Below are 223323 nucleotides of genomic sequence, written 5' to 3'. Positions count from 1 at the left end.
TCGTTCCGGTGGTCATCACCATCTGCCCCACGCCGTCGAGCCGGACCGCGGCCTCCGCCACCTCGGCGAGCTGCGCAGGGCTCTTCACCGCCGTGGTGGAGCCCGCCTCGAGCGACGCCTCGATCGCGCAGAACCGGCACCGCTGGTCCTCGGCGTACCGGATGCAGGTCTGCACGACCGTGGTGGCGAGGACGTCGCGCCCGTGCAGGCGGGCGAGCCTCTCGTAGGGCACCCCGTCGGCGGTGGCGAGGTCGTAGAACCGCGGCCGCCGCACCGGCTCGGCGTCGAGGCCGAGGTCCGCCCCGTCGAGCAGCAGCCGGCCCCCGCTGATCGTGTACGGGCTCGCCGGGTTGATCGGCAGCGCCGTGGCCCGGCCGGCGAGCACCACGTGGCCGTCGTCGCTCGGGCCCGCGCCGGCGCGCCGCGAGACGGGGGCGTCGACCCGGACGCCCAGGATCGCGACGTCCACCCGCGTGGACGGCCGCGTGGGGATGCCCGTCACGGCCGGCTCAGAGGTTGTAGGTGGAGTTGATGATGGCGCCCTTGCGCGCGTAGTGGATCAGCGCGTCCTGGACGTCGAGCGGGTGGCACGGGATGCACCCGGCGATCAGGTCCTCCTCGCGCAGGCCGTGCAGCGACAGCCCGAACCGGCAGACGTAGACAGTGCCGCCCTCGGCGATGAACCGCTCGATCTGGGTGTTGATGTTGTGCTCACCGGGGAAGGCCGACTCGCCGGTGGTCGGGAAGCCGCGGGTGGCCATCGCGTTCATCGCGGCGGGGCCGTAGAAGTACAGCACCGACTCGAAGCCCTTCCGCAGGGCGCGCAGCGCCTGCAGGATCGCCACGAAGCTCACCGACGACTCGTGTGCGATGCCGTGCACCAGCGTGAAGTAGCACTCGCCCTCGCCCGCCTGGTAGTCCGGGAAGATCTTGGTGGAGCCGTAGAGGCTGCTGCCTGCGGGCAGCGAGGGGTGGGGGATCTCGTTCAGGCTGGCCAGCTGGTTGGCCTTGAGCTCCTCGTCGGAGATCAGCGGCGTTCCGGTGGTGGCGGGGGCGGTCTGGGTCATGACGGTTCCTCTCGGTGGATGGGGTCAGCCGAGGCCGTGGAGGGCCTCGAAGTTGCGGGAGAAGGCGAGCTCGGCGAGCTCGCCGTCACCGGTGGCGGCGGCGAGCCGCGCGTGCTCCCCGGCGAAGTCGCCCCACGGCTGGTCGGAGGCGAAGAGCACGCGGTCGGCGCCGATGCCGCGGCGCTCGATCTCGGCCGCGAGCCAGCGCGGGGCGAACCCGATCGCCCAGCTCGTGTCGGTGTAGACGCGCTTGCCCGCGGCGATCCAGTCGAAGAACCGGTGACCGATGAGCTTGATGTGCCCGCTCATCCCGCCGCCGAGGTGCACCAGGTGCAGCGGCACGTCGTCGGCGTACCGGTCGACCAGCAGCCCGATCTCGTCGACGTCGCTCGCGGCGCCGGGGCTGGTGTGCACGTGCACGACGAGCCCGTGCGCGCGGGCGGCCGCGAAGATCGCGTCCAGCTGCGGGCGGCAGGTCTCGTCGCCCGCCCGGCCGCCGAGCAGGAACGACAGCTTCAGCACGGCCACGCCCGGCTCAGCGGCGAGGGCGAGCGCCTTCGCGGTGGCGGCGGCGTCCTGCGGGCGGGGCGACGTCCACAGCCCCGCGAGGATGCGGTCGTCCCGCTGCGCGGCCTCGATGACGAGGTCGTTCAGCGCGAACGACGTGCCCGGGTCCGGCACGCCGTAGTTGGGCAGCACCAGTGCGCGCTCGACGCCCTCGCGGTCCAGGTCGGCGAGGAGCTCGTCGATCGTCGCCCGCGCCGTGGTGTCCGGGTTGACCGGCGGCCCGCCGTAGAACGGGTGCGCCGGCAGCACGCCGATGTGGCGGTGCGCGTCGTGTACCCGGCCGGGGCTGCGCGAGGTCATGAGGAAGAGAGTCGGGCGCGTGCGTGTCGCCGTGGTGACGTTCGGAACGAGTTCGTGTTTCCCTGATCAGCTCGGCGTTGCGGCGCGGTTGCGCACCGTTTCCGCGCGGTGGCACGCGTTCCGCCCGGTCCTCGACATCCCCGTGACGACCGTCTGTGTGCTGTTGCGAATATGCTCACCTGCGTGAAGGCGCGTTCGCTCGTGTTCGACCTGTTCGGCGACTACCTGCGCTTCCGGGGCGGCGAGGTCCGGCTGCGGGCGCTCGCGGCGCTGATGGCCTGCTTCGACGTGCCGGAGCCCACGGTGCGGGTGGTGGCCGCCCGGCTCCGCAAGGAGGGCTGGCTCGACAGCCGCCGCGACGGGCGCGAGACCGTCTACGTCCTCACCGACACGGCGTGGCGGCTGCTCGACGAGGGCCGCTCGCGGATCTTCGATCGCACCACCGGGCCGTGGGACGGGCAGTGGCACACGGTGATCTACCAGGTGCCCGAGACCGAGCGCGCGCTGCGTGAAGGCCTGCGCAAGCAGCTGGCGTGGCTGGGGTTCGGGCCGCTCGCGCCGTCGGTGTGGATCAGCTCGCACGACCGAACGGCCGGCGTCCGCACCCACCTGGCCGGGCACGCCTCTGTGCGGCTGGACATCCTCCGGTCCCGCTCGGAAGGGCCGGCCGCCGACCGCGACATGGCGAGCCGCGCGTGGGACCTCGCCGGGCTCGACCGCGACTACGCCGTGCTGCTGGACGCGTACCGGCCCCGGCTCGGTGCCTACCGCCGCGGCCTCCCGGGCCGGGAGGCGCTGGTCGCGCGGATGCAGCTGGTGCACGATTACCGGCGCTTCCCGTTCCGCGACCCGGACCTCCCGCCGGAGCTGCTTCCCGAGGGCTGGTCGGGCCGGGCGGCCCACGAGGTGTTCCTCGAGGCCCACGGGCTGCTGCGCGCACCGGCCGAGGTGTTCGTCGACGGGGTGCTGGGGGAGCTCGCGCAGGCCTCGTGATCCGCGAAGGGTGACGATACATGGACGTCCGTCGGCGAACGGTTGTAGTGTTCGGCGCGCGCCACCGACGAGGGTGGCCACTCGTCCCGGAGGTGCGTGTCCTGATGCGCGTCGCCGTCGCGGGTGGGGGACCGGGCGGGCTGTTCCTGGCCGCGCTGATCCGGAAGCGGGACCCGTCCATCGAGGTCACCGTGTTCGAGCGCAACCGCGCCGACGACACCTTCGGGTTCGGCGTGGTGTTCTCCGACCGCACCCTCGCCGGGATCGTCGAGGCAGACCCCGTGCTGCGGGAGGCGCTCGACTCCCGCGGCAGGCACTGGGACGCCATCGAGGTGCGGCTCAAGGGGGAGCGGATCCGCTGCGGTGGCAACGGCATGGCCGCGATCGTGCGGCGCACGCTGCTCGGGCTGCTCCAGGACCGCGCCCGCGGGCTCGGCGCCGACCTGAGGTTCTCCACCGAGGTGGCCCTCGCCGACCTCGACGGGTACGACCTCGTCGTGGCCGCCGACGGCACCGGCTCGCAGCTGCGCACCGCGCTCGAGCCCGCGTTCGGCTCGACGGTCGACACCGCCACGGCGAAGTTCATCTGGTTCGGCACCGACTACCAGTTCGACGGGCTCACGTTCGTCCACGAGCGCGGACCGCACGGCGTCTTCGCCGTGCACGGCTACCCGATCACATCAACAGCGGCCGGCGCGGACGTCTCGACCTTCATCGTGGAGACCGACGAGGCGTCCTGGCGGGCGGCGGGTCTCGACGAGTTCGACGTGTCGCAGCCGCCGGGGCCGAGCGACGAGAAGACCCGCGCGTACCTGGAAGAGGTGTTCGCCGAGCAGATCGAGGGCCACAAGCTGCTGGTCAACAACTCGCGGTGGGGCAACTTCCGCACCCGCCGCACCGCCCGCTGGACCACCCTCGAACCCCGCCCGGTGGCGCTGCTCGGCGACGCCGCGCACACCGCGCACTTCTCCGTCGGCTCGGGCACCAAGATGGCGATGGAGGACGCGGTCGCGCTCGCGCAGGCCCTCACCACCCACACCGGCGACCTGCCGGCCGCGCTCGCCGCGTACGAGGCCGCGGCACGGCCGTCGGTCGATGCGGTCCAGGGCTCGGCGCGCCCGTCGCTGTCCTGGTGGGAGCACTTCGGGCGCTACCACGACGCGTTCGAGCCCTGGCAGTTCGCCTACCACTTCCTCTCCCGCAGCATCACCGACGCCCGGCTCGCGCGCCGCGACCCCGGGTTCGTCGCCTCCACCCACTGGGCGTGGGTGCAGCGGTACGGCGCCGAACCCTTGGACACGCCACTGGCCGCCGGTGGCACGACGTTCCCCGGTCGGCTGCTGACCGAGGTCCCGGCCGGGGCCGCGCACGTGGAGGCGCCGGCCGACGAGTCCGGGCTGCCGGCGGCAAGGGCCCGGGTGCGCGAGGTGATCGACGGTGGGGCGGCGCTGGTCGCGGTCCACGGCGGTGCGGCGTTCACCCGCACCCTGGTCTGCGAGGAGATCCGCCTGGTGCACGGCCGCACAGCGGTCCTGGTGGACGGGGAGGCGGACGCACTGACGGTCGTCCTCTCCGGCCGGGCCGATGCCGTGGTCACCGCAGACACGGAGGTCCGCGATGGTCCGTGACGGTGTCGTCCCGTGGCCGGAGGAGTTCGCGCGGCGGTACGTCGCGGCGGGCTTCTGGCAGGGCAGGGCGCTCGGCGAGCTGCTGCGCGAGGCGGCCGAGAGCCGCCCCGACTCCGTCGCGCTCGTCGACGGCGGGCTGCGCCTCACCCACGCCGGGCTGGCCGATCGCGCCGACGCGATGGCCGCCCGCCTGGTCGGGCTGGGTCTCGGGCCGGGCGACCGGATCGTCGTGCAGCTGCCCAACACCTGGGAGTTCGTCGTCCTCACGCTGGCCTGCCTGCGCGCGGGGATCGTGCCGGTGATGGCGCTGCCTGCGCACCGGCGCGCGGAGCTGGCCCACCTCGCCGGCCACGCCGAGGCGGCCGCGATCGCGGTGCCGGACCGGCTGCGGGACTTCGACCACCAGTCGCTCGCCGCGCAGCTCGTCGCCGAGGTGCCGGCGCTGCGGCACGTGCTCGTGGCGGGCGACGAGATCGCCGCGGGCCACCACGATCTGCGCGCCCTCGGTGCGCCGGGGCCCGGCTGGTCGGGCCCGCACCCGGACAGCCGGGACGTGGCGGTGTTCCTGCTCTCCGGCGGCACCACCGGGCTGCCGAAGCTGATCGCGCGCACCCACGACGACTACGCCTACAACGCGCTGGCCAGCGCGCAGGTGTGCGGTTTCGACGCCGGGACGGTGTACCTGGTGAGCCTGCCTGCGGGCCACAACTTCCCGCTGGCCTGCCCCGGGATCCTCGGCACACTGCTGTCCGGCGGCCGGGTCGTCATGCTGCCGTCGCCCGAGCCGGTGCGGGCGTTCGCGACGATCGCGGCCGAGGGCGTCACGCACACCGCGGTCGTGCCGGCGGTGGCCGGCCGCTGGCTGGAGCACGCCGCCGAGCACGGGCCCCTCGCATCGCTGCGGGTGCTGCAGGTCGGCGGCGCGCGGCTCGCCGACGAGCTGGCCCGCCGGGTGCGCCCGGTGCTCGGCGCGACCCTGCAGCAGGTGTTCGGCATGGCAGAGGGCCTGCTCAACTACACCCGCCTCGACGACCCCGAGGAGATCATCTGCACCACCCAGGGCCGGCCGCTGTCCCCGGACGACGAGGTGCGGCTGGTCGACGAGCTCGACGAGGACGTGCCCGACGGCGAGCCGGGATCACTGCTCACCCGCGGCCCGTACACCCCGCGCGGCTACTACCGCGCCCCGGAGCAGAACGCCCGCGCGTTCACCGCCGACGGCTGGTACCGCTCCGGCGACATCTGCCGCCGTACTCCCGATGGCTACCTGATCGTCGAGGGCCGGGACAAGGACATGATCAACCGCGGCGGCGAGAAGATCTCGGCCGAGGAGGTGGAGAACCTCGTCTACCAGCTCCCCGCCGTCAGCCAGGTCGCGGCGGTCGCGATGCCCGATGCGGTCCTGGGGGAGCGGGTCTGCGTCTTCGTCGTGCCGCGCCCCGGTGCCGCCGTCACCCTCGACGAGGTGCGGGACGCCATGGACGCCGCGGGCGTCGCGAGGTTCAAGCTGCCCGAGCGCCTGGAGCTGGTCGACGAGCTGCCCACCACCAAGGTCGGCAAGATCGACAAGAAGGCGCTGCGGGCGGCCGTGGCAGCCCGGGTGGAATACGGCCGTCGCCCGCCTTGAACCGGTCGACGGCGTCGGCGAGCTGCTCCGCCTTCGCCAGCAGGTCGCGCCCGTGCTCGAGGACGACGGCGCCCAGCGGCGTGGTCCGGACCGGCATGGGTCCGCCGGGGCGGTCGAAGAGCGCGCCGCCCACAGTCCGCTCCAGCGTTGCGACCTGCTGGCTCACCGTCGACTGGGTGTAGCCGAGCCGGGCGGCCGCCCGGCCGAACGTGCCCTCCTTAGGAACATAGAGGATTCCGATCGAATCGATCGGGAACTATCGCTTTACATGATGCTCAATGTCTCTAGCGTGGATGCCATGACAACGTTCGTGTTGATCCACGGCGCGGGAGACTCGGGCTGGTACTGGCACCTCGTGGAGGCCGAGCTCCGTGCGCGCGGGCACGACGTGGTGGCCCCCGACCTTCCCGGCGATGACGAATCAGCGACCTTGACCGACTACGCCGACTCGGTGGTCGACGCCGTCGACGGGAAGCGGGACCTCGTCGTCGTCGGTCAGTCGTTCGGTGCGTTCACCGCACCTCTGGTTGCCGATCGGCTCCCGGTCGACGTGCTGGTCCTGGTCGCAGGCATGATCCCGGCCCCCGGTGAGCCACCGGACGACTGGTGGCGCAACTCCGGCTACCGGAGCGCGGTCGAGGAACAGGCCGCGCGCGACGGCGGGCTGACCGGCAGCCCCGATCCGTACGTGAGCTTCTACCACGACGTACCGCGAGAGCTGGCCGACGAGGCGCTCGCGCGGGAGCGCGCGCACCCGTCACCGGCCTCGACGGCTGCCCCGTGGCCGCTGGAGGCGTGGCCGGACGTGCCGACGAGGTTCGTGCTCGGCACAGCGGACCGCTTCTTCCCGCCCGACCTGTTCCGCCGGTTGGCGCACGAGCGCCTGGGCATCGTCCCCGACGAGATCGCCAGCGGTCACTGCCCCGCCCTGAGCCGGCCGAAGGAACTGGCGGACCTCTTCGAGCGGTACGCGGAGTCGACGAGGAGGAACCACCCGTGACCGTCATGTCGGACGACGAATGGCGCGAGTTCGTGACCGAGGGATCCCGTCTCGGCAACGCGGCGATCTGCCGATCGAACGGGCTCCCGCACGTCACCCCGATCTGCTTCATCATCGAGGGTGACCAGTTGATCTTCACGACGCATCCCGGAAGCGTGAAGGGCAGGTCCATCGCCCGCGACGGCCGCGTGGCCGTGTCCGTCAGTGACGATGCCCATCCGTACCGGTTCGCCATGCTGGAAGGGGAGGCGGCGCTGTCCGACGACCCGGACGACTTCTTGCGGGTGGGCATGGCCATCGGAAGGCGATACATGCCCTCGCAAGACCCGGAGGAGTTCTCCCGCTCCCTCGCGTCGGCCGGCTTCGCGGTCGCGCGGGTCCACATCACGAACGTCATCGCTCACCGCGATCTGGGGTGATCTCGCAAGGCGCGCCATCACCGGGATCGGCTCGCCTCTTCATCGGGTCGCGTGGCGTTGCCTGAGACGTGCCGGTGCTGGGGCTGCGCGAGGGCGCCTGGCTGCGAGCGAGCGGGGGGGGGACGGTGCTGCACGGCCGGGACGCGGTGCTGTTCCGCCGGGGGTGGGAGGCGGAGGAGATCGCTCCGGGCACCGGCCTCGCCCCGATCATGGCCGAGCCGCCCGATCAGAGCATTTTCGACGGATAGAGGCTGTTGCCTGATCGACGCGAGGAACCTTCAGCGATCAAGGGGAGATGGTTGTCAAACGATCTTCGAGAGCGACCATTTGCCCTTGATCACCGCCGTAGGACCCGATTGACATGCGCCCAACTGGTGATCATGCCGGTGGGCGCGCCGTTCCCGACTCGGGCACGCAGGCAATCGCTCCCCGCTTCAGGCCCGGTGCGCTGACGATTCCGTCCGCCGCTCCGTCACCTCGACCTGTTGGTCCGGTTGGCATCACTACCGAATGACGTGGTCGCGTTGACGGCCGTCCCCGACTGGAGGGCACGGCGGTTCACGACGAGACCGTCACCGCCGGGTGCCCACGCAACTATCCTGTGGTCCCGACCCCTCCCTCGCCGCGCAACCACACGCTAGTTGCCGCGCACCCCAACCGGACGGGCTCGCACGCAGGCCCGGGAGGCAAGGCGAGCACCGCGCAACGCAACCACGGAATCGGCAGTTCCCACCCCGCCACCTACCCGGCCGCACGCGATCTCCCACTCAAGCCGCGTTCACAATAGTGAACACCCCGATCACCCAAAAAGACCTACGCGTCGAACATCTGTTCGCGTAAACTGGAGGCATGTCGAAAACCGCGCCAACCCCACCAAGCTCCGCCCTCACGCGAAGACCCGAAAAGTGTCCGCGACACCAGCGAATACCCGGTAGCAAAGAATGCGCACCATGCTGACCGGCGCGCTACTCGAGACACCAGCCGACCCACCAGTTCCGGCGCCGGGCGCACTGCCAATCACCCCAGCCGAGGCGGCGGCCGACTCCACCTCGGATGCCTTGCCGGACGCGCTGTCGGATCCGTCGCCGAACGCCGTGCCGAACGTGACGCCGGACGCCGTGCCGGGCGCGCTGTCCGACGCGCTACCGGACGACCTGCTGAACTCCGCAACGATCAACGCCTGGGTCGATCGGCTGGCCCGGTTCGATCGGGACGTCCCCGACACCGAACGGATCGAGCAGCTGCGGGCCCTGGAACGGTTGAAGTCGGCCGCCGCGGCCGCCCAGGCCCGGATCGCCGTCGACCTGGACACCTCGATGCGGGCCGGGCACGCGGCCACCGGGCTGCCGGCGCAGCGGCAGGGCCGCGGGGTGGCCGCGCAGGTGGCGCTGGCCCGCCAGGAATCCCCCTACCGCGGTGGCCGGCACCTGGGGTTGGCCAAGGTCCTGGTCGCCGAGATGCCCCACACCCTGACCGCGCTCGAACAGGGCGCGATCTCCGAATGGCGGGCCGGCCTGCTCGCCCAGGAAACAATCTTCCTGTCCAAGGAATACCGCCAGCTCGTCGACGCCCACCTGTGCGCCGACCCGTCCGGGCTGACCGGGTGGGGGGACCGCCGGTTGACCGCCGAGATCCGCAAGATCGCCTACCGGCTCGACCCGGCCGGATACACCCGACGCCGCGCGAAGGCCGAGTCGGAGCGGCGGGTCACCTCCCGGCCGGCCCCGGACGTCATGGCCCGGGTCACCGCGCTGCTCCCGGTCGCCCACGGGGTCGCCGTCCACGCCGCCCTGCGCGAAGCCGCCGACACCGCGATCGCGGCCGGGGACGGGCGCACCCGGGGCCAGTTGATGGCCGACACCCTTGTCGAACGCGTGACCGGGCAGGCCACCGCGACCGGGGTGCCGGTGGAGATCCACCTGATCATGACCGACCGGACCCTCCTCGGCGAAGGCGAAGGCGACGGCCGTGAGCAGCCGGCGCTGCTGGCCGGGTACGGGCCGATCCCGGCCGGCCTGGCCCGCCGACTCGCGGTGACGGGCGCCGAAACCGAGACCGCCTGGCTGCGGCGGCTGTATGTCATCCCCGAGAGCGGGCGGCTGGTCGGGATGGACTCCACCCGGCGGGTGTTCCCGGCCGGGCTGGCCCGGTTCATCGAGATCCGCGACCAGTACTGCACCACCCCGTGGTGCGACGCCCCGATCCGCCACATCGACCACGCCCTACCCCACCACCAGGGCGGGGCGACCTCGGCGGAGAACGGCAACGGGACCTGCGCCCAGTGCAACTACGCCCGCCAGGCACCCGGCTGGGAAATTCGGCCGGAGCCCGGGCCGCGGCACACGCTGCGGATCACCACACCGACCGGGCACGGCTACCGCAGCACCGCACCCCCACCGCCCGGACACCCGAGATCCGAGCGACGCCGCCCGGCGCAGCGCGCCACGGTCGCTCGCCAATGGCGAGCCGGCTAAAGCCTGTTTGATAAGTGGCGGAGCCAGGTGTCGATCGTGCCGACATGGACGGTGGCCTCGTAGCGGACGGCGAGTTCGTCGTAGCCCTCCGGTGTCCGTTCGATCGCCGCTGCTCGGGAAGACACCCGCTGCACGTCGACCGTGTCGGGCGGCGCAGACGCGGTGAGGCCGCCGGCACCGCGGCAATGCTGTGCCCCGCCGCGGCCCGCAAGTGCTGGTCGGTGACCAGGCCGAGCACCGTGCCTACGTCGCGGCTCTGCTCGGGGACGGCCCGCTGGGGTTGGGCACAGGACCACGCACCCAGAAGCCGCTCGACGGAGGAGCGGGCGTGTCACATTCGGCGTTGTGCCGATCGTCTAGTACACGAGGGCAGGAAGCCCACCCGCAGAGGAGCGGAGAGCGCCGTGCTGGATGAGGACGAGAAGCGAGCAGGGCACCGAGCCCTGGTGGATCGGGTGCTGAACGGGGAGGGCAGTGCATCTGCGGAGGAGCGGGCGCGTGCCTTCGCGGGCGACGGCCTCTCCCCGCCCTTGGACGTGCTGATCGGCAAGGTCGTCGACCGGCCGGCGCAGGTCACCGAGGCGGACCTGGCTGCGGCGAAGGCGTCGGGCTGCACCGAGGGCCAGCTCTTCGAGCTGGTGGTATGCGCCGCGGTCGGCCGGTCCGCCCGGCTGTACGAAGCAGGGCTGGCGGCCCTGGCCGAGGCGATCGAGGGAAGGCAGGACCATGCGACTTGAGATCCTCGACCGCGGCTACGGCCCGGGGGTCAAGCTGCTGTTCGCGCTCATCCGGCTGTTCTCCGGGCACCCGGTACCGGATGCCGCAAAGCTGACCTTCTACCGGCCCGATTTCTACGGTGCCCGGGCCAAGGTGTTCACCCACGGGGCCATGCGCGGGCCGTCCGCCTGGTCGGTGGGCGACCGGGAGCTGATGGCGGCCTTCGTGTCCACGGTGAACGGGTGCGCGTTCTGCATGGGCGCGCACACCGCGACCGCGAGGCAGGCGTACCAGGACGGGCCACGGGTCGCGGCGGTGCTGACCGATCTGGAATCGGCACCCATCGAAGAGCCGCTGCGGGCAACGCTGCGGATGCTCGGGAAGCTGACCCGGGAGGGAACGGTCGACGCCGACGACATGCGGGGAGTGCTGGCCGCGGGAGTATCACCCCAGCAGGTTCAGGACGCGCTCGCGGTCTGCGCCGCCTTCGACACCACCAACCGGCTCGCCGACGTCTTCGGGTTCGAACAGCTCAGCCCCGAGGGTTATGAGGCGGGAGCCGGATACCTGCTCAAGCGGGGCTACCGCTAGCCGTCCCCGACCGATCTGCAGTCGTGGGCCTCGTCGTAGCCGTAGTCGCCCCCCGGGTCGGGCTTCGGGGGCGGGCTGCTGTCGTGGTGCTGTTCGTGCGGTGCCTCGAACTCGAGGCCGGGTTCGTGGACGAGGTCGTACTCGTAGTCGCCGGACGGCTCCGGTGGTGTTCGTTCCATCGGCCGCTCCCTCGTGCGTCCCGGGCCGAGGATGAGCCGAGAGACCCGATTGCACAAGGGCAGGCGCTCCCCAAGACGGCCGCGAAGGTGGAGCCTTCTCGGTGAGGCGATCCGGGAGGAGCGAGGCATGCGTGCCATTCCGCACGACGACCGGTCGGAGGTCATCCAACGCGTGCGGCAGTACGCGGCGAAACGGATGGGCGCGGCCGACGCGCGTTTGTACCTCCCGCTCGTCGACCGGTACTACGAGCGCGTCGCCGGTGAGGACCTCGCCGCCCGCGCCGTCCCCGACCTGTTCGGCACGGCGCTCGCCCACCTGCGCCTGGCGCGCCGCCGTCAGCCGGGGGAGCTCACCGTGGCGGTGTGCTCGCCGACCTTCGACGCGGACGGCTTCGCATGCCCCCACACCGTCGTGCAGGTCGTGGCCGACGACATGCCGTTCATCCCGGAGTCGCTCGAGACCGAGCTCGGCAGGCACGGGTTCGGGCTGCACATCGCGCTCCACCCGGTCTTCGAGGTGGTGCGCGGCGCGAGCGGCGAGCTGCTCGCCGTGCTCGGCGAGGACGAGCAGAGGAGCGCGGAGGTGGTCCGGGAGTCCTTCCACCACATCGAGATCGACCGCCAGGCCGACCCGGCCGTGCTCGACGAGCTCCGGCGGGACCTGGTCCGCGTGCTGGGCGACGTACGAGCGGCCAGCGAGGACCAGGCCGCGATGCGGGAGCGGGCGGTCTCGATCGCGCAGGGCCTCCATGCCGAGGCGCCGACCGTCGATCCGCAGGACCGGGCGGAGGCCGCGGAGTTCCTGCGGTGGCTCGCCGAGGACCATTTCACGTTCCTCGGCTACCGGGAGTACGAGCTCGTGCCCGGCCCGCGCGAGGAGGTGTTGCGGGCGGTCGACGGGTCCGGCCTCGGCATCTTGCGCACCGTTCCGGGGACACCCCATCCGCTCTCGACGCTGCCGGCCGACGTGCGCAGAAGGCTGCCGGAACCGGTTCTGCTCAACATCACGAAGGCCAACTCGCGCGCCACCGTCCAGCGCGGGACCCATCTCGACTACGTCGGGGTCAAGCGGATCGACGAGAACGGACGGGCGGTCGGCGAGCGGCGCTTCCTCGGGCTCTACCCGAGAAGCGTGGCGAAGGCTGCGCTCGCCGAGATCCCGATCGCGCGGCAGAAGATGCGGGCGGTGCTCGATCGCGCCGCGGATCCCCGGCACACCTACGAGGCGCAGGTCCTGGTCGACATCCTCGACGGCTACCCGAGGGACGAGGTCCTGCAGTCCACCGCGGACGAGCTGTACGGCGACGCCATGGCGATCCTCGAGCTGCAGCACCAGCAGCGGCTGCGGTTGCGCGTGCGCCGGGACGGTTTCGGGAGGTTCTTCTCCTGCTTCGTCGACCTGCCGCTCGGACGGCTCGACGAGGCGGCACGGGTCTGCATCCGCGACACCCTGATGAGCGCGTTCCAGGGCGTGCACGCCGAGGAGTCGACGCTGGTGACGGACTCCTCCGTGGCCCGCCTGCACTTCGTGATCTACGTCGAGCCCGGCGCGGTGGCCGATCTGGACGCCTCCCTGGTCGAGGCCCGGCTCACCTCGGCGTTGCGCACGTGGACCGACGACCTCGCCGACGCGCTCGTCGAGGAGTTCGGCGAGGAACAGGGGGTGCTGCTGCTCAGCCGCTACGCGAACGCGATGCCCCCCGGCTACCAGGACGACCACACGGCGCGGACCGCGGTGAGCGACATCCGCAGGCTCGAGGCCCTGCTGGCCGGGGACCCGCCCGACGGCCTCGCGATCCACCTGTACTCCCTGCTCGACAGCATCGACCCGCTGCCCCGCCTGAAGCTCTACCGCTACGGCGAGCCGCTGATGCTCTCCGACGTCGTGCCGCTGCTGGAGAACATGGGGACGCGGGTCGTCGACGAAAGGCCGTACGAGATCCGGCCTGCGGGCGCGCAGCCGGTGTGGATCTACGACCTCGGGTTGCGGCACGAGGACCTGGACGAGTTCGACGTCGCCGACGTCCGGGCCCGCTTCGAGGACACCCTCGCGGCGGTGTGGCGCGGCGAGATCGAGAACGACCGGTTCAACCGGCTCGTGCTCCGCGCCGGCCTGCGCGGACGGGATGCGACCGTCCTCCGCGCGTACGTCAGGTACCTGCGGCAGGCCGGGACGACGTTCAGCCGGGACGTCATGGCCACGACGCTGGTGGACAACCCGGAGATCGCGGCGCTGCTCGTCGAGCTGTTCGCCATCAGGTTCGATCCCGACCGCGACGTGCGCGAGGACCGCGGTCTCGCCGCCAAGGAGGCCGTCGCCGAGATCGAGCGGCGCATCGACCTGGTGGCGCGGCTGAACGAGGACCGCGTGCTGCGCAGCCTCCTGAACCTGGTGACCGCGACGCTGCGGACGAACTTCTTCACCGATGGGGCGACGTCGCTCGTCTTCAAGCTCGACCCGCACGCAGTCCCCGACCTGCCGCTGCCGAGGCCTGCGTTCGAGACCTTCGTGTACTCGCCGCTGGTCGAGGGTGTGTACCTGCGCGGCGGTCCCATCGCCCGGGGTGGGCTGCGCTGGTCGGACCGGCCCGAGGACTTCCGCACCGAGATCCTCGGTCTGGTCGGGGCGCAGAGCGTCACGAACGCGGTCGCCGTGCCCGTCGGCGCGAAGGGCGGGTTCGTCGTGAAGTCACAGGCCGACGTCGCGACCTGCTATCGCACGTTCGTACGGGGGCTGCTCGACGTCACCGACAACATGGTCGACGGCCGAGCCGTGCCGCCGCGCCGCGTGGTGCGGCACGATGGCGACGACCCGTATCTCGTCGTCGCCGCCGACAAGGGCACCGCGGAGTTCGCGGACATCGCCAACGCGATCTCCGCCGAGTACGGCTTCTGGCTCGGAGACGCGTTCGCCTCCGGCGGATCCACCGGCTACGACCGGAAGGCGATGGGCATCACCGCCCGTGGTGCGTGGGTGTCGGTGCGGCGGCACTTCCGGTCGCTCGGTATCGACGTGCAGGACGAGGACTTCACCGTCGCGGGGATCGGGAACATGTCCGGCGACGTGTTCGGCAACGGCATGTTGCTGTCGCGGCACATCAGGCTGGTGGCCGCCTTCGACCACCGCCACGTCTTCGTCGATCCCGACCCCGACCCCGGGCGCAGCTTCGACGAACGGGCGCGGCTGTTCCGGCTGGCCCGCTCGTCCTGGGCGGATTACGACCGGTCGCTCATCTCCGCAGGCGGTGGGGTGTTCCCCAGGACGGCGAGGGACGTGCCGCTGTCGGACGAGATGCGCCGGGCCCTCGGCGTCGACGCCGACTCGCTCTCCGCGGACGAGCTCGTCCGCGCCGTCCTCGAATCCCCGGTGGACCTGCTGTGGAACGGGGGCGTGGGCACGTACGTCAAGGCGTCGGCCGAACCGCACGGCGAGGTCGGTGACAAGCGGAACGACGCCGTCCGGGTCGACGCCACCGGGCTGCGGTGCCGGGTGGCCGGCGAGGGTGGGAGCTCGGGGTTCACGCAGCGCGGCCGGACCGAGTACGCGCTGCTCGGCGGCCAGATCAACGCCGACGTCGTCGACGGAGCGGCCGCTGTGAACTGCTCCGACCGCGAGGTCAACATCAAGATCCTGCTCGACCGCGTGGTGCGCGACGGCGACCTCACCGGCAAGCAGCGCGACGAGCTGCTCGCGGCGATGACCGACGAGGTCGCCGCCGACGTGCTCGCCGACAGCGACGGCCTGACGCGGGCGATCCACCTCGATTCGGCGCAAGCCCCTGCGATGCGGGACGTCCACGCCCGGTACCTCGACGCCCTGGAGCGTTCGGGCCGGGTCGACCGAGCGGCCGAGCAGCTGCCCGGCACCCACGAGCTCATGGAACGGGCCGAGATCAACGGGGGCCTCCAGCTCCCGGAGTTCGCGCTGCTGCTGGCCCACAGCAAGATCGAGCTGTTCGACGACCTGATCGGTTCCGACGTGCCGGAGGACCCGTTCCTCGGCCGGGCGCTCGAGCGGTACTTCCCCCGTGTGCTGCGCGACCGCTGTCCGCGGCAGATCCAGGAGCACCCGCTGCGACGGGAGATCATCGCGACCCGCGTCGCGAACGGCGTCGTCGACCGGGCGGGCATGACGTTCGTGTCGCGCCTGACGGACGAGACGGGCCTCTCGGCACCCGACGTTGCACGGGCACACACGGCGGCCTGGGACGTCTTCGGGATGGGCGCGCTGTGGGAGAGGCTCGAGGCGCTCGACGGCGTCGTGCCGACCCGCACCCAGATCTCGCTCTTCCTCGAGCTGCGCCGGCTGGCCGAGCGGGCGACACGGTGGCTGCTGCGCAACCGGGAACAGCCGCTCGACATCGCCCAGACCATCGAGTTCTTCGAGCCGGGGGTGCGGGAGCTGACCTCGCTGATCCCGGCTCTGATCAGCGAGAACCGGCGCAGCGCCCTGGACCGGACGGTCCGCGGCCACGTGGACGCCGGCGTCCCCGAGGAGCTGGCGAGGGCGGTGCGGACGTCGCCGGACCTCATCTCCGCGCTCGACATCACCGCGGTGGCGCGTTCGACCGGGCGTCCGGTCGGGGAGGTGGCGGTGGTCCACTTCGCGCTCGAGGAGCACCTGCGGCTGGACTGGTTGCGGGCCCGGATCCTCGACCTGCCGCGCGACGAACGCTGGCCTGCGCTGGCGAGGGCGGCACTCCGCGAGGATCTGCACGTCGTCCATTCGGCGATCACGGCCGAGGTCGTGCGGACGAGCTGGTCGGGCTGCACCGGGCAGGAGCTGGTACGGGACTGGATCGCGCGGACCGACGTCGCGGCGAACCGCTGCCTGCGGCTCCTCGACGAGATCGGCGCGGCCGGCCGGTCCGACCTGGCGACCGTCTCGGTCGCGCTCCGCGAGATACGGACGTTGGTGCGGGCGAGCGGCGGCTAACGCAGGATCTCGACGGTGCCCGCGGTCGCGTCGAGACGGAGCCGATCGCCCGTCCTGATCGCCTCCGTCGGGTCCCGATCCAGGTCCGTCAGCGCGGGTACGCGGGTCACCACCGCGCCCAGCGCCGCCTTCGTCGTCACGACGGTGAAGATCATCCCGATGGGTGCGGTGCCCAGCAGCCTGGTGGTCTGGAAGAACCCCGACCAGCCCGACGAGCCCTTCGCTCCCGGGAAGACCAGGATCTTGCCCGTGAAGCACACGCCGCACAGCTCGTGGCGGCGCTCGATGATCGTGCCGGTGGCCGGGTCGATCCCGCCCCAGCCGGAGATCGTCTCGTGCGAGACGAGCGCCTCACCCTCGACGACGCCGGGCACGACGGTGCGCCCGTGCAGAACGGTCACAGCCCACCCCTCCAGCGCCCGGTGACGGCGGCGTCGACGCACTCGTCAAGCGTGCCGAACCAGGCTTCGATGCCGAGGATCGCGGGCAGGTAGTGCGCCTGCTTGGCCGAGTCGGTGGCGAAGACCTTGGTGCCCGGCGGGGCCGAGCGCGACATCGCCGGGCAGGAGTCGGCGAGCACCTTCCCACCGGCGGCCTCGATCACGGCGGTGTAGCCGCTGCGGTCGGCGGTGTCCTTCAGCGCGCGCGGCGCCATGATCCACAGCTGGGTGCCGGAGTGCAGACGGCGGCCCTCCAGCGCGCGTGCTGCCGCGCGGATCTGGTCGAGCGAGGCGTGCGGGCACCCGAGCAGCACGAAGTCGACGTCGGTGCAGCTGCCCTGGTCGTTGAGGGTCTCGTAGACGTGCCTGCGCTCGGCGGCGCCGTAACCCACCGCCTCCGGGACGGTCCCGCCGAACGCCGTCTCGACGTCCGGCGCCTCCGGGGTGACACCGGGGACGTGGTAGAGCTCCACCCCGCCCGACGACGCCGCGGCGGCGCCGAAGTGCTTGAGCTCGGTGAGGTCCGGCCGGGCCAGGTCGCCGACGACGACCGGTCGTGCCTCCTGCACGAGCTCGCCGACGAAGTAGCCGAACATGCCCCAGTCGCGGAACCCGGACACCGGAACGTCAGCGCGCACGAGGTGCGTGCCGAGCCGGTGGGCGTCGTGGTGGTTGCCCCAGCACGGGATCCGGCCGGTGAGGCTCGCCGCGCCGGTCGACGCCGTGCCCTCGCAGTTGGTGCGCGCCCCGAGCACGGAGTTGGCGTACACGACCGCGGAGGACTCCATCCACGCGCAGTGCTCGCCGCGCGTCGGCAGGTTCCCCACCTGGTACGGCGTGCAGGTGGCGAGGATGTGCACCCCGCGCCTGCCGTAGAACGCCTCGGCGTCGGACTGCAGCTCCACGAACTTCTCCGGGTACGGCGCGATGCCGACCGAGTCCGGCCCGAAGCCCTGTTGCAGCTGGCAGGTGGGCACCTTCATGTCCGGGATCGGCAACGCCTCGTACGAATCGAAGTCCGCATCGAGGTTGATCACCGAGAAGGCCTTCTCCCAGCCGCCCTCGGCCACCAGCCGCGCCTTGACCGGGGAGGGCTGGGTGGTGGTGCCCGCGACGTTGCGCACGTCGCAGAGGTGCTCGGCGTCCAGCGCCTCGCCGTAGCGGATCAGCAGGTCCATCGCGGCGGCGACGGCCGGACCCTCGGCGCCGTCGCGCATGGCCTTGTCGTCGTCGGTGAGCTTCATCGGACCGGGTGGGTCTCGGGGCCGCGCCGCACGGCCGTGAACATCAGCAGGCCGCCGAAGACGATCAGCACGACCGGGGTGAACTCGTAGGGCATCAGCGTGGAGAGCGCGAGCAGCCAGACGGTGTAGAGCCCTGGCAGGATCAGCCCGAACATGTAGCCGATGCCGTAGCCGGACGCGCGCACCGACGACGGGAAGCGTTCGTTCAGGTACACCAGGATCACGCCGAGCGGCGCCGACGGCACCACCTTCGCCACCACGTAGAGCACGCCGAGCACCCACTCCGGCGCACCGCCCCTGGCGGCCACGACCAGCAGCACGAACGCCGCCGCGACGACCACCGTCATCACCAGCGCCCAGCGCATCAGCAGCGCTCGCCGCCCGATCCGCTGGGAGACCTCGGCCAGCACCACGATCATCCCGATCGTGACGATCGACGACACGATCTCCAGCACGCTGCCGAGCGTCGGGCTCCGGCCCAGCACCTGCACCAGCAGCGTCGTCAGGAACGACACCGACATCTGGGTCGCGAACCAGTAGCCACAGGTGAACAGGAACACCGACGTGATCAGCGCGCGGTGGGTGGTGAACAGCTCGACCACGGGCTGGCGGGTCGAGGACGCGCGCCGCTCGACGATCGACTCCTCGTCCTCGACGACCTTGCGGTAGTGCCAGAGGTAGACCAGCCCGAGCAGGAAGCCCACGACGAACGGCACCCGCCAGCCCCACGACAGGAACCCGTCCTTCGGCACCGTCTCCAGCACCCCGAACAGAAGGACGTTCATCAGCAGGAACGAGCCGGGCGCGCCGATGCCGATCAGCGCGCCGACCCGGCCGCGGCGGTGCGGGCGGGCCTGCTCGAGCGCGAGCGGGATCGGCGCGGCGTACCCGCCGGCCAGGAAGATCCCGCCGACCAGCCGCAGCACCGCGAACACGGCGATGCCGCCGTAGCCCCACGCCGCGTACCCGGGCAACAGGCCCATGAGCAGCGTGACGACCGTGAAGCCCCAGCCCGACAGCATCGTGACCCGCTTGCGGCCGATCCGGTCGGACAGGTTCCCGAAGATCACGCTGCCGATCGGGCGGCCGAGCAGCCCGACGGTGAACAGGACCGTCGTGAACGTGGCGCGGATCGGCGCGGGCAGGTCCTGCGGCATGAAGTAGGCCATTGCCGCCGGCAGCACGAGGGCGGGCAGGTACACGTCGAAGCTGTCGACGAACATCGAGAAGGCGCCGCCGCGGGCGGAACGGCGTTCGTCAGCGGCGGTGATCCGGGTGGTCTCGGAGAGCGTCATTGCCGTCCTTCCTGGGATCTCAGCCTTCGACGTTCGCGGCGACGCGCTCGGCGAGTGACCCGAGATCGACGTCGTGCACGCTGTCCTTGCCGACGAGGTCGAGCACGTGCGCGGCGGCGAAGCCCTCGGCGCCGCACGGCCCCATGACCCGCACGCTGGACAGCGCCGCCGCGTCCCCGTCGATGCAGCGGCCGGCGACGAGCAGGTTGTGCACGTCGGGCGGGGTCATCGCGCGCAGCGGCACGTAGTGCACGTGGTCGGGTCCGAACGTCTCCCACACGTATCCCTGCGGGGTGTCGTGCAGCTCGATCGGCCACGCCGTGCGCGCCACCGCGTCGGGGAAGCGGGTGCCGGTGCGGACCTCGTCGACGGTGAGCTGGTGGACCCCGGCCACCCAGCGGGTCTGGCGGCGTCCCGGGAAGCCGTAGCTGCGCACCCGGGCGTTGCCGAAGACGTCGGGGAACTCCGCGCGCAACAGCGCGATGGCCCGGTCGGCCTGCTCCTTGCCGCGGATCTGGGCGTCCGCGGCGGCGATCGGGTCGAGCGGGGCCTCGATGTGGGTCATGTTGAGCACCGCGGTGCCGCGGCCGGGGAAGAAGAACGCGAGCCCGTCGTGGCGGTGCAGGCCGAACTCCTCGGCCTTCGCCCCGATCCGGGCGGCGAGCTCCGCGGGGTCGGGGCGGCGGCTCTCGTCGAGGTGCTCGACGACGAGCTGCTGGCTGCCGTAGATCTCCCGCTCCGGCAGCCGGCACGGCAACCCGGCCTCCCAGGCCAGGGCGGCGTCGCCGCTGGCGTCGACGAAGCCGGTGGCGGTGACCTCGACGGTGCCGTAGCGGGTGGCGAAGCGGACGGCGTCGATCCGGTCGGCCGACCGCGTCACGCCGACGATCACAGCGCCCGTGATCGCCTGGATGCCGTGGGCGGCAACCGTCTGCTCGACCCACCGGCCGAGGCGCACCTCGTCGTAGCCGACGGTGGTGGTGTGGCCCCGGTTGTAGAACAGGTCGCCGGTGGCGCCGAGGTCGGAGAAAACGTCGTCGAACAGGCCGTGGGTGAGCTGGCGGTGCTCGGGGGCGTTGCCGAAGACACCGCAGAACAGCCCGATCAGCGAGTTGACCATCTGCCCGCCCAGCACGGGCAACGCGTCGACCAGCACGACGGAGCGGCCCAGCCGTGCCGCCTCGACGGCTGCCGAGAGGCCCGCGATGCCGGCGCCGACGACGCAGACGTCGGCGGTGACCTCGTGCGTCGCGTTCCCTTCCGGACGCGTGACGGTGTGGACCGGGAGGTCGGTGAGCGGGTGCGGCATGCGTCACACGCTAGGAACCCGCGCGGACCGCGAGGAAATAGTCAATCCGTCTACGCGCTATCAGCTGAACAGATATTCCCAGCTCAGAGGCGTGCTGCTGCGGCGATCACGGTCTCACGCAGCCACCGGTGCGCGGGGTCGCCGTCGCGGTCGGCGTGCCACCAGAGACGTTCCACGATCGGCTCCGGATCGCCGGGGCAGGGGAGGACCCGCAGCCCGAGCAGGCCGGCCACCTGCGTGGCGAGCCGCTCCTGGAGGAGGGCGACGCGGTCGGTGCCTGCGACGAGGTAGGGCACCGCCTGGTAGCTCTCGACGCGGACGCGGATCTCGGGGCGGATGCCGAAGAGCGCGAGCTGCCGGCTCATCGGGGCGGCCGTCGGGTTGCCGCGGTCGGGCTGGAACGGCGCCACCCACGGCAGCTCGGCCAGCCGCTCGATCGTGATCCCGCCGTCGACGTCGGGGTTGGCGGCGTCGGCGATGCAGACCCAGCGGTCGGTGAACAGCTCGACCGAGCGCACGGACGGCAGCTCGAACTTCTCGACGGGCGGCGACACCATGCCGTCGATCAGGGTGATCGTCTCGGCGAAGTCCAGGGCGAACGCCTCCCGCACCAGCCGCAGGTGCAGGTCGACGCCGGGGGCCTGCGCGCCGATCGTCGTCGACAGGTGCCTGCCGAGCACGGCGATCGTGTAGTCGGCCATAAGGAGCGTGAACTCCCGGCGGGACGTGCTCGGGTCGAAAGCGCGCCCCGTGGCGAAGAGCCGCTCGGCGGCGGCGCACACCGTCTCGACCTGGTCGGCGAGCTGCATCGCGAGCGGCGAGAGCGTGTAGCCGGAACGCGCGCGGATGAGCAGCTCGTCGTCGAAGTGCCGGCGCAGCCGCGACAGCGCCGCACTCGCCGCCGGCTGGGAGACCCCGATCCGCGCCGCCGCGCGCGTCACGTTCCGCTCCCGCAGCAGCTCGCGCAGCGCGACCAGGAGGTTCAGGTCGAGGTTCGCCAGATGCGCGACCGGGTGCCTCGCCCGAGGGGTCAAACGCGCTCCAGCCGCTCGAAGACGGCACCCGCGATCAGCCGCTTGCCGTGAGCGGGGTGGAGGTTCTGCAGGCTGTCGAGGACCCGATCGCGGAACTCGGCGCGGTCGGGCTCGGACAGCGCGTCGTGGATCCACTGGTTGCCGTGCATCTGCAGCCACCGCCAGTACGCCTCCGGGCCGTCGATGGGGAGCTCGACCTCGGCGTGGGTGTGCGCGACCGGGCGCAGCCCGATCCGTTCCAACTCGGTCGCCACGTCGTCATGGGTGTGCGCAGGTGCGTCTGCGGCGACGTCGGCCGACACCGGGACCGCTTCCGCCTCGGGCGCCAGGCCGCTGTCCACCCTGGCGGTGAACTCGTCGACGATCTCCCCGTAGCGCACCCACCATTCGTCCGCTGAGCACGGCCCGGGCGCCGACAGCAGCATCTGCCCGCCGGGGCGCAGTACCCTCGCCAGCTCTGCGATGGCCCGGGCGGGATCGGGGATGGCCGAGAGGACGAACCCGGCGAACACCATGTCGAACGAGGCATCGGGCAGATCGAGCCGTCGGGCGTCCAGCAGCCGGGTCTCCACGCCGGGCAGCTGCAGCGCGGCGAGCTGCTCCAGCATCCGCGGGGAGATGTCGCCCGCCACGATCGACCCCGCCGCCCCGCGCGACTCGGCCAGCGCCCGCGTGATCGCGCCGCGGCCCGCCCCGATGTCCAGTACCCGCGCGTCCGCCGCCGGTTCCGCCCACTGCACGAGCAGGCGGCCGATCGTCGCGTAGAACGGGACGTCCTCGTCGTAGCCGTCGGCGATCAGGTCGAACAGCCGCGCGATGGGGTCGCACATGTGATGAGGCTCCCACCCTGCGTGACCGCGACCGGGGCGGGGTCCCGATTCCTGATCAGGCGCAGCCTCCGTTCGGGGGCTCGCGTCCCGCCCGGCTGACCTGGATCGTGGTGAGCCCCGACCGAGGAGATGGCGATGGCACCGCTGCTGCACCAGGCCTTCCGCCGCAAGCCGGTGGAGGTGATGGCGGCGGAGACCGGGGTCGACGGCCACGGCGGTGGGCAGCTCGCCCGCACCATCGGGCTGTTCCCGCTCACGATGATCGGGGTCGGGGCGACGATCGGCACGGGCATCTTCTTCATCCTGAGCGAGGCCGTGCCGGTCGCCGGGCCGGCCGTGATCTGGTCCTTCGTGATCGCCGGAGCCGTCGCGGGCCTCACCGCGCTGTGCTACGCGGAGCTGGCGGGTGCGGTCCCGGTGTCGGGGTCGTCGTACTCCTACGCGTACGCGACGCTCGGGGAGGTCGTCGCCATGGGGGTGGCGGCGTGCCTGCTGCTCGAGTACGGCGTGTCCGGTGCGGCGGTGGCCGTCGGCTGGTCGCAGTACCTCAACCAGCTGCTCGGCAACCTGTTCGGCTTCCAGATCCCGGATGTGCTGTCCCAGTCGCCGGAGGGCGGTGGGCTGATCAACCTGCCCGCCGTCGTGCTCATCGCGCTGTGCGCCCTGCTGCTCATCCGGGGGGCGAGCGAGTCGGCCACGGTCAACGCGGTCATGGTGGTCATCAAGATCGCCGTACTGGTGATGTTCGTCGTCATCGGTATCACGGGCTGGAACACCGACAACCTCGCCGACTTCGCGCCGTTCGGGATCGCGGGCGTCACCGGTGCCGCCGGCATCATCTTCTTCGCCTACGTCGGCCTCGACGCTGTGTCGACCGCGGGGGAGGAGGTGAAGAACCCACGCCGGACGATGCCCATCGCCATCATCCTCGCGCTGCTCATCGTCACGTCGGTCTACGTGGCGGTCGCCGTGGTCGCCGTCGCCGCGCAGCCCCAGGCGGAGTTCGAGGGGCAGGAGGCCGGGCTCGCCGCCATCCTGGAGGACGTGGTGGGCGCCAGCTGGCCCGGCACCGTCCTCGCGGCCGGGGCGATCGTCTCGATCTTCAGCGTCACCCTCGTGGTGATCTACGGCCAGACCCGCATCCTGTTCGCGATCGGTCGCGACGGGATGCTGCCGGGCTTCTTCAAGCAGGTGAACGCCCGCACCAGGACGCCGGTGAACAACACGATCGTCGTCGCGGTCGCCATCGCGCTGCTCGCCGGCTTCCTGCCGATCAACTTCCTCGCCGAGATGACGAGCATCGGCACCCTCGTGGCGTTCCTCGTCGTCTCCATCGGCGTGATCATCCTGCGGCGCACGGCACCCGATCTGCCGCGCGGATTCCGGGTCCCCGGCTATCCGGTCACGCCGATCCTGTCGGTGCTGGGGTGCCTCTGGGTCATCAGCAACCTGAGGCCGATCACGGTCGCGGTCTTCGGGATCTGGGTGGCGATCGTGCTCGTCTGGTACTTCACCTACGGGATCCGGCATTCGCGGCTGGCTGCCGGGACGCCGCGCGAGGACATGTCATGACCGTCCTCGTCGGGCTGCCCCGCGACGAGCGCGCGACGGCCGCCGTGCACCTCGGCGTGATGCTCGCCCGCTCGCTCGACGCGGACCTCCTCTTGTGCACGGTGGTGCCGCCGCCCTGGCCGCCCGGTATGGCGCGGGTCGACGCCGAGTACCAGGAGTACCTCGACCGCAGCGCCCAGGAGGCGATCGAGCAGGCCCGGCGCCTGGTGCCCGGCGACCGCCCGGCCTCGTTCGTCGTCGCCAGGGCGCGCTCGACGTCGGTGGGCCTCCTGGACGTCGCGCGTGAGCACGGCGCCCGGTTGCTCGTGCTCGGCTCGTCCACGGCGGGGGTGCTCGGGCGCGTCGCGTTCGGCAGCGTTGCGGACCGGTTGCTGCACAGCTCACCGCTCCCGGTGGTGCTCGGCCCCCGCGGCTTCCGCTGCCGGGCCGATGCCACGGTCCGCCGGGTGACGGCCGCGTTCGACGCCACCGAGGGCGCGGACGAGCTGGTCGTCGCCGTCGCGGGCGTGGCCGCACGGGCGAAGGCCGCGCTGCGCGTCGCGTCGTTCGCCGTGCGCCCGCGCACGCCGCTGACCGCCGGGATCGGCTCCCGGGCCGAGGACGCCGTGGCGCGCGAGTGGGCGGCGGAGGTCGAGCGGGCCCAGCGCGCCGTCCTGGAGCAGGTCGAGCGGCTGCCCCGGCAACCGTCCGCGCTCGCGTCGGCGGTGGGGTACGGCAGCGACTGGGCGGGAGCGATCGAGGACATCGGCTGGGAGGACGGGGACCTCCTCGCCGTCGGGTCCAGCACCGCGGGCCCGCTCGAGCACGTGTTCATCGGCTCCCGCTCGTCGCGGATCGTGCGGCACTCGCCGGTGCCGGTGGTCGTGGTGCCGCGTGGTGCCGCTCACGCGCTCGCGGAACGGGCGGAGCGTCCGGCGTAGGTTGAACCGCATGACGATCTCCGTTGGCGACCGGCTCCCCGACGCCGAGCTGCGCACGATGACCGCGGACGGCCCCACCGTCGTGAAGAGCGGCGAGGTGCTCGGCACCGGGAAGGTCGTGCTGTTCGCCGTGCCGGGCGCGTTCACGCCGGGCTGCTCCAACATCCACCTGCCCGGGTTCGTGGAGCGGGCGGACGAGCTGAAGGCCAAGGGTGTCACCACGATCGCGTGCGTCGCGGTCAACGACCCGTTCGTGATGGACGCCTGGGGCAAGGCCCACGGCGTCGGCGACGACATCGTGCTGCTCGCCGACGGCAACGGCGAGTTCACCGCGGCCATGGGCCTCGAGCTGGACGGCAGCGGCTTCGGGCTCGGGAGGCGTTCGAAGCGCTACGCGGCGATCGTCGAGGACGGCGTGCTGACCAGCCTCGACGTCGACGAGAAGGGCATCGACCTCTCCAGCTGCTCCAACGTGCTCCTGAAGCTCTGAGCGGCCGCTCCGCTCAGAGCCCGAACGTCTGACGCAGCTGCGACGCGTGCCGGCGCGAGACCGGCACCGTCTCGCGCGAGCGGGCGTCGGTGGCGAGGAAGAGCGCGCCCTTGAAGCCCTGCTCGACCTCCCGCACCCGGCTGAGGTTCACGAGGAACCGGCGGTGCACGCGGAGGAAGCCCTTGTCCTCGAGCTGCTGCTCGAGGCGGTCGAGGCCTCGCGTCGCGGCCACGAGTCGGCCCTGGTCGGTGGCCAGCCAGACGGTGTTGTGGTCGGCCTCGGCGAAGCGGATCTCGCGGGGGTCCAGCAGTACCCAGCGGTCGTCCCGCAGTGCGACGACCCGGCTCGGGAGCGGGCCCGTCGTCGCGGCGGGAACGAGGTAGCCGGCCGGCTGCTCGCAGCCGGAGGAACCGGCGGACCCGAACGCGAGCAGCATGCCGATCAGCTGGGTGCCGGTGAAGACGGGCCGGACCACGACCGGGACGGTGATGTCCAGGAACGGCACGTGGACCTGCGTCGACCCCGTCCAGTCCGGGTCCTTGCGGGCGCGCTCCACCGCGCGGCGCACCAGGATCGGCAGCGCCGAGAGCTGGGGCGTGAAGCGGTGCGCGGGCGCGTAGGCGGGCTGGTCGGCCGGGGTGCCCATCAGCACGGCGGCCTCGCTGTTCGCGAGCACGACGCTCCCGGCCAGGTCCACGGCGGCGAGCGGGGTCTCGGGTGCGACGCGGAGGTCGCCGAGGGCGGCCGCGAGGAGCGTGCCGCTGTGGTGGGCCCGCTGCCGCAGCTTGGCCTCGGTGGCCGCGGCGACCTTGCCCAGCCAGGGCAGCACGTCCGCCGACAGCGGGCTGTTCCAGCAGGAGACGTCGAGCACTGCCAGCGGCTCGTGGGTGACGACGTCCCGGACCGCGACACCGGCGCACACCCATTCGTGGAACCCCTGGCACCAGTGCTCGGGGCCGCGCACCAGCACCGGGCGGTGGCTCTCCAGGGCCGTGCCCATGCCGTTGGTGCCGCTCGCCCATTCCGACCACGTGGACCACGGGGCGAGGTTGCTGTCGGCGGCCTGGTGGAGGATGCGCCTGCTGCCCCACGTCCCGAGGATCCGGCCGTCGCCGTCCGCCACGGTGACGATGCCGTCCAGCCCGTCCACCTCACGGGCCGCGGAAGCCGCCATGCCCCCGAGCTCGGCGTACACCACGTCGTGGTCGATCGAGTGCGCGCCCACCTCCGCCGCGGGCGGTGCGCGATCCAGGTGCGGGTCGACCTCGTACTCCTCGCGGCACCGGTACCAGGACATGAGGATCTCGGGCCGCACCCCGTCCACCGACTCCGCCCCGGCCGCGAATCGTTCCCAGGCGGCACTCGTGGCGCGGACGTCGGCGTCGGCGAGCGCCACACCGCTCGTTGCGGGTGTCGCCCCGCTCGTTGGGCCCTTGGCGCCGTTCATCCCAACTCCCTATGGGTGACGGACCGAGCGCTCCAGGATCGGAGATCACCAGGCGCGCACCGAATGACTCCACCCGGATGAACACCGCCCGAATGCCCTGCCGCCACATCGAGGCGCAACCCAGGTTAACGATCGGGTGATGGTGCTCCTAGGGGCTGAACGCGCGACACGACGGCCACGACTGGAGGCAGGAGGTTCATGCGGGCGGTGGTGTACCGGAAACCCTTCGACCTCGCCGTCGAGGAGGTACCCGATCCGCGCATCGAGCACCCGAACGACGTAGTCGTGCGGATCACGTCCACCGGCATCTCGGGCTCGGACCTGCATCTGTACGAGGGCCGGACCGCGGCGGAGCCCGGGATCGTGTTCGGCCACGAGAACCTCGGGATCGTCGAGGACGTCGGCAGCGGCGTCACCGGTCTGGAGCGGGGCGATCGCGTGGTGATGCCGTTCAACATCGCCTGCGGCTTCTGCAAGAACTGCGTGGCCGGCCTCAGCGGCTTCTGCCTGACCGTGAACCCGCAGGGCGTCGCTCTCGGCGTGTGCGGAAACTCCGCGATCGCACCCTATCCGGGAGGTCAGGCCGAGTACCTGCGGGTGCCTTTCGCGGACTTCAACTGCATGCTCCTGCCCCCGGGAATCGATCACGAGTCGGACTACACGCTCCTCGCGGACGTCTTCGCCGCCGGCTACCACGGGTGTGAGCTCGCGGGCGTCTCCCCGGGGGAGACCGTTGCGGTGTTCGGCGCCGGGGCCCTCGGGCTGATGGCCGCGTACTGCGCGCTGCTGCGCGGTGCCGCCCAGGTCTTCGTGGTCGACCGCGTGCCCGCGCGGCTCGCCACGGCCCGGGAGATCGGCGCGGTCGCGATCGACCTCGCCGAAGGGGACCCGGTCCAGCAGATCAGGGACCTGACCGGAGGGGAGGGCACCGACCGGGGGATCGACGCCACGGGCCACCAGGTCGTCGCGGCGTCCGGGAACCGGTCGGAACCGGCGGCCGCGCCGAACCAGGCGCTGAACCTGCTCGTGCAGGTCGTACGCCCCGCGGGCTCGCTCGGTGTGCCCGGCCACTGCGTGCCGTCGGATCCGGGCCGGTTGCCCTTCGCGCTCGACGCGCTGTTCGAGAAGGGACTGCGCGTGGGAACCGGGCAGGCGAACGTCAAGCGGTACAACCGGCAGCTGCGCGACCTGATCACGCAGGGCCGGGCCAGCCCCGGTTTCGTCGTGTCCCACGAGTTGCCGCTCGCCGAGGCGCCCAGCGCCTACGAGAGCGTCGAGCGGCAGGCCGAGGGTTTCACGAAGGTCATTCTCAAACCGGAAGTCGCATGACGAGCGATTCCGACAAAAGTTCCGTATGAGGAGGTGGAGCCGGTGACGAGTACCGCGCAGGAGCGCAGTGCCCTGATGGGCAAGCTCGGCCTGGACGGCCAGAACAAGGCGGCGCTGGGTCGCGTACTGGCGACCGGGAACATTGCGCAGGCCACGGAGAAAAGCGACGGCCGCATGGAGGCGACGGTCCGGATCAACCCGGACGAGTTGTGCTGGGACCCGTCGGTCCTGGTCCTTCCGCACGGCGGCGATCTCGAACTCACACTCATCAACGACGACCTGAACACGCATTGCGCGCTCCTGCCGAGCAATGGCGACCGGAAGTTCATCTGGCTGGTCAACCATTCCCGGGGACGGGCGACGCTCAACCTCGACGGACCGGGCTACTACTGGTTCAGCTCGCCCACCGGCAACGACGAGGGCCGGGGGCTCACCGGCGCGATCGTCGTGCTCGGCGAGGTACCACCGGAGGCCCGACTCGACCGGCCCGAACAGCCGCGGCCGTAGGAAGGAGGAGATGACATGACGACTGCTGATTACGTCGACGCGGGCGAGGCCATCGACCAGGCATTGCTGAATTACAAGACCCCGGGTGCGGATGTCGCCCCACCGGTGGTGGCCGAGGTCACCTACGAGCGCATCCTCAACGCCCGCGAGGAGCCGCAGAACTGGCTCACCTACTACGGGGCGTACAACGGGCAGCGCTACAGCCCGCTGGACCAGATCAACACGGAGAACGTCAGACGGCTCCTTCCGGCGTGGGTCTTCCAGGCCGGCACGACGGGCCTGATCGCGGGTGCGTCGACCTACTCGTTCGAGGCCACGCCGATCGTCGTCGACGGGATCATGTTCGTCTCCGGCTGGGACGGCTGGATGTGGGCCCTCGACGCGAAGACGGGCGTGGAGATCTGGCGCTACAAGCACGCGGTCCCATTCGACGTGTCCCTGTGCTGCGGGAACGTGAACCGCGGGGTCGCCGTGGCGAAGGGGAAGGTCTTCTTCGTCACCGCGAACGCCCACGTACTCGCGCTCGACGCCACCAACGGCAAGCGCGTATGGGACAAGACCTACGGGGACGTGCGGGCCGGGGAGAGCGCCACGGTCGCGCCGCTGGTCGTGAAGAACCTGGTCATCGTCGGCAGTTCGGGCGGTGAGTTCGGTGTCCGCGGCCACCTCGACGCGTTCGACGTCGACTCCGGCGAGCACCAGTGGCGCTGCTACATGGTCCCGAAGCCCGGCGAGCCCGGCTCCGAGACGTGGCCATCCGACGGCGAGGCATGGGCGCGGGGCGGCGCGAACTGCTGGCTCACCAGCACCTTCGACGCCGAGACCAACCTGCTGTACGTGGGCACCGGCAACCCGGCGCCCGACTTCGACGGCGAGGTCAGGGAGGGCGACAACCTCTTCACCGACAGCATCGTCGCGGTCGACGCGGACAGCGGCCAGATCCGCTGGCACTACCAGTGCACGCCGCATGACCTGTGGGACTACGACAGCATCGCGGAATGCATCCTGTTCGAGTCGGGCGGGCGCAAACTGCTCGGGCACTTCGACAAGAACGGATACTTCTTCGTCCTCGACCGCACGAACGGCGAGCGGGTCGGCATCACCCCCTTCGTGGACCGCATCACGTGGGGCGCGATCACGAGGGAAGGTCAGGTGACGGCCAAGGTCTACCCGGACAAGGAAGGAGAACCGGTCCACTTCTACCCGGGCCCGGCGGGTGCCAAGGAATGGACGCACGCCTCCTACAGCCCGAAGACCGAGCTCTTCTACGTCCCGGTGCAGGACACCGGGGCGACCGCCACCCGGCGCCGCCGGGAGTTCAAGGAGAGCATCCCCTACTGGGGCGCGGGCGTTCAGGTGGACATCGAGGACATGGCGGGGTCCATCAGTGCGTTCGACGCCAATGGCGACGAGAAGTGGCGCTACCGCAACGACCTGCCCATGTGCGCGTCGACGCTGGCCACGGGCGGCGACCTCGTGTTCGCGGGTAAGCCGACCGGGGAGTTCGTCGCGCTCGACGCCCGCACCGGCGAGCAGCTGTGGCAGTTCCAGTGCGGCAGCGGCCACCACAGCAGCCCGTCGACCTACAGCGTGGACGGCCGGCAGTACATCGCCGTGCCGGTCGGCTGGGGTGGATGGGCCGAGGGATTCCTGCCCGGAATGCTCGGCGCGGGCCACGGCAGCGCGCTGATCGCCTTCGCGCTTCCGGAGGAGTGAATCCCCGGAATCGCGTGACCCAGCGACGGAGAGGAGGTGACACCGGTGGAGCTCGCTGAATGGGAGACCCCCGAGTTCGAGGAATTCGCGTGCGCGCCCGAGGTGACGATGTACGTCGCTCGGATGGACGACTGACACCGGTTCCGGGGGACGTCGCCCGCGGCGTCCCCCAGGGAGGGGGACGGCGACGTGTGGATTCGCGTGCTGGGGTCGGCGGCGGGCGGCGGGTTCCCGCAGTGGAACTGCGACTGCCCGGGCTGCCGGGCGGTAAGGGACGGCAGCAGGCCGTGCCGGCCCCGCACGCAGTCGTCGGTGGCGGTGAGCACCGACCGGCACCGCTGGTTCGTGCTGAACGCCTCACCCGACATCCGGACCCAGATCGAGTCGTCCCCCGCCCTGCGCCCGCGGGACGGGCGCAGGACGCCACTGCAGGCGGTGCTGCTCACCGACGCCGAGCTGGACCACACGCTCGGCCTGCTTCTCCTGCGCGAGGGTCGCGGCGTCGACGTGTACTCCACCGAGGCGGTGCGTGCCACGCTCGCCGACGGCACGTCGATCCTGCGCACGCTCGAGGCGTACTGCCCGGTGCGCTGGCACCCGGTGGTTCCCGACGCCGACGCCTCGCTGGCCGACGGGCTCTCGTTCCGGGCCTTCGACGTGCCGACGAGCAAGCGGGCCCGCTTCGGTTCCGGCGCGGAGAAGGGCCGGGTGGTCGGGTACCGCCTGACCGACGAGCGCACCGGCCGGTCGGCCGTCTACCTGCCGGGCATGCAGGCCTTCCTCCCGGTGCGCGACCAGCTGGAGGACTGTTCCTGCCTGCTCGTCGACGGCACCTGCTGGCGCGACGACGAGCTGATCGAGCTGGGGCTCGCCCGCAAGACGGCCCGCGACATGGGGCACCTGCCCATCGACGGTCCCGGTGGGAGCCTCGCGCAACTCGCCCCGCTGCCGATCCCACGAAAGATCTACATCCACATCAACAACACGAACCCGATCCTCCTCGACGACTCACGAGAGCGGCGCACCGTCGAGGAGCACGGCATGGAGGTGGCCGTGGACGGCATGGAGGTGCAGGTATGACGGCGACCCTGGCCGACGCAGATCATGTGGCTGCCGACGAGTTCGTGGCCTCGTTGCGCGCCCAGTCCCAGCGTTACCACTCGTTGCACTCCTTCCACCGCCGGATGAACGAGGGCTCGCTGAGCCGCGGGCAGGTGCAGGGCTGGGTGGCGAACCGCTTCTACTACCAGGCGAACATCCCCCGCAAGGACGCCGCCATCCTGTCCAACTGCCCGTATCCGCAGGTGCGTCGCCGCTGGATCCGCCGCATCGTCGACCACGACGGCGCGAGCGCAGGCGAGGGCGGGATCGAGGCGTGGCTCTCGCTTGGTGAGGCGGTGGGGCTCTCGCGGGCGGAGGTGACCGACGAGCGGCACGTCGTGCCCGGGGTGCGCTTCGCCGTGGACGCGTACGTGACCTTCGCCCGCACCCGCCCGTGGGTCGAGGCGGTCGCCTCGTCGCTGACGGAGCTGTTCGCGCCGGACCTGATGGCCGAGCGCCTCGCCGCGTTCGAGCGGCACTACCCGTGGATCGACCCCGCCGGGCTCGCCTACTTCCGGGCCCGGCTCACGCAGGCGCCCCGCGACTCCGAGCACGCCCTCGAGGTCGTCACCGAGTACTGCCGCACCCCGGCCGAGCAGGCCGCCGCGGTCGCCGCGCTCTCGTTCAAGAACGACGTCCTCTGGAGCATGCTCGATGCCATCGACACCGCCTATCCGGACCGGGCCGACGCAGATCGATAGCCGCGACCGCCCCCGGCTGGCACGGCACGTCCGGCTCACGTTCGACCGGGCGCGGGAGCGGCACGTCCTCCTGTCGCCGGAGACCGTCGTCGTGCTGAACGCGACCGGCACGGCCGTCCTCGAACTGTGCGACGGACAGCGCACCGTGACCGAGATCGTGGCCGAGCTGGGCGCGCGGTACTCCCGCGTCGTCGACGAGGAGGTGCGGGGGTTCCTCGACCGGCTCCTCGCGCGGCGGTGCGTGGAGGTCGATCGCGATGAGGAGTGACGGTCCGTTCGCGCTGCTTGCCGAGCTCACCTACGACTGCCCGCTGCACTGCGCGTACTGCTCCAACCCGCTCGAGCTCGCCCACTACCGCGACGAGCTGACCACGGCGGAGTGGCAACGGGTGCTCGCCGAGGCCAGGGAGCTGGGCGCGCTGCAGCTGCACCTGTCCGGAGGTGAGCCGCTGCGGCGCCGCGACGTCGTCGAGCTCGTGCGGACCGGCCGCGAGCTGGGGATGTACTCGAACCTCGTGACGAGCGGGCTCGGCCTGTCTCCGGCCCGCGCCGGGCAGCTGCGCGAGGCCGGCCTCGACCACGTGCAGATCAGCGTGCAGGCCGACGAGCCGGTCCTGTCCGACCGGCTGGCCGGCACGCCGTCGTACCAGCGCAAGCTCGACGCGGCGCGCACGGTCAAGGAGCTGGGCTGGCCGTTGACCGTGAACGTGGTGCTGCACCGGCAGAACCTCGACCGGATCGACGGGATCCTCGAGCTGGTCGAGGCGATGGGTGCCGACCGCGTCGAGCTGGCCAACACCCAGTACTACGGCTGGGCGTGGCGCAACCGGGGCGGCCTGCTGCCGAGCCGGGCGCAGCTCGAACGGGCCGAGACGGCGGTGCGGGCCGCGCGCGAGCGACTTCGGGACCGGATGCAGATCCTCTACATCCTCCCCGACTACTACGAGCGCTACCCCAAGCCGTGCATGGGCGGCTGGGCGAGCCGCCAGCTCGTCGTCGCGCCCAACGGCGATGCCCTGCCCTGCCTCGCCGCGCACGAGCTCCCGCTCCCTCGCGCGAACGTGCGCGAGCGGTCCCTCGACTGGATCTGGGAGGAGTCACCGCTCTTCCGGCGGTTCCGCGGCACCGACTGGATGCCCGAGCCGTGCCGCGGCTGCGAGCGCCGCGAGCTCGACTTCGGGGGCTGCCGCTGCCAGGCGTTCCAGCTCACCGGCGACGCCGCGCGCACCGACCCGGTCTGCCACCTCTCCCCGGACCACGAGCTCGTCACTGCCGCGGTGCGGGCCGCGAACGACCCGGCGGGTCCACAGGAGGTCGTGCTGACACCCCGCCCGCATCCCCGAGAGGTGGTCCCGTGACATCGATCCTCGTCTTCGTCTGCGGTGCCGCGCTGTTGATCTTCAGCGCCGAGAAGCTGATCGGCTACCTGGTCGGGGTGGCGAGCGGCCTGCGGGTGTCGGTGTTCCTGCTCGCGATCATCTTCACCGGCATCGAGTTCGACGACGTCTTCCTCGGGGTCGCGCTCAACCTCGAGGACCTCGAGGGCGTCGCGCTCGGCGTCGTGTTCGGCACCGCGCTGTCGATGACCGGGGTCGTGCTCGCGCTCGCCGCGCTCCTGACCCCCACCCGCGTGAACATCCCGCGCGAGTACGTCGTCGTCCTCGGTGCCTCACCGCTGGTGATGATCGCGTTCACGCTGATGGCACCGCTCACCGCCGTGCACGGCGTGGTCCTGCTGGCGTTGTTCGTCGTGTTCATCGCGTGGGTCGCCGCGCGCGAGTCCCGCAGCGACGTCCCGGTCTTCCGGGACGTCGAGATCTACGAGGCGTACGCAGCGGCCCGCGGCACCGGGGGCGGCACGGCCGTCGCGTCCGCGGACACCCCGGACGAGGAGCCCACGCACGCCTTCTCCGACGCGATGCCATTCGTCACCACCGGGGCCCGCTCCGGCTGGATCCGGCTCGGACTGGCCGTGCTCGCCCTCGCCGGGCTGATCCTCGGCGCCACGGTGACGGGTATCGGCACCGAGGGCATCCTCGAGACCTACGGGCTCGAGGGCACCCTCTTCGGCGCGACGATCGCCACCGCCGTCCTCACCATCGAGGACATCTTCCTGACCGTCGAACCGATCCGCCGCGGCGTGCCGGAGATCGGCGTGGGCAACGTCATCGGCAGCGTCGTCTTCTCGGTGACCGGCAAGCTGGGCATCATCGTCCTGGCCGGGGGGATCGTGGTCGACCCGGAGGTACTCACCTGGCACCTGCCCGCCCTGATCATCGTGACCGGCCTGGGTGCCTACTTCATCTTCACGGGCAGGCTGCGGCGCTGGCACGGCGTCACGCTGCTGGCCCTCTACCTCGCCTACTGGGCGATCAGCTTCGGCGTCTTCGGAGGGCCGCCGATCGAGGTGGACTAGCGCAACCGGAGCCTCTCGAGGGGGAGCCCCTGGCCGAGCCCCCACATCTCCGCGAGCCGGCCGTCGTCGACGCGGAAGATCTCGATCAGCATCGGCTGCGTGCCGTCGTCCGGGGCCGGGATGCCCTCGACCGAGGAGCGGATAGCGACCCTGTCGTCGTCGACGATGACGTCCCGGGCGACGACGCGGTAGTCGGGGAAGTGGGCGACGAGGCCACGCCAGGCCTGTTTGCCCGCCTCGAACCCGGTGGTGCCGAGCGCATGGCTGAAGAAGCCGGGGGTGAACAGGTCGTCGGCCTGGTCGAACTGCCGTGTGTTGAAGCACTCCTGCATCCGCCGCACCAGGGCTGCGGGATCGCGTCCGGTCATCAGGGCCTCCTCGTGAACCGTCCGGGTGCCGTAACCGGGTCGCCGCCCCGGTTGCGCTCCCGCACCATACGGGGCAGCGCCCCGGTTACACTAGGGCCGACATGTCCAGTGACCGGGGCCTGCGAGCCGACGCCCGCCGCAATCGCGAGCGAGTCCTGCGGACCGCGCAGCGCCTGTTCGCCGAGGACGGTCTCGGCGTCTCGCTCGATGAGATCGCGCGCCGCGCGGGCGTCGGCCCCGGCACCGTCCACCGGCACTTCCCCACGAAGGAGGCGCTGTACCTCGCTGTCGCGATCGACGAGCTCGAGCGGCTGGTGGCGGAGGCGAGGGCGCTCGCCGCCGGCGACGATCCCGCGGCCCTCTTCACCCAGCTCTCCCGCATGATCGCGATGGGGGCCGAGAACGCGGCCGTGAAGAGCGCGCTCATCGCCGCCGAGTTCGACCTGCGCACCGCCGCGCCGGACGTCGCGGCAGACCTCGCCGGCCAGGTCGCGGACCTGCTCGATCGCGCGCACGCGGCAGGCGCCGTGCGCCCCGACGTCACCGTCGACGAGGTGATGGCGCTCGTCGCGGGCGCGTTCGCCGCGATCCGCCACGCGGACGCGGAGACGAGCAGCGAGCGTTCGGCGCATCTCGCCGAGATCATCCTCGACGGGCTGCGGGCCCGGCCCTGACGGCGGTCACCGGCCGAGGTGCATCCCGCCGCTCACGTGGAGCACCTGGCCGGTGAGGTGCGATGCCTGTGGCGAGGCCACGAACGCGATGAGCGCGGCGACCTCGTCGGCCCGCCCGAGCCTGCCGTCGGCGCTGCGGCTCTCCGCGAAGGCGCGGCGCTGCGGCGGGAAGTCCGCCCCGCCGAAGAACCCCGTGCCTTCCGTCGGTCCGGGTGACACCACGTTCGCCGTGATCCCGCGCTCGCCGAGCTGGAAGGCCAGCTCGCTGGTCCACGGTTCGAGCGCGGCCTTGACCGCGCCGTAGCTGCCGCCGCCCGAGCGGGCGGTGACCGAACCGAGGTTGACGATCCGGCCGCCGTCGGCGATCCGGGGGAGCAGGGCGGTGGTGACGAGCACCGCCGTGAGCACGTTCGCCTCGAAGTTGGCCAGCCACGAGGCGCGGGTGGCGGCGAGCTCGTCGGCCGACCGCTCTGCCGCCAGATCGGTGTTGGCGCCGGCGGCGTTCACCAGCACGTCGATCGAACCGGGCAGCTGCGGCAGGGCGGCGGTGACGGCGGCCGGGTCGGCGGCGTCGAAGGCCACCGCCTTCGCGCCGATCTCGGCCGCGGCCACCGCGAGGACGTCTCGCCTTCGTCCGATGATCGCGACCTCGGTGCCTTCCCGGACGAGGTGCTCGGCCACCGCCCGTCCGATGCCCGTCGCGCCTCCGGTGACCACTGCGGTCCTGGTCATGATCCTCCTCTTTAGGTCTAAAGACCGTGTTGTGGCGACGGTAGCAAATCTTTAGAGCTAAAGTCTGAGGGGTGGGCCACGACGACCGCGACGCGGTGGACGACATCGCCGACCAGTGGGCGCGCGAACGCCCGGACGTGCCCGTCACGGCGATCGGCGTCGTGGCGCGCGTCCTGCGCATCGCGAAGGCGTTCGCCGACCACCGCAGGCGCACCCTCGCAGCGCTGGGCATCGACAGCGCCACGTTCGACCTGCTCGCCACGCTGCGGCGGTCGGGGGCGCCGTTCCGCATGACCCCCGCCGCGCTCGCGCAGGCGTGCCTCGTGACGGGCGGCGCGATCAGCCAGCGGGTGGCGCGCGCCGAGGCCGCCGGCTTCGTGGAGACGCGGCGCACGGCGGGAGGGCACACCGCGTCGGTCGAGCTGACGCCCGCGGGCCGCGAACGGATCGATCGGGACATCGCGGAGTTCCTCACGGCCGAGGAACGGCTCGTCGCGCACCTCGCCCCCGACGAGCGCGACGAGCTCGCCCGGCTGCTGCGGGCCCTGAACGCCGGTCTGTGACGACGTGCCGGTCAGGTGGTGACGCTGCCGGCGAACCCGACGATCGCGGCGCTGACCTCCTCCGGCCGTTCCTGCTGGGTCCAGTGCCCGCAGTCGGGCAGGAGGGTGACACCGCGCAGGTCGGGGAGCGTGTGTCGCAGCGAGTCGACGAGGGCGTCGGGTGGCACACCGGCGATCACGAGGTCCTGCTCACCGGCCAGGAACAGGGCGGGCCTGGTGACCGGCGTCTCGTGCCAGGCCGCGGTGAGCTCCCAGTTGCGATCGATGTTGCGGTACCAGTTGAGCCCGCCGGTGAAGCCGCGGCCGCGGTACTCGGCGACGTAGGTGTCGAGGTCCTGCTCGGTGAGCCACGCCGGGAGGTCGTCCGGCTCGGGCAGGAAGCCCAGGAACCCTCCGCCCGGCTCGACGACCGGCCGCGGCGGCGGCGTTCCGCCCGACGTGACCGAGAGCAGCCTGCGGAACGTCGCGCGCGGATCGGCCGCCAGCTCGGCGTCCGCCACGCCGGGGGTCTGGAAGTGGAGCATGTAGTACCCGGGCCCGAAGCGGCGGGCGAAGGCCTCGGTGGGGCGGGCCGAGCCGCGCGGACGGAACGGCACCGACAACCCGACGACGCCGTGCACGCGGTCGGGGCGCAGCAACGCGGTGTGCCAGGCGACCGGGCCGCCCCAGTCGTGCCCGACGACGACGGCCCGCTCCGCGCCGAGGACGTCCAGCACGCCGACCGCGTCGCCCACCAGGTGGAGGATCGTGTAGTCCTCGATCGCCGCGGGCGCGTCGGTGCGCGCGTAGCCGCGCTGGTCGGGGGCGACGGCGCGGAACCCGGCCGCCGCGAGTGCCGTCAGCTGGTGGCGCCAGGAGTACCAGCACTCCGGGAACCCGTGCAGCAGCAGGACGACGGGCCCGTCCTCCGGCCCGGCCTCGGCCAGGTGCATCCGCAGCCCGTTCACGTCGACGAACCGGTGTCCGATCGCGGTGGCGTCCATGTACGTGAACGTACGGGTGCCGCTAGCGTCGGGCAGGTGGACAGCGTCGTTCCCGAACCGCGGGTCCTGGTGATCGGGCTCGACCCGTACCGGGTGCCCGGGCCGTGGGACCCCACACCCGTTGCCGAGGGGATCGCCGCCGGGATGGCCCGTTTCGCCGAGGCCGGGGTCGGCGTCGAGAGCTGCCTGTTCGGGCTCGACGGCAGCGACGACATCGAGGCGGTCGTCACCGAGGCGCTCGACCGACGGCCGTGGGAGGTGGTGGTCGTCGGCGGTGGCGTGCGCAGGGCCGATGACCGGCTCGACCTGTTCGAACGCATCATCAACCTCGTGCGCCGGCACGCACCCGATGCCGCGATCGCCTTCAACAGCACGCCGGAGGGCACCTTCGACGCCGCGGCACGGTGGCTGCGCCCACCGGGATGAGCCCGGCGAAACCCGGTCGGGGGACCGATCAGGAATCGAGAAGCGCCGACGCCGGCGGCCGCCCTAGCGTGCCGGGATGCGAGGTTCTCGCACATCCGACCGCATCCACACGGGAGATGACCGTGTCAGTGCAGGTGAGCGCCATCATGCTCGGCGTCGAGGACGTGGACCGCGCCAAGAGGTTCTACGCAGACGGCCTGGGTTGCGAGATCGACCAGGACTTCCCGGGGTTCGTCAGGTGCAGCCTCGGCGACGGGTCGTCGAAGCTGGCGCTCTACGAATGGGACGCAGCGGCGCAGGATGCGGGCGTCTCGCCGGAGGGGTCCGGGTTCCGCGGCGTCTCGTTCCACTTCTTCACCGACACGAGGGACGAGGTGGACGAGGTCATGCGCAAGGCGGTGGCGGCCGGGGGCACCGCGGTGAAGGAGGCGGCCGCCGTGCAGTGGGGGTACTACGGCTACTTCAGCGACCCGGACGGCTACCTGTGGAAGGTCACCACCGCAGCCTGACGACCCTCCGGCACGACGAAGACCGGCCTCCCCGTGCGAGGACGGGGCCGGGGCCTCCGTCGGGCGGTCACGAAGCGCTGGCCGGTTCCGGCTCCGGCTGACCGCCTTCGCGCGCCGCTCCCTCCTGAGTCCGGATCATCTGCGCCATCGCCTCGAGCCTGTCCGCCGCCGCCGCACCGCCGCACGTCAACGAGGCGAGCAGGCCGCCGAGCAGACCGGCCCGGTCGGCCACGATCCGGACCCGACCCACTTCGACGACGAGACCCAACAGGTCGAGACGCAGCCCGTCCGGGATGTCGAGGATCACGCACTCCACCGGTGCCGTCATTCTCCGCCCCCTTCGGCTCGCTGGGCGTTTCCTGAACTCGGGAGGGAGAGAAGCGTAGTGACCGGGCCTCCCCAGCGAAAGCAGCAGTCCCGAGCGATCCGCACGACGAAGGCCCGGCCGCCCCCGTCCGAGGACGGGAACACCGGGCCTTCGTCGTCTGACGGCCTGCTGACGGCCTGATCACGCTGCCTGGACCCGTCGCTGCAGGTCAGGCAGGACTACCGATCAGACGTCGTAGTACAGGGCGAACTCGTACGGGTGCGGGCGCAGCCGCAGCGGGTCGATCTCGTTCTCCCGCTTGTACGAGATCCAGGTCTCGATCAGGTCGGGGGTGAACACGCCTCCCTCGAGCAGGTAGTCGTGGTCCTCCTCGAGCCGGTCGATGACGGCGCCGAGGCTGCCGGGCACCTGCGGGATGTCCTTGGCCTCCTCCGGCGGGAGCTCGTAGAGGTCCTTGTCGATCGGGGCCGGCGGCTCGATCTTGTTCTTGATGCCGTCGAGGCCGGCCATGACCATCGCGGAGAACGCGAGGTACGGGTTGCCGGACGAGTCGGGGCAGCGGAACTCGATGCGCTTGGCCTTGGGGCTGCTGCCCGAGAGCGGGATGCGGATGCAGGCCGAGCGGTTGCGGGCCGAGTAGACCAGGTTCACCGGGGCCTCGAAGCCCGGCACCAGGCGGTGGTAGGAGTTCACCGTCGGGTTGGTGAAGGCCAGCAGGCTCGGCGCGTGGTGCAGCAGGCCCCCGACGTAGTAGCGCGCGATGTCGGACAGGCCGCCGTAGCCGGACTCGTCGTGGAAGAGCGGCTGGCCGTCCTTCCAGAGCGACTGGTGGACGTGCATGCCCGAGCCGTTGTCGCCGAACAGCGGCTTCGGCATGAAGGTGGCCGTCTTGCCGTTCGCCCACGCCGTGTTCTTGACGAGGTACTTGAACAGCATGATGTCGTCGGCGGCGTGGAGCAGGGTGTTGAACTTGTAGTTGATCTCGGCCTGCCCGGCGGTGCCCACCTCGTGGTGCTCGCGCTCCACGGTGAAGCCGCTGGCGATCATGTTGCTGACGATGTCGGCGCGCAGGTCGGCGTAGTGGTCGACCGGCGGCACCGGGAAGTAGCCGGCCTTGTAGTTGATCTTGTAGCCGAGGTTGCCGCCCTGCTCCTCGCGCCCGGTGTTCCACCAGCCCTCGACGGAGTCGATGTGGTGGAAGGACTCCTGCGGGTTGGAGCCGAAGCGGATCGAGTCGAAGATGTAGAACTCGGCCTCGGGCGCCATGAACGCGGTGTCCGCCACGCCGGAGGCGCGCAGGTACTCCTCGGCCTTGCGGGCCACGTTGCGCGGGTCGCGGCTGTAGGGCTCGCCCGTGATCGGGTCGTGCACGAAGAAGTTGATGTTCAGCGTCTTGTGCTTGCGGAACGGGTCGAGCCGGGCCGTGGCGGCGTCGGCGAAGAGCGCCATGTCGGACTCGTTGATCGCCTGGAAGCCGCGGACGGACGAGCCGTCGAAGGCCGCGCCGTTCTCGAGCAGGTCACCGGCCGTGGACGCGGGGACGGTGAGGTGCTGCATCACTCCGGGGAGGTCGCAGAACCTGATGTCGACGTACTCGACACCCTCGTCCGAGATGTACTTCAGGACCTCTTCGGAGTTGCTGAACACCCACTGACTCCTTCATGCGACACGCTGGTCGGGTAGAACTGCCTTCGTCGGCGGCGACGCTATGGGTGCCGTGTTGCCCGGTGGTCACTCGTTCGTTTCGCAGACGTTAACGGACTCGACCGGCGGGCCGGTCCTCGTCACAGAATCCTCACCCGTCCGGCAGCGGCGGTGCCGGCTCCGCGGGCCGCCGCCTCCCCGGCTGCGCATAGGCTGGACCGCATGGCGCGCTGGATCGAGTCCTGGCTGCCCGGCGCTCCTGCGGAGGCGGGCGGCCCGTACCCGGGGGAGCGGCTGGGCCTGCCCGCCGAGGGCGCGAGCTCGGTGGCGGGGCTGGGACGCCGGTTCGCCGCGCTCGCGATCGACTGGCTCCTGGCGTACGGGATCGCGGCCCTGCTCGCCGGGCCCGGCGCGTTCGGCGACCCGAACCTCGGGTGGTCGGTGCTCGGGATCTGGTACGTGCTCACCGCGGTGCCGGTGGCCGTGTTCGGCGCGAGCGCGGGGATGACCGCGCTCGGCATCCGGGTGGCCTCGCTGGACTCGGCCGCGGTCGTCGGCGTGCCGCGAGCACTCCTGCGCACGGCCATGATCGCGCTCGTGCTGCCGGCGCTGGCCCGCGACGAGGACGGCCGCGGCTGGCACGACCGCGCAACGCGCACGGTGGTCGTCCGCAGCCGGTGACCTCTCAGCGGCGGCGGACGGTGCGCTGCACGCTGCGCATCTTCGCGCCGGCGGGCAGGGGGCCCTTCGGCATGGCCGCCGCGCGCGAGCCGAGGGCGGCCAGGCGCGCCTCCATCGACTCCATCTCCTGGCGGCTGATGTTGCGCGGCAGCTTCATGAGGTGGCGCTGCAGCTTGGCGAGCGGCACCTGGCCCTCGTCGTTGCCGACGATCACGTCGTAGATCGGCATGGTGCCCGCGATGCGGGCAGTGCGCTTCTTCTCCTGCGCGAGCAGGCTCTTCACCCGGTGCGGGGCGCCCTCGGCGACGAGGATGATCCCGGGCCGGCCGATGACCCGGTGGACGGCGTCGAGGTGGGTGGTGCCGGCGACGCCGGGGGTGACCCGCCACTGTCCGCGCAGGTTGTCCAGGGCCCAGCCCGCGGCGCCCGGCTGCCCGTCGGCCTTGCTGTAGACGTTGCGCTGGACCCGCCGCCCGAAGAGGCTGACGGCCGCCAGCACGCCGACCGCGATGCCGAGCGGCAGCAGGATCCAGTGCAGGTCGAAGAACAGCCCGATCACGAAGAAGACCGCCACCGAGAGCAGCAGCGCGCCCACCATGAGGGGCAGCAACGCCTTGTCCTCGCGGCGCTGCATCTGGAACGCCTGCCAGATCTGCTTGTAGCGCGCCCTGGACGCCGCACGCCGCGCGCGCTTGGCAGCCTGCTTCGCTTCCTTGTCGGGCTTCCCACCGGCCATGTGACGAGGATACGGGGTGGCGCCGGGCGTCAGCGCGCCAGCAGTGAGCTCGCCTCCTGGGCCGCGGGGCCCTCGGCCGCCAGGTGGGCCAGTTCGGGGGAGAGCTCCTCGCCGCGGTGCGCCACGGTCTGGGCGTAGAGCCGCCCGGCCCGGTAGGACGAGCGCACCAGCGGCCCGGCCATCACGCCGGCGAAGCCGATCTCCTCGGCCACCTTCGAGTGCTCGACGAACTCCTCGGGCTTGACCCACCGCTCCACCGGGTGGTGGCGCACCGACGGGCGCAGGTACTGCGTGATCGTGATGATCTCGCAGCCGGCCTCGTGCAGGTCGTGCAGCGCGGCGGTGACCTCGTCCGGCGTCTCGCCCATGCCCAGGATCAGGTTCGACTTGGTGACCAGCCCCGCCGACCGGGCCTTCGTGATGACCTCGAGGGAGCGCTCGTAGCGGAACGCGGGCCGGATCCGCTTGAAGATCCGCGGCACCGTCTCCAGGTTGTGCGCGAGCACCTCGGGGCGGGAGCCGAACACCTCGGCGAGCTGGTCGTCGCGCGAGTTGAAGTCGGGGATCAACAGCTCGACGCCGGTGCCCGGGTTGAGCTTGTGGATCTGGCGCACGGTCTCGGCGTAGAGCCACGCACCGCCGTCCTCCAAGTCGTCACGGGCGACGCCGGTGACCGTGGAGTAGCGCAGTCCCATGGTGCGCACGGACTCGGCGACGCGCCGCGGCTCGTCGCGGTCGAGGTCGGCGGGCTTGCCGGTGTCGATCTGGCAGAAGTCGCAACGGCGGGTGCACTGCTCGCCGCCGATGAGGAACGTGGCCTCCCGGTCCTCCCAGCACTCGTAGATGTTGGGACAGCCGGCCTCCTCGCACACCGTGTGCAGCCCGCCGGAGCGCACGAGCGACTTGAGCTCGGTGTAGTGCGGGCCGGTGCGGGCCTTCGTCCGGATCCACGGCGGCTTGCGCTCGATCGGGGTCTCGCTGTTGCGGACCTCCAGGCGCAGGAGCTTGCGACCCTCGGGTGCGATCGTCACGGCCCCAGGCTACGCCCCGGCCTCGCGCCGACCGGAGGTTGCACGCAGGCAGCAAACCGGGCGGGTCTAGGTTCGCAGGGTGGACCTGCGGATCTTCACCGAGCCCCAGCAGGGGGCCAGCTACGACGACCTGCTGCGCGTCGCCACCACCGCCGAGGCTGCGGGCTACGACGCGTTCTTCCGCTCCGACCACTTCCTGAAGATGGGCGACGTCTCCGGGGAACCGGGCCCGACGGACGCCTGGCTCACGATCGCCGGGCTGGCGCGCGAGACGTCGCGGATCCGGCTCGGCACGCTCGTGAACTCGGCCACCTTCCGGCTGCCCGGGCCGCTCGCCGTGGCCGTGGCGCAGGCCGACCAGATGTCGGGCGGCCGCGTGGAGCTGGGGTTGGGTGCCGGCTGGTTCGAGGCCGAGCACGCCGCGTACGGCATCCCGTTCCCGGGCCTGCGCGAGCGGTTCGACCGGCTCGCCGAACAGCTCGAGATCATCACGGGGCTGTGGGGCACCTTGCCCGGCGACCTGTACTCGTTCTCCGGCGGGCACTACACCCTCACCGACTCGCCCGCGCTGCCCAAGCCCGTGCAGCAGCCGCACCCGCCGGTGATCGTCGGCGGGCACGGCCCGAAGCGCACGCCCGCGCTCGCGGCCCGGTTCGCCAGCGAGTTCAACGTCGGGTTCTCGCCGATGGACGTCGTGACGGCGCAGTTCGGGCGGGTCGACGCGGCCTGCCAGGCGATCGGGCGCGACCCGTCCGAGATCGTGCGCTCGGTCGCACAGGTGATCGCCGTGGGCCGCGACGACGCCGAGGTGGCGCGCCGGGCGCTGACGATCGGGCGCGAGGTGGACGACCTGCGCGCCAACGGGCTCGCAGGCACCACGTCCGAGGTGGTCGACCGGCTGGGGGAGTGGCGGGAGAAGACGGGCATCACCCGCATCTACCTGCAGCTGCTCGACCTCGCCGACCTCGACCAGGTGGAGCTCATCGCCTCGCAGGTCGCGCCGCAGCTCGACTGAGCCGGCTCGACCGCGGCAGCTCTAGCGCAGCTGGCCCGCCACGTCCGCGGCCGCGGTGAGCAGCACGAGCACGGGCACCACCGCGCGGGCGTTCACGCGGTACGAACCGCGGCCGTCCTGCTCGACCAGGCCGCTGTGGGTGAGCGTGCGCAGGTGGTGGTAGAGCTGGCCGGTCGAGGCCAGCTCGGCCGCCTCCTGCAGCGCGGAGGTGCTGCGCGGGCCGTCGGCCAGCAGGCTGCGGACGATCCGGGCCCGTGCCGGGTGTCCGAGCGCGGCCAGCACGGCCACGCGCGGTTCGTCGGCCAGGTCGAGCGCCGTGGCGGCGTCGAGAGCGATCTCCCACGTGACGTCGCCGTGCAGGTGCACCTCACCCGCGTAGCGGACGGTGCCGGTCCCCGGCTCGCTGCGGGTCGGTGCGCCCGCCCCCTCCAGCGCGGCGACGCGGCGCTCGAGCTCGGCGAGCCGCTCCGGCACGTCGCGGTCGTCGGTCATCCGATCAGCATGCCATCCGCCACCGCTTCTCCGTAATTACGGATTTCCGGTACGGTCGGGCGGCATGGGACGCAACGGGTGGATCGATGCGAGCTCCTTGGCGCTGGGCCTGCCGCTCGGGGTCGCGATCGGGCTCATGATGGACAACCTGGCATTCGGGATCCCGATCGGGATCGCCTTCGGGATCGCGTTCGCGGCGGGCAAGGGCCGCGAGCGCGGGGGTGAGGACGGCCGCGCCCCGGACGACCGGGGCGCCTGATCACCGCAAGTTCCCGACTACTGCAGCGCCGGGTGCAGGCGCAGGTCGAGCCCGGCCGGAGCGGCGGCGCGCGGCACGGCGTGCTCGGCCACCGGCAGCGTGCCGTCGAGGACCGCCTCGACGGCCGCGCCCGCAACGTCGACGATCTCGGACACCGGCACCGGCCTGCCCAGCTCGGCTGCCAGTGACGTGACGCCCGCGTCGGTGATGCCGCACGGCACGATCCGGTCGTACGCGGTGAGGTCGGGTTCGCAGTTGAGGGCGAAACCGTGCAGGGTGACCCCGCCCTGCACGCGCACGCCGATGGCGGCGATCTTGCGTTCGGGCCTGCGGTCGCCGGCGGGCAGCCAGACTCCGCTGCGCCCGTCCACGCGACCCGCGGTCGGGATCCCGGCGTCGTGCACCACCCGGATGAGGGCCTCCTCGAGGCGCCGCACGAAGTCGACGACGTCGAGCGGCTCGGCCAGCCCGATGATCGGGTAGCCGACGAGCTGCCCTGGTCCGTGCCAGGTGATCCGCCCGCCGCGGTCGACGTCCACGACGGGGGTGCCGTCGGTGGGGCGGTCCTCGGGCCGGGTGCGCTTGCCCGCCGTGTAGACCGAGGGGTGCTCCAGCAGCATCAGCACGTCAGGGCCGGTGCCGGCGCGGCGGGCGTCGGCGTTGGCGCGCTGGACGTCCCACGCGGTGCGGTACTCGACGGTGCCGAGGCGGTCGATCCGCAGGGGTTCGGTGCTGCGGCGGCAGGAGCGGGTCACCATGCCGGTCACGCTACCCCCGCCGTGGAGAAGGCCGGCGCGCCGAACCACGCGCGCAGGGCCCGTCGCAGCCCCTCCGCATCGCGTTCACCTGCCCACGCGACGTACCCGTCGGGGCGCAGGAGCAGGGCGTCGGCGGGCGGGTCGGGGGTCGTGGCGGCCACGATGTCGACGCGGTCGGTCCACCCGTGCGCCGCGGCTGTCAGATCCGCCCGTCCCGCCAGGTCGAGCAGGACCGGGCGGGCGGCTCTCTGCAGCTCGGCCACCCGTGTGTCCCGGCCGTCGACGCTCAGCGGCAGGTCCGGTGCCCAGCGGCCGGTGAGCGGGTGGGTCGGGCCGTCGAGCCGGGTCGGGTACACCAGGTCGGCGCCCGCCATGAGGTCTGCGACGCGGCGCAGGGTGGTGGTGTCATCCAGCAGCTCCGTGAGCAGCGACCGCAGTGCCGTGGTGTTCGCGCCCGGGGCCAGCAGCGCGCTCTGGGCGCGGGTGTGCATGATCACCCGCTCCCCGGCGGGGCGGCGCTCGCTCTCGTAGGTGTCGAGCAGGTCGCCCGGCGCCCAGCCCTGCACGGTGGCGGCGAGCTTCCAGCCCAGGTTCAGCACGTCCTGCATGCCCAGGTTGAGGCCAGGCCCTCCGACGGCGCTGTGCACGTGGGCCGCGTCGCCGACCAGGAACACGCGGCCGGACCGGTAGCGGTCGGCCTGCCGGGAGTTGACCCCCACTCGCCGCCGCAGGTGGTGGGGCCGCCCGCCCGGAGGCGGCGTCAGGGGGAGCTCCGTGCCGAGTACCCGGTGCAGGGCGGCGGCCAGCTCCTCGAGGGGGATGTCGTCGCTGTCCTCGACGCCGGTCTCGCCCCACTCGAACGCGCTCACGCGGTAGTGGCCGGGCTCGAACATCCCGTATGCGATAGAGCCCGGACTCGGTGCGCAGGAACGACGCCGGGGCCAGGCGGCCGATGCCGGGCACGTCCAGCTCGCCGGTCGCCGACGCGGCCACGGGGGCGGTGATGCCGACGTGGCCCGCTCGGGAGACGAACCCGTCGTCGGTGATCCCGGGGAACCCGATGCCGAGCTGCTTGCGGATGCCGCTCGTACCGCCGTCGGCTGCGACCAGGTAGCGGGCGTCGAGCCGGTAGGGACCGTCCGGGCCGAGCACGTCGACCGTGACGGTGGCGGCGGTCTGGCGGACCGCGGTGACCTCGTGCCCCCGCCGGATGCCGACGCCGAAGGCGGCGGCCCGCTCCGCGAGCAGCTCCTCCATCCGCCGCTGCGGGATGGGCAGGGCGTGGACGGAGTGGCCGGGGAGGCGGGTGAGGTCCAGCGGGAGTGCCCCGAACATGAAGGTGGGCGCGGGCAGCGGCGGCCCGTCCTGGCCGCTGAACTGCTGGTAGAGGCCCCGCCGGTCGAGAGCCTCCACGACCCGGCCCACCAGGCCGTTCGCCTTGGGTTGGGCGGACGGTTCCGGCAGGCGTTCCAGCACCACCGCGTCGGCCCCGGCGAGCGCGAGCTCGCCCGCCATCAGCAAGCCGTTGGGACCGGCGCCGACCATCACGACGTCGTACGACATGAGCCCTCCTCGGGGCAGGACGGTTCGGCGTCCCGCCGACGCGGGACGCTCGGTCGGGATGTGGATCTAGGTGCGCGGGTCCGGCAGGCCGGCCGCTAACTGGCGCAGTGCGTCGTCGAGCAGGGAGGCGAGCGCGACCGGCGGATCGGCGCGCAGCCACTGCTCGCTGGCGACGTGGACGGCCGTCCCGACCGCGGCGGCGACCAGCCGCGGGTACATGTCCCGGTCGGGATCGGTGCCGGTCCGCTCCGCCACGGCCGCCGCGAGCTCGCGTTCGGCCGCTGCGGCCGCCTTCACGAACTCGCCGCGCAGTTCGGGCTGCTCGATCAGCAGCCGCACGCCGGCGGTCCATGCGGACGGAGGGCCGGGTTCGGCAGGGCCGGGAGTCCCGAACACCGCTCGGACGGCATCGGTGAGCGCCGTCCAGATCGGATCGGTGGTGGGGCGGGTGCGCAGCTGCTCGGCGATCCTGGTGAAGCGGTCGAGGTGCCGCCACACGATGGCTTCGTACTTGCTGGCGAAGTAGTTGTTGAACGTGCGCGGGGAGACGCCGGCCTCGGCGGCGATCTCGTCCACGGTGACGCCGGCCAGGCCGCGCTCGACGGCCATGCGGAGCGCGGCCCAGCTGAGTGCGGCACGGGTCTCCTGCTTCTTGCGTTCGCGCAGCCCGGCCATGGAACGAGGCTAGCGAAAAACCTGCGCGCCACGCAAGTTTGCGCGCTGCGCAGGTTTCAGGGACGCTCGACCGCAGCCTGGAGTGCCTCGCGGACCGTCAGGTGCCGGAAGGGGTAGCCGCGCTTCTGCAGCACCGCCGGCACGGCGAACGGGCCGGTGAGCACGAGCTCCTCGGCGAGCTGCCCCAGCACCCCGCGCAGCACGGCCCCCGGCACGACGAACGCCGCGGGGCGGTGCAGCACCTCGGCGAACGCCGAGGTGAACTGGGCGTTCGTGGCGGGCTCCGGGCCGGCGAGGTTCACCGGCCCCGCCACCTCGTCGTGCTCCAGCAGGAACCGCATCGCCCCGACCTCGTCGTCGAGTGAGATCCAGGGGAACGCCTGGCGACCGGTGCCGATCCGGGCGCCGAGCATCAGCGAGAACAGCGGTCGCAGCCGTCCCAGTAGTCCGCCGTGCGGGGCCAGCACGCCGGCCGAGCGCATCAGCACCACGCGGGAACCGGCCGCGGCCGCCGGTGCGGTCGCGGCTTCCCAGTCGCGGCACACCTCGGCGAGGAACCCGCTGCCGGACGGGGCCGTCTCGTCCACGACGCGGGAGCCGGTGTCGCCGTAGAAGTGCACCCCCGACGCGCTGAGCAGCGTCGGAACCCGGTGCCGCGCGACCGCCGTCGCGAGCACCTCGGTGGGGACGTTGCGGCTGTCGCGCAGCAGCTGCTTGCGCGCCCCGCTCCACGGCCGGTCACCGATGCCGGCGCCGCCCAGGTTGACCACGGCGTCCACGCCGTCGAACGTGCCGTCGTCGATGCGGCCGGCGGGCGGGTCCCACCCGCGTTCGTCCGGTGCGGCGGGCGCCCGCCGGACGAGCCGCAGGACCTCGTGCCCCGCGTGCCGGAGGTCGGCGACGAGGGCGGTACCGATGAGGCCGGACGAACCGGCGACGACGACACGCACGGCGGAGATCCTCTCCGAAGCCGGCCGGGATTGCGACCGGTGGCCGTGGGTCAGCGGGGGCCGAGGCCCGTCTTCCCGTCGATCAGCTCGCGTCCGATGTCGAGGTGACCGGCATGGCGGGCCGTCTCCTCGATCATGTGCAGCACGATCCGGCGCGCATCGACGAACTCGTCGGCGTCCGGGCCGTCGTGGCGGCCGACCGCGGGCGTGGTGAGGGGCGTCGTGGCGAGGATGGCGTCGGATCGCCGGCACTGGTCGCGGTAGAACGCGAAGACCACCGATGGCGGGCGCGGCGTGTTCAGCGGGGTGTGGTCGTCGTCCGGCCAGGACAGCGGTTCGGCCGACCCGGTGAGGACCTCCTGGAACCAGTGCCGCTCGGCGTATTCGAGGTGCTCGACCATGCCGAGCGGGGTCCAGCCCAGCGGCGGGACCTTGCCGGTGAGGGCGGCGTCGTCGAGTCCGTCGATGATCGCCAGCACGCTGGCTCGCTGCGCGGCCAGGAACCCGAGCAGCGCGCCCTTCTTGCCTTCCACCCGACCACTCCGCCGTCGTGGGTGGATACGCGTGCAGGGCACGCGTATCCACCCACGACCTCCTTACAGGCCCAGGTCGGTCTCGAAGGCGCCTTCCTCGAGGCGGGCCTTGATCGCGCTCACGAACCGCCCTGCGTCGGCACCGTCGACGATCCGGTGGTCGTAGGTGAGCGGCAGGTAGCAGACCGAGCGGATGGCGATGACGTCGTCACCATCGGGGCCGGTCACGACCGTGGGCTGCTTGGTGATCTTGCCCGTGCCGAGGATGGCGACCTGCGGCTGGTTGATGATCGGCGTGTCGAACAGCGCGCCCGCGCTGCCGATGTTGGTGATCGTGAACGTGCCGCCGGACAGCTCGTCGGGGCCGATCTTGGCGTCGCGGGTGCGCTGCGCGACGTCGGCGATCTTGCGGGCCAGCCCGGAGATGTTGAGGTCCTCGGCGTTCTTGATCACGGGCACGAGCAGGCCGCGGGGGGTGTCCACCGCGATGGCCAGGTGCACGGCCCCGTGGTAGGTGACCTCCTTGGTCTCCTCGTTGATCGACGAGTTGACCTGCGGGAACGCCTTGAGCGCCTCGACGGTGGCCTTCGCGAAGAACGGCAGGAACGTCAACTTGACGCCCTCGCGCCGCTCGAACTCGGCCTTGGCGCGGGCCCGCAACGCGGCGATGCGCGTGACGTCGACCTCCTGCACCGTGGTGAGCTGTGCGGAGACCCGCAGCGACTCGGTCATGCGCTGGGCGATGAGCTGGCGCAGGCGCGGCATCTTCACCGTGGTGCCCGGCTCCGGGGCGCCCGCCGCCGGTCGTGGCACCTGGCGCGCGGGCGCGCCGGACGGGGCCGGTGCCGACGGTGCCGCGGCCGGCGCGGCCGCGGGGGCGGCAGCGGGCTCCGGGGCGGGCTTCTTCGCCTCGGCCGCGGCCAGCACGTCCTGCTTGCGGATGCGGCCGCCGACGCCGGTGCCGCTGATCGTGGACAGGTCCACGTCGTGTTCGGCGGCGAGCTTGCGCACCAACGGCGTGACGTACGGTGCTCCGCCGCGCGCGCCGTCGTCCTGGGGCTCCTCCGGCTGTGGGCGTTCGGCGGCGGCCTCGGGCGCGGCCGCGGCGCCGTCGTCGGACGGGCGCTCCTCGGCCTGCGGTGCCTGCGGCTCCGGCTTGCGGTCCGGCTCGGGCTCGGGGGCCGGTTCGGGCTCGGGCGCCGGTTCCGGCTCGGCGGCCGAGGCCTGCTGGCCGCCTGCCGCGGGCTCGCCGATGACGGCGAGCTGCGCGCCCACGTCGACCGTCTCGTCCTCGTTCGCCGTGACCTCCAGCAGCGTGCCGGCAACGGGGGAGGGGATCTCGGTGTCGACCTTGTCGGTGGACACCTCGAGCAGCGGCTCGTCGACCTCGACGCGGTCGCCGACCTGCTTGAGCCACCGCGTGACGGTGCCCTCGGTGACGCTCTCGCCGAGCTCGGGCATCCGCACCGCGGTGCCCTCGCCGGCAGGCGCGGTGGCAGCCTGCGGCGCAGGGGCGGGCTCGTCCCGGTCGGAGGGGGCCTCTGCGGGTGCCTGCGGCTCCTCGGCCTCTGCCACCTCCTCGGAGGGCGCGTCGACGGTGGGCTCCACCGTCTCGACGTCGCCGCCGGAGTCGCCGGCAGGCGCCTCGTCGGCGTCGCCGATCACGGCGAGCTCGCCGCCGACCTCGACGGTCTCGTCCTCGCCCGCGACGATGCGCTGCAGGACGCCTGCGGCGGGCGAGGGGATCTCGGTGTCGACCTTGTCGGTGGACACCTCGAGCAGCGGCTCGTCGACTTCGACCCGGTCGCCCTCCTGCTTGAGCCACCGGGTGACGGTGCCCTCGGTGACACTCTCACCGAGGGCGGGCATCTGGACGGAGAAGGCCATTTCGGGTCGGAGCTCCTCTTTCTGCGGTTCGGGGGATCGGGGCCGGGCCGTGCGGCTCAGCAGATCAACTGTGGCTGTGCAGCGGCTTTCCGGCGAGCGCGAGGTGCGCTTCCCCGAACGCCTCGTTCTGGGTGGGATGGGCGTGCACGAGCGCGGCGACGTCCTCGGCCTGGGCGTCCCAGTTGTAGACGAGCTGGGCCTCGCCGATGAGCTCGCCGACACGGGCGCCGACCATGTGGATCCCGACGACCGGGCCCGGCGTGCCCTCACCGCCTGCCTTGACCAGCTTGATCGCGCCCTGGGTCTGCAGGATCTGGCTCTTGCCGTTGCCGGCGAGGTCGTAGACGAGCGTCTGGATGTCGCCGTGCTTCTCCCGTGCCTGCGCCTCGGTGAGCCCGACCGACGCGACCTCGGGCTCGCAGTAGGTGACGCGCGGGATCCCGGCCTCGTCGATCGGCGCCGGGGCGAGCCCCGCGATCTCCTCGGCGACGAAGATGCCCTGCTGGAAGCCGCGGTGGGCGAGCTGGAGGCCGGGGACGATGTCACCGAGGGCGTACACGTTCTGCAGGTTCGTGCGCAGCCGGTCGTCGGCGAGCACGAACCCGCGCTCAATGGCGATGCCGGCCTCCTCGTAGCCGTGGCCCGCGGTGTTCGGGCCCCGGCCGACGGCGACGAGCAGCACGTCGGCCTCGATCTCCTCGCCGGACTCCAGCGAGACGGTGACGGACTCCTCGGTCTGCTTGGCGCCGGTGAACTTCACGCCCGTCTTGAACGCGATCTTGCGGCGGCGGAACGCGCGCTCGAGCTGCTTGGAGGAGAACTCGTCCTCGGCGGGTACCAGGCGCGGCAGCGCCTCGACGATGGTGACCTCGGCGCCGAAGCTGCGGAACACCGACGCGAACTCGACGCCGATCACGCCGCCGCCGAGCACCACCACCCGGTTGGGCACGGAGTCGAGGTGGATGGCCTCGTTGCTGGTGATGATCCGGCCGCCGATGTCGAGCCCGGGGAGCGACTTGGCGTAGCTGCCGGTGGCGAGCACCACGTTCCGGCCGACGTAACGATCATCACCGACGACCACGGCGTTGGGGCCCTCGAACCGCCCCGTGCCCTCCACGAGGTTGATCTTGCGGGACTTCACGAGACCCTGCAGTCCCTTGTAGAGCCGGGCGACGACGCCGTCCTTGTAGCCGTTGACGCCGGCCATGTCGATGCCGGCGAGGGAGCTCTTCACACCGATCTTGTCGCCCTCGCGGGCGGCGTCGGCCACCTCCGCGGCGTGCAGCAGCGCCTTGGTGGGGATGCAGCCGTAGTGCAGGCAGGTGCCGCCCAGCTTGTCGCGCTCCACCAGCACCACGGACATGCCCAGCTCGGCGGCGCGCAGCGCGGCGGCGTAGCCGCCCGAACCCCCGCCGAGAACGACCAGGTCCGCGTTGTGCTCGGGCACGTGAGTACTCCCTACCGATCGGCTGCCACGGATGTGGACGCGGCATGTCACGCCGCCGCAGCCATCTTGTCATCCGCCGGTGCCGGGCGCGGCGCCTGGTGGCCCGGGAGCGAATCACCGGCATCATGCGTTGAGCCGAACGGGAGGTGGGTCGGATGGGCCTGCTGGCAAGGCTGACGAAGGGTCGGATCGGCTCGCGCGGACCGTCCGCGACGGACGGGCTAGCGCACCTGCGCGCCTGGGCCGCGGCGCACGAGGGCGTCGAGGGGTTCGTCGAACCACGGACCACGGTCACCGAGACCACGCTGCTGCTGGTCGACAAGCACGGCGCCTGGACGAGGCGGCGCGTCGCCGACCCCGCCGCGGCCCGCAAGTTCGCCCGCTCGCTCGCGATGCCCGTCTACGACGTGCAGCTGGTGGGCTACCCGCAGCGGATGCGCGACCACGACGCCCGCGAACGCATCCGCCGCAAACGGGCCGGCCAGGCCGACCTCGAGCCCTGAGCCGCGAGTCCGACAAACCGACGCGGCGAGTCCGGCGAATCGACGCGGCGAGTCCGACAAACCGGCGCGGCGAGTCTGGCGAATCGACGCGGCGAGTCTGGCGAATCGACGCGGCGAGTCTGGCGAATCGACGCGGCGAGTCCGACAAACCGGCACGGCGAGTCCGGCGATCGGGTGGCCTTCGGTGGCGCCGCGCATTGTGCGGGGCCGCCCCTCAGAGCTCAAGGGCGCTTCGCGTCGCTTCGCGATCGCTGCGCGACCCTTGACCTCTGAGCCTCTGCGGCCCCTCCGGGCAAGCTACGCGGGCAGGCCGGGGGCCTGCCCGGTCGGCGCGCGGCGCCACCGAAGGCGGTGTGCGCGGACATGATCGAGGCTTCGGCGCCTCAACGGCCGAATCCAGCCGCGAAGGCGCCGGAACAGCGATCAAGGCTCCGTGACACCTCGATGATCGGCGATTCGGTGCACCCACGGCTGTCCGAGCCGCAGCGAGCGCACCGAACCGGCGATCTTGCGCTGGGCGAGGACGACCACCGGCTACGACGGCCATGATCGTCACGAGATGCACATCAGGGTCCCCGCCGGGGCGGTGGTGTGCTGCTCGGACTGATCTCCGCAGCTCACGCACCCATTCTCGGCTCACACAACCCGTCGACAGGTCGCGCGGGCCGACAGGGGGTGCGCGAGCGCACACCACGTGCGCGACGGGCACGGAGATCCACCCTCACGTGCCCGTGACACCGGCCTGCTGGCGGCGCCGCGCGTCACGACGGGCAGGCCCCGGCCTACCCGCCCCGCACGATGCGCGGCGCCGTCAGCAGGCCCTCACCTACAGGCAGTCGCCTCAGGTGAGCGGGGACGCCCGACTCGCCGTGTCGGGACGCCCGACTCGCCGTGTCGGGACGTCGGACTCGCCGGGGTGGGGTCAGCCGTTCTTCGCGATGTCGGTCAGCAGGGCGTGGAGGGTGCGGACGGGCACGCCGGTGCCACCCTTCGTCACGTAGCCGTACGGGCCTCCGGTGTGGAAGCTCGGGCCCGCGATGTCGATGTGGGCCCACTGCAGGCCGTCGGGCACGAACTCGCGCAGGAACGTGCCGGCCACGAGCATGCCGCCCCACCGGCTGCCGGTGACGTTCGCGATGTCGGCGATCCGGGAGTCCAGGTCACCCCGCATGTGCTCCGGCAGCGGCATCGCCCAGCCGTCCTCGCCGGTGGCGCGGGCGTGGGCGGCCACGCGGTCGCGGAGGTCGTCGCTGCCCATCACGCCGGCCGTGCGCATCCCGAGCGCCACCTGCTGGGCGCCGGTGAGCGTGGAGGTCTCCACCAGGTAGTCCGGCTCGTCCTCGGCGGCGCGCACGATCGCGTCGGCGAGGATGAGCCGGCCCTCGGCGTCGGTGTTGAGCACCTCGACGGTCTTGCCGCCGTACATCCGCAGCACGTCGCCGGGCCGGTAGGCGGTGGCGCTCGGCATGTTCTCGGCCATCGGCACGGTGGCGGTGACGGCCACCGGGAGCTGCAGCTGCGCCGCGAGCACCGTGGTGGCGATCACGGCGGCGGCGCCGCTCATGTCCGAGGTCATGTGGTCCATGTTCGCGGCGGGCTTGATCGAGATGCCGCCCGTGTCGAACGTGATGCCCTTGCCGATGAGCGCGACCTTCGCACGCGGCTCGGATCCGCCCGCGTACCGCAGCCGGACGAGGCGGGGCTTGCGGGACGACCCGCCGCCCACGCCCAACACGCCGCCGAAGCCGCCTTCTGCGAGGGCCTCGTCGTCGAGCACCTCGACCTCGACGCCCGCGGCCTCGGCGAGCTCCTTCGCGCGGGCGGCGAACGTCTCGGGGTAGAGGTCGTTGGGTGGGGTGTTGACCAGGTTGCGGGCGGTGCGCACGGCGCAGGCCACCGCGGTGGCGGTGCGCAGGACCTCCTCCTGCCCGTCCTCGGCGAGGAGCCCGACGCTGCCGACGGGTGTGCGGCCGCCGCCGTTCGAGCGGTACGCGGTGAAGGTGTAAGCGCCCAGCAGCGTGCCCTCCGCCGCAGCGCCGAGGTCGAGCCGCCCGAGCGTGCTGACGGCGCGCTCGGTGCCGGCCAGCGCGCGGGCCGCGGACCCGGAGGCGCGCCGCACCTGTTCGGCGTGCGGCTCCCCGCCCTCGTCCGGCGCGCCGAGCCCGACGCCGACCAGCAGCGGCGCCGTGATCGCCCCGCGGGTGGGCAGCTTCACCACCTCGTCGGCCTTGCCGGTGGCCCCGAGCACGGCGAGCAGGTCGACGAGCTCGGCCTCGCCGCCGAAGGCCTCGGCGACCTCGGTCGCGCCCGGCGCGAGGCGCGGGCGTTCCTCCCCCTCCGCCGCGGGCAGCAGGCCGATGACCACGGCGTCGACGTCGGCGGTGACGGGCGAGCCGTCCGCGATGTGCAGGTCGGTGGACACGCGTGGGGGTCCTCTCGGGAGAAGGGGGGCGAGACCGGTTCGAAATGCTAATGACACCCGCGTGCCGTAGGACCGGGCAGGCCCGGGTGCAAGGGTGGACGCCGTGTCTTCGAGCCTGCAGCGCCGACTGGGTACGGCCGACGCCACGGTGCTCGGTCTGGCCGCGATGCTCGGCACCGGTGTGTTCGCGGTCTGGGCGCCCGCCGCGGCCGCTGCGGGGCCGTGGCTGCTGCTCGCCGTCCTGCTCGCGGCGATCGTCGCGACCTGCAACGCCGCCTCCACCGCCGACCTCGCCGTCGCCCACCCGGAGAGCGGTGGCGGGTACGTCTACGGCCGGGAGCGGCTCGCCCCGGGCGCGGGGCGGCTCGCCGGCGTGGCGTTCCTGGTCGGGAAGACGTCGTCGGCGGCCGCGGCGGCCGGGGTCTTCGGCAGCTACGTCCTCCCGTCGCAGCCGCTGCCGGCGGCCGTGCTGGTGATCGTCGCCGCCACCGTGCTGAACATCTCGGGGGTGCGCTGGACGGCGCGAGGGGCGTACGCCCTGGTCGGGGGCACCCTCGCCGTGCTCATGGTCGTCGTGGTGATCGGGCTGCTCGGTCCCGACCCCGCTGCCGTCAGCGCACTGGCCAACCCGGACGCCGAAGCGGTGCGCGGTCCCGGGGGCGGCGTCGGTGTGCTCACCGCGGCCGCGCTCGTCTTCTTCGCGTTCGCGGGGTACGCGCGCATCGCGACGCTCGGCGAGGAGGTGCGCGATCCCCGCCGCACGATCCGCCGCGCCGTCGCGCTGGCGCTGGGCATCACGCTGCTGACCTACCTGCTCGTGGCGGCGGCCCTGCTGGTCGGGCTCGGCCCTGACCGGCTCGCCACCGAGGCCACGCCGCTCGTCACCGTGGTCGACGCGGGCGAGACGGGCGCGCTCGGCGTGCTCGTCCGCGCCGGGGCGGCCGTGGCGGCAGGTTCGGCGCTGCTGTCCGTGCTGGTCGGGCTGAGCCGCACCGCGCTGGCCATGGCGCGGCGCCGGGAGCTGCCGGGCGGACTCGCCGCGATCTCCTCACGCGGCACGCCGTGGCGCGCCGACCTCACCGGCGGCCTCGTCACGATCGGTGTCGCGGCGCTCGCAGGCCCGGTCGCGGCGATCGCGCTCTCGGCCTGCTCGGTTCTCATCTACTACGCCGTGATCAACCTCGCCGCGCTGCGGCTGTCCCCCGACGAGCGCAGCTGGCCGCGCTGGACGTCCGGGCTCGGCCTGCTGCTGTGCGTCGGCCTGGCCGTGCTGCTGCCCACCCGGCAGGTGGTGATCACGGCCGTCGCGCTCGCCGTCGCGTGGACGCTCTGCACGCTGCTCGGTCGCGGCAGGGCACCCGCGTCCGGGTAGGTTCGCCGCGTGGCCGACCTCCTCACCAGCCCGCTGCACGACCGGCACATCGCGCTCGGCGCCACCCTCGGCGCGTTCGGGGGCTGGTCGATGCCACTGGCCTACCCGGCAGGCACGGTGGCCGAGCACACCAGCGTGCGCGAGGCCGTGGGCGTGTTCGACGTGAGCCACCTCGGCAAGCTCGCGATCACCGGGCCGGGCGCCGCGGAGTTCGTGAACCGCTGCTTCACGGCCGACCTCGGGAAGATCGGGCCGGGGAAGGCGCAGTACACGTTGTGCTGCACCGAGACCGGCGGCGTGGTCGACGACATCATCGTCTACCTCGTCGGACCCGACGAGGTACTGGCAGTGCCGAACGCCGCCAACGCGGCCCGCGTCGCCGAGCTCCTGCGAGCGGCGGCCCCAGAGGGCGTGAGCATCAGCGACCGGCACCGGGACCTCGCCGTGCTCGCCGTGCAGGGGCCGAGGGCCGCCGAGGCGCTCGTCACCGTCCTGCCGGGCGCGGCCGATCTCGCCGGCATGGACTACATGGCGTTCGCCGACGTCGCCGGTCTTCGCGTGTGCCGCACCGGCTACACGGGGGAGCGCGGTTACGAGCTGCTGGTGCCTGCCGACGACGCGCTCCGCGTCTGGGACGACCTGCTCGCCGCGGCCGAGCCGCTGGGCGGTGGCCCCGCGGGCCTGGGCGCCCGCGACACCCTGCGCACCGAGATGGGCTACCCCCTGCACGGGCAGGACCTCTCCGAGGACATCACGCCGGTGCAGGCCGGTAGCGGGTGGGCCGTCGGCTGGTCCAAGCCGGAGTTCTGGGGACGGAAGGCGCTGCTCGCGGAGAAGGAGGCCGGGCCGTCGCGGCGGTTGCGCGGGCTGCGGGCCACCGGGCGCGGCGTCCCACGTGCCGGCATGGCGGTCCTCGCGGAGGGCGAGCAGGTCGGCACCACCACCTCCGGCACGTTCTCCCCGACCCTGAAGACGGGCATCGCGCTCGCCCTGATCGACACCGCGTCGGGCGTCGGCCCGGACGACCAGCTGAGCGTCGACGTCCGCGGCCGAGCACTCGACTGCACGGTGGTCAAGCCCCCGTTCGTCCCCTCCCACGTGCGCTGACCCGGCGACCCGCGGAGGCCGGATGCCCCCCGCCCGCGAGTCGCGCCCTGGGGTCCCCGCGAGTCGGGGTCCGATGGCGATGGTCGGACGTCCGACCGTTGTGCCGCCTAGTACCGTCTGCGGTATGAGCGAGCAGTTCTCCCGCACCCCGAACCCTTCACCGGTGCCGGCAGCCCGGCGTGCGGAGCTGGTCGCTGATCCCGGGTTCGGCCGGTACTTCACCGACCACATGGTCACCATCCGCTGGACCACCGGTGTGGGCTGGCACGATCCCGCCGTGGTGCCGTACGGCCCGCTCAGCCTCGACCCGGCCACGATGGTGCTGCACTACGGCCAGGAGATCTTCGAGGGGCTCAAGGCCTACCGGCAGCCGGACGGGTCGATCGCGACCTTCCGCCCGGAGGCCAACGCGGCCCGTTTCCGGGCGTCGGCTGCGCGGATGGCGATGGCCGAGCTGCCCGACGACCTGTTCCTCGCCTCGCTCGAGGAGCTCGTGGGCATCGACCGCGAGTGGGTGCCGCCGGCAGGCGGCGAGGACTCGCTGTACCTGCGGCCGTTCATGATCGCCACCGAGGTCGGGCTCGGGGTGCGCCCGGCCGCGGAGTACCTCTACGCGCTGATCGCCTCGCCGGCAGGCCCGTACTTCCCGGGGGCGATCAAGCCCGTCGACGTGTGGCTGTCCACCGACTACACGCGCGCGGCCCTCGGCGGCACCGGCACCGCGAAGTGCGGCGGGAACTACGCGGCCTCGCTGCTGCCGCAGGCTCAGGGTGCCCAGCACGGGTGCGCCCAGGTCGCCTACCTCGACGCGGAGGAGCGGCGGTGGATCGACGAGATGGGGTCGAACAACCTGTTCTTCGTGTTCGGCTCCGGCGACGACGTCGAGGTGGTCACGCCCTCCCTGACCGGCAGCATCCTCGCCGGCGTCACCCGCGACTCGCTGCTGGTGCTGGCCAAGGAGCTGGGGTGCCAGGTCACCGAGCGGCGCGTCTCGGGCGAGGAGTGGCTCGAGGGTGCCGCCGACGGGCGGATCAGCGAGGTCTTCGGCTGCGGCACGGCCGCGGTGATCACCCCGATCGGCCGCGTGAAGCACAACGAGGGTGAAGTCGTGATCGGTGGCGGCCAGCCCGGCCCGATCACCATGAAGCTGCGCAAGCTGCTGACGGAGATCCAGCGCGGCGTGGCACCCGACACGCACAGCTGGATGCGCAGCCTGGTCCCGGCCGGCTGATCCGTCACGGCGCTCGGCGCCCGGATGATCGATCCCACCGGCGCACCACCGCTCTGGCCCGCAGGCCGCCGTACTTCTCACGGTCATACCCGCGCCGGGAAGAATCTCGCGTTGAAGCAACGGCCAGCGCCGAGGGCCAGCGCACGCTGGAAGATTCGTCAGCCGCTCGTCACGGCCACGAGAACCGCCGTCGTCGCGAGCTCGCCTGCGGCGCCGAGCACGTCGCCGGTCATGCCGCCGAATCGGCGGGCCGTGTGCCAGGACAGCGCGACGACGAGCGCGGCGCCCAGCGCCACCCCGATCGTGGCGCGCGGGCCCAGGGCGAGGCCGGCGGCGGCGAGCGCCGCCCACCACGCCGCGGGAACCCACCACGGTTGCGACCCGGCCACGAGCGCGCCGAGGCCGCCGGGCCGGGCCGCGGGCACCCCGCGCCGGGCCACCCAGCAGAAACCCGCCCGGCCGGCGGCCGCGGCCAGTGCGACGGCCGCCACGGCGGACGGGCCGGTGGACGCCAGCTCGGCGAGCGCCGCGGCCTGCGCGCCGAGCACCACCACGAGCGTCACCACGGCGAAGGCGCCCACCCCACCCTCGCGCATCACGGCGAGCGCGCGCTCCGGCGGGCCGTAGCAGCCCAGGCCGTCCGCGGTGTCGGCCAGGCCGTCGACGTGCATGCCGCGGGTGGCGAGTGCGAGGAAACCGACGGTGAGCAGGCCCGCCACCAGCGGCGGTACCCCGAGCGCTGCCAGCCCGATGAGCAGTCCTCCCGCCACCGCGCCCAGCGCAGCGCCGACGACCGGAGCCCAGCGCAGCGCGCCGGCCCCGAGCCGGGCGGTCGGCTCGACCGGCCGCACCGGCAGCACGGTCAGCAGGCCGAGCGCGAACCGGAGCGACCTCAACTGGCGTCGGTCTCCGCCAGCAGCCGCGCGGCCATCTGCAGCAGCGGGACGGCGGCAACCGCTCCGGTGCCGTCGCCGAGCCGGACGCCGAGGTCGAGCACGGGGGAGAGGCCCAAGTGCTCTTCGACGAGGGCCATCGCGGGATCCGGGGAGCGCTGGGCGTAGAGCCACCAGTCCCGTGCGCCCTTCGCCAACTCGTCGGCCAGCAGCGCGGCCGCGCCCACGACAAGCCCGTCGAGCAGCACCGGGGTGCGCCGCAGCGCGGCCTGTACGCAGAATCCGGTGAGCGCTGCGAGGTCGGCGCCACCTGCGACCCGGAGCAGGGCGAGCGGGTCGCGCACGTGCGGGCGGGCGCGGCGCAGCGCGTCGCGGACGGCGGCGGCCTTGCGCATCCAGCCTGCGTCGTCGATCCCGCTGCCGCGCCCGATCACGGCGACCGGCTCCGTGCTGGTCAGGGCGGCCACGAGCGTGGCCGCCGGGGTCGTGGCCCCGACGCCGAGCGAGGCAGGCACCAGCAGATCGGCGCCGGAGTCCACCTCCTCGTCGGCCAGCGCCCGACCGGCGGCGATCGCCTTCTCGGTCTCGTCGGCCGTGAGTGCGTCCTCCCGGTCGATCCGGCCGCTGCCGCGCCGCACGCGGTGACGCCCCGTGTCGTCGCCATCGCTGTCGAGCGCGACGTCGACGACCCGCACCGACACCCCGGCGACCGCGGCGAGAACCCCGACCGGCGCCGTGTGCTCGCGGACCGCGGTCACCTGCCGCGCGGTGGCGCCGGGCGCGTGGGCGGACACGCCGGCCGCCGCGATCCCGTGGTCGCCCGCGATCACCACCACACGCGGCCGGGCCAGCGGGCGCGGCGGGCAGGCGCCCTGGGCCGCGGCGAGCCAGACGCCCAGCTCGGCGAGCTTGCCGAGCGCCCCGTCAGGCACGTCCAGGTCGGCGTGGCGGGCGACGGCGGCGCGCCGGGCGTCGACGTCGGGGGCGGTGACGGGAGGCAGGTCCACGGGGAGTTCATACCGTCCCGGGATCACTTCAGGCGCAGCGGGAGGCCCGCCACCAGCAGCACGACCTCGTCGCACACGGCGGCGAGGGCCGCGTTGAGCGCGCCCAGCTCGTCGCGGAAGAGCCGCCCCGCCCGGGTGGCCGGCACGACGCCGAGGCCCACCTCCGCGGACACGAGCACGACGCGGCCGGGCGCCGACTCGACCGCGGCAACCAGTTCCTCGACGGCGGTGCCGACGGCGGGCGGGACGGCGGGCGCGTCCCATGCCGCGGCGTCGTCGAGCACGGCCGTGAGCCAGGTGGCGAGGTCGTCGACGAGGAGCGGCCCGCCGCCCCCGCGCACGATCGCGGCGACGTCGGCGTCCTCGACGGTGGTCCAGGCCGGGGACCTGCGGGAACGGTGGACGTCGATGCGGGCCGACCACTCCGGGTCGTCGGCCCGCCGCCGAGCGGTGGCGACGTAGCGGACGGGGGAGTCGGCCGGCAGGAGGTCCTCGGCGTGCCGCGACTTGCCCGATCGCGTCCCGCCGAGCACGAGCGTGCGGGTCAGGGGTTCGCGCCCCGCTGGACCCGCGGCTTCGGGATGCGCAGCTTCCGGAGCTGGCTGGCGCGGGTGAACGCGTACCAGCCGGTGGACAGGGCCCCGATCTGCTCGTCCGGGAACCTCTCCCGCGTCTTCCGGGTGATCGAGACGCCGAGGAAGATCCCTTCGATGATCATCGTCGAGAGCGCGACGAGGCTGAAGAGACTCAGGTACTGCTGGACGGACGGCACCGGGACCAGCAGGGAGAGCACCACGACGATCGCGAGCGGCATGAAAAGGCCCATGATGTGCGGCCGCGAGTCGACCAGGTCGCGGATGTAGGCCTTGACGGGCCCGCGGTCGCGCGGCATGAGGTAGCGCTCGTCGCCCGCGGCCATCCGCGCGCGCCGCTCCTCCGCCTGCCTGCGCCGCTCCTCCCTGCTCGGCCGGTTCGCCTTGGCCAGCCGGGCGGCCTCGCGCTGGGTGCGCGGCGGCGGCGCGGCCGGTCCGCGGCGGCGGCGCTCGGCTTCGCGGCGCTTCGGGGTGGGACGGCCCTTCCCCGCGGAGCGCTTGGCCTCGGACTGCTCGGAGTCGGTGGGCGCAGGCGCCGCGGACTCGGACGAGTCGGCGCCGACCTTCGACGGCGTGGAACGGCGCAGGAACCTCACACACGCCACCTTACGGGCAGTAGTGCCCCGCACCGGAAGCCCGGTGCGGGGCACTAGCGTGCCGGGCATGCGAGTGGTCGTGGCACCTGATTCCTTCGGCGGCACCCTGAGTGCCACGGCGGCGGCCGAGGCGATCGCAACGGGCTGGCGCCGCACCGCCCCGGACGACGAGCTGCGGCTCCTCCCGCTCGCCGACGGCGGCACCGGCTTCGTCGACGTCCTGTACGCCGCACGCGGCGGCGAGTGGCACGAGCTGGAGGTCACGGGCCCGTTCGGCGACCCGGTACAGGCGCGCTGGCTGCGGATCGAGGACACCGCCTACCTGGAGTCGGCCGACGCGTGCGGGCTGCACCTGGTGCCGCGCGAGCGGCGCGTCCCCGAGGTGGCGCTCGCGGTCACCTCGCGCGGGGTCGGTGAGCTGGTGGCCGACGCACGCGACGCGGGCGTCGGCGTGGTCGTCATCGGGCTGGGCGGGTCGGCCACCACCGACGGGGGCGCGGGGATGCTCGCCGCGCTGGGCGCCGTGCCCGTCGACGACGACGGTGCCCCGCTCTCCGGCGGCGGCGCGGCGCTCGCCCGCTGCGCGCGGCTGGAGGGCGCTGCCGATCTGGGCGGCGTGCGTCTGGTCGCCGCCGCCGACGTCGACAACCCGCTGCTCGGGCAGCACGGCGCGGCCGCGGTCTTCGGGCCGCAGAAGGGCGCCGACGACGCCGCCGTCACGGAGCTGGACGCGGCGCTCGCCCGGTTTGCCGACGCGCTCGCCGCCGCGTTCGGCGTGGACGTGCGCGACGAGCCGGGAGCCGGCGCGGCAGGCGGGCTCGGGGCCGCGCTGCTCGCGTGCGGGGCGCGCCGGGTGTCGGGGGCGGCGCTGGTGCGCGAGCTCGTCGGCCTGGACGCCGAGCTCGACAAGGCCCAGCTCGCCATCACCGGCGAGGGCAGCTTCGACTGGCAGTCGCTGCGCGGGAAGCTCATCACGGCGGTCGCCCGTGGCGCCGCCGACCGCGGGCTGCCGTGCATCGTGCTCGCCGGTCAGGTGTCGGTGGGGCGCCGGGAGGCCGCCGCGGTGGGCGTCGACGCCGCCTTCGGCGTGGCCGAGCACGCCGGGAGCATCGAGGCGTCGATGGCCGACCCGGCCGGCACCCTCGCTGCGCTCGCCGAGCACGTCGCCCGGCAGTGGAGCAAGCGCTGAGCGGAGCCTGCCGAGCGGACACCGGATCCGGGCGTGGCGCGCATCACGCTCCTGCCGCTGCGCGGGCGACCCGGGGTACCGGAGGTACGCTGGGAACAGGATCGCGCCGCACGCTGTTGGGGAGAGTCATGACTGTCGACAACACCACCGCCGTCGAGACCGAGACGCACGGTGTCGAGCTCACCGACGCCGCCGCGTTCAAGGCCAAGGCGCTGCTCGACCAGGAGGGCCGCGACGACATGCACCTGCGCATCGCCGTCCAGCCGGGTGGCTGCGCCGGCCTGCGCTACCAGCTGTTCTTCGATGACCGCGAGCTCGACGGCGACCTGTTCCGCGACTTCAACGGGCTGAAGGTCGGTGTCGACCGGATGAGCGCCCCGTACCTGCAGGGTGCCGTCATCGACTTCGTCGACAGCATCGAGAAGCAGGGCTTCACGATCGACAACCCGAACGCGGGCGGTTCGTGCGCCTGCGGCGACTCGTTCAACTGATCGCCCGCCGAGCCAGCTCGGCTCTGTAGATCGCGGCACCCCACCGACCCCGGCCGGACCCCTCGGCCGGGGTCGGTCGCGTCTGTAGGGTGACTCCCCGTGCCTATCGCCGTGACCGGGTCCATCGCCACCGACCAGCTGATGCACTTCCCGGGTCGGTTCGCCGACCAGATCGTCCTCGAGCAGCTCGACCGGCTCTCGCTCAGCTTCCTCGTCGACGACATGGTGATCCGGCCCGGCGGTGTGGCCGGCAACATCGCGTTCGCGCTCGGTGTGCTCGGCCGCTCGCCGCTGCTGGTCGGCGCGGTCGGGGCGGACTTCGGCGAGTACCGGGCCCGCCTGGAGGCCAACGGCGTGGACTGCTCCGCCGTGCTCGTCTGCCCGGACGTCAACACGGGCCGCTTCGTGTGCACCACCGACGACGACATGCGCCAGATCGCGTCCTTCTACACCGGTGCGATGGCCCGCTCCCGGGAGATCTCCCTCGCCCCGCTGGTCGACCGGATCGAGCTCGTGCTGGTCGGTGCCAACGACCCCGACGCGATGCTGCGCCACACCGACGAGGCCCGCGAGCTGGGCATCCCGTTCGCGGCCGACCCGTCCCAGCAGCTCGCCCGCATGGAGGGCCCGGAGATCCGCCGGCTCGTGTCGGGTGCCCGCTACCTGCTCACCAACGACTACGAGTGGGAGCTGCTGCTCAAGAAGACCGGCTGGACCGAGGCGCAGGTCGCCGACGAGGTGGAGATCCGGATCACCACCCACGGCGAGAACGGCGTGGAGATCCACGGCGAGCAGACCCTGAAGGTCGGCGTGGTGCCGGAGACCGGCAAGGTCGACCCCACCGGCGTCGGTGACGCATTCCGGGCCGGGTTCCTCGCCGCCGTCTCGGGCGGCCTGTCGCTGGAGCGCGCCGCGCAGCTGGGCTCCCTCATCGCCGTGCAAGTGCTGGAGACCGACGGCCCGCAGGAATGGTCGTGGGACCGCGCGACCGCCATCACCCGCCTGAGCGATGCCTACGGCCCGGACGCGGCATCGGAGATCGAGCGCGTGCTGCCCGGCTGACGCCGACTGTCGTCATTGCCAGCAGTGCTAGCGTTGCAGTCAACGGTGTCATCTGGGGGTGTTCGGTGACGACGCTGACGGTGCGAGGGCTGGACGACGACACACGAGCGCGACTGCGCGTTCGAGCCGCCCGCAACGGCCGCTCGATGGAGGCCGAGGTGCGGGCGATCCTGCGCGAGGCGCTGTCCGAGCCTGACGCGGAGACCGGACTGGGCAGCCGGATCGCTGCTCGGTTCGCCGCCGTGGGCGGGATCGACCTCGAGCCGCCTCCTCGCGGTGACATGCCGCGTGCGGCGCACTTCGACGCGTGATCGTCCTCGACACCAACGTCCTCTCCGAGCTCGTCCGGGCGACACCCGACACGAGGGTGCTCACCTGGCTCGACGCCCTGCCCGTCGCCGAGACGGCAACGACGGCGGTCACGGTGGCGGAGTTGCACCACGGCGTTGCCCGGTTGCCGGACGGGCGCCGGAGGGTCGCGCTGCACCACGCCGTGCGGGCGATGCTCGACGACGACTTCCGGGGGCGGGTCGAGCCGTTCGATCGGCACGCCGCCAGGGCGTATGCGCACGTCGTCGCCGACCGGGAACGCCTCGGGCGCCCCATCAGCGTCGCCGACGCCCAGATCGCGGCGATCTGCCGGGCCCGCGGAGCCACGCTCGCAACCCGTAATACGAAGGACTTCAAGGACACCGGGATCGAGCTCATCGACCCGTGGCAGGTGCGCCGAGCCGGATCCCCGGTCGCGGGCCCGGGCTCGTCGAGCGGCTCCCGCGCCTCGGTGATCAGCCGCGCCCGGCCCGCGGCGCGGGCGATGCCGGCGAGCCGGGTGCAGCAGTCGACGGCCGACCCCGCGCCTGTGCCGCCGTGAGCACCGCGAACCAGTCGCGCAAGGCGCGCTCGTCGCCGGGCGCGACGGTGTCGAGGGTGACGGGGGCGGCGCGTTCGACCACGGTGTCCATTCCGGCGCGGGACGGCCGCGGGCACCACCGGATTCCGCCCCCACCCGGGCCGGTCGCCGATGACCTGCTCGGCTAGTCTCTACGCGAGGTCGAATTCAGGCCGGGAACACAGCGAATACGCACAGGGCTACGGTTCAGGAGGGCGGCGAGCAGTGGGCCGAGCACAGCGCGGGGGAGACCGATTCTCGGCGAGGCAATCGTCGAGAAGGCAGAGCCCGACGAGGCGCGCGGTCCAGCTGGCCGGGCTGGCGCTGCTGGTCATCCCGCTCACCACCGGCTGCTCGGTGGAGGAGGTCCTGCGCTTCGGATGGCCGGTGGGGATCACCCCGCAGGCCGAGGCGATGCGCGAGCTGTGGACGTGGTCGGCGGTCGCGGCGCTCGTCGTCGGCGCGGTCACGTGGGCGGCGATGTTCTGGGCGGTGATCTTCCACCGCAAGCGCAAGGGCGACGACAGCGTGCCGCGCCAGACGCAGTACAACCTGCCGCTCGAGATCACCTTCACCGTGATCCCCACGATCATCGTGGCGGTGCTGTTCGCGTTCACCGTCAACGTGCAGAACTACGTCGACATCGACGCGGAGGATCCCGACCTGCGGGTGGACGTCACGGCGTTCCAGTGGAACTGGGAGTTCGAGTACCCCGACGCCCCGACCCCGGACGGGCGCCCGGTGAGCACGCTGGGCACCAGCGAGACCATCCCGTTGCTCGTGCTGCCCACCGAGCGGCGGATCGAGTTCTCGCAGCGATCCAACGACGTGATCCACAGCTTCTTCGTGCCGGAGTTCCTGTTCAAGCGCGACGTCTTCCCGATGCCCGAGGTCAACGACCAGGACAACGTGTGGCAGATCGACTCGATCGACCGTGAGGGTGCGTTCGTCGGCCGGTGCGCCGAACTCTGCGGCACCTACCACGCGATGATGAACTTCGAGGTCAGGGCGATCTCGCCGGCGCTGTTCGACCAGTGGCTCAGCCTGCGGCAGCAGGTCAACCCGGACACCGGCGCCCCGTACACGGCCGGCGAGGCGCTGCAGCGGCTCGGCTGCGGCCAGCTGTGCACGCCCGAGGCGTACACCACCTACCCCTTCAACACGGACCGGACGCACCGCACCGCGTCGCAGCCGGTCACCTCGGGGAGCTGAGGAACGTCATGAAGGTCGAATCCCGCATCTTCGAGATCATCACCGCGTTCTTCTTCCTCGCGGCGATCGTCTACACCGTGCTGGCGCAGGAGCCCGTCGGCATCGCGGCGCTGTTCCTCACCGGTGGCCTCTCGCTGATCATCGGCACGTACTTCCGGTTCGTCTCCCGGCGGCTCGAGGCACGCCCGGAGGACAACCCGGAGGCCGAGGTGTCCGACGGCGCCGGCGACGTGGGCTTCTTCTCCCCGGGCAGCTACTGGCCGATCGGAGTTGCGGCCTGCGCCGCGCTCTGCGGGATCGCGCTCGCCTTCTGGCACGTGTGGCTGCTGGTGATCGGCGGCGTTCTGCTCCTGTTCGCCATCGGCGGGCTGGTATTCGAGTACCACATCCGTCCCGCAGAGCACTGACGGTGCATTAGCCTCCTCTCGTGGCGGAGGGGCAGCAGTCGGCGCTGCGCGTCGAGGAGAACGGCATCAACGTCATCTCCGACGCCGAGCGTCACGGCCGCCCGAGCCAGCTGTTCTGGCCCTGGTTCGCCGCGAACGTCTCGGTGCTCGGGCTGAGCTACGGCGCGTTCGCGCTCGGGTTCGGGATCTCGTTCCCGCAGGCGCTGGTGGCCGGGATCGTCGGCATCGTGTTCTCGTTCCTGCTCGTCGGGTTCGTCGCGATCGCGGGCAAGCGGGGATCGGCTCCGACAATGGTGATGAGCAGGGCCGCGTTCGGCGTGCGGGGCAACCGGCTGCCGTCGGCCATCTCCTGGCTGCTGACGGTGGGCTGGGAGACCGTCCTCACCACCCTCGCGACGCTCGCCACGGCCACGGTGTTCTCCCGGCTCGGCTGGGGTGGGGGCACCGGAACGCTGCTGGTGGCGCTGGTCGTGGTGGCCGCCCTGACGGTCGCGGCAGGCGTGCTGGGCTTCCAGCTGATCATGCGCCTGCAGACGGTGATCACGATCGTCACCGCGGTGCTCACCGTCGTCTACATCCTGCTCGTCGTCGACGACGTCGACTTCGGTGCCGTGGCGGCGCTCCCGAGCGGGTCGGCCCAGGACGTCGTCGGCGCCCTGGTGATGTTGATGACCGGGTTCGGACTGGGCTGGGTGAACGCCGCCGCCGACTACTCCCGCTACCTGCCGCGCAGCGCATCGGGGCGCGGCGTCGTGGCGTGGACGACCGTCGGGTCGGCCCTCGCGCCGCTGGTGCTGTTCGCGTTCGGCTTGCTGCTCGCCGGTTCGTCCACCGAGCTGTCGGAGGCGATCGCCGCCGACCCGATCGGCGCCCTCACGGCCGCGGTGCCCACCTGGTTCCTCGTGCCGTTCGCGCTGGTGGCGGTGCTCGGGCTGGTGGGCGGCGCCGTGCTCGACATCTACTCGTCCGGCCTCGCGATGCTCGCCATGGGCGTGCGGGTGCCGCGGTACGTCGCCGCGCTGATCGACGGCGTGATCATGATCCTGGGCACGATCTACGCGGTGTTCTTCGGCGGGGAGTTCCTGGGGCAGTTCCAGGGCTTCCTGATCACGCTCGGCGTGCCCGTTGCGGCGTGGTGCGGCGTGATGCTGGCCGACATCGCGCTGCGGCGGCGCGACTACGACGAGGCTGCGCTCTTCGACCCGGCCGGCCGCTACGGTGACGTGCGGCCGTTCCCGATCGCCGTGGTGGTCGTCTGCACGCTGCTCGGCTGGGGCCTGGTCGTCAACAGCTCCGCCTCCTGGCTGGCTTGGCAGGGCTACCTGCTCGGCCCGCTCGGCGGCCGGGAGGGGGCGTGGGCGTACGCGAACCTCGGTGTGCTGGTGGCCCTGGTGCTCGCCTTCCTGGCCACGGTGATCGGCACCCGGTCGGCCGTGCGCGCGCAGGAGGCGCAGACCTGGCCGATAGGAGCGTGACGGAGCCCGGAGGCAGTACCTAGGGTGGCGGGTGCCTGCCTGACGCTGAACCAGAGGCGGTTCACCCCCATGACGGATGTACACCGGAGCCCGGACGCCGCCGTCGACGAGCGGAGCGGGGGCGGGCTCGGCCTTCCCGCCCCGGTCGCTCCCCGCAGCCCCCTGGCGCGGCCCACGAGCAACCGCGACTGGTGGCCGAACCAGCTCGACCTCGGGATCCTGCGCAAGCACCCGCCCGCGGCCGATCCCATGGGCGAGGACTTCGACTACGCCGCGGAGTTCCTGACCCTCGACCTCGACGCCCTCGCGCGGGACGTCGACGAGGTGCTGACCACGTCGCAGGACTGGTGGCCCGCCGACTTCGGCCACTACGGACCGCTCGTCGTCCGGATGGTGTGGCACTGCGCCGGGACCTACCGGGTCGACGACGGCCGGGGCGGCGCGGGTGCGGGCATGCAGCGGTTCGCGCCGCTCAACAGCTGGCCGGACAACCGCAACCTGGACAAGGCGCGCCGCCTGCTGTGGCCGGTGAAGGAGAAGTACGGCCGCAAGATCTCGTGGGCCGATCTGATGATCTTCGCGGGCAACCGGGCGCTCGAATCGATGGGCTTCAGGACCTTCGGTTTCGCCGGTGGCCGGCAGGACGTCTGGGAGCCCGACGAGGACGTCTACTGGGGACCCGAGCGCGCCTGGCTCGGCGACGAGCGCCACACCGGGGTCCGGGACCTGCACAGGCCGCTCGCGGCCGATCAGATGGGCCTCATCTACGTCAACCCGGAGGGCCCGAACACCGTCCCGGACCCGATCACGTCGGCCCGGGACATCCGCGAGACGTTCCGGCGCATGGGGTTCACCGACGAGGAGACAGTCGCGCTGATCGCAGGCGGCCACACGTTCGGCAAGACCCACGGTGCGGCCGACCCGGACAAGCACCTCGGGCCCGAACCGGAGGGCGCCCCGCTCGAGGAGCAGGGGCTGGGCTGGCGGAGCCGCTACGGCACCGGGAACGGGTCCGACACCGTCACCAGCGGGCTCGAGGGAACGTGGACACCCACCCCGACGCGGTGGGACGACAGCTTCTTCCGGACCCTGTTCGACTACGAGTGGGACGTGGAGCTGAGCCCGGGCGGTCTGTGGCAGTGGATCCCGCGCGGCGGAGCAGGGGCGGGCACCGTGCCGGACGCCCACGACCCGTCGAAGACCCACGCGCCCACGATCCTGACCACCGACCTCGCGCTGCGCTTCGACCCGATCTACGAGCCGATCGCCCGCCGGTTCCACGAGAACCCCGACCAGTTGGCGGACGCGTTCGCCCGGGTCTGGTTCAAGCTGACGCACCTCGACATGGGTCCGATCCAGCGCTACCTCGGGCCGCTGGTGCCGCAGGACAGGTTGACCTGGCAGGACCCGGTGCCCGCGCCTCCCCACGAGCTTCTCGACGCCGAGGACGTCGCCGCGCTCAAGCGCCGGATCCTCGACTCCGGGCTGTCGATCTCCCGGCTGGTCTCCACGGCATGGGCGTCGGCGTCGACGTTCCGCAACAGCGACAAGCGCGGCGGTGCGAACGGTGCGCGGATCCGCCTGGAGCCGCAGCGGGGCTGGGAGGTCAACGAACCGGACGAGCTCGCACCGGTCCTGCGCACGCTGGAGGGGATCAAGGGCTCGTTCGGCAAGGAGGTCTCGCTCGCGGACCTCATCGTGCTCGGCGGGTGCGCCGCCGTGGAGCAAGCGGCGAGGAGCGCAGGCCACGACGTCGAGGTCCCCTTCACACCGGGGCGCACGGACGCCTCGCAGGACCAGACGGACGTGGCGTGGTTCGCCCCGCTCGAACCGCGCGCGGACGGGTTCCGCAACTACCGGGGCAGGGGCAACCGGCTGCCGCCGGAGTTCCTGCTGGTCGACCGCGCCAACCTGCTGGACCTGAGCCCGCCCGAGATGACCGTCCTGATCGGCGGCCTGCGTGTGCTGGGCGCGAACCACCGGCAGTCCCCGCTGGGCGTTCTCACCTCCCGGCCGGAAGCGCTGACCAACGACTTCTTCGTGAACCTGCTCGACATGCGGACCACGTGGAAGCCGACGTCCAAGGGTGCGGAGACCTACGAAGGCCGCGACCGCGTCACGGGTGAGGTCAGGTGGACCGCCAGTCGCGTCGACCTCGTCTTCGGCTCGAACTCGGAGCTGCGGGCCATCGCCGAGGTCTACGCCGCCCGCGACGCGCGGGAGAGGTTCGTGCGCGACTTCGTGGCCGCATGGGACAAGGTCATGAACCTCGACCGGTACGACGTCAGGCGTTGGCCGGCAGGTCGGTGCCCGCCCCCCGGCGCCGCAGCACCACCAGGTCGTGGCGGGCGTCCGGCAGGCTCTGCTCCTCTGCCCCCTCGATCGTGAACCCGGCGTCGGCGATCATCTGCCGATCGTCGGCGCCCGGCTGCCCCTCGCTGGTGAGGTAGTCGCCCAGGAAGATCGAGTTGGCCAGGTGCAGGGCCAGCGGTTGCAGGCTCCGCAGGTGGATCTCGCGCCCGCCGGCGAGCCGGACCTCGACGTCGGGGAACACGAACCGGAAGAGCGCGAGGATCCGCAGGCAGCGCTCTGGCGTGAGCTCCCAGCGGCCCTGTAGGGGCGTGCCGGCGAACGGGATCAGGAAGTTGACCGGCACCGAGTCCGGGTCGAGGTCGCGCAGCGCGAACGCGAGGTCGAGCACGTCGTCGTCCGACTCGCCCATCCCGAAGATCGCCCCGGAGCAGGGGGAGAGGCCGGCGGCCGTGGCACGCTGCAGCGTGTCGACCCGGTCGGCGAACGTGTGGGTGGAGCAGATCTCGCCGTAGCGGGCCTCGCTGGTGTTGAGGTTGTGGCTGTAGGCGTGCGCGCCCGCGGCCCGCAGCCGGTCGGCCTGGCCGTCGGAGAGCAGGCCGAGGCAGACGCACACCTCGACGTCGGGCCGGTCGGCCTTGATCGCGTCGATCGTGCGTTCCACGCGGGCGATGTCGCGATCACCGGGGCCGCGGCCGCTCGCGACCAGGCACACCCGCTTCGCGCCGGCCCGTACCGCGCGGTCGGCGATGCTCGCCGCCTCGTCGGGGGCGACCCAGGTGTACTTGAGGATCTCCGCCTCCGACCCCAGTCGCTGCGAGCAGTAGCCGCAGTCCTCGGGGCACATCCCGCTCTTGAGGTTGATGATCGTGTTGAGCTTCACCCGGCGGCCGAAGAACGCCCGCCGCACGCGCGAGCCCGCCGCGACGACGTCGAGCAGTTCGTCGTCGCCCGCGAGCAGCCGCAGGGCGGCGTCGCGGGGGATGGGCTCGCGGGCGAGCGCCCTGCGCGTCAGATCGCCGAGGAAGTCGTCCATGTCCAGCACCTTGGTCAACTTCCGGGTGCGCGGCAAGCCCCGATCAGCCGCGAGCGGCGTCCCCCAGCGTCTGCCGGGCGATGATCACCTGCTGGATCTGGCTGGTGCCCTCGTAGATGCGGAACAGCCGCGCGTCCCGGTAGAACCGCTCGACCGCGACGCCGCGGATGTAGCCCGCGCCGCCGTGCACCTGCACCGCCCGGTCGGCGACGCGGCCCACCATCTCGCTCGCGAAGTACTTGGCGACCGACGGGCCCCGCACCTTGTCGGCGCCCGCGTCGTACGCCCGCGCGACGTCGAGCACGAGGGAGCGGCCGGCCATGTGGTCGGTCACCGAGTCGGCGATCAGGCCCTGCACCAGCTGGAACGAGGCGATCGGCCGTCCGCCCTGCTCGCGGGTCCTCGCGAACTCGACCGACTCGTGCACCAGCCGTCCGGCCATCCCGACACACAGCGCTGCGATGTGCGCGCGGCCGTGGGAGAGGCACCTGGCCGCGGTCTGGAAGCCCCGGTCCACGCCGTCGGCGCCGCCCACCAGCGCTTCGGCCGGCACCCGCACGTCGTCGAGGTGGACGTCGGCGGTCCAGGCGCCGAACTGGCCCATCTTGTGGTCCTTCGGCCCGATCGAGAGCCCCTTCGCGCCCGCCGGGACGAGGAAGGTGGAGATGCCCCGGTTGCCGGCCGCGTCGGGGTTGGTGCGGGCGAACACCATGATCACGTCCGCGACGGGGGCGTTCGTGATGTAGCGCTTCGAACCGTTCAGCACCCAGTCCGAACCGTCGCGGCGGGCGGTGGTGGCCAGCCCCGCCGGGTCGGAGCCGGCGTCGGCCTCGGTGAGCCCGAACGACGCCGTCACCTCGCCGGAGGCCAGCCGCGGCAGCCACTCCTTCTTCTGGTCCTCCGTGCCCCCGACCAGCAGCACCTGCCCGGCGATGCCGTTGTTGGTGCCGAAGAGCGACCGCAGCGCGGGCGTGGTCCACCCCAGCTCGAACGCGAGCTGCGCCTCCTCCGTGAGCGTCATGCCGAGCCCGCCGTACTCCTGCGGGATCGCGAACCCGTAGAGGCCCATCTCCTTGCACGTGGCGATCACGCGATCCGGGATCGCGTCCTCGGCGTCGATCCGTTCCTCGATCGGCACGACCTCCTTGCGGACGAAGTCGCGCACCGCGGACAGGATGTCGGCGAGGTCGGAGGGCTCCATGGGGGTGGACGCTACCGCTGGTACGGCGAAGGGCGCTCGCCCCGCAACGGCTCAGGCGGCGACGGTGATGAGGGCGAGGCGCGGCGAGGCCACGTCGTGCCCGCGCATCGCGCTGACCAGCTCGGTGCGCCCCTCCGGCGGGGGGTCGATCAGCCGGTACCGGGCCGCGGCGGCGTCCAGCTGATCGATCAGTCTCCGGTAGGCGTCGTCGTCACCATTCACCGGCCAGCTGCTCCTTCGCCTCGGCGATCCGCTCCTCGTCGCGCCGGTAGAAGACCCACTGCTTGATCCTCGTGCCGTGGATCAGCCCGGCCCGGGCGAGGACCTTGAGGTGCTCGCCGCACGTGGGCTGGCTGACCCCGAGCTTCTCGGCGATGTACAGCGAGCACACGCCATCGCTGACCAGATCGCCGTCGCGCTGGGGCGGGAAGTGCGCCTCGGGGTCGCGCAGCCAGTCCAGGATCAGCTGGCGCTTCTCGTTGGCGAGCGCCTTCACGAGGTCCACGTCGAGCACGAAGGAACTATGGCAAATAGCGAAGTGCCTGTCTACTTCACGATCGCCAGGAGGAAGCCGTCGTAGCCCTTGCTCCCCACGGTCTGGACGACGGTGGCGTCGACGCGCGGCTCCTGCGCGATCAGCTCGGCGACCGCACGCGTGCCGCGGACGTCCGGGTCGGCGTTGTAGGAATCTGCGACCCGGCCGCCCCGCACCACGTTGTCCACCACGATCATCATGCCCGGGCGGGACAGGCGCAGGGCGTGCCGGAAGTACTCGGCGTTGGACTGCTTGTCCGCGTCGATGAAGGCCAGGTCGAACGGGCCGTCCAGGGTGGGGAGGGTGTCGAGTGCCGGCCCGACCCGCACGTCGACCACCCCGTCGAGCCCGGCGCGCGCGACATTCGCGCGGGCCACCTCCGCGTGAGCGGGATCGATCTCGCAGGTCACGAGCTCGCCGTCGGCCGGCAGCGCGCGGGCGAGCCAGATCGTCGAGTAGCCCCCGAGGGTGCCGATCTCGAGGATCCGGCGCGCTCCGACGGTGCGGGCGAGCAGGTGCAGCAACTTGCCCTGCGCCGCGCTGACGTCGATCGCGGGCAGCCCGGCGAGGGCGTTCGCCTCCTGCGCCGCGTCGAGCACCGGATCGGGGCCGAGCAGCTGCCCGGTGAAATACGCGTCGACCCGCTCCCAGGTCCGTCTGTCCATGGGTGATCAGCCTATGCGTGCTCGGGTTCGGGTTGGCCCTACCCTCGGCAGGGAGGCACACCGGCTGGGTGGCGCCGTGCGGGGTGACGAGAGTGGGGGCATGAGCGAATACGCGCCCGTCCCGGCGGTCGGCGGGCCACTCACCGCTTCCCAGCGGTTCTGGCGGGGCTACGGCTATCTGCTCGGCGGCCTCCCGCTTGCCATCGTCGCGTTCGTGATCGCGGTCGTGGGTTTCGCCGCCGGTGTCGGCACGATCGTGGTGTGGCTCGGGCTGCCGATCCTCGCCGGCACGCTGCGGGCCTCGCGCGGGCTCGCGAGCGTCGAGCGGCGCGGCGCCGAGTGGGCCACCGGCCGGGCGCTGCCGCCGCACCACTACCGCGAGGCGCGCGGCCGGGGGATCGGCCGGCTGTTCAGCATGCTCGCCGACCCGCAGTCGTGGCGCGACCTGCTGCACGCGGTGATCGCGTTCCCGGTGCGGCTCGCGATGTTCATCATCGCCGTGGTCTGGACGGTCGGCGGGCTCGGCTCGGCGCTCTCGGTCACCTGGCAGTGGTCGATCCCGCGGGATCCCGAGGACGACGGCGGCGGCCTGTACTGGCTGCTCTTCGGCCAGCACTCGCTGCTCGGTGAGATCGCGGTCAGCACCGTGCTCGGGCTGATCATGCTGGCCACGGCGCCACTGGTGATCCGCGGACTGGTCGCCACGCGGGCCGGGCTGGCGCGCGGGCTGCTCACCAACCAGACCGCCGCGCTGCGGGCGCGTGCCACCCAGCTGGAATCCAGCAGGCGGGCGGCCGTGCAGGCCGAGGCGCAGACGCTGCGCCGGCTCGAGCGCGACATCCACGACGGCCCGCAGCAGCGGCTCGTCCGGCTGAACATGGACCTCGAGGCGGTCGCCCGGCGGCTCGACGACAACCCGGAGAAGGCGCGCCCGCTTGTGGCGGAGGCCCTCACGCAGAGCCGCGAGGCCCTCGACGAGCTGCGCGCCCTCTCCCGCGGCATCGCCCCGCCGATCCTCGCCGACCGCGGACTCGGGCCCGCCCTCGCGGCCGCCGCCGCGCGCTGCCCGGTGGAGGTCTCCCTCGACGTCGCGCTGCCACAGGGGCAACGCCTCGCCGCCGCCGTCGAGAACACCGCGTACTTCGTGGTCACCGAGGCGCTCACGAACGTCGCGAAGCACGCCCACGCCAGCCTCTGCACCGTGGTCGTCACCGCCGACGCCGACCGCGTGCTCGTGCAGGTGCGCGACGACGGCCGAGGCGGCGCCCACCTCGGCAAGGGCCACGGGCTCGCCGGGCTCGCCGACCGGCTGGCCACCGTCGAGGGCGCACTCGACGTGGTGAGCCCGCCCGGCGGCCCCACCGTGCTGACCGCCGAGATCCCGCTGCGTGGCGTGGGGGATGATCGGTAGGTGAGGGTCGTGCTTGCGGAGGATTCGCTTCTGCTCAGGGAGGGGCTCGTCCGCCTCCTCGACGAGGCAGGGGCCGCGGTCGTCGCCGCCGTCGGGGACGGTGAAGGGCTGGTGGCGGCCGTGCGGGAGCACGAGCCGGACGTCGCCGTGGTCGACGTGCGGATGCCTCCGACGTTCACCGACGAGGGCCTGCGCGCCGCGCTGGAGGTGCGTCGCACGGTGCCGGGCACGGCGATCCTCGTGCTGTCGCAGTACGTCGAGGAGTCCTACGCCTCCGACCTGCTCACGGCGGGCGGGGGAGTCGGCTACCTGCTGAAGGACCGGGTCTCCAAGCTCGCCGACCTCTCCGACGCGCTGCAGCGGGTGGTCGACGGCGGCACCGTGCTCGACCCGGAGGTCGTCTCGGCCCTGTTCGCCCACCGCCGCCGCCGCGACCCGCTCGCCGCGCTCTCCCCGCGCGAACGCGAGGTCATGGCGCTCATGGCGGAGGGGCGCACCAACACCGCCATCGGCCGCACCCTCGTGATCAGCCAGGGGGCCGTGGAGAAGCACATCTCGTCGATCTTCACCAAGCTCGGCCTCCCGCCGTCGGGTGACGACCACCGCAGGGTGATGGCCGTGCTGACCTGGCTGGGCGTCTAGCTCGAGCCGGCCATGAGAGTCCTCGTCGTCGGTGGCAGCGGATTCCTCGGCAGGGAGGTCGCCCGGCAGTCACTGGCCGCGGGGCATCAGGTGGCCGCGACGTACCTGACGCGACCGGCCGACCTGGCCGGCACGACCTGGCACGCCGTGGACATCCGGGACCGCCGGCGGGTGGCCGATCTGGTGACCGAGATCGAGCCGGACCTGGTGGTCAACGCCGCTTTCCAGAAGGCCGACTGGACGAGCAGCGCCGACGGCGCCGCGCACGTCGCCATCGCTGCAGCCTCGATGGCCGCGCGTCTGGTTCACGTATCCAGCGACGCGGTGTTCTCCGGTGCAGCGATCCGCTACGACGAGACGTCGTTACCTGATCCGACCACTCCCTACGGCGCCGCCAAGGCCGCAGCCGAGACCGCGATCAAGGCCATCAGTCCGACCGCGGTGATCGCCCGCACCTCGTTGATCATCGGCGACGGTGGCTCGGTCCACGAGCGCCGAGTACACGCCCTGGCCACGGGCCGGATCACCGACGTGCTGTTCACCGACGACGTGCGCTGCCCCGTCCACGTCGCCGACCTGGCCGCCGCACTTCTCGAACTCGCAGCATCCGACCACGCCGGCATCCACCACATCGCCGGAACCGATGCGGTGAGCCGCCACGAACTGGGAACCCTGATCGCCCGCCGGGACGGTCTCGACACCGCCGCATTGCCCGCAGGCCGGCGAGCCGACACCAACCTGCCCGGGCCGCTCGACGTACGCCTCGATTGCGCCATGACCCGGCAACGCCTACGCACCGAACTGCGCGGCGCCCGCGAGTTCCTCGGCCGCCGCACCGTTGGCGCGATCGAGTAGGACGCACGTGGTGTCCCGGGGGCTGTCGGTCGGTGGGGCCTCCTGGCGGCGCCGCGCAGTGTGCGGGGCCGCTCCTCCCAGGTCAAGGGCGCTCAGTGTCGCTCCGGCGATCGCGCCGAGGGGTGGACAGCCGTGGGTGCACCGAATCGGCGATCATCAGGGGGGCGTGGGGCCTTGATCGGCGTTCCGGTGCATTCGCGGCGGCATACGGCCGGGGAGGCACCGATGCGTTGATCATGTCGTGGGGCCGGCCTTCGGTGGCTCCGCGCGCCCGGAGGGCAGGCCCCCGGCCTGCCCACGTAGTGCTGCCCGGAGGGGCCGCATAGGCTCGGAGGTCAAGGGTCGCGGAGCAATGCCGCGGAGTTAGCGGTCTGGTGATCAAGTCCAGGAGGCCGGCGGGGTCGGCGTGTCATTTCCCGGGAGCCGGTGGGCGTGGACGGTGTCCGTCGTGGGCCGGGGTTGTTCGTCCGCGCTGTGCTGGCGGGGCTCCACCGTGCCCCGCTCCTCCCGCCGTCCGGATCGGCGGTCGCTCGGGGGCGGGACGGGTGGCGGTGGTGGGTCGAGGGCGTAGCTGCCGGCATTGGTGCGGGCGATGAGTCCGAGGCGGGTCCACTCGGCGAGTTGGGTGAGCATGTTGCGCTTCGGGACCTGCAGTGTCTGGGCGAGTTCGGTGCCGCTCCAGGCGCGGCGGGGATCGCTGCCTAGCAGCGCGGTGACACGCGCGCGGCGGGTCGGCGGCCGGGGAGCGCGGGGTCGGCTCGGGACACGTCGCGGTCGAGGCGTCGGGTCCGGGGCCGGGGTGTGCATGAGGATGTCGATCGTGGTGATGGCCGTCGGTGCGGTGGGGCGGCCGTCGTCGCGGTTGAGGTAGCGGGAGGTCGCGCACTTGACCTTGCGGGCGCTGTAGCGGGCCCGCCGGGCGGGCAGCAGCGTGGCCAGCACGGCCTGGCCGATGACACCGAGGAGGTCGGTGGGCTCGGGATAGATCCCGGCGGCGGCGGTGAGCTGGTCGCGGGCCGTCTCCAGGGCGGTGGTGAAGCTGGCCCGGTCGGGGTTGGTGCCGGGACGGGTCTCGACCGCGGTGGTCATGGCCATGCGCAGCAGTTGGTAGAGCGTCAGCAGCGCCCACACCTCTTGTTCCAGACCGGCCCGATCCCCGGAACGTAGGACGTGCCCGTCGAGCATCGTGTGGCGCAGCGCGAGGTAGGCCGACTCGATCTCCCAGCGTTCGTGGTAAAGCTGGATTAGCGCGTCGGCCGGGTAGCGGCGGTGGTCGAGCAGCGTGGTGATCAGCCGGTAGCGGTCACCGATCCGGGTGCCGTCGGCGCCGCGCATCGTCAGGTCGGCCTCGATGATCCGCACCGCCAGCCCGTCGAGGTCCGACAGGTAGGAGCCATCGGGCAGGTGTGTCAGGACCGGTGGGACGCGCTGGGACCGGGCACGAGCGAGCAGCATCGCCCCGGTGCGCGCGACGGCGGTCAGGAAGGTGGCGGCGTCGAAGCCCCGGTCCAGTAGCAGCAGCATGCCCGGGCGCAGCAGCGGCAGCAGCCGCAGTGCCAGGGTGGCCTCGTCCCGGTCGCCGGCGGCGCCGATCGTGGCGCCGAGCAGGCCGCGGGTGCCGGTCTCGGCCAGACACATCAGCCGCAGGGTGGGGTAGCCGGCGAAGCCCATCCGGTAGCGGATGCGACCCATCCAGGAGCGGTTGCGGTCGGTGTCGGGCACTTTGAGCGAGTTGAGGCCGTCGAAGGCGACCGTGCGCAGCCCGGCGAAGCAGGTCCCCGGGGTGCGGGGCTGGGCCAGCGGCCCGGCGACCACCTCGAACAGAGCCTTCAGCGGGGCCGGGCCGAGCCGGCGGCGCAAGTCGCGCAGCGCCTTCTCCGACACCGCAGGCACGGCCAGGCCAGCACCGCTCAGCCCAGCGCACAGTTTGGCCCAGACCCGGGCATAGCCGATCCGGGGGAACAACCCGAGAGCGAGCACGAAGTACACCCCCGCCCGCGAGGGCAGCTCCCGCAGCCGCCGCTGCACGGTGCGGGTCTCGGCGAGCACGTCGTCGACCAGCTCGAACGGCAGATAGCTGGTCAACTCGCCGAGATGACCAGGGGCGAACACACCGGCGGCAACGGTGACCGCTCGGGTGATCGTCCTCGTGCCGACCGTGGCGGTGCTGCGGGCAGGGCGGGACGTCATGTCAGACTGCGCGGGCAACGGGACCTCTGGGTGTGCGGGAAGATCGTGAAGGGTCCGACCGACCTACCAGAGGTCCCGTCGCCTACCTGATCACCACGCCGTGATCACACCGGCGATCACCTGGTGACATACACGAGCAGCCCGAACGCGACCGGCTGACCTTCCCCAGCCCCGAAGTAGCTGATCAGAACGGCGACGAGCGGTGTCCACACTCACGGCGACCGGGGAACGCCCACACCCCGTACGAGCCGCGCAAACTCCGCAGCGCTGCCCACTTGACGAGACCGTAGATCACTTAACTCCGCGGCATTGGGTCGCGGAGCGACGCGGAGCGCCCTTGAGCTCTGAGGGGCGGCCCCGCACGATGCGCGGCGCCACCGAAGGCCATGGTGAAGGCATGCCACCGAAGCCCCTCGTCTACCTGTAGACCCCCGCGGCGGCGGCCCGGGCGGCGTCGGTGGCGCAGCGGACCGCGAGCGCGTCGTCGACGGTGCCGCCCAGCAGCAGGATCTCGTGGTACAGCGGGGCGGTGGCGGCGACCAGCAGGCGGCGGGCGTCGGTGCCGGCTGGCGCCTCGCCGCGGGCGACGGCCCGGTCGACCACCACCTCGCACCGCCGGTACCGGTCGTCGAGGAAGTCGCGCAGGGCCGCGGCCGCCGCGGCGGAGCGGTACGAGGCGACGATCAGCGCCCGCCCGATCGACCGCTCGCCGGCCAGGTGCTCGACGACGTCCCGGTTCAGCGCGACGAGGTCGGCGGTGAGCGAGCCGTGGTCGGCCGGCTGCCAGCCGTCCTCGCGTCCCGCGGCGAGCGCGTCGGCGAGCAGGCCGCCGACGTCGTGCCACCGCCGGTACACCGTCGCCCGGTGCACGCCCGACCGCTCCGCCACCGCGTCGATCGTGAGGCCGTCGATCCCGTGGTCGAGCAGCTCCGCCTCCACCGCGGCCAGCACTGCGGCGCGGGTGCGGGCCGTGCGACCCCCCGGCCGCCGCGCGATCGTCACAGGCCTATCCTCCTATTGCGACATTGGTCGCGTCAAGGAGGTCTGGTGCTCACTCGAATCGCGGTCGGCGAACCCGGCGCGGGCCCGTACGCCGTCGCCGTCGACGCCGCAGGCGTCGCGTGGATCACGCTCGTCCACTCCGGCGAGGTCGCCCGCCTCCCACCCGGGGGTGAGCCGTCGGTGTACGACCTGGGCAACCCGGCGTCCCGGCCGTCCCTGCTCGCGCTCGGGCCGGACGGGGCGGTGTGGATCACGCGCGGGGGCGACGACCGGATCGACCGCGTCGACGGCGTCGACGGCACGCGGCGCAGCTTCGCCGTGGGCGGCGGGCCATACGGGATCGCCATCGGGCCCGACGGTGCGGTCTGGTTCACCGCCATCGGCGCCGACGCCGTCGGCCGCCTCGGCTCGGACGGGGAGGTCGCGCTCACGCCGGTGCCCGGTGACAGCGGCATGCCCGCGATGATCACGGCGGGCCCGGACGGCGCGACGTGGTTCACCCTCAACCGGGTCGCCGCGCTCGGACGGATCGACGCCGCCGGCGAGATCACCCTCCGCCCGCTGCCGGATCCCGCGTGCGGTCCGGTCGGGATCACCGCGGACGGCGATGCGCTGTGGTTCGCCGAGATCGGCGCGGGCCGCGTCGGCCGGCTCGTCCCCGGGGAGCCGCTCCAGGAGTTCGACCTGCCCGACCGTGCGGCCCGTCCGCACGCCGTGGCAGCGGACGGGACGGGCGGGTGCTGGGTCACGCTGTGGGCCGCGAGCGCCCTCGCCCATCTCGACGAACGGGGCACCGTCACGGCGCTGCACGACCTCGGCGAGGGGGCGGAGCCGCACGGCGTGGCCGTGGCCCCGGACGGCGCGGTGCTCGTCGCGCTGGAGAGCGGGCACGTCGTCACCCTGCCTCCGCGGGGCTGAGCGCGGCCGCCGCCCCGGCGAGCGCGGCGACGAGTGCGATTCATCGATCCTATTGATGGGTTGCCGCGGATATCGGCATTGGATTCATCGGTCGTGTGGCGCCATGCTCCCCCACATGACGACGTTCGCCATCGCCGCGCTGGTGCTGATCATGTTGCCGGGGCCGGACCAGGCCCTGATCACGGGCAACTCCCTGCGCGGCGGTCGCTGGGGCGGGCTGCTGACCGTGGTCGGCGGCGTGCTCGGGGTGTCCGTGCACGCCGGTGCCGCCGCGCTCGGCCTGTCGGCGCTGCTGGTCGCCTCGGCGACGGCGTTCACCGCGCTGAAGATCGCCGGGGCGGTGTACCTGCTGTGGCTCGCGGTGCAGATGCTGCGTTCGGCGACGCGGTCCCGGCGCTGCCCCGAGGCCGACGAGGTGATCGCCGAACCGCGGCGGTGGCCGGTCTACCTGCGGCAGGGCTTCCTGTCGAACGCGCTCAACCCGAAGGTGGCGCTGTTCTTCGTGACCTTCCTGCCCCAGTTCCTCACCGCCGACAGCGGCTCACCGCGGGCCGAGGCCCTGCTTCTGTCCGGGGTATTCGTCGTGCTCTACGTCGCCTGGTTCGGCCTGTACGTCGCGGCCGTGGACCGGCTCGGCCGCTGGCTGCGACGCCCGCGTGTTAAGGCGCGCATCGAACAGGTCACGGGGCTGGTGCTGGCCACCGTCGCCGTCCGGCTGGCCACCGCCAGCCACTGAGCCCGGCGCCAGCCACTGAGCCCGGTGCTCACAGGCGGCCGGACCGCAGGTCGGTGACCGCGAGGCGGGCGGTCTGGCCGATCACCGCGTCGGCGCGGGGGAGCAGCTCCTCGGCGCGGGCGGCGCGGGTGAAGACGGCGACCGCGACGGGACGCTCGCCGTCGAACTGCACCACGCCGACCTCGTTGCGCACGGCGGCCAGGGTGCCGGTCTTGCCGGCGACCCGCACCCCGACCGGAGGGAAGCCCGAGCGCAGCCGGTGCTGCCATGCCTGCGCGCCGAGCAGTTCGCGCGCGAACCGGCACTGCTGCGGCGAGGCGGCGCGGTCGGCCCATACGGCGGCGAGCAGGCGCGTCATCTCCCGCGGAGTGGTGGCGCTGGCGAGCACCGCGTCGTAGGCGCGGACGGCGGGCGCCGCATCGTTGCTGGTCAGCGTGCGGAAGGCGGCCGCGGTGTCGGCGGCGGCGGTGTCGGCCACGAGGGTGCGGTACACGTCCGCGGTGCCGCCGAGCACCCGCGTGCGCTCCAGCCCCAGGTCGCTCAGCGTCTCGTTCACGTGGTCGAGGCCGACGCGCCGGAGCAGGACGTCGGCCGCGGCGTTGTCGGAGACGCCGATCATGGAGCAGGCGAGGTCGCGCCATGACATCGTCACGGGGTCGCGCATCACGGACAGGCCGGTGGGTCCCGCGGTGCGCCCGGCGGGGTCGACGGTGACCTGCTCCCGCGGGTCGAGCTCGCCTGCGTCGACGCGACGGCAGAAGGCGACGAGCAGCGGCAGCTTGTAGACCGATGCCATCACCACCGGCTCGTCCGGGTCCACGCCGACCTCGCGGTCCGGGCCGCCGAGCGGCATGGCGTGCAACCGGCCGTGGACGCCGGCGTCGGCGAAGGTGCGGCGGATCTCCCGCTCGAGCTCGGTCATCGCCCCTGTTCCTGGCCGAGTGCGTCCAGCACCGCATCGCGGACGGCCCGGTCGGGCCCCGGACCACGCCACGCCACCCGCAGGCGCAGCGGAAGGGGCTCCCCGGCGACCTCGCGCCGGACGACCCCGGGTGCGTCGACGTCCGGGTCGGCGGTGATCGCGAACGCCCGGCCCGCCGCGACGAGCACGAGCGCGGCGCGCTCGTCCGGGGCGCTCACCGGGGTGGTGACCAGGCCCCGCTGTTCGAGGGTGTCGAGCAGGAGGTCGTACGCCGCGGGCCCGTGGGGGCGCGGGGGCGTGGCGAACGCGAGCCCGCGCAGCGACCGCAGGACCACGGGACCGGGCGTCGCCGCCGGATGACCGGCGGGCAGGAGCAGCGCGGTGTCCAGCCGGTGGACCGGTCCGCTCTGCAGCGGGCCCAGCAGCGCGGGGTGCACGACGACGGCGAGGTCGAGCCGGCCCGCGGAGAGCGCGTCGAGGAGCTCGGTGGAGGGTGCGGTGACGATCTCCGGCGGCTCGCTGCACGCGGTGACGAGCGCGGCGACCGTCCGGATCGGGAGCTGCGGCACGGCGCCTATCCGGACCGGGGCGGCTGCGTGCGCGCTCGCCGCGCGGCGCAGTTCCTCCGCGCTCTCCAGCAGCCCCCGGGCCCGGGGGAGGAGGTCACGACCCGCGGCGTTGAGCCGGGCCCCTCGCGAGCTGCGGTCGACCAGCACGACGCCGAGCGACCGCTCCAGCCGCTGCAGCCCCTGCGACAGCGGAGGCTGGGCGATCCCGAGCCGGGCCGCGGCGTGGCCGAAGTGCTCCTCCTCGGCGATCGCGACGAAGAACTCCAGGTGCCGCAGGAGATCCACATCCGCGACGGTAGCAGTGTCCATAGCGATCTCGTATCAACGGGGGCGTGTCATCCTATTTGCGCTATCACGGGCGTCTTGCTTGCCTGGCGCCCGTGATCCCGAAGATCGAGACTGTGCGGCGTCGATCGGTGATGCGTCGATCGGTGCTGCGTGCGGCGCTGCTGCTGCCGCTCGCGGGCTGTGCGGCGCCCGTCGCTGCCCCGCCCCCCGCACCTCCCGGACCCGCACCCGCCACCCCCGCCGCACCGGCGGTCGCCGATCGGCTCGCCGAGCTCGAGCGGCGCTTCGACTCCCGGCTCGGCCTGTACGCACTCGACACCGGCAGCGGCCGGGAGTTGGCCCACCGCGCCGACGAGCGGTTCGCGATGTGCTCGGTGTTCAAGGCGCTCGCCGCGGCCGCGGTGCTGCACCGCACCCCGCCCGAGTACCTCGACAGGCGCGTGCACTTCAGCGAGGCCGACCTCATCGACCCCTCGCCGATCGCGGAGCGGCACGTCGCCGGCGGCATGACGGTCCGCGAGCTCTGCGACGCTGCCGTCCGCTACAGCGACAACGCCGCGGGCAACCTGCTGCTCGCGGACGTCGGCGGACCGGCAGGCATCACGGAGTTCGCCCGTTCGCTCGGGGACCAGGTCACCCGGCTCGACCGGACCGAGCCGGAGCTGAACACCGCGGTCCCCGGTGACGAGCGGGACACGACGACCCCGCGCGCGATCGCGGGGACCTTCCGGACGCTGGTGCTCGGCGACCACCTCGACCCGGCAGATCGCACCCAGTTCACCGAGTGGCTGGTGGGCAACCGGACCGGCGACGAGCGCATCCGCGCCGGCCTGCCCGCGGGCTGGCGGGTCGGCGACAAGACCGGGACCGGGAGCTACGGCACCGCCAACGACGTCGCGGTGGTGTGGCCACCGGACGCGGCGCCGATCGCGCTCGCGGTGCTGACGTCCCGGGCCGCCGAGAACGCGACGCGGGACAACGCCCTGCTCGCCGAGGCGGCGGCGGTGGTGGCCCAGGAGCTCGGGTGACCGCTCGCGCGATCACGATCACGATCACGGGAAGCGCACGCCTGCGATGGGTAGGTTCGAACCGGTGCCCACCGCGCATGCAACCAGGACCCGTGACGCGGTGATCGGCATGCTGATGGCGTCGGTGTGCGGGGCGGTCGCCGCGCTGGGGGTTCTCGGCGCGACCGGCAGGGTGGTGCTGGTCTGGGACCGGGTCGTCGGGCGGCCGCTGGCGATCGTCGAGGAGATGCCCGGACCGGAGACCGGCCCGGACTGCCCCCTCGACGCGCGCTACGTCGACGAGCCACCCGATCGCATGCCGCCGGACACGCTCGCGGCCTGGCAGCGGCTACGGACCGCGGCGGGCGGGGACGGCGTTCAGCTGTGCCTGAACGACGGCAAGCGGAGCCGGGAGCAGCAGGCGCGGCAGTTCGCCGACGCCGTGCAGCAGTTCGGCAGCGCGGAGCTCGCCAGCAAGTACGTGCTGCAGCCCGACGAGTCGATGCACGTCGTCGGTATCGCGGTGGACATCCAGCCGCTCGCCTCTGCGGGCTGGGTGGAACGCAACGGCGCCGCGCTGGGGTGGTGCCGCCGCTACGAGAACGAACCGTGGCACTTCGAGTACGACCTCGCCTACGCCACGTCCGGGTGCCCGGCGTTGCTGCCGAGCGCCACCGGCTCCTGAGCTCAGCGCACGGCGCGCAGGTCCAGCACCAGCTCGGCAGGGGCGCCGTCGACCAGCCGCACCGGGATGCCCCAGTCCTGCTGGTAGCGGTGGCACGCGGCGAACACGCCGTCGCCGTCGTCGCAGGCCGCGGCGGCCACGCTCACCTGCAGCACGCCCTCCGCGGGTGCGTCCGGGGCGAACCGCAGGGCGCGGGTGAGGCCAGGGGTCGTGCCGGCGCCCTCGGCGAGCAGCTCCGGCGGGGACGCGGCCACGGTGAGCGAGGTCGGGTCGCCGAACCGGGTGTCCAGGTGCTGGCCGGTGGGCGGGGTGAAGTCGATCCGCAGCTCCAGCTCGCCGGGGGCGAGATCGGTGCGGGCCCGCCGCACGCGGTGCGCCGCTCCGCCGATGCGCGCTCCGCCTTCGCCCCGCGCGGCGTCCACCCGGATGGACGCCGGGACGGCCAGCCGGACGAGCCGGTGCGCCGCGGACTCGACCACGACCAGCGTGTCCCCGTCGACGAGCAGGTCGCTCGGTTCGCGCAGGTCCCGCGCGAGGGTGCTCACGGTGCGGGTGGCCGGGTCGTAGCGGCGGACGGCGCCGTTGTAGGTGTCGGCGAGCGCCACCGACCCGTCGGGCAGCACGGCGACGCCGAGCGGGTGCTGCAGCAGAGCCTCGTCGGCGGGGCCGTCGCGGAAGCCGAAGTCGAACAGGCCCATCCCGACCGCCGTCGCCACCTGCGCTCCCGCCGCGGGCGCCGCCTGCACCGACCGCAGTGCGGAGATCTCGGAGTCGGCCACCCAGAGCGTGCCGTCCGGGCCGGTCGCGAGCCCGGACGGCTGCGCGAAGAAGGCGTCCTCCGGTGCGCCGTCGCGCAGGCCCTCGTTGGTGGTGCCCGCAAGCACCGCAACCGTGCCGGACGCCGGGTCGAACGACCAGAGCTGGTGGCTGCCGGCCATCGCCACGACCACCCGGCCCTGCCACCATGCGAGGTCCCACGGCGAGGAGAGCTCGGCGGCGGTGGCGCCGACCTCCACCCGGGTGCGCAGCTGCTTCCCGGTGCCGGCGAGCGTGCTGACCGTGCCGTCGGCGAGGCGCAGGCCGCGCAGCGCGTGGTTCACGGTGTCGGCCACGACGACGTCGTATCCGGCCACGGTTTCCGGCAGCAGCAGGAGACCCTGCGGCTCGGAGAAGCGAGCCGGGGAGTCGGAGAAGCCGCGCTCCCCGGTGCCGATCCGCCGCCGCTCGGTGACCAGGTCGGGCTCGAGCTCGACGAGCTGGTGGTGCGCGGTGTCGGACACGAGGAACGTGCCGCCGGGCAGCGCGATCACCTTGCCCGGGAAGCGCAGCGCGGTGGCGGGCTCGGGCGGCGCGACGTACGGGCCGTCACCTTGGGGGACGGTAGCCGGCGGAGCCGGCGGGGCGGGTGAGAACAAGCGCAGGGTGCCTGCGGCCTCGTGCTCGGCCACGAGCTCCTCGATCAGCACGCCCAGGCCGTGCGCGTGGCCCTCGCCGGACAGCTGCGCCACGACGTAGCCGGTCGGGTCGATGACCACCAGCGTCGGCCACGCCCGGCCCGCGTAGGCGTCCCAGGTGACGAGCTCGGGGTCGTCGAGGACCGGGTGGCGCACGGCGTAGCGCTCGACGGCGGCCACCACAGCATCCGGGTCGGCCTCGTGCACGAACTTCGGCGAGTGCACGCCGATCGTCACGAGCACGTCGGCGTAGCGCTCCTCCAGCTCCCGGAGCTCGTCGAGGACGTGCAGGCAGTTGATGCAGCAGAACGTCCAGAAGTCGAGCAGCACGATCTTGCCGCGCAGGCCGGCGAGCGTGAGCTCCGCGCCTCCGGTGTTGAGCCAGCGGCGCCCCCGCAGCTGCGGTGCCCGAACCCGTGATCGACCCACAAGACCGGCCAACGCGTCCCGTGCCACCCGTGTTCCGCTACCGGTAGCTGTAGCCGCTCCCGGCCGTCAGTGCCGTTCGCGTTCGCAGAACTCGACCAGTAGGTACACGACCGTGCAGGCGATGAGGATGCCCACCACGTCGAGCCACAGCTTGGCCATCAGGATCACATCCAGTGAGCCGCTGATCGGGGTTCGGAGCGCTGCGGCTCTCGAGGCGACCCCGATGTCCACTCGCTCCCTGGCCGACGATGGTTACGGGTCGAAGGCGATTGCGTGTTGCCAAGACTTGCTTGTGATGCAAGCATGCTGCCGTGACAGAAAGATCAACCGGCTCCGTCGACACCGCTCGGGAGGCGCTCTCGAGCAGCCGGCAGCTCGCCCGGCGCGTGCGCCACGCACAGCGCGGTACCTGGTTCCCGCTCGTGCTGCTCGGCCTGGTGATCGCCGCGGCGGCGCCCTTCTACCGCTTGGGACGGCACGTCGTCACGTGCGATCCGGCCCTGGGTGCCCGCGGCGGCGTGCAGATCATCGACGGGGGTGCCTGCGTCCAGGTCGTCGGATGGCCCGTCGGCATCTACTGGATCGTCGCCTTCGTCCTGGCGTACGCGGCGATCGCGGCCTTCTACGTGTACCGGGCCCGCAACCGCGGGGTCGGCGCCCGCGTCCTGCCGTACGTGGGCACGGGGATCGCCACCGGACTGGTCCTCGGCATCGCCTCGGCGTGGAGCCAGCAACTCGACATCGTGGGCTACTTCCCGACCGGTCCGGTCGCCGTCGGCATGGTCCCGCTGATCTCCATCGGCCTGGCGTTGTTCGTGCTGGCCCGGGTGGAACGCAACTGGCCCCTGGTCGTGTTCACCACCGGCTACCTGGTGGTCGCGCTCCTCGCGTCCGGGATCGGAACGCGGCGACCGGGAGTGAGCGTCGGCGCCGGCCTCGGCCCGATGTGGGGCTTCCTGCCGGGCCTCGTCGTCGCCTGCGGGGTGCTGCTCCTCGGCGGCGTTGGCTTCGCACTGGCCGAACGGCGGCGCGGGGTATGACCCATCCGGCGATAGGGCTCGACGACGTCGTTCACCAGCGCGTCCGGCTGGGCATCCTCACCGTCGCCCACGAGGCCCGGCGAGTGGAGTTCGGCTTCCTGCGGGCCACGCTGGACCTGACCACCGGCAACCTCTCCCAGCACCTGACCGTGCTGGAGAAGGCGGGCCTGGTGGAGATCGAGAAGGGCTACGAGGGCAGACGCGGCCGTACCTGGATCCACCTGACGGCAGCCGGCAGGAAGGCCCTGGACGACGAGATCTCCCAGCTCAAACGCCTCATCCGCCAGGTGGAGGAGGCCCCTGCTGCGGACCCGGCAGCCGAGCCGTCGTGAGGTCGACGCCCGCCCTGGCACGCCACCGGCTCCAGACGACCACGCAGATCGCGAGCCAGGCACCGCCGACCAGCCAGCCGGCGATCACGTCGCTGAACCAGTGCACGCCCAGGTAGATGCGGGTGAGGCCGACGGCGCCCACCCACACGGTGGCGGCGGCCACCAGCCCGGCGCGGACGGGCGGGGTGCGCCCGGGCCAGGCCAGCACGAGGAGCGTGCCGATCACGACGACGGCCGTGGTGGCGTGCCCGGACGGCAGTGACTCGCTCACCGCGTGCACCAGGCGGCCGTCCTCCGGGGGCCGGGGCCGGTCCAGCAGCTCCTTGAGGCCCCGGAAGACGAGCTGGGCGCCTGCCATCGCGCCGATCACGAGCACGGCGTCGGCGCGCCGGTCGGTGCGCCAGAGCCGGATGCCGGACGCGATGGCGAGTACCGCCATCGCGGCCGTGCTGCCCAGGTGGGTGACGGTGACGGCGGCCGCGGTGAGCAGGTCGGTGCGGGACTCGACCGACTCGTCGAGCACCGCGGCGTCGAGCTGGGCCGGACCGACGCCGGTGAACGCCGCCCAGAGCCCGGCGAGCGCCGCGAGCCCGAGGAGGACGGCGACCGCCACCCCGAGGCCCGGGCGTGGGCCACGGAGCGGCACGGGCTCGTTCAGTCCGGCCGGATGATCATCAATCGGTCGAGCCATCCCGTCCTTCGAAAGATCAGATCAGGCGGGGCGCCCCCGCATCTCCCGGTAGCGGCGCACGAGCGCCGCGGTGGAGGCGTCGAGGCCTGCGGTGTCGGCCTTGTCCGCTGCCAGCACCGGAGCCAGCTGCTTGGCGAGCACCTTGCCCAGCTCGACGCCCCACTGGTCGAACGAGTCGATGCCCCAGATCGTGCCCTCGACGAATGTGACGTGCTCGTAGAAGGCGATGATCTGGCCGAGCGTGGACGGGGTGAGCTTCGGCGCGAGGATCGTAGACGTCGGGCGGTTGCCCGGCATCACCTTGTGCGGCACGACGTCGGCGGGGGTGCCCTCGGCGGCGATCTCCTCGGCGGTCTTGCCGAACGCGAGGGCCTGGGTCTGGGCGAACAGGTTGGACATGAACAGGTCGTGCATGTCCCCGTCGGAGTCCACGTCGATCACGTGGTTGGGCTCGGCGAAGCCGATGAAGTCGGCAGGCACGAGCCGCCTGCCCTGGTGCAGCAGCTGGTAGAAGGCGTGCTGCCCGTTGGTGCCCGGCTCGCCCCAGAAGATCTCGCCGGTGACCGTGGTGACCGGGCTGCCGTCGCCGCGGACGGACTTGCCGTTGCTCTCCATCGTGAGCTGCTGCAGGTAGGCGGGCAGCCGGTGCAGGTACTGGCTGTAGGGGAGCACCGCGTGGGTCTCGGTGCCGAAGAAGTTGACGTACCAGACGTTGAGCAGGCCCTGGATGGCCGGCAGGTTCTCCTCCAGGGGCGCCTTGCGGAAGTGCGAGTCCATCGCGTACATCCCGGCGAGGAACTCGGCGAACTGCTCCTTGCCGATCGCGACCATGAGCGAGAGCCCGATCGCGGAGTCCACGGAGTAGCGGCCGCCGACCCAGTCCCAGAAGCCGAACATGTTGGCCTCGTCGATGCCGAACGCGCGGACCTCCTTCGCGTTCGTCGACACGGCCACGAAGTGCTTGGCCACGGCCGACTCGTCACCGCCGAGCCCGTTGACGAGCCACTGCCGCGCGACCTTCGCGTTGGTCAGCGTCTCCAACGTGGTGAACGTCTTGGACGAGACGATGAACAGCGTGGTGGCCGGGTCGAGGTCGCGGGTGGCCTCGGCGATGTCGGTGGGGTCGATGTTCGAGACGAACCGCATGGTGAACGAGCGGTCGGCGTAGGCGCGCAGCGCCTCGTAGGCCATCACCGGGCCGAGGTCGGAGCCCCCGATCCCGATGTTGACGACGGCGCGGATCCGCTCACCCGTGTGCCCGGTCCACGCCCCGGACCGCACGGCGTCGGTGAACTCGCCCATCCGGCCGAGCACGACGTGCACGTCGGTGGGCACGTCCTGCCCGTCGACGGCGAGCGCCGTGGCCCGCGGGGCGCGCAGGGCGGTGTGCAGCACCGCGCGGTCCTCGCTGGTGTTGATGTGCGCGCCCGCGAACATCGCCTCGGTGCGCTCGGACAGCCCGGCGGCGCGGGCGAGCGCGGTGAGCAGCGGCAGGGTGTCGCGGGTGATGCGGTGCTTGGAGTAGTCGAGGACGAGGTCGGCGCCGGTGGCGGTCAGGGCGGTGGCGCGCTCGGGGTCGTCGGCGAACAGCTCGCGCAGGTGCCGGCCGGCGACGGCGGCGTGGTGCTCGGCGAGGGCCGTCCACTCGGGAGTGCTGGTGATGTCGGTCATGGACACGGAGGCCATAGTGCCGCGTCCTCAGCTCGTGGCACCGGTCGGGACGCGCTCGCTGTCACCCGTCCGCTCCCACAGCGCGATGCCGCCCAGGAGCCCCGAGATGTTGGGCACGATCGTCCGGTTCGGGCCGATGGTGTCGGGGTCCAGCTTCTTGGCGTTGCCGCCGCCGATGTAGAGGTGGTCGGGCAGCACCATTGCCTCGAACGCGTCCAGCGCCTCGAGCACCCGCTCGCGCCACTTTTCCTTGCCGATCTTGTGCCGCTCGTTGTCGCCGCATGCGACCTCGATGGACGTGCCGCCGAAGGTGCCGTGCGAGAGCTCCATGTGCGGCAACAGCCTGCCGTCGAAGAAGACAGCGCACCCGATGCCGGTGCCGAGGGTGATCACCAGCTCCATGCCACGGCCGGAGATGACGGCGCAGCCCTGGACGTCGGCGTCGTTGGCCACCCGGGTCGGCTTGGCGAACCGCTCCGCGAGCGCGGACTCCAGCTCGAAGCCGGTCCACATCGCGACGAGCTCGGGGTCCGGCGGCAGCCCGGGCCCGCGCCGGGAGAACGCCGGCACCTCGCGGACCCGGCCGTTCCGGATGGCACCGGGGAACCCGACGGACACGCGGTCGTGGTCCGGCTGGGTCGCGACGAGCGCGATGAGCTCCTCCAGCAGGACGGGCGGGGTGCACGGGTAGGGCGTCTCCCGGCGGGTGCGCTCGGACGCCATCTCGCCGTCGGGCGTCAACACGATCGCCTTGAGCCCGGACCCGCCGATGTCGATCGCCAGCGTGCGCGGTCCGTCCATGGGTGCGTTCTCCTCGTGCTCCACGCCGCGGGACGGTAATCCGCCCGTGGAGGCGGCGCACCTCCCCACGGTCGCTCGGACTGTCGCGGGTGCGTCCTATTGTGGCGCGGGTGCGGTGGAGCGTGGACCAGGTGCGCGCTGTTGCACCCGATCCCGGGTCCGTTGCCGCCGGACGCGCGCAGGCGGCGGCCACCGGATGGAGCGGCCTCGGTGCCTCCGACGGCGCCGTGTGGGGCACCTGCACGGGTAGCGGCAAGAATCCCTACCTGACCTGCGTCGAGCTGTCCGAGCCCGCGTTCCGGTGCTCGTGCCCGAGTCGCAAGTTCCCGTGCAAGCACGCGCTCGGCCTGCTGTTCCTGTGGGCCGACGGAGCGGTTCCCGCAGGGGAGGAGCCGGAGTGGGTCCGGGGCTGGCTCGCCGAGCGTGCGCAGCGGTCCCGCCGCCGGGCCGGGCGGCCGGAGGCGCCGCGCGACCCGGAGGCCGCGGCGCGCCGGGCCGAGCAGCGCGCCGAGCGCGTCGCCGCAGGGGCCGCGGAGCTGCGGGAATGGCTGGTCGACCGGGTCCGCGGCGGCCTGGCCGGAGCCGACGCGGAGGAGTTGTACGGCGTCGCCGCCCGCATGGTCGACGCGCAGGCGCCCGGTCTGGCGGGCGGGCTGCGGCGCGCCGCCGGGTCGATCGGCCGGGGCCGCGACTGGCCGGCGCGGCTGCTCACCGAGCTGGCGCTGCTGCATGTGCTCGCCGAGGCCGGCACGCGACTCCCGACGCTGCCCGCCGACCTCGCCGCCACGGTCCGCTCGCGGCTGGGCTACCCCACCGACACCGCCGACGTGCTGGCCACCGGCGAGCGGGTGGCCGACGAGTGGCTCGTTGCCGCCGTCACCGACGAGGTCACGGAGCGCCTCACCACGCGGCGCACCTGGTTGCGCGGGCAGGCGACCGGCCGGCCCGCGCTCGTGCTGGCGTTCGCCCCGCCCGGCCAGCCGCTGCCCCGCACGTTCCCCGCGGGGCACACCGTCCGCGGCGTGCTGGCGTTCTACCCGGGCGCCGCGCCGCTGCGGGCACTGGTCGCCGATGCGGGCGACCCGGTCCGTTCGGGCCGCCCCGCGGGTGACCCGGTGTGCGCGGCGCTGAGGTCCTTCGCGGACGCGCTGGCCGCCGACCCCTGGCTGGAGCGCTGGCCGCTCGTCCTCGCCGACGTCGCCCCCGTGGCCCACGGTGACGGCTGGGCGCTCGTCGACCGCGAGGGCGCCGCGCTCCCGCTGGCCGAGCGCGTGGACCCGTGGCCGCTGCTCGCCGTGTCGGCGGGTGCCCCCGTCACCGTGGCCGGGGAGTGGAACGCCGCCGGACTGCGCCCCCTGACCTGCTGGGACGGCGACCGGGTGGTGCGGCTATGAGCGAGCTTGCGAGCGAATCATCAGCGATGAACGCTTGGAACGACCTGGTCAGCGCCGCACTGCTCGGCACCCAGCGGCGGCGGATCGACCCGGCCGGGCTGCCGGCGGCCGTGCGCCCGCTGGTGGCCGGGGCGCCCGAGGAGGCGCTGCTGAGGTCGGCCGCCGTGCTCGCCAACTACCGGCGCGCCGGGCACGTGCCGGCGCGGCCGGAGGCCCGGCTCCCGGTGGCCGAGCGCGACGGGCGCCCGCTGGTCCCGGCTGCCGCACGGCGACGGCTGCTGCGGATCCCCGCCGACCTTCTCGGCGAGTGGCTGCAGGCGGTGCACGAGAAGGGCATGCGGGTGCCGCCGGAGCACCTGCCCGCGCTGGCCGAGGCCGCGCGCACCAGGCCGGCCCTGCGCCCGCCGCTCGCGGCCGTCGCGGGCCCGGCCGGGAGCTGGCTGGGGGAGCGCAACCCCGCGTGGGCGTTCCTCGTCTCCGTCGCGGCGGAGGCGGACCGGGTCTGGGCGTACGGCGGCCCGCTGCAGCGCAGGGAATGGCTCGACCGCACCCTCTCCGCCGACCCGGCCGCGGCCCGCACCGCGCTGTCGTCCACCTGGGCGCGGGAACCGGCGGGCGACCGCGCCGAGTTCCTCGCCGTCGTCGGCCGGCACCTCGATCCCGCTGACGAGCCGTTCCTCGAGAACGCGCTCGACGATCGCGCGGGTCAGGTGCGGGAGTCGGCCGCGGAGCTGCTGGCCCGGCTGCCCGGGTCGCGCCTGGCGGGGCGGATGCGCGAGCGCGCAGGCCGGCTCGTGCAGCGGGACGGGGAACGCCTGGCCGTCGCGTTGCCCGACCCCGACGATGCGGCGCTCCTGCGCGACACCGGCGGCGTCCGGCATCCCGCTGAGCTGCTGCGCCGGATCGTCGGCGCCACCCCGCTGAACCACTGGGCGCAGGACGGCACGCCCGAGCAGGTGCTCGCACGTCCCGTCACCGGCTGCGACCCCGGGGTGCTGCGCGCCGGCTGGACCCTCGCCGCCGGCCGGCAGCGCGACGCCGCGTGGGGCGCCGCCGTGCTCGCCGCCGCCGACCCCGCGAGCATCGACGGAACCGTCACCGAGATGGTGCGCCTGCTCCCCGCCGCGCTGCACCGGCCCGCCGTCGGGGTGCTCGCCGCGAAGCTCAGCCCGCACGCGATGGCCTCCGCGGTCACGCTGCTGCCGCAGCCGTGGTCGCCGGAGCTGGGCGCCGCCGTGCTCGACTGGCTCGCGGCCCATCCGGGCAACCGGGGCCTCGGCGGCGCCGCCCGCGCCGCGGGCCGCACCGTCCCGACCGGCTGCCTGCGCCACCCGATCGCGACCGCGCCCCTCCCGGTCGGCGCGGCCCCCTGGTGGCGCGAGCTGGCCACCACCCTGACCTTCCGCCGCGAGATGCACGAGGAGCTGGACACGTGACCCAGGCAGTGCAGGGACAACCGGTTCTGCGGCCACACGCCGAGCAGGACCACGCCGACGAGCTCGCGACGCTCGCCGCGGTGGACGACCGGCCGCGCCCGCCGTCGTGGCGGCTCTCGCCGTGGGCGGTGGTCACCTACCTGCTCGGTGGCACGCTTCCGGACGGCACCGAGATCACGCCGAAGTACGTCGGCCCGCGGCGGCTCGTCGAGGTCGCCGTGGCCACCCTCGCGACGGACCGCGCCCTGCTGCTGCTCGGCGTGCCCGGCACCGCGAAGACCTGGGTGTCCGAGCACCTGTCGGCCGCGATCAGCGGCGACTCCACGCTGCTCGTGCAGGGCACAGCGGGCACCGCCGAGGAGGCCATCCGCTACGGCTGGAACTACGCGCGCCTGATCGCAGAGGGTCCCAGCCCCGCCGCGCTCGTGGAGAGCCCGGTGCTGCGCGCCATGCGCGACGGCAAGATCGTCCGGCTCGAGGAGCTCACCCGCATCGCCGCGGACGTACAGGACTCGCTGATCACGATCCTGTCCGAGAAGACGATGCCGGTGCCCGAGCTGGGCACCGAGGTGCAGGCCCGGCCGGGGTTCAACCTCATCGCCACGGCCAACAACCGCGACCGCGGCGTCAACGAGCTCTCCAGCGCGCTGCGCCGCCGGTTCAACACGGTGGTGCTGCCGCTGCCGGACACCGCCGACGCCGAGGTGGAGATCGTCGCCCGCCGGGTGGCGCAGCTGGGCGCCTCGCTCGAACTGCCGTCGGACGTCGCGGCGCTCGCCGAGATCCGCCGCGTGGTCACGGTGTTCCGGGAGCTGCGGTCGGGGCGCACCGAGGACGGTCGCACGGCGGTGAAGTCGCCGTCCGGCACGCTGTCCACGGCCGAGGCGATCAGCGTGCTGACCGGCGGCCTCGCGCTCGCCGCCCACTTCGGCGACGGCGTCCTGCGGGCACAGGACGTGGCCGCGGGCATCCTCGGTGCCGTCGTCAAGGACCCGGTCGCCGACCGCGCGGTGTGGGTCGAGTACCTGGAGACGGTGGTGCGCGAGCGGGAGGGGTGGGCCGACTTCTACCGGGCCGGCCTGGAGGTCACCGGGTGACGACCCGCCTGTTCGGGATCCGCCACCACGGCCCGGGCTCGGCACGGGCCCTGAGCGCGGAGCTGGTGGCGTTCCAACCGGACGTGGTGCTGATCGAGGGACCGCCCGAGGCCGACGCCGTCGTCCGGATGGCCGCCGACCCCGGCCTCGAGCCGCCGGTGGCGCTGCTCGCCTACGCCGTCGACGACGTCGCCCGGGCCGCGTTCTGGCCGTTCGCCGTGTTCAGCCCCGAGTGGCAGGCCATCCGCCACGCCGTGGCCGCCGGGGTGCCGGTGCGGTTCTGCGACCTGCCGGCCGCCCACCAGTTCGCCCTCGGCGGCCGGCCCGGCGGCTCCGGCGACCCCCTCGCTCGCCTCGCCGCCGTCGCGGGCTACGACGACCCCGAGCGCTGGTGGGACGACATGATCGAGCACCGGCGTGGGGGCGAGCCCGCGTTCGACGTGATCGCGGACGCGATGGCCGCTCTCCGAGCGGACGAACCGACCGAGGAGCACGACGCCCGGCGGGAGGCCTACATGCGCACGGTCCTGCGCCGCACCCGCAAGGACGGGTTCGAGCGCATCGCAGTCGTCTGCGGCGCGTGGCACGTTCCGGCGCTGACCGACCCCCTGCCGCCCGCCTCCCGGGACCAGGCCGTGCTGCGCGGGCTGCCGAAGCGCAAGACGGCCTGCGCCTGGGTGCCATGGACGCACGGGCGGCTGGCCGCGTCCAGCGGCTACGGCGCAGGCGTGACGTCCCCTGGCTGGTACCACCACCTCTTCACCACCGACCAGGACGTCACCGCGCGCTGGCTCACCGCGGTGGCGGGCGTGCTGCGCGCCGAGGACCTGCCCGTCTCCACCGCGCACGTCATCGAGGCGGTGCGCCTCGCCGACACGCTCGCCGCGCTGCGGGACCGGGTGTCCGCGGGGCTCGCCGAGGTCACGGAGGCCACCCTCTCGGTCCTGTGCGGGGGCAACGAGGTGCAGCTCGACCTCGTCACCCGGCGCCTGGTCGTGGGGGAGCGGATGGGCTCCGTCCCCGACGACGCCCCGCTCACCCCCCTCGCAGCCGACCTCGCCGCCACCGCGCGGCGGCTGCGCCTCAAGCGCGACCCGCTGCCCCGCGAGCTCGACCTCGACCTGCGCAACCCGGGCGGCCTGGAGCGCTCCCGGCTGCTGCACCGGCTGCGCGTGATCGGGATCCCGTGGGGACGGCCCGCCGCGAGCGCCCGCCGCAGCACGGGCACCTTCCGCGAGACGTGGGAGCTCGCCTGGCAGCCGGAGTTCGAGGTCGACCTGGTGGCGGCGGGCGTGCACGGCACCACCGTGGCCGGGGCCGCGGCCGCGCGGATCAGGGCCGCCGTGGCCGACGCACCCGCGCTCGCCGACGTCACCGCCGCGGTGGAGCGGTGCCTGCTCGCCGATCTGCCGGACGCCCTCCCGGACGCGCTCGCCGCGCTGGACGCCCGGGCCGCGGGCGACGCGGACGTCGCGCACCTCATGGCGGCCTTCCCGGCGCTCGCCCGCGCCACGCGCTACGGCGACGTGCGCGGCACCGACACCGGCGCGCTGCGCACCGTCGCCGAGCGGGTGCTGGCGCGGATCTGCGCCGGCCTGCCGCCCGCGGCCCACGGCATCGACGACGACGAGGCGACCCGGCTGTCCGGGCTGGTCGACGGCGTGCACGGGGTCACCGGCCTGCTCGGCGACGCGGCCACCGACCGCTGGCTCGGCGCCCTCGGACGGCTCGCGGAGCGTCCCGCGTTGCCGCCGCTGCTCGCCGGGAGGCTGGCGCGGTTGCTCGCCGACACCGACCGGATGGCCGCGGACGAGGTGGAACGACGGCTGGCCCGCGCACTCACGGCCGGCACGCCCGCGGCGCACGCCGGCGCTTACGTCGAGGGGTTCTTCGCAGGCGGCGCGCTGCTGCTGGTGCACGACGACCGGCTGCTGCGGATCGTCGACCGCTGGCTCGCCGAGGTGGCGGCCGAGCAGTTCGACGAGGTGCTGCCCCTGCTGCGGCGCACGTTCGGCGCGTTCGCCGATCCGGAGCGGCGGGCGATCGGGGAGCGGGCGGCCGCGCTCGGCGGCGCCGTCCCGGCCGCGCGCGCCGCCGACGGGATCGACGAGCAGCGGGCCGAGCTGGTGGTGCCGGTGTTCGCACGGCTGTTGGGGGTGGGCGCGCATGAGTGAGCGTCAGCGAGCGAACCAGCAGCACAGTGACGACGAGCGGCTGCGGCGGTGGCGCATGGTGCTCGGCGGCGGCCCGGACGACACCGCGGACGGCACCGGCGTCGGGCTGAACCCCGACGACCGCCGCGTCGACGCCGCCCTCGCGGCCCTCTACGACGGCGGGGGAGGCGAGGGGAACGGCCAGCGCACGGGCGGCCTCGGCGGCTCCGCACCGCAGGTGGCGCGCTGGCTGGGCGACATCCGGCAGTACTTCCCGACGTCGGTGGTGCAGGTGATGCAGCGCGACGCCGTGGAGCGGCTGGGCCTCACCCGCATGCTGCTGGAGCCGGAGCTGCTCGCCGCCGTCGAGCCGGACGTGCACCTGGTCGGCACGCTGCTGTCGCTCAAGGGCGTGCTGCCGGAGCGGACCAAGGAGACCGCGCGGGAGGTCGTGCGCACCGTGGTGGCCGAGCTGCAGCGCCGCCTCGCCGACCGCACCCAGGCGGCCGTCACGGGCGCGCTGGACCGCTCCGCCCGCACCCGCCGCCCGCGCCCCGCCGACATCGACCTGGCCCGCACGATCCGGGCCAACCTGCAGCACTTCTCCCCGGACCTGGGCACGATCGTGCCGGAGCGGCTGATCGGGCACGGCCGGCGCCGGCGGAGCGTGCAGCGCGACGTGATCCTGGCCGTCGACCAGTCCGGCTCGATGGCCGAGTCGGTGGTCTACGCGGGCCTGTTCGGGGCGGTGCTCGCCTCGATGCCGACGCTTCGGACGCGGTTCGTCGCGTTCGACACGGCCGTCGCCGACCTCACCGACGAACTGGGCGACCCGGTCGAGCTGCTCTTCGGCACCCAGCTCGGCGGCGGCACCGACATCAACCGGGCGATCGCCTACTGCCAGTCCCTCGTCACCCGGCCCGCCGAGACCCTGCTGGTGCTGATCAGCGACCTGTACGAGGGCGGGGCGCGCGCCGAGCTGCTGCGCCGGGTGGCCGCGCTCGTCGGTGCCGGGGTGCAGGTGGTGACGCTGCTCGCCCTGTCCGACTCCGGCGCCCCGGCCTACGACCACGACAACGCCGCCGCCCTGGCCGCACTGGGGGTACCCGCGTTCGCCTGTACCCCGGAACTGTTCCCGGACCTGATGGCGGCGGCGATCCGCGGCGAGGACCTGGTGCAGTGGGCCGCCACGGCCACCGCCTGAGCTGCGGCAAGGTGGCCGTACTGCCGTCTCGTTGCAGCATGGCCACCTTGCTGCAGTTCGGGCGCGGCGGCCCGGGGCATTACGGTCGGGATCATGCGTGCGCTGGTGCTTGCCGACTTCTGGAAGCTGACCGTGGACGACGTGCCCGAACCCGAGCCGGGGCCGGGGGACGTGTTGATCGAGGTGGTGGCCACCGGGATCTGCGGCTCCGACATCCACGGCTACACCGGCGAGAACGGCCGGCGCGTGCGCGGGCAGGTCATGGGGCACGAGACGGTGGGACGCGTGCTCGCCGTCGGGCCCGACGCCGCCGGTGACCTCGCGGCCGGCGACGCGGTGACCGTCAACCCCGTGCTGTGGTGCGGGGAGTGCCGGCAGTGCGCGGTGGGGCGCGAGCAGTCCTGCCCGAACAAGCGGATCATCGGTGTGACGCCCGAGCTGCGGTCGGCCTTCGCGGAGCGGATGGCCGTGCCCGCGCGCAACGTCGTGAAGCTTCCCGACGGCATGCCGATCGAGCACGGCGCGCTCGTCGAACCCCTGGCCGTTGGCCACCACGCGCTGGTCCGCGGCGACTGCCGCGCGGGCGAGGCCGTCCTCGTCCTCGGCGGCGGACCGATCGGGCAGGCCTGCGTGCTCGCGGCGCGCCGCCAGGGCGCCGAGCGGGTGGCCGTCTCCGAACCCGCGTCGCACCGGCGCGAGCTGAACGCCCGGCTCGGCGCGGCCGTCGTCGACCCGTCGGCCGCGGACGACTTCGTGGCTGCCGTGCACGCCGCGCTGGACGGCGAGCCGACGCTGATCGTCGACGCCGTGGGCAGCCCGCAGACGCTCGCCGCCGCCTTCGCCTGCGCGCCGATCGGCACCACCGTCGTCCTCGTCGGCATGGCCGCGCCCACGCTCGACGTCGCCGCCTACGAGATATCGACGAAGGAACGCTCCGTGGTCGGGAGCTTCTGCTACAGCGCCGCCGAGTTCCGCGACACAGCGCAGTGGGCCGCGACCGCCCCGGACGCCATCGACACCCTGATCGAGGGCCGCACCGACCTCGACGGCGGGCCCGCATCGTTCGAAGCCCTCGCCCGCGGCACCGCGCAGGCGAGCAAGATCCTCGTCTTCCCGCAGGGGGTCCGCGCATGAAGATCGTCGGCTACGAGCTGTTCCCCGTCGCCCCCCGCTGGCTCTTCCTGCGCCTCGACACCGACGAGGGCGTCAGCGGCTGGGGCGAGCCCATCGTGGAGGGCCGGGCGGCCACGACGGCCCGCGCCGTCGAGGAGTCGATGGAGTACCTCGTCGGCCAGGACGCCACCCGCATCGAGGACCACTGGCAGGTGCTCACCAAGGGCGGCTTCTACCGCGGCGGACCCGTGATCAACTCGGCTGTGTCGGGCATCGACCAGGCGCTGTGGGACATCGCGGGCCGCGCACTCGGCGTGCCGGTGCACCAGCTGCTCGGCGGCGCCGTGCGCGACCGGGCCCGGGTGTACGGCTGGGTGCACGGCAGCGAGCCCGCCGAACTCGCCGACGCCGCCCGGGCGCAGGTCGAGAAGGGCCTGACGGCGGTGAAGATGACCCCGTCGGAGCTGCTCGCCCCGCTCGACACCCCGGCCGCGATCCAGCGCGTGATCGACCGGGTCGGCGCCGTGCGGGACGCGGTCGGGCCGCACGTCGACGTCGCCATCGACTGCCACGGCCGCTTCTCCGCCGCGATGTCGCGCCGGGTCCTGCCGCTGCTGGAGCCGTTGCGGCCGCTGTTCGTCGAGGAGCCGGTTCTGCCCGAGCACACCCGCGACCTGGGCGCCGTCGTCTCGGCCACGACGATCCCGGTCGCGACCGGGGAGCGCCTCTACTCCCGGTGGGACTTCCGGCCCGCGTTCGAGGCGGGGATCGCCGTCGCCCAGCCGGACGTCAGCCACGCGGGCGGCATCTCCGAGACCCGCCGGATCGCAGCCATGGCCGAGACCCACGACGCCCTGCTCGCCCCGCACTGCCCGCTCGGCCCGATCGCGCTCGCCGCCTGCCTGCAGGTCGACTTCGCCGCGCCGAACTTCCTCATCCAGGAGCAGTCGCTCGGCATCGGCTACGGCGACGACTCGGGCCTCCTCGGCTACCTCGTGGACTCGAGCCCGTTCACCTTCGTCGACGGCAGCATCGAGCGGCCCACTGGCCTCGGTCTCGGCATCGAGGTGGACGAGGCCGAGGTCCGGCGGGCGGCCGAGCGCGGCCACGACTGGCGCACGCCGCTGTGGCGGCATGCGGACGGGTCGCTCGCAGCCTGGTAGGCGGGCCTGGACGGTGCTGACGGGCTTGGCCCCGGCGCCCGGCACGGCGGCAGGTGGCTCTTGAGGCGGTCCTACCGAGGTAGAGCACCATGCTGCGGTTCGGGCCGGGTGGCGGCCAGCTCGCGGAGAAGGGCGGCGCTGTCCTCGTCGGTGGGGAGGAAAGTCTCCAGGGCCAGGTCGGCCGCGCCGACGTCCAGGGGGGCGCCGAGCGTGGCGATCACCGTGTGCAGGCCGACCACGCCGAGCCGGGTCTTGAGCTCGAACCCGGCCATGACGCCGTCGCCGGTCCACCGGGGCGGCGGCCGGCCGGCGAAGGCGGCGAGATGCTGCTCCGCCTCGAGCACGAGGTCGAGGAGCGCGTCGTCGGCGTCCTCGTCGGCCTGCCGGCGCAACCGGGTGATCAACGGCCGGCTGCAGACCGGGGTGGCGGTGGAGATCCGCGGCAGGCCCTCGGGGTGCGTGGACAGCCGCAGCATGTTGACCGGCGGCGTCAGCAGCCCGGGATCGACGCCGTCCCACAGCAGGTCGGCGGCGGCGTTGGCCGCCACGAGGTCCCAGCGGGCGTCGACCACGATCGCCGGGTGCGGGTCGTGGGCGGCGAGCAGCGCGTCGAGCGCCGGTCGGAGCGGGCGCAGCGCCCGGTCCCGGGGGCCGGACCGGCCCTGCGGGGGCGCGTAGCCGCCTGCGAGCAGCAGCCGGTCGCGCTCGCGCAGGGGCATGTCCAGCGCGTCGGCGAGGTGCACGAGCAGCTGCCGGCTGGGCCGGGCCCGCCCGTTCTCCACGAAGCTGAGGTGCTTGGTGGACACACCGGTCGCGGTGGCCAGCTCCAGCTGGCTCACGCCGCGGCGCCGCCGCCAGAACCGCAGCACCTCGCCCGCGCCGCCCATGGCGCCAGCGTAGGGCCGCGGAGCCACTGCACCTAGGAGGTAATGGGCGGCGGCACTTGCGGAGGGCCAAGGTCGGTTCATGCGCAGCTACCGGCTCGACGCGGGTGCCGGCCTCGACGGCCTCCGGCTCGAGGTCTCCGAACTCCCCGTTCCCGGGCCTGGCGAGGTCCTCGTCGAGGTGCGGGCGGCCTCGCTCGGTTACCGCGAGGCGATGATCCTGGAAGGCCGGTACGTGCTTCCCGTCCGCGCAGGCGGGATCCCGCTCGCCGAGGGGGCCGGCGTGGTCGCAGCGACCGGGCCGGACGTCGCCGGTCCGCCGGTGGGGGCACGGGTCCTCGTCGCGGCGTTCCCGCGCTGGCAGGACGGGCCTTTCACCCTCGACGTCATCGACCAGATCGGTGGCTCGCTCGACGGGATGCTCGCCGAGCACGTCGTGCTGCCCGCCACCGCGCTCGTCGAGATCCCGGACGACCTCGCCGATCTCACCGACGCCGAAGCGGCCACCCTGCCGGTCGCCGGTCTCACCGCGTGGAACGCGCTGACCGGCGGCCGCGGGATCCGCCGCGGCGACACCGTGCTGACCCTCGGCACGGGCGGGGTGTCGCTCTTCGCGGTCCCGCTGGCCACGGCGATGGGCGCGCGCGTGATCGCGACGACCGGGAACGACGCGCGGGCGGACCTGTTGCGGGAGCTGGGCGCGGACGTGGTGCTGAACTACCGCGACACCCCGGACTGGCCGGCCGCGGTCCGCGCGGCGACGGGCGGGCGCGGGGCCGATCTCGTCGTCGAGGTGGCGGGCACCCTCGAGTCCTCGCTGGCCGCCGCCGCGCTCGGCGGCGAGATCGCCGTGGTCGGCTTCGTCGGCGGACGCCCTGGCGCCACTCTCGACCCGTACGCGATCTTCACCACGGGCGCGACGCTCCGACCGGTCGCGATCGGAAGCCGGGCCCAGCTCGTCGCGCTCGTCCAGGCGGTGAGCGCCCACCGGATCCGGCCGGTCCTCGACCGGGTCTTCCCCTTCGACGAGGCACCCGAGGCGTTCCGCCACTACCTCGGCGGGACCGCCCTCGGCAAGGTTGTCATCGCAGTCGCACCGAATCACGAGAGGACCTGAACGATGGCCGCACGCACCGGAAGCGCGACCTGGACCGGCGACCTGCAGGACGGGAGCGGCCGCCTGGTCGTCGGTCCGAAGCGCTGGGAAGCCGACTACAGCTTCCGCTCCCGCTTCACCGACGACGCCGTGGGCAGCACGAACCCCGAGGAGCTGCTCGCCGCCGCACACGCAGGCTGCTTCTCGATGTCGTTGACGTACGTGCTCACGCAGGCCGGCAGCGTTCCCCGCAGCGTCGCCACCAGCGCCCGGGTGCGCCTGCGCCCCGTCGACGGGGTGCCGACCATCGACCTGGTCGAGCTCGACACCACGGTCGACGTGGACGGCGTCGACGAAGCCGCCCTCCAGGAGCACGCCGAAGCGGCCGAGGCGGGTTGCGCGGTCTCCCGCGCCCTGACGGGTGTGGCGGAGATCAGGGTGACGGCGCGGCGGGGCTGACGATGAAATCGACGGCCGACTCGTTCCGCACGCCCGGCGGCGTCACGCTCGGGGTCGAGCACTTCGGCGATGCGGCGGCGCCCCTCGTGCTGCTCGTGGGCGCCCCAACCATGCTCTCCTGGCCCGACGGACTCTGCGAGGCGCTCGCTCGCGGCGGACGTCACGTCGTGCGCTACGACCTGCGCGACGCCGGTGCGTCGACGACGGCCGACCCGGAGGCGCCCGCGTACACGCTGCGCGACCTCGCCGCCGACGCCGCCGCGCTCGCCCGCGGACTCGACGACCGGCCGGCGCACCTGGCGGGCATCGGCGTCGGCGGGATGGTCGCCCAGGTCGCCGCACTCGACCACCCGGGCGGGTTCTCGGCACTCACCCTCGCCGGGACGCGGCCCGTCGCACCGGGCCGGGTCGACGCCGACCTGCCCGACCACGACAGAGCGACGATGAAGCGGCGGTTCGCGCTACCGATGCCCGACTGGTCCGACCGCGCCGCCGTGGCGGAGTACGCCGCCGCCGGCGCGGAGATCCTCGGCGACGACCCCGCCGCGGCACGCGCGACCGCCGGGCGCATCTTCGACCGCACGCCGGGCACGGAGCCCGCGGTCCAGATTGCCAACCAGCTGGGCATGGTCTTCTCCAAGCTCAACTGCAGGCCGCGCTGGCGCGAGCGCCTGCCCGAGCTCGCGATACCGGCGCTCGTGGTGCATGGTCGCCGCGACCCGTTCTTCCCGGTCGGCAACGGCGAGGCGCTCGCGCGCGAGGTCCCCGGCGCGCGGCTGCTCGTGCTCGAACAGGCCGCGACCGCGATCCCCGACGCGGCCGCCGACGAGGTCGCCGCGGCGATGCTCGCGCTGTAGGCAGCTACCCCCGCAGCGCGGACTTCTCCCAGCGGCCCTCCGTGTCCAGCTCGAGCAGCTCGTCGTGGAAGCGGCGCAACGAGCTGCGGTGCCCGACGCTGACGATGATCATGTCGGGCAGCTCCTCGCGCAGCAGGTTGTAGAGGCTCTGCTCGAGACCCTCGTCGAGGGCCGAGGTGGCCTCGTCCAGGAACGCCACCTTGGGTCGCACCACCAGGATGCGGGCGAACCCGAGGCGCTGCTGCTCGCCGGGGGAGAGGCGGCGGGCCCAGTCGTCAACCTCGTCGAGCTGGTCGGCCAGCTGCGGGAGCTGCACCTTGCGCAGCAGCTCCGCCGCCCGGGCGTCGTCCATCTCGGTTCCGGGCCCGGGGTAGGCGAGCGCGTCCCGGAGCGTGCCCAGCGGCAGGTACGGCTGCTGGGGCAGGAAGAGCGACCCGTCGTCGGTCGGGCGGCGCACGGAGCCGCTCGTGTACGGCCACAGCTGCGCCACGCTGCGCAGCAGTGTGGTCTTCCCACCGCCGGACGGCCCCGTGACCAGCAGCGACGTGCCGGCGGCGACGTCGAGATCCAGGTCGTCGACGAGCACCCGCTCGTCCGGGCGGCGGACGGTGAGGTCGCGCACCTGCAGGTCGTCGCCCTCCTCGACGTCCGCGGCCGGCAGCGCGCGGGCGGCGGCGTCGGCGTCCAGCAGGCCGGTGAGGCGGTCGAGGACCGCGCGGTAGCTCGCGAAATCGTCGTAGGCGTTGCGGAAGAACGACAGCGCGTCGTGCACCTCGCCGAAGGCGGTGGCGGTCTGGTTCAGGTCGCCGAGCGTGATCTGCTGGGAAAAGAACCGGGGAGCCTGGATCATGTAGGGGAACACCACCGAGAGCTGGCTGACCCCGAGGTTGAAGCCCTGGAACTTCAGGCTCCGGAACACGATCGCCCAGGCGTTGCTGATCACGTCCCGGAAGCGGCTGCCCAGGATCCCGTTCTCCACCCGCTCGCCGCGCTGGAAGGCGACGTTCTCCGAGTTCTCCCGCAGTCGCACGAGGGCATAGCGGAAGGTGGCGTTGAAGCGCTCCTGGAGGAAGTTGAGCAGGATCAGCGGGCGCCCGATCCGGAACGCGATCACCGAAGCGATGATCACGAAGACGTACGCGAGGAACGTCATCGCTCGTGGGACCTCGACCCCGAGGACGGTCAGCGGCCCGGAGAGCTGCCAGAGGATGAGCGTGAACGACACGAGCGAAACGAGCGAGCTGACCGCGCCGACGCCGAGCGTCACCGACACCGAGGGGAACGAGGCGGTGTCTTCCTGGATGCGCTGGTCCGGGTTGTCGACAGCAACCTTCGTGTACCGGCCCTTGTGGTAGGCGCGTCCGTCGAGCCAGTCACCGATCACACGGTCGGTGATCCACACGCGCCACCGGATGATGAGCGCCTGCTGGATGTAGAACTCGACCAGGATCCGGGTCACGTGGATCGTGGCGAGGATGCCGAAGATGCCGATGTAGCGCCAGAATGTCGGAGCGTCGAGGTTCTGCAGCGCGGTGAGCATGCCGTTGCCCTGGTAGGAGAACAGCACGCTGAGCCGTACCGATGCTATGGCCAGCAGCAGGACCAGTAGCACCGTGAGCAGCGGGCGCCAGCCCTCGGGTCCGCGCGGGGAGAAGTAGGGGAAGGCCAGGCGGCGGAACTGGCGGCCCCACACGGTGTACCGCGACAGGAGGGCGACCAGCACCGCGCAGCCGAGCGTGGTCGCCACGAACACCCCGGCGATCCACAGGGTGCTGGTGAGCCACTCGGTCGACCAGTCCAACTCAGTGCCCACGGGGCCTCCCCGCTTCTCGATCCTCCAGCGGGATCATCAGGTCGCGGAGCCTAGCGGGAGCCGTTACGGCCCGTCGCCAGGACCGTGGCCTGACTCAAGGCCGTTACACACCTTGGGTAACGGCTTGATCACGATGAGCGGTCCCTTGCGCGGGGTGACTGACCGCGTACGTGCAGTTGCACGTTCAGTGTGTTACCGCGGGTTCAGCTCGTCGCGTGGATCCGTTCGGCCGCCGCGGCCATGGGCTGACAGGGCGTGTCCGAGCACATCCATGCAGTTAACTGCGATCACCCCCGGATGCAGGCCGATCACAGACCGTATGGAGGTATCCGTTGAACCGTCCGCTTCCCGCCCCAGCTCGTGACTGGGCCCTGCTGATCACGCGCGTCCTCATCGGCGTCGTGATGTTCGCGCACGGCTACCAGAAGATGGTGATCAACGGCATCGGACGCACCACCGAGGGTTTCGAGAACCTGAGCATCCCGCTCGCGATCGTGTCGGCCTCATTCGTCACGGTGGTCGAGTTCGCCGGCAGCGTGCTGCTGATCCTCGGCGCCCTGACCCCGCTGATGTGCGCTCTGCAGCTCGTGATCATGATCGGCGCCGCCGCCTTCGTGCACGGCGCCAACGGCATCTTCATCTCCAACGGCGGGTGGGAGCTCGTCGGCGTGATCGGCGCCGGCCTCATCGCCCTCGGTGCGGTCGGTCCCGGCCGCTACAGCATCGACCACCTCGTGCGCGGGCGGCAGGCGCAGCACCGCCGCGAGGTCGAGCGGTTCCATGCGCCGCAGCCGATGATGGCCCAGCAGGTGGCGCACGTGGCGGGGCACCGCCGCTGACCCGGCGCGCAGAGGGTGGGGTCGCTCGGGGTGGGCGGCCCCACGCGGTGGGAGGATGATCCGGTGCTGCGCCACGTCACGGCCACCCGGTACGTCACGCCGCTGCGCGAGGGCGGGTCGCTGCCCGGGCTGATGGAAGCCGACGACCTGGGCACCTACGTCGTCAAGTACATCGGTGCCGGGCAGGGTCGGAAGGTGCTCGTCGCGGAGATCGTCACCGGCGAGCTCGCCCGAGGGCTGGGCCTGCCGGTTCCGGAGCTGGTCACCGTCGAGCTCGACCCGGCGCTCGGCGTCGCCGAACCGGACCAGGAAGTGCAGGAGCTGCTGCGCGCCAGCCCGGGGCTGAACCTCGGGATCGACTTCCTGCCCGGCGCGCTCGACCTCGACCCGAAGGCGTTCCCGATCGACCCCGGCTTCGCCGGGCGCGTGCTGTGGTTCGACGCGCTCGTCGGCAACGTCGACCGGTCCTGGCGCAACACCAACATGCTCTTCTGGCACGGCAGCCCGTACCTGATCGACCACGGCGCCACCCTGACCTTCCAGCACGCCTGGTCCGGAGCCGCGGCATGGGTGGAGCGGGCCTACGACGCCGCCGACCACGTCCTGCTCGGATGTGGACCCGACCTCGACGCCGCCGACGCCGCGCTCGCCCCGCAGGTCACACCGCAGCTGCTGCGGGCAGCGGCCGACGCCGTTCCCGACCAGTGGCTCGCCGATGAGCCCGGCTTCGGCGACGTCGACGAGGTGCGCGCGGCCTTCGTCACGCAGCTCGTGGCGCGTCGGGACGCACGCGCCGCCTGGCTGCCGGGCATCCGGGCGGCGATCGACGGGCGGGGCGCCGCTGCCGGACCGCCCGCGACCCGTGGTCCCGGCACACCGTTCTGGGTGGGGCGATGAGCGACCTCGTGAGCGAATCGACGGTGCCGCCGGTCAGATACCCGTTCGAGTACGCGCTGCTGCGCGTCGTGCCGCGGATCGAGCGCGGGGAGTCCCTCAACGCCGGGGTCGTCCTCTACAGCCGCCCGCTGGACTTCCTCGGCGCTCGCGTCCACCTCGACGTGCAGCGGTTGCACGCGCTCGACCCGGCCGCCGACGCCGCCATGATCACGGCCGCGCTCGAGGCCGTGCACGCGCACTGCGCGCCCGGGCAATGGGCACACGAGCGCGTCGAGGCCCGGCACGCCGCGCCCGCGGGCAGGGAGGACCGTGGCCGCCGCTTCCGCAGGCTGACCGCGCCGCGCAGCACGATCGTGCAGGCAGGCCCCGTGCACACCGGCCTGACCGCCGACCCGGAGGCGGAGCTGGAGCACCTGCTCACCAGCTTGGTCCTGCCGCTGCCCCACTAGGGTGGACCGCGCCATGAACGACGCCGTTCCGCCCGGGCCACTGACCGACTGGCTGCGCCGCGAGGTGCCGCAGGTGGCGGTCGGAGGCGTTCCCGTCGCCGTCGAACCGATCTCGGGCGGCCACTCCAACCTCACCTACTGCATCACCGATGCCGCAGGCGGCCGGTTCGCGCTGCGCCGCCCGCCCACCGGGATGGTGCTCGCCACCGCGCACGACATGGGCCGGGAGTGGCGCTTCATCAGCGCGCTCGCGCCCACCGCCGTGCCGGTGCCCCCGCCGGTGGCGTTCTGCCCAGACCCGGACGTGATCGGCGCGCCGTTCTACCTCACCGAGTTCGTCGACGGGGAGGTGCTGGGCGACGAGGCATCCGGCCACCGCCTCGCACCCGCGGCCCGCCCTACCGCGGGCCTGGACCTCGTCGACGTGCTGGCCGACCTGCACGCCGTCGACCCGGACGCCGTCGGCCTCGCCGACCTGCGCCGCCCCGGCCGCTACCTGGAACGCCAGCTGCGTCGCTGGCACCGGCAGGTGCACGAGTCCACCGTGCCGGATCTGTCGGCCGTCGACGCCGCGCACGCACGGCTGGTGGAACGGGCCGCCGACCTGCCGCCGTCGAGGGACTGCATCGCCCACGGCGACTTCCGGCCGGGCAACCTCTCCGTCGGCCCCGACGGCCGGGTCCGCGCGGTGTTCGACTGGGAGCTCGCCGCCATCGGCGACCCGCTCGCCGACCTCGGCTGGCTGCTGGCCTCCTGGGGGCGTCCCGGCGACGAGGTGCCCCCGACAATCCCGGGCCCGAGCCTCGTCGAGGGCTACCCCGGGCGTTCCGACCTCGTCGCGCGGTACGCCGAGCGCTCGGGCCGCGACCTCGCGGCGCTCCAGGACGAGCTGGACGTCTACGTCGCCTTCGCCCGCTGGCGCTCGGCCTGCATCGGCGCAGGCGTCTACACCCGCTACGCGGGCGGGGTCATGGGTGGCCGGGCCGAGGCCGACGGCGGAGCCGCCCGCCTCGCCTCCCTGCATGCCCAAGCAGAAGCCGCCCTCGCTGCACTCCTCTAGCCAGGCGCCGGAACGCGGCACTCACCGCGTCGAAATGTCGGACTCACCGCGTCGAGACGTCGGACTCGCCGCGTCGAGAGGTCGGACTCACCGCGTCGAGATGTCGGACTCGCCGCGTGGAAATGTCGGACTCGGCGCGTCGGGATGTCGGACTCGCCGGGGTACGAGCCACATCCCGGCGAGTCTTGCGTTTCAACACGGTGAGTCCTGCGTTCGGCCACGGCGAGTCTTGCGTTCGGCCACGGCGAGTCGTGCGTTCGGGCGCGGCGAGTCGGGCGTTCTGATTCCGCGGTGCGCGGCTCAGGCGCCGACGGTGGCGGGGGAGAGGCGCGCCGGCATCGACGCGTAGCCGCGCAGCACCCGGGTGGGGCGGCGGCGGGGCGGGCCGGCGAGGGCGAGGTCGGGGAACCGGTCGAAGAGGGCCCGCAGGCCGACCTCCCCCTCCATCCGGGCGAGCGCGGCACCGAGGCAGAAGTGCGCTCCGCTGGAGAAGGCGAGGTGATCGCCTGCGTTCGGGCGGGTGACGTCGAACCGGTCGGGGTCGGCGAAGACGGCCGGGTCACGGTTGGCGCCGCCGAGCATGAGTATGACGACCTGGTCGGCGCGGAACCGCTCACCGGCGACCTCGGTGTCGCGGTGCGCGACGCGACCCGTGCGCTGGACCGGGGAGTCGACGCGCAGGATCTCCTCCACCGCGCGGGGCCAGCGTTGCGGCTCGGCGCGCAGCAGGGCGAGCTGGTCGGGGTGGGCGGTGAGGAGCCCGACACCGTTGCCGATGAGGTTCACCGTGGTCTCGAACCCCGCGGCGAGCAGCAGCATCGCGATGCTGGTGAGCTCGTCCTCGGTGAGCCGCTCCCCGTCGTCGTGGGCGTGCACGAGCGCGGAGAGGATGTTGTCGCCTGGATGGCGGCGCAGGTGCGCGAAGTGGCCCTGCATCCACTCCTGCAACGCCTCGATGTCGCGCTCGGAACGGCGGAACTGGGAGTACGTCAGCCCCGCGTCCAACGAGAGCGCCGCACCCTCGCCCCAGTGCAGGAACTGCCGCCGCATCTCGACGGGGGCACCGAGCATCTCGGCGATGACGGTGGCCGGCAGCAGGCTCGCGTAGTCCTCGATCAGGTCGGCGGCTGCGCCCCCCGCTGCCATCCCGTCGAGCAGCTCCGTGGCGATCTCCTCGGTACGCGACCGCAGCGCGGCCACCGCCCTGGCGCTGAACGCCCTGGTCACGAGCTTGCGGTAACGGGTGTGATCCGGTGGGTCGGTCGCGAGCATCGACGGCGGCTCCACCGGCCCGAGCGGTCCGCGCCCCCCGGCGGAGACGGCATACCGCAGCAGGGCAGGTGGCCGCCCGCTCGGCCCACCGACGACGCCGAAGTCGGGGCTGCGCAGGATCGCGGTGCAGAGGTCGTGGTGTGCGGTGTTGAGCACGATCCCGTTGCTGACGACGCGAGCCTGCGCCCGGATCGTCGCGTAGTGCGGGAACGGGTCGGCGACGAAGTCCGGTTCGAGCATGAGACGGGCGGTGATGTCGCCCTCCCGCCGGCGCTTGCCCAGCGCCTTCCGGACGAACCCGTGCCGCACTCCCCACCGGATCGCCCGCCGCACCTCTGCAACCGCGCTCATCGCACTCCCCGATCGTCGCCAGGACCGAAGTTACCGTCGGTAAGTCGATCCTGGCCACCCGGTTCGGCGAGCGTCAGGTACGACTATCGGGGTGACCTTCCCCCGGCTCGTGGCCGTCAGCGACCTGCACGTGCGCTACCCGGACAACCGTGCCGTCGTCGAGTCCCTGCGCCCAACAACTGACGGCGACTGGCTGATCGTCGCAGGCGACGTCGCCGAGCAGGTCCAGGACGTCACCTGGGCGCTGGGCCTGCTGCGCGAGCGGTTCGCCCGGGTGTTGTGGGTGCCCGGCAACCACGAGCTGTGGACGCGCGGGAAGGACCCGGTGCAGCTGCGCGGCGTGCAGCGCTACCTCGCGCTCGTGCAGGCCTGCCGTGAGCTGGACGTGCTGACCCCGGAGGACCCGTTCCCGGTCTGGGTCGGCCCCGGCGGCCCGGTCACCGTCGCGCCGCTCTTCGCGTTCTACGACTACTCGTTCCTCCCGGCGGGCACCTCGACGGTCGAGGAGGGCCTCGCCGCCGCGTACGCCGCAGGCGTGGTGTGCACCGACGAGCACCTCCTGCACCCCGACCCGTACCCGGACCGGGCGGCGTGGTGCGCCGCGCGGGTCGAGGAGTCGGAGCGCAGGCTCGACGCGTGCGATCCGGACCTGCCGACGGTGCTGGTGAACCACTGGCCGCTCACCCGCCACCCCACCGAGGTCCTGCGTCACCCCGAGTTCGCGCTCTGGTGCGGCACCACCCGCACGGCCGAATGGCATGTGCGCTACCGCGCGGCCGCCGTCGTGTACGGGCACCTGCACATCCCGCGCGTGACCTGGGAGGACGGCGTGCGCTTCGTCGAGGCGTCGCTCGGCTACCCGCGCGAGTGGCAGCCCCGCGACGCCCGCAACGGCACGGTCGTCACGGAGCTGCTGCCGCGCCAGGTCCTGCCCGTCCCCTGACGATCAGCGGCCGCGCCCGCCGTACCGGCGGCGGAACTTCTCCACCTGGCCCGCCGAGTCGAGAACGCGCTGGGCCCCGGTCCAGAACGGGTGCGAGTACGCGGTGATGTCGACGCGGATCAGCGGATAGGTGTTGCCGTCCTCCCAGGCGATCGTCTCGGCCGACGTCGCCGTGGAGCGGGTGAGGAACGCCTGCCCGGTGGACCGGTCCTGGTAGACAACGGGACCGTAGGCGGGGTGGATGTCGCGGTGCATGGCGGCCTCCTGCATCGGCTCGACTTCGTGGACGCCACCTTGAACGACAATGATTGTCGTTATGTTCCAGCCCGGCGGGCGGCGTAGGCGCGCAGCGCACGCAGGAGGTCGATGCGGCGGAACCCGGGCCAGTGGCTGTCGCAGAAGTGCAGCTCGGAGCGGGTGGACTGCCAGATGAGGAACCCGGAGAGGCGCCGCTCACCGCTCGTCCGGATGATCAGGTCCGGATCGGCTCGGCCGGCGGTGTAGAGGTGCGCAGCGATGTCGGCGTCGGTGATCCGCTCGGCGAGCTCGCGCGCCGTAGCGCCCGCCCTCGCCTCCTCGTCGAGCAACGAACGCACGGCGTCGACGATCTCCTCGCGACCGCCGTAGGCGATCGCGATCGTGACGTCGGCGTCGGTGTGCCGCGTCCGTGTGACCTCGGCGGCGTGCTTGAGCGCATGCCTCGTGGAGTCGGGGAGCATGTCGAGCCGGCCGGCGAGGTGCACCCGCCACGGGCTGGACGGGTGGGCGAGCTGCTCCGCGACGACGTCCTCGACGAGCTGCATGAGGTGGGCCACCTCGTCCGAATGGCGTTTCGCGAGGTTGTCGGTGGACGCGACGAACACGGTGACCTGCCGGATGTCGAGGTCCCGGCACCAGCCCAGCAGGGTCGCGACGTGCTCCGAGCCGAAGCGGTGGCCGAGCCGAGGGTCGGCGAAACCGGCCTGCCGGGCCCACCGGCGGTTGCCGTCCATCACGATGCCGACGTGCTCGGGACGGGGCCGGCCGCGCAGGAGGCGCTCGAGCCGGCGTTCGTCCAGGTGGCCTATAGCGTTGATCAGCGCCATTGGGCCGACCGTACCGATCGAGAACCGCCGACGGCGCGACGGGCACCGTCGAGCGACTGCCGTCCCCGCTCACGGCGGCGACACGACACGCGTGGAGCAGGATCGGGCTCCGTGATTCGCTCCCCCTTGTCCCGCATCTTGCTCGTGGCCTTGGTCAGCGTCGCAGCCTTCGGTACCGCAGCCTGCGGTCCCTCGGAGCCGGACGAGCACGCCGAACACGCCGGGCACCAGCCAGCAGCCGCCGCGGCGCCCGAAGCCCAGGGCGGGCACGGCGGCGGCCATGGTGGCGGCCATGGTGGTGGCCACGGCTCCGGTGCCGTCGTCCCCGCGCCCACGCTGTACGCAGTGCAGACCGGCCCGCTCGGGATCGTCCTCACCGACGGCTCGGGCCATCTGATCTACCGCTCGGACGCCGACCGCGCCGACCCACCGACCTCGGCCTGCACCGACCAGTGTCTGCAGACCTGGATCCCCGTCACCGCCCCACCGGATCAGGAGCTCGACCTCGCGGGCGTCAAGGAAGAGCAGGTCGGCCGGATGCAGCGCGCCGACGGCACCTCCCAACTCACGCTCGCCGGGTGGCCGCTCTACCGCAACCGCGACGACGACGGGATGCTCACCACAGCGGGCCAGAACGGCGCCGACGGCATCTGGTTCGTGGTCACGCCGAAGGGGGAGAAGGCCGCCCCGCCGGCCTGACGCCTTCGCCGAGGAACTCGAACAAGGCGGCGGTCAGCTCCGCGGGCTGGTCCTCGTGCACGAGATGGCCCGCGCCGGGGATGACACGCAGCTGCGCGCCCGGGATGCGCGAGGCCAGCTCGCGTCCTCGTTCGACCGGGACCCAGGTGTCGTCCTCACCCCAGATGACGCTGACTGGGATGCTGATCCTCGGGTAGCGGTCTTGCATCGCATCGGTGTAGCTCCGGTCGCCCCGCCGGGCGGCGAGCTGGCGGTAGAACGCTGCCTGCCCGTCGGCGACCCACGGCGCGACGAGCGCTTCGAGCGTGGCCGGGTGCAGGCCCGGGCTGCTGGCCGAGCCGACGTACTCGCGCAGCAGCGCCTCGTGCGCCGCGGGCGGGAGACGCACGAACACGTCCGCGTGCTCGCCGACCAGCGCGGAGAAGTCGCTTCCCCACGGTGGCAGCGAGACGGCGTCGACGAGGGCCAGCTTCCGGTACCGCACCCCGTCCAGGAGGTGGGCGCCGAGCGCGATGGCACCGCCGGAGTCGTGGGCGATCACGATCGGATCGGTCAGCTCCCACATGCGGAGCAGCTCGACGAAGACGCTCGCTTCGGCGGCCAGTGAGACGTCCTGGCCCTCGAACTTCTCCGACGCCCCGTAGCCGGGCATGTCCCAGACGTACACGCGATGCCGACGCGCCAGTGCCCGTGCCACCCCGCGCCACACGTAGGACGAGAACGGCGTGCCGTGCAGGAGGACGACCGCAGGCGCGTCCGGAGGGCCCAACCGGTTCCAGCGGACCTGTCCGGAAGCGCTCCGGTGGGTGTGCGGGAGTTCCCAGGAGATCGGTTCCACCGGATCAGGCTCGCCGACCGTTCAGCGGAACGCGCCGGGGCACGACCCTGCGGTGGTCGATCCGCCAGCCCGCCTCCGTGGCGACGACCGTGTCCTCGTACGTGACGCTTCCCACGGTCCCGTCGGCGTTCACCCCGATGCCCTTCGACCGGACGCCGGCCCTGCCGTCCCCGTGCTCGGTGACGACGACGTTGGTGACGTGGTGGCCGACCGGGTTGTGGTCGCCCAGCGCGAGCGCGGCGGTGCGGATGGCGTCGATGCCGTGGAGAGCGCCACCACCGAGCTCCGACACGTCGTAGACAACCGAAGGGGTGAACAGGACGTCCAACCGGTCGAGGTCGCCGTCGTCGAAGACGTGCCCGTGGAGCGAGATCAGCTCGACGATTGCCGCGCGGTCGTCAGGGGAGAGCGTCATCGCGCGGATCATCGAGGCGGCCGGGCCGTCGCGCAAGGCGGTTCCCGGTGAGCGGTCATGGCCGGGTGGCCAGCCACTGCTCCAACTCCCGCACGTACTGCGGTGCCCACTTCGGCGTCCACCGCAGGAAGTAGACGCTCATGGACAACGCGTGGATGGCGTGGCCGAGGCGGACCCGGGACTCCCAGTCGTCCGGGAGCGGGCAGACCGCGCCGTAGGCGTCGAGGAACGCCGCTCTCCCCTCCGGGAACGCGTCGAAGACGTGCTCGTCGAGCTTGCCGAAGTCGAGGAAGCGGTCCGCGTAGCGGCCGTGCTCGAAGTCGAGCAGGCACGCGATCCTTCGGTCGCGGAGGATGACGTTCTGGCGCCACAGGTCGCCGTGGGTCAGTGAAGGGCTGTCGTCCGCGGGCAGGGCGTCGATGGCCCCGTGGATCGCTGCCGACAGGCCGGCCCGACCGGCCGAGGTGAGGTCCTCCGGGGCCTCGGCCAGCCGGGAGTCCACCAGGGCGCGCAGGAAGCTCGTCCGGTCCGGGTACTTCTCGGTGCCGAGCACGTCACCGAACCACGGGCCGGCGCAGGAGTGGACTCGGCCCACGACCTGGCCGAGGTCCTCGGCGAACCTCGTCCGCCCGGCGGGATCCATCGACTCCCATGCCTCATCGGCAGGGGTGCCCCGCTGGTACTCCTGCACGAGCACCGGGCGCTCGAGCGCCCTGCTCCTCGGCACGAAGGCGCGGAACCGCACCACGGGCACGCCGCCCTCACCCGCACGACGGGTGGTGGCGATCAACCGTCGGAGGTGCTCGGGGTCGGTGTCCCGCACGGGTGCCTTGACCAGTAGCGGGCCCTCGTCCGTGTCGGCAACCCACTGCCTGCTGGTGTATCCGGCGTCGAGCCGCCGGAGCGTCCCCACCCGGACGCCGGGGCAGGCTTCGGCCAGCGCGCTTCGGACCGCATCGGACGTGATGAGCTCTTCGTCTGCGCCGGCCGTCACGTCCGCGGATGCTATCGGGCGTCAGGGCGGGAGACGGCCCACGCGGCGGCTGCGGCGGCCACGACGGCGAGGGCGGCGACGGGCCAGACGCTGTCGGTGGAGGTGACGAGGACCGCGGCGAGAATCGGCCCGAAGCTGGAGAGGGTGCTTCCGAGCTGCGGCGGTATCGGCACAGCGCTTGTGCGGCATCGACCGATCCCGACAATAGTCACAGCTGCTTTCGGGTCTCGGAATCTGTCACGTCGTCAAAACTTAGTGTGGCTACGCCCGCGTGCAGGGTTGTTCATCGGCGCAGCGTCGGCCCAGACACGCTCGAAGCAGTCGACGTAGGTGGAGAACATGCCGCTCGGCTCGATGCGCCGGAGGTGCAGCACGGGCGAAGGTGCAGACCGGCGAGTACGCCCGCGTGGTGTTTGAGGCGGAGCACCTGGAGCGGGTGCACGCGGGGTCGCTGGCCGAGCGGATCGCCCGGCTGGGGTTGGACGCCGGGACGTCATGCGGGGCGAGTGGCCGCAGACGCGGCCCGGACGATCGTGGCGGCGATCGAGCACGTCGTGCAGGGCCTCGTCGGTATGGAGGTCCACGACGACGGCGCCGTGCAGCGGCTCGCGCAGCGCGCCTGGATGGGGGCACCCGGGCTGCCGTGCTCGACGACCGCGACGTGGAATCGGTCCGGCCCGGCCGCCGGACGACCGGGTGCGGGAGCTGAGCCGGCGCCGGCGGCGCCGGAGCGGAGACCGCAACCGGTGCGGAGCTGCTGGGACCGTGAGGCGGGTTGTGCCTCCGGTCGGTAGTCGGTTGTGCGACGTACCCCCGACGGTCGAGGCCGCCCGGCGTGTCTGACGATGGCTCGGCCTGACGCCAGCGTCTCGCGGTTCCTCCTGTTCGGCGCCTACGGCGAGGTCATGCTCCGCTTCCAACTGCTGGAGATGAGCTACTGGCAGATCGTCGCCACCCGGGTGACGCGGGGCGTGCAGCTCGACCAGGGAATGCAGAAGGTCGCGGGCTGGGAGCGCCAGACGGGCGAGTGCGTCAGGGCACCGCGATCGCGTGGCACCTCTCTAAGTGTTCCATGGCGGGTTCACGCAGCGACTCACGTGGTGGCCCCTCTTACCTGCTCAGGCACGCCGTCGAGGCCACGGACTTACACCGCCACCGGGGACATGACCGGTCTCTGCGCATGGCGCAGCGCCGCTGAGCCAGCAGATCCGCAGGCTCGAGGCGGACCTCGGAGTCGAGCTCTTCGCGCGGCGAGCCGGAAGGTGGAGAGGACGGAGCACGGCGACCAACTGCTCGAGGCGGCCCCGGTCCGGCGCGACGGCTCCGGATCGGGCTCGTTGCTTCCGTGCTGAACTGAGACTTGAGGCGTTCCGGGGTCGGAACCCGGGCCCGGAGGTCACAGCGACCCCGATGCCAGCGCGTCCGTAACCGGGGCGGGACCGCGCCCCCGGTGCGCGCACGCTGGGCCGATGACGGAGCAACAGCGAGCAGGACAGCGCCCGCTGCGACTGCGGCGGGTGGCCGAGCGCGCGGCCGCCGCGGATTCGGGCGATCCGGTGCCGACACCGCACAGGTCGGCGAGGCGTGGCCGGACCCGACCGCGCTCCGGGTTGGACGTCGTGGGCGGTCCGGCGAGCGACTACGCGCCGGACCCCGCGGACGCGGGGGTATCCGGGGGCGGCGCCGATCCTGCAGCCGGTGGTGCAGAGGACATACGTGGATCCGCCCGCGCTTCGGGCCCGGTGGTTGTAGCGCGGCCGAGACGGGTGACGTGAGCAAGTCCGCGGGCTCGCCGCCCGGAGCCGGCGGCGGTGGCCCGGTCGCTGCGCGTGGCGGATGCGTTGGATGTGGGTCGGCGGCGTCCGCGGCGGCGCCGGCTCCGCCGGTGCGGGTGATCGGATCAATCCCGGCGTCGGCGGTCTGCTTCCAGCATCGCGACGTGGCCGACCGGCTGCCGGCCGCGGCCGGCGGCTCGGCGGTGTTGTCGCAGCAGCAGGTGGTGTCCGGGCTGGGCCGGGTCGGGAAGACCCAGCTCGCCGCCGCGTTCGCCCGCACGCTGCAGGCCAGCCGCGCGGTCGAAGTGCTGATCTGGGTGCCGGCCTCGACCCGCACCAGCATTGTGACCGGCTACGCCGTGGACGCCCACCTGCGGCCGCAGGTTTGGTGAGCATCGCGGGCTGCCGGCGCCCGCCGTTCGGAGCGCGCTGCGCACGCCTAGCAGGTTCGGGTCATCCGCTCGTGGGGGTGGCCGAGCCAGCCCCACGCGGTTCCGCCCGCTGATTCGGGTCACCGGGCGGCAACCCCGAGTCCCAGCATCGACCGGAGCTGGGCGAGCAGGACGCCGCGGAAGCCGGCGCCGGGGGGCGGCGCGGGGTGGTGCAGGACGCGGAAGACGGTGGCCCCGGCCAGTGCGGACAACACGAGGTCCACGACGTCGTCGGGACTCGCGGTGGGCGTGAACGCGCCCTGCTCGCGGCCTTCGCCCACCGCGGCCAGGAAGGGTGCCCGATAGCGCTCCCACATCTCGATGCCGTACCTGCGCAGTTCGTCGTCGCGCATGGTGGACCGCCAGAACTCGACGAGCATCCGCTGGGCACGGGGCGGGTTATCCAGGCTCCGGTCGACCATCGCGACGAGCCGCACCCACGGATCGTGTTCGGCGGCGGCCACCGATTCCAGTGCGTCCACCTCCCGGATGGTGGCCAGTTCCATGGCCTCGACGACCATGTCCAGGCGGGAACCGAAGTAGTTCTGCAGCGTGCTGATGGCCACACCACTGGCCGCCGAAACGTCGGCGAATCGCGTGTTCTCGTATCCGCGTTCGGCGAGCACCTCGGCCACCGTGTCCAGGACGAGAATCCGCTTCTCGCCACCGGCCCGCCGCTTTCGGCGAGTGGTCGGTGAATTCGTAGTGGGCACGGCCGCACCATATAGTCGGCCCGGATGCCGGTCAAACCGGTGGATGACCCGGTCCCGGCGGCTACGTGCGGGGCGGGATGTTGTGGTTGCAGCGGAACATGTTGTGTGGGTCGTAGGCGGTCTTCGCCGCCTGGAGGCGCGCGTACGTCGGCTCGTCGTACGCCATGCGCACGCTCTCGGCGGAGGCGTCCGCCGGTGAGAGGTAGCCGGGGTGCTTCCGGCCGCCCCCGGCAGGCGTGAGCCGACGCACCAGTTCCAGGCCCTCGTCGGTGCCGGCGCTCAGGCCCACCTGGCCGGGCGGCACCACAGTGAACGCGAAGAGGGCGAACGCGGCGTCACGCCGTCCCACTGCGTTCGCCACCTCCGGCGCCCGCCCGAGCGCGCCGCCGAGGTGGGTCAGGTTGACCATGGTGACGGGGGAGCCGGAATCCGATTCGGTGGCGTCGAGGATCGCGTCCACCGCCGACGGCGACAATTCGTCGAGCACGGCGAAATGCTCCACGGCGGCGGCCGGTTCGCTCGGGTCGTTGGTGATCGAGGCGATCTGCGCGTGCGGAATGGTGGCCACCGTGTCGGCGAGAACGGGTGCAGCCGCCCGCAACGGCGCGATCAGTTCCTCGCCCTCGTCCGCCGGGCCCAGGAGGGAGATCCTGATGGATGCGGTGAGCCGGCCCCGCATGAATTCGGGCACGAAGGGCAGATCGGGTGCGCGCAGGAACACGATCGACGAGGTGAGTTCGTCCGGCGCCATCGCGGTGAACTGCTCGTAGGCCTCCAGCACGGTCCGCGCGTCGGCGCCCGAGAAATGCAACGCGCCCGCGTAGACCTCCGTGACGGGGAACAGGTCGAACTCCATCGCGGTGACGACGCCGAAGTTCCCCTTGCCGCCGCGGAGGGCGAAGAACAGGTCCGCGTCGGCCTCCGCCGTGACCCGGCGGTGCTCGCCGTCCGCGGTGACGACCTCGATCTCCCGCACGTGGTCGGCCGCGTAGCCGAACGCCCGGGCGAGTGCCACGCCGACCCCGCCGCCGAGCGTGTACCCGACGACGCCGACCCCTGGTGAAGAACCGGCGAGCGGTGCGAGCCCGGCCTTCGCGGCCTCCTCCACCACCTGCCCCCAGCGGGCGCCCGCCTCGACGCGGGCCGTCCTCGTCGCGCCGTCGATGCGCACCCCGGCCATGCGGCGGGTGGTGATCATGACGGCGTTCCCGGCCGCAGGTACGGAGGGGCCGTGGCCGGTGTTGAGGACCGCGACGGGGAGGTCGTGGTCGGCGGCGAAGCGCACGGCCGCCCGGACGTCGGCCATGCCGGTGGCGCCGACGATCACGTGCGGGCGGTGGGCGACGGAGGTGTTGAACACGGACGCCTCGTCGGCGAAACCGTCGTCGCCGGGGAAGAGGACGGGCCCGCTGACGGACCCGAGTGAGGAGGACGCGGGAGGCGGGAGCATGTCGGCGCCTTTCTGGTCGTCCGGCGGTGCGGGCGCGGGCCGGTGCTGTCGACCGCGAGCGGCATCGGGGGCGTCACCGCCGGACGTGCGGGTGTGGCGGGGGGCGTGCGGGCCGGGCTGCCGGCCTGGCTCATCGGCCAGATCGGTACGACAGTACGGTAGCACCGTACCGACAAGCCTGATCGGGCCTGTGAGGTCGCGGGTGCTCAGTCGGCCCGGGGCGGCTTGCATATAGTCACCTAACTTGATAGTCCTATATGGTGACGAGTTGTCCGAGTCGGCGCGGCCCACGCGCCCGTCCGGCCTCGTGAGGAGGAGAACCCCGTGACAGACCTGCGGTTCGGCGTCTCCTTGGTCCCCACCCGCGATCTCGACGCGACCCGCCGGTTGGCGGCGGTGGCCGAGCAGGCGGGCCTGGAGTACATCGGCGTCCAGGACCACCCCTACGTGGCGCGCTACCTCGACGCGTTCGTCGTCATGGGCGACCTGCTCGCCCGCACTGAGCGCATCCAGGTGTTCCCGGATGTGGCCAACCTGCCGCTCCGCCCGCCCGCCGTGCTTGCCCGGACGGCGAGCGCGCTGAGCCGGGTGTCCGGGGGTCGTTTCCAGCTCGGCCTCGGCGCGGGCGGCTACTGGGACGCGATCGAGTCCATGGGTGCGGCCCGGCGCACCCCGCCCGAGGCGCTGCGCGCGCTGGAGGAGGCGGTCTCGATCGTGCGCGGGCTGTGGCGCGCCGACACACGCGTCGACCACGACGGCGAGTTCTACCGGGTGCACGGGGTCGGCGGTCAGGAGCCGGGGCCCGACGGCGTGGAGATCTGGGTCGGGGCACAGGGCCCGCGCAGCCTCGCGTTGACCGGACGGCTCGCCGACGGCTGGGCGGCTCCGATCCCGTCGTACCTGCCCTACGAGCGGTGGGCCGGGAGCAACGAGGCACTGGACCGGGCGGCGCGCGAGGCCGGCCGGGATCCCGCGGACGTCCGGCGGATCGCACAGCTCGTCGGAACCGTCGAGGTGGGGGCGGTGGCGAGCGGGCCGCTCGGGCGGTCGGGCGACGATCCGGTCCGCGCCGACGTCGCGGGCTGGGTCGAGCTGGTGACCCGGCTGGCCACCGAGCAGCCGTTCACGACGTTCGTGCTGTGGCCGCAAGGGGCCGACGAGCGGCAGATCCGGCTCTTCGCCGAGGAGGTCGCGCCCGCCGTCCGGGAGCGCGTGGGGCCGGGACGTGCCGCGGCACTGCGGACCGCGGGGGAGTGATGGTCCGGATACCCCCCAACACCTTCGGCGCGGCGTTCGGGCTGTGCGGGCTGGCGGGCACCTGGTCGGTGGCGGCCGAGGCGGGGCTCGCGCCGGCGTGGATCGGGCAGGCGTTGCTGGCCGTCGCCGCGGTCACCTGGCTGGCCGTGCTCGCCGGCTACCTCGGCTGGGCGCTCGGGCCCGCCGGATCGCTCCGCGCCGACCTGACCCACCCGGTCCTGTCGCCGTTCCTGTCGCTCGCCTTGATCACGCCGATGATCCTGGCCTCGGCCGGGCTCGCCCCGCTCGCCCCCACGGCCGGTGCCGTGCTGACGGACCTGTTCATCGTCCTCACCGTGCTCCACGGGGCGTGGTTCACCGGGCAGATGATCTACGGCGAGTACGCGCTCGACCAGGTGCACCCCGGCTACTTCCTGCCGACCGTCGCCGGCGGGCTGGTCGCCGCCACGAGCGCCGCCGAGGTGGGGCAGCCCGCGCTGGGCCGAGTGATGCTCGGTTACGGCACGGTCTGCTGGCTCGTGCTCGGGTCGATCATCCTGGCCCGGCTGTTCTTCCGCCCGGCGCTCCCGGCGGCGCTCGCGCCCACGCTCGCGATCGAGGTCGCCCCCGCCGCCGTGGCGAGCCTGGCCTGGTTCGCGCTGCACGGCGGCGCCGTCCGGCCTGGTTCGCGCTGCACGGCGGCGCCGTCGACGCGGTCGCGCAGTTCCTGGCCGGCTACGGCGTGCTGATGGCCCTCGCCCAGCTGCGGCTGCTGCCCGTCTTCCTCCGGCTGAGGTTCTCGATCGGATTCTGGGCGTTCACGTTCGCCTGGGCGGCCGTGGCGTCGGTCGCGCTGCACTGGCTGGTCACGACCACCCCGCCCGGTCACGTCGTGTGGTCGTGGGTCGTACTGGCTGCCGTCACGGTCCTGGTCGGCGCGATCGCCGTGCGCTCGGTCGTGGCGCTCGTGGCGGGCACGCTGTTCCCGCCGAACCCCCGCGCGGTGCCGGTGGCCGCGCCCCCGGCCGGCCGGGCCCTCGAGGAGGCGGGTCGCTGATGCGCGCCGCCTACTACGAGGAGCAGGGTCCCGCGCACGAGGTCGTGCGGGTGGGCGAGGTGCCGACGCCCGAGCCCGGCCCCGGCGAGGTCCGGGTGCGGGTCGCGGTGTCCGGCGTGCACGTCGGCGACGTCGGCAAGCGGCGCGGCTACTGGGGTTCGACCATGACCTACCCCCGAGTGATCCCGCACGGCGACGGCGCGGGCACCGTCGACGCCGTCGGGCCCGGCGTCGACCCCGCGCGCGTCGGCGAACCCGTCTGGGTCTACCTCGCGCAGTCCTACCGCCCGTTCGGCACCGCCGCCGAGTACACGGTCGTGCCCGCCGGGCATGCGGTGCGGCTCCCGGACGGCGTGGGGTGGGAGCAGGCCGCCGTGGTCGGCATCCCCGGCATCACCGGTCACCGCGCCGTGTTCGCGAGCGGCCCCGCCGCCGGGCGCACGGTGCTCGTCACCGGCCCGCTGGGCGGCGTGGGCCGGGCGGCCCTCGCCGTCGCACGCCGGGGCGGCGCGACCGTCGTCGCGACGGTCCGGCGCGCCGAGCAGGTCGACGAGGTGCTCGCCGCGGGCGCGCACCACGTCGTCGTGCTGGGAGCGGACGCCGCACGGCAGATCCGCGCGATCGCACCCGACGGCGTGGACCGCGTCGCCGAGATCGACCTCGCCGGCAACGCCGCTCTCGATGTGGAGATCCTCGCGGTCGGCGGCACGATCGCGACCTACGCGACGGGCGACCCGGGCGCGTCCCTGCCGTATTGGCCGCTCGCATTCCGCAACATCACGGTCCAGTTCCTCAGCAACGACGACTTCCCCGAACCGGCCAACGAGCATGCCGCCCGCGACCTCACCGCGGCCCTCGCGGCGGGCGACCTGCGCTACCCGATCGCGGCGCGCTTCCCGCTCGAACGCACCGCCGACGCGCAGGACGCCGCCGAGCGCACCGGCGCGGCCGGCCGGGTCGTGGTCGAGATCGACGCATGACGACCAGAGGAAGAAGGAGCATGGCCACCCCGCGCCGCAGGCGGTTCGAGACGGTGAGCGAGGGCGCCACCGTCACGACGCTCGAGCTGTTCTTCGACCTGGTGTTCGTGTTCGCGCTCACCCGCGTCACCGACTGGATGGCCGAGGACACCTCGGCCGAGGCGGTGCTGCGCGGCGTGCTGATCCTGATCGTCCTGTGGTGGGCGTGGGTCGCCTACTCGTGGCTGGGCAACGTCGCGAAGGCCGACGAGGGGGTGATCCGGCTCAGCGTGTTCCTCGCGATGATGGCGGTGTTCGTCGGGGCGATCACCATCCCCGAGGCGTTCCACGACCTGCCGGGCGGGCTGTCGGGGCCGGTGGTGTTCGCCGTCGCGTACTTCTGCGTGCGTGTGGTGCACCTGGCGATGTACTGGGTGTGCAGCGGCGAGGACTCGCAGCTGCGCGGGCAGATCGTGCGGGTCGTGCCGTCCGCGGTGCTGGGAACGGTGCTGCTGCTGGTCGCGTCGCAGACCGATGGCTGGGTGCAGACCGCGTTCTGGGTGGCGGCGATCGTCGGCGACTACGTCGGCACCGCGCTGGCCGGCGCCTCCTGGCGGCTCAACTCGGCCCGCCACTTCGCCGAGCGCCACGGGCTGATCATCATCGTGGCGCTGGGCGAGTCGATCGTGTCCATCGGCATCGGGGTGGCGGAGCTGCCGATCTCCTGGCCGATCATCGCCGGCAGCGCGCTGGGCCTGGTCGTCGCGGGTGCGCTGTGGTGGCTCTACTTCGACGTCGTCACGCTGCGCGCCGAGCACGCGCTGACCGAGGCCGGCGGGGAACGGCAGATCCGCATGGCCCGCGGCGGGTACACCTACCTGCACCTGCCGATGGTCATCGGGGTCATCCTGATGTCGCTCGGGCTGAAGAAGGCCCTGCTCTACATCGGTGGCGGCGAGGGGCACTCGCTCCTCGACCCGCTCTACGGCATCCCGCTCGCGGCGCTCTACGGCGGGGCGGTGCTGTACGTGGTCACGCACGTCGGCTTCACCCGGTACGTCCTGGGCACGGTCAACCCGGTCCGGCTGGTCGTCGGAACGGTGCTGCTGCTCGCGATCCCGCTGGTCGCGACGCTCCCGGCGATGGCGTCCCTCGGCATCCTCGCCGCCGTCCTCTGCGCGCTGGTGGCCTACGAGATCCACCACTACCGCGAGGTGCGCCAGCACGTTCGGCACGGGGGACCGTCGGGTCGGTCGTGAGCGCGGGCCGGCGGCTCCGACTCGGCCGGGCCGGGCGCACCCTCGCGCCCGGCCCGGCCGCACCGGTGTCAGCCGGCGTCCGGCGGCGTGGTCCCGAGGCGCTCGGTGATCCACGTGCGGACCGCGGGCCAGATCACGGGGTTGGCCGGGTCAACGGTGTCGAAGTGGCGGGCCCCGGCGTACTCGACGAACTCGGCCCGGCCGCCCTGCGCCGTGATCGACTCGGCGAAGGTGCGGCTGTAAGCGGCGGGGACGGCTTCGTCCGCGTCGCCGTGCACGGCCAGCACCGGCACCCCGCCGTCGCGCATCTGCGCGGGCGAGGTGACGGCGAGGCGTTCCGGGTCCTCGTCGACGTGCGCGCCCACCAGCAACGGGACGATCCCGTCCGCCACCGTCGCGGCGACCGCCGGCCACACCTGCGGCCGGGCGGGGGGCGGAGCTCCCCAGATCGGTTCGGCGTCGGTGTCCGCGAGGTCGGTGCCGAACTTCTCGCCGTCCGCCGCGACCAGGTCGAGCACCCCGGACAGCGACACCACCCCGACCGGCCGCACGTGCGGGCCCGCGCCGACCGCGCCCGCCGGCAGCCCACCACGCAGCCCGGCCCACGTCGCGAGGTGGCCGCCGGCCGAGTGGCCGACCAGCACGACCCGCTCCGCGTCGACGGCCGGATCGATGCCGGCCATCGCGTCCACCGCCGCGGCGACGTCGGCGAACGTGCCCGGCCACCCGCCGCCGTCCTCTCCCACCCGGCGGTAGTCGACGTTGTAGACCGCGACCCCGAGGGACAGCAGGTCCACGACCACCGGCAGGATCTGCCTGCGGTCCCACATCGCGGCCCAGTAGCCGCCGTGGAACAGCACCACCCCCGGGAAGGGGCCGGGGCCCGCGGGCAGGTACAGCTCGCCCACCTGCGAGGGGTGCGGCCCGTACGCGACTGTCCGCACCGCGCGCGGCCCGTCCTCGGCGTCGTCGTAACGCGTGCCGCGGCGGACCTCGACCAGCGAGTCGATCGTCGCGAAGAACGCCGCGATCTCCGGGCGGTTGCCCCCCTTCGCCGTCGACTCGTCGTAGGCGGCGTCGTCGGTCCACTCGACGGCGTCGAGCCAGGTCCGCTCGCCCAATCGGATCAGCTTCGCGGCCACGAAGCCGCGGCGGTCCGCGCGGAACGCCTCGATCATGGCGTGGCGCGCCGCCAGCATGTCGGACGTGCGGTCGTCGGCGACGTCGAACGTCGTGAGCTCGATGACGGACATTGCCAGCTCTCCTTGCTCGGTTCCGGCTCAGGCCGTGGTGAGGGCCTGGGCGATCTGGCCGACCAGCACGGCGAACGGCATGTCGAGCGCCCCGTAGACCTCGCCGGCGAGCGGGTCGGAGTTGTCGGCGAGGATTTCGACGATCGCGGTGGCGTGGTCGACCGGGACGACGCCGGCCTGCTGCATTCTCAGCAGCCCGGCCTCGCGCTTGGTCTGCGAGAAGGTGCCCGAGGCATCGATCGCGGCGTAGGCGTCGAAGCCGTCGGCGGTGGCGCTGATCGCCGGGAAGGCCAGGCAGACCTCGGTCGAGATGCCGGTGACGATGAGCTTCCGGCGCCCCGTCGCGCGGACCGCCTCGACCACCCGCGGGTCGTCCCATGCGTTGACGGTGGAGCGGTCGATGACGGGGAGGTCGGCGGGCAGCACCGCGGCCAGCTCGGGGATCGTCGGCCCCCACATGCTGTCGGCGGCCGTCGTGGTGGCGATGATCGGCAGGCCCAGCACCTGCGCGGCCCTGACCAGGGCGACCACGTTGTGCTTCAGCTCGGCGAGCGGGATGTCGCGGACCCCGCTGTAGAGGCCGACCTGGTGGTCGACCAGCAGGAGCGCGGCGTTGTCCCGCGTCAGGCGTTCGGTGAACTTGGTGTCGCTCACGGATCCTCCGGAAACCGTCGGTTTTGGGCAGGGCGGTGAACGCCCGGCGCGGGCAACGCTGCTTGACGGGGCCGCTCGCCGCCCTGTAGTCACTAGATCGTACAGTCACCAACAATTACTAACGTCGGGGTGTTCCGGCGTGGAGGAGCAGCCATGAGCATCGAGATCCCCGCGGGTCGGTACGCCCTCGACCCGGTCCACTCGTCCCTCCAGTTCGCCGCCCGCTTCGTGGCCGCGCGCGTGCGGGGGACGTTCGGCGGGCTGTCCGGAGCCCTGGAGATCGCCGACGACCTGGCGAAGTCCGCCGTCCAGGTGCAGATCGACCTCGCCACCCTGTCGACCGGCGTCGGCGCCCGCGACGACCACCTGCGGTCGGCCGACTACTTCGACACGGCGAACCACCCGGCCGCCACGTTCGTCTCGACCGGCCTCGTCGAGGACGGAGACCGGTTCCTGCTGGCCGGCGACCTGACCATCCGGGGCGCGACCCGGCCCGTCGAGCTGGAGGTGCGGTTCACCGGCGACGGCGAGGACCAGACCGGAGCCTTCCGCGTGGGCTTCGCGGCCTCGGGGCGCGTCTCGCGGTCCGCGTTCGGCGTGAACGGCAACGTCTCCGCGGCGGGCGGTCCGCTCCTCGTCGGGGACACGGCGGAGATCACCCTGGAGCTCCAGGCCGTCCGCGAGAGCTGATCCGCCCGACCCCGCCCGAACCAGCTCGCAGAACCTGGAGCAGCGCGCCGATGAGCCGCAGGACCACCGCCATGACGATCAGCGCAGCGGGTGCGACGTTCACCCGCAGGGAGTTGACGATCGACGACCCCGCCGCCGGCGAGGTGCTCGTCCGCATCGAGGCCGTCGGCATGTGCCACGCCGACCTCGCCGTGCGGGCGGGGGAGTTCCCGTTCCCGCTGCCGGGTGTCGCGGGCCACGAGGGCGCCGGACGGGTCGAGGCCGTCGGGGCGGGGGTGACCTCGGTGCGCCCCGGCGACCGGGTCATGCTGACCTTCGACTCGTGCGGGCACTGCGTGTGGTGCGTGTCCGGGGAGCCGTCGCGCTGCCTGGAGTTCGTGGCCCACAACTTCACGAACGGCGCCCGCCCGGACGGCTCGCCCACGCTGTGGGACGGCGGCACGCCGGTGCACGGCAGCTTCTTCGGCCAGTCGTCCTTCGCGAGCTACGCGCTGGCCCGTGAGCGCAACACCGTCCGGGTCCCCGACGTGGCGTCCGACGTGCCGTCCGAGGTGCTGGCGCCGCTGGGCTGCGGTGTGCAGACCGGCGCGGGAGCGGTGCTGAACGTGCTGGCCCCCGAGGCGGGCAGCGCGGTGGCCGTCTTCGGCGCGGGTGTGGTGGGGCTGTCGGCGGTGATGGCGGCGGCGATGCTGCCCGTCGGGCGGATCGTCGTCGTCGACGTGCAGGACTCGCGCCTCGACGTGGCCCGCGCGCTGGGCGCCACCGACGTCGTCAACTCCCGCACCGAGGACGCCCGCGAGCGGGTCACGCGCCTCACCGGCGGAGGCCCGCAGTACCTTGTCGAGAGCAGCGGGGTGCCCGCGGTGCTGGCCGAGGCGATCCGCAGCCTCGGGATCGGCGGCACCGCCGCGGTCGTGGGCGTGCCCCCGTTCGGCGTCACCGCTGCGATTGACGTGGCCGACCTCGTCAACGGCAGCAAGCGCATCGTCGGTGTCGTCGAGGGGCGCAGCAACCCGCCGGTCTTCCTGCCCCGGCTGGCCGAGCTCGTGGCGATGGGCCGGCTGCCGGTGGGACGGCTCGTGGGCACCTTCCCGCTGGAGGAGGTCGAGATGGCGGCGGAGGCCATGAAGGCGGGCACCACGATCAAGCCGGTGCTCGTGCCGGGGTGAACGGGTGGCTTCGGCTCAGGGCTCCTCGGCCGCGGGCACGTCGTCCCGTTCGACGGCGCGCTGCTGCTCCACCACGAAGCGGAAGTCCGCGAGGAACCGGTCGTAGGTGTCCGAGCCGAGCAAGCGCCGGTGCCGCTCGGCGATCTCGGCCATGATCGCGTCCGCCGTCCGCATCTGCGCGCGGCCGCGTTCGGTCGGGACCACGAGCTTCGCGCGCCGGTCGTCGGGGTCGGGCCGGCGCTCGACGTAACCCAGCGCCTCCAGCTCGTCGACGTTCTTGCCGATGACCTGCTTGTGCTGGCCCGACAGGCGGGCCAGCTCGGTGGCGCGGATCCCGTCCAGGCGCAGGTAGGCCAGGACGGCGCCGTGGCGGGGGGCGATGTCGGCGAAGCCCTCCCGGTGGAGCCGCCGGAAGAGCTCGCCCTGCACCGAGAACAGCAACCGGCCGGCGAGCACACCGAGGTCGGTCGCGGCGTCCCTGCGCTCCCCGTCCTCCGGCGTTCCGCCGTCCGTCACCGCAGCCTCCCCGTGTCACCGGACGGGCGTACAGTACAAGGTCGAATCGGGTGGGACCCGGGAACGCGCGGACTGACCGCTGCACCGACCTGGTCGCCCGAGGGATGTCGACCGGCCTGGCGGCGCCGTCCCCGGGGTGGAACCCCGTGCACGGGGAGCACGCTGAAGCGGTCACAACTGAGATTGCCGGGACTTACATGCGTCAAGCCTCGCGCCTCAGTCGGCTCGACGCTCACCTCGCGACGCTCCTGACGGCCGCGGAGGGGGCGGAGATCGCCGCACGCCTACCGCCAACAAGTCCACCTTCGAGGCGGTCGACCTCTGACGAGGACGTGGCCTAACTCGGATCGCGGCAATGCGGCACAACTAACTAGGCGCAAGCCGGTCACTCATGCCGGTCCGTCACCGAGTCGTGCAACGGCGAGAGCAGCGATGTCGCCACAGTCGTGTGCCTCGATTGGCATCCGAAGCAACCGCAAGCCCACTGATCACCACTCGTGGCCGGTCACGTCGGGTTGGCTCTACCGCTTGCCTGTCATCGTGCCCCTGGCGGGCGACCGTGGTCGGCGAGCAGGCCCGGCAGGCAGGGCCTCGACGATGCTCGTCAGGCGACTGGGACGTCCGCGGGGGAGTGCAGGCCTGCGGAGGACTGCAGGCGACGGCGCAGTGATTGCAGGTCCGACTGCGCCGCCCTGGTGTCGGTGAGGAAGTGAGTCAGCTCGGCGAACCGAGTCGATTGCTCGGCGTGCGGGAAGTGCCCCGCCCCCTCGAAGATCTGCAGCCTGCTGCCCGGCAGCAGGTTGTGAGCAGCCACTGTGTGCTCGATCGGGATGATCGAGTCCCGGCTGCCGCCCACGAGCAGCACCGGGACCGAACCAGGTCACCTCACCGGCTGGATCCGCAGCGCTCCTCTCCCGGTCTGCGAGAACCCGCACCCCCGCCCGGAACCCGGTGAGCGCCCGGGGTCGCGGGTCCTCGGCTCGTCCCGATGCAGCCGCGGAGGTCATCGAGCGTGCGATGAGCTATCTCGACGAGCGCACAGCCCGTGCTGAGATCCAGGCGGAGACGGACGACGTGGATGCTGTGAGCGAGCGCCGTGATCTGCTCGACGACCTCGCCACGGTTCTCGCCAACGTGCGCGTTCCTGCAGCGGACGTCCCGGCACGGTTGCGCGACCTCGCGCCGAATGACGAGTCGTATCGACGCCTGACCGGCGTGAAGCTGCGCGAGGTGCTGGAGCGCGACCACGGCATCAAGGTGCCGTCGACCGGCAACCGCTACCCGGTCGACCCGCTGGCAATCCGTAGTCGAGTCGCCAACGGACCGCAGCCCGTGGGGCCGACGATGAGTAGCCCCAGGGATGCGCGAGTGAGGTCGGTTAGGTGCCAGCGAGGTCGACGAGACAGCCCTGATCTAGGGGCCGCTGAAGCCTGGACGGGACACCTCACACAACCTAACTTTCCTAACTATCCGCAGGTAGACGCCGTGGATGGCGGTCCCGTGGGGGAGGTTAGGAACCTAACTCGATCGCCGAGACCTAACTCAGGAGCTGACCGCACGCGCAACCGCAGCGCCGAGGATCGTGCGGAGCCGACGGTGGCACCTCCCGAAGGCCGCGAGCATGGGCGAGGGAAGAGGAGCGGGGTGCCGAGGGCGTCCAGAGCCGACACGGCGCGACGTGTGAAGGGGACGCGCCAACTCGTCGGCCTGTCGGCGGCGCGGCCTACGCCGACGTCTCCACGCGGACGCTGCGCCGCTACATCGCCCAAGGCAGGCTCACCGGCTACCGGGTCGGTCCCCGCCTGGTGAAGGTCGACCTGAGCGAGCTGGACCAGCTGGCCCGTCCCATCCCACGGCTCGTGGTCCAGGGTGACCGGGGCGCGTGGATCCGACGGATGGCACACGGGGCGTCTGGCACACAGCTGGCACGAAAAAAGGTCAGCCCCGGTGATACCGGGGCTGACCTGGTGTTACTGCGGTGGGCGATACTGGGATTGAACCAGTGACCTCTTCCGTGTCAAGGAAGCGCTCTCCCACTGAGCTAATCGCCCGAGGCGGAGGCGGGAATCGAACCCGCGTACAGGGCTTTGCAGGCCCTTGCCTAAGCCACTCGGCCACTCCGCCGGAGTCTGGATCCTCGTCCTTGGAGAGGTCCGTGGATTTCGATCCGTGGAGGTCCGACGGGACCCGAGGTTCCTCCGAGCGGACGACGGGACTCGAACCCGCGACCCTCACCTTGGCAAGGTGATGCGCTACCAGCTGCGCTACGTCCGCGTGTGCAGCGTTTCCGCTGCGGTGATGAGAGAACCTTAGCGCAGGCCCTGAGGGGGGATCAAACCGCCCCCCTCATCATGCGCGAAGGGCCTCTGACCTGCGCGTTAGTCGCGCGCCGGGTCGTTGAGGAGATCGGAGAGGGCCATGTCGAAGTCGAGCCAGTCGTACTCACGGCCGGACGGCACGGCGAGGTAGGTGCGGTGCAGGAAGTCGCCCAGCGTCTGCGCGCACGTCGTGAAGACGGCGTGGCCGGACGGCGAGGAGAGCTCGAGCTGCACCTTGCCCGGGTTGAGCGGCACCGGCTGGACCCGGACGTCACCGGTACCCGCCGGGGCGATCAGCCCGTCGTGTAGGAGGTCGCGGGCGAACACCCACTCGACCGCCGTGGTGGAGCCGGTCCGGAACGACGCCTGGACGGCGTAGGGATCCCGGCTGCTGTAGGTCAGTTCGACGTTGACGGGCACCGCCGGGGCGTCCGGAGCGATCAGTTCGAACACCGCCGGTGAGCAGATGACCGTGTGCTCGTCGCGCATCGTGCGTCCTCTTTCTGGGTCCCGCGTGGTTCGTCATGCAGAAAACGACCGTGCGTGGAAGGCGTGACGGGTCGAAGGGTGAAGTCCCCTCCACACGGGCCATCGGTCACTCTGACGGCGCAGTCCCCGGCGACGAGCGGTTCCGCAGGCGCGACGTGCGGCCGTCGCCCCCGGGCCGGATCAGTAGGATCGGGGCCGAGATCGAACGAGGCAGGTGGAGATCTGAGCGGCACCGAGGACGGGAAGAAGCTGAGCTTCCGCGCCCGCATCGAGGAGAAGGCCACGCTGCGACGGACCTACCGGGTGGGCGTGGCCGTGCTGGGCGGGCTCGTCCTCGCGGCGGGTGTGATCATGATCCCATACCCCGGCCCGGGCTGGCTCGTCGTGTTCGCCGGCCTCGCCATCCTCGCCACCGAGTTCCACTGGGCGCGCCGCGTGCTCCACTTCGCCCGCGGCAAGTACGACGCCTGGGCGGACTGGCTCGGACGTCAGCCAATGATCATTCGCCTGGCCGTGCTCGCCCTCACCGGCCTCGTGGTCGCGGCCACCCTGTACCTCCTCAACGCCTTCTACCTGGTGGCATCGCTGGTGGGGCTGGGACACTGGACCTGGTTGCAGAGCCCCTTCTTCGCGTGAGGTAAGGTCTTCGACGGCACGGGCGATTAGCTCAGGGGGAGAGCGCTTCGTTCACACCGAAGAGGTCACTGGTTCGATCCCAGTATCGCCCACGCAGGTCAGGGCCGGTGCACAGATCATGTGCACCGGCCCTTTTGCATGTGCGGGTGACTAGCTGAGTGACTACGTCCCTGCGACCGGGAAGATCCGGTCCATCGCCACCGCGCCGTGCTCGATCACGGGCCGGAGCTGATGCCGGTAGACCTTCTCCGTCACCGTGGTCCCGGTATGGCCGACCAACCGGGAGATCCGCTCGATCGGCACGCCCCCGTCCGACAGCAACGACACGAAGCTGTGACGTAGCTCGCGCGGCGTCCACTCCTCGGCCTTGAGGCCCGCCGCGCGGAGGATGCGCCGGACTGCGCGGCGCACGTTGCCCGCGCTCGTCTCGGTGCCGACTTCGGAGGCGAACACGAGGCCGTGCTCCTTCCAACGCGGCCCTGTTTTCGCGCGCAGGGCTTGCTGTCGCTCGCGCTGGGCGGACAGAGCGTCGACGGCCCGCTGAGGCAGTGCGAGTGAGCGTCTGGACCTCGTGGTCTTCGTGTCCCCGCTCGCGCGGACGGACCGCCACACCATGATGTGCGGCGGAACCGGTGGGGTGGCGCTGGGTTCCCCGGCAAGGGAGCGTCTCAAGGCCGACCCCGAAGCACCATGGTTCGACTACGGCCGCGTACCTCAGCGTCCAATGACACCCGGACGAAGCGCCTGCGCCCGGTAGTCACGTGGCGACATCCCGTACATCGCCCGGAAGGCGCGGCTCAACGAGGCGGGATCGGAGAGCCCCCACCGGGCGCCGATCGCGCTGACTCCGAGGTGTCCGAGCGACGGGTCGGCCAGCTCACGACGACACCCTTCGAGGCGCTGCTCCTTGCTCCAGCGTCCGACCGTCGTCCCCTCGGCCTCGAAGAGGCGGTAGAGGTAGCGCACCGAGATGTGGTTGGCGGTCGCGACGGCCTCCGGGCTGAGATCGGGCTGGTCGAGGTGCCGGCCGATCCAGGCCTGCACGGCGAGCAGCCGGGCACTCCTCAGAGTCTCGGGATCCACCGAGCCCAGCTCGAGACGTTCCCGGAAGAGCGTGCTCAGCAGGTCCGTGACGTTGACCCCGAGCCGCGCGGTGAGCGCGGGTTCTCCGGCGCTCATCAGATCGGCGATCCGGGCGAGGAAGGGCGACACCACGGAACCCAGGCCGTGGCGGCCGCTGATGGTGGTCGCGACGAGCTGCTCCATCGACGCGCGTGGCAGCCCGAGGCGATGTTCGGGGGCCATGATCACGAAGGTCTTGAAGGCCGGGTCGCGGTCGAACATGAGCGTGTAGGGGCGTGACGTGTCGTAGACGGTGAGATCGCCAGGCCGCAGGACGGCGTCGCGCCCGCCCTGGCTGATCCAGCCGACGCCGGCGGGCTGCAGACCTACCTTGTAGTGGCCCACGTCGGCACGTGCGATCATCCGGCGGGTTCGCAGGACCCGATGCGGGGCGGCCGTGACCTGGGTGAACTGGACGTCGGCCGCACGGGTGCTGACGAGCTCGGCATGGAACGCGCCTTCGGCGGCGGGCGCGCAGTCGAGCGGCACGAACGTGGACGAGATGGCGTCCGCCCAGAAGTCGAACTCCGCGCCGGCCCCCGCCTCGGTCGTGGACAGGCGGGTCGTTGTCATCAGAACCTCCTGGCCTCGCTGCCGGGTGGGAGCCGCGCGTCGGCGCTGGTCGGAGGCTACTTCATCGTTGCGCCGCCGGAAGCTCGGACGGCGTGAGTATCAGCAGCTTCTATCGTGCCGACCGCCGCCTGCACAGTCCCGCCTCCGCCCTGCCGGCACCGCACCAGGACCGTGTGACGCGCGGCGAGCCGTGGCGGCTTCCGGGTCCGGCGTTCCTACTGGAGGGGTGAGCTGGCCGTCGGGTTCAGTGTCAGCGTGTCGACCCGGCGGATCTTCGACACGTCGAATCCTTCGACATCGCTGCGGAACCCGGGGCTGTTCATGTACCGCTCGCCCAGCTCGGCGAGATCGCTGCCCTCCGGTGCGGAGACCAGGACGTACAGCCGCGGCTCCTCGTCCTGAGGGCTGGTCCAGAAGCCGTGCGGGTGGATGTCGAACTCCTTGAAGCTGGTCAGGTGCCGGGGGTAGATGACGTCCTTGTAGAAGTCCAGGTCTTCCCGGCTGGCCATGGTGTAGGTGCGCAACTCGTAGATGTCCATGCCGGTTCCTTCGAGTGGATGCGGTCCCGGAGCGGACCGGGTGCGGAGTGACAGAGCACGGTCTGTGCGTACGGGACGGGTGGACCTGGTCCGCTCGGGTCAGAGCCGGTTGTCCGGGGGGACCATCTGGTTGCGCAGGTTGGTGATGAGGCCCTCGGCGTTGACGCTCGCGCGCTCGATGCCGCTGTTGGTCAGTAGTCGGCCGTCGGTGGAGCGGGCTGCTTGGACCCAGTGGTACTCAAGCGTGCCGTCGTCGAGCACGGTGGTGGTCCAGAAGTGCGTGCTGTCGGCCATGTATCCGGTGATGCCCCGGTAGAGGGTCATGATCGCGGTGAGCCCGGTGACCGGCTCTTGCTCGTCGGTGAGCTGCACGGGGGCGTCGGGCGCGAAGATCGACCGAAGTTCCTCGAGTGCTGCCGGGTCGCGGGCTGCACGGTCGAAGATCGTGATGTAGCGGTCGATCGTGGTCTCGGTCGTCTGGGTCATAACTTTTTCTCCGTCGTCTCGTGGTTGGTTGTGATCAGGGTGAGCACGGCATCGCGCCGCTCGCGCAGCAGCTGCACGCCTTGCTGTGCGGCTGCGCGGACATCGGTCGGGCTGGCGGTCTCGGTGCCGAGCAGGGCGGTCACCGCGGCGGCCATGACCGTGTCGGGGGTGTCGATCGGGACGCCGCGCAGGACGGGCATGCTGGTGGTCGTCTGGATGAACCCGGTCATGAGCGCCTGCAGCGCGTATGCCTGAGCGTCGAGGGACCAGTCGGTACGAACAAGCCGGTACTTGCGCCAGATCGGCAGCACCGTGTCCATCAGCCCGGCAGGGCCGAGCCGGTCGAGCAGTTCCTTGCTGCGTGGGTGCCCGGCGAGGGCGCCCAGCAGGTCGGCGTCGCCCGCGAGCAGGGCGCGCGCGAACGGGCGGTCGAGGGCGTTGCGGACCATCCGCAACGCAGAGCAGGTGTGGGCGGGCGGCGTCCGGATCGGTGGTCAGAGCGTTGATCTCGTCGTCCACGCCGGCCAGGAAGTCCCGCGCGAACAGCCCGAGCAGCAGGTCTTCCTTGGTCTTCCAGTACAGGTAGGTGGTGCCCTTGCCGACGTGCGCCTTCTCGGTGATCTCGGCGATGGTCAGTCCCTTGACCCCGCGTTTGAGCACGAGTTCCCGGGCGGCGGTGAGAATCCGGGCGGCCGTGCGGGAGTCGTGTTCGGCCAGCGCTGTCATGGTCGCTTCGCGGTGGCACTCACGCTGCTGCTGCGGCGATGTCCAGCGACTTCATTCGCGCGTCGGCGCTGTCGGTCTTCGTCTTGGCGAGCAGCTTCTGGGCGATCGGTAGCCGGGACAGGTGGTTCACCACGGATCGGAGCAGCAGTTCCTTTTGGTTGGCCGGGGTGAAGAAGGAACGCATGCTCACCCCGCTGCGCAGGTGGTAATCGATGAACGGGCGCAGGTGTTCCTCCCAGTCCCGCAGCGCCGCCGGCACGTCGTCCGGGTGGCGTTCCAGCATGGTGCCCAGCAGGTCGGCCCCGGCCAGCCCGGTGGATGCGCCCATCCCGGAGTACAGCGTCAAGCACCACGCGGCGTCGCCGACGAGCACGACCCGGCCGCGGTGCCAGTGTTCGAGGTGCACCTGCTCGGCTGAGTCGAACAGGTGGTCCGGGGCCTTTTCGAACTGGTCGAGCAGCCAGCCGAGGGTCGAGCCGGTGGGCTCGGGGCCGTAGGCGGCGCGCAGCGAGTCGATGGCGGGACGGGTGAACTCCGCGTCGACGTCGTCGGTGCGGTAGGAGAACAGCACGGTCGGTGGCCGGTCGCTGAAGGAGAAGACCCACACCGAGCGGCCGGGTTCGGCCAGGATGAGGCCGTCCTGCTTGCGGTAGCCGGGTACCGGTTCGGGCAAGCTGAATGCCGCGATCATGTAGCCGAGTCGGTGGGTCCGGTTCTGCTCGGGTTCGAAGGCGAGCCTGCGCACGGTCGAGCGCAGGCCGTCGGCCCCGACCACCAGGTCGAACCGCTCGATGGTCGTGGTCTCCGTGTTCAGGTCGCGGATCTCGACGTCCACTCCGTCGAAGTCCTGGGCCAGCGCGGTCGGCACGGTCGCGTACCGGATCTCGGCCTCGTCGGGCAGGGCGGAGAAGGCGGCGTCCTCGATGTCGCCGCGCACCACCAGGCGATTCTTGCCGGGCAGGTTCGCGTAGCCCAGGCCGCGACGGCGCCGCCCGGTGCGGTCGATGTCGTAGGAGGCTCCGCTCGGGTCGGCGCGGTCCGGCACCGCACCCGCGATGCCGAGGCGTTCGGCGGCGGCGATCCCGGTCCCGAACAGGGCGATGAAGTATCCGCCGCGGCGGCGTTCGGGGGCCTTCTCCAGGACGACCACGTCCCAGCCCGCGCGGTGCAGTCGCAGCGCGGAGGCGGTCCCACTGATTCCGAGCCCGACGACCAGGGCCCGCTGTCGCGATGTCGTGTTCGTGTCCATGCCCCCACGCTAGTGAGACTGACCAGTTTGCTCATCTGGTCATTCGGTGACCTCGCACACACTCGTTGCGGTGCCCGACCGGCTCTCCGAGTCGCCCGGAGGAAGCGGACATCGCGCGAGCATGATGACGAGATCCGCATCAGCGGGCCCGTACTCGGCACCGGAAAGGAGGCGACCATGGCTGAACTAGCTGAACACGACTCCGGCACCGCCGCCCGGATCCTCGCCGCCGCCCGCGAGCTGGTGCTCAAACGCGGGGTCAAGGGGCTGACCATCGCCGAGATCGCCGAGAAGGCGCACGTCGGCAAGGGCACCGCGTACCTGTACTGGAAGACCAAGGACGACCTGCTGCTCGGGCTGTTCGCCCGGGACTTCCTGGCCGTCGTGGACGACGAGATCAAGACGTTGATTGCGGATCCAGAGGCGGCCCGACCGCGCCGGCTGTTCCCGCGGATGGCGCGGGTCGCCCTCGAGCGCCCGTTCGTGCGCGCGCTGCAAGCCGGCGACGCCGACCTGCTCGGCGCCCTCGCTCGGCACTCGCGTGCCGGCGAACTGCTGGACCAGCTCGGGCCGGTCGGGCTGGTGTACACGGTGCTGCCGGTCTGGCGGCAGCACCGGCTCGCCCGGACCGACTGGGCCCTGGAGGAACAGGCCTACGCGCTCCAATCCCTCATGGCCGGCTTCCTTGAAACCGCGACCCGCGCAGCCGTGCTGCGGGGCGTCACCGTCGACGCGTCCGACAAAGTCATGGCCGCCGCGGTGACCGCGCTTCTCGGCCCCGAACACGCTGATCCGGCCGACATCCGCGCAGCGGCCCGAGAAGGCATCGGTTTGCTTCGGGAGAAGCGCCAGATGGTGCTCGCCACCCTCGCGACGAGCGAAGGGTAGGCCCGATGCGGGGTGTTCAGGCGCCGCCGCCCAGCATGCGAACCGCTTGCCCGGTTCCGGGGCGGGTGCCAGCACGGCGATGTGCTTCTCGGTCACGTCCCCGTCGTTGTACTGCCGGTGCGGCACGTCGGCGGGCAACACGAGTCCCGACGACGTGCTTCTCGAGCGCGACCTCGACGGTGAGCTCGCCTTCGAGGACGAGGTAGTACTGGTCGAACTCGTGGGTGTGGATGCCAGGGCGGGCGCTACCAGGCCCGACTTCCATGTAGTTGACGACCGTGCGGTCCGAGCCGGACTCGGGGTCGGCGAGCGGCTGCATCCACAGACCGGGCAGCGGCTCGGCCAGGGCGGCCCGATCGACCCGGCGCACGGAACCCCGGCGGTCGGTCCGGTCCTCAACCGGCATATCGGCGGGCGAGTCGACCATGATCGCGATCTGCGCAGGGGCGACGGCGCGGAATGATCATCTCGAAATGGGTCTCGGCGCCGGGTCCCTCGTTCCAGTTGCAGCGCGCCAGCCCGGCGGGAATGAAGACCAGGCTGCCGGCCTCGACCTGATACACGTCCCCCGGCCGTCGAAGATGGGCGCCCATGTGTAGGAGCGCGCGCGATCCGACATCCTGCGCGGGCGGTGGGCGCCCGGGGACCGTCTGCAGCCGGCCGTGCTGGCCGCCGAGTACGGAGCGAGCACGACCGTCGTGCGGGAAGCGCTCACCCGGCTGGTCGGGCAGAAGTTCGTCACTCTCGCGCCGAACCACGGGTTCTTCGTCCCCCGCCTGTGCGCGAACGACCTGCGGGACATCACCCTGATGCGCTGTCACCTCGAGTCGCTCGCGCTCAAGATGTCGATCGAACGGGGCGACGTGACCTGGGAGTCCGAACTGATCGCCCTGCCACGACCGGCTGTCGAGAACCGCGCGTCGTCTCCCCGACGCACCTGAGGAGACCAGTGAGGAGTGGGCGGCGGCGCACGGCGGGTTCCACGGCAAGCTGATCGAGGCGTGCGGGGTGCCGGTCATGCTGGACATGTGCAGCGCTCTGGTCGACGCCACTGAGCTCTACCGTCGTTGGTCCGCGCCCCGGGGGCGGCGAGTCCGCCCGTGACGTGGAGGCCGAGCACGCCGGGCTCCTCGAAGCCACGCTGGCACGCGACACGCGCACGGCGACCGAGCGCCTGCGGGCGCACTACGAGCGAACGGTGGAGATCCTGCTGGAGGATGGGCGGCTCAAGGAGGCGACCACGACGTCGTCCCACTCCTCGCGCTGAGAAGGCTGCCACCACCTCGCGGCGTACAAACACCAGTCGCCGAGCTGGCGTCTGAGGTCTGGATGAGGACACACAGCGACTCCATCAGCACTTGGTGCCCCGGCCCCGTCACTACATCCTGGCTCGGCGGGCGTCACCACCGTCGGCGGCCGCGTACGGCTCAGCGAACTCGCGCATCGCGCGACGAACTGCGGGGGTGTGATCGAATCAGTTCTGCGCCGCCTCGACCTGGTGTCCGACCGTCCACGTCGGGGACCCAACGCAAGGGCCGATCCGCGACCCATCGTGCGTTCTCTTCTGCGATCGCCAACGCGTTCGAGGCGTCGGTCGAGATGGACACGGGGCCGGACGTCCGTCGCGGCCGAGGAGCCGTTGGCGATCATGGTCGTGAGCGCAAGAGGTTGGCCGTGCGACGGGCGTTGGGCTCCGCCACCGTCGGCCACACTCTTGGCGAGAGGTGGCGGGCAGGCGCCTGCTGCCGTCCGCGTCCTCAGCGTCGGGCGGGACCGACGAGTTTGAACAGGGCGCGGGCTGCACGGTCCTTGACCGCAGTGCGGGCGGCGGTCACCGGGTTCCGGCTGACGGTGGTGGTAGCCGCTTCCTCGGCGAGGCGCGGGAACAGGGTGGCGGCGTTGTCGTGGTCGATTGCCCGGTTCAACGTTCCTCCACCCTGACGGTCCTTGCGCTGCTTGTCGGCCGAGGTCCGGGGGCGAGGAGGGCCCGAAGGCCCTGCTTCTGCCGACGATCGCTGCGTGGTCAGCCGGGTCCTGAGGCGGCGACCTGGACGAGGACGAACGGGGCGACGGCGAAGATCAGGTACGCGAACCAGCGCTGCAGCCGCACGGTCGGAACCCGGTGGGCGAGGCGCCCGGCGAGCACGGAGCCGACGACGGCGGTGCTGGCGAAGGCGAGGGTGACGGCGGGATCGAGGTGGACCTCGCCGAGGTGGGCGGCGAACCCGGCAGCGGAGTTGACCACGATGACCGCGAGTGAGGTGGCGACCGCTGAGCCCATCGGGAGGCCGAGGAGCAGCACGAACGCCGGGATGATCAGAAAGCCGCCGCCGACGCCGAACAGGCCGGTGAGGAACCCGACGGCGAGCCCGCCTGCGATGGACTTGGGCAGGCAGCCGCGCCAGTTCACCCCGCCCTCGGGCAGGGCGCAGCCCCCGCCGACCCAGTCGCCCCCGGCGAGCATGCGGGTACCGGCGGCGATCATCAGCAGGGCGAATCCGGCGAGGACCAACCGGGGGTCGAGCAGGCGGTTGACCGCCGCCCCGGCGAACGCCGCACCCGCCCCGGTCACCCCGAAGATCCCCGCGATGCCAGCTCGGCCAGGCGGTGGGGAACGAGTACCTCGTAGGCCTCGCCGATGCCGAGCACCGTCCACCCCGTGCGCGTGCTGGGGTCGATCTCGTCGACCTGGAAGGCCACGACGGCGCCCCGAGTGGCCGCGGCCAGCTTGCCCCCGCCTCCGGTGCGGAAGAGGACCTCCTCGCCGTCGAGGAGGTAGGTCACCGGCTGGGCCGCCGGGAGGGCGGAGTCGGTGAAGACGACACGGCCGATCATCCCAGTGGCGAGCAGGCGGAGGCACTCGGCCTCGTCGAGCTCCACCAGGTCGACGATCGCTGCTCGATCTGCGACTTTCACTGCTGGCCCCGTTCTGTCCATCCGACTCTCGATGATCCCCCCTGCCGCGGGGAGCGGAAAGGGTCGAAGGTCCTCGCCGGGCGGGACGGGCTGGTCAATTCCGGGTGTCCGGTGACCTCGGCGCTCCAGGCGAGTGCACACTCGATCCCCTCGGCCAGCACATCGATGTCGGAGACCCCGGCGTTGGCGTTGACGGCGACCGTGAGCGTGCCGGCGTAGGACAGCGCGGCGATCGCGACCGGAATGTCCGCGGCCAGCGGTGCGACCGGCAGCGCCTCCAGCAACCGGGCGCCGGCGAGCCATAGCGGCTGCGGCGGCCCGGGCACGTTCGTCACGAAGAGGTTGATGTGCCGGGCGGCGTGGCGACGCATCCAGCGCACCGCGGCGCGCGCCAGGGGTTCCGGGAGGTGCAGGACGTCGAACACGTCGCCGCCGCCGGCGCGCTGCCGGGCCTTCAGCCTGGTCGTTGTCGCCGTGATCGTCACCAGGCGCTGGCGCGGGTCGGGGTCACCGACGGGCAGGCCGAGGAGCAGCATCGCGGCGGTCTGCCCGGCGCCCGTGGCGCCGACGGGCATGGAGGCGCGCAGTGTGAGCCCGTCGACGCTCTTGCCGCGGGCGAGGAGTAGCTCGCGCAACCCAGTGCTGACGGCGCTCAGCAGCACGTCGTTCACGGTGGCGCCGACCGCGCGCCCGCCCGCGCGTAGCTCGGCGAGGGGGAACCGGGCGACGGCCAAGCGCCGGCCGGTGCCGACGCGCCGCGGGAGCGAGGTGGCCGGTGCGGTCTCGCGGATGTCGCCCGCCGCATCGCGGACCTGCCGCGCGGTCCGACGCAGTGCCGCGGGGAGCCGGGGGACGCCTCGCAGCGCCGCGGCGACGGCTCGGCGCCGAGTTCGGCGGGCGTCCGTCACGAGCGCCCGGTGTGTGAGGGCCGGGCCTGCCGAGGGCGCGGGCGTAGCGTCGACCGTCGCGTCCGGGAAGGCGTCGAGCAGGCGGCCGACGATCGCTACACCGGTGAGCCCGTCGGCGACCACGTGGTGGAGCACGATCAGCAGGCCGAAGCGCCCGTCGGGAAGAGCGTCGACGATCTCGATGCGCCAGAGTGGCCGAGCCGGGTCCAGCCGCCGCACGATCCGGTCGGCGCTCCAGGCCGCGGAGTCAGCGCCCGTGGGCAGAGTCGTGGCCCCGATGTGGTCGAGGGGGTCGAACGCCGGGTCGGACACCCAGACCGGCCGGCCCTCGCCGGAGCGGGTCCAGTGGATGCGCCGGCCCAGCTCCGGCGCGCGCCGCACCCGGCGGGCCAAGTCCGCACGCACCCGCTCGACGTCGAGGCGGCAGGCCACGCCGCGCAGCGGCGCCGCATCGAACTCGCCGAGCAGCGCGATATGGGACGGCGCGTCGCTGCTCTCCGCCCACAGGTTCGCGAGATCGGCGAGTCGCAGCCAGTGCAGTTCCAGGTCGTCGCCCGACATCACACCTCCTCCCTGCGGACAGGTCCAGCGTTCCGGGGCACAGGCGACGCGGCCCCGGTCGGAGGTCCCGTGTGGCGTGGCCGTCCGGCCTCTGCCCGGACCCGCGGTGGACGTGCAGCCTGTGGTTCATGAACGCGAAGGAGAGGCGCGCGCCGTGGCGGACCTGGCTCCTGGGCTGGTTCGGGATGCTTGCGCTCGCGCTGCTGAACGGCGCGTTCCGAGCGGTGGTCACCCAGCCCCTTCTGGGCGAGACCACGGCCAGGGCGCTGGCCACGGTGATCCTGCTCGCGGCCCTCACGGGCTACGTCTGGTGGCTACACCGGCGCCGCCCGATCCCGACCGAGCGGCAGGCGTGGGCGACCGGCCTGGCCTGGCTGGCGATGACGCTGACCTTCGAGTTCGGGTGGGGCGGCCTCGTCGAGGGCCTGCCCTGGGCGACGATGCTCGCCGACTACGACGTCACCGCGGGCCGGATCTGGGTCCTCGTCCCGATCTGGATCGTGCTGGTGCCGGTGATCGTCCGCAGGACCCAGACCGCCGTCCACCTCACGGACGTCGGGTGAGGGCACGCCCGCTCCGGCGCTACCACCCTCCGTTCACGCGGCGCGCGTCCCGAGGCGACCTGCGTTGCACAGCGTGCTGAGGAGCAAGAGCAGGGCTGTCTGGCCGAGGACGCCGGGCGCGAGCGTCGGAGCCGGCCCGACCGTCTTGGTGACCGCGTACCAGCCCCTCTCGAGCAGAGGCAGGGAGTCCCACGTGTCGGCGAAGCGCTGGTCGAGCTCTCCCGCATGGAAATTGACCAGGATATGGTCGAAAACGCCGTAGATCGAGGCGCCGAGCACGATGAGCGCGAGCACCCGGATGACCGCCGTGCCCCGCTCGTCCGGCAGCAGGAGCAATGCCGTGGCTACGACGAGTACGGCCAGAGCCAGCCACGGGATCAGTTGTTCGAGGCCGTTCCAGTGCCTTTCGGCCGCCAGTTCGAATGCGGTCGAGAGGATGCCGATCACGGTCAGTGCGACGAGGCCGCGTCGAACGAGAACCATGATCGGTGTGCCCCTCGGCCAGAGCGTCTCGCTCACGGGGCGAGCGCGGAAACGATCTTGTCGGTCGTCTCCTGTCCCGGGTTGTACTTGGCGAGGTTCTCCCGGAGCTTGGCGAGGTTCGGATCGTCGGCGGGATACGGGCGGTACTCGACGACCTCCTCGGCCCACCGCTCGGGATTGCTCACCCCCGCGCTCTCCAAGGCAGCCGCGATCTCGTCCTCGGATGCCGTGTTCGCTGAGACCTTCGACGCGGAGGACGTGGCCGGGCCGCTGCTGCCGGTCGTGGCGGAGCCGGTCGTCGGCGCGGAAGGAGCAGCGCCGGTCGGTGTGCTCGTCGAGCCGCCGCAACCGGCCAAGCCGAAGGCGAGGACGCCGGCGGCGCATGTGGCGGCCAGTCGTGCAGTACTGAGGTTCATCGGATTCTCCTGTCATGAGGGTGACGGGTCAGAGGCAACGTAAGAATCCCGATGAACGCTGTGACCGCGCTGAGGAACCTCGGATCTCTGCGCGAACAGGTTCAATCCGGACGAATTGATCCCGGTGAGGATGCGAATCCAGCGAAGGCTGGGCAACTAAGGGTTGCCTATCGTAAGGATCACGGCCCCTGTCCGGTGCACGGCTGTCGACTCCTCGGTTGATCGCGACGAAGAGGTGGAGGTCCTGCCCGAGGTCGTCCGTCCCCGCGCCGGCCCGTCGACCGAGACTGCGCCGGGCTGGCCGAGCCGGATGCCTCGGCGCTCCTCGGGCGGGGCGCGGTAGTCCGGCCCGCGCCGGGCGTGTGGGAAGGCGTGGGGCCATTTGTGGGGCCGGTCGATACCAGACGTCGCGCGCGGGTGCGTGCCGCCGGACACCGAGCCGAAGGACCCGGTGAGCCCGGGCCGATCGGCGCTGCCGCGGATACCGGCGCGGCTGCACCGTGAGTCCGAACCCGACAGAGAGGACCACTGATGAGCACACCGCAGGGTCAGCGGCGGATCGTCGTCGGCATCGACGGCTCACCGGAAGCGCTGGCCGCCGTTCGCTGGGCGGCCGCCGAAGCGGTGCGGCGCGGCGCGAGTTTGCGCCTGGTCACCTCCATCGAGTGGCTCGACCGCCCCGCCATCGGCCCGCCCATCCCGGGGCACAGCGTCGCCGACAGCCTGTTCGAACTGGCCGGGAAGGGCCTCGACGAAGCAGCGGACGCGGCGAAGAAGATCGCTCCCGAAGTGGGGGTCGACCGCGAGGCCGTCGTCGGCTACCCCGTCGCGGTGCTCGCCGGCGAGTCGCGACACGCCGGCCTGCTGGTGGTCGGCGCGAGTGGGCACGGTCGGATCACCTCGCTCGTGGCGGGATCGGTCGCGGTCGGCGTGGCGACGCACGCGTCGTGCCCCGTGGTCGTGGTCAGGGGCGAGGACCATGGCCGCACGGCCCCGGTCGTCGTCAGTGTCGATCCCTCTCACATCGGCGAGGCGGCGATTGCGTTCGCGTTCGAGGCCGTATCTGCGCACGGCGTACCGCTGATCGCAGTGCACACCTGGGGCTTCCCTCCCGGCGACGGGCGGACCGCGCCGATGTGGGGTGAGCTCATCGACGACGCGGAGCGAGAGCTCGCGGAAAGCCTTGCCGGGTGGACCGAGAAGTACCCCGACGTCCCCGTCCGGCGCATCGTGAGCCACAGCACCGCCGCTCGTCGGCTGATCGACCTGTCGGAGGAGGCGCAGCTCGTCGTCGTCGGGTCGCGGGGACACGGCGAGCTGGTCGGACTGGTCCTCGGCTCGGTCAGCAACGCCGTGGTGCACCGCGCCGCATGCCCGGTCGCCGTGGTGCGGCCAGCGCGAACATGACCACTGCTGGTGCCGGTCAGGGAGGGGGGTCCACAGGCCCGATCGTGAAGACCCGATCCGGTGAGGTCCGCGGAACAGTCGTGGACGCGGTCGCGGTGTTCAAGGGGATCCCGTTCGCCGCACCGCCGTTCGGCAACCACCGGCTCCGTCCACCGCAGCCGGTCGAGCCGTGGAGCGGGGTGCGGGACGCGACCGCGTTCGGCGCAGCGCCTCCGGCACTGCCGCTCCCGCCGGAGGTCGCAGCGCTCATCCCGGATGCCGGGGTGGTCCCCGGCGAGGACTGCCTGAACCTCAACATCTGGACGCCGAAGGTGGGTGCGGTCGCTCTTCCCGTCATGGTGTGGATCACCGGGGGCTTCTTCGAGTTCGGTTTCGGCGCCTCCTACGACGGCCGGCGGTTCGCCCGGGACGGGGTCGTCTGCGTGACGTTCAACTACCGCGCCGGGGCGGAGGGCTTCCTCGATCTCGGGGACGGCCTGGCAAACGTCGGCCTGCTCGACCAGGTCGCCGCGCTCGAGTGGGTCCGCGACAACATCGCCACCTTCGGTGGCGATCCCGGCAACGTCACGGTGTTCGGCGAGTCGGCGGGGGCGATGAGCATCGCGACGCTGCTGGCGATGCCCCGGGCGCAGGGCCTGTTCCGCCGCGCCATCCTCCAGAGCGGGGCGGCGAACGCGGTCACCCCGACCGCGGCCGCCCAGCGGATCGCCCGCGGTCTCGCTGCGCGGCTCGGCGTGCCCCCCACCCGTGACGCGATCGCCGCGGTGCCGGTCGAGCGGTTGCTGCAGGCCCAGGAGGAGCTGAAGGTCGACCTGGAAGCGGATCGAGGTCGCTGGGGCCCGGAGGTGGCGGCCGGCGGGTTGCCGTGGCAGCCCTCGGTGGACGGCGATGTCGTGCCGGACCGGCCGATCGACCGGATCACCGCCGGCGCTGGGGCCGGGATCGATCTGATCGTCGGGACCAACGTCGACGAGGGTCGGGTGTCCTTGGTCGCCACGGGCATGGCGGATCGAATTCCGGTCGAGGCCGTCACCGCGACCGCCGCGACGTTCGGGCTGCCGGCCGACATCGCTGTCGCCGCGTACCGCGCCGTTCACCCCGACGGCGGCAACGGCGACCTGCTCGCCGCCCTCCAGACCGACGGCTTCTGGCGCGTCCCGGCCCTGCGGCTGGCCGACGCGCACGCGGACGCACCGGCCGCCACCTACATGTACGAGTTCGCCTGGCGCTCACCGGCGTTCGGCGGGCTGCTGGGCGCCTGCCACGGATTGGAGATCGCGTTCGTCTTCGACACCCTCGACCCGTCGTTCCGGCCGATGCTAGGGCCCGCTCTCGGCGACCATCCGCCCCAGCAGCTCGCCGACGCCATGCACGCGGCTTGGGTCGGGTTCGCGACGAGCGGGGACCCCGGCTGGCCGCGCTACGACCTCCCCCGCCGGGCGACGATGCGGTTCGACACCACCAGCGAAGTGGTCGACGACCCCCGAGCCGCTGAACGTGAACTGTGGGACGGGGTGCTCTGAACTCGCGGGCGTCTCCTCGTCGCGTTCTCTGCTCCAGAGACCAACGTCCGGCGGCGTGTCGCCGCGGTGAATGTCCGAGACGGGCCCGGATGGGACCGAAGGCCTGTCGACCAGGGTCTGGAGCCACTGCCGTCGACATCGTTCTCCGGCGAGCCTGGCCTCCGGAGAGTCAAGGAGGCAGTCGGCGTGGACGGATCCCCGCTCGGTGAAGCCGCGCTGGAGTTCGCCTACGAGCAAGCGAGCGTCCGCGGTGTCCCTCTGATCGCCGTGCACACGTGGTGGGACTTGATCGCCGATCCGAAGATCGAGCCGCTGGCGGACTGGGACGCGATGGAAGCCGACGCGAAGGTTGTTCTCGCCGAGCGGCTGGCCGGGTGGCCGGAGAAGTACCCCGACGTCCGCGTCCACCGCATGGTGACGCGCGAACGCCCAGCCCATGCGCTGGTGGCAGAGTCGCGCCGGGCGCAGTTGGTGGTCGTCGGATCGCGAGGTAGAGGTAGCGCGGCCAGCCTGATGCTCGGCTCGGTGAGCCACGCCGTGCTGCACCGTTCGCACTGCTCGGTGGCGATCGTCCGGTAGCCGAGCGGTGAGCTCGGCCACGCTCCCGGCAACTCGGGTGCGGAGCGATCCGTCACGGCACGGTCTTGCTGACCGGCCTCAGCAGCGCGCGGATCTCCTCGGGGAGCTGGTTGAGGACCTTGTCGATCTGGGCCGGTGGGAGGTGGCGCAGCACCGCGGTGGTGGTGGCAGGTGCCGCCTTGCCGACGTCGTGAACGGAGATGCCCGCGTCGCGCGCGAAACGGGCGCGATAGCCCTCGGCGTCGTACATCGCCGGCACCTCGCTGGGATTCCACCCGGCGTAGAAGACGCCTCTGACCAGGTCGGGGAGCTGAGCCGCGAAGTGGGCGCTCACCTCGACGCCAAGGCGGTCGCGCAGCGTGTGCAGCCACGCGCGCAGCACCCGGTAGGCGAACTCCCGATCTTCGGTGTCGAACTCCTCTGCCACGTCGCGGATCCAGGTGTTCGCGGTGTGCAGCGCATGCTCGAGCGCTAAGACCTTCGAGCTGACGGACATGGTCAACCTCCTCCTCGAATTACTTCCCGCTCCGGCAAAGGCTGATCAGACCCGCAGAGGCCGAGCTGTTCCGGCGGGCCGTTACCGGGCACGATCAGGACGGCGTCGCGCCCCCGAGCCGCAGGTGACCACTGCTTTGCTCGGCGCGCCGGCGCCGTTGGCGTACTCGGCTTGCAGTCCGGGGTTCGCGCACACCGCGCAACCGCCCGAACCGGAAGATCACACCGCGTTCGTACTGTCGCACGATCGCGATGCCGAGGCTCGCCACCGGAATCAGCCTCCTTGGCCGTCGGTCAGGTAGGACACCCAGCCGGCGAGGTCGGCGAGTCGGTCGTAGTCGTCCTCCTCGATGCGCCGCCCGGTGCGCTCGCTGACGCGGGTGACGACGGCCAGGAAGTCCAGCGAGTCGAGTCCGAGCGTCTCGCGCAGGTCGTCGTGCTCGGTGAGCGTGTCGAGGGCGGGCCCCGGGGCGACGGAGCGCAGCACGTCGCGCACCAGGGCCTCGGCTTGCTCGTCGGTCATGCGGACGGGTGAGTTCATCTACAGCTCCTCGGGTGCGTGCAGGCGGCGGTCGATCTCGCGCAGCAGGCGAGCGCCGACGGCGCCGTCGGAGGCGCGGTGGTCGGCGGCGAGCGTGACGGTGACGACGGGCCGGACGGTCACGGTGTCGCCGTCGGCCCAGGGACGCCGCCGAACCGTGCCGAAGCCGACGAGCGCGACCTGCGGCGGGTGGATCACCCCGTCCACGCGGTCGACGCCCAGCTCGCCGAGGTTGGTCACGGTGATCGTGGCGCCCGAGGCCTCGGACGAGCGCATCCGTCCGGCCCGTGCGCGCTCGGCCGACGCGCGCGTGCGGGCCATCAGCTCTTCGGGCCCGAGCGCGCCGGCGTCGTGGACGACCGGGACGGCGAGGCCGCCCTCGCGCAGCGACACCGCCACCCCGAGGTGCACGGCGTGGGAGGGGACGAAGTGCCCGTCGAGCCAGTGCCCGTTGAGCTCCGGGACGGCGCGAGCGGCCAGCACGACCGCGCGACCGCGCGTAGCAGCACGGCGGCGGGCAGTACCTTGCGCCCCGCCCCGGCCCGGCCGCGGACCGCCGGAAGGACATGCCGGGCCGGCGGCGAAATGCAGGGATGTCTGTCGGGCCGTTCCCCGGCTGCGGGCGGCGTCTCGGATGCCGGTACGGGGACGGCGTTCGCTACGGTCACGGTCGTGATGAAGCCTGCTGGTGATGAGCTTCGACCCGACGGCGGCGAGGCGACGGCCGGGTATGGCGGGCACGAACAGCTGCTTGACATCTGGCGGGCTGACCGGCCCGATGCGGTCGTGGTGGCTGTCAGCGGTGCAGTCGATGGTCTGACCGCGCCCCGATTGCGGTCTGCGCTCGCCGTCGCACTGAACCGCCTGGACGGTCGCTCGGTCATCGTCGATCTCACGAACGTGCGGTTCTTCGGTTCGCCGGGTCTGCGCGCGCTGGCGGAGAGCGCTGAGCAGGCAGCCGCGAAGCCGGGGTTCCTCCCGCTACGCATCGTGGTCGACCGGAACCGGCCGGTTTTGCGGCCGATCGAACTGGTCGGCTATGACGCGATCCTCGCCCTGTACCACGACGTCGAGGATGCAGTGAAGGATAAGCCGCTCACGTAGCGGGTAGCAGTCGAAAGCCCCCTGTATCCCCGGACGAAGGACAAGTTGCGACGTGTTGCCGCCATCTGAGCAGGACGAGGGGCCTGCTGGCATTCCTCGGTCGCTCTCAGGTGGCGCGCCGGACCCAGTCGTCGCCGAGGATCTTCAACTCGAGCTGGCGGCAGACTGGGCTGCCCCGTCGATCGCGCGTGACCGGTTCGAGCGGTGGTTGCGCGACCTGAGCTGGCCGAGCGGGCAGAGCGGGGATCTGGTGCTCGCGTTGAGCGAGGCGGTCAGCAACGGTGTCGAGCACGGCTACCAAATCCCGGCCGGCGCGGGTCGACAGGACCTCGCCGCGGGAACGGTGCAGGTTTGTGCCCGGGTGCTGGTGGAGGCGGACGGCCGGCGCCGGATCGCGCTCACCGTGCGGGATCACGGGCGCTGGCGCGAGCCGGTCGCACCGGCTCGTTTCAGAGGACACGGACTCAGCATCATCCGGGCCTGCGTGGACCAGTTCAGCATCGACGCCGGCCCGGCCGGCACCATTCTCACGCTTCTCACCCGAGCGGCCCCGTCCCCTCCTGATCCCCGGGCAGCGGGGTGCTGGTGACGGCCACATCCGAACCACCTAAATGCAGCACACCTAGACAATGCACCAGTTGAGTGTCGAGGACAGGCCGAGAAGCCGTTCCTTTTCGTCAGGCCAGATGCGAGGTCCTACCTGCGCGAGCAGGCTCATCTGTCGCAGTGCGACGTACCTGAAGGATGCGGATGCTGCCAGGGACGGCCACCAGCAGCACTCCCGCAACTGCGGCGAAGAGCAGCGCCACGCCCGTGGGGAGCGTTCCTGTCCAGGCAAGGAAGGTGATCTGTACCGGGTTCCCGTTCTGCAGGACGAAGATCAACAGGAACGCCAGCACAATTGCCGAGAGGATCAGTCCCACCCACAGTCCGCTGATCCGGCTTCGTGGCGCAGCCCTCGTGCCGGCCATGTCACTCTTCCCATTGGTGGTCTGCGGCTTATCGTTCATGATGTTCTCCCTCTGAAGTGTCGGGCCTCCGAGCCGGGGAGTGGTTGGCTCGTCCCGCTCGATCGGTTGACTCGTGCTCGCCTGCTGTGGGTGACGATCGACCCTCCTTTGACGTGTGTCGTCATCCCGGCGCACGCCTGCTCAGACGGGAGGACGCCATGGTGATCGGGGATTCGCCGTACCATCCGCGCTACGCGCGGCTACCTGATCCGTCGTTGGGCCGTCCGGCGTAGATCGCCCATGCGATGGCGGCCGCGGCGGCGACCGAAGAGATCACCACGAGTGACCCGATCAAGGCGAGGAATCCGAACACGATCGAGGCGAGAGCCCAGATCGGCACGATGGTGACACCCGGGAGATCCTGATCCTCGCGGAAGGGCTCCTGCTTCGCGGTGTTGTCGCCGTTGTCAAAGTTGATCTGCTCGCGGCGGCCGCCAGGTTCGATGAGGTCCGACATGCGATCGCCTCCTCGTGAGCGGAGTACCCGACGTGAACACCGCCGTGCTTGTCGCCCACCTACCGTCAGGTAATCGTCAGGATCGTTACGTTGCCCGGGCGGTCCGGCATGAGCCTGACTCCCGGATCCGTGCTCGCGCTGCACGGTCGCTCGGCCGTGAAAGCATGTTCACGATCAACTCCTCAACCTGACGATCCCCTTGCGAAACGGGTCGGCACGGCAGGCGGGAGGCCTGCGTGCTGCCGGGTCGGCGAGAATCTGGAGCGGGTACGGCGACCGGAGCGGGTTCGGCGATCGGAGGAGCGATGCGGGGACGATCAGGTGGTGGGCGTGGGAGCGCGGTCAATCGCGAGCTGTCTGCCGAGTTCGACGGCGTTCTGCCGCGCGTGATGGTGGAAGCCGAGATCGCGGTCGCGGAGGCGGAGCTGCTCGGACAGGTCCCACCTGGGTCGCTCGACGAATTGCTCCACCGCCTGGCCGGGCACCGGCTGTGGGAACGCGCTGGGGCGCGCTGATCGATCGCGTTCGGCCACGCCGAGGAGGATCTATGCAGGCTCGGCTGCTGCTCGTGGAGGACGACGAGCGGATTCGTCAGGCTCTCGGGCTCGCGCTCGCTGATGAGGGGTGCGACGTGGTCGAGGCCGAGTCGGGAGAGCAAGCCCTCGGCCTGCTCGGAACGACGACGGTGGATGTCGTCCTCCTCGACCTCATGCTGCCGGGGGTGGACGGGCTCGACGTGTGCCGCACCCTGCGTGCCCAGGGGGATCTCCCGATCATCATCGTGTCGGCCAGGACCGACTCCGCGGATGTGATCGAAGGGTTGGAGGCCGGCGCGGATGACTACGTCACCAAGCCCTTGGTCGCGAGTGAGCTTTCAGCCCGCATCCGCGCGCTCCTGCGCCGGCGGCTGGGCGCCGGGGAGGCGCGGCGCTCGCTGCGCATCGGTGACGTCGAGATCGTCCCGGAGGAGGACGTGGTTCGCCGGGCCGGTGCGGAGGTGCACCTCACTCGCACCGAGTTCCGCCTGCTCGTCGAGCTCGCCGCCGCGGGCGGGCGAGTCGTCACCCGGGAGGAGCTGCTGAAGCGGGTGTGGGGCTACGGCTACTTCGGTGACACCCGGCTCCTGGACGTGCACATCCGGCGGCTGCGCCGCAAGATCGAGCGCGACCCCGACGACCCCGAACGTGTACTCACCGTGCGTGGGCGCGGGTACAAGGCGGGCGGCGCCGGATGAATCGAGGCACTTCGTGCAGATCCTGCGGCCCACGCTGCGCTGGCGGGTAGCGACGGCCTTCGGCCTGGCATCCCTCCTGCTCACCGGTGTGCTCGCCGCCGCTACCTGGAATCTGGCGGGTGACTACATGCTGCGGCAGCGTGAGATGAGTGTTGTCCGCCAGGCCGAGGTCAACGTTCGTCTCGTCGACAACTCGCTGAGGGCAGGCGCGGAGGGTCTCGACGAACTTCTCGCCGGTCTGACGTCCGACTCCGACTCGACCGTGCTCCTGTCTCGCCCCCAGGGCTGGATCACCGGCGGCCGTCGGGTCGACCCCTCGGTCCTGCCCGAGCCGCTGCTGGCCCAGGCGCGGGGAGGTGTTCCGGCAACCCGGCGACTCGTCGTGGGAGGCGTCCCGGTTATCGCTGTCGCCCTCCCGGCCGCGACCGGAGCCAACATCTACGTGGAACTCTTCCCGCTGCTCGAGCTGGAGCGGACGCTGCAGTTCCTCGGGATCGTGCTCGCGTGTGGCGTTGTCGCAAGCGGCCTGCTCGGCTTCGCGATCGGTGCGTGGGCGAGCAAGCGGGCGTTGCGCCCGTTGACCGAGCTGACAGAGGCCGCGTCCCGGATGGCGCGCGGCGACTTGCGGACCCGGCTTCCGGGGTATGCCGACCGCGATCTCACTGCGCTCGCGTCGGCGTTCAACGACACCGCCGAGGCGCTGGAGGCGCGGGTCCTGCGGGATGCGCGGTTCGCCGGCGACGTGAGCCACGAGCTGCGCTCTCCGCTCACGACAATGGCGAACGCGGCGGCCGTGTTGCGTCGCCGTCGTGGCGAGCTCGCGGGGACGGCCGGTCAGGCGCTGGACCTGCTGCTGTCGGAGGTGGACCGGTTCGAGCGGATGGTCGTGGACCTGCTCGAGATCTCACGCGACGACCAGGGATCCGGCGATTCGAGCAGCGAGGTCGTCGACCTGGGACAGCTGGTGTGCAACGTCCTCGGCGCGAGATCGACGCCTCCACCGGCGATCGAGATCGAGGAACCGCCGCTTCTCGTGCACGGCGACCGCCGCCGGCTCGACCGGACCGTCGCCAACCTGCTCGACAACGCCGAGCGGTACGCGGGAGGCCCGGTACGAGTGGCGGTCATGCGGCGCGACGGGAGGGCGCGCCTCGAGGTCGACGACGCCGGACCGGGCGTGGCCGAAGAGCTGCGGGAGCGGGTGTTCGATCGCTTCGCCCGCGGCGTCCACTCCCGGCAGCGAGGGCAGGACGGGGGTAGCGGGCTCGGGCTCTCGCTGGTCGCACAGCACGTTCGGCACCACCGCGGATCGGTCTGGATCGAGGACCGACCCGGCGGCGGGGCACGTTTCGTCGTCGAGCTGCCGGAATCGGAGCAGTAGCGGATCAGGCCGGTCAGCGAGCCATCATGTCTCCTTGGCTGTTGTCGAACACCTTGTTGTCGTCCTCATCGACTTCGTCGCCCCGAACCACGACGCCGATGCGGTTGTTGAAGATGGTATTGCCCGTGACGTCGTACCCGCTCACGGTGTCGATGTAGACCCCGTACCGTGCGTTCCTCCCGATCGTGTTGCCGCGCACCGTCGTGGTGGCAGCTTCGCTGACCAGCCGGATGCCGTCCTTCTTGTTCCCGCGCAGCTCGTTGCCCTCAACCAGGTTCGCGCGCGCGGTCTGGGTGACTCCGACGCCCGACTCGCCGTTGTCGTAGACCCTGTTGTTGCGGATGATGTTGTCGTTGGACTCGTTGATGTTGATGCCTTGCGCGGCGTTGCGGAACGACTCGTTGCCCTCGATGACGTTCCGGTCGGAGTGCAGGTACATCACGATGCCGTGGTGCTTGTTGTCGTAGACGATATTGTCCCGGATCACGCTGTCGACACATTCCTCGGCGAGGATGATCCCGTGCTTTCCGTTGTGGTGCACCAGGTTGCGCTCGATGACCAGGTTCCGCGAATTGGTGTGCGGGTCCACGCCGTAGAGGATGTTGTCGTGGAACTCGTTGTCCTGTACCTGGAGGCCGTCGACCCCGTAGGAGTAGAGGCCGTAGTAGAGATGCGAGACCACGCTGCCGCGGATGTGCCCTGTGGTCCCCTCGGTCCGCCACGAGAGCCCGTACGACTCGACGTCGCCCGAGCCGAGGAAGCGCAGCTCGGAGTCGTCGATCGTCATCGTGGCACCGTCACGGGCGAGGAGGTAGCTGCGTCCGTCCCGGTGGTCGTCGTCGACCTGCTCGGCGTTCTCGTTCCACGAGGTGATGCACGTACCGTCGATGTCGATGTCGCCACCGAACGCCTTGATCGCCGTGAACCGGCCGTCGCCACTGGCCATCCTGAGCCAGCTCACGTCCGCGGAGCTGATGTGGAGGGATGCCTCGGGGAGAACGGTGATGTTGGCAGTGAGCAGCCATGTGCCCGGCTCGACTTCGCGTAGGAGGGGCTCGTCCACCGCGTCGCTCAGCACGGGTATCGACACGTTCTCACCACGGACCAGCGTTATCGTGTTCGAGGCCCGATCGAACCGGACATCGACATCCGGCGAGCCCGCCGGAGCGCCCGGGGATGTGCCCGTGATGTCGCGAGAACACGGCGTGGCCCGGGCCGCCGGAGCGTTGCCCGGCACGTCGAGGCGGGGCAGCGGAGGAGGCGGTGTCGTGCAGGCGCCGATGATGACCGCCAACGCGCTCACGAGGATGGCCAAGTGAGCCCGCCACCTGCTCGGCCCGGAGCCTTCACGGGAGACTCGCGCGGTTGGCCCGGAGTCGATGAAAGTCGCTCCCGATGTGTTCACGGGCGATGAACTCCCTCCGTCCATGCAAATTCGGTTCAGCAGAGGTTGTGCCGCCACTTCGTGAACCGCTCCCCCCTCCTTCTAGCCAGCACCATACTGAGAGGGCGAAGCGTGGATGGACGCGCAACACATAGGGAGATCGACAAGGCGGATCCTGCCCGCGTGCCGTCTGACCAGCGGCGAAGCTCGGTTCGGATCCACACCAAGGCGGCGATCGCCGGGGTCCGGGCGCCGCCGCTGCGTTCGCATCGAAACCTGACGATCATCTGACGAAAATGCGACAGTGGCCGGAACCGCGCGGCATATCGTTCATTCAGGGACGAACGCCGCCGGTTACAGGGTGTGTAGGCGCCGGGGAGCCAGTCCTGCACGATGCGATCGCCGGCCGCTACGCCAGGTTCAGGTCGGGAGCCGTGCAGGACGCGCTCGCGGCGCGTTGATGATGGATCCGGAGCGCAGGCGTTCGTCACCTGGTGCTGGTGCACGAGTCGGGGGTGCACCCCACGATCGCCGGGTGCTGCTCGGGTTCGCCGTGCCGGTGATCCGGCGCGCCCCGGCCCGGGGCTGGGCAACACGGAGAACGTCTACATGTACGGGCGCCCGGCCGGACGCCCGCTCACCGAGGACCGCGCGCACGACGCCACACCAAGACGGGGCAACTCCGCGGGCGGATGGCGCGCGAGCTTCTCGCCGCCGACGGCGCCGGCCGCGTCCAGGTCGCGCTCGGCCGCGCCTCGGACTACTTCGGCCCGCGCGGCGGAGCCCAGTCGAACCTCGGCGACCGCGTGTTCCCCGCCGCCTGGCCGGCAAGACCGCCACCGTGCTCGGCGACCCGGACCAGCCCCACACCTACACCTACATCCCCGACATCGGCGAAGGCCTCGCCGTCCTCGGTGAACACCCGGACGCCCCCGGCGAGGTGTGGCATTTCCCCACGACCCCAACGACCCCAACGACCCCAACGACCCCAACACCCGCGCCACCCGACAGCTCGTCGAGACCATCTACCAACGTGCCGGGCAGACCCGGACGAAGCTCCGCGCGGTCCCGCCGCTGCTGTTGCGTGTCATCGCCCTCGCCAACCCCACCGTGCGTGAGCTCGCGTCGATCAGCGCCTCGGTACCCGCGGGGTGATCGGTGCCGAGGGAGCCGTCGCCGATCGACGGACCGAATCGTCGCATCGGGTGCGCTTTGTGGTTCACACTGCTCGGGTGCGGAACGGAGTCGAGCTGAGGCTGCTCGGCCAGCTTGAGGTGTGCGGCCCAGGCGGCCCGGTCACGCTCGGCGCCGCCAAGGAACGTCTCCTCCTCGCTGTCCTCGCCGTAGACCGTGGTCGGAGCGTCAGCCGGGACCGGCTGATCGACGAACTCTACGGCGACCACCAACCGCGGTCGGGCGTGAACGCGGTGCAGAACTACGTGCTGCGGCTGCGGCGCGCGCTCGGCGCGACGGCGGGTTTGCGCATCTTGACGGTGCCCGGCGGCTACCGGCTCGAGGCCGCCGCCGATCGGGTCGACGCGGACCGCGCGGAACGCCTCGTGGCGGAGGGCCGGGCGGCGGCGGTCTCCGGCGACCTCGACGGGGCCGCGACCGCGTTGCGCTCGGCGATCGGGTTGTGGCGGGGCCCAGCGCTCTGCGAGTTCGCCGAGCGTCCCTTCGCCGAGGCCGAAGCCCGCAGGATCGACGAGCTGTGCGAGTGCGCCCGCGAAGATCTCGTCGATCTCGAGCTCGCCGGGGGTGGCCACCGGCGGGTGTGCGGCGAGCTGCGGGTCATGGTGGCGCAGGCACCGCTGCGGGAGCGGCGCTGGGCGCAGCTGATGCTCGCGCTGCACCGCGACGGCCGCCAGGCCGACGCCCTCGAGGCGTTCCACGCCTGCCGGGCAACGCTGGCCGCAGAGCTCGGCATCGCGCCAGGGCCTGCGCTGAACGAGCTCCACGCCCGGATCCTCGGGCACGACCCGGTGCTGCTCGCCGAGCCGGGCCCGCGGGGGCGTCCGGCCGGCGTCGCCCGGTTCGTCGGTCGCGACAGCGAGCTGCGGAGGTTGCTCGACCGCATGTACACGGCCGCGGCCGGGTGTGGCGGGCTCGCGACCATCGTGGGCGAGCCCGGCATCGGCAAGACCCGCCTGCTGCGGGAGTTCAGCGATGCGGCCGCGCGCCGCGGTGCCACGGTCTTGCGCGGCCGCTGTCTGGAAGGCGAGTGGCAGCCGGCGTTCCACGCGTTCGCCGAGGCCGTCACCGGGCACTTCGGGACCCTTTCGGGAGAGCGCGCGGGGAGCGCGGCGGGACCGTTCGGCGAGCCGCTGGCTCGGCTGTCGCCGGAGTTGCCCGTCCCGCTCGGAACGCCCGATGCGGCGTCACCGGCGCGACGGCAGCCCGACGAGGAACGGATGTGGCTGATCGACGGGGTGGCCCGCTTCGTCGGCGGGCTCGCCGACCACGCACCGGTCGTCCTCGCCCTCGACGACCTGCATTGGGCCGACGCCAGCACGCTGGTGTTGCTGCGCCACCTCGCGCGGGTGGTCGCTGACCGCCGGGTGTTGATCGTCGCCGCCTACCGCGCCGACGAGATCGGACCTGGCCTGCTCGACGTCCTCGGCGCGGTCCGCACCGACCTCGACGTGTCGTCCGTCCGCCTGCGCGGGCTGGACCTGCCGGCGCTGTCGGCCGTGCTGGACGACGTCGCTGCCGCGCCCGTGTCGGCGGAGCTGAGCTCGGCGATCCTCACCGAGACCCGCGGCAATCCCTTCTTCGCGCGCGAGGTGGTCCGCCACCTCGCCGAGGAGGGCGCGCTGCGCGCTGCCGTCGACGGCAGCCTGCGGACCGACACGTTCCCCGGTGTCGTCCCCGACGGGGTCCGCCAGGTGCTCGCCCGCAGGCGGGCCAGGCTGTCCACCTCGTGCGCGTCCTTCCTGGCGCACGCGGCCGCGTTCGACGGGCCGTTCCCGTTCGCGCCGGTCGTGGCGGCGGCCGGGCTGGGCGAGGCCGCCGGGCTCGCCGCGGTCGACGCGGTCCTCGCCGCCGGGTTGGTGGAGCCCGCCGCGGCGCCCGAGCGGTACCAGTTCTGCCACGCCCTGATCCGGCACGCTGTCCTTGCCGAGGTGAACCCGTCCCGCCGGTTGCGGATGCACCGGCGGCTGGCCGAGGCGTTGGCGGCAGCGCGCAGCGGGTCCTCCGATGTGACCGCCGCGGAGGTCGCCGCGCAGTACCACGCCGGTCGCGATCTGCCGGGCGCTGAGGCGGGCGTGGGCGCCGCACTCGAGGCCGCCGTGCGGGCGGACGCCGCGGCCGCGCACGACGAGACGGCGACGTTCCTCGCCATGGCGGTGGACCTCGTCCCCGCCGGGGACGAGCGGGTGCCTGCGCTGGTGGCCCGGCTCGGGGCGGCGCAGGCCTGGGCCGGCCGGTTCGACGACGCGGTGACCACCGCGGCCCGCGCTGCCGATCTGCTCGCCTCGACCGATGGCCCCGAGCGAGCAGCGGCCTACCTGGCCACGGTGACCTCCGCCCTCGCCAGCGCCGACGGCGCGCCCCACGCGTGGCGTCTCGCCGCGCAGGGTCTGCGGTTCGCAGCCACCCGCCGCGACCACGTCTGGGCGTCGCTGATGGTCCACGAGCTCGACCGGCGGGAGGCCGACGACCCGGATGCCCCCGGGACGACCATGGATGTACCCGAACGCCGCGAGGCGCTGCGCATCCTGCTCGCCGACGGCGTCACCGGCCGGCCGGATCTGGCCAGGATGGCCGTCCCGGCCACCTACCGTCGGCGCGATCTGATCCCGGACGACGTCGCCAACGACCCGATCGTCCGGCTGCTCGTGCTGGGCGACATCGCGGTGGCCCTGCCGCTGCTGACCGACGCCGCCGAGGCGGCGCGGGAGCGCGGACAGATCGCGCTGCGCAGCTACTACCTGACGCTCGCCGCGCGGGCGCAGATCACGCTGGGCGATCTCGCCGGTGGCCGAGCCACCCTCGCGGGCGCGCGGGCCGTCGGCGGGGCGGACCGGCGGGGCTGGGGATGGCAGCGCATCCACGACATCGGCACGCTCGATGCGTTGGCGCACGCGACCGACGTCGGCTGGACCGACGTCCTCACCCAGCTCGACGAGGCGTACGGGGCCGGGAACAAGGCCGGACACCGGCTCGAGGCGTCCGCCATCGCCTGTGGCGCGAAGGCGGCCGCCCGCCTCGGCAGACTCGACGATGCGTTACGGCGCTACCGCGCCGTCCTACCCGCGATCGAGCGGGCGCCGGCGTGGGCCATGAACTACCTGCGGACGCTGTGCGACGCCGTGGAAACCTTGTGGATCGTCCACGGACCGGGACGGAGCGGACACCCGGACCTGCCGGTGCTGGAGGAGGCCCTGCGCGGGAAGGCACTCGCCGCCGACTTCCGGTTCCCCATGATGGATGCTCGTCTTGCACTCGGACGGGTCTGCGCACTGGACGGCCGCTACGACGAGGCGATGCGCTGGTTCGCCGAGGCCGGCACAGTGCTGGCCGAGCAAGGGGCACGACCACTGCGGGCGATCATCGACCTCGACGCCTCCCGCGTCGCCGCCCGAGCCGGCGACCCGCGGTGCGCGCGCGAGCTGCGGGGGGCCGCCGAGCACGCCTTCTCCGCGCTCGGGATGATCGGGTGGACGCGGCGCGCCGCTCGCGCCCCGGACCGGGCGCCGCTGTCGCGCTGACCACCGCGAGAGCCGGCGTTGAGAGCGCCGAGACCGCCGAGTTCCACGCTGTGCGCACACTGACCGAGGAGGGTGCGCGATGACGGCGACGACGCGGGAGTCTGCTCCCACTGTGATCGACAGTGACGGGGTCCGGCTGGCCGGTTCCGAGATCGGCGGTGACCTGACCGTCGGGTTCGTGCGGTTGCCGCAGGGTACCGATCTCGGTCCCGCGCTCGCGGGCCTGCCGGGCGGCTTGTGCCAGTGTCCGCACTGGGGCTACCTGCTCTCCGGGCTGGTCGAGCTGCGCACGGCCGAGGGCGCCGAGCTGTACCGGGCGGGCGAGGCCTTCTACTGGGCGCCGGGCCACGCTCCCATCGCGCTGGAGGACTCCGAGTACGTCGATTTCTCGCCCACTTCCGAGCTCGCCCCGGTCCTCGCGCACCTCACGGGTGCGCGGTGACCGCCGCCCGCGCAACCGGGGTGACGGCACTCGCTCGCACCCTCGTCGAGGCCTGGAACCGCGCCGACTGGCCCGCCTGCCGGGCGCTGGCCGCGCCCGCGTACCGCTACGAGGAGGCCACCTCCGGCCGACGGGTCGACGGCATCGACGCCGTGGTGGCCGACTGGCGCCGGCTGCGGGCCGTCTTCCCCGACGTCGATGCCGAGATCGCCGACGTGCTGGCCCACGGCGGCACCAGCGTCATCGGCCTGGTCTGGCGCGCGACTCAAACCACCCCGGTGCACACCCCGCTGGCCCACAGGCTCCGTCCTACAAGCGGATCCGCATCGGTGACTCGGTCTTACTGACCTGGGACGGCGGCCGGCTCGTCACCGAACGGCACCAACTCGGGATCCTCTCGGTGCTCGCCGCGCTGCCTGCCTTCACGTAGGGCTCGGCTCCCCTCTTTTCGATCTTCGATCTGTTGACCTCTTGCCGATTCGTCAGATTCGAGCGGACTTGACGTCAGGTCAAGTTGCAAGCGTCGGCGGAATGGAACGCCGGTCGGCAGTCAATGGGTGCGCCTCGGATCGGACGGCAGGCCGACCGGGCTGGGCCCCGGCGGAGCAAGGTGAGCGGCTCGCTTGCCTTGCGGGGAACCGTTCCCGGCATCCGGCGGAGTGCCCCAGGACCCGGCAGACTGGAGCCATGCCCGACTGGCTGCGCACCACCCTGCTGATCGTCGGTGTACTCGGGTTGCTCGTCGTCATGGTGCTCGGGTACGTGATGTGGCGCTACCGCATCCCGCCGCGTGGCCTGATAGCCATGGGCGCCGCGGCGGTCTACCTCGTCTTGCCCATCGACGTCGTTCCGGAGGCGGTCCTCGGTCCGCTCGGGCTGGTGGACGACGCCGGCGTTACCACCGCGGTGGTGCTGTTCGTCTACAAGTTGGTGAAGGCGCACCGCATCCTCAGCGATGGCGGGGTGGACCTGGGTCGACTGGGTCGGCGAACCCTCCACCGCGACCGCGACTCGGCCTGATTCCGCCTCGTCATCGCCAGTGCCGCTGTTGGCGTCCGCGTTTGGGCGCCTCAATGGGGCGGGGAGAACTCGCCTGCTGGTCATGCGATCGCTGTTCACTGCGACGTCAAGCCCTCGGTGTCTGCTCACCGACGGTGGCGAGCCCAGACTCGGCGATTGCATACTCGCTGTGAGGTCCAGCCCGTCGGCCAGTCGCTCGTCCCCGGTCAAGGTGGTAGTCGGAGGTCGGCTCTCGCCTCTTTGAAGTAGCTTGGCGGTGTTCATCCCAGTCTTTCTGCAAATCCTCGAGCGCCATGATGGGGACCTGCCCCTTCTCATTGAGTTCCTCACGAAGGTGATCGACAACTATCATGAGACCTTCCGCGGCCGCGCGCAGGCGCGACGAATCGGTCGCTAAGCAGACACGGTTCCAGTCTGCGACTACGGCTTCCCGGGCCTCGTCGCGCTCGTCCTGATCGTCGCTGGTGAGTGCGGTCCCTTTCTCTACTCGACGTGCTTGCGCTTCCAGCCGGCGGCGTCGGACCGCACATGTTGCGAGACAGCTAAGATCAAGACGTGGCGTCCTGCCCGCTGGTGCTCACAGAACCGCTGCCTCGCAGTTCGTGCACGAGGACGGCGGCGCCCGACGACTGGGCGGGTCGAGGGAGGCCGTCGACGGCCTGGGAAGGTCAGGAGTCCGGGTCGAGGGCAACCATTCATCAGACCGGGTCTGCGCATGTAGCCGCGTGACTGGGACCGCCTGGCCAGGCTGCTCGCCGAGCGCGGAGACGGGAGAGTGCGACTCGCCGAGATGGACGAACACGGTTGCTACCCAGGCCTGGAGAAGCTCGGCTACCACCTGGTCGGCTACGGCTGCACCACGGTTGGCATGGCCGAAATTTGGCCTGGACGACTCGCCGCGCTCCCGCATCCCTCGACGCGAAGGTCGTTGTGCTGCCGAGGAGCGGTGGCCTGAGCCTCGCGAGTCGGCGTGGGGACCCGCGCCATCCGGGTGGATGCTCGCCGCGGGGCGGGCCGGTCGAGTCAGACGATCAGCCGGTGGACGTCCGGCTCCGGGTGCTTCGGCAGTGCCACGTCCGGGTCGAGCGTGCCGAGGTCGGCCTGGGCGAAGCGCCAGGTCCCGCGCTCGTTCACGCGGGCGATCGGGCGGGCCGGGTCGGTGCCGAAGTCGTCCGGGTAGGTGCACCCGAGCGCGGTCACGTCGACGGAGTTGTCGGGTCTCGCGGAGTGCTCGCTGTCGAGGATCTCGCCGGTCGTGGCTCCCGGGGCCCTGAAGGTGTTGTCGACGAACGCCACCCGGCAGGGCTGACCCAGCAACGACGTCGGTCGAAGTCCCTTCACGTGGCCGCCTGCGTCCGGCGGGAGCGTCCAGAGCACTCGGTGGAACTCGAACCCGGGTAGCCGGTTCATCCGGCGACGCGTGTCGACGACGAGGCTGGAGTCGGAAACGGTGCCGCTTGCGCGGTCGACGTAGTAGAACCGGCGAGTGGTCAGGTGGGTGGCCTCGATCTCGTAGACGAAGCCGCTGGCTCCCATGTCGACGCCGTCCGTCGCGACATCGACGATGCGCCACGCCGACGGGACGAAGTCCGGCTCCACTCGGGGGAGCTGGTCGTAGGTGATCGCGGTCGTGTGCTCCAGGCCAATGCTGGCGACGCGGCTGCGGGTGATCGTCACGGTGCGGCAGAGGCCGGAGAAGTCGAGGGCGGCCCTCTTCTGGTTGACCCGTGGCGTGGAGGTGATCCGATCCACGACGAAGTCGACGATGTTGGGGTAGAAGCCGCCACGGGAGATCCAGACGTCACCAGAGAAACCGCCGTTCTCGATGACCAGGTCGGTCAGCTCGACGGACTCGAACCCGACGTAGGCGATCCGCCGAGGGACCTCGCCGGGGCCGCTCAGGGTGAACGCCCTCCCGCGGAAGCCGAGCATGGTCGAGTGCTCCGCCACGTTCGGCGCCGGCGGTGACGGAGCGAGGCCCTGGTTGTCCATGTTGCAGTCGATCCGCAGGCCGTCGATCGTGATCCGGCCGCGGATGATCACGTCGAACTCGATGGGCCCCTCGGCGTCGGAGCCGGGCCGCCAGGTGAGCTGGGCCTCCTCGTCAGGCGTCGGCCGTTCCGGGACGAAGAACAGTCCGAAGTTCCAGTCGGGCTCTCCGAGGTCGATCGAGTCGTCCGGTCTCCTGATGGTGACCGGCTCCTGCCCTGAGGGCTGCGCGGCGATGCTCAGGCCGTGCGCCCCGATCGGGATCAGGTTCCTCCGGCCCCGCTTCGTGAGGTGGACGCCGGGCCCGAGGTGCAGTGGCGCGTCGCCGACCGTCGCGGCGGCGATCGCGTCGACGAGCGCGTCCTCGTTGCCGGACGCCGGAAGCTCGATCGGATCCGCCATCACATCCACCGTCCTCACCCGGGCTCGGCCGCCGGTGGCTCGACCCCTGCCGATGCACTCGGTCGCGGGTGGAGCGGTGTCACTCCTCAACGGTGACGGGGCGGGTCGAGTGGCGTCCGCCAGGGTGGTGTGCGTCCGGCCCGGTGACGGGTGTGCCGGGACGTAGGGCGGCCATCGCGTGATCTTCTTGAAGACCTCTCACAGTGCTTCTCGAAGGACCTCACGCGATGACCGCACCGAGCAGTATCGACCCTGCCCGTTTCCTGCACGAGCACCTGGCCTCCGCCTCGCCGGACCTGCTGCGCTCGATGTTGACCACCTTCATCAACACCCTGATGTCCGCCGAGGCCGACGCCGTCTGCGGCGCTGCTTATGGCGAATCGAGCCCCGAGCGGACCAACGTGCGCAACGGCTACCGGCACCGCGAGTTCGACACCCGCGCCGGCACCCTGGACGTGGCGATCCCCAAGCTGCGCTCCGGGTCCTACTTCCCGGACTGGCTGCTCGAGCGCCGCCGCCGCGCCGAACGCGCCCTGACCACGGTGGTTGCCACCTGCTACCTCCTCGGTGTCAGCACACGGCGAATGGAGAAGCTGGTCGAATCGTTGGGCATCACCCGGCTGTCCAAGTCGCAGGTCTCGACCATGGCCGCCGAGCTCGACGCCCACGTCGCCGATTTCCGCACCCGCCCGCTCGACCAAGGCCCCTACACCTTCGTCGCCGCCGACGCCCTGGTGTTGAAAGTCCGCGAGGGTGGGCGGGTGGTCAACGTGCACGCCCTGCTCGCCACCGGCGTCAAAGCCGACGGGCACCGGGAGATCCTCGGCCTGCAGGTGACCTCGGCCGAGGACGGCGCCGGCTGGCTGGGGTTCTTCCGCGATCTGACCGCCCGCGGCCTGACCGGGGTCCGGCTCGTCACCAGCGACGCGCACCGGGGCCTGGTCGAGGCCATCGGCGCCACCCTGCCCGGCGCGTCCTGGCAACGGTGCCGGACGCACTACGCGGCGAACCTGATGGCGGCGACCCCGAAGGCGTCCTGGCCGTGGGTGCGGGCGTTGCTGCACTCGGTCTATGACCAGCCCGACGCCACCTCGGTGCACGCCCAGTTCGACCGCGTGTTGGACGCGGTGGCCGACAAGCTCCCCAAGGTGGCCGAACACCTCGACACCGCCCGCGCCGACGTGTTGGCCTTCACCGGGTTCCCGAAGGAGGTCTGGCGCCAGATCTGGTCGAACAACCCCTCGGAGCGGCTGAACCGGGAGATCCGCCGCCGCACCGACGTGGTCGGCATCTTCCCCGACCGCGACGCCCTGATCCGCCTCGTCGGCGCCGTGCTGGCCGAGCAACACGACGAATGGGCCGAAGGCCGCCGCTACCTCGGCCTCGACGTCCTGGCCCGCGCCCGCCTCACCGCCGTCCCCGACACCACCACCAACGGCGAGGAGGTGACCACCACCGACACCATCCCGGCGCTCAGCGCCTGACCAACCAGAAGATCACGCGCCACCCGTCAAACACCACGCCGGCGGACTTGACCGCGGGTCGTCATGGACGATCTCCGGTAACGGCGACCTCAGCCCGGCCGGGGTCAAGTCCGCTGCGTGGTGTTTGACGGCTGACGCGTGGGCCCTCAGTCCGTCAAATCGCTTCGATCGGTGGGTGCGGCTGGCAGCATCATCGTCACCGCTGCTGTAGGCAATCGCGCGAGCGAGCCTCGCGAAGACATCGCCGTCCTGGCTTGATGATCAAGGCTGTCGTGTCGCGGCATCGCGAGCGGGAGCACGGCGGGGAGCAGCGGGGGAGCAGGGCCTTGCTGTCAACGAGCGCAAACTGACCTCATCGGCTCTCAACGGACGTGCGCTGACCTGCAGGAGTCAAGTTCCCGCAGGTCAGCGCACTGTGCTTGGCATAGTTCACACCGAAGAGGTCACTGGTTCGATCCCAGTATCGCCCACACCGGCAAACGGCCTGGTCAGAGGCTCGCGAAGAGCGTCCGGCCAGGCCGTTTGTCACGAAGGACCCCTGCGCCGACTGAGCCGGTCACCGCCCGGTCCCGCGCGCACCGCGGCAAGAGCGGGTGGCAAAGGGAGCGAACTTGCAAGCACCAGAGGCTTCCACGGCGTCGATGACACGGTCAGGCTGGTGCCTCGCCAATGGAGGAGGCCCGCATGTCTTCCACGCCCGAAGAGTCTGGCGCCCCCGGTATCCGCCCGTTCCACGTGGAGGTCCCGGAGGAGGCACTGGCCGACCTGCGTCGCCGGATCGCCGCGACCCGCTGGCCCTCCAGGGAGCTCGTCGCAGACCGCTCCCAGGGTGTGCAGCTGGCGACGCTGCAGGCGCTCGCCCGCTACTGGACGAGCGAGTACGACTGGCGCACGGCCGAGGCGAGACTGAACGCGCTGCCGCAGTTCATGACCGAGATCGACGGGGTCGACATCCACTTCATCCACGTCAAGTCGCGGCACGAGAACGCGCTGCCGCTGATCATGACCCACGGCTGGCCCGGCTCGGTCATCGAGCTGCTCGAGACCGTCGGCCCGCTCACCGACCCGACCGCGCACGGCGGACGTGCCGAGGACGCCTTCGACCTCGTGCTGCCGTCCCTGCCCGGCTACGGCTTCTCCAGCGAGCCCGCCGAGCTCGGCTGGGAGGCCGGCCGCACCGCGCTCGCCTGGGCGGAGCTGATGAACCGCCTCGGCTACACCCGCTACGTCGCCCAGGGCGGCGATCTGGGCGCCATCGTCACTGATGTGATGGCCCGCCAGGCACCCGAGGGGCTGGTAGGCATCCACACGAACTTTCTCGTGACGGTGCTGGCCGACCCCCCGCCGGAGGAGTCCGAGCAAGAACGCGCGGCTGCGGCTGCGCTCGCCGAGTTCCAGGCCACCGGCTTCGCCTACTTCCTGGAGATGACCAATCGGCCGCAGACGATCGGCTACTCCCTGCTGGATTCGCCCGTCGCCCTGGCGGCCTGGATGCTCGACCACGACACGGACAGCTACTACAAGATATCCCGCGCGTTCGTCGACGGCGAGCCCGTCGGCAATCTCACCCGGGAGAACATCGTCGACAACATCACGCTGTACTGGCTGACGGGCACCGGGGCCTCGGCCGCCCGGTGGTACTGGGAGTTCGGACGGTTCGTGGCCGCAGCCCAGGCGTCCGGCCAGGCTCCTCCTGAGGTCTCGGTTCCGGTCGGCTTCACCACCTTCCCTGGTGAGATCTGGCGTACTTCGCGCAGCTGGGCCGAAAGGAGCTACCCCAACCTCACCTACTTCAACGAGGTCGATAGGGGCGGCCACTTCGCCGCCTGGGAAGAGCCCGAGCTGTTCGCGACCGAGATCCGGGCGGCGTTCAAAGCGCTGCGCTAGATGACCGTGTCCGAAGGTAGCTGCGCGGCCATCTCGCCCGGACGGACTTGACGCTCACCTGCACCCGTCAGTGGAGGCCGTCCCCGGGGCATCAGAGAGGAATCCCGCTTCCTCTGCCGCGCCGCCCGAATGCACGCTCATCGGCATGAGCGACAGTCCTGAGCCGATCGTAGACGAGCCTGCCCACCGCCGTCCGACACGGACAGTGATCGCTGCGCCGGCCAGGGTGTCACTCATCCAGGGTGTCACTCATCAAGTGGAGCCGATCTGTCACGGATCAAGTGGAGTACGACACCCCTGAACCGGCCCTCGTGTTCAGACTTTCCTTCCTTGTTCAAGGCGGCGCCTGCGGCGCCGCTGCCGGGGCTGTGTTCGATGCCGGGCGCCAGCGGCGCCGGGGCGTGCGGCCTGGCGGCCGGTCCCCGTCGCCGCGCGCCCGGCAGGAAGGGCGGACCCGGCAGCGGCACCGCGAAACCAGGGCGCCACGAGCATTGACCAAGAACAGAACATGCCCTCGCCGGGCGGGCAGGTCTCCGGGATGCCGGGCCGAGCAGGCACGCGGGCATGGGTAGGTGGGCCGGGGGCGGTGTGGCATCCCGTCGACCTCCACGAGGGCTATCACGCCGCGGGTGGAGGGCAAGCCTGGCAAGGTGGCCGGGGCGCAAGGCCGGCTTCGCCGGACGCCTGCAGGTGGTCGAGTTCGCAGGGCATGTTGCCCTCCACCCGCGAGGTGATCGGGCTGCGCCAGGTCGACGGGATGCCACACCGGGCCCCTCGTTGCGGAACGCTCGCGGGGTGGCTGCGAGGCACCACGATCCGTCGCCAACAGACGTAGCAGTCATCACGCATCGGCACCGTGACCAGCGGCAACAGTACGGACGGCTCCGGCCGTTCAGTCGATTGTTGCCCATCGTGACGGCGGTCACACTCTGACGATGTCTAACTACGTGCTCGTTCATGGCGGGTTCGTCGGCGGCTGGTACTGGCGTGAGACCGCCGCGCTGCTTGAGAAGGACGGCCATCGAGTCCACGTGGTCGAGCAGATGCCCAGTGCCGGACGCGGCGACCCCGCGCAACTTGGTGATCTTCGAGCCGATGCAGACCACGTGAAACGGGTCATCGATGCGGTGGGGGAGCCGGTCGTCCTGGTGGGCCACTCGTACGGCGGAATGGTCATCACAGAGTTGGCCGACCATCCAGCCGTGGTCCACACGGTGTACCTGAGTGCCTTCTGGCCGCAACGAGGGCAATCGCTCAGCGACCTGTTCGGCGACGGACCCCCGCCGGGCTGGATCGTCGCGCACGACAACGGCACGGCCACCGTCACCGACGATCTCGAAGTCGCACGCCAGGCTCTGTGTGCCGACGTTGACCCCGCGCGGGCCGCCGAGGAGCTGCGCCGCCTGATTCCTCAATCCATGTCGAGCTTCGGAACTCCGAGCTCGGCGCCGGACCGCAAGCATCGCACGACCTACATCATCTGCGAGCAGGACAACGCCGTCCCGGTCGCTGCCCAGGAGCAGATGGCTGCAGCCGCCGACCACGTCGAGCGGCTCCCTTCCTCGCACCAGCCAATGGCGTCGATGCCAGACAAGTTGGCGGAGGCGCTTGCCCGGGTGAGGTGATGCCAACCGGCGGGGCTGCCCCAATGTGACCAGATGTGACCACGACGCCGTGGAAGAGCTCGGCATGAGGCGGCTCGGGTGAGACGACTCGGATGCTGCCGGCGAGGTCACGGCCCTGTCGGTGGCTACTGATGAGACGCCCAAAGACGTCCGGCGCCTGACTCATAACCCGGCGAGGCAAGGGGGCTGCGCCAGATCGACGGGATGCCACGCCAAGCCCTCTCATTGCTGGACGGGCGCGGTCATCGCCAGGCATCGAAAAGGCACCACGAGTGGTCGCCAGTGGTGGTAGCGAATAACACTGACCAGCACTGTGACCAGCATGAACGGTACGGGGCGCTCCTCGGCACGACGGGGGACGGGCGTTCACACCGAAGAGGTCTCTGTTCGATCCCAGTATCGCCCACCGCAGTAACACCAGGTCAGCCCCGGTATTACCGGGCTGACCTTTTTTCGTGCCAGCTGTGTTCCAGATGCCTCGTGTGCCATCCGTCGGATCCATGCGCCCCGGTCACCCTGGACCACGAGCCGTGGGATGGGACGGGCCAGCTGGTCCAGCTCGCTCAGGTCGACGTTCGCCAGGCGGGGACCGATCCGGTAGCCGGTGAGCCCTGTGAGGACGCAGTCTGGCCACGCCCGACGGCAACTCGGGTTCGCACCGGCTCCCGGACCAGGCGGCAGGCTCGTCGTTCCGGGACTACGGGCGCCGTCCGCACTCGCGGGAGCGGATGCGGGTGCAGTTGGCGGTCGAGGCGGACGGCGGGGTGCCGCTGGCCGAGGGAGACGACCTGGGTGCGGCGGAGTTGGCACGGGCGTTCGGGCAGGGCCGGTCGCGGAAGTCGGACAGGACGCTGTGGTGGAAGCCGGGGTCTTCCAGCTCCAGGCCGAGGGCGTACTTGAAGTCGATGCGGCAGCGCACCGCGACGTCACCGGCTCCCAGCGGTCGAGGTCGCCCGCGCCAGTCGACCACTTCCATAAACGATGAATATAGAAGAGCTATGCTTCGAACATGGGTCGTCAAGACACCGCTCCTGGCGCGTCCGCCGCCATCGGGGCAGCCCTCTACGGCCTGGCCACCAGGGCCGCGAGACGCCTGCCCCGGGACATGAGCCTGACGTCCGCCGCCACCCTGGCCACCCTGGACCGGACCGGCCCGCGGCGCATCACCGATCTGGCCGCGGTCGAGGGCGTCACCCAGCCCGCGATGACCGCCCTGGTCCGGGTGATGGAGGAGTCCGGCCTGGTCGAGCGGCGGGGCGACGCGTCCGACAAGCGGGTCACGCTGGTGTGCCTGACCGAGGCCGGCGCCTCCTATGTCCGGACGCGGCGCCAAGCGGGCGTCCACGCGTTCGAGCGGTTGATCGGCGAGCTCGCCAGCGACGAGGTCGAGGCGCTGATGGCGGCCCTTCCGGCGCTGAAGCATCTGGCAGAGCTCGAAAGCCAGGACCGCGAAGGGCCGAAGCAGCGACCGGGCGGCCGGTCGGCGGGGTCGCGGTGAAGGCGTTCCTGGTGGCGCATTCCGATGCGCGGCTGCTGGTCCCCGCCCTGATGTTCATCGCTCTGGTCGTGGCGGCGGTCGCCAGCCTCGGGGCGCCGCTCATCACCAGCGTCGCGACCTCGTTCCACGTCTCGCTCGGCAGCGCGCAGTGGACGCTGACCGTCGCGCTGCTCAGCGGCGCTGTCGCCACGCCGGTCCTGGGCCGGCTCGGAGCCGGCCCGCACCGGCGGGCCACGATCCTCGCCACGCTGGCGGTCGTCGTCGCCGGCAGCGCGCTCACCGTGCTGCCGCTGCCGTTCGCGTGGCTGCTGGCCGGCAGGGCGGCCCAGGGCGTCGGGCTCGGGCTGACGGCGCTGATGATGGGCGTGGCCCGGGACCACCTCCCCGAGGAGCGCAGCGCGGCCGTGGTCGCCCTGATCTCGGTGGTCTCGATCATCGGGGCCGGCGTCGGCTACCCGCTGGCCGCACTGCTCGCCGAGCTCGGCGGGGTACGGGCCGCCTACGGCCTCGGCCTGGTCGTCACCGCCGCCGCCCTCCTGACCGCGTGGCGCTCCATGCCCGAAGCCCCCGAAGGCCGCTCCGCCCACGTGGACGTGGCAGGCGCGGTCGTCCTGGCCGCTGCGCTGCTCCTGGTGCTGTTCCTCGCCGGCGAACGGAATCTGTGGAGCCGGCACCTCGCCGTGGCGGCGGGCCTCGCCGTCGTCGCGGTGGTGCTGCTCTGCGTCTGGGCCGTCATCGAGCTGCGCAGCACGACGCCCCTGGTCGATGTGCGGGCGGTGCGACACCCGGCGGTCGCCGGGGCGAACCTCGCCATGTTCGTCGGCGGGATCGGCATGTACCTCCTGCTCACGCTCATCACCCGGTACGCGCAGACGCCGCACGGCGCCGGCTACGGCTTCGGGCTGACGACCTTCGTCGCCGGGCTGGTCCTCATCCCGTTCTCGGTGCTGGGGTTCGTCGCCGGCAAGCTCACGCCGCGGGTCCGGACGCGGATCGCCGACCCCCTGCTCCTGGCCGGCAGCGCCGTCGTGGTCGGCGGCGGGTTCGCCCTGTTCGCGGCGGCCCGGTCGGACCTGGCCGAACTGTTCGCGGCGATGGGCGTGCTGGGCTTCGGCGTCGGCGGCTTCTCGGCCGCGATGCCCGGCGTCATCCTGGCCGTCACCCCCAAGAGCGAGACGTCGAGCGCCATGAGCTTCAACTACGTCGTCCGCAGCGTCGGGTACTCCCTGGGCAGCGCCATCGGCGGCCTGATCCTCGCCGCGGGCACCGCCCCCGGCCACCTCTTCCCCGACGACAGCGCCTACACCACCGCGGCGCTGGTCGGCATCGGCGCCATGGCGATCACGACGCTGACAAGCCTCGCTCTCGCCCGCCGACGCTCGTCCGAGACCAACCCGTGAGTCAGATGCACTCATCCCAATACTGGAGGTTCCATGCCCAAGGGCTACTGGGTCAGCGTCTACCGCACCATTTCAGACCCTGAGAAGCTGGCTGCTTACAACAAGCTGGCCCCTGCGGCCGTCAAGGCCGGGGGCGGTCGGGTCCTCACCCGTGGCAGCCGGGTCGTGGCGCATGACGCCGGAATCGCCGAGCGCACCATCCTGATCGAGTTCGACAGCTTCGAGCAGGCCGTCGCGGCGCGCGAGAGTGCGGCCTACCAGGAGGCGCTGGTCGCCCTCTCCGACGGTGTCGAGCGCGACTTCCGCATCGTCGAAGGCATCGACTGACCGAGGTCCAGTCGGATCTTCACTCAAGCTCTCTGCGGCGCAGCCCGAACCCCACGACGAACGACAATGCGAAGAGCCCACCGAGAACCATCGCCGCGACCGGGTGGTAGGCGAAGTACGCGAAGCACGCGACGCCAGTCCAGAGCAGGATCGGCAGGAGCGAGCCGCGCAGCACCGGCATGGCAGGGGTGACGTGGGCGTAGAAGTCGTCGATCGAGGTCTGTGCCAGGCGGGGGTCGACGAAGCGGCCGCGGCGTTGGTCGGACTCGATGTCGGCGGCGCGGTCCTCGGCGTCGTTGCGTGTGGTGTAGCCGTTCTCGGTGATCAGGGTGCTGTCGTCGAGTCGGTAGCGGACGCGGTATCCGCCTCTGTGTTGTTCTACCCAGGCTATCGTGGTGCTCCAACGCCGCCGCCGACCCGGACGGCGAGACCGGCATCAGCACCGACGGCGCCTCCGCCCGCACCCTCGTGGTCCACAGCCGCGAGGAGCTCGTCATTGCAGCGCAGGTACACGTGCCCTCCTCACCGGAGCACACCCGGTGAGCGAGGTGTTGACCGCGAGGACGCCGAGGGTGCCGGCCGTGAGCGGCAGTGGCGGTCCGCCGTTGTCGGTGGTGGCACACGAGCCCCGTTCGACGAGCGGCAGCGATTGCAAGGTTTTGGAGCAAGCGCCGGTCGAGCGCGCCGGTGCCCACGTCGACCTGGATGTGTCGGGTACTCCGTGGACGGAGGCAGGGTCAGGTCAGGTTCGGGCGGACTTGACGATTGGGCGTTCCAGGTCGGGACGCCGCTGCGTGAGCCTGCCCGTCTCCTGCTGGAAGTGATCGACCTGTAGCAACGCTCGCGTCGATGGGTGTTGCTGCCGGTGTCCATCATCTGCGGGAGTTGTCCAGGTACTGCAGGATCTCGTGGGCAGCGAGCTCGATGTCCTTGTGGCCCCACTCCGCAGCTCGATAGTGGCAGGAGATGATCCCCATCCGGTGGATGCGCGTGTAGTCGCCGAAGACGAAGGCGTAGCGGCGCTTGGTGTCCGCGGCTGCGCCGTCGGTGAGGCCGAGATGCCAGGCGCCGTACTCGTCCCAGCTGTGGGTCTTGAGGTAGCGAGTGCCGTCGGCGGCGGAGGGTTGGACGTCTCCCCAGCGGCTTCGGAGGACGTAGCGACGGGCATCGATGAGGTGGTGAGCGTGGTCGACCGCGGCTTCGTTAACCCGGTACTTCGGCATGCACTGATGGTGGGGTAGCCGGGCTGCGGGTGCAGGACCGTTGTCGCGGCTCGGGTTTGGGCTCTGTTTGTGACGAGGTGGGGCTGCTGACCGGCTCCGGTACCGACGTCGAGGGCGTGGCGAGCTGGACGTGGAGGCCACGGCGGCCGCTCTGCGCGGGGAGCCACGACGTGCAGATCGCGGGTCGGCGCAGTCCGGGTAGGCGGTGGAACAGGTTCAGGGTGCCGAGGGGTTCGTCGCGCAGCCGCAGCGGCAGTGCGTGGACGGAGCCGTAGGTTCCTCGTTGGGCCAGGGCTGCGACGAACCTGGGCCACCGGGCTGCGGAGTCGGTGAGGTCGCCGACGCTGACCACAGTGGCGTGACCGAGGATCGAGTACCGCATCGCCTTGGGCGAGCGTGGTGGGCTCGGCTTGCAGCCGGCCGGCGTGGTGGATGTCCGCGACGACCCACCCGGCGGTGCCCGGCGTGGCGGTCCCACGGCGCTGCCGGCAATCCTTGACAAGCTTGCGCAACCTGTCCATGCTCTTTGTGCTGCTCGACTCGAGGAGGAGTAGTGGGTCCCACGCTGACGGATGTCGCCAAGCGCGCGAATGTCGCCTTGTCGACCGCGTCTCGGGCGTTCAGTGATCCCAGCCGGTTGGGTCCGGACACCTTGCGCAAGATCCTCAAAGTTGCGCAAGATCTTGGCTACAGCCCGCCTGCACGGGTAGCGGAGCTCGACGGGGAGCCTGCGGTGGTCACCATCGCCGTCGTCGTTCCGGACATCGCCAACCCGGTGTTCTCCGCGTTCGTGAAGGCGGCACAGGGGCAGGGGCGGCACAACCGGCACACCGTCGTGGTCGCCGACAGCGACTTCGATCCCGACCGCGAGCGCGAGGCGATCGCACACCTGCGCGGCCGGGTGGACGGGATGGTCGTCTGTTCCTCCCGGCTCGACGCCGACGAGGTGCTCGGACTGTGCGGCCGGGTGCCGGCGGTCCTCGTCAACCGTGAGGCGGCAGGTGCGGACTGCATCATCGCCGACGCCACCCAGGGGCTGCGGGAGACCCTCGACTACCTGACGGCGCTGGGGCACCGGCGGATCGCCTACGTGCAGGGCAGTGCCCGCTCCTGGTCCAACGCCCACCGGGTCGAGGTGATCCACTCGCTCGGCGAGCGGTACGACATCGACCTGGAGCTGCTCGACTGGCAGACCGAGACCGTCGAGGGCGGGACCGCGGCGGCCGCGCGCGTCGTGGCGTCGGGTGCCTCCGCGGTGATAACGCACAACGACCTCGTCGCGCTCGGCGTGATGAGCGGTGCCCGCGCGCTGGGCGTGCAGATCCCCGACGACCTGTCGGTGGTCGGGATGGACGACATCTCGTTCGGCACGCTCGCGCAGCCGGCTCTCACGAGCATCTCCGTTCCGCTCGCGCGCGCCGGGACCCTGAGCATGGAGCTGCTCGCCCGCGCCGCGGCGGGGGAGCGGTCGACCCCGCGCACGCAACGTCTGGCCACCCACCTCGTCGTCCGGGCCTCCACCGGGCCGGCCGGGGCCCGCGTGCTCACCGACGTCCGGGGGAGGGCATGAAGATCGTTGTCGCTGACGCGAACCTCGCGCCGATGCGTGGTCGTCTCGAGGAGGGGTTCCCGCCCGGATCCGAGGTCGTCTGGCCCGATCCGCGCGACCTCTCCACGGTCGAGGGTGCGGTGGCCGATGCCGACGTGCTGGTCTCCGCGAGGTGCCCGGCCACGGTCGGGGCCGCGGGCAAGGCCCTCCGGCTGGTGCACGCCCCCGGTGCCGGGGTGGACGGGATCGACGTGGCCGCACTGCCGGCCGGCACGTTCGTCGCGAACACCTTCCACCACGAGGACTCGATCGCCGAGTACGTCCTGGCGAGCACCATCCTGCTGCGCAGGGGCTTCCTCGCCCAGGACACCGCGCTGCGGCGGGACGAGTGGGCCTCGCCCGCCTACGATCCGGCGCTGCCGTGGGGCGATACGCTGGGCGCCGCCACGATCGGGTTCGTCGGTTTCGGGCACATCGGTGCGCGCACCTGGGAGCGGTTCCGGGCCTGCGGCGCCCGTGGGGTCGCCGTCACCCGCCGCGGCGACGTCGACGCCGCCGCGTACGGCCTGGAGTGGTCGGGGACGACCGACGATCTCGGCAGCCTCCTCGACCGCGCCGACGTCGTGGTCGTGAGCGCCCCGCTCACGCCGGAGACCGTCGGGATGATCGGGGTCGCCGAGCTCGCGCGCATGCGCCGCACGGCGGTGCTGGTCAACGTCGGGCGCGGGCCGCTGGTCGAGGAGCGGGCACTGTTCGAGGCGCTGCGCGACCGTGGGATCGCCGGCGCCGCGATCGACGTCTGGTACGGCTACCCGGCCGCGGGCACGACCGCCCCGCCGTCCGAGCTGCCGTTCCGCGAGCTGCCGAACGTGCTGATGACGCCGCACTCCTCCGGCCTCACCCGCCAGACCTTCGCCGGCCGGGCGACGGACATCGCGGCCAACGTCCGGCGGCTGGCCGCGGGCGAGCAGCTGGTCAACGTCGTGGCGGTGGCGCGATGACCGACACGATCGTCTCGGCCGACGTGCTCGTCACCAGCCCCGGCCGGAACTTCGTCACGCTGAAGATCGTGACGGCGAGCGGGGCCGTCGGCTGGGGCGACGCCACGCTCAACGGCCGGGAGCTTGCAGTCGCGAGCTACCTGCGCGACCACGTCTGCCCGATCCTCATCGGCCGCGATCCGGCGCGCATCGAGGACACCTGGCAGTACCTCTACCGCGGGGTCTACTGGCGGCGCGGCCCCGTGACCATGGCCGCGATCGGCGCGGTGGACCTGGCGCTGTGGGACATCAAGGGCAAGGTGTGCGGGCAGCCGGTCTACCAGCTCTTGGGCGGCGCCGTGCGCAACCGCATCCTGTCCTACACGCACGCAACGGGGTGGGACGTCGCAGCGCTGCTCGACGCCGTCGACGCCGTGCGCGACCGGGGGTTCCAGGCGATCCGGGTGCAGACCGGGGTGCCGGGGCTGGACTCCGTCTACGGGGTGACGAAGGACGGTGCCGCCTACGAGCCTGCGGGCCGGGGTGCCGGCCCGGTCGAGGAGATCTGGGACACAGCTGCCTACCTGCGTCACGTGCCGGGCGCGCTGGTGCAGGTCCGCGAGCACGTCGGCCCGAACGTGGCGCTGCTGCACGACGCGCACCACCGGCTCACACCCAACGAGGCGGCCCGGCTCGGCAAGGCGCTCGAGCCCGTGGACCTGTACTGGCTCGAGGACGTCACGCCAGCGGAGAACCAGGAGGTGCTGCGCCGGGTGCGCGCGCAGACCACCACCCCGCTGGCCATCGGCGAGGTGTTCACCACCGTCTGGGAGTTCCAGCAGCTCATCACCGAGCAGCTGATCGACTTCGTGCGGGCGGCCTCATCGCACGTCGGAGGGATCACGCCGCTGCGCCGGATCGCGGCGCTCGCCGAGGTGTGGCAGGTCCGCATCGCGCCGCACGGCCCTTCGGACGTGTCGCCGATCGCCCTCGCCGGCGCCACGCACGTCGGGCTGGCCACGCCGAACTTCGCCATCCAGGAGTACATGGGCTACCCGGACGTCGTGCACGAGGTGTTCCGGCACGACTGGACCTACGCCGAGGGCCATCTGCACCCCGGCGAGGCGCCCGGCCTCGGGGTCGAAGTCGACGAAGCACTGGCCGCCCGCTTCCCCTACGAACGCGCCTACCTGCCAGTCGCGCGCCGTCGCGACGGCACCCTGACTGATTGGTGACGGTGTTGACTCCCTGGGCGACTCCTCGGCTCACCGCAGCCACCACCCCGAGCGCGGCGCTGCTGCACCACCGCGCGCTGCCCCCGACCGGCATCGTCCACCTCGGCCTGGGCAACTTCCACCGTGCGCACCAGGCCGTGCACACCGCCGCCGCGCTCGCCGCGGAGGACGGCCCGTGGGGGATCCTCGGCGTCGCCAACCGATCCGCCACCGTGGCGGACGCGCTGCGCGAACAGGACCTGCTGTACGCCGTGGTCGAGGTCTCCCCGGAGGGCACCCGGGTGGTCGTCCCCGCCGTGCACACCGGCGCGCTGGTGGCGGCCCGCGAGCCCGACGCGGTGCTGGACGCGCTAGCGGCGCCGACGACGAGGATCGTCACGTTGACCGTCACCGAGCACGGGTACACGTTCGACCCGCGGACCGGCGCGCTCGACCTCGACCACGACGGTGTCCGCGCCGACCTGCGCGGCGGCTCGGCGCCCGGCACGACCCTCGGGCTGGTCGTGCGCGGGCTCCAGCGCCGCGCCCGGGCGCACGGCGCCCCGATCACGATCATGAGCTGCGACAACCTGGTCGCCAACGGTCACGTCACCGAGCGCCTGGTGCGCGAGTTCGTCGCGGCGCTGCCCGCAGCCGAGCGCACCGAGCTGGAGCCCTACCTCGCGCAGGTCGCGTTCCCGAGCAGCATGGTCGACCGGATCGTGCCGGCCACGACGGACGCCTACCGGGCCGCCGCGGCCGAGCACCTCGGCGTCCGCGACGAGGCCCCGGTCCCGGCCGAGCCCTACAGCATGTGGGCGATCGAGGACACGTTCGCCGCCGGCCGCCCGGCCTGGGAGCGCGGGGGAGCGCTGTTCACCGACGACGTGGGCCCGTACGAGCTGCTCAAGCTGCGGCTGCTCAACGGGACCCACTCGCTGATCGCGTACCTGGGCGCCCTCTCCGGCTGCGCCACCATTCCCGAGGCCATCGCCCGGCCCGCGATCAGGGAGGCAGCCGAGCGGGTGCTGCGCGACGAGTACCGGCCGACGGTGCCGGTGCCGGCCGACGTCGACCTCGAGGAGTACGTCGCGCAGCTCTACACCCGCTGGTCGAACTCGGCCCTCGGGCACCGCACCCAGCAGGTCGGTTCGGACGGCTCGGTCAAGCTCGCCCAACGAGTGCCCGAGCCAGCGTGCTCGCACCTGGCCGCTGGTCGGATGCCACACCACCTCGCGCTGACCGTGGCCGGCTACCTCTGCTGCGTGGCGCCGCCCAGCGGTTTCGACCCGGGCCCGCACGCCCGGGCGATGAACGACCCAATGCGCGAGCGGCTCGCCCCGCTCGCGACCCGGTCCACCGGCGACTTCGTCGCCGCCGCGCTCGGTACCGGAGTGCTCGGAGCGGAGCTCGCGGCGCACGCCTCGTTCACCGGCCGCGTCGCCGAGCTGGTCGACGTCCTGGTGCGCCACGGCGTCGACGCGGCCGTCCGCGAGGCCGCCGATCACCTCACACCGGTGCCGGTCACTTCCCGCTGACCCGTCGACGAGGACGAGCATGCCCACCACCATCCCGGACAGCACCCGCGCCGCGGTCCTGCACGGCGCAGGCGACCTGCGCATCGAGCGACTACCGGTTCCCCGGCTCGGCCCCGACGACGTGCTCGTCGCCGTCGACGCCGTGGGCGTCTGCGGGTCGGACATGCACTACTTCGCCAGCGGCCGCAACGGCGGCAACGTGCTCCGCCAGCCGACCGTGCTCGGCCACGAGGCGTCCGGCGTCGTCACCGCAGCCGGCGCGGACGTCGCGCTGGCGGTCGGGACCCGGGTGGCGGTCGAACCCGCCGTCGGGTGCGGCCGGTGCGCGACCTGCCGCACGGGCCGGTACAACCTGTGCCCCATCGGCACCTGCCTCGGCTCACCGCCCACCCACGGAACGATCTCCGAGTACCTGGTCGCGCCGTCGCGGGCGATCCACCCGCTGCCCGACGCGATCGGCACCGAGCTCGGCTCGCTGATCGAGCCGCTCGCCGTTGCCGTGTGGGCGGTGCAGCGGGCCGACGTCCGCGCCGGTCATCGCGTGCTCGTGACGGGAGCCGGGCCCATCGGGATCCTCGTTGCCCAGGTCGCGACCGCAGTCGGCGCTGCCGAGGTCGTCGTCACCGACGTCGTCGACGACCGTCTCGCTCGTGCTGCCGAGCTCGGCGCGACGGCGACGATCAACACCGGCACCACGGAGCTCGGCCGCACCGGCATGGACCGGCTCATCGAGTGCTCCGCGCATCCGGCCGCGCTGTGGCAGGGGATCCATGCGCTCGGGCCGGCCGCCAGGGCCACCGTGGTGGGCCAGGCCCCGCCGAGCGTCGACGGCCTGCCGCTCGCGTTCCTGCAGCGCTTCGAGATCGACCTCGTCACGGCCTTCCGCTACGCCCACGCCTTCCCGGCCGCGATCGCGTTCGCCGCGTCCGGCCGGGTGGACCTGGCCGGGATCCTGACCGGCCGGTTCCCGCTGTCGGCCACCGCCGACGCACTGCGCGCACCCGGCGACGACCCGAGCCACCTCAAGGTCGTCGTCCGGCCAGGTTCCTGACCCGCACACCAGCCCGACGGGCCCGATCCATTCGAGGACGCATGGACTCCACCGACACAACCGGCCGACCCGATCGCTCCACAGTGGACGCTGCACCGCCGCCAGCCGATCCGCGTGCGGTGCGCCGTGCCGCATGGGCGGGCCTTGCCGGCACCACCCTCGAGCTGTACGACTTCGTCATCTACGGGACCGCGTCGGCGCTGATCTTCTCGACGCTGTTCTTCCCGAACATCTCACCGGCGGCCGGCCTGCTGGCCAGCTTCAGCGCCTACGCGGTCGGGTTCGCGGCGCGTCCGCTGGGCGGCTTGTTCTTCTCCCGGTACGGCGACCGGCTCGGGCGCAAGTGGGTGCTCGTCGCGACCCTGATGCTGATGGGCGGGGCCACGCTCGCGATCGGCCTGCTGCCGACGTACGCCCAGGTCGGCCTCATCGCACCCGCCTTGCTGGTGGTGTGTCGCTTCCTGCAGGGCTTCGGGGCCGGAGCCGAGCAGGCAGGGGCGGCGACCCTGCTCACCGAGACCGCCCGCACGGGCCGCCGCGGGCTCCTCGCCTCCTTGGTGATGACCGGCGCGGCACTGGGCACCGCGCTCGGTGCCGTCGCCTGGATCCTCGTGCAGCTGTTGCCGAAGGACGACCTCATGAGCTGGGGATGGCGGTTGGTCTTCCTGTCCAGCGTGCTCGTGATGATCGCGGGGATGATCATCCGGCGGAAGCTGAACGAGAGCCCCGTCTTCCAGGAGCTCAAGGAGCAGCACACCGAGCCGCGCCGGCCGGTGGGTGAGACCCTCCGCCGCGGCCGCAAGCCGCTGCTGCTCGTGGTGTTCATGACCGTCGGGGTCAGCGCGCAGTCCTACACCTACCAGGTCTTCATGGCGTCCTACCTGGTGTCGTCCGTCGGCGTCGACCCGACGTTCGTGCCGAAGGTGCTGCTGATCGGGGCCATCTGCGGTGGCATCGCCGCCGTCGGGTTCGGCGCGCTGTCCGACCGCTTCGGCCGCAAGCCGGTGTACTCCGCGATCCTCTCCGCGCTCGTCGTGCTCCCGGCACCGTCCTTCATCGCGCTGAACACCGGGTCCACCGCGGCGATCGTCGTCACGATCATCGTCGGCTTCGTCCTCGCCGGCCAGGGCGCGGTCGCCGTGACGATGAGCTACTTCCCCGAGCTGTTCGGCAACCGCTACCGCTACGCGGGTGTCACCCTCGGCCGGGAGATCGCCGCCGTGCTCGGTGGCGGGTTCGCCCCGCTGATCTGCGCCGCGCTGGTCACGGCGTTCGGTGGTTCATGGGTTCCGGTGGCCGTCTACATGTCCGCGATGATGCTGCTCAGCCTTGTCGCCGCGCGGCTGGCCCCCGAGACGCGGGGCCGGGACCTGGCCGTCCCCGAGGACGCCACCGCACAAGGCCTGACGCGGTCCGCCCGCTGAAGACCGTGAACGGCGCCGGGTCTAGCGGGCGCGGCCGCCCGATCCGGCAGTCGCCCGAGCGCCGCGCCGGCCACCACGTCCGGCCCGGCCTCCGGCGACGCCCGGCGACCTCGGGGAGCACCACTCCGCGGTAGCGCTCGGGCAACCCCGATTGATCATGAGGTGGGGTTCATGAGCATGCCGTGAGGCAGAGGCCAACGCCCGTGTCGCCCCATGCGCCGTCGTCTCCGCAGTGGCATCCGGAGCCTGCCGTTCGCCTGCGGCCGTCGGCGTCGGACCGAGCGGTGTGTTCGGCAGGAGCAGCACCAGTGCGAGACCGAGGAGGAACAGCGGGGCCAGGTAACCGAACAGCGGGGTGAGCGATTCGGCGCCAACTCCGTCGTTGACGATGCGCAGGAGCACCTCATCGGCCCGCCTGCGGATGATGATCACACAGTGTTCGCCCTTGCTGTGCCGCAGCACGTGGGTCACCCAGCCGTTTGCGATAGATCGGCCAGGTCCGCGGCGTCACGCTCGCCCGGGGCCAGGCTCGACCCGGTCCGGTGAGTCGGGGGATTCATAACTTCCGATCTCGCCGAACTCCGCTGGGCTTAGGAGCTGCTCACGGAGGATGTCAGCGTGGCCGCAATGCTGGGCCAACTCGCGCAGCATGTGGAGGTAGACCCAACGTAGTGGCAGCGGGCCCCGCCGGTTGCCTCGTACGATGTCGTCCAGGGGTAGTTCCGCCGTGGCCTGGCGTGATACCGCGCAGGCCTGCTGGTGGGCCTGCTGGACGGATGCGATCGTGTCGACGTCGTCGAGGTCGAACGACTCGTCGGGGGAGTCGGGTATACCGATCTCAGCGCGGGGGCGGCAGGTGATCGCCTCGTCGAACCACACCTTCTCAACGAACGTGGCGTGCTTGACCAGGCCCAGCAGCGTGGTCTTGGACCTGACCAACGACCGGCGCGCCTGTTCCTCGGTCAGCCCGCTCAAGCTTTCGTTGAGCGCGGATCGATGTTCATCGAGGAAGGCTTCGAACTGATCCCTCAGCGCTGCGTGAAAGACGCTGTACAGGGCAAAGACGGGCTCGCCTGGCGGGATCTGCCTGAGCGGTACGGGCTGTGGAAGACCGTCTACAACCGATTCTGGCGCTGGGCGCGCAACGGCACCATGACCTGACGATCGAGATGACAAGGTGGTCCGGTCGGCTGCGGCTCGAAGCTGACCGGATCGTGCGGATGCGCTGCTGTGGAGGGCGGTGGGTGCCCCGGTGTCGCGGGTGGGGCGATCGTCGGCGGCCAGCGTGGCCGTGCCGCTGGGTGGTCGGGAGGTGGAGCTGGCCCGCACCCGGGCCGCGCTCGCCGAGGCCGGGGCGCTCGCCGATTGGGAGCGGGCACAGCGACGACAGCTCCTCCACTGGCCGCCGGCTACCGAAGAACCCGCGCACCTGCCGCACGACGTCACCGAGATCCTGCTCATCGCGCAACTCCCAGCAAGCCATACAAAAGGCCCTGAATCGCACCTCGACCCAAGCCGCTCAACCACGATGCGTCGATATTCGGCCTGTCTGAATGCTTCGCGCGTTGTGACCGGTGGTGATCGACCGTCTCGCCGCAGGTTCGTAGGTGGGCAGCTGCTGGCGCTGGCGCGTGGATCGGCTGTGGTGAAGGATCTCGTCCGGACCGGGTATGGGGCGCATCGGGGCGGAAGCAAGTAGCCACGGCTCGCCGCTTTTCGCTGGGTGCCTGGTCTGCGCGAAGGGGAAGCCGCCGGGCCCCAGGAGAGCCCTTCGGCCCTGATTAGGCTGGCGCGTGCGGCTCGCTTAGATACTGGTGGATGAGTTGCACGGCCATCGACCCGGTACCGACCGCGGTGGCGACACGCTTGATGGAGCCGTGACGCACGTCCCCGACAGCGAATACGCCGGGGGTGCTGGTCTCGAGCAGCCACGGCGGCCGCACGAGGGGCCACTCCGGCAGGGGCACGCCGCCGGCGAGCAGGTCGTGCCCGGTGACGACGTACCCCTGCTCGTCACGGCGAACGGTATCGCCGAGCCAGTCCGTGCGGGGTTGCGCGCCGATCATGACGAAGACCGCGGCCGCGGGAACGACCTCGGTCGCGCCCGAGCGGCGGTCGCGCAACTCAACCTCCTCGAGTCTCTCGTCACCGCGCCCGTCGATGATCTCGGTGTGCAGGCGCACGGTGATGGCCGGGATCTGCTCGATCACGGTGATCAGGTAGTCGGACATGCTCGCCGCCAGCGCGGGCCCGCGCACCAGAATTGTCACGGTGGAGGCCCATCGAGCCAGGTGGACCGCGGCCTGGCCCGCGGAGTTGCCCGCGCCGACCACGAAGACGTCCTCTCCCGCAACCGCGACCGCCTCGGCCCCGGCGGCTCCGTAGAAGACCCCGGCCCCGCGCAGCTCCTCCAGCGCTGGCACCCCGAGCCTGCGCCAGTCCACCCCGCACGCGATGATGACCGCCCTGGCCACGACCTCGTCGTCGCCGACCTGGACGACATGCCGGGCCGCCTCGGTGCGGAGGCCGGTCGCCGGCCGGCCGAGCACCAGGTCGGCGCCGAAGAGCCAGGCCTGCTCCGCAGCGCGGTTCGCGAGGTTCTCACCGCTGATGCCGCGAGGAAAGCCCAGGTAGTTGCGGATCAAGGAGCTCGTTCCGGCCTGCCCGCCCGGCAACGACATGTCGATCACCACGGTCCGCAGACCTTCGGAAGCGGCATATACCGCTGCCGCGAGCCCTGCGGGCCCGGCGCCGACGATCGCGACGTCGCAGGCCTCAGTGGCGAAGCCGGTGGGAAGGCCGAGCATGCTGGCCAACTCGGCGACATCGGGTTGCACGACAGCAGCCGAACCCGGCGCGCCCGGCACGACGACCGGCAGCCGCTCGCCGTCCTGGCCGTGCTCGCGCAGCATCCGGCGGCCCTGCTCCGAGTCGGGCGACGAGAAGCCGAACGGAACCCCGACCCGCCCCAGTGCGTCGCGGATCTCGTGCGAGCGCGCCTCCCATTGGTCACCCACCACGTGGAACGCTTCGAACAACGGGGCCTGCGTCTGCGCCCAGTCCACCAGCAGCTCGCTGACCGGGAGGTAGAGCCACCGCTCCTCGGGCTGCCACGGATCGAACAGGTAACCGTCGATCTGGCCGAGCAGCATCGCCCGTACGGCAGGGTGTCCCGAGCGCCACTCTCCGCGCCCGACGAGGAGCGCCCGCTTGGCCGCCGGGTGCAGTCCGTGCGACGCGGCGAGGAAGCCGGCACCGTCGGTGTGCTCCGCGTGCTGCCCCGCGATCACGAGGCAGACGTCGCGCCCGTCCTCCGCGAGGCGGGAGAGCACGGACAGGCCGGCTGCCGAGGACGGCTCGGCCCGCACGTCGTAGTCAGCTCCGAAGCGGCGGTTCAGGCGGCTCGCCAGCACGGACCTGCGTTCCTCGTCGTCGTGGGCCACGAGGATCACCGGCCCTGCCGGTCCGGCACTCGCAGGGCCACCCATCGACCGAACCTAGTGCCGCATGGCCGGCGCGGCCAGAGGAGCGACGCGGGCGCCGCCCTCCTGCTACCGACGGGCCGAGCTCCTGGGGACGTCCTCCACGCGTCCTGGCGATCGGATTCACCCTCCCGTCGGACTTCATGATCTGGAGCTCGCGGTCGATCAACGCGTGCCTGCAGCGGGAGGCGTCGCGCGAGGTAGATCGCGACCTGGGCGTTCTCGATCCTGCCCGCGGTGCCGGTGTACGGGGCGCTGCACCCCGACGATGTGCCATCACCCCGTCGGGCTCGCCGAGCTTCCCAGCGACGAGCCCGCGCGGATCGGCCGCGACACCGTCTCTGTGTCTCAACGGGCACAGCTGAACAGATGCTGCACCTCCACCGCGGGCACCGCCGTCGTGAGGCGGTAGGCGGGCAACCTGCTGGCGCGGGTGGCGTCACGTGGGGCTCGCGGCGGCCACGCGTCGACATCGGATGAGCAGCCCTCAACCAGGACGTCCGGGTAGCGGCCACCGCGGCTGCGCTCGCCACCGGCCGCGCGGCGGCCGGTGTTGATCGCGTTGCGGAAGAACACCCGCGAGAACCTGGTCGTACACCCCGCCCAGCATCATCGAGTTCCGTGACTGGGTCGCGCCGGCATGGCACCGGCGCCGGCAGGACGCGGTGCGCAGCGAGGTGGGAGCCCATTGCCGGATGGCTGCGGGAGCACGACGTGGCGCAGGAAAGCCGGGTCGTCGGCCACCTGCCGGGTGGCGTCCATGCGGTGATCGCGTTCCTGGCCTGCGCCGGCATCGGGCCGCCGTGGTGGTGTGCGAGCAGGACCGCGCCGACTCAGGCGCCACTCGCTTCGCCCAGCTCGAACCGAGCGTGCTCGTCGCGGCCGACGGTTACCGCTGGAACGGGCCGGTTCAGCGGACGTCGCGGCCGGCGGCCCGCGCCGCGTCCACGAAGGCCTCGACCGCTGGGGAGACGCCGTCGGGATGGTGGGCCACGCCGACACTGAGCTGCGGGCCCGCGCCGCGCAGCGGGCGGTAGACGACGCCGGGCCGGTTCAGCCGCTGCATCTCGCCTGCGATGAAGCCGAGCCCGACACCGGAGCTGACCAAGGCGATGATCGACTGAGCCGGGTAGGCCTCCATCGCGATCTCCAGGCTGAACCCGGCGTCCTGGCACATCGAGATGATCGTGTCGTAGAGCTGGGGCGCGATCTGCCGCGGGAAGATCACGAACCGCTGACCGGCGAGCTCCGCGAGCTCGAGGGACTCGCTGCGGGCCAGGGGGTGCACGTTGGGCAGCGCGAGGTGGAACGGCGCCCGGGCCACCTCCTCGGTGCGCAGGCCGGTGTCGTCGAGCGGGGGATGGATCAGGCCGACGTCGATGTCGCCCGCGCGCAAAGCCTTCTCCTGCTCCGCGGTCGTGAGCTCGCGCACGATCATGCCGACGCGGGGGAGGGCCGCGTGGAAGAGCCGCGCCGCCTCGGGGAACAGGACGTAGAGCGCAGGCGACGTGACGCCCACCGTGAGCTGGCCGATCTCACCCCGGTCGGTGCGCTGCGCCAGCAGCACGGCGAGGTCGAGCTGGCGCAGCGTCTTGCGGGCCTCGCGCAGGAACACCTCGCCCGCGGGCGTCAGCACGACGGTGCGCTTGGTGCGGTGGGCGAGCTGCACCCCGAGCTCGCGTTCGAGGTTGCGCACCTGCTGGCTCATCGCCGGCTGGCTGACGTGGCAGCGTTCGGCGGCGCGGTGGAAGTGCAGCTCCTCGGCGAGGGCGACGAAGCACTCGAGGCGGAAGCGGTCCACCGCCGCATCCTTGCAGCCGGCGAGCGCGGTGAAAAGCGCTCCTTATCAACTGATCCCAACTAAGAGTTGGACTCGATTACCGCTGCTCCATAGCGTTCCGGCAACCGACGAAGGAGTACGCGAGAGATGTTGTCGCCGACGCCGGACGACCCCGGCGCCCTCCGCATCACCGCCGTGGAGACGCTCGTCGTCAACGCGGAGATGCGGAACTGGATCCTCGTGAAGGTCCGCACCGACCAGGACGGTCTGGTCGGGTGGGGCGAGGCGAGCTTGAACTGGAAGACGCGGGCCGTGGTCGGCGCCGTGGAGGACCTCGCCTCGATGATCGTCGGCCGCGACCCGCGGGACATCGAGCAGGCGCTGCGGGTCATGACCAAGCACAGCTACTACCGGCTGGGGATCGTCGGCGTGACCGCGATCAGCGGTATCGAACACGCGCTTTGGGACATCCTCGGCAAGTCCGTGGGCCAGCCGGTCTGGCGACTGCTCGGCGGGCAGGTCCGCGACCAGGTACGGGTCTACACCCACCTCGGTCTCGGCGACATGCGCTCGGTCTACGACACCGTCGACGAGGGGCAGCTCCGCGAGCGGGCCACCGCGGTCGTCGAGCAGGGCTACGACGCCCTCAAGGTCGTGCTGATCCCGTACGGCGGGCACCTGTCGACCCCCGCCGACCGCCGGCACGTCGACCGGATGATGTCCGTGCTGCGCTCCACGGTCGGTCCCGACGTCGACATCATGATCGACTTCCACGCCCGGCCGGCGTCCCCGGCAGCCGCGATGCAGTACGTCGACATCCTCGCCGACTACGACCCGATGTTCTGCGAGGAGCCGGTGGCGCCGGGGGACACGGAGGCCCTGTGCGCGGTGGCCGCCCGCTCGCCCGTGCCCATCGCGGCGGGAGAGCGCCTGGTCGGGCTGCGCGAGTTCCTGCCGGTGCTCGCCTCGAAGGCGCTGGCCGTCGCGCAGCCCGACCTCAACCACACCGGCGGCCTGCTCGAGGGGAAGCGAATAGCGGCAGTGGCGGACGCCGAGCTCGTCGGTGTGGCACCGCACAACCCGAACGGGCCCGTCGCCGGGGCGGCCGCGCTCCACTTCGCGGTGAGCACCCCGAACTTCGTCATCCAGGAGGAGATGAGTGGCGCCGTCAGCTGGTACGACGAGGTCGTCAGCGCCCCGATGAAGCGCGTCGGCAACCACTGGGAGGTCCCCACCGCCCCCGGTCTCGGCGTCGAGGTCGACGAGGCGGCGGCCCGCCGCCATCCGTACCGGCCGGAGGTGCCGCACAGCGGCTCGGCCGTCCTCGCCGACGGAACGGTGGTGGACTGGTGAGTCTGCGCCACTTCGCCCACCCCGGTGGGGGCGTCTACAACGCCACCCCGGACCGGGTCGTCTTCGGCCCGGGCAGCATCGCGGTGCTCCCCGACGAGGTGGACCGGCTCGGCGTGACACGACCGCTCGTCGTGACCACCCCGGGCCGGGCCGAGATGGGCAAGGAGGTCGCGGCCGCACTCGATGACCGGTGCGTCGGGATCCTCCCCGAGGCCGTCAGCCAGGTCCCGGTCGAGCTCGCCCACCGCGGCCGCGAGCAGGCCGCAGAGATGGGCGCGGACTGCCTCGTCGCGGTCGGCGGCGGCGCCGCGACCGGCCTGTGCAAGGGCATCGCCTACGAGAGTGGGCTGCCGATCATCGCCGTGCCCACGACCTACTCCGGCTCGGAGATGACCGGCTACTGCGGGATGACGATCGACGGCGTCAAACGCATGCACGAGAGCCCGGCGATGCTCGCATCCGTCGTGATCTACGACGCCGAGCTGTCACGGCAGCTCCCGCTCGCCGTGACCGCCGCGAGCGCGATGAACGCCCTCGCGCACTGCATCGACGCCGTCTACCTGCCGAGCGTCAGCCCGCTGCTGCGGCCCGCGGCGATCGAGGGCGCGCGGGTCGTGACCAGCGCGCTGCCCGCCGTCCTCGCCGCTCCCGACGACCTCGGAGCCCGCAACGAGCTGCTGTACGGCGCCTACCTCGGCGGTGCCGCCCTCACCGGCGGGTTCGCGCTCCAGCACGCGGTCGCCCACATGCTCGGCGGCAGTTTCGGCGTGGAGCACGGCGTCGCCCACGCCGCCGTCCTGCCGTACGTCACGGCCCACCTGGTCGAGCGGGCCCCCGACGCACTGGGCCGCCTCGCCGACGCGGTGGGCACCGACGACCTGCCCGGACACGTCTGGGACATCGTCGTCGCGGCACGGCTGCCGGTCCGCCTGTCCGACCTCGGGATCCGGGCGGAGGACCTCGAGCTCGCCGTCGGGATCGCGAGCGGCGCGGAGTCCTACGACGTCAACACCTCGCTCGACCCGGGCCTGACCAACCCGGCGCCGGTCACCGAGGAGGTGGTCCGCTCGATCCTCTCCGCGGCCGCTGCCGGCCACCGTCCGGGGCGCGGCCGATGAGGATCCACCTGGTGGGCGAGGCGGCGGAGCACGCGGCCGACCTGGAGGCGCACCTCCAGCAGCCTGCGCAGATCGCCGTGCTGCCCGCGGCCGCCGCCCACAGCGACCGCCACGACGACGGGATCGGCGCGGACGACGTGGTCGTCTCGCTGCGGTTCACGCGGCCGGGCTCGACGGCCCCGGCGTTCCGGCTCCTGCACGTGCCCGGAGCCGGGTTGGACGGGATCGACCTGGCCGCGCTGCACCCCGGGACCGCGGTGGCGAACGTGTTCGAGCACGAGATCCCAATCGCCGAGTTCGTCCTCGCCCGCCTGCTCGAGTGGGAGATCCGCGCCGGCGCGATGCAGGCGGCGTTCGACGCGGAGTCGTGGCCCGACGCCTACCGCGGCCGGGTGCCGCACGGTGAGCTGCACGGCCGGACGCTCGGGATCATCGGTTACGGGCGGATCGGGCAGGCGATCGCCACCCGGGCGGCGGCGTTCGGGATGCGGGTGCGGGCCGTCGACGACAGGGCGGTCCCGTCCGCGGCGGCGGAGCTGCTCCCGCAGGCCCGCCTCGACGAGGTCCTCGCCACGGCCGACCACCTCGTCGTGGCCTGCCCGCTGACGCCCGCCACGAGCGGGCTGATCGACCGTGCCGCGCTGCGCCGGATGCGGCCGCACGCGGTGCTCGTCAACGTCTCCCGCGGCCCCGTCGTCGACGAGTCCGCGCTCTTCGACGCGCTCCGCGACAACGTCATCGGCGGCGCCGTGATCGACGTCTGGTACTCCTACCCACGCTCCTTCGAGGACCGGCCGGCTCCCGCGTCCCACCCCTTCTGGGAGCTGCCCAATGCATGGTGCACGCCTCATTCGAGCGCGTGGACGCGCGAGCTGACGCACCGGCGGTACCGCGCCATCGCGCTGAACATCGACCGGCTCCTGACCGGTCAGCCCTTGACCAACCTCGTCCGCGCCGGCCGCTAGCGCCGCGCCCGCCTCCCAGGAGCGCCGATGAACGCCGCCCCGACCCGAGAGACCATCTGGGATGAATCCCGCCGACGCCTGATCCGGGGGACGGTCGTCGGCAGCCTGATCGAGTGGTACGACATCGCCATCTACGGTCAAGCCGCCGCGCTCGTCTTCGGCACGCTGTTCTTCCCCGACTTCTCCCCGTCCGTCGGCCTGATCGCGGCCTTCGCAACGTTCGGCGTCGGGTACTTCGCACGGCCGATCGGGGCCCTGATCTTCGGTCACATCGGCGACCGGTACGGCCGCCGCTCCGCCCTGGTCGGCACCCTCCTGCTGATGGGTGTCGCCACTACCGTCATCGGCCTGCTACCGACGTACGCGAGCGTCGGGCTGGTCGCGCCCGTCCTGCTGGTGTTGTGCCGGCTCCTGCAGGGACTCGGCGTCGGTGCCGAGTACGTCGGTGCCGTCACGATGGTCGCCGAGTTCGCGCCCGCGCACCGCCGCGGCTACTACGCCGCGCTCCCGGCGTGCGGCGTGTTCCTCGGCATCGGGCTCGCCGCGGCGGTGAGCGGTGTCGTGGCGACCCTGCCCAGCGACCAGCTGATGAGCTGGGGCTGGCGCGTGCCCTTCCTGCTGAGCATCGCCGTGGTCGGGATCGGGCTGCTGATCCGCCTGCGGGTGCCCGAGTCACCGGTGTTCGCGGAGCTGCGCGAGGCCCGCCAGCGCACGCGCGTGCCGGCGCTGACGATGGTCAGGACGATGCCGGCCCGGCTCCTGCTCGTCATGATCGCCAACAGCCCGCTCGCCTTCAACATCTACGTCGTGCAGACCTACGCCCTGAGCTACCTCGCGGGCAAGGGCGTCTCCAAGTCGACATCGCTGTTCGCGCTGCTCGTGGGCTGCGCCGTCGGGGCGGCCGCCATCCCGTTGGTCGGCAAGCTCTCCGACAGGTCCGGTCGCAAGCCCGTCTACCTCGCGGTGTCGGTGTTCTGCGCCCTGATCTCCTTCCCGTTCTTCTGGCTGCTCGACACCGGGAACACGGTGCTGATCGTCCTCGCGTTCGCCCTCGCCCTCGGTGGCGGCTGCCTCGCGATGTTCGGGTCGCAGGCCGCCTACTTCGCCGAGCTCTTCCCGGCGGCGTACCGGTTCAGCGGCTTCGCCCTCGGCCGGGAGATCCCCGGCGCCGCGCTGGCCGGTCCCGCGCCGATCATCGCCGTCGGGCTCGTCGCGGCCACCGGTGGAGCGCCGTGGCTCCTCGCCGTGGCGCTCGTGGTCGTTGCACTCGCGAGCGCCGTGGCCGTGGCGGTCTTGCCGGAGACACGCGGTGTCGGGCTGGCGCCCGCGGCACCAGTCGGGTCCGGGCCGGCCGCCGGGCCCGGGGCGGCGCCCGCGGACGTGCCGGATCGGGTGGTCAAGCAGTAGCGCGTCCGCTCCCCGCCGGGCCGTCCGAACGGGCGGCCCGGCTGCGTCCTCGCTGCGAGCGACCGGTCCAGGACGCCGGGTCGTGACGGCGTTCCTGCGGCGGAGCGCCGGCACTGCGCCGTCGGCGTTCACCATCACGTTCCTGCGGTGGGCGTTCGGCGGTTCGTCGTCGCCCCGCGCTCATGTCGATCCGACCTTCGAGCGTCACCGGCGCCACGGCGCACGGTTCGTCCGTATACGCGCAGAGTTGCATCCGATGGACCTTTCGCCACTTGCCAGTGACGCCTGGTCAGAGTGAGATCCGATAGCCCTCGGCCTCGGATCCTCTCCTGACGTCGATCAACCCCGAGCCGAACAGCTGACACATTGTTGTGTTAGATGCAACGCGTGGATGAGGTTCTGGATACGCCCGGGTCGGCGCGTTTGGTGCTGGCCGAGGGCGTGTCCTACCTCGATCCGGCGCCGGCGGTGTTCGAGGCGATGTTGCAGGGCTGGGCGCGCCAGCAGCGGGTCCGCTTCCTGAAGGCGGAGACGATCCAGCGTCGGCAAGACCTGGTCCGGCGGGTGGTGCGCTTCTCGGGGCAGTACCCGTGGGAGTGGACGGCGGCGGAGCTCGAGGCGTTCATCGATAGCCGGCGCTCGGCTGCGCAGATCGTCGTGTCGACCGCGCGCGGCTACCTGGGCGGGCTGCAGATGTTCCTGGGCTACCTGACCGACCCGCGCTACGGGTGGCCGGAGGCGTGCCGCGAACGATTCGGGCGCGCGCCGGTGCAGCTGTTGGGCGAGTGGAACACGATCGCGCATGTCAGCGCCTACGAGGGCGGGCCGGGTCGGCGGCCGTTGAGCTATGACGAGGTGCAGGCGTTGTTCGATGCCGCCGACGGGCTCGTGGACGAGATCCGTGCCCGAGGGCGCAAGGGCGGGCTGGCGGCGCAGCGCGATGCCGCCGTGCTCAAGACGGTCTACGCGTTCGGGTTGCGTCGCCAGGAGGCGTGGGGCCTGGACCTGGCCGACCTGCGGCGTAACCCGAAGGTGCCCGGGTTCGGGCAGATGGGGGCGTTGCTGGTGCGGTGGGGCAAGTCGTCGCGGGGCAGCCCACCGAAGCGGCGCACGGTGCTGCTGGTGCCGGAGATGGACTGGGTGGTGCCACTGCTGGAGCAATGGCTGCACGAGGTCCGGCCCCGGTTCGGCCCGGGTGGGCATCCGGCGCTGTTCACCACGGAGCGGCGGGGGCGGATGTCGATGCGTGGGATCAACGATGCGTTCGTCGCGGCCCGCGATGCCGCCGGGCTGGACGGTGTGTTGGATCTGCACTGCCTGCGGCACTCGTATGTGACGCACTTGATCGAGTTCGACTACCCGGAGCGGTTCGTGCAGGACCAGGTCGGTCACGCATACGCCTCGACCACCGCGCTCTACACCGGGGTGTCCGATGACTACCGCAACCGGCTGCTCACCCAGGCTCTGCAGGCCCAGGAGCAGCAGTGGGAGGAACAGCGATGATCCGCAAGATGGGCATCGAGTGGCATCTGCGGCTGCGGATGGCCGAGCGCGGGTTGTTCGCCACCTCCGAGCTGCTGCCGCTGCTGGCCGAGCGCGGTATCCACCTGTCCCGGGAGCAGGTCTACCGGCTGGTGACCCAGCCACCGCAGCGGCTGAGCATGGACACCCTCGCCGCGCTCTGCGACATCCTCGGCTGCTCCCCGAACGACTTGATCGAGGTGCAGGCGGTGAACAAGCAGGTCCGCAAGGCGAGTGGGGACGCTGGCCGACCGGCTCCGCCGCCGGTCCGCCGGACCACGATTCGTCGGCCCGGCTCCGGCGGAGAGCCGAGGTGAGCACGGCGGCCGCCGATGCCGCCCGTCAGCGCGTGCTCACGCTGCTCACCACGCAGCTTCCCGACCTGGACGCGCAGGCCGCGGACCAGGCGCTGGTGACGGCGAACGCGGCCGGGCAGGCGTTGTGGGATATCGACAGGCACCTGGCCGTCCACCCGGATGCGCTCGTCTCCGGTTCGCCCGACGTTCCGCCGTCGGTGTTCCGGCTGGTGGTCGTGCTCGAGGCGGCCGGGCATCCGGTGCGCGTGCCGCACTGCGCCGGCTGCGGTCAGCGGAAGCCCCTGCCCCAACGCATCCCGGCCGGACGGGTCTGCGTCAGCTGCCGGTCGAAGGCCGTGCCGCCCCACCCCTGCACCCGGTGCGGCCAGCGGAAGCAGGTAGTCGCGCAATGGCCGATGGGGCCGGTTTGTCGACGCTGCTACCGAGAAGTCCGGGGCAGACCGGCACCCTGCGGCGGCTGCGGCGCCATCAAGCCGCTGATCGGCGTCGACGGCCGCGGCCGCGGCGTCTGCGGGGCTTGCGCCGGAGGGCGCTTCGACTATGTCTGCCGGCGCTGCGGCGGTGGGGAGGAGCGCTACCAGGACGGCAACTGCGTCCGGTGCGTCGCGATCGAACGCCTGCACGAGCAGTTCCGCGGCCCGACCGGCCAAGTGCTCGACGTGTTGGTGCCGCTGCTCGCGGCGCTGGCTCAGGCGGATCGCCCCCGATCGGTGCTGGAGTGGCTGCGCCGAGACGACGGCGGCGCGCAGGTCCTGCGGCAGCTGGGCGCCGCGGGGGTGGAGCCCACCCACGAGGTCCTGGACTCCCTGCCGCCTACGGGTGTGAACGCGCTGCGGCAGATGCTGGTGCACGTCGGGGCGCTCCCGGCTCGGATCGAGTACCTCGAACGGGTGCCAGCCTGGCTGAACCGGCAGCTGGCGCTGCTGCCCGAGCAACACCGCCAGGTCATCCACGTCTACGTCACCTGGTCGGTGCTGCGACGGGCGCGCCAGCGCGCCGCGCACGCCCGCTTCACCGAAGCCAGTGCACACAACCTCCGCGGCCGAGTCAGGGCGGCCCTCGCGTTCCTGCGGTGGCTGGATGAACGGCACGTCGCGCTCGCCGATGTCACCCAGGCCCTGATCGACCAGTGGCTCAGCGAGGGCGCCTGCACCCGGAGGGTCGTCAAGGACTTCCTCGACTGGGCCGCTGGCCGAGGCCTCGCCCCCGAACTCGACATCCGCTACCTACCTCCGTCCGAGCCCGACCTGTCGGTCACCAACGAGGAACGCTGGGAACAGCTGCGCCGCTGCCTCCACGACGCCACGCTGCCCCTCGAAGTCCGGGCCGCTGGCGGGCTCGTCCTGCTCTACGGGCTCCCGGTCAGCCGGATCAGCGAGCTCACCGCCGAGCACCTGATCTCCACCGAGACCGGCCACGTCCTGCAGCTCGGCGGGCACCGCACCGCGTTGCCTCCGCCCCTCGCCGCGCTGCTTACCGACCTCGCCCGCACCGCGGTCACCACCTCAACCGTCGGCCGCAGCGTCCCCGGGCCACGCTGGCTGTTCCCCGGCGGGCTGCCCGGGCAACACTTCACACCAGGCCGCCTCGCCAACATGCTCAATCGCCACGGCATCCGAGTCCGCGTGGGTCGCAACTCCGCGCTCGCCGCCCTTGCCGCCGACATCCCCGCCGCCGCGTTGAGTCCGCTACTCGGGATCAGCATCGAAGCCGCCGTGCGCTGGACCCACCGGGCCAAGCGTGACTGGCAGGCATACATCCAGGCACGAGCGACAGCACCTGCCGCCCCGGATCGTGACAGCAACGGTGCGATGGACGCACCGGCCACCGAGCAGGGCGCATCGCGCAGCGGACGAGTGAGGCCCTAGCCTCCGCCGGCTGCGACGAGGAGGGAGCGCTCTTCCGTGGACGCCTGTGCCCGGGCTCATGACCTCTAAAGGCTTGCCAGATCGCGAGCCGCAGAACGATCACGTGGGAAGGCTTCTTAAACGCCAGGGATCACGCAGACAGAACCAGATGGCTGGATGGACCGATCGGAGTCGGCCTGCTGGGCTGCTTACGAGGATGCTCGGCGCAGGTGTGCTCGCCGTCGCCGCGCCATCCAGCCCGAAGCCGACGATCTCGTGGAGCCGGACTCCCACATGCCTTCCCCATCGATCCCGAACGTCTGCGATCGACACGCCGCCGCAAGCCGATCCCTCCGCCGGCAGGGAACTATCGACGCACCCCTCCTCCGCCGGCGCGCCCCCTTCCCGCTCACGCCGCCGGTCGACGGGGCGCGTCAGCCGAACCCGGGTGGGTCGGCGGACGAGCGGTGCGTGAATGCGTCCCGGAATCGGTCGAGCGCCTCCAGTGGGTCGTGCGAAGCCCAGCCTTCCAATCCGACCACGCCGTCGTAGCCGAGGCGCGCCAGGGTCGCAGCGATGGCGGGGTAATGGATCTCACCGGTGCCGGGTTCGCAGCGGCCGGGGACGTCGGCGACCTGGATCTCCCCGACGACCGGCAGCGCCCGCTCGACCAGCTGCACGAGGTTCCCCTCGCCGATCTGGGCGTGGTAGAGGTCGAGGTTGAGCCGCAGGTGCGGGCTGTCGACGGCCTCGACGAGCGCGAGCGTGTCGGCCGCCCTCGCGAACGGCACCCCCGGGTGGTCGACTGCGGTGTTGAGGTTCTCCAGGGTGAACATGCGCCCGGCGCGCTCCGCCAGCTCGGCGAGCCGAGCCAGCGTCCGCGCCGCGGTCAGCCACATCCGCGGCGTGACGACCGGCGAGGCCACCACGGGCAGGCCGCGGTCGTCGAGGCCGGTGCCGTGCACGTTGAGTCGGGGGCAGTCGAGCTCCTCGGCGACCCGCAGTGACCGCTCCGCGGTGCGCAGCAGTTCCTCGGCTCCGTCCGGGTCGGAGAGGGTGCCTCGGATGTAGCCGGTCATCGAGGTGAACCTCGCCCCGGTCTTGGCGAGCGCGGCGATGTCCTTGGCCGTCCAGTCCCAGATCTCGACCTCGAACCCGAGGTCGGCGATGCGGCGCACCCGCTCCTCGATCGGCTGGTCGAGGAACAGCATCTCGGCGCAGGCGGCGAGCCGGAATCCGGTCACTTCGCGACCTCCTCGATCCGGACCGGACGCCCGGCGCGCACCGATCCGGCCGCCGCCAGCGCGATCGCCAGCGCCGCGCGCGCGTCCTCCCCGCCCACCGGGGCCGGCGTCCGGTCGCGGACGGCGGCGACGAAGGCGGCCAGCTCGGCGACGTAGGCGCCGGCCAGGAGCTCCTGGTCGCTGCGGGCCATCTCGACCGTGCGGCCGGCCGCGCCGGAGAAGATCATCCCGGTGCGGCGGCCGTCGCCCAAGGTCGCCATGCCCCCCGATCCGAACACCTCGCCGCGCACGTCGTAGCCGTACGCGGCCTCGAAGCACGCCTCCGCGACACCGGTGGCACCGTTGGTGAACCGCACCACCACCACCGCGGTGTCGAGCAGCCCGCGCTCCCGCCACTCGGGCTCGACGAGCGCGTCGGCGGTGGCGTAGACCTCGACGGCCTCCGCGCCCGGGTTGAGGAACCGCAGGGTGTCGAAGTCGTGGATCAGGGTCTCGTTGAAGATCGTGTCCGGCGGCACCCGGGACGGGTCGAACCCACCGGGGTCGCGGGTGACCGAGCGCAGCAGCCGCGGGATGCCCAGCCGGCCGTCGTCGAGCAGGGCGCGGGCGGCCTGCCAGTCCGGGGCGAAGCGCCGGTTGAACCCCACCTGCAGCACCACCCCGGCGGCGCGGGCGGCGTCGATCGCCCGGTCGGCGTCGGGCAGCGAGAGCGCCATCGGCTTCTCGCAGAACACCCCCTTGCCCGCCCGGGCCGCGGCCACCACCAGATCGGCGTGGAAGCGGGCGGGCGCGGCGATCACCACCGCGTCGACGCCCGGATCGGCGAACGCCTCCGCCGGGTCGGAGTAGGCGCGGTCCGCGCCCAGGCGCTCGGCCACCCCCGGCGCCGGGTCCGCCACCGCCACCAGCCGCGCCCCCGGGATCCGGCGCGCGAGCGACTCGCCGTGGAACGACCCCATCCGCCCCGACCCGACCAGGGCCACCCCGATCGCGTTCATCCGCTCCTCCTCGAGCCTAGAACGTTCTATGGCGCGCTAGCCTAGAACGTTCTAGGCGAGATCGGTAGGGTGTGGGGGTGACCCGAGCAGAGCGCGCTCGCCGGCCGACCCTCGCTGACGTCGCAGCCAGGGCGGGCGTGTCCGTCGCCCTCGTCTCGATCGTGATGCGCGACGTCCCGGGCGCGAGCCCGGCCTCACGGCAGCGGGTGCTGCAGGCCGCCGACGAGCTGGGCTACCGCCCGGACACCCGCGCCAGGCTGCTGCGCAGCAGTCGCAGCCGGCTGCTCGGCGTCGTCTTCGGGGTGCAGCACGCCTTCCACGGCGACCTGGTCAGCGGCCTCTACACCGCCGCTGACCGCGTCGGCTACGAACTGGCACTGAGCGCCGTCACCCCACAGCGCGACGAGCAGCGGGCCGCGGCGAGCCTGCTGCAGGACCGCTGCGAGGCGCTCGTCCTGCTCGGCCCGCACACGCGCACGGCCCACCTCGCCGAGCTCGCCGCCCGCCTGCCCGTCGTGGTCGTGGCGCGCGCGGTCCGCCACCGCGACGTCGACGTCGTCCGCACCGCCGACGAGTCGGGTCTGCACGAGGCCGTTGACCACCTCGTCGGCCTCGGCCACCGCCGGATCGCCCACGTCGACGGCGGCCGCGCCCCGGGAGCCGCCGAGCGCCGCCGCGGCTACCGCGACGCCATGCGCCACCACGGCCTCGCCGCCGACGTGCATGTCCTGTCGGGCGGGCTCACCGAGGACGACGGCGCCGCGGCCGCCCGCGCCCTGCTCGACCTCACCCCGCGGCCGACCGCCGTGACCGTGTTCAACGACCGCTGCGCCCTCGGCGTGCTCGATGTGCTCCAGCGCGCCGGCCTGGCCGTACCCGGCGACATCAGCGTCGTGGGCTACGACGACAGCCGCCTCGCCCGCCTGTCACACGTCGGCCTGACCACCATCGCCCAGGACATCGAGCAGATCACCACGCTCGCCGTCACCCGCGCGATCGACCGGCTCGAGCGCAACCCGGTCAGCCACCGGGAGCTAGTCGTCCCACCCCACCTGGTCGTCCGCACCACCACCTGCCCGCCGCCCGCCACCTGCCCGCCGCCCGCCACCTGATCGAGCGAATCGTGGCGCGTGGCCCCGACGCCGACGAATGCTCTCTCGGGTCTCACACCAACGGTGGCTCCTGCACACGACTGCTCGAGCAACGTCGGCGCACCGTGCACCGCGGGCCGGGCCAACCTCGACCGCCCGGCACAAGGCACGGAACCCGGCGGGAGAGCTCGCGGCTGATCTCCGCAGCCGCGGCGACCGGCAGGCCGATGGTAAACAGGTCGACGTCCGACTCCGCGATCCGCGCTTGGCCGGTCGCGACGGAGCCGTACAAGTAGAGCGAGACGTTGCTGTCGACCTTGCCGACCTCCGCCACCACGGCGCGAACGACCGGCTCGAAGGCGCGACGGGCACACGATCCCGCGGCGCTCCGGTCATGATCGTCCCGTCAGGCCTGACACCTCACCAGGATCACGCACAGGGAGCCCTCGAAATCCGGGTGGACGAGCGTCACCGCTCAACGAGCTGGGCAACGGCGGCCGGTATCGAAGGACCGCCACGAGATCACCACGGTATGAAGCATCGTGCCTGGCTCACGCACGCTCAACGGAGATCCCGGAGCCTGCGGCGTTCGCCGCGTCCTGCACCCAAACGAGCAGTACTCGACGGTACCCACCCGCGCCCGGCGGTCGAGTACCGCGCGTCGTGGAGCATTGCGCAGGGTTCGAATACCTACCGTCCGCCAGCTGTACCGGCAGAGTTGCAACCGAAGGATCTCTTGCCCATTCTCTGAATCCGCTGATCAGCGCGAAGCCGTGAGGATGATGGCTAGTGGGCGGCGCCCGGCATGATCGGTTCCCATCGACCGTCGCGCGACATGTTGCGTACCGAACTGTCGACGCGGAGCCGGTCGTCGCACTCGTAGAGGGCGCGGCTGTCAGCGGCCGTTTCGGGGTCGGTCGTGATGTCGGCGAGCGCATCGAACAGCTCGACCATCACCGGGGTGATCTCGTCCTGGGGTTCTGGCATGACGCCCCAGACGTCCCAGGGGAGTAGCTCCAGATTGGAGAGACAAGCGACGTCGCGGATGAGGTTTGCCGCGATCCACCAGTCGCCGAATTCGTTGACGGCGCTGAGGCCATAGCGGTTCGGGTCGTCCTTGCCGGCACGGCACTGCCGCCAGGCAAGGGTTTCATAGATCTATTTCCGGGCCCGGAGGCCGCCAGGTCTGCGGTCGAGCCGCGGCTCGGGTGCTGGCGCCCGCGGGAAGCAGTCGAATCAGGGAGTTGCGGAGAGCGACTGCCATCGGGCTGTGCGCCTGGGCGATCCGGCCGACCTGCCGGGAGCTTCGCGCAACCGCGGTGGTCCGCTGCCGCCGCGTCGTGTCGTACATGTCGAGCGCGGCATCCACGTCGTGGTGGTGGCCGATCAGCGCAGCCAGCGTGACCGCGTCCTCGAGGGCCTGGTTGCCGCCTTGGCCGAGGTCGGGGGTCATGGCGTGGGCGGCATCGCCAACGAGGACGACTCGCGCCCGGGTGAACCGGGGAAGCGGGGCGACGAGCTCGACGATGTCGTTGCGCAGGATGCTGCGGCCGGCCGTGAGCCTGCACCAACGCCAGAATCGGGTCGTGCCAGGCGGCGAACCTGCGCAGCAGCTCTGCCTTTTGTACCGAGTCCTCGTCGGCGCGGCCGAGTCCGACCCGGACGCGGCCGCCCTGCTGGCCGACCGGACTCGGCACCGCGCGGCGGGACAGGAGCTGATCGCACGTTCTCTCGCTCGTAGCGGCGCTCTGAGGTCGACCGTGCGGGAGGCAGACGCGGCCGACATCATCCACGCGCTGATGTCCCCCGAGGTGTATCAGCTGCTCGTCGCCGAGCGTGGCTGGCAGCCGGAACGGTACGAACAGTGGTTGACCCAGATCCTGATCGACCAGCTAATGCCTCGGTGAGCAGTGCGAGGGAGTGGCGATGGACCGACCACCGTCGGAGCGACCTGGTACCGAGTCTCTCGCCGCTCGGCCGTGCGGCTGTGGGAACCCCGCTGATACCGACGACCCGAACCTGTCAGACCACCAGCCGCCGCAGGAACTCGAGAACTTCGTCCGGGCCTTGCAGGACGAGGTCGGCGGCCGCGAGCAGCTGGGGTGGAGCCTCCTCCGACCGCACGGCCACCCGCAGCACGTCGTGCCCTTCGGCTGCGAGCTCGGTCAATGCTGCGAAGGCAGGCAGGTCACCGAGATCGTCACCGACGACCACGACGATCCGGGCGCCGGACTCGTCGACGACCCGGCGAACGGCGTCGCCCTTGTCGCTGCGCACCAGCGGTCGCAGCTCCCAGACCATCTTCCCGGGGATCAGCTCCAGTCCGTACCGGTCGGCGATCCGTCGGGCCGCCCGGTCAATCCGGTCCGCCCACCGCTCGCGATCGGGGATCCGCCGGGTGTGGACGGCGACCGCGTACTCCTTGTCCTCCAGCCATGCACCGCTGTCGTGCACCGCGTCGGACTCGCGAAGCGCCTCGGCGGCGGCAGCGACCGTGGGGCGGGCCTCCTCCAGCCGCGGGTCGACCCGGATCCGGCCGTCGTGCATCTCCTGCAGCCCGTACAGCCCGAGGTAGCGGACGCCCGGAGCAGCGACGTGCTCGCCCAGGTAGGCGGCCGGGCGCCCCGAGACGATGGCGACGGCGGCGAACCGGCTCGCCAGGGGGCCGAGCAGCTCCACCACGCCCCGCAGCGGCCGGGCCGCCTCCGGGTCGTCCACCACCGGGCTGAGGGTGCCGTCGAAGTCCAGGCACAGGGCGACCTCCTTCATCCGGTCGACCAGCGCCCTCGCCGCCTGCTCGGCCGTGACCGTGCCCGCGCTCATCAGGCGCGCTCCAACTGGAGTTCGCGCTGCTGACCGGGTGCGAGCTCGACCGCCTGACCGTGCACGAAGAGGTTGACGGGGCCGGCCCCGCCCGGCCGCACGCTGAGCCGGATGCGGTCCTCGGCCAGATCGACGTCCACGCGATGGCCCCGGTAATGGACGCTGAACCGCAGCCGCTTCACCTCCGCCGGCAGCGCCGGCTCGAAGCGGAGCACGGGCCCGAGCGCACGCATGCCAGTGAGGCACCGCAGCACGATGTCGACCGTCCCGGCCATCGCCCCCAGGTGGATGCCCTCGGCCGTGGTGCCGCCCTGGACATCGGCGACGTCGCTCTCCAGCGCGTGCTGCAGGAACTTCCAGGCCTGCTCGGGCTGGTAGCGGGCCATCACCCACGAACTCACCACCCCGCTGAGTGTCGAGCCGTGCGAGGTCCGGTCGAGGTGGTACTCGACGCTCCGGGCGAGCTGTTCGTGGCTCACCGCGTAGCCGAGGTTGTGCAGCAGCCCGCGCAGCTCGTCACGGGAGAGCAGGAACAGCAGCATCAGCACGTCGGCCTGCTTGGCGAGCTTGTACCGGTTGGTGCTGTCGCCCTCGGCCTCCAGCAGCCGGTCCAGCCGCTGGATGTTGCCGTAGCGCTCGCGATAACCCTCCCAGTCGAACTCGGGCAGCGCCTCGTAGCCCTCGAACTGGGTGAGGACGCCGTCGGCGTGGAAGACGACCTTCATCTTCCTGGTGATGTCCTGCCAGCGCTCCAGCTCCTCGTCCCGGATGCTCAGCTCCTGGACGAGCTCCTCGCGATAGTGCGGGGGTAGGACGTCCAGCGTCTCCAGCGCCCGCTGCAGCACCCACACCGCCATGATGTTGGTGTAGGTGTTGTTGGCCAGCCCGGGCTCGTCGGAATCCGGGTACGCCTCGTGGTACTCGTCCGGGCCCACCACGCCGCGGATCTCGTAGCGGTCCTCCCCGGCGTTGAAGGTGGCGATGCTCGCCCAGAACCGTGCGATCTCGATCAGCAGCTCCGCGCCGGTGAAGCGCAGGAACCCGATGCTCCCGGTCACCATGTAGTGCTGCCAGACGTTGTAGGCGATGGCGATGTTGACGTGCCGCTGGTTGTGCGAGTGGTCGGGGAGCCAGCGGCCAGACTTCGGGTTGAGGTGGACCTTCTGGGTCTCCTCACGCCCGGTTGCCCCGCTCTGCCAGGGGAACATGGCGCCCTCGTACCCCTCGGCGCGGGCGGCGGCGCGGGCCGTGTCGAGCCGCTCGTAGCGGTACTGGAGCAGGGCTGCAGCCAGGCTCGGGCGTTCGAAGTTGAAGAAGGGGAAGATGAACATCTCGTCCCAGAAGACGTGACCGCGGTAGGCCTCCCCGGTCCAGCCGCGGGCCGGGACGCCGACGTCAAGGCGATGCGTGTGCGGCGAGATGGTCTGCAGCAGGTGGAAGATGTGCAGGTGGAGGACCGTCTCGGTCCATTCGTTGGCGCTGTCGAGCTCGATGTCGAAACGGTTCCAGAGGCTGTTCCACGCGCCGACGTGCCGCGCCAGAAGACCGGCGAAGTCGTCCGCCGTGGTGGCCGCGAGCTGGGCATCGTCGCGGCTCTCGGATATCCCGCGGTCCCGCGACGTGTACACCGCAGCGATCTTCTCGACGGTCGCCGAGCGCCCGTCCTCGAGCATGACGTCCAGCGTGTGGGCGATGTACCCCGGCTCTTCGACCAGCCGCCGGTCGACGTCCTGCCGCTGCCCGTCGCGCAGCACCCGCGTGCGTGCCGCGCCGGCGACCCGCACGTGCGACTGCAGGGTCTCGACCTGCAGACCGATGGTCTCCGGGTCGACCTCGCCCTGACCCAGCACCTGCAGGTGGCGGCTGTTGAGGTCGCGGTAGCGCTTGACGCCCGTGTTCGCGACGCGGCCGTCCAGCCCGGAGACGACCTCGATGCGGCCCGACCAGTTCTCCGCCGTGAACGTGGTCTCCAGGCCGGCGAAGTGCTCGTCCTTCATGCTGACGAACCGGCGTTGGACCATGCTGGTGCGCCGCCCGTCGGCCTCCTGCCAGGTCAGGTGCCGAGCCAGCACCCCGCGGCGGATGTCCAGCTCGAAGCGGTGCGAGATCACGTCCGCGCGCCGCGCGTCGAACCACTCCCCACCCTCGATCCGGAAGCGCAGCGGCAGCCAGTTCGGGACGTTGACCAGGTCCTCGTTCTCGACCGTGCGCCCGGCGACCTCGGTCTCGGCGCGGTCGTAGAGCCCCGCGACGTACGTGCCGGGGTAGTTCACGTCGTCGGCGTCCGCCTCGGGCAGAGCGCCGCGGGTCACCATGTACCCGTTGCCGAGCGAGAGCAGCGCCTCCCGCAGCCCCTGCCGGGCCGGGTCGAAGCTCTCGTACACGAGCGTCCACACGCTCGGCGGCTGCTGCGTGTGCCGCTTCCTCATCTCGGCGGCCGCCCGGCGCTCCTCGAGGAACCCCGAGCGCAGGGCGCGCCGGGACACGTCGTCCAGGGTGGTCACGACGAGATCCGCGCCCGCCTCGAGCAGCATCTCCTGGTCGTCCAGGCGGGCCACGCCGAGCGCGGCCATTCCGGCCGCCTTGGCGGCCTGGATGCCGCTGGTCGCATCCTCGGCGACGAAGCAGTCGGCCGGGGCGACACCGAGCTCCTCCGCCGCGGTGAGGAAGATCGTCGGATCCGGCTTGCCCTTGGGGAAGTCCCGGCCGGAGATGTCGGCGTCGAAGATCTCGGCGAGGGTCATGCCCGGGGTGATGAAGTCGTAGTCGATCCGTTGCTCGGCGGCGAACAGGTCCAGGCGGATCCGTTCGAGGAACAGCTTGGCGTTCTTCGACGACGACGCCGCCGCCACCGGGACGCCCGACGCCTTCACGTCCAGGACGAACCGCAGCGCGTCCGGGAACGCCATGAAGCGGCCCTGCTCGATCAGCTTGATCACGTGCTCCTGTTTCGCGGCCGCGTACTGCTCGATCCGCGCGTCGATGTCCGGCACACCGAAGTGCTCCATCGCCGCCCGGGCACCGGCCATGCGCGGCATCCCGGCCATCACCTGCTGGTAGACGGCCGGCGTGAAGCGTTCGGGGGACCAGCTCGTCCGGTCACGGATGTCGCGCCAGTCGCCCTCCATCAGAGACCTGAACGACTCGCGCCAGGCCAGTTCGTGCGGGGAGTCGACGAGCACCCCGTCCACGTCGAAGATGGCTCCGCCGGAGCCCGTTGCACTGGTCATCGATATCTCCCTCGCTTCGGTGCGACCTCGGAGGCCGGGCCGGTTGCCGGCGGTGAGATCCCTCGTGCGGTGCCGAGCGGTGCCGCCGCAGTAGGCGTTCGAACGGCGTCGGCGGCGGCAACCTCGGCTCGGGTCGGGGGATCGGCACCAGGGCGAGAGCAGGTGATCGCCGCGACGAAGGCCGCCGCGTCCACAACGCTGACGAGCGTCGCCTCGTCGATCGCCGCCATCGCGTCGTGACGCGAGCCCCCGACCAGATCTGCTCGACGCAGCCCGTCGAGCAGGCCGGACGTGAACGAGTCGCCTGCACCGACGGTGTCCACGAGGTCGATCGGCGTCGCGGGTCGACGCACCTCCAGCCCCGCCGTGGCGGCGTACACCCCTCTGCCTCCACGTGTCACGACGACGAGGGCCGGGCCGCGCCCGAGCCAGTCCCGCGCCACGTCCTCGTCCTGGCGGTCGGGGTAGAGCCAGAGCAGGTCCTCGTCGCTGACCTTGACGACGTCGCACAGGGCGACGAGGTCCTCGATCCCCGGCCGCGCCCGTTCCGGCGCCCCGAGCAGTGCGGGCCGGACGTTGGGGTCGTAGGAGATCGTCACCCGCCCGCGCCGGTGCTCCCGCCTCATGAGGTCCTCGACGCCTGCCCTGCCGGGTGCCAGGACGGTTGCCAACGAACCGGTGTGCAGGCACCGGGTCTCGATGGGGAGGGGCTCCAGGTCGCCGATGTCCCACTCGATGCGGAAGTCGTAGGTCGCGATCCCCGCGGCGAGGGTGGCAATCGCCAGGCTGGTCGAGGTGCCCTCGCCCGAGCCCCCTTCGACCCGGACGCCGCTGGACTTGAGGTGCGCGGTGACCATCTCGCCCAACGCATCCCGTCCCAGACGCGTCATGAGCGTCACCTGGTTCCCGAGCCGGGCCAGCCCAAGAGCGACGTTGGCCGGGCTCCCACCGGGATGGGCGACCAGCGTTCGGCTGCCGCGTTGCCCGACCAGGTCCACGAGCGCTTCGCCCACGACGACGAACATCCGCCCAACTCCTATCGAAGAGAACCGGTGTGTCGGGTGCGCGGTCGAGGATCGCCACTGCCCGTCGGGGCACGCGGGCAGGTGCTCGCGCAGGCGATCAGCGATCGAGCAAGGCCCGACGCGTCTCGTTCGCCCTCAACCCGCGGCGCCCTCGCTCACGAGCGGCCCTCCGTGCCGTGCGGTGCGGAGGTCGAACAGTGCGTAACAGGCCACCAGACCCAGGCAGATCCCCGGGACGACGAAGGCCAGGTTCGCGCCCATGATGTCCATCAACTTGCCTTGGACCAGCGGAAGGAGCGCGCCTCCGAGGATGGCCATCACGAGACCGGCGGCGCCGAACTTCGTGTCCGGGCCGAGGCCTTGCAGGGCGACGCCGTAGATCGTCGGGAACATGAGTGACAGCGACAAGGAGATTCCGACGACGGCGAGCAATCCGATCATATTTGGCGAGAACATGGCGATGAGGGAGAACAGCAGCCCCAGCAAACCCATGGCGAACAGCAGCTTCGTCGGCCGGTAGATGCCGAGCAGATAGGTCATCACGAACCGTGAGATGAGGAAAAGGATGAGGCTGGCCTGGAGGTACCAGCCCGAGCTCGCGGTGGGCACGCCCACCACGTCCTGGGCGTACTGGATGGTGAACGTCCACGCACAGACCTGGGCGCCGACGTTGAGGAACTGTGCGGCCACTCCGTACCGGTAGTGCCGGTTGTGCCAGAGACGACCGACGAGGCCGGTATTCCTCTCGTCCGGCGCGAACCGGGCGTGCTCCTCCGGCACAGGAATCTTCTGGATGGCGATGACGATCCAGATCAGCAGGAGCGCGGTGGCGATTCCCGTATAGGGCCCGAGTACCAACGACAGGTCCTGCTCCTGCGCCGCTAGCCGCTGGTCTGCCGTCATCGCGGCCTTCTCCGACTCCGGCGTGATCTGGGGGAGGATCAACAATGCGCCGAGCAGGACGCCGATGTTCGCGCCGACCGGGTTGAACGACTGGGCGAGGTTCAGCCGCTGGGTCGCGTTCTCCTCCGGGCCCATCGCGATCACGAACGGGTTGGCCGAGGTCTCGAGGATCGACAGTCCGGCCGCCAGTACGAAGAGAGCGATCAGGAAGAACCCGTACGCGAGCAGCACGCTTGCCGGGATGAACAGGAATCCACCGAGCGTGGCGAGCCCCAGGCCGGCGAGGACGCCGGCCTTGTAGCCGTAGCGCCGGTTGATGAAGGCGGCCGGGATGGCGAGCGAGAAGTACGCGCCGTAGTACGCGAACTGCACAAGTGCCGACTGGAAGTTCGACATCGTGAAGATGTGCCGGAAAACCCCCACAAGAACATCCGTCAAGTTGGCTGCGGACCCCCAGGCCGCGAAGCAGGTGACGATCAGGATGAACGGAATGGTGAGGCCCGGGTAAACCAACTTGGGCTTCGCGTCGCGTGCCTCGTAGGGTTGTATCCGTGTGACCGTCTGTCGAGCCATTCGGATCACCTCTCGCTGACGCGGAGTGGGGTATGTGATGCAGCCCACAGTCGAACGGTAGTCCGCGCCGACGGCAGATTCCACCGGAGGCGGTGGCAACCTTGAGTGTCTGATCCGGTACTGTGCGTCATTAGTTCAAGGTTCAATATTAACTTTGCGGGGCGCTCCCTACTTCTGGTCGAAAAGGCGCAGGTCCGAGGGCTCGCGGAGGAGATCCTCCAGAATGATGTTCCCCTCGATGTTGTAAGGCTGGCGCATGTGCTCGTCCCACGCCGCGCGGGAGCGGAACATCTCCAACATCACCCACGTGGACGGGTCGTCCTGCGGCTGCGCGAGGTACATGAAGACGCAACCGGGCTCGGTGATGCTGTTGCGGCGCATGGACTGCAGTTGCGCCTCGGCTTCCGCCATTCGGTCCAGTCTTGGTTTGATATTGACCACGAGGAAGAGTGGCCGATCACTCTCGTCCATGGGGCATTCCTACACCCGTCCCACGTGATCGACGCCGATTCGGAGATTCGTTCGGAGGTACTCCGGACCCATGCCCACGTCGCCGGCCCGCCGGTCGTTGCCGGGGGTCCACACCCGTTCTCTTGCCGGGTGATGAGCGGTACCGTTCTCCAGTCCGGTGCCGGTCCGCGGTCGCCGCGGCAGGCGCACCCGACAACCTGCCCGGAGGCGTCATGCACCGCTACCTCGTCGTCGCGAACCAGACGCTCGGCAGCCAGGAACTCAGGGATCTCATCAGTGAGCGCGTTGCCCATGGTCCCGCTGAGTTCTGGCTCGTGGTGCCCGCAACCCAGGTGAGCGATCTGGCGTCGATCGCCGCCCTGCCGCCGATGCCGGTCGTCGGTGGCGTCCCGACGATCTCTGCGCCCCCCGAGGAGGCTCGCCGGTTGGCGCAGGCCAAGCTCCAGGCGACCCTGAAGGAGTTGGCCGCCGCCGGCGCCACGGCAGGGGGCGAGGTGTGTGACCCCGATCCGATGCGCGCGGTCGAAGACGCCCTCGGGAGGCAGGAGTTCGACGAGATCATCGTGTCGACGCTCCCGGCGCGCCTGTCTCGCTGGTTGCACCAGGACCTGCCCGCGCGCCTCGGACGCAAGTTCCACCTACCGGTCACCCACGTCGCCGCAAAGGATGTCTGAGTCGCGAACGCCGGGACAGGGGTGACGGTGGCCCACACCGAGATCTGCTCGTAGAGGCCGAACATCTGGGCGGTGCCCGGCGAAGACCGGTCCCAGCACGGGGATGAACCGTGGTACGAGGCCGGATCGGTACAGCAGGTACGCGAGCAGCACCGTGCTCGTTCCGAGGACCAAGCTGGGGCCGACCAGGAATGTCCAGTTGTGGAATGCCACCAATGCGCTTCCGATCGCGAGGCGTCGATGCCGTACGCCCCCGACAGGTCCTGACGCAGCGTCACGACGACGAGGAGGGGAACGACTCCGACGGCGATGACGCTCGCCTCGAGGGTGCGCATGACCACGGAGCCGAGGGCGATGCCTTCGTCCTGACGCTTGACGACGGGGAAGAGCGCGACGGTCGTCCCGACATTGGCGAGTGCCAGGACCAAGCTTGCCGGAATAGCTCGAGCTTCAGCGGGCCAGGACGATGTCGTCCCTGTTCGGCTGCAACGTTGGCGCCAGATCCGGTCGCTGCCCACGTGTCGATGCGGTGGAATCGTCATGGCCGTCGCGCGACAGTGGCGGGGGTGGCAGGGTGGCCGCGGTGACGGAGGATGTGACGGCTGCTCGGCCCGGCATCGGCGCGCTGTTGCAGGATCTGGATCGAGCGCCGCCGAGCGAGTTGGTTGATGTCTGCGCACGATGGCTGGCCCGGCACGTGTCGGCGCAGGGCTGCGTCGTCCTGCTGTCGGACTACGCGGAGGCGAGTCTGGAGCCGGTGGCGGTGGACCCTGCCACTGCGCCGATCCGGTCCCAGGACTTGCTCGACAGCGCTGCGGGTGTGGCGTACCGGGAGCAGCGCCGCGTCACCGCCGTTGTGGATCCATCCGGTGATGCTGCTGCGGCCGGGGCCGCTGGCAGTGGCGTGCCCGGGCCCGCGGTGGTGGTCTACCTCCCGGTGTCGGTCCGCGCGGAGCGTCTCGGGGTCCTCGCCGTAACGTTGCCCGGCCACCACGTCGGCGGGGGAACCATGGAGGTACTCGACGATGTCGCGCGCGTCCTGGGGCACGTCCTGACCGGCGCTCGCCGCTACACCGACCGGTTCGAGATGCTGCGCCGCCGGCGTGAGCTGGGGTTGGCTGCGGAGATCCAGTGGGAGCTGCTGCCCAGTCTGGCCTTCGAGCTGCCCGCGTTCTCCATCGCGGGCACCTTGGAGCCCGCGTACGAGATCGGAGGGGACAACTTCGACTACGCCGTCAGCGCGCACTGCCTGACCGTGGGCGTCAGCGACGCGGCCGGCCACGGGCTGCGCGCGTCGCTGCTGGCCAGCCTCTCCTGCACGGCGATGCGCAACGCCCGCCGCGCGCACTGCTCGATCGTCCAGCAGGCCGAGACTGCGAATCGGCACCTGGTGGAGCAGTTCCCGGGCCCCGACTTCGTCACTGGCCTCATCCTCGAACTCGATGTCGACAGCGGCGTAGGAACGATCCTCAACGCCGGACACCCGCCGCCGCTGCTGGTCCGGGACGGCGCGGTCAGTGAACTCCTCATCCCGCCCGAGCTGCCGCTCGGGCTGCTCGGTTCCACGCACTACCCGGTTCACCCGATCGCGCTCCATCCGGGGGACAGGTTGCTCCTGTTCACCGACGGCATCACAGAGGCCCATCAGCGAGGTGGGCAGGATTTCGGCTATCGCCGGCTGGCCGCGCTGCTCGCTGACCACCATGAGCTCGCGCCTCCCGAACTCGTACGACATATCACCCGGTCCGTCACCGAGTCGTGCAACGGCGAGATCAGCGATGACGCCACGGTCGTGTGCCTCGATTGGCATCCGAAGCAACCGCAGGCCCAGTGATCACCGCTCGTGGTCTGCGACGAACGCGAACTGGCCGCGTTCGTCGTCGCCAGTCGCTGCGCGTCGATCCACTCCAACCGCTCACCGACGAGGAGGTCCAAGCAGCGGGCCTCGCCGGTCGCGTGCCCGTCAGCTGGACCAGCGCCGCCCTCGTCGATCGACGACCGTGACGCCGGTCGGGAGCTCCGCAACCAGGCACGCGCGCAAGGCCGGGTTCACGCCGGTGACCACGACGCCCGCATCCGCGCTCAGGAGCCTGCGGACGAGCGTGAAGAGCATCAGCAGCGGAGCGCAAGCCGAAGTCGGCGGGAGGGACGACAGATCGATCACCACGTCCCGCGCGGCGTCCCCGTGGTGGCGCAGCTGACGACGCGCCTCCTCAACGAGGTGTGGCATCCACCGGGGCAGGTCTCTCGCCTGCTGTGGGGTGAGTCGGAGTATGACGGGAACACGTTGCCGGCGGTGAAGCACGTTCGATCTCGTTGCACTCTGAGGAGCGATGAGCGTCGTAGTAGGCGCAGGCATCAGGGCTTCCACTCATTTCATCCAGATCTAGCTGCAGCGGGTCGAAGGGCACGAGGGCAGGGGGAGCCGCCTCGGCGCCCGCGGAGCCACGCGGTGGGTTGGGCCGACCGTTCCCACCCGACCACCGTCACGTTGTTCATGAGCTGGAGATTCACCAGTTCGCCGGCGGATCGCTCGCCGGGAACGACTGCTCGCCCCATTCCTGGACGATGTCGCTCCATTCCGCGCCGGCCTCCGAACCGGATCGGGCCGGAGCGGAGAAATGTCCGACCGTCATGGGCGGCGCCGACCGGGCCTTCCGTCCGTTCGGCACGACCGCGGTGGCTCCGGTTGTTCGTTGGTGCAACATCTCAGCTCCTGATGATCGTTCTCGGGCAGGCGGACGGGTCGTCTGCGGCACCGTGAGGCAGGCCGCGCGGCTTCCGCCGTGGATCCGTGCTACTGCCACCGCTCCCGATCGCGAGGAGATCGATCGATCCACGGGCGAGTCGAAGCGGGTCGTAGCACCCTCGTCGTACTTCCACTCTGCCTCGCCCGGACTCCCCGGACTGGGGCGTTCCCCCGCAGAGTTGCTGGAACCCGATCTGCCGACCCACGGCAATGACTGTGTCTGCGGCAACTTCGCGTCGATGGCCGAGAAGGTATTCCCCTCGTGATCGACCGGAGCAGGTTGCACGATGTTGCCGGAAGCCGGCAACTCCGGATGGCGCGAGTCGGCCGGTGACCGCCCCTGCCGCCGGGACCTGGAGCAGGCAGCGTTGGAGGTGCCCGGTGCGCCGGGCTGGGCATGCGGACTGCCGATCCCCTCGCGCCCGTCCGCATGCCCACCCCGATCGTGGCCTGGGCGTGCAGACCAGTGGTTCCCGAGGAGCGTGAAGTCGACGATGCATGCAGTGGCGGCCCGGACGCACGTCTCACCCGGGAGGGGCGGGTGGCGTACCGAGCTCGTTCGGTGTCTGCCTCGACTGCGCGAGGCGCTCGAACGCGAGCGGGCTTTCCGGGTCGAGCAGCTGAGCTCGATGGCCATGATGGGGCCCGCGCGACGTGACGGGGCGTGCACGACTGCCGACATCGCTCGCGCCCAGGTGGACGAGCAGGTCGCGGCCGGCGCCGGTCGTGCCCTGGCGGATATCGAGACCGCTTTGATGGCGATCCGGACGGGTAGGTACGGGCGGTGTGCGGGCTGCGATGAGGAGATCGCCGTCGAGGTGCTGTGCGCGGTGCCGCAGACGCGGTGGTGCCTGACCTGCCACTGCCGCCGAGCTGAGCAGCGTCGGATGAGCAGTGGCCATGGCGCCTGATCGGGCTGCTACCTGCCGCGCTGCGGCAGGTCTGGTTGCGTGTGGTCCGCCGGAGGACCGGGTTGGTCGAACGGTGTGGGTGCGGCAACTCCTCGGCCGACCCGTCGTCGGTCCGGAAGCGCAGCACCTCGGTCACGTCCACGACGTCGCGGTCCGCCACACTCCGCATCCGCGGGACGCGGCCTTCGCGGGTCTGGTCACGGACATCGGGGGAGTGCGGATGTTCGCGCCCGCCGTCGCGGTTCGGCGGTGGCAGGACCGGCAGGTGCTGGTGGATGCCGTTCGGCTGCGGAACATGCGCGACCAGGACCTCGCGGAAGGGGTGCTGGTCGGTTCGATCATCGGTCAACCTGTGATGACGGGAGAGGGGGCATCGCGCGGGTCGGGGACATCGGCCTCCGCCGCATGCCGGGCGGCTGGTTCATGGGGGCGGCCGACACGCGAGGGCGCGTCGGGCGGTTCTTCGGGCTGCCGCGTCGTCCGGTCGAGTGGGAGGACCTGGTGAGACGCCGACCGGCATCCCAGCGCAGCTCACTGGTCCACCCTTGGCGGTGTCGGCGGCATCAGTTGTCGTCGATGCACCCGAGGTGCCACTGGGCCACCGCCCTGCTAAGCCGACGCGCGACGTCCACCCTTAGAAACGCGGGACCTGGTGGTCATCCGGGTCGCGCGGACCGTCGACAAGGACTGAGCGCCAACGCGAGCGCCGACGCCCGCCGGGGCCGGTGCTCTGAACTCGACAGCGAGCACAACCCCGCCGGGTGATCAAGTGGGTCTCTCCTCGCGTCGGCGCGACGGGTCCTATCCCGGGCACCGTCACTGCGCGACGTGAGGAGAGACCCCCACTCCGGCGCGGGCCCCGGCACGGCTTGGTCCCGAGATGCCCCTCCGGATATGTCCGCTGCTCAACGAGGGCAAGGAGAACGAACAGGGCAGATGCCGAACGACCCCACTCAGCTCTGCGACCCCGACCGTCTAGCCGGTCGGTACGCTTGGCGGTGTGTCTCTCCGCGATCGTGTCCTGGACGCACTACAACGGTTGGTCCTCGCCGGTGACCCGGCGCCGACGCTCGATGCGGTCGCAGCGGCCGCCGGAGTCAGCAAGGGCGGGTTGCTGCACCACTTCCCCGACCGTCGCGCGCTGGCGCACGGGCTGGTGCACCGGGCGTTGGCCGAGACCGACGCCGCAATGGCCACCGCAGCCGACGGTGGAACGGCGGCGGCCACGTGGCTGCGGCTGTCAGCGGCCGACGGTGCCGAGCAGGCCGCAGCCCGGGCCCTGCTCTCCCTTTTTCGAGTGTCCGCGGGCGGGGTGGATTTACCGCCCGACGTCGGGCAGGCCGTCCGCCGCTGGCAGTCGGCAATCGAGGCCGAGGTCGGCGACCCCGTGCACGCCGACGTCGTGCGCCTGGTGGGAGACGGACTGTTCACCGAAGCGCTGCTCGGGGCCCCACCGGCACCCGAGCGCGTCGAGGCATTGATCACCCACCTGCTCACCGACACCTCGCCCAGCCGGCGAAACACCTCGCGATGAGCACAGCGCTCCTGCTCACCGTCACCGGGCTGGCCCTGCTCGACTCGCTCAACCCCGCGACCATCCTCGGCGTCGCACTCGTCCTGGTCCTGCCCAACGGCCACCCGGTCCGCGCAGCACTCGCCTACGTGCTCGGCGCCTACCTCACCGTGCTCGGACTCGGCGCGGGGTTCTACCTCGCCGCAGACGCCGCGGCCGGCGTGCTCGACGGCGGGCTGATCTGGGTCCGCCGCATCGCATTCGGACTCGCCGCACTGATGCTCCTGCGCTCCGCGCTGCAACGCCTGCGCCGAACCCACCGCGCTCAGATCACGCTCCCCGCCTGGTTCACCCCCTGGACAGCACTACCGCTGGGCGCCGTGGTCACCGCAGCCGACCTCCCCAACGCCTTCCCCTACGCCATCGCCATCGAGCGCCTGGTCAGCTCCGGCATCACCACACCCCACGGGCTGCTCGTGCTCGCCGGCTACGCCATGATCTACTGCCTGCCCTGCCTCCTGCTGCTCGTCGCCGGCGTCGCCTGGGGCGACCACATCCGCAGCCGCCTCACCGGGCTCTACAACCGCTTCGGCCAAGCGCGCGACGTCCCACCCAGCATCCCCGCCGCTCTCGGACTAGGCGCACTCGCCGTAGCCGCAGCAGGAATCGCCATCACGAACTGACAATGCCAGCGCGACTACTACGGGGTTGACACAGGGCTCCGAGGGCGCGTCCTGCGGCCGGGTCGTCCGTCGGTTGCCCGTCCGTGGGCCGGGTGGGGATAGCCGGATGGACTGGCAGTTGATCTTCCGCTCCGAGCATTCCGCTGCTGGCGGAATTCGTCCAGGACCTCGCCCGTGTCCGGGCACGCCATCGCCCGGTCCGCCCACCGCCGAAACAGATGGCGGGGATGAACGAGCGGTCGACGCCACCCGCCGTGGACGACGTTCACCACCGGACACCCGGGGAGCGGAGTCGGACGGGGGACCGCACCTGCGGGTAGCCGGCGGGGGGAAGCCGCCGAGCGTCACCGAGCCGTCTGCGCTCCTCGCGGGGCACCAGCTGGAGCAACCGCCGCACGCGCGCGGCGGTCGGCGGGTGGGTGCGCAGCAGCAGCGGGTCGGGAGCACGTCGGCGGGGGACGATCACGCGTTCCCAGATCCGCCCCTCGAGCCGTTCCAGCCGGGCGAGCGCGGACGCGAGCCCCTCGGGGTCGCCGGTGAGCGCGGCGCCCTCGAGGTCGGCGTCGTACTCGCGGGACCGCGAGAGCGCGAGCTGGAGGAGCGTCACCACCGTCGGGGCCGCCATGAGCAGCACGGCGGGCCAAAGCGGGGAGTACGTGCCGCCCGCGGTCAGCGGCAGGGTCAGCACGAGGAGGATCAGCCCGAGGTATGCGAGTGCGTGGGTGAGTCGCCCGACCGCGTCGGCCAGGCTCATGACCCACAGGTCGTCGGCGCGGATGTGCCCGACCTCGTGGGCCAGCACCCCGACGACCTCTCGGCCGGTCAGACCGCGCAGCAGTCCGTCGGTCACGGCGAGAGCCGCGTCATCGCGCCGCCCCACGGCGAACGCGTTGACCATCGGGCTGGCGACGTAGTACAGGCGTGGCGCCGCGGGGAGCCGAGCGCGGTCGGCGAGCGCCTCCACGTAGCGGTGCAGCTCGGGCGCGACCGCGCGCGGGAGCGGGCGGGCACCGTACATCGACAGGATCCACCGCGGCGGGACGTGCGGCCGCATCGCCAGCACGATCCCCCCGATGACGAGCGCCCAGAGCAGGCCCACCACTCCGACGAGCAGCCAGGCGAGCCCGCCGACCACCATGGCCATCCCACCCAGCAGCAAGACCGCCTGGGCGGCGTTGCGGAGTCGATGGCGCCGGTGCGTCCGCGGGTCGAGCACTTCTCAGCCGCGGGGCGGGGGCATCGGCTCCGGTCGGTCGCCGGCGATGCGGCCGCCCATCAGCATGATGACGTCCACGCCGGTGGCGCGGGCCCGCTGGAAGCGGACGTTGTCGTGCCGCACCGCGATCCCCTCAGGGCGTAGGTGATGCCGCCGGGGTTGAGCGTTCCGGTCGCCACTTGGTAGAGGAGCGGCTGGAAGGTGCTGTACGGATCACGGTCGAGCAGCAGCACCTCGACATCCGTGTCACTCAGCTCACGCGCAGCGGACAGTCCAGGGAACTCACCCCCGACCACGACCACCCGAGGCCGGGCCGACCTCGCCGGATGCGCAGCGCTCACAGCATCGGCCCTCCTCAGGACGAGGTTGAACGGAGCCAGGCTCCGAGGGAGCCAGTACCCGCGATCCGGCTCTCGGAAAACCGCCCTGCACCGCATGTACCGCCGCGCTTGCGCCCGGTGCACGGCTTCGACCGGGGGATGCAGGACTGCGGACGGGCGAGGCCAGGTGGTGACGCGAAGCCGGGCCCACGCCGACCAGCCAACGGTCCAGCACAGGCGGGCAGAATCAGGAGCAATCCGGAATATCGCCCTTTCTGCCGAGCCGAAGGGGCAAGACCGAAGGAACACCCGGCCAGGGCAGCCGAGGCGCCGGAGCGGCGTGTGACCTGCCCTCATTCGGGGGTGGCTGGGCCATCGGGCCGGACGATGACACCGGAGCCAGAGCCGCCCGGCGGAAGGGCCGTTGCGGACGTGTGTCACCCGACTGCGCCAACGGGCGCAGCTGGGCGAGGCCGGCGCACGACCGCAGCTTTCGCTGGTTGTGCCCGGTGACCTGACGAGGACACTGGCCCGTCGCGGCGAGGCAGCCGCCGTCGGACGAGGTGCGATCAGCGAGGCCAGGAGCAAATCCCGACGGCTCGGCGCGGTCCGCCATGGGCAGGAGAGGAGCCAGGTCGTGGACATGAAGCTCGAGGTCGTGATGGTGCCGGTGGCCGATGTGGACAAGGCCATGGGCGGCTGGGGTGGCGGCTCGATGTCGACATCTCCGCTGGCGATGACTATCGCGCGGTACATCTGACGCCGCCCGGGTCGAAGGCGTCGATCCTCTTCGGCAGGGGGGTCAGCTCCGCCCAGCCGGGCTCGATCGACAGCCTGCTGCTTGCGGTCGACGACATCGAGGCGGCGCGCGAAGAGCTCCGGTCGCGCGGCGTCGATGTGAGTGAGGTGTTCCACGACGTCGGCGGCAGCCTCGGCGGCGGCTTCATCGCCGACACGGCGGCGCGCGCCCCCGGCCCGGATCCCGAACGCCGTTCCTACGCCTCGTATGCGTCGTTCAAGGATCCCGACGGCAACGGCTGGCTGCTGCAGGAGCTCACGGAGCGACTTCCGGGCCGGGTGTGACCGATGGACATTGCGGTTCTGGCACAGCTACTGCATGAAACGGCCGAGCATCACGGCTCGTTCGAGGCGGTCGCCCCACCACACGACTGGTGGGATTGGTACGCGGCGTACCTGGATGCCCGGCAGAGGGGAAGCACTCCGGAGGACGCGTCCGCGGCCGCCGGGCGTTACATGGCGGAGGTCAAGCAGGTCGTCGTGCCGTCCGCGTAACGCTCGAGGCTTTCTACATCGCGCTGCGCTAAGGCGCTCCATGCCGAAAAGACGCCCGCGCGCGAGCGGATCGGGGCGGCATCGATGACCGGAGGATTGGCAGAGACGATGGAGATCACGATCATCGGCACGGGCAACATGGCCCGCGGGATCGCAACGCGCGCGCTCGCCGGGGGCCACTCCGTGACGCTCCTGGGCACCGAGGTCGTCAAGGCCGAGGCCCTGGCGGACGAGCTTTCCGGCGACGTCCGCGCCGGGCAGGTCGGCGACCCGCTTTCCGGCGACGTCGTCGTGATCGCGGTCTGGTACGCGGCCCTCGACGACGTTCTGCGCCGCTACGGCGATCAACTCGACAACAAGGTCGTCGTGGACATCACGAACCCGATCGACGTCGAGTCGTTCGAGCCGCTCGCGCTCGAGGCCGGGTCCGCCGCACAGGAGATCGCGGCCAAGGCTCCGGGCGCGAAGGTCGTCAAGGCGTTCAACACGACGTTCGCCGGCACCCTCGGCGAGGGGCGCGTCGCCGGCCACCCGCTCGACGTTCTCATCGCCTCCGACCACGCCGACGCCAAGCAGGCGGTGAGCCGCCTCGTGGCCGACGCCCGGATGCGCCCCATCGACGCCGGGCCGCTGAAGCGCGCACGCGAGATCGAGGCGCTCGGCTACCTGCACATGGCGCTCCAGCAGCCGCTCGACACCAAGTACGCCAGCGCCGTGAAGGTCCTGTCGTAGGCGCCGTCCGTGGCCGAGTGCATGGGCGCCGGAGGCACCAGCGTGAGCGACCCGATGGCGCCGATGCGCAGCAGCCGCTGATGGCGGCTCCGCCTGCATTGTTCCGGTAGAGGCCATGGACGAATGCCCGCAGCAACCGAAGGGTGCGGCGATGAGGTCCTCGAAGGATCGGTGTCGAAGGAGTCGGGGTTGAGCCGGCGATCAGCCAGAGCGCGACGTCGGTCGACCGGCGGTGGTAACGGGTTGGAGTTGGTGTAACACCGGCTGCGCTGGTGCGAGCCACAGCGTTGTGTCGGGGTGTCGGCCGGGGTGCTGGGGTGGTTGTGGACGGCTACGTGGTGCACGGGGGTGAGACGGCCCCCGGTGCGGATGGGTCGCAGAGGGCCGGAGGCGCGGGCGAGTGGCCGGGGGAGCCGGTGCGAATGCCTACGCCGGGGGTGCCGCCTTTGACGCGGCCCACTTCGGGCGTGCCGCAGCAGATCGAATTCGTGCCGCAGGAGCCGACCCGCTGGCTGGTGCCGAAGCTGTTGGTACTGATCGGGGTGCAGGTCGCGTTGTCGACGAAGTTCGCTGAGTTCTTCGACCGGCGCGACGCCCACACCGGCGTCCTGGCGGCTCGACTCCCCGATGGGTCACAGGCCGGCGTGGACCAGGTCGGCGGGGATCGGTGGAGCCTGGTGGAGACGGTTGGCGGCTATGACTTCACCGGGGCCGAGGAGTTGTGGCTGGACTACGTTTCCGATTCCGGGGACGGGTTCGACGCGACCACCACCATCGCCGCGCTGGTGGCGCGCGAGAGCCTGACCCTGCCCGGCCCGAGGGGCGAGCACTTCACGCGGGCGGGCGCGATTCTGGTGTTGGGTGGGGACCAGGCGTACCCGTTCGCAACGATGGAGGAGTATCGCAACCGGTTGGTCGGCCCGTTCCGGTCGACGCTGCCGTGGACCTGGCATCCGCGGTGGCTGTTCGCCATCCCGGGCAACCACGACTGGTACGACGGCCTGGCCAGCTTCGTGAAGCAGTTCTGCCAGGGCCGCTGGATCGGCGGGTGGAAGACTTGCCAGACGCGCAGCTACTTCGCGCTGGCCCTGCCGCACAACTGGCACCTGTGGGCGGTGGACGTGGCGCTCGCCACCGATATCGACACCGGGCAGCTCGACTACTTCGAGGAGCGGGCTCGCGCGCTGGAACCGGGGGCACAGATCGTGCTGTGTGCGGCCAAGCCGACCTGGACCGCAGCGCGCCAGGACCCGACCGCGCACGACGTGCTGGAGTACTTCCAGCGGACGGTGATCGGTGCGCGGGCCGAGCTGCGGCTCACCCTGGCCGGTGACTTGCACTTCTACGCCCGCTACAGGACCGCGGATGGCGAGAGCAAGATCGTTGCAGGGGGTGGGGGCGCCTACCTCTCGCCCACGCACCACCTGCCGACCCCGGTCCGGCCGCCGACTCCGGAGTTGTCGGAGGCCGTACCCGAGGAGCAGCCCAAGGCGTTCGGGCTCGAGCGGGTCTTCCCTGCCACCGGCGAGTCACGACGCTTGCGCCGGCGGATCTTCGGGCAGATCTACCACAACCGGGGTTTCTTCGTGGTCACGGCGGCGGTCTACGGTTTGGTGGCCATGGCGGTCCCGGCTGATCGGGTCTTCGACCGTCCCACCGGACGGTGGCTGGAGGCGGTGGCGGCGCTGCTCCCGGTCACGCTGACGGCGCTGGGCCTGTTCGCTGCGCTGTACGCCTTCACCGCCGGGTCGCAGGCGTCCCCCGGTCGTAAGCGGGCCGTGGCCGCGCTGCACACCATCCTGCATCTGGGCGTCGTGATCGGTGTCGTCGACCTGCTCCTGCACATCAGCGGAGTCGCCGCGGCGGACCCGTGGATGCGCGCCGTCCTCGGCGGGGCCGTGGGCGCCCTGCTCGGCCCGCTCATGGTCGCTGTGTATCTGTGGATTGCCGATCACTGGCAGGTCAACAGCAACGAGCTGTACGCGGCCTGCGCGAACGAGAGCTACAAGAACTTCCTACGACTCCGCGTCAACCGGGACGGTCTGACCGTGTACCCGGTTGGCGTCCGGCTCCCAGTCCGATGGAGATTTGACCAGAATTTGCCAGGTACCGCGCCGACCGACTCGCAGGAACGCGGAGAATGGGCCAGCAAGCCCTGGTTCCGGCCGACCCAGGACATTCGGCCCGAAATCATCGAGGACCCCATCCACATACCACCCAAGCGTCCACACGGGCATCCGGCGTCGTCATCCTCGGCCTGTCCAGGGTGAGCTGCTCGGATCCGCGCGCCGCATCCCATCTGAGCGTCCTCCAGGTCGAGGCCTCCAGCTCGGAAACCCACCTCTCCACCGCGCGCGGGCGCCGGCCCTCCCACAACGCGAGCCCCATGGGGCGCCGACATCTATGGGCGGACCTGCGCCACCGGCAAGGACAGCGTCTCTGGCGACGCGCGAGGGAGCATGACGGGCTGGAACGGCCGGACTGGTCCGACGTGCAGCCGGCCGCCGCGCTGAGTACGCGGACAGCCGGAGATGAGGGCCCGCTGGCCGGTCGGTTCTTGCAAGGTGTCGGCAAATTCGATCGGGGCAAGTTGGCCGGTGGCAGCGGTGCCGGTGAGCTCGCGGGTGAGGCACATTGGGATGTAAGCCGGACCCGGTCCCCAGCCGGATCGGCCGGAGATAGATGCAACTCGTTACTGGTTGCATCCGAGCGAGAAGGACGAATATCCGATGCGTTGTCTCGACTGCAGGGCCGCCAGCACCGATCCGTCATTCGTCGCGGGGCCGGTGGTCGCGCTGTGCGCCTACTGCGGCGCCGCTGTCTGCTACCACCATGCACGCACCACCCGCGTGCACCCTCCGCCGATCGGCCTCGTCTCGCAGACGACGCACGGCGTCCGGCGGATCCTGTGCGCGCAGTGCGCCGGTGCCGCCGTCACTGTCAGCACCCCACACCCGCATGTCGCCGCAGCCCCGTGACGACACCGACCGATCGCGCGAGGTGTGAGCGAATTCGCCGCGTGGTCGGCGATGTCGTTCTCAAAACTCGGGGTGCCGGGGCAGTTGCCGTCTGAGGCGGTTCGTCATGTCCGGCGCCGGCTGGTTCGACGAACCCTCAGTGGTCGTCGGGGTCGACGGATCCGTGCCGCCGTTCACGAGACGGCTCCCGGCCTCGGCCGTCCCGCCGAGGCTGCGGCTTCGGAGATCGCGCTCGCCGAGCAGCACAGCGACGGTTCCGGGGCGGGGCGCGGTGCTCCGGAGCCGCATCCCGCCTGAGCGCTGTGACCGCGGCCTCAGCACGCGGACGCTTCATCCCGGGGATTCTCCGCAAGATTGGGAAGCGGGTTCGCCGCGGCCGTCAGCGCAGGTCCTGTTTCGGCCAGCCCAGGAGTTTCGCGCCGAGCGCGGCGGCGTGGATGGTGAACCGCTGTGCGGGGTCGGTGGGATCGTGCCCGGTGAGGGTCGTGATCCGGTCGAGGCGGTAGGTGACCGCGCGGACGGACAGGTGCAGGCGGCGCGCGGTCTCGGTGGTGACGCTGCCGGCGGCGAAGTAGGCGTCGAGGGTGGCCAGCAGCGGTTCGGCTCCGCCGCGGGCGCGGGCCAGCCCGCCCAGGACCGTCCGGACGAGGTCGGCGATCGCGGGTTGATCGCGTAGGAGCACGCGGTAGATCAGCAGCTGCTCGGCGTGGATCACGGGGGTGTCCAGGTGCAGCCGCTCCGCCATCGTCAGCCCTTCGCGGGCTTCCTCATAGGAGCGGGCGATGCCGTAGGAGCCGGTGTAGGGCCGCCCGACCGTGACCCGCCATGGTTGTCCGCGGGTCGAGCGGCCGAGTTCGGCGAGCATGAGGTCGCCGAGCCTGGACGGCCCGGTTCGGGGGTTGGGCATGTCTGTGTCGGGAGGTGCGACGACGACGATCCGGCCGTCCTTGGTCGCGACGAGGACGTCGCGGTCGCCGACCTCTTGCACGATCGTGTGTTCCAGGGAGCTGATCGCCGGTGTGGCGCGGTCGAGGCGGCCGGTCGGTGCGGCCAGCGCGACCTGGTGCGGGCGGAGCATGTCCAGGCCGAAGGGTTCGGCTCGTTCCGCGAGCCTGCCGACGTCGGCGTCGCCGCGTAGCAGGTCCTCGATGAACTCGTGGCGCAGCGTCTCCTCCCACCGGGCCATCTGGCGGCGGGCCTCTGCGTATCCCTCGGCCAGGCTGGCGACGGCGCCGTCGACGACGTGGAGGACCGCGGCGGCAGCGGCCCGCACCGCCTGGTTGTCGCGGGAGCGGATCACCATGGGGAGCTGTTGCCACAGCCGCCGGGCTGCCGAGAGGTACAGCTGGACCGCTGTGCCAGCGGACACGCCCAGTTCGGCCGCCCTCCTGCCGAGCAGGCCGACCGCTTCGAGTTCGGCGGCCTGTGGCTCGCGGCCTGAGGTGGCGGCGTCGGCCAACAACAGCAGGTAGTCGCCGAGCAGCTCCACCGGCGCGTCTCCGGCGTCCCGGCTGGCGGACGCGGCCACCTCGTTCAGCCACGACGGGTGGACGTTCTGCGTGTCGGCTCGCGTACGTGCTTGGTGGCGGTCGCTCACTTCTTTCACTCCGTCCTGCTGGACGTCGGCCCCGATGCCGAGTCTGCCCGGGTGCGGGTGTCCAGCCGACTGTTTCGGCACTCGCTCGTTGACCGCGACCGGAGGACCCGGTGCGGGCTCAGGCGGCACGGCCGCAGGAGA

The 223323-nt window shown here is 71.9% G+C and carries 223 protein-coding genes, 4 tRNA genes and 7 pseudogenes (1 of these 234 cut by a window edge); 127 read left to right on the top strand and 107 right to left on the bottom strand.

Features of this window, described 5'->3' with window-relative positions; translation table 11 throughout:
* The 3 genes in view from FHX44_RS41335 to FHX44_RS41325 are tightly spaced (at most 24 nt apart) and all read right to left on the bottom strand, a layout consistent with a single transcriptional unit that may run on beyond the window.
* Positions 1–502 carry the 5' end (the start) of an MSMEG_0568 family radical SAM protein gene (locus tag FHX44_RS41335; RefSeq protein ID WP_147260726.1) on the bottom strand. It extends 572 nt beyond the left edge of the window, so the window shows 502 of its 1074 coding nt (coding positions 1–502); its start codon is at positions 500–502; the stop codon falls past the left edge of the window.
* A 7-nt stretch (positions 503–509) separates the two neighbouring features.
* Positions 510–1067: an MSMEG_0572/Sll0783 family nitrogen starvation response protein gene (locus tag FHX44_RS41330; RefSeq protein WP_147260725.1), complete on the bottom strand. Its 558-nt coding sequence runs from the start codon at positions 1065–1067 to the stop codon at positions 510–512.
* Between the two features lie 24 nt (positions 1068–1091).
* Positions 1092–1934, bottom strand: a complete 843-nt coding sequence (locus FHX44_RS41325; protein ID WP_147260724.1) for an amidohydrolase family protein — start codon at positions 1932–1934, stop codon at positions 1092–1094.
* Positions 1935–2117: 183 nt separating this feature from the next.
* Between FHX44_RS41325 and FHX44_RS41320 the strand changes: the two genes are divergently transcribed.
* The 3 genes from FHX44_RS41320 (at position 2118) to FHX44_RS41310 (ending at position 6182) form a co-directional block, all read left to right on the top strand.
* Entirely contained in the window at positions 2118–2927 is an 810-nt protein-coding gene (locus FHX44_RS41320) for a PaaX family transcriptional regulator (RefSeq protein ID WP_147260723.1), read from the top strand.
* Between the two features lie 104 nt (positions 2928–3031).
* A complete protein-coding gene (locus FHX44_RS41315) occupies positions 3032–4555 on the top strand; it encodes an FAD-dependent monooxygenase (protein WP_147260722.1) in 1524 nt (507 codons plus the stop codon).
* The gene (locus tag FHX44_RS41310) at positions 4545–6182 is read left to right on the top strand and encodes a (2,3-dihydroxybenzoyl)adenylate synthase (protein WP_147260721.1); all 1638 of its coding nucleotides are present in this window, start codon (positions 4545–4547) and stop codon (positions 6180–6182) included. Before FHX44_RS41315 ends, FHX44_RS41310 begins: the two co-directional genes overlap by 11 nt.
* An 82-nt stretch (positions 6183–6264) precedes the next feature.
* Here FHX44_RS41310 and FHX44_RS44405 read toward each other — a convergent pair.
* Positions 6265–6417: pseudogene (locus tag FHX44_RS44405) on the bottom strand (helix-turn-helix domain-containing protein); the annotation flags it as partial.
* 63 nt (positions 6418–6480) lie between these two features.
* Between FHX44_RS44405 and FHX44_RS41300 the strand changes: the two are divergent.
* The 6 genes from FHX44_RS41300 to FHX44_RS41275 all read left to right on the top strand — a co-directional run bounded on the left by FHX44_RS41300 (position 6481) and on the right by FHX44_RS41275 (position 11383).
* The gene (locus FHX44_RS41300; protein WP_147260720.1) at positions 6481–7182 is read left to right on the top strand and encodes an alpha/beta fold hydrolase; all 702 of its coding nucleotides are present in this window, start codon (positions 6481–6483) and stop codon (positions 7180–7182) included.
* Positions 7183–7187: 5 nt separating this feature from the next.
* The gene (locus FHX44_RS41295; RefSeq protein ID WP_246171058.1) at positions 7188–7601 is read left to right on the top strand and encodes a PPOX class F420-dependent oxidoreductase; all 414 of its coding nucleotides are present in this window, start codon (positions 7188–7190) and stop codon (positions 7599–7601) included.
* Between the two features lie 68 nt (positions 7602–7669).
* Positions 7670–7849, top strand: coding sequence for a type 1 glutamine amidotransferase family protein (locus FHX44_RS41290; RefSeq protein WP_147260718.1), 180 nt, complete (start codon positions 7670–7672; stop codon positions 7847–7849).
* An 855-nt stretch (positions 7850–8704) separates the two neighbouring features.
* Positions 8705–10075: an HNH endonuclease gene (locus tag FHX44_RS41285; protein WP_212612896.1), complete on the top strand. Its 1371-nt coding sequence runs from the start codon at positions 8705–8707 to the stop codon at positions 10073–10075.
* A gap of 404 nt (positions 10076–10479) precedes the next feature.
* A complete protein-coding gene (locus FHX44_RS41280; protein WP_147260717.1) occupies positions 10480–10812 on the top strand; it encodes a hypothetical protein in 333 nt (110 codons plus the stop codon).
* Positions 10802–11383, top strand: coding sequence for a carboxymuconolactone decarboxylase family protein (locus FHX44_RS41275; RefSeq protein ID WP_147260716.1), 582 nt, complete (start codon positions 10802–10804; stop codon positions 11381–11383). The genes FHX44_RS41280 and FHX44_RS41275 overlap by 11 nt, the downstream gene beginning before the upstream one ends.
* Here FHX44_RS41275 and FHX44_RS41270 read toward each other — a convergent pair.
* The gene (locus FHX44_RS41270; RefSeq protein WP_147260715.1) at positions 11380–11562 is read right to left on the bottom strand and encodes a hypothetical protein; all 183 of its coding nucleotides are present in this window, start codon (positions 11560–11562) and stop codon (positions 11380–11382) included. The two genes, FHX44_RS41275 and FHX44_RS41270, sit on opposite strands and share 4 nt — an antisense overlap.
* A 127-nt stretch (positions 11563–11689) precedes the next feature.
* On the opposite strand from FHX44_RS41270, the gene FHX44_RS41265 reads away from it, so the two are divergent.
* Positions 11690–16498: an NAD-glutamate dehydrogenase gene (locus tag FHX44_RS41265; RefSeq protein WP_147260714.1), complete on the top strand. Its 4809-nt coding sequence runs from the start codon at positions 11690–11692 to the stop codon at positions 16496–16498.
* Here the strand turns inward: FHX44_RS41265 and FHX44_RS41260 are convergent.
* From FHX44_RS41260 to FHX44_RS41235, 6 genes are all read right to left on the bottom strand, one after another.
* Positions 16495–16899 (bottom strand): aconitase X swivel domain-containing protein, encoded by a 405-nt coding sequence (locus tag FHX44_RS41260; RefSeq protein WP_147260713.1) that lies wholly within the window; start codon positions 16897–16899, stop codon positions 16495–16497. The genes FHX44_RS41265 and FHX44_RS41260 overlap by 4 nt on opposite strands.
* Positions 16896–18182 carry an aconitase X gene (locus FHX44_RS41255; RefSeq protein ID WP_147260712.1) on the bottom strand — a complete coding sequence of 429 codons (1287 nt, stop codon included), beginning with the start codon at positions 18180–18182 and terminating at the stop codon, positions 16896–16898. Before FHX44_RS41255 ends, FHX44_RS41260 begins: the two co-directional genes overlap by 4 nt.
* Positions 18179–19477: an MFS transporter gene (locus FHX44_RS41250; protein ID WP_147260711.1), complete on the bottom strand. Its 1299-nt coding sequence runs from the start codon at positions 19475–19477 to the stop codon at positions 18179–18181. The genes FHX44_RS41255 and FHX44_RS41250 overlap by 4 nt, the downstream gene beginning before the upstream one ends.
* Before the next feature lie 19 nt (positions 19478–19496).
* Entirely contained in the window at positions 19497–20786 is a 1290-nt protein-coding gene (locus FHX44_RS41245; protein WP_147260710.1) for an FAD-dependent oxidoreductase, read from the bottom strand.
* 83 nt (positions 20787–20869) lie between these two features.
* The gene (locus FHX44_RS41240; RefSeq protein WP_147260709.1) at positions 20870–21820 is read right to left on the bottom strand and encodes a LysR family transcriptional regulator; all 951 of its coding nucleotides are present in this window, start codon (positions 21818–21820) and stop codon (positions 20870–20872) included.
* Positions 21817–22650: a class I SAM-dependent methyltransferase gene (locus FHX44_RS41235; RefSeq protein WP_147260708.1), complete on the bottom strand. Its 834-nt coding sequence runs from the start codon at positions 22648–22650 to the stop codon at positions 21817–21819. The genes FHX44_RS41240 and FHX44_RS41235 overlap by 4 nt, the downstream gene beginning before the upstream one ends.
* Before the next feature lie 135 nt (positions 22651–22785).
* On the opposite strand from FHX44_RS41235, the gene FHX44_RS41230 reads away from it, so the two are divergent.
* The 3 genes from FHX44_RS41230 to FHX44_RS41220 are packed head-to-tail and all read left to right on the top strand — an operon-like array spanning position 22786 to position 25632.
* Positions 22786–24222, top strand: coding sequence for an APC family permease (locus FHX44_RS41230; protein ID WP_147260707.1), 1437 nt, complete (start codon positions 22786–22788; stop codon positions 24220–24222).
* The gene (locus FHX44_RS41225) at positions 24219–25142 is read left to right on the top strand and encodes a universal stress protein (protein ID WP_147260706.1); all 924 of its coding nucleotides are present in this window, start codon (positions 24219–24221) and stop codon (positions 25140–25142) included. The genes FHX44_RS41230 and FHX44_RS41225 overlap by 4 nt, the downstream gene beginning before the upstream one ends.
* A gap of 10 nt (positions 25143–25152) precedes the next feature.
* Positions 25153–25632, top strand: coding sequence for a peroxiredoxin (locus FHX44_RS41220; protein WP_147260705.1), 480 nt, complete (start codon positions 25153–25155; stop codon positions 25630–25632).
* A gap of 13 nt (positions 25633–25645) precedes the next feature.
* On the opposite strand, the gene FHX44_RS41215 is transcribed toward FHX44_RS41220, so the two are convergent.
* Positions 25646–27079: a DNA-binding protein gene (locus tag FHX44_RS41215; RefSeq protein WP_147260704.1), complete on the bottom strand. Its 1434-nt coding sequence runs from the start codon at positions 27077–27079 to the stop codon at positions 25646–25648.
* 198 nt (positions 27080–27277) lie between these two features.
* Between FHX44_RS41215 and FHX44_RS41210 the strand changes: the two genes are divergently transcribed.
* Genes FHX44_RS41210 through FHX44_RS41170 form a run of 9 tightly spaced genes read left to right on the top strand, consistent with a single transcriptional unit; the run spans position 27278 to position 34849 of the window.
* On the top strand, positions 27278–28408 hold the full coding sequence (locus tag FHX44_RS41210; protein ID WP_147260703.1) for a glutathione-independent formaldehyde dehydrogenase: 1131 nt from the start codon (positions 27278–27280) through the stop codon (positions 28406–28408).
* A gap of 42 nt (positions 28409–28450) precedes the next feature.
* Entirely contained in the window at positions 28451–28915 is a 465-nt protein-coding gene (locus FHX44_RS41205) for an MSMEG_3727 family PQQ-associated protein (RefSeq protein ID WP_147261899.1), read from the top strand.
* 15 nt (positions 28916–28930) lie between these two features.
* On the top strand, positions 28931–30631 hold the full coding sequence (locus FHX44_RS41200) for a PQQ-dependent dehydrogenase, methanol/ethanol family (protein ID WP_147260702.1): 1701 nt from the start codon (positions 28931–28933) through the stop codon (positions 30629–30631).
* Between the two features lie 45 nt (positions 30632–30676).
* Positions 30677–30766 (top strand): pyrroloquinoline quinone precursor peptide PqqA, encoded by a 90-nt coding sequence (gene pqqA, locus FHX44_RS41195; protein WP_246121799.1) that lies wholly within the window; start codon positions 30677–30679, stop codon positions 30764–30766.
* A 54-nt stretch (positions 30767–30820) separates the two neighbouring features.
* The gene (gene pqqB, locus FHX44_RS41190; protein WP_147260700.1) at positions 30821–31711 is read left to right on the top strand and encodes a pyrroloquinoline quinone biosynthesis protein PqqB; all 891 of its coding nucleotides are present in this window, start codon (positions 30821–30823) and stop codon (positions 31709–31711) included.
* Positions 31708–32433 (top strand): pyrroloquinoline-quinone synthase PqqC, encoded by a 726-nt coding sequence (gene pqqC / locus FHX44_RS41185; RefSeq protein WP_147260699.1) that lies wholly within the window; start codon positions 31708–31710, stop codon positions 32431–32433. Before pqqB ends, pqqC begins: the two co-directional genes overlap by 4 nt.
* Positions 32387–32701, top strand: a complete 315-nt coding sequence (pqqD, locus tag FHX44_RS41180) for a pyrroloquinoline quinone biosynthesis peptide chaperone PqqD (protein ID WP_147260698.1) — start codon at positions 32387–32389, stop codon at positions 32699–32701. Before pqqC ends, pqqD begins: the two co-directional genes overlap by 47 nt.
* Entirely contained in the window at positions 32691–33791 is a 1101-nt protein-coding gene (pqqE, locus tag FHX44_RS41175) for a pyrroloquinoline quinone biosynthesis protein PqqE (protein WP_147260697.1), read from the top strand. The genes pqqD and pqqE overlap by 11 nt, the downstream gene beginning before the upstream one ends.
* A complete protein-coding gene (locus tag FHX44_RS41170; protein ID WP_147260696.1) occupies positions 33788–34849 on the top strand; it encodes a sodium:calcium antiporter in 1062 nt (353 codons plus the stop codon). Before pqqE ends, FHX44_RS41170 begins: the two co-directional genes overlap by 4 nt.
* Here the strand turns inward: FHX44_RS41170 and FHX44_RS41165 are convergent.
* On the bottom strand, positions 34846–35217 hold the full coding sequence (locus FHX44_RS41165; RefSeq protein ID WP_147260695.1) for an ester cyclase: 372 nt from the start codon (positions 35215–35217) through the stop codon (positions 34846–34848). The genes FHX44_RS41170 and FHX44_RS41165 overlap by 4 nt on opposite strands.
* A 101-nt stretch (positions 35218–35318) precedes the next feature.
* Here FHX44_RS41165 and FHX44_RS41160 point away from each other — a divergent pair, with 101 nt between their 5' ends.
* Positions 35319–35891, top strand: coding sequence for a TetR/AcrR family transcriptional regulator (locus FHX44_RS41160; RefSeq protein WP_147260694.1), 573 nt, complete (start codon positions 35319–35321; stop codon positions 35889–35891).
* 6 nt (positions 35892–35897) lie between these two features.
* On the opposite strand, the gene FHX44_RS41155 is transcribed toward FHX44_RS41160, so the two are convergent.
* On the bottom strand, positions 35898–36623 hold the full coding sequence (locus FHX44_RS41155; RefSeq protein ID WP_147260693.1) for an SDR family NAD(P)-dependent oxidoreductase: 726 nt from the start codon (positions 36621–36623) through the stop codon (positions 35898–35900).
* A 71-nt stretch (positions 36624–36694) separates the two neighbouring features.
* Here FHX44_RS41155 and FHX44_RS41150 point away from each other — a divergent pair, with 71 nt between their 5' ends.
* Positions 36695–37186, top strand: coding sequence for a MarR family winged helix-turn-helix transcriptional regulator (locus tag FHX44_RS41150; protein ID WP_147260692.1), 492 nt, complete (start codon positions 36695–36697; stop codon positions 37184–37186).
* Between the two features lie 11 nt (positions 37187–37197).
* Here FHX44_RS41150 and FHX44_RS41145 read toward each other — a convergent pair whose 3' ends face one another.
* Entirely contained in the window at positions 37198–38169 is a 972-nt protein-coding gene (locus FHX44_RS41145; RefSeq protein ID WP_147260691.1) for an alpha/beta fold hydrolase, read from the bottom strand.
* A 36-nt stretch (positions 38170–38205) separates the two neighbouring features.
* Here FHX44_RS41145 and FHX44_RS41140 point away from each other — a divergent pair, with 36 nt between their 5' ends.
* Both FHX44_RS41140 and FHX44_RS41135 read left to right on the top strand, forming a co-directional pair.
* Positions 38206–38595 carry a hypothetical protein gene (locus FHX44_RS41140; protein WP_147260690.1) on the top strand — a complete coding sequence of 130 codons (390 nt, stop codon included), beginning with the start codon at positions 38206–38208 and terminating at the stop codon, positions 38593–38595.
* Between the two features lie 122 nt (positions 38596–38717).
* A complete protein-coding gene (locus tag FHX44_RS41135; RefSeq protein WP_147260689.1) occupies positions 38718–39104 on the top strand; it encodes a VOC family protein in 387 nt (128 codons plus the stop codon).
* Between the two features lie 67 nt (positions 39105–39171).
* On the opposite strand, the gene FHX44_RS41130 is transcribed toward FHX44_RS41135, so the two are convergent.
* Together FHX44_RS41130 and glnA are read right to left on the bottom strand one after the other, a co-directional pair.
* Positions 39172–39432 (bottom strand): hypothetical protein, encoded by a 261-nt coding sequence (locus FHX44_RS41130; protein WP_147260688.1) that lies wholly within the window; start codon positions 39430–39432, stop codon positions 39172–39174.
* Positions 39433–39657: 225 nt separating this feature from the next.
* Positions 39658–41079: a type I glutamate--ammonia ligase gene (glnA, locus tag FHX44_RS41125; RefSeq protein WP_147260687.1), complete on the bottom strand. Its 1422-nt coding sequence runs from the start codon at positions 41077–41079 to the stop codon at positions 39658–39660.
* A 219-nt stretch (positions 41080–41298) separates the two neighbouring features.
* Here glnA and FHX44_RS41120 point away from each other — a divergent pair, with 219 nt between their 5' ends.
* Positions 41299–41757 (top strand): RDD family protein, encoded by a 459-nt coding sequence (locus FHX44_RS41120; protein WP_147260686.1) that lies wholly within the window; start codon positions 41299–41301, stop codon positions 41755–41757.
* 4 nt (positions 41758–41761) lie between these two features.
* Here FHX44_RS41120 and FHX44_RS41115 read toward each other — a convergent pair whose 3' ends face one another.
* Both FHX44_RS41115 and lipA read right to left on the bottom strand, forming a co-directional pair.
* A complete protein-coding gene (locus tag FHX44_RS41115; RefSeq protein ID WP_147260685.1) occupies positions 41762–42493 on the bottom strand; it encodes a DUF4191 domain-containing protein in 732 nt (243 codons plus the stop codon).
* A gap of 29 nt (positions 42494–42522) precedes the next feature.
* Positions 42523–43524, bottom strand: a complete 1002-nt coding sequence (lipA, locus tag FHX44_RS41110) for a lipoyl synthase (protein ID WP_147260684.1) — start codon at positions 43522–43524, stop codon at positions 42523–42525.
* Between the two features lie 79 nt (positions 43525–43603).
* Here lipA and FHX44_RS41105 point away from each other — a divergent pair, with 79 nt between their 5' ends.
* A complete protein-coding gene (locus tag FHX44_RS41105; RefSeq protein WP_147260683.1) occupies positions 43604–44539 on the top strand; it encodes an LLM class F420-dependent oxidoreductase in 936 nt (311 codons plus the stop codon).
* A gap of 21 nt (positions 44540–44560) precedes the next feature.
* Here FHX44_RS41105 and FHX44_RS41100 read toward each other — a convergent pair whose 3' ends face one another.
* A complete protein-coding gene (locus FHX44_RS41100; protein ID WP_147260682.1) occupies positions 44561–45031 on the bottom strand; it encodes an ArsR/SmtB family transcription factor in 471 nt (156 codons plus the stop codon).
* 64 nt (positions 45032–45095) lie between these two features.
* Between FHX44_RS41100 and FHX44_RS41095 the strand changes: the two genes are divergently transcribed.
* On the top strand, positions 45096–45290 hold the full coding sequence (locus FHX44_RS41095) for a glycine zipper domain-containing protein (RefSeq protein ID WP_147260681.1): 195 nt from the start codon (positions 45096–45098) through the stop codon (positions 45288–45290).
* A gap of 17 nt (positions 45291–45307) precedes the next feature.
* Here the strand turns inward: FHX44_RS41095 and lipB are convergent, their stop codons facing one another.
* From lipB to lpdA, 8 genes and pseudogenes are all read right to left on the bottom strand, one after another.
* Positions 45308–46048: a lipoyl(octanoyl) transferase LipB gene (gene lipB, locus FHX44_RS41090; RefSeq protein ID WP_212612895.1), complete on the bottom strand. Its 741-nt coding sequence runs from the start codon at positions 46046–46048 to the stop codon at positions 45308–45310.
* Between the two features lie 5 nt (positions 46049–46053).
* Positions 46054–46941 (bottom strand): FAD-dependent monooxygenase, encoded by an 888-nt coding sequence (locus FHX44_RS43995; protein WP_147260679.1) that lies wholly within the window; start codon positions 46939–46941, stop codon positions 46054–46056.
* Between the two features lie 205 nt (positions 46942–47146).
* A pseudogene (locus tag FHX44_RS41080) lies at positions 47147–47563 on the bottom strand (FAD-dependent monooxygenase); the annotation flags it as partial.
* 114 nt (positions 47564–47677) lie between these two features.
* Entirely contained in the window at positions 47678–48286 is a 609-nt protein-coding gene (locus tag FHX44_RS41075) for a TetR/AcrR family transcriptional regulator (protein WP_147260678.1), read from the bottom strand.
* Positions 48287–48342: 56 nt separating this feature from the next.
* A complete protein-coding gene (locus FHX44_RS41070; RefSeq protein WP_147260677.1) occupies positions 48343–49236 on the bottom strand; it encodes a TIGR01777 family oxidoreductase in 894 nt (297 codons plus the stop codon).
* A 50-nt stretch (positions 49237–49286) separates the two neighbouring features.
* Positions 49287–49769, bottom strand: coding sequence for a DinB family protein (locus FHX44_RS41065; RefSeq protein ID WP_147260676.1), 483 nt, complete (start codon positions 49767–49769; stop codon positions 49287–49289).
* A 63-nt stretch (positions 49770–49832) separates the two neighbouring features.
* Positions 49833–51656, bottom strand: a complete 1824-nt coding sequence (gene sucB / locus FHX44_RS41060; protein WP_147260675.1) for a 2-oxoglutarate dehydrogenase, E2 component, dihydrolipoamide succinyltransferase — start codon at positions 51654–51656, stop codon at positions 49833–49835.
* A gap of 64 nt (positions 51657–51720) precedes the next feature.
* Positions 51721–53103, bottom strand: a complete 1383-nt coding sequence (lpdA, locus tag FHX44_RS41055; RefSeq protein ID WP_147260674.1) for a dihydrolipoyl dehydrogenase — start codon at positions 53101–53103, stop codon at positions 51721–51723.
* A gap of 155 nt (positions 53104–53258) precedes the next feature.
* Between lpdA and FHX44_RS41050 the strand changes: the two genes are divergently transcribed.
* The gene (locus tag FHX44_RS41050; protein ID WP_147260673.1) at positions 53259–53606 is read left to right on the top strand and encodes an oxidoreductase; all 348 of its coding nucleotides are present in this window, start codon (positions 53259–53261) and stop codon (positions 53604–53606) included.
* A 922-nt stretch (positions 53607–54528) separates the two neighbouring features.
* Here FHX44_RS41050 and FHX44_RS41045 read toward each other — a convergent pair.
* On the bottom strand, positions 54529–56028 hold the full coding sequence (locus tag FHX44_RS41045; protein ID WP_147260672.1) for a leucyl aminopeptidase: 1500 nt from the start codon (positions 56026–56028) through the stop codon (positions 54529–54531).
* A 94-nt stretch (positions 56029–56122) separates the two neighbouring features.
* On the opposite strand from FHX44_RS41045, the gene FHX44_RS41040 reads away from it, so the two are divergent.
* The 3 genes from FHX44_RS41040 (at position 56123) to FHX44_RS41030 (ending at position 59738) form a co-directional block, all read left to right on the top strand.
* The gene (locus tag FHX44_RS41040; RefSeq protein WP_246170874.1) at positions 56123–57400 is read left to right on the top strand and encodes an APC family permease; all 1278 of its coding nucleotides are present in this window, start codon (positions 56123–56125) and stop codon (positions 57398–57400) included.
* 9 nt (positions 57401–57409) lie between these two features.
* Positions 57410–58507 carry a glycine cleavage system aminomethyltransferase GcvT gene (gene gcvT, locus FHX44_RS41035; protein ID WP_147260671.1) on the top strand — a complete coding sequence of 366 codons (1098 nt, stop codon included), beginning with the start codon at positions 57410–57412 and terminating at the stop codon, positions 58505–58507.
* A 124-nt stretch (positions 58508–58631) separates the two neighbouring features.
* Entirely contained in the window at positions 58632–59738 is a 1107-nt protein-coding gene (locus tag FHX44_RS41030) for a branched-chain amino acid aminotransferase (protein WP_147260670.1), read from the top strand.
* Between the two features lie 158 nt (positions 59739–59896).
* On the opposite strand, the gene FHX44_RS41025 is transcribed toward FHX44_RS41030, so the two are convergent.
* The 4 genes from FHX44_RS41025 to FHX44_RS41010 are packed head-to-tail and all read right to left on the bottom strand — an operon-like array spanning position 59897 to position 62827.
* A complete protein-coding gene (locus FHX44_RS41025; RefSeq protein WP_147260669.1) occupies positions 59897–60634 on the bottom strand; it encodes an adenosylcobinamide-GDP ribazoletransferase in 738 nt (245 codons plus the stop codon).
* Entirely contained in the window at positions 60631–61638 is a 1008-nt protein-coding gene (gene cobT, locus FHX44_RS41020; protein WP_246170873.1) for a nicotinate-nucleotide--dimethylbenzimidazole phosphoribosyltransferase, read from the bottom strand. Before cobT ends, FHX44_RS41025 begins: the two co-directional genes overlap by 4 nt.
* Before the next feature lie 23 nt (positions 61639–61661).
* Positions 61662–62171 carry a bifunctional adenosylcobinamide kinase/adenosylcobinamide-phosphate guanylyltransferase gene (locus FHX44_RS42975; RefSeq protein ID WP_246170872.1) on the bottom strand — a complete coding sequence of 170 codons (510 nt, stop codon included), beginning with the start codon at positions 62169–62171 and terminating at the stop codon, positions 61662–61664.
* Between the two features lie 11 nt (positions 62172–62182).
* Complete coding sequence (locus tag FHX44_RS41010) at positions 62183–62827, bottom strand: DUF3043 domain-containing protein (protein WP_147260668.1); 645 nt, start codon at positions 62825–62827, stop codon at positions 62183–62185.
* A gap of 67 nt (positions 62828–62894) precedes the next feature.
* Here FHX44_RS41010 and FHX44_RS41005 point away from each other — a divergent pair, with 67 nt between their 5' ends.
* The 9 genes from FHX44_RS41005 to katG all read left to right on the top strand — a co-directional run bounded on the left by FHX44_RS41005 (position 62895) and on the right by katG (position 71940).
* On the top strand, positions 62895–64016 hold the full coding sequence (locus tag FHX44_RS41005; RefSeq protein ID WP_212612893.1) for a glycerate kinase family protein: 1122 nt from the start codon (positions 62895–62897) through the stop codon (positions 64014–64016).
* A 128-nt stretch (positions 64017–64144) separates the two neighbouring features.
* A complete protein-coding gene (locus FHX44_RS41000; protein ID WP_147260666.1) occupies positions 64145–64507 on the top strand; it encodes a HesB/IscA family protein in 363 nt (120 codons plus the stop codon).
* Positions 64508–64648: 141 nt separating this feature from the next.
* Positions 64649–65569: a carbohydrate kinase family protein gene (locus tag FHX44_RS40995; RefSeq protein ID WP_212613131.1), complete on the top strand. Its 921-nt coding sequence runs from the start codon at positions 64649–64651 to the stop codon at positions 65567–65569.
* 65 nt (positions 65570–65634) lie between these two features.
* Positions 65635–65880, top strand: a complete 246-nt coding sequence (locus tag FHX44_RS43700; protein ID WP_147260664.1) for a FitA-like ribbon-helix-helix domain-containing protein — start codon at positions 65635–65637, stop codon at positions 65878–65880.
* Positions 65877–66440 carry a type II toxin-antitoxin system VapC family toxin gene (locus FHX44_RS40985; protein WP_147260663.1) on the top strand — a complete coding sequence of 188 codons (564 nt, stop codon included), beginning with the start codon at positions 65877–65879 and terminating at the stop codon, positions 66438–66440. The genes FHX44_RS43700 and FHX44_RS40985 overlap by 4 nt, the downstream gene beginning before the upstream one ends.
* A 243-nt stretch (positions 66441–66683) precedes the next feature.
* Entirely contained in the window at positions 66684–67670 is a 987-nt protein-coding gene (gene ctaC, locus FHX44_RS40980) for an aa3-type cytochrome oxidase subunit II (protein ID WP_425469175.1), read from the top strand.
* A gap of 8 nt (positions 67671–67678) precedes the next feature.
* Complete coding sequence (locus FHX44_RS40975; protein WP_147260661.1) at positions 67679–68077, top strand: cytochrome c oxidase subunit 4; 399 nt, start codon at positions 67679–67681, stop codon at positions 68075–68077.
* Between the two features lie 20 nt (positions 68078–68097).
* A complete protein-coding gene (locus FHX44_RS40970; RefSeq protein WP_212612891.1) occupies positions 68098–69552 on the top strand; it encodes a purine-cytosine permease family protein in 1455 nt (484 codons plus the stop codon).
* A 69-nt stretch (positions 69553–69621) separates the two neighbouring features.
* The gene (katG, locus tag FHX44_RS40965) at positions 69622–71940 is read left to right on the top strand and encodes a catalase/peroxidase HPI (RefSeq protein ID WP_147260660.1); all 2319 of its coding nucleotides are present in this window, start codon (positions 69622–69624) and stop codon (positions 71938–71940) included.
* Here katG and bioB read toward each other — a convergent pair.
* From bioB to FHX44_RS40940, 5 genes are read right to left on the bottom strand one after another with little or no spacing between them, the layout of a single operon-like run.
* Positions 71837–72898, bottom strand: coding sequence for a biotin synthase BioB (gene bioB, locus FHX44_RS40960; protein WP_147260659.1), 1062 nt, complete (start codon positions 72896–72898; stop codon positions 71837–71839). The two genes, katG and bioB, sit on opposite strands and share 104 nt — an antisense overlap.
* 43 nt (positions 72899–72941) lie before the next feature.
* Positions 72942–74099, bottom strand: coding sequence for an acyl-CoA dehydrogenase family protein (locus FHX44_RS40955; RefSeq protein WP_147260658.1), 1158 nt, complete (start codon positions 74097–74099; stop codon positions 72942–72944).
* 51 nt (positions 74100–74150) lie between these two features.
* Positions 74151–74321, bottom strand: a complete 171-nt coding sequence (locus FHX44_RS40950; protein ID WP_212612890.1) for a YbaK/EbsC family protein — start codon at positions 74319–74321, stop codon at positions 74151–74153.
* On the bottom strand, positions 74311–74613 hold the full coding sequence (locus tag FHX44_RS40945; protein ID WP_147260657.1) for an ArsR/SmtB family transcription factor: 303 nt from the start codon (positions 74611–74613) through the stop codon (positions 74311–74313). The genes FHX44_RS40950 and FHX44_RS40945 overlap by 11 nt, the downstream gene beginning before the upstream one ends.
* Positions 74614–74645: 32 nt before the next feature.
* On the bottom strand, positions 74646–75299 hold the full coding sequence (locus tag FHX44_RS40940) for an O-methyltransferase (RefSeq protein ID WP_147260656.1): 654 nt from the start codon (positions 75297–75299) through the stop codon (positions 74646–74648).
* 100 nt (positions 75300–75399) lie between these two features.
* On the opposite strand from FHX44_RS40940, the gene FHX44_RS40935 reads away from it, so the two are divergent.
* Genes FHX44_RS40935 through FHX44_RS40925 form a run of 3 tightly spaced genes read left to right on the top strand, consistent with a single transcriptional unit; the run spans position 75400 to position 78207 of the window.
* Entirely contained in the window at positions 75400–76710 is a 1311-nt protein-coding gene (locus FHX44_RS40935; RefSeq protein WP_246170871.1) for a sensor histidine kinase, read from the top strand.
* The gene (locus FHX44_RS40930; RefSeq protein ID WP_147260654.1) at positions 76711–77352 is read left to right on the top strand and encodes a response regulator transcription factor; all 642 of its coding nucleotides are present in this window, start codon (positions 76711–76713) and stop codon (positions 77350–77352) included.
* A gap of 12 nt (positions 77353–77364) precedes the next feature.
* Positions 77365–78207 carry a sugar nucleotide-binding protein gene (locus FHX44_RS40925; RefSeq protein ID WP_147260653.1) on the top strand — a complete coding sequence of 281 codons (843 nt, stop codon included), beginning with the start codon at positions 77365–77367 and terminating at the stop codon, positions 78205–78207.
* A gap of 378 nt (positions 78208–78585) precedes the next feature.
* Here the strand turns inward: FHX44_RS40925 and FHX44_RS40920 are convergent, their stop codons facing one another.
* A complete protein-coding gene (locus FHX44_RS40920) occupies positions 78586–80397 on the bottom strand; it encodes an IS4 family transposase (protein WP_212612889.1) in 1812 nt (603 codons plus the stop codon).
* Between the two features lie 417 nt (positions 80398–80814).
* A complete protein-coding gene (locus FHX44_RS40915; RefSeq protein WP_147260652.1) occupies positions 80815–81399 on the bottom strand; it encodes a TetR-like C-terminal domain-containing protein in 585 nt (194 codons plus the stop codon).
* Positions 81400–81444: 45 nt separating this feature from the next.
* On the opposite strand from FHX44_RS40915, the gene FHX44_RS40910 reads away from it, so the two are divergent.
* Positions 81445–82317: a Vgb family protein gene (locus FHX44_RS40910; RefSeq protein ID WP_147260651.1), complete on the top strand. Its 873-nt coding sequence runs from the start codon at positions 81445–81447 to the stop codon at positions 82315–82317.
* Positions 82318–82432: 115 nt separating this feature from the next.
* Positions 82433–83053 carry a LysE family translocator gene (locus FHX44_RS40905; RefSeq protein ID WP_147260650.1) on the top strand — a complete coding sequence of 207 codons (621 nt, stop codon included), beginning with the start codon at positions 82433–82435 and terminating at the stop codon, positions 83051–83053.
* A gap of 28 nt (positions 83054–83081) precedes the next feature.
* Here the strand turns inward: FHX44_RS40905 and FHX44_RS40900 are convergent, their stop codons facing one another.
* Both FHX44_RS40900 and FHX44_RS40895 read right to left on the bottom strand, forming a co-directional pair.
* A complete protein-coding gene (locus tag FHX44_RS40900; RefSeq protein ID WP_147260649.1) occupies positions 83082–83975 on the bottom strand; it encodes a serine hydrolase in 894 nt (297 codons plus the stop codon).
* A complete protein-coding gene (locus FHX44_RS40895) occupies positions 83972–84829 on the bottom strand; it encodes a LysR family transcriptional regulator (RefSeq protein ID WP_170309255.1) in 858 nt (285 codons plus the stop codon). Before FHX44_RS40895 ends, FHX44_RS40900 begins: the two co-directional genes overlap by 4 nt.
* A 134-nt stretch (positions 84830–84963) precedes the next feature.
* On the opposite strand from FHX44_RS40895, the gene bla reads away from it, so the two are divergent.
* Positions 84964–85860 carry a class A beta-lactamase gene (bla, locus tag FHX44_RS40890; protein ID WP_147261894.1) on the top strand — a complete coding sequence of 299 codons (897 nt, stop codon included), beginning with the start codon at positions 84964–84966 and terminating at the stop codon, positions 85858–85860.
* 64 nt (positions 85861–85924) lie between these two features.
* Entirely contained in the window at positions 85925–86524 is a 600-nt protein-coding gene (locus FHX44_RS40885; RefSeq protein ID WP_246170870.1) for a D-alanyl-D-alanine carboxypeptidase family protein, read from the top strand.
* A 2-nt stretch (positions 86525–86526) separates the two neighbouring features.
* On the opposite strand, the gene FHX44_RS40880 is transcribed toward FHX44_RS40885, so the two are convergent.
* The gene (locus FHX44_RS40880; protein WP_246170869.1) at positions 86527–88434 is read right to left on the bottom strand and encodes an NHL domain-containing thioredoxin family protein; all 1908 of its coding nucleotides are present in this window, start codon (positions 88432–88434) and stop codon (positions 86527–86529) included.
* A 284-nt stretch (positions 88435–88718) separates the two neighbouring features.
* Between FHX44_RS40880 and FHX44_RS40875 the strand changes: the two genes are divergently transcribed.
* Positions 88719–89447, top strand: a complete 729-nt coding sequence (locus FHX44_RS40875; protein WP_147260646.1) for a hypothetical protein — start codon at positions 88719–88721, stop codon at positions 89445–89447.
* Positions 89444–89779, top strand: coding sequence for a transcriptional regulator (locus FHX44_RS40870; RefSeq protein WP_147260645.1), 336 nt, complete (start codon positions 89444–89446; stop codon positions 89777–89779). Before FHX44_RS40875 ends, FHX44_RS40870 begins: the two co-directional genes overlap by 4 nt.
* Here the strand turns inward: FHX44_RS40870 and FHX44_RS40865 are convergent.
* From FHX44_RS40865 to FHX44_RS40855, 3 genes are all read right to left on the bottom strand, one after another.
* Positions 89724–90425 (bottom strand): phosphatase PAP2 family protein, encoded by a 702-nt coding sequence (locus tag FHX44_RS40865; RefSeq protein WP_147260644.1) that lies wholly within the window; start codon positions 90423–90425, stop codon positions 89724–89726. The genes FHX44_RS40870 and FHX44_RS40865 overlap by 56 nt on opposite strands.
* 66 nt (positions 90426–90491) lie before the next feature.
* Positions 90492–92141, bottom strand: a complete 1650-nt coding sequence (gene pgi / locus FHX44_RS40860) for a glucose-6-phosphate isomerase (RefSeq protein ID WP_147261892.1) — start codon at positions 92139–92141, stop codon at positions 90492–90494.
* A gap of 27 nt (positions 92142–92168) precedes the next feature.
* Complete coding sequence (locus FHX44_RS40855) at positions 92169–92966, bottom strand: ROK family protein (protein ID WP_212612887.1); 798 nt, start codon at positions 92964–92966, stop codon at positions 92169–92171.
* 107 nt (positions 92967–93073) lie between these two features.
* On the opposite strand from FHX44_RS40855, the gene FHX44_RS40850 reads away from it, so the two are divergent.
* From FHX44_RS40850 to dgoD, 7 genes are all read left to right on the top strand, one after another.
* Positions 93074–94336, top strand: coding sequence for an SWIM zinc finger family protein (locus tag FHX44_RS40850; RefSeq protein ID WP_246170868.1), 1263 nt, complete (start codon positions 93074–93076; stop codon positions 94334–94336).
* A gap of 26 nt (positions 94337–94362) precedes the next feature.
* Positions 94363–95772: a DUF5691 domain-containing protein gene (locus FHX44_RS40845; RefSeq protein ID WP_147260643.1), complete on the top strand. Its 1410-nt coding sequence runs from the start codon at positions 94363–94365 to the stop codon at positions 95770–95772.
* On the top strand, positions 95769–96869 hold the full coding sequence (locus FHX44_RS40840) for an ATP-binding protein (RefSeq protein WP_246170867.1): 1101 nt from the start codon (positions 95769–95771) through the stop codon (positions 96867–96869). The genes FHX44_RS40845 and FHX44_RS40840 overlap by 4 nt, the downstream gene beginning before the upstream one ends.
* A complete protein-coding gene (locus tag FHX44_RS40835) occupies positions 96866–99043 on the top strand; it encodes a DUF5682 family protein (RefSeq protein ID WP_147260642.1) in 2178 nt (725 codons plus the stop codon). Before FHX44_RS40840 ends, FHX44_RS40835 begins: the two co-directional genes overlap by 4 nt.
* The gene (locus tag FHX44_RS40830) at positions 99036–100226 is read left to right on the top strand and encodes a VWA domain-containing protein (RefSeq protein ID WP_212612886.1); all 1191 of its coding nucleotides are present in this window, start codon (positions 99036–99038) and stop codon (positions 100224–100226) included. Before FHX44_RS40835 ends, FHX44_RS40830 begins: the two co-directional genes overlap by 8 nt.
* A 93-nt stretch (positions 100227–100319) precedes the next feature.
* A complete protein-coding gene (locus FHX44_RS40825) occupies positions 100320–101360 on the top strand; it encodes a zinc-dependent alcohol dehydrogenase (protein ID WP_147260641.1) in 1041 nt (346 codons plus the stop codon).
* Positions 101357–102502: a galactonate dehydratase gene (gene dgoD, locus FHX44_RS40820; RefSeq protein ID WP_147260640.1), complete on the top strand. Its 1146-nt coding sequence runs from the start codon at positions 101357–101359 to the stop codon at positions 102500–102502. Before FHX44_RS40825 ends, dgoD begins: the two co-directional genes overlap by 4 nt.
* 71 nt (positions 102503–102573) lie before the next feature.
* On the opposite strand, the gene FHX44_RS40815 is transcribed toward dgoD, so the two are convergent.
* The gene (locus FHX44_RS40815) at positions 102574–103389 is read right to left on the bottom strand and encodes a helix-turn-helix domain-containing protein (protein WP_212612885.1); all 816 of its coding nucleotides are present in this window, start codon (positions 103387–103389) and stop codon (positions 102574–102576) included.
* A gap of 79 nt (positions 103390–103468) precedes the next feature.
* Here FHX44_RS40815 and FHX44_RS40810 point away from each other — a divergent pair, with 79 nt between their 5' ends.
* The 3 genes from FHX44_RS40810 to FHX44_RS40800 are packed head-to-tail and all read left to right on the top strand — an operon-like array spanning position 103469 to position 105798.
* Positions 103469–104503, top strand: coding sequence for a zinc-dependent alcohol dehydrogenase family protein (locus FHX44_RS40810; protein WP_147260639.1), 1035 nt, complete (start codon positions 103469–103471; stop codon positions 104501–104503).
* A 3-nt stretch (positions 104504–104506) separates the two neighbouring features.
* Positions 104507–104941, top strand: coding sequence for an OsmC family peroxiredoxin (locus tag FHX44_RS40805; RefSeq protein ID WP_147260638.1), 435 nt, complete (start codon positions 104507–104509; stop codon positions 104939–104941).
* A 2-nt stretch (positions 104942–104943) separates the two neighbouring features.
* Positions 104944–105798: an alpha/beta fold hydrolase gene (locus FHX44_RS40800; protein WP_147260637.1), complete on the top strand. Its 855-nt coding sequence runs from the start codon at positions 104944–104946 to the stop codon at positions 105796–105798.
* A gap of 4 nt (positions 105799–105802) precedes the next feature.
* Here FHX44_RS40800 and FHX44_RS40795 read toward each other — a convergent pair whose 3' ends face one another.
* The gene (locus FHX44_RS40795) at positions 105803–107611 is read right to left on the bottom strand and encodes an ABC transporter ATP-binding protein/permease (protein ID WP_147260636.1); all 1809 of its coding nucleotides are present in this window, start codon (positions 107609–107611) and stop codon (positions 105803–105805) included.
* A gap of 332 nt (positions 107612–107943) precedes the next feature.
* Between FHX44_RS40795 and FHX44_RS40790 the strand changes: the two genes are divergently transcribed.
* The 4 genes from FHX44_RS40790 (at position 107944) to FHX44_RS40775 (ending at position 110856) form a co-directional block, all read left to right on the top strand.
* On the top strand, positions 107944–108450 hold the full coding sequence (locus FHX44_RS40790; protein ID WP_212612884.1) for a DoxX family protein: 507 nt from the start codon (positions 107944–107946) through the stop codon (positions 108448–108450).
* Between the two features lie 63 nt (positions 108451–108513).
* Complete coding sequence (locus tag FHX44_RS40785) at positions 108514–109347, top strand: HipA family kinase (protein WP_246170866.1); 834 nt, start codon at positions 108514–108516, stop codon at positions 109345–109347.
* Complete coding sequence (locus tag FHX44_RS40780) at positions 109344–109796, top strand: DUF3037 domain-containing protein (protein WP_147260635.1); 453 nt, start codon at positions 109344–109346, stop codon at positions 109794–109796. Before FHX44_RS40785 ends, FHX44_RS40780 begins: the two co-directional genes overlap by 4 nt.
* Positions 109797–109809: 13 nt before the next feature.
* Positions 109810–110856, top strand: coding sequence for a phosphotransferase family protein (locus FHX44_RS40775; protein WP_147260634.1), 1047 nt, complete (start codon positions 109810–109812; stop codon positions 110854–110856).
* Between the two features lie 300 nt (positions 110857–111156).
* On the opposite strand, the gene FHX44_RS40770 is transcribed toward FHX44_RS40775, so the two are convergent.
* Positions 111157–112479 (bottom strand): cytochrome P450, encoded by a 1323-nt coding sequence (locus tag FHX44_RS40770; RefSeq protein ID WP_147260633.1) that lies wholly within the window; start codon positions 112477–112479, stop codon positions 111157–111159.
* A gap of 91 nt (positions 112480–112570) precedes the next feature.
* On the opposite strand from FHX44_RS40770, the gene FHX44_RS40765 reads away from it, so the two are divergent.
* Entirely contained in the window at positions 112571–113422 is an 852-nt protein-coding gene (locus FHX44_RS40765) for a metallophosphoesterase family protein (protein WP_212612883.1), read from the top strand.
* Positions 113423–113425: 3 nt separating this feature from the next.
* Here the strand turns inward: FHX44_RS40765 and FHX44_RS40760 are convergent, their stop codons facing one another.
* Both FHX44_RS40760 and uppS read right to left on the bottom strand, forming a co-directional pair.
* Positions 113426–113677, bottom strand: coding sequence for a type B 50S ribosomal protein L31 (locus tag FHX44_RS40760; RefSeq protein WP_147260632.1), 252 nt, complete (start codon positions 113675–113677; stop codon positions 113426–113428).
* Positions 113678–113736: 59 nt separating this feature from the next.
* Positions 113737–114507: a polyprenyl diphosphate synthase gene (gene uppS / locus FHX44_RS40755; protein ID WP_147260631.1), complete on the bottom strand. Its 771-nt coding sequence runs from the start codon at positions 114505–114507 to the stop codon at positions 113737–113739.
* A 144-nt stretch (positions 114508–114651) separates the two neighbouring features.
* On the opposite strand from uppS, the gene FHX44_RS40750 reads away from it, so the two are divergent.
* Positions 114652–115206: a hypothetical protein gene (locus FHX44_RS40750; RefSeq protein ID WP_147260630.1), complete on the top strand. Its 555-nt coding sequence runs from the start codon at positions 114652–114654 to the stop codon at positions 115204–115206.
* On the opposite strand, the gene FHX44_RS40745 is transcribed toward FHX44_RS40750, so the two are convergent.
* The 3 genes from FHX44_RS40745 to FHX44_RS40735 are packed head-to-tail and all read right to left on the bottom strand — an operon-like array spanning position 115169 to position 117453.
* On the bottom strand, positions 115169–116035 hold the full coding sequence (locus tag FHX44_RS40745) for an alpha/beta fold hydrolase (RefSeq protein ID WP_147261884.1): 867 nt from the start codon (positions 116033–116035) through the stop codon (positions 115169–115171). The genes FHX44_RS40750 and FHX44_RS40745 overlap by 38 nt on opposite strands.
* A 13-nt stretch (positions 116036–116048) precedes the next feature.
* Positions 116049–116459 (bottom strand): nuclear transport factor 2 family protein, encoded by a 411-nt coding sequence (locus FHX44_RS40740; RefSeq protein WP_147260629.1) that lies wholly within the window; start codon positions 116457–116459, stop codon positions 116049–116051.
* Positions 116460–116514: 55 nt separating this feature from the next.
* Positions 116515–117453 (bottom strand): phosphotransferase family protein, encoded by a 939-nt coding sequence (locus tag FHX44_RS40735; RefSeq protein WP_170309254.1) that lies wholly within the window; start codon positions 117451–117453, stop codon positions 116515–116517.
* Positions 117454–119392: 1939 nt separating this feature from the next.
* On the opposite strand from FHX44_RS40735, the gene FHX44_RS40730 reads away from it, so the two are divergent.
* Positions 119393–119620 carry a hypothetical protein gene (locus tag FHX44_RS40730; protein ID WP_147260627.1) on the top strand — a complete coding sequence of 76 codons (228 nt, stop codon included), beginning with the start codon at positions 119393–119395 and terminating at the stop codon, positions 119618–119620.
* 119 nt (positions 119621–119739) lie between these two features.
* On the opposite strand, the gene FHX44_RS40725 is transcribed toward FHX44_RS40730, so the two are convergent.
* Together FHX44_RS40725 and FHX44_RS40720 are read right to left on the bottom strand one after the other, a co-directional pair.
* Entirely contained in the window at positions 119740–120372 is a 633-nt protein-coding gene (locus tag FHX44_RS40725; RefSeq protein ID WP_147260626.1) for a TetR/AcrR family transcriptional regulator, read from the bottom strand.
* 61 nt (positions 120373–120433) lie between these two features.
* Complete coding sequence (locus FHX44_RS40720; RefSeq protein ID WP_147260625.1) at positions 120434–121822, bottom strand: FAD-binding oxidoreductase; 1389 nt, start codon at positions 121820–121822, stop codon at positions 120434–120436.
* A gap of 324 nt (positions 121823–122146) precedes the next feature.
* Between FHX44_RS40720 and FHX44_RS40715 the strand changes: the two genes are divergently transcribed.
* From FHX44_RS40715 to FHX44_RS40700, 5 genes are read left to right on the top strand one after another with little or no spacing between them, the layout of a single operon-like run.
* Entirely contained in the window at positions 122147–123079 is a 933-nt protein-coding gene (locus FHX44_RS40715) for an LLM class flavin-dependent oxidoreductase (protein ID WP_147260624.1), read from the top strand.
* Positions 123079–123807 carry an SLAC1 family transporter gene (locus tag FHX44_RS40710; protein ID WP_212612882.1) on the top strand — a complete coding sequence of 243 codons (729 nt, stop codon included), beginning with the start codon at positions 123079–123081 and terminating at the stop codon, positions 123805–123807. The genes FHX44_RS40715 and FHX44_RS40710 overlap by 1 nt, the downstream gene beginning before the upstream one ends.
* Positions 123807–124115 carry a TDT family transporter gene (locus tag FHX44_RS42965; protein WP_212612881.1) on the top strand — a complete coding sequence of 103 codons (309 nt, stop codon included), beginning with the start codon at positions 123807–123809 and terminating at the stop codon, positions 124113–124115. Before FHX44_RS40710 ends, FHX44_RS42965 begins: the two co-directional genes overlap by 1 nt.
* Positions 124115–125095: an NADPH:quinone reductase gene (locus FHX44_RS40705; protein WP_147260623.1), complete on the top strand. Its 981-nt coding sequence runs from the start codon at positions 124115–124117 to the stop codon at positions 125093–125095. Before FHX44_RS42965 ends, FHX44_RS40705 begins: the two co-directional genes overlap by 1 nt.
* A 20-nt stretch (positions 125096–125115) precedes the next feature.
* Positions 125116–126333, top strand: coding sequence for a low temperature requirement protein A (locus FHX44_RS40700; protein WP_147260622.1), 1218 nt, complete (start codon positions 125116–125118; stop codon positions 126331–126333).
* A gap of 68 nt (positions 126334–126401) precedes the next feature.
* Here the strand turns inward: FHX44_RS40700 and FHX44_RS40695 are convergent, their stop codons facing one another.
* Entirely contained in the window at positions 126402–127586 is a 1185-nt protein-coding gene (locus FHX44_RS40695; protein WP_147260621.1) for an alpha/beta hydrolase family protein, read from the bottom strand.
* A gap of 27 nt (positions 127587–127613) precedes the next feature.
* On the bottom strand, positions 127614–128240 hold the full coding sequence (locus FHX44_RS40690) for an isochorismatase family protein (RefSeq protein WP_147260620.1): 627 nt from the start codon (positions 128238–128240) through the stop codon (positions 127614–127616).
* 153 nt (positions 128241–128393) lie between these two features.
* Between FHX44_RS40690 and FHX44_RS40685 the strand changes: the two genes are divergently transcribed.
* Positions 128394–128930 (top strand): YceI family protein, encoded by a 537-nt coding sequence (locus FHX44_RS40685; RefSeq protein WP_147260619.1) that lies wholly within the window; start codon positions 128394–128396, stop codon positions 128928–128930.
* 50 nt (positions 128931–128980) lie between these two features.
* Entirely contained in the window at positions 128981–130099 is a 1119-nt protein-coding gene (locus FHX44_RS40680; RefSeq protein WP_147260618.1) for an NAD(P)-dependent alcohol dehydrogenase, read from the top strand.
* Between the two features lie 15 nt (positions 130100–130114).
* On the opposite strand, the gene FHX44_RS40675 is transcribed toward FHX44_RS40680, so the two are convergent.
* From FHX44_RS40675 to FHX44_RS40645, 6 genes are all read right to left on the bottom strand, one after another.
* Entirely contained in the window at positions 130115–130615 is a 501-nt protein-coding gene (locus FHX44_RS40675) for a MarR family winged helix-turn-helix transcriptional regulator (RefSeq protein WP_212612880.1), read from the bottom strand.
* A 604-nt stretch (positions 130616–131219) separates the two neighbouring features.
* The gene (locus FHX44_RS40670; protein ID WP_425469174.1) at positions 131220–131471 is read right to left on the bottom strand and encodes an alpha/beta fold hydrolase; all 252 of its coding nucleotides are present in this window, start codon (positions 131469–131471) and stop codon (positions 131220–131222) included.
* A gap of 1123 nt (positions 131472–132594) precedes the next feature.
* A tRNA-Val gene (locus tag FHX44_RS40660) sits at positions 132595–132666 on the bottom strand.
* Position 132667: 1 nt separating this feature from the next.
* Positions 132668–132739 (bottom strand) — tRNA-Cys (locus FHX44_RS40655).
* A gap of 77 nt (positions 132740–132816) precedes the next feature.
* A tRNA-Gly gene (locus tag FHX44_RS40650) sits at positions 132817–132889 on the bottom strand.
* Positions 132890–132993: 104 nt separating this feature from the next.
* Positions 132994–133422, bottom strand: coding sequence for an SsgA family sporulation/cell division regulator (locus tag FHX44_RS40645; RefSeq protein ID WP_147260616.1), 429 nt, complete (start codon positions 133420–133422; stop codon positions 132994–132996).
* 222 nt (positions 133423–133644) lie between these two features.
* Here FHX44_RS40645 and FHX44_RS44400 point away from each other — a divergent pair, with 222 nt between their 5' ends.
* A complete protein-coding gene (locus FHX44_RS44400) occupies positions 133645–134058 on the top strand; it encodes a TIGR02611 family protein (RefSeq protein WP_147261882.1) in 414 nt (137 codons plus the stop codon).
* Positions 134059–134078: 20 nt separating this feature from the next.
* Positions 134079–134150: transfer RNA gene (locus FHX44_RS40635), tRNA-Val, on the top strand.
* A 70-nt stretch (positions 134151–134220) separates the two neighbouring features.
* On the opposite strand, the gene FHX44_RS40630 is transcribed toward FHX44_RS40635, so the two are convergent.
* From FHX44_RS40630 to FHX44_RS40605, 7 genes and pseudogenes are all read right to left on the bottom strand, one after another.
* Positions 134221–134673, bottom strand: a complete 453-nt coding sequence (locus FHX44_RS40630) for a tyrosine-type recombinase/integrase (RefSeq protein ID WP_147260615.1) — start codon at positions 134671–134673, stop codon at positions 134221–134223.
* Positions 134674–134772: 99 nt separating this feature from the next.
* A complete protein-coding gene (locus FHX44_RS40625) occupies positions 134773–135753 on the bottom strand; it encodes an AraC-like ligand-binding domain-containing protein (protein ID WP_147260614.1) in 981 nt (326 codons plus the stop codon).
* A gap of 215 nt (positions 135754–135968) precedes the next feature.
* Complete coding sequence (locus tag FHX44_RS40620; protein WP_147260613.1) at positions 135969–136292, bottom strand: NIPSNAP family protein; 324 nt, start codon at positions 136290–136292, stop codon at positions 135969–135971.
* 99 nt (positions 136293–136391) lie between these two features.
* On the bottom strand, positions 136392–136778 hold the full coding sequence (locus FHX44_RS40615; RefSeq protein WP_147260612.1) for a nuclear transport factor 2 family protein: 387 nt from the start codon (positions 136776–136778) through the stop codon (positions 136392–136394).
* A complete protein-coding gene (locus tag FHX44_RS43695; protein WP_246171072.1) occupies positions 136775–137227 on the bottom strand; it encodes a hypothetical protein in 453 nt (150 codons plus the stop codon). Before FHX44_RS43695 ends, FHX44_RS40615 begins: the two co-directional genes overlap by 4 nt.
* A 160-nt stretch (positions 137228–137387) precedes the next feature.
* Positions 137388–137504, bottom strand: a pseudogene (locus tag FHX44_RS43690) (TetR/AcrR family transcriptional regulator); the annotation flags it as partial.
* A gap of 19 nt (positions 137505–137523) precedes the next feature.
* A complete protein-coding gene (locus FHX44_RS40605; RefSeq protein ID WP_147260611.1) occupies positions 137524–138753 on the bottom strand; it encodes an FAD-dependent monooxygenase in 1230 nt (409 codons plus the stop codon).
* Positions 138754–138780: 27 nt separating this feature from the next.
* On the opposite strand from FHX44_RS40605, the gene FHX44_RS40600 reads away from it, so the two are divergent.
* The 5 genes from FHX44_RS40600 (at position 138781) to FHX44_RS42600 (ending at position 140908) form a co-directional block, all read left to right on the top strand.
* A complete protein-coding gene (locus FHX44_RS40600; RefSeq protein WP_246170863.1) occupies positions 138781–139641 on the top strand; it encodes a TetR/AcrR family transcriptional regulator in 861 nt (286 codons plus the stop codon).
* 154 nt (positions 139642–139795) lie between these two features.
* Positions 139796–140104, top strand: coding sequence for a hypothetical protein (locus FHX44_RS40595; RefSeq protein ID WP_147260610.1), 309 nt, complete (start codon positions 139796–139798; stop codon positions 140102–140104).
* Between the two features lie 154 nt (positions 140105–140258).
* Positions 140259–140582, top strand: coding sequence for a GntR family transcriptional regulator (locus FHX44_RS40590; RefSeq protein ID WP_147260609.1), 324 nt, complete (start codon positions 140259–140261; stop codon positions 140580–140582).
* Positions 140545–140745 (top strand): FCD domain-containing protein, encoded by a 201-nt coding sequence (locus tag FHX44_RS44395; RefSeq protein ID WP_147261880.1) that lies wholly within the window; start codon positions 140545–140547, stop codon positions 140743–140745. Before FHX44_RS40590 ends, FHX44_RS44395 begins: the two co-directional genes overlap by 38 nt.
* Position 140746: 1 nt before the next feature.
* Entirely contained in the window at positions 140747–140908 is a 162-nt protein-coding gene (locus FHX44_RS42600; protein WP_170309253.1) for a hypothetical protein, read from the top strand.
* 490 nt (positions 140909–141398) lie between these two features.
* Here the strand turns inward: FHX44_RS42600 and FHX44_RS42595 are convergent, their stop codons facing one another.
* The 4 genes from FHX44_RS42595 to FHX44_RS40570 all read right to left on the bottom strand — a co-directional run bounded on the left by FHX44_RS42595 (position 141399) and on the right by FHX44_RS40570 (position 144026).
* Complete coding sequence (locus FHX44_RS42595; RefSeq protein ID WP_170309252.1) at positions 141399–141566, bottom strand: hypothetical protein; 168 nt, start codon at positions 141564–141566, stop codon at positions 141399–141401.
* 98 nt (positions 141567–141664) lie between these two features.
* Positions 141665–142213, bottom strand: a complete 549-nt coding sequence (locus tag FHX44_RS40580) for a sulfite exporter TauE/SafE family protein (protein WP_212612879.1) — start codon at positions 142211–142213, stop codon at positions 141665–141667.
* Complete coding sequence (locus FHX44_RS40575) at positions 142210–142521, bottom strand: pyridoxamine 5'-phosphate oxidase family protein (RefSeq protein WP_212612878.1); 312 nt, start codon at positions 142519–142521, stop codon at positions 142210–142212. The genes FHX44_RS40580 and FHX44_RS40575 overlap by 4 nt, the downstream gene beginning before the upstream one ends.
* Before the next feature lie 32 nt (positions 142522–142553).
* Positions 142554–144026: a wax ester/triacylglycerol synthase domain-containing protein gene (locus tag FHX44_RS40570; protein WP_147260606.1), complete on the bottom strand. Its 1473-nt coding sequence runs from the start codon at positions 144024–144026 to the stop codon at positions 142554–142556.
* 128 nt (positions 144027–144154) lie between these two features.
* Between FHX44_RS40570 and FHX44_RS40565 the strand changes: the two genes are divergently transcribed.
* On the top strand, positions 144155–144589 hold the full coding sequence (locus FHX44_RS40565) for a hypothetical protein (RefSeq protein WP_147260605.1): 435 nt from the start codon (positions 144155–144157) through the stop codon (positions 144587–144589).
* Positions 144590–144622: 33 nt separating this feature from the next.
* Here FHX44_RS40565 and FHX44_RS40560 read toward each other — a convergent pair whose 3' ends face one another.
* Both FHX44_RS40560 and FHX44_RS40555 read right to left on the bottom strand, forming a co-directional pair.
* On the bottom strand, positions 144623–145108 hold the full coding sequence (locus FHX44_RS40560; RefSeq protein WP_212612877.1) for a hypothetical protein: 486 nt from the start codon (positions 145106–145108) through the stop codon (positions 144623–144625).
* Positions 145105–145488, bottom strand: a complete 384-nt coding sequence (locus FHX44_RS40555) for a hypothetical protein (RefSeq protein WP_212612876.1) — start codon at positions 145486–145488, stop codon at positions 145105–145107. The genes FHX44_RS40560 and FHX44_RS40555 overlap by 4 nt, the downstream gene beginning before the upstream one ends.
* Positions 145489–146019: 531 nt before the next feature.
* Between FHX44_RS40555 and FHX44_RS40550 the strand changes: the two genes are divergently transcribed.
* The 3 genes from FHX44_RS40550 (at position 146020) to FHX44_RS40540 (ending at position 148997) form a co-directional block, all read left to right on the top strand.
* Positions 146020–146895, top strand: a complete 876-nt coding sequence (locus FHX44_RS40550) for a universal stress protein (protein WP_147260604.1) — start codon at positions 146020–146022, stop codon at positions 146893–146895.
* On the top strand, positions 146892–148418 hold the full coding sequence (locus FHX44_RS40545) for a carboxylesterase/lipase family protein (protein WP_147260603.1): 1527 nt from the start codon (positions 146892–146894) through the stop codon (positions 148416–148418). The genes FHX44_RS40550 and FHX44_RS40545 overlap by 4 nt, the downstream gene beginning before the upstream one ends.
* A gap of 186 nt (positions 148419–148604) precedes the next feature.
* Complete coding sequence (locus tag FHX44_RS40540; protein ID WP_170309251.1) at positions 148605–148997, top strand: universal stress protein; 393 nt, start codon at positions 148605–148607, stop codon at positions 148995–148997.
* A gap of 52 nt (positions 148998–149049) precedes the next feature.
* Here FHX44_RS40540 and FHX44_RS40535 read toward each other — a convergent pair whose 3' ends face one another.
* From FHX44_RS40535 to FHX44_RS43685, 3 genes are all read right to left on the bottom strand, one after another.
* The gene (locus tag FHX44_RS40535; protein ID WP_147260601.1) at positions 149050–149493 is read right to left on the bottom strand and encodes a DUF2267 domain-containing protein; all 444 of its coding nucleotides are present in this window, start codon (positions 149491–149493) and stop codon (positions 149050–149052) included.
* Between the two features lie 273 nt (positions 149494–149766).
* On the bottom strand, positions 149767–150033 hold the full coding sequence (locus FHX44_RS40530) for an acyl carrier protein (protein ID WP_246170860.1): 267 nt from the start codon (positions 150031–150033) through the stop codon (positions 149767–149769).
* Positions 150034–150516 (bottom strand): 2-oxo acid dehydrogenase subunit E2, encoded by a 483-nt coding sequence (locus tag FHX44_RS43685; protein WP_246170859.1) that lies wholly within the window; start codon positions 150514–150516, stop codon positions 150034–150036.
* A 192-nt stretch (positions 150517–150708) separates the two neighbouring features.
* On the opposite strand from FHX44_RS43685, the gene FHX44_RS42590 reads away from it, so the two are divergent.
* Together FHX44_RS42590 and FHX44_RS40515 are read left to right on the top strand one after the other, a co-directional pair.
* Positions 150709–151137, top strand: a complete 429-nt coding sequence (locus FHX44_RS42590; protein WP_246171055.1) for an STAS domain-containing protein — start codon at positions 150709–150711, stop codon at positions 151135–151137.
* Between the two features lie 52 nt (positions 151138–151189).
* On the top strand, positions 151190–151726 hold the full coding sequence (locus FHX44_RS40515) for an ATP-binding protein (protein WP_170309249.1): 537 nt from the start codon (positions 151190–151192) through the stop codon (positions 151724–151726).
* 88 nt (positions 151727–151814) lie between these two features.
* Here the strand turns inward: FHX44_RS40515 and FHX44_RS40510 are convergent, their stop codons facing one another.
* From FHX44_RS40510 to FHX44_RS42585, 3 genes are all read right to left on the bottom strand, one after another.
* The gene (locus FHX44_RS40510; RefSeq protein ID WP_246170858.1) at positions 151815–152147 is read right to left on the bottom strand and encodes a LapA family protein; all 333 of its coding nucleotides are present in this window, start codon (positions 152145–152147) and stop codon (positions 151815–151817) included.
* A 190-nt stretch (positions 152148–152337) separates the two neighbouring features.
* Positions 152338–152604 carry a hypothetical protein gene (locus FHX44_RS40505; protein WP_147260599.1) on the bottom strand — a complete coding sequence of 89 codons (267 nt, stop codon included), beginning with the start codon at positions 152602–152604 and terminating at the stop codon, positions 152338–152340.
* Between the two features lie 317 nt (positions 152605–152921).
* Positions 152922–153137, bottom strand: coding sequence for a hypothetical protein (locus FHX44_RS42585; protein WP_170309248.1), 216 nt, complete (start codon positions 153135–153137; stop codon positions 152922–152924).
* A gap of 14 nt (positions 153138–153151) precedes the next feature.
* On the opposite strand from FHX44_RS42585, the gene FHX44_RS40495 reads away from it, so the two are divergent.
* Positions 153152–153838 (top strand): response regulator transcription factor, encoded by a 687-nt coding sequence (locus tag FHX44_RS40495; protein WP_147260597.1) that lies wholly within the window; start codon positions 153152–153154, stop codon positions 153836–153838.
* A 13-nt stretch (positions 153839–153851) separates the two neighbouring features.
* The gene (locus tag FHX44_RS40490; RefSeq protein WP_342793501.1) at positions 153852–155219 is read left to right on the top strand and encodes a sensor histidine kinase; all 1368 of its coding nucleotides are present in this window, start codon (positions 153852–153854) and stop codon (positions 155217–155219) included.
* 13 nt (positions 155220–155232) lie between these two features.
* Here FHX44_RS40490 and FHX44_RS40485 read toward each other — a convergent pair whose 3' ends face one another.
* On the bottom strand, positions 155233–156681 hold the full coding sequence (locus FHX44_RS40485; RefSeq protein ID WP_147260596.1) for a right-handed parallel beta-helix repeat-containing protein: 1449 nt from the start codon (positions 156679–156681) through the stop codon (positions 155233–155235).
* Positions 156682–157545: 864 nt separating this feature from the next.
* Here FHX44_RS40485 and FHX44_RS40480 point away from each other — a divergent pair.
* The 5 genes from FHX44_RS40480 (at position 157546) to FHX44_RS40460 (ending at position 162777) form a co-directional block, all read left to right on the top strand.
* Entirely contained in the window at positions 157546–157758 is a 213-nt protein-coding gene (locus FHX44_RS40480; protein ID WP_147260595.1) for a hypothetical protein, read from the top strand.
* Positions 157759–157835: 77 nt separating this feature from the next.
* Complete coding sequence (locus FHX44_RS40475) at positions 157836–161315, top strand: ATP-binding protein (protein WP_170309247.1); 3480 nt, start codon at positions 157836–157838, stop codon at positions 161313–161315.
* Positions 161316–161394: 79 nt separating this feature from the next.
* A complete protein-coding gene (locus FHX44_RS40470) occupies positions 161395–161757 on the top strand; it encodes a cupin domain-containing protein (protein ID WP_147260593.1) in 363 nt (120 codons plus the stop codon).
* A complete protein-coding gene (locus tag FHX44_RS42580) occupies positions 161754–162104 on the top strand; it encodes a nuclear transport factor 2 family protein (protein ID WP_170309246.1) in 351 nt (116 codons plus the stop codon). The genes FHX44_RS40470 and FHX44_RS42580 overlap by 4 nt, the downstream gene beginning before the upstream one ends.
* Before the next feature lie 340 nt (positions 162105–162444).
* Positions 162445–162777: a YkvA family protein gene (locus tag FHX44_RS40460; RefSeq protein ID WP_170309245.1), complete on the top strand. Its 333-nt coding sequence runs from the start codon at positions 162445–162447 to the stop codon at positions 162775–162777.
* A gap of 1023 nt (positions 162778–163800) precedes the next feature.
* On the opposite strand, the gene FHX44_RS40455 is transcribed toward FHX44_RS40460, so the two are convergent.
* Complete coding sequence (locus FHX44_RS40455) at positions 163801–165168, bottom strand: hypothetical protein (protein WP_147260590.1); 1368 nt, start codon at positions 165166–165168, stop codon at positions 163801–163803.
* A 227-nt stretch (positions 165169–165395) separates the two neighbouring features.
* On the opposite strand from FHX44_RS40455, the gene FHX44_RS40450 reads away from it, so the two are divergent.
* The 3 genes from FHX44_RS40450 (at position 165396) to FHX44_RS40440 (ending at position 170164) form a co-directional block, all read left to right on the top strand.
* Positions 165396–166652: an IS256 family transposase gene (locus FHX44_RS40450; RefSeq protein WP_147260589.1), complete on the top strand. Its 1257-nt coding sequence runs from the start codon at positions 165396–165398 to the stop codon at positions 166650–166652.
* A gap of 684 nt (positions 166653–167336) precedes the next feature.
* The gene (locus FHX44_RS40445; protein WP_147260588.1) at positions 167337–168539 is read left to right on the top strand and encodes an epoxide hydrolase family protein; all 1203 of its coding nucleotides are present in this window, start codon (positions 167337–167339) and stop codon (positions 168537–168539) included.
* A 935-nt stretch (positions 168540–169474) separates the two neighbouring features.
* The gene (locus FHX44_RS40440) at positions 169475–170164 is read left to right on the top strand and encodes an alpha/beta fold hydrolase (RefSeq protein WP_147260587.1); all 690 of its coding nucleotides are present in this window, start codon (positions 169475–169477) and stop codon (positions 170162–170164) included.
* An 826-nt stretch (positions 170165–170990) separates the two neighbouring features.
* Here the strand turns inward: FHX44_RS40440 and FHX44_RS40435 are convergent.
* Positions 170991–171086 (bottom strand): annotated as a pseudogene (locus tag FHX44_RS40435) (transposase); the annotation flags it as partial.
* An 87-nt stretch (positions 171087–171173) separates the two neighbouring features.
* On the opposite strand from FHX44_RS40435, the gene FHX44_RS40430 reads away from it, so the two are divergent.
* The 3 genes from FHX44_RS40430 to FHX44_RS40420 are packed head-to-tail and all read left to right on the top strand — an operon-like array spanning position 171174 to position 173389.
* A complete protein-coding gene (locus FHX44_RS40430) occupies positions 171174–171662 on the top strand; it encodes a MarR family winged helix-turn-helix transcriptional regulator (RefSeq protein ID WP_246170857.1) in 489 nt (162 codons plus the stop codon).
* 11 nt (positions 171663–171673) lie between these two features.
* Positions 171674–173062, top strand: a complete 1389-nt coding sequence (locus FHX44_RS40425) for an MFS transporter (RefSeq protein WP_246170856.1) — start codon at positions 171674–171676, stop codon at positions 173060–173062.
* A 33-nt stretch (positions 173063–173095) separates the two neighbouring features.
* Entirely contained in the window at positions 173096–173389 is a 294-nt protein-coding gene (locus FHX44_RS40420; RefSeq protein ID WP_147260585.1) for a DUF1330 domain-containing protein, read from the top strand.
* 19 nt (positions 173390–173408) lie between these two features.
* On the opposite strand, the gene FHX44_RS42575 is transcribed toward FHX44_RS40420, so the two are convergent.
* On the bottom strand, positions 173409–173570 hold the full coding sequence (locus FHX44_RS42575) for a hypothetical protein (protein WP_170308693.1): 162 nt from the start codon (positions 173568–173570) through the stop codon (positions 173409–173411).
* 691 nt (positions 173571–174261) lie between these two features.
* Positions 174262–174612: a hypothetical protein gene (locus tag FHX44_RS40415; RefSeq protein ID WP_147260584.1), complete on the bottom strand. Its 351-nt coding sequence runs from the start codon at positions 174610–174612 to the stop codon at positions 174262–174264.
* Between the two features lie 553 nt (positions 174613–175165).
* Between FHX44_RS40415 and FHX44_RS40410 the strand changes: the two genes are divergently transcribed.
* The 6 genes from FHX44_RS40410 (at position 175166) to FHX44_RS40385 (ending at position 182368) form a co-directional block, all read left to right on the top strand.
* Positions 175166–176182: a LacI family DNA-binding transcriptional regulator gene (locus tag FHX44_RS40410; RefSeq protein WP_147260583.1), complete on the top strand. Its 1017-nt coding sequence runs from the start codon at positions 175166–175168 to the stop codon at positions 176180–176182.
* Complete coding sequence (locus FHX44_RS40405) at positions 176179–177162, top strand: 2-hydroxyacid dehydrogenase (RefSeq protein ID WP_147260582.1); 984 nt, start codon at positions 176179–176181, stop codon at positions 177160–177162. Before FHX44_RS40410 ends, FHX44_RS40405 begins: the two co-directional genes overlap by 4 nt.
* Positions 177159–178376, top strand: coding sequence for a D-mannonate dehydratase ManD (manD, locus tag FHX44_RS40400; protein WP_147260581.1), 1218 nt, complete (start codon positions 177159–177161; stop codon positions 178374–178376). The genes FHX44_RS40405 and manD overlap by 4 nt, the downstream gene beginning before the upstream one ends.
* Complete coding sequence (locus FHX44_RS40395; RefSeq protein WP_246171054.1) at positions 178373–179893, top strand: mannitol dehydrogenase family protein; 1521 nt, start codon at positions 178373–178375, stop codon at positions 179891–179893. The genes manD and FHX44_RS40395 overlap by 4 nt, the downstream gene beginning before the upstream one ends.
* A gap of 19 nt (positions 179894–179912) precedes the next feature.
* Complete coding sequence (locus FHX44_RS40390) at positions 179913–180944, top strand: alcohol dehydrogenase catalytic domain-containing protein (protein ID WP_147260580.1); 1032 nt, start codon at positions 179913–179915, stop codon at positions 180942–180944.
* A 119-nt stretch (positions 180945–181063) separates the two neighbouring features.
* Complete coding sequence (locus FHX44_RS40385; RefSeq protein WP_246170855.1) at positions 181064–182368, top strand: MFS transporter; 1305 nt, start codon at positions 181064–181066, stop codon at positions 182366–182368.
* A gap of 588 nt (positions 182369–182956) precedes the next feature.
* On the opposite strand, the pseudogene FHX44_RS40380 reads toward FHX44_RS40385, so the two are convergent.
* Positions 182957–183424 (bottom strand): annotated as a pseudogene (locus FHX44_RS40380) (DinB family protein); the annotation flags it as partial.
* A gap of 9 nt (positions 183425–183433) precedes the next feature.
* Between FHX44_RS40380 and FHX44_RS40375 the strand changes: the two are divergent.
* A pseudogene (locus FHX44_RS40375) lies at positions 183434–183520 on the top strand (transposase); the annotation flags it as partial.
* 133 nt (positions 183521–183653) lie between these two features.
* Positions 183654–184067 (top strand): hypothetical protein, encoded by a 414-nt coding sequence (locus tag FHX44_RS40370; protein WP_147260578.1) that lies wholly within the window; start codon positions 183654–183656, stop codon positions 184065–184067.
* 82 nt (positions 184068–184149) lie between these two features.
* On the opposite strand, the gene FHX44_RS40365 is transcribed toward FHX44_RS40370, so the two are convergent.
* From FHX44_RS40365 to FHX44_RS40355, 3 genes are all read right to left on the bottom strand, one after another.
* A complete protein-coding gene (locus FHX44_RS40365; RefSeq protein WP_147260577.1) occupies positions 184150–185856 on the bottom strand; it encodes an NAD(P)/FAD-dependent oxidoreductase in 1707 nt (568 codons plus the stop codon).
* Between the two features lie 342 nt (positions 185857–186198).
* On the bottom strand, positions 186199–186426 hold the full coding sequence (locus tag FHX44_RS40360) for a hypothetical protein (RefSeq protein ID WP_147260576.1): 228 nt from the start codon (positions 186424–186426) through the stop codon (positions 186199–186201).
* Between the two features lie 334 nt (positions 186427–186760).
* Positions 186761–187651 (bottom strand): LysR family transcriptional regulator, encoded by an 891-nt coding sequence (locus FHX44_RS40355; protein ID WP_147260575.1) that lies wholly within the window; start codon positions 187649–187651, stop codon positions 186761–186763.
* Positions 187652–187777: 126 nt separating this feature from the next.
* Between FHX44_RS40355 and FHX44_RS40350 the strand changes: the two genes are divergently transcribed.
* The 7 genes from FHX44_RS40350 to FHX44_RS40320 all read left to right on the top strand — a co-directional run bounded on the left by FHX44_RS40350 (position 187778) and on the right by FHX44_RS40320 (position 196179).
* Positions 187778–188983, top strand: coding sequence for an enolase C-terminal domain-like protein (locus FHX44_RS40350; RefSeq protein ID WP_147260574.1), 1206 nt, complete (start codon positions 187778–187780; stop codon positions 188981–188983).
* The gene (locus tag FHX44_RS40345; RefSeq protein WP_170309244.1) at positions 188980–190101 is read left to right on the top strand and encodes a maleylacetate reductase; all 1122 of its coding nucleotides are present in this window, start codon (positions 188980–188982) and stop codon (positions 190099–190101) included. The genes FHX44_RS40350 and FHX44_RS40345 overlap by 4 nt, the downstream gene beginning before the upstream one ends.
* On the top strand, positions 190098–191066 hold the full coding sequence (locus FHX44_RS40340) for a 2-hydroxyacid dehydrogenase (protein ID WP_147260572.1): 969 nt from the start codon (positions 190098–190100) through the stop codon (positions 191064–191066). The genes FHX44_RS40345 and FHX44_RS40340 overlap by 4 nt, the downstream gene beginning before the upstream one ends.
* 27 nt (positions 191067–191093) lie before the next feature.
* Positions 191094–192473 (top strand): MFS transporter, encoded by a 1380-nt coding sequence (locus FHX44_RS40335; protein ID WP_147260571.1) that lies wholly within the window; start codon positions 191094–191096, stop codon positions 192471–192473.
* Positions 192474–192860: 387 nt separating this feature from the next.
* On the top strand, positions 192861–193976 hold the full coding sequence (locus tag FHX44_RS40330) for a tyrosine-type recombinase/integrase (protein ID WP_147260570.1): 1116 nt from the start codon (positions 192861–192863) through the stop codon (positions 193974–193976).
* Positions 193973–194311, top strand: coding sequence for a helix-turn-helix domain-containing protein (locus FHX44_RS40325; RefSeq protein WP_147257269.1), 339 nt, complete (start codon positions 193973–193975; stop codon positions 194309–194311). Before FHX44_RS40330 ends, FHX44_RS40325 begins: the two co-directional genes overlap by 4 nt.
* Complete coding sequence (locus FHX44_RS40320; RefSeq protein ID WP_147257268.1) at positions 194308–196179, top strand: hypothetical protein; 1872 nt, start codon at positions 194308–194310, stop codon at positions 196177–196179. Before FHX44_RS40325 ends, FHX44_RS40320 begins: the two co-directional genes overlap by 4 nt.
* 413 nt (positions 196180–196592) lie before the next feature.
* Here the strand turns inward: FHX44_RS40320 and FHX44_RS40315 are convergent, their stop codons facing one another.
* Both FHX44_RS40315 and FHX44_RS40310 read right to left on the bottom strand, forming a co-directional pair.
* Positions 196593–197402 (bottom strand): TIM barrel protein, encoded by an 810-nt coding sequence (locus FHX44_RS40315; RefSeq protein WP_147257267.1) that lies wholly within the window; start codon positions 197400–197402, stop codon positions 196593–196595.
* Complete coding sequence (locus FHX44_RS40310; RefSeq protein ID WP_147257266.1) at positions 197399–198400, bottom strand: Gfo/Idh/MocA family oxidoreductase; 1002 nt, start codon at positions 198398–198400, stop codon at positions 197399–197401. The genes FHX44_RS40315 and FHX44_RS40310 overlap by 4 nt, the downstream gene beginning before the upstream one ends.
* Positions 198401–198477: 77 nt before the next feature.
* Between FHX44_RS40310 and FHX44_RS40305 the strand changes: the two genes are divergently transcribed.
* Positions 198478–199512 carry a LacI family DNA-binding transcriptional regulator gene (locus FHX44_RS40305; protein ID WP_212612562.1) on the top strand — a complete coding sequence of 345 codons (1035 nt, stop codon included), beginning with the start codon at positions 198478–198480 and terminating at the stop codon, positions 199510–199512.
* Positions 199513–199564: 52 nt separating this feature from the next.
* Here FHX44_RS40305 and FHX44_RS44390 read toward each other — a convergent pair whose 3' ends face one another.
* The 3 genes from FHX44_RS44390 to FHX44_RS43680 all read right to left on the bottom strand — a co-directional run bounded on the left by FHX44_RS44390 (position 199565) and on the right by FHX44_RS43680 (position 201019).
* Positions 199565–199825, bottom strand: a complete 261-nt coding sequence (locus FHX44_RS44390) for a nucleotidyltransferase domain-containing protein (protein ID WP_425469193.1) — start codon at positions 199823–199825, stop codon at positions 199565–199567.
* 452 nt (positions 199826–200277) lie between these two features.
* Positions 200278–200478: a hypothetical protein gene (locus FHX44_RS40295; RefSeq protein ID WP_147260569.1), complete on the bottom strand. Its 201-nt coding sequence runs from the start codon at positions 200476–200478 to the stop codon at positions 200278–200280.
* 163 nt (positions 200479–200641) lie between these two features.
* Complete coding sequence (locus FHX44_RS43680; RefSeq protein WP_281287967.1) at positions 200642–201019, bottom strand: FAD-dependent monooxygenase; 378 nt, start codon at positions 201017–201019, stop codon at positions 200642–200644.
* Here FHX44_RS43680 and FHX44_RS43675 point away from each other — a divergent pair.
* A complete protein-coding gene (locus FHX44_RS43675; protein WP_246170853.1) occupies positions 201018–201398 on the top strand; it encodes a hypothetical protein in 381 nt (126 codons plus the stop codon). The two genes, FHX44_RS43680 and FHX44_RS43675, sit on opposite strands and share 2 nt — an antisense overlap.
* A 115-nt stretch (positions 201399–201513) precedes the next feature.
* Here the strand turns inward: FHX44_RS43675 and otsB are convergent, their stop codons facing one another.
* From otsB to FHX44_RS40265, 5 genes are all read right to left on the bottom strand, one after another.
* Complete coding sequence (gene otsB / locus FHX44_RS40285; protein WP_147260567.1) at positions 201514–202314, bottom strand: trehalose-phosphatase; 801 nt, start codon at positions 202312–202314, stop codon at positions 201514–201516.
* A complete protein-coding gene (locus FHX44_RS40280) occupies positions 202314–205544 on the bottom strand; it encodes an HAD-IA family hydrolase (protein ID WP_147260566.1) in 3231 nt (1076 codons plus the stop codon). Before FHX44_RS40280 ends, otsB begins: the two co-directional genes overlap by 1 nt.
* Positions 205541–206569, bottom strand: a complete 1029-nt coding sequence (locus FHX44_RS40275) for a carbohydrate kinase family protein (protein ID WP_147260565.1) — start codon at positions 206567–206569, stop codon at positions 205541–205543. The genes FHX44_RS40280 and FHX44_RS40275 overlap by 4 nt, the downstream gene beginning before the upstream one ends.
* Before the next feature lie 135 nt (positions 206570–206704).
* Positions 206705–208045, bottom strand: coding sequence for an L-fucose:H+ symporter permease (fucP, locus tag FHX44_RS40270; protein WP_147260564.1), 1341 nt, complete (start codon positions 208043–208045; stop codon positions 206705–206707).
* A 168-nt stretch (positions 208046–208213) separates the two neighbouring features.
* Positions 208214–208516: a putative quinol monooxygenase gene (locus tag FHX44_RS40265; protein ID WP_147260563.1), complete on the bottom strand. Its 303-nt coding sequence runs from the start codon at positions 208514–208516 to the stop codon at positions 208214–208216.
* 212 nt (positions 208517–208728) lie between these two features.
* On the opposite strand from FHX44_RS40265, the gene FHX44_RS42570 reads away from it, so the two are divergent.
* Positions 208729–209190 (top strand): hypothetical protein, encoded by a 462-nt coding sequence (locus tag FHX44_RS42570; RefSeq protein WP_170309243.1) that lies wholly within the window; start codon positions 208729–208731, stop codon positions 209188–209190.
* On the opposite strand, the gene FHX44_RS44385 is transcribed toward FHX44_RS42570, so the two are convergent.
* Together FHX44_RS44385 and FHX44_RS44380 are read right to left on the bottom strand one after the other, a co-directional pair.
* Complete coding sequence (locus tag FHX44_RS44385; RefSeq protein ID WP_425469215.1) at positions 209155–209418, bottom strand: DUF4386 family protein; 264 nt, start codon at positions 209416–209418, stop codon at positions 209155–209157. The two genes, FHX44_RS42570 and FHX44_RS44385, sit on opposite strands and share 36 nt — an antisense overlap.
* A 35-nt stretch (positions 209419–209453) precedes the next feature.
* Positions 209454–209732 (bottom strand): annotated as a pseudogene (locus FHX44_RS44380) (DUF4386 family protein); the annotation flags it as partial.
* 41 nt (positions 209733–209773) lie between these two features.
* Between FHX44_RS44380 and FHX44_RS40255 the strand changes: the two are divergent.
* Positions 209774–211024: a PP2C family protein-serine/threonine phosphatase gene (locus FHX44_RS40255; RefSeq protein WP_170309241.1), complete on the top strand. Its 1251-nt coding sequence runs from the start codon at positions 209774–209776 to the stop codon at positions 211022–211024.
* A gap of 129 nt (positions 211025–211153) precedes the next feature.
* Here the strand turns inward: FHX44_RS40255 and FHX44_RS40250 are convergent, their stop codons facing one another.
* Positions 211154–211420 carry a hypothetical protein gene (locus tag FHX44_RS40250; protein WP_147260560.1) on the bottom strand — a complete coding sequence of 89 codons (267 nt, stop codon included), beginning with the start codon at positions 211418–211420 and terminating at the stop codon, positions 211154–211156.
* 1001 nt (positions 211421–212421) lie between these two features.
* Here FHX44_RS40250 and FHX44_RS40245 point away from each other — a divergent pair.
* The 3 genes from FHX44_RS40245 (at position 212422) to FHX44_RS40235 (ending at position 215046) form a co-directional block, all read left to right on the top strand.
* Positions 212422–212850 carry a TraR/DksA family transcriptional regulator gene (locus FHX44_RS40245; RefSeq protein WP_147260559.1) on the top strand — a complete coding sequence of 143 codons (429 nt, stop codon included), beginning with the start codon at positions 212422–212424 and terminating at the stop codon, positions 212848–212850.
* A gap of 1000 nt (positions 212851–213850) precedes the next feature.
* On the top strand, positions 213851–214384 hold the full coding sequence (locus tag FHX44_RS40240) for a TetR/AcrR family transcriptional regulator (RefSeq protein ID WP_147260558.1): 534 nt from the start codon (positions 213851–213853) through the stop codon (positions 214382–214384).
* Positions 214381–215046, top strand: a complete 666-nt coding sequence (locus FHX44_RS40235) for a GAP family protein (RefSeq protein WP_147260557.1) — start codon at positions 214381–214383, stop codon at positions 215044–215046. The genes FHX44_RS40240 and FHX44_RS40235 overlap by 4 nt, the downstream gene beginning before the upstream one ends.
* Positions 215047–215311: 265 nt before the next feature.
* On the opposite strand, the gene FHX44_RS40230 is transcribed toward FHX44_RS40235, so the two are convergent.
* The gene (locus FHX44_RS40230) at positions 215312–216190 is read right to left on the bottom strand and encodes a zinc metalloprotease HtpX (RefSeq protein ID WP_147260556.1); all 879 of its coding nucleotides are present in this window, start codon (positions 216188–216190) and stop codon (positions 215312–215314) included.
* 1029 nt (positions 216191–217219) lie between these two features.
* Between FHX44_RS40230 and FHX44_RS43985 the strand changes: the two genes are divergently transcribed.
* From FHX44_RS43985 to FHX44_RS40210, 4 genes are all read left to right on the top strand, one after another.
* Complete coding sequence (locus FHX44_RS43985; protein ID WP_281287943.1) at positions 217220–217342, top strand: hypothetical protein; 123 nt, start codon at positions 217220–217222, stop codon at positions 217340–217342.
* A complete protein-coding gene (locus FHX44_RS44105) occupies positions 217306–217665 on the top strand; it encodes a VOC family protein (protein WP_342793519.1) in 360 nt (119 codons plus the stop codon). The genes FHX44_RS43985 and FHX44_RS44105 overlap by 37 nt, the downstream gene beginning before the upstream one ends.
* Before the next feature lie 318 nt (positions 217666–217983).
* On the top strand, positions 217984–218607 hold the full coding sequence (locus FHX44_RS40215; protein ID WP_147260554.1) for an NADPH-dependent F420 reductase: 624 nt from the start codon (positions 217984–217986) through the stop codon (positions 218605–218607).
* A 467-nt stretch (positions 218608–219074) separates the two neighbouring features.
* The gene (locus FHX44_RS40210; RefSeq protein ID WP_147260553.1) at positions 219075–220877 is read left to right on the top strand and encodes a DUF808 domain-containing protein; all 1803 of its coding nucleotides are present in this window, start codon (positions 219075–219077) and stop codon (positions 220875–220877) included.
* A 1087-nt stretch (positions 220878–221964) separates the two neighbouring features.
* On the opposite strand, the gene FHX44_RS40200 is transcribed toward FHX44_RS40210, so the two are convergent.
* The gene (locus FHX44_RS40200; protein WP_246170851.1) at positions 221965–223182 is read right to left on the bottom strand and encodes a PucR family transcriptional regulator; all 1218 of its coding nucleotides are present in this window, start codon (positions 223180–223182) and stop codon (positions 221965–221967) included.
* Positions 223183–223323: the final 141 nt, after the last annotated feature.

Origin of the sequence: Pseudonocardia hierapolitana (assembly GCF_007994075.1) — a bacterium.
GTDB classification, from domain to species: domain Bacteria; phylum Actinomycetota; class Actinomycetes; order Mycobacteriales; family Pseudonocardiaceae; genus Pseudonocardia; species Pseudonocardia hierapolitana.
The sequence above is the reverse complement of the archived record's forward strand: the minus strand, read 5'-3'. Positions and strand labels throughout refer to the sequence as shown.

Excerpts from the sequence above, each read along its gene's own strand:
- FHX44_RS41330 (WP_147260725.1), bottom strand. The coding sequence starts at position 1,067 with ATGACCCAGACCGCCCCCGCCACCACCGGAACGCCGCTGATCTCCGAC.
- FHX44_RS41325 (WP_147260724.1), bottom strand. The coding sequence starts at position 1,934 with ATGACCTCGCGCAGCCCCGGCCGGGTACACGACGCGCACCGCCACATC.
- FHX44_RS41315 (WP_147260722.1), top strand. The coding sequence starts at position 3,032 with ATGCGCGTCGCCGTCGCGGGTGGGGGACCGGGCGGGCTGTTCCTGGCC.
- FHX44_RS41310 (WP_147260721.1), top strand. The coding sequence starts at position 4,545 with ATGGTCCGTGACGGTGTCGTCCCGTGGCCGGAGGAGTTCGCGCGGCGG.
- FHX44_RS41300 (WP_147260720.1), top strand. The coding sequence starts at position 6,481 with ATGACAACGTTCGTGTTGATCCACGGCGCGGGAGACTCGGGCTGGTAC.
- FHX44_RS41295 (WP_246171058.1), top strand. The coding sequence starts at position 7,188 with ATGTCGGACGACGAATGGCGCGAGTTCGTGACCGAGGGATCCCGTCTC.
- FHX44_RS41275 (WP_147260716.1), top strand. The coding sequence starts at position 10,802 with ATGCGACTTGAGATCCTCGACCGCGGCTACGGCCCGGGGGTCAAGCTG.
- FHX44_RS41270 (WP_147260715.1), bottom strand. The coding sequence starts at position 11,562 with ATGGAACGAACACCACCGGAGCCGTCCGGCGACTACGAGTACGACCTC.
- FHX44_RS41265 (WP_147260714.1), top strand. The coding sequence starts at position 11,690 with ATGCGTGCCATTCCGCACGACGACCGGTCGGAGGTCATCCAACGCGTG.
- FHX44_RS41255 (WP_147260712.1), bottom strand. The coding sequence starts at position 18,182 with ATGAAGCTCACCGACGACGACAAGGCCATGCGCGACGGCGCCGAGGGT.
- FHX44_RS41250 (WP_147260711.1), bottom strand. The coding sequence starts at position 19,477 with ATGACGCTCTCCGAGACCACCCGGATCACCGCCGCTGACGAACGCCGT.
- FHX44_RS41245 (WP_147260710.1), bottom strand. The coding sequence starts at position 20,786 with ATGCCGCACCCGCTCACCGACCTCCCGGTCCACACCGTCACGCGTCCG.
- FHX44_RS41235 (WP_147260708.1), bottom strand. The coding sequence starts at position 22,650 with ATGTGCGACCCCATCGCGCGGCTGTTCGACCTGATCGCCGACGGCTAC.
- FHX44_RS41230 (WP_147260707.1), top strand. The coding sequence starts at position 22,786 with ATGGCACCGCTGCTGCACCAGGCCTTCCGCCGCAAGCCGGTGGAGGTG.
- FHX44_RS41225 (WP_147260706.1), top strand. The coding sequence starts at position 24,219 with ATGACCGTCCTCGTCGGGCTGCCCCGCGACGAGCGCGCGACGGCCGCC.
- FHX44_RS41220 (WP_147260705.1), top strand. The coding sequence starts at position 25,153 with ATGACGATCTCCGTTGGCGACCGGCTCCCCGACGCCGAGCTGCGCACG.
- FHX44_RS41215 (WP_147260704.1), bottom strand. The coding sequence starts at position 27,079 with ATGAACGGCGCCAAGGGCCCAACGAGCGGGGCGACACCCGCAACGAGC.
- FHX44_RS41210 (WP_147260703.1), top strand. The coding sequence starts at position 27,278 with ATGCGGGCGGTGGTGTACCGGAAACCCTTCGACCTCGCCGTCGAGGAG.
- FHX44_RS41200 (WP_147260702.1), top strand. The coding sequence starts at position 28,931 with ATGACGACTGCTGATTACGTCGACGCGGGCGAGGCCATCGACCAGGCA.
- pqqC (WP_147260699.1), top strand. The coding sequence starts at position 31,708 with ATGACGGCGACCCTGGCCGACGCAGATCATGTGGCTGCCGACGAGTTC.
- pqqD (WP_147260698.1), top strand. The coding sequence starts at position 32,387 with ATGCCATCGACACCGCCTATCCGGACCGGGCCGACGCAGATCGATAGC.
- pqqE (WP_147260697.1), top strand. The coding sequence starts at position 32,691 with ATGAGGAGTGACGGTCCGTTCGCGCTGCTTGCCGAGCTCACCTACGAC.
- FHX44_RS41165 (WP_147260695.1), bottom strand. The coding sequence starts at position 35,217 with ATGACCGGACGCGATCCCGCAGCCCTGGTGCGGCGGATGCAGGAGTGC.
- FHX44_RS41160 (WP_147260694.1), top strand. The coding sequence starts at position 35,319 with ATGTCCAGTGACCGGGGCCTGCGAGCCGACGCCCGCCGCAATCGCGAG.
- FHX44_RS41155 (WP_147260693.1), bottom strand. The coding sequence starts at position 36,623 with ATGACCAGGACCGCAGTGGTCACCGGAGGCGCGACGGGCATCGGACGG.
- FHX44_RS41145 (WP_147260691.1), bottom strand. The coding sequence starts at position 38,169 with ATGGACGCCACCGCGATCGGACACCGGTTCGTCGACGTGAACGGGCTG.
- FHX44_RS41130 (WP_147260688.1), bottom strand. The coding sequence starts at position 39,432 with ATGACGGCACCGGTGGAGTGCGTGATCCTCGACATCCCGGACGGGCTG.
- FHX44_RS41120 (WP_147260686.1), top strand. The coding sequence starts at position 41,299 with ATGGCGCGCTGGATCGAGTCCTGGCTGCCCGGCGCTCCTGCGGAGGCG.
- FHX44_RS41115 (WP_147260685.1), bottom strand. The coding sequence starts at position 42,493 with ATGGCCGGTGGGAAGCCCGACAAGGAAGCGAAGCAGGCTGCCAAGCGC.
- FHX44_RS41100 (WP_147260682.1), bottom strand. The coding sequence starts at position 45,031 with ATGACCGACGACCGCGACGTGCCGGAGCGGCTCGCCGAGCTCGAGCGC.
- FHX44_RS41095 (WP_147260681.1), top strand. The coding sequence starts at position 45,096 with ATGGGACGCAACGGGTGGATCGATGCGAGCTCCTTGGCGCTGGGCCTG.
- lipB (WP_212612895.1), bottom strand. The coding sequence starts at position 46,048 with ATGGTGACCCGCTCCTGCCGCCGCAGCACCGAACCCCTGCGGATCGAC.
- FHX44_RS43995 (WP_147260679.1), bottom strand. The coding sequence starts at position 46,941 with ATGTTCGAGCCCGGCCACTACCGCGTGAGCGCGTTCGAGTGGGGCGAG.
- FHX44_RS41075 (WP_147260678.1), bottom strand. The coding sequence starts at position 48,286 with ATGGCCGGGCTGCGCGAACGCAAGAAGCAGGAGACCCGTGCCGCACTC.
- sucB (WP_147260675.1), bottom strand. The coding sequence starts at position 51,656 with ATGGCCTTCTCCGTCCAGATGCCCGCCCTCGGTGAGAGTGTCACCGAG.
- FHX44_RS41050 (WP_147260673.1), top strand. The coding sequence starts at position 53,259 with ATGGGCCTGCTGGCAAGGCTGACGAAGGGTCGGATCGGCTCGCGCGGA.
- FHX44_RS41030 (WP_147260670.1), top strand. The coding sequence starts at position 58,632 with ATGAGCGAGCAGTTCTCCCGCACCCCGAACCCTTCACCGGTGCCGGCA.
- FHX44_RS41005 (WP_212612893.1), top strand. The coding sequence starts at position 62,895 with ATGCGAGTGGTCGTGGCACCTGATTCCTTCGGCGGCACCCTGAGTGCC.
- FHX44_RS41000 (WP_147260666.1), top strand. The coding sequence starts at position 64,145 with ATGACTGTCGACAACACCACCGCCGTCGAGACCGAGACGCACGGTGTC.
- FHX44_RS40995 (WP_212613131.1), top strand. The coding sequence starts at position 64,649 with ATGCACTTCCCGGGTCGGTTCGCCGACCAGATCGTCCTCGAGCAGCTC.
- FHX44_RS40975 (WP_147260661.1), top strand. The coding sequence starts at position 67,679 with ATGAAGGTCGAATCCCGCATCTTCGAGATCATCACCGCGTTCTTCTTC.
- katG (WP_147260660.1), top strand. The coding sequence starts at position 69,622 with ATGACGGATGTACACCGGAGCCCGGACGCCGCCGTCGACGAGCGGAGC.
- bioB (WP_147260659.1), bottom strand. The coding sequence starts at position 72,898 with ATGGACGACTTCCTCGGCGATCTGACGCGCAGGGCGCTCGCCCGCGAG.
- FHX44_RS40955 (WP_147260658.1), bottom strand. The coding sequence starts at position 74,099 with ATGGAGCCCTCCGACCTCGCCGACATCCTGTCCGCGGTGCGCGACTTC.
- FHX44_RS40940 (WP_147260656.1), bottom strand. The coding sequence starts at position 75,299 with ATGGACAGACGGACCTGGGAGCGGGTCGACGCGTATTTCACCGGGCAG.
- FHX44_RS40935 (WP_246170871.1), top strand. The coding sequence starts at position 75,400 with ATGAGCGAATACGCGCCCGTCCCGGCGGTCGGCGGGCCACTCACCGCT.
- FHX44_RS40925 (WP_147260653.1), top strand. The coding sequence starts at position 77,365 with ATGAGAGTCCTCGTCGTCGGTGGCAGCGGATTCCTCGGCAGGGAGGTC.
- FHX44_RS40920 (WP_212612889.1), bottom strand. The coding sequence starts at position 80,397 with ATGACGTCCCGCCCTGCCCGCAGCACCGCCACGGTCGGCACGAGGACG.
- FHX44_RS40905 (WP_147260650.1), top strand. The coding sequence starts at position 82,433 with ATGACGACGTTCGCCATCGCCGCGCTGGTGCTGATCATGTTGCCGGGG.
- FHX44_RS40900 (WP_147260649.1), bottom strand. The coding sequence starts at position 83,975 with ATGACCGAGCTCGAGCGGGAGATCCGCCGCACCTTCGCCGACGCCGGC.
- bla (WP_147261894.1), top strand. The coding sequence starts at position 84,964 with ATGCGTCGATCGGTGCTGCGTGCGGCGCTGCTGCTGCCGCTCGCGGGC.
- FHX44_RS40870 (WP_147260645.1), top strand. The coding sequence starts at position 89,444 with ATGACCCATCCGGCGATAGGGCTCGACGACGTCGTTCACCAGCGCGTC.
- pgi (WP_147261892.1), bottom strand. The coding sequence starts at position 92,141 with ATGACCGACATCACCAGCACTCCCGAGTGGACGGCCCTCGCCGAGCAC.
- FHX44_RS40845 (WP_147260643.1), top strand. The coding sequence starts at position 94,363 with ATGAACGCTTGGAACGACCTGGTCAGCGCCGCACTGCTCGGCACCCAG.
- FHX44_RS40830 (WP_212612886.1), top strand. The coding sequence starts at position 99,036 with ATGAGTGAGCGTCAGCGAGCGAACCAGCAGCACAGTGACGACGAGCGG.
- FHX44_RS40825 (WP_147260641.1), top strand. The coding sequence starts at position 100,320 with ATGCGTGCGCTGGTGCTTGCCGACTTCTGGAAGCTGACCGTGGACGAC.
- dgoD (WP_147260640.1), top strand. The coding sequence starts at position 101,357 with ATGAAGATCGTCGGCTACGAGCTGTTCCCCGTCGCCCCCCGCTGGCTC.
- FHX44_RS40815 (WP_212612885.1), bottom strand. The coding sequence starts at position 103,389 with ATGGGCGGCGCGGGCGAGGTGCTGCGGTTCTGGCGGCGGCGCCGCGGC.
- FHX44_RS40810 (WP_147260639.1), top strand. The coding sequence starts at position 103,469 with ATGCGCAGCTACCGGCTCGACGCGGGTGCCGGCCTCGACGGCCTCCGG.
- FHX44_RS40805 (WP_147260638.1), top strand. The coding sequence starts at position 104,507 with ATGGCCGCACGCACCGGAAGCGCGACCTGGACCGGCGACCTGCAGGAC.
- FHX44_RS40800 (WP_147260637.1), top strand. The coding sequence starts at position 104,944 with ATGAAATCGACGGCCGACTCGTTCCGCACGCCCGGCGGCGTCACGCTC.
- FHX44_RS40780 (WP_147260635.1), top strand. The coding sequence starts at position 109,344 with ATGAGCGACCTCGTGAGCGAATCGACGGTGCCGCCGGTCAGATACCCG.
- FHX44_RS40775 (WP_147260634.1), top strand. The coding sequence starts at position 109,810 with ATGAACGACGCCGTTCCGCCCGGGCCACTGACCGACTGGCTGCGCCGC.
- FHX44_RS40770 (WP_147260633.1), bottom strand. The coding sequence starts at position 112,479 with ATGAGCGCGGTTGCAGAGGTGCGGCGGGCGATCCGGTGGGGAGTGCGG.
- FHX44_RS40760 (WP_147260632.1), bottom strand. The coding sequence starts at position 113,677 with ATGCACCGCGACATCCACCCCGCCTACGGTCCCGTTGTCTACCAGGAC.
- uppS (WP_147260631.1), bottom strand. The coding sequence starts at position 114,507 with ATGGCGCTGATCAACGCTATAGGCCACCTGGACGAACGCCGGCTCGAG.
- FHX44_RS40740 (WP_147260629.1), bottom strand. The coding sequence starts at position 116,459 with ATGACGCTCTCCCCTGACGACCGCGCGGCAATCGTCGAGCTGATCTCG.
- FHX44_RS40720 (WP_147260625.1), bottom strand. The coding sequence starts at position 121,822 with ATGCTCCCGCCTCCCGCGTCCTCCTCACTCGGGTCCGTCAGCGGGCCC.
- FHX44_RS40710 (WP_212612882.1), top strand. The coding sequence starts at position 123,079 with ATGGTCCGGATACCCCCCAACACCTTCGGCGCGGCGTTCGGGCTGTGC.
- FHX44_RS42965 (WP_212612881.1), top strand. The coding sequence starts at position 123,807 with ATGGCCCTCGCCCAGCTGCGGCTGCTGCCCGTCTTCCTCCGGCTGAGG.
- FHX44_RS40705 (WP_147260623.1), top strand. The coding sequence starts at position 124,115 with ATGCGCGCCGCCTACTACGAGGAGCAGGGTCCCGCGCACGAGGTCGTG.
- FHX44_RS40700 (WP_147260622.1), top strand. The coding sequence starts at position 125,116 with ATGGCCACCCCGCGCCGCAGGCGGTTCGAGACGGTGAGCGAGGGCGCC.
- FHX44_RS40695 (WP_147260621.1), bottom strand. The coding sequence starts at position 127,586 with ATGTCCGTCATCGAGCTCACGACGTTCGACGTCGCCGACGACCGCACG.
- FHX44_RS40685 (WP_147260619.1), top strand. The coding sequence starts at position 128,394 with ATGAGCATCGAGATCCCCGCGGGTCGGTACGCCCTCGACCCGGTCCAC.
- FHX44_RS40680 (WP_147260618.1), top strand. The coding sequence starts at position 128,981 with ATGAGCCGCAGGACCACCGCCATGACGATCAGCGCAGCGGGTGCGACG.
- FHX44_RS40645 (WP_147260616.1), bottom strand. The coding sequence starts at position 133,422 with ATGCGCGACGAGCACACGGTCATCTGCTCACCGGCGGTGTTCGAACTG.
- FHX44_RS40630 (WP_147260615.1), bottom strand. The coding sequence starts at position 134,673 with ATGGTGTGGCGGTCCGTCCGCGCGAGCGGGGACACGAAGACCACGAGG.
- FHX44_RS40625 (WP_147260614.1), bottom strand. The coding sequence starts at position 135,753 with ATGACAACGACCCGCCTGTCCACGACCGAGGCGGGGGCCGGCGCGGAG.
- FHX44_RS40620 (WP_147260613.1), bottom strand. The coding sequence starts at position 136,292 with ATGGACATCTACGAGTTGCGCACCTACACCATGGCCAGCCGGGAAGAC.
- FHX44_RS40615 (WP_147260612.1), bottom strand. The coding sequence starts at position 136,778 with ATGACCCAGACGACCGAGACCACGATCGACCGCTACATCACGATCTTC.
- FHX44_RS43695 (WP_246171072.1), bottom strand. The coding sequence starts at position 137,227 with ATGGTCCGCAACGCCCTCGACCGCCCGTTCGCGCGCGCCCTGCTCGCG.
- FHX44_RS40605 (WP_147260611.1), bottom strand. The coding sequence starts at position 138,753 with ATGGACACGAACACGACATCGCGACAGCGGGCCCTGGTCGTCGGGCTC.
- FHX44_RS40570 (WP_147260606.1), bottom strand. The coding sequence starts at position 144,026 with ATGTCGGGCGACGACCTGGAACTGCACTGGCTGCGACTCGCCGATCTC.
- FHX44_RS40565 (WP_147260605.1), top strand. The coding sequence starts at position 144,155 with ATGAACGCGAAGGAGAGGCGCGCGCCGTGGCGGACCTGGCTCCTGGGC.
- FHX44_RS40555 (WP_212612876.1), bottom strand. The coding sequence starts at position 145,488 with ATGAACCTCAGTACTGCACGACTGGCCGCCACATGCGCCGCCGGCGTC.
- FHX44_RS40550 (WP_147260604.1), top strand. The coding sequence starts at position 146,020 with ATGAGCACACCGCAGGGTCAGCGGCGGATCGTCGTCGGCATCGACGGC.
- FHX44_RS40545 (WP_147260603.1), top strand. The coding sequence starts at position 146,892 with ATGACCACTGCTGGTGCCGGTCAGGGAGGGGGGTCCACAGGCCCGATC.
- FHX44_RS40535 (WP_147260601.1), bottom strand. The coding sequence starts at position 149,493 with ATGTCCGTCAGCTCGAAGGTCTTAGCGCTCGAGCATGCGCTGCACACC.
- FHX44_RS40530 (WP_246170860.1), bottom strand. The coding sequence starts at position 150,033 with ATGAACTCACCCGTCCGCATGACCGACGAGCAAGCCGAGGCCCTGGTG.
- FHX44_RS42590 (WP_246171055.1), top strand. The coding sequence starts at position 150,709 with ATGAAGCCTGCTGGTGATGAGCTTCGACCCGACGGCGGCGAGGCGACG.
- FHX44_RS40510 (WP_246170858.1), bottom strand. The coding sequence starts at position 152,147 with ATGAACGATAAGCCGCAGACCACCAATGGGAAGAGTGACATGGCCGGC.
- FHX44_RS40505 (WP_147260599.1), bottom strand. The coding sequence starts at position 152,604 with ATGTCGGACCTCATCGAACCTGGCGGCCGCCGCGAGCAGATCAACTTT.
- FHX44_RS40495 (WP_147260597.1), top strand. The coding sequence starts at position 153,152 with ATGCAGGCTCGGCTGCTGCTCGTGGAGGACGACGAGCGGATTCGTCAG.
- FHX44_RS40470 (WP_147260593.1), top strand. The coding sequence starts at position 161,395 with ATGACGGCGACGACGCGGGAGTCTGCTCCCACTGTGATCGACAGTGAC.
- FHX44_RS40460 (WP_170309245.1), top strand. The coding sequence starts at position 162,445 with ATGCCCGACTGGCTGCGCACCACCCTGCTGATCGTCGGTGTACTCGGG.
- FHX44_RS40455 (WP_147260590.1), bottom strand. The coding sequence starts at position 165,168 with ATGGCGGATCCGATCGAGCTTCCGGCGTCCGGCAACGAGGACGCGCTC.
- FHX44_RS40450 (WP_147260589.1), top strand. The coding sequence starts at position 165,396 with ATGACCGCACCGAGCAGTATCGACCCTGCCCGTTTCCTGCACGAGCAC.
- FHX44_RS40445 (WP_147260588.1), top strand. The coding sequence starts at position 167,337 with ATGTCTTCCACGCCCGAAGAGTCTGGCGCCCCCGGTATCCGCCCGTTC.
- FHX44_RS40440 (WP_147260587.1), top strand. The coding sequence starts at position 169,475 with ATGTCTAACTACGTGCTCGTTCATGGCGGGTTCGTCGGCGGCTGGTAC.
- FHX44_RS40430 (WP_246170857.1), top strand. The coding sequence starts at position 171,174 with ATGGGTCGTCAAGACACCGCTCCTGGCGCGTCCGCCGCCATCGGGGCA.
- FHX44_RS40420 (WP_147260585.1), top strand. The coding sequence starts at position 173,096 with ATGCCCAAGGGCTACTGGGTCAGCGTCTACCGCACCATTTCAGACCCT.
- FHX44_RS42575 (WP_170308693.1), bottom strand. The coding sequence starts at position 173,570 with ATGCCGGTGCTGCGCGGCTCGCTCCTGCCGATCCTGCTCTGGACTGGC.
- FHX44_RS40415 (WP_147260584.1), bottom strand. The coding sequence starts at position 174,612 with ATGCCGAAGTACCGGGTTAACGAAGCCGCGGTCGACCACGCTCACCAC.
- FHX44_RS40405 (WP_147260582.1), top strand. The coding sequence starts at position 176,179 with ATGAAGATCGTTGTCGCTGACGCGAACCTCGCGCCGATGCGTGGTCGT.
- manD (WP_147260581.1), top strand. The coding sequence starts at position 177,159 with ATGACCGACACGATCGTCTCGGCCGACGTGCTCGTCACCAGCCCCGGC.
- FHX44_RS40390 (WP_147260580.1), top strand. The coding sequence starts at position 179,913 with ATGCCCACCACCATCCCGGACAGCACCCGCGCCGCGGTCCTGCACGGC.
- FHX44_RS40365 (WP_147260577.1), bottom strand. The coding sequence starts at position 185,856 with ATGGGTGGCCCTGCGAGTGCCGGACCGGCAGGGCCGGTGATCCTCGTG.
- FHX44_RS40350 (WP_147260574.1), top strand. The coding sequence starts at position 187,778 with ATGTTGTCGCCGACGCCGGACGACCCCGGCGCCCTCCGCATCACCGCC.
- FHX44_RS40340 (WP_147260572.1), top strand. The coding sequence starts at position 190,098 with ATGAGGATCCACCTGGTGGGCGAGGCGGCGGAGCACGCGGCCGACCTG.
- FHX44_RS40335 (WP_147260571.1), top strand. The coding sequence starts at position 191,094 with ATGAACGCCGCCCCGACCCGAGAGACCATCTGGGATGAATCCCGCCGA.
- FHX44_RS40325 (WP_147257269.1), top strand. The coding sequence starts at position 193,973 with ATGATCCGCAAGATGGGCATCGAGTGGCATCTGCGGCTGCGGATGGCC.
- FHX44_RS40310 (WP_147257266.1), bottom strand. The coding sequence starts at position 198,400 with ATGAACGCGATCGGGGTGGCCCTGGTCGGGTCGGGGCGGATGGGGTCG.
- FHX44_RS40295 (WP_147260569.1), bottom strand. The coding sequence starts at position 200,478 with ATGCCAGAACCCCAGGACGAGATCACCCCGGTGATGGTCGAGCTGTTC.
- FHX44_RS43675 (WP_246170853.1), top strand. The coding sequence starts at position 201,018 with ATGTCGTTGCGCAGGATGCTGCGGCCGGCCGTGAGCCTGCACCAACGC.
- otsB (WP_147260567.1), bottom strand. The coding sequence starts at position 202,314 with ATGAGCGCGGGCACGGTCACGGCCGAGCAGGCGGCGAGGGCGCTGGTC.
- FHX44_RS40280 (WP_147260566.1), bottom strand. The coding sequence starts at position 205,544 with ATGACCAGTGCAACGGGCTCCGGCGGAGCCATCTTCGACGTGGACGGG.
- FHX44_RS40275 (WP_147260565.1), bottom strand. The coding sequence starts at position 206,569 with ATGTTCGTCGTCGTGGGCGAAGCGCTCGTGGACCTGGTCGGGCAACGC.
- fucP (WP_147260564.1), bottom strand. The coding sequence starts at position 208,045 with ATGGCTCGACAGACGGTCACACGGATACAACCCTACGAGGCACGCGAC.
- FHX44_RS40265 (WP_147260563.1), bottom strand. The coding sequence starts at position 208,516 with ATGGACGAGAGTGATCGGCCACTCTTCCTCGTGGTCAATATCAAACCA.
- FHX44_RS42570 (WP_170309243.1), top strand. The coding sequence starts at position 208,729 with ATGCACCGCTACCTCGTCGTCGCGAACCAGACGCTCGGCAGCCAGGAA.
- FHX44_RS40250 (WP_147260560.1), bottom strand. The coding sequence starts at position 211,420 with ATGCCACACCTCGTTGAGGAGGCGCGTCGTCAGCTGCGCCACCACGGG.
- FHX44_RS40235 (WP_147260557.1), top strand. The coding sequence starts at position 214,381 with ATGAGCACAGCGCTCCTGCTCACCGTCACCGGGCTGGCCCTGCTCGAC.
- FHX44_RS40230 (WP_147260556.1), bottom strand. The coding sequence starts at position 216,190 with ATGGCCATGGTGGTCGGCGGGCTCGCCTGGCTGCTCGTCGGAGTGGTG.
- FHX44_RS40215 (WP_147260554.1), top strand. The coding sequence starts at position 217,984 with ATGGAGATCACGATCATCGGCACGGGCAACATGGCCCGCGGGATCGCA.